The sequence below is a fragment of the Tenacibaculum lutimaris genome (genome assembly GCF_003610735.1).
Lineage (GTDB): Bacteria > Bacteroidota > Bacteroidia > Flavobacteriales > Flavobacteriaceae > Polaribacter > Polaribacter lutimaris.
Genome location: NZ_RAQM01000008.1, coordinates 230,098 through 423,679 on the forward strand (window position 1 = coordinate 230,098; position 193,582 = coordinate 423,679).

Genomic DNA, 193,582 nt, shown 5'->3' on the forward strand with positions numbered 1-193,582 from the left:
GTAAGAAGTGTTATTTATGTGGTTTGAAGTTTTCTTCTGCAAGAGCTTTACGAACACGACTCAAACTTTCTGGTGTTATACCTAAATACGAAGCAATCATCCATTGGGGAACACGAAGCATAATATCAGGATACATACTCACAAAATCTAAGTAGCGACTTTTTGCTGACACTCCCAATAACTGACTTATGCGCTTATATAAATGTCGAATATGATTTTGTAATAACTGCTCGTTTTTTTCTCTAAAATCAGTATTTATTTTCGATACTTCATTTATAAAGTGCTCGTCGAACATTACAACTAAAGTATCTTCTACTGCATCTATATAATAGGTAGAAGGTTCTTGAAAAAAGACACTTCCTCTGTCACTTACAATCCATCCTTCTGTAGCAAATTGCAAAATATTTTCTTTTCCTTCTTCATTTAAAGCATACATGCGTAACAAACCTTGTTCTACAAAAAAGAAATGTGAACAAATTGCTCCTTGCTTTAATAAGAAGTCGTTTTTAAAAATCTTCTTTGTTTGAATAAGTGGTTCTATTAAAGCATAATCTTGTTCAGATAATCCTCCTTTTTCAATAAAATGTTTCTTTAAGTTGGGTAACTCCATGCATCTAATATATGCTATCAAGAATATTTACACAACTTAGTTTATTCTTTTGGAGTTTTATTAATTACCCTGCCACGATAATTTATAGATCTTTTCTGATTACTAATAACGTAAATAGAAGTAGATAAACTAGGATATATTCTAACGATTACATTGTAATTTTCGGTTGTGTTATTTTTATCGTTTATTTTGAAATTAATTCTATAACTATTCTCTTTTGCTTTGTTAATAGTTAAATTTTTAGGCACTCCTTCAAATACAATTCCGATATCTGTACCTCCGTAAGATCCACCTGATTGACGTTCTCCAAAATAAGGCAAATACGCTGAAACAGTATCTTTTTTCATTTTAAAGAAATTAGTGTTTCCTATTAAATTTATATTTCCAGCGCTACTTCCGCTAGGTAACATACCCGCATTGGCTATTTGTGTCATCGCAAACGTAGCTTGAGGTTCTGCCCATTCAGATTCTATCTCAAAAGTTTTACTTTCAATAAGAACTTTTAAATTATCTATTTCTGCTTGAGTTGCTTTTCTTGAAGAGGCGCAACTAAACAGTATAAAAATTACACCTACTAAAATGCTATACCTTTTCATATTATACTGATTTTAAAACCTATACAAGATACTCAAATCTAATGAGTTTTTCAAGAGAAGAAGTTATTTTAACTATTTATAAATTAAAAAAATAAAGGAGGTTCTCAAAACAAACCTCCTTTACTATAAATGAACTTTCGGGGGGGAGACTTCATTTATTATTCTACTATAACTTTATACTATGCAATAATAAGTTTCTTAATTTGATAAGTACTACTCCTAAAAGGTCAATAATTACTCTAAAAAGTTTATTTATAATATAAAAAAGATCAGAAGTTAACTTCTAACCTTGGTACATCTATTATTCAAATATTATTTTTGCTTTGGAGGCACGTAAAACAATTCTGGTTTTGCACCTTTTATATCTCTGTAGAAATCATAAATATGATTCATATCCTTATTCATGTTATCTGTTAAATAATACGGAGGCGCTACTATAATTTGTTTGTTTTCAAAATCGAAAGCAAACATTACTACTGGTACATTAGCTCCTTTAGCTATATAATAAAATCCTGTTTTCCATTCTGTTATTTTCGCTCGAGTTCCTTCAGGAGATAACGCTAAGCGAAATTCATCATGCTGATTAAATAAATTTACAATAGCTTCTACCTTGTTTGTACTCTTACTTCTATCAACAGGAGAACCTCCTAGGGCTCTAAAAATAAATCCGAATGGAGGTTTAAACAAAGAAGCCTTACCTATAAAATTGATTTTAACACCATAAGTGTTTCTTGCTAAAATAGCTATAGGGAAATCTTTCCAACTCGTATGCGGTGCCCCAATAACCACATACTTTTTTAAATCTCTTGGAAAATCTCCTACCAACTTCCAGCCTAAAACTTTGTGAAATATAAATTTAGATATCATTCTAACAGTTATAAGGGTCAATGATACGGTTTTCCTTATAAAAATCAAATAATTTTAACCTATCTTGTCCTATATTTGTTCATTTAATAAACTTTTAAATATCCTGATGAATACCACTCTTTTACTTATTTTTATTGCTATTAGTACCCTTGTTATTGGATTTATTATTGGAAACCTACTCTCTAAATTAAAGTTTAAACAACAAACTACCGATTTAGAAAAAGAAATTGCTTCGTTACAAAACAATCAAACCAGTTTTGAGGCTCAAAAAAGAGAAAAAGAACAGTTTTTTTCTCAGCAAAAAGAAGATTTTTTAAAACGTTTAGACGAAAAAACGAAAGAAAACAATGAATTACGTCGTGAAAAGGATTTTTCTTCTATTGAATTGGCTAGAAAAAATGAAGAATTAAAAAACCTACAATTAAAGCTAAACGAAAATAAAGAGGAAGTAGAAAACTTACAGGAAAAATTCACCAAAGAGTTTGAAAATTTAGCTAATAAAATTTTAGACGAGAAATCGAATAAGTTTACGGAACAGAACAAGAAAAATATTAAAGATATTTTAAATCCACTTCAAGAAAAAATACAAACTTTTGAAAAGAAGGTTGAGGATACTCAAAAAGAAAGTATTTCTATGCACTCTGCTTTAAAAGAGCAATTGTTAGGTTTAAAAGAGTTAAATGCTCAGATGAGTAAAGAAACCATCAACTTAACTAAAGCCTTAAAAGGTGATAGTAAAACTCAGGGTAATTGGGGAGAATTGGTTTTAGAGCGTGTGTTAGAAAAGTCAGGTTTAGAAAAAGATCGTGAGTACTTTGTACAACAATCTTTTACGAATGAAGATGGTAAACGTATTATGCCCGATGTGGTCATTCACTTACCCGACAACAAAAAAATGATTGTCGATTCAAAAGTATCATTAACTGCTTACGAACAATTTATAAATACTGAAGATGATCAAGAAAAAGAACGTTTTTTAAAGGAACATGTAAACTCATTAAAACGTCACGTAGAGCAACTATCAGAAAAGAAATATGAAGACATCTACAAAATAGAATCTCCTGATTTTGTTCTGCTTTTTGTACCAATTGAACCTGCTTTTGCTGTAGCTTTAAATGAAGATAATACGTTATATAACAAAGCTTTCGAAAGGAATATTGTAATTGTTACTCCAACGACACTACTAGCAACATTACGTACTATTGATACAATGTGGAATAACGAAAAACAACAACGTAACGCGTTAGAAATTGCTCGTCAAGCTGGTGCTTTATATGATAAGTTTCAAGGCTTACTAACCGACTTGGTAAATATTGGTAAGAAAATAGATGGTACCAAAGCCGATTATGCTGCTGCTATGAATAAATTGGTTGAAGGTAGAGGTAACTTAATTACCAGTGTAGAAAAACTGAAAAAAATGGGGGCCAAAGCTAAAAAAGCACTTCCTGAAAAAATTCTTGAACGAGCTCAAGACAATGACGAATAAAAAAAGGTCGCTCTAAATATTTTAGAGCGACCTTTTTATTTATACCTTATTAGAAGGCATTGCCTTCTACATAATAAACAAACGTCTGTGGTGCATTAAGTCGTATACCTTCTCACCTACTGCTTCTAATACCTCTTCGTTATCAGCATTCATTAAAGCTTCATCAATCAAGTCAACAACTACTTCCATATCTGCTTCTTTTAAACCACGAGTGGTAACTGCAGCAGTACCTACACGAATACCTGAAGTAACAAATGGTGATTCAGTATCAAACGGAACCATGTTTTTGTTTACAGTAATTTCAGCTTTACCTAATGCTTCTTCAGCAGCTTTACCTGTAATGTTTTTATTTCGTAAATCAATCAACATACAGTGGTTATCTGTACCTCCTGAGATAATCTCATATCCTTTTGCTACAAATGCTTTCGCCATTGCTTGTGCATTTTCTTTTACTTGGATTTGATAATCTAAGAACTCATCTGTTAACGCTTCACCAAAAGCAACTGCTTTAGCAGCAATAACGTGCTCTAATGGTCCACCTTGATTTCCTGGGAATACCGCAGAATTAATCAAAGTTGACATTTTCTTTAATTTTCCTGATTTTAATTTTTCTCCGAATGGATTCTCAAAATCTTTTCCAATCATAATCATCCCTCCACGAGGTCCACGTAACGTTTTGTGAGTTGTTGTCGTAACAATGTGACAGTGAGGTAATGGATCTGATAAAATTCCTTTAGCAATTAATCCTGCTGGATGCGAAATATCAGCCATTAAAATAGCACCAACGCTATCAGCAATTTCTCTAAATTTCTTAAAGTCTATATCACGAGAATACGCAGAAGCACCTGCAATAATTAATTTAGGCTTATGCTCGTTAGCTTGTTGCTCTAAATGTTTATAATCAATATATCCAGTTTCTTTATCTACTCCGTAAAATACTGGATTGTATAATTTACCAGAAAAGTTTACTGGCGAACCGTGAGTTAAGTGACCTCCGTGAGATAAATCGAAACCTAAAATAGTATCACCTGGCTTTAAACATGCAGCAAAAACAGCTGTGTTAGCCTGACTTCCAGAGTGTGGCTGTACGTTTACGTACTCAGCACCGAAAAGTTCTTTTGCTCTATCAATAGCAATTTGCTCTACGATATCTACTACCTCACATCCACCGTAATAACGCTTTTGTGGGTACCCTTCAGCATATTTATTTGTTAAAACCGATCCTTGAGCTTCCATTACTTGGTCGCTTACAAAATTTTCAGAAGCAATCAACTCTAATCCGTTTAGCTGACGTTCTTTTTCTTCTTGAATTAAATCAAATATTTGATGATCTTTTTGCATGTTGTGTGTTGTTACATAAAGTAGCCAAAAGTACTAATTTTATTCTTCAATTTTTACAGATTTTACAAGAACTGTTTCTAAATATACTTTCACATTTTTTTTACTCATCTTTTTGGGGTAAATTGAAAAAAATATGTAGGTTTGATGAAAATATAATAAAAACGATAAATGGAAATAACTGCTAATAATCCGAATAGAAAATCTTGGTTAACTGTGGCTGAAGACTCAGATTTCCCTATTCAAAACATACCTTTTGGGGTTTTTCTAACTAAAGACGATATTATAACTATTGGTACTAGAATTGGTGATTACGCTATTGATTTAGGTGCTTTACATCAATTAGGATACTTTGACGGAATCCCATTAACAGATGACATTTTTTTACAAGATACCTTAAATGATTTTATTGCTGACGGACGTAAAACTTGGCGTTTAGTTCGTAATAGAATCGCTGATATTTTTGATGTAAAAAATAGTAAGCTACGAGATAACGCTGAACACAAAGACAAGATAATCTTTAGAATGGATGAAGTTGAAATGCAACTTCCTGTTTCTGTAGGAGATTATACCGATTTTTACGCAAGTAAAGAACATGCCACTAATGTAGGAAGCTTATTTAGAGATCCTGAAAACGCTTTATTGCCTAACTGGTTACAAATTCCTATCGGTTATCACGGAAGAAGTTCTTCAATTGTACCATCAGGAACACCTATTCACCGTCCTGTTGGACAGCAACGTCCTAACGAAGGTGAAACTACACCTAATTTCGGACCTTCAAAATTATTAGATTTTGAATTAGAAATGGCCTTTATTACTACTGTTGCGAACGATTTAGGAGACAGAATTCCTATTGAAGAAGCTGAAGAATACATCTTCGGATTGGTGTTGTTTAATGACTGGTCTGCTCGTGATATTCAAGCTTGGGAGTACGTTCCTTTAGGGCCTTTCTTAGGTAAAAACTTTGCTTCTACTATTTCTCCTTGGATTGTAACTTTAGATGCTTTAGAGCCTTTTAGAGTAGACAACCCTAAACAAGTATTTGAACCATTACCTTACTTAAAAAAAGAAGGAAAAGACAGCTACGATATCAATTTACAAATGGCTATTCAACCAGAAGGTAAAGAAGAAACTGTAGTATGTAATTCTAACTTTAAATATATGTACTGGACAATGGTACAACAATTGGCGCATCACACGGTAAACGGATGTCCTGTAAATGCTGGAGATATGATGGGAAGTGGTACCATTTCTGGACCAACACAAGATAGTTTTGGATCGATGTTAGAATTAACTTGGAGAGGTCAAAACCCTATTAAAATGAACGATGGTAGCGAGCGTAAATTTATCAATGATAACGATACAGTTATTATGCGCGGTTACTGTAAAAATGAAAAAGTTCGTATTGGTTTTGGAGAGTGTTCTGGTAAAGTTTTACCTGCTAAATAATAATCCAAACCATAATAAAAATAAAAAAATCCGATTCACATGAATCGGATTTTTTTATTTTTATTACTTACACAAGTAAGTAATGTATATTTTACTCTTCTTCTGGTGGTGGATGTCCATGAATTTGTTCGTACACTTCATCAAAGTTACTACGTAAATATGTGTTTAGTTTTTTTCGGTAATCATCTTGTAACCAATCAATAAAGTTATGGGTACTTTTAGAAATACATTTTGAATATCTATAAATTCTGTCATCAATATCTCCTGCTAACATTTTAGCTAATATTAAAGCATCAAAAACATCTTCACTGTTTTCAACACACATTTTAGCATGGTGTTCTATAGATTTTTCAAGTACTCGTTTAGAAGACTCACCTCCTTGTATTGTATCTCTATACACTTTTTTAACATCAAAATATAAATCTTCGGAATTAGCAAACTCTGCTTTTACATCAGCTGGAAGTTCATACCTAAAATCGCTTTCTATTTCTTCATCAGACAATAAATTATCTAAATAGAAGTTAGGCGCCCTAAACATTTTTTGCCAATCTAAATCTGCTCCCCACGGACCGAAACGATGAAAGTTATTTCCTAGGTCAATTACATTAAAATCAGATTTACCAGGTAAAATACGTGAACCACGACCAATCATTTGATAATATAGAGTTAATGATTTTGTAGCTCTGTTTAAAATGATAGACTTTACTGATGGTTCATCAAATCCAGTGGTTAATATACTTACGGAAGTAATGATCGCGTTTGGTGTTTTATGAAACCATTTTAATATTAAATCTCGTTCTTTCTTAGTGTTCGTATTATCTAAGTGTGCAATAGGATACCCTGCTCTTTTAAACGTGTCAAACACATGTAAAGAAGTATTAATACCATTATTAAAAATCAACGTTTTAGTTCCTTTAGCACGCTCTTCATAAGCTTGTAATAACTTAGAAAGCATGTCTGTATTGGTATATAAATCTTCAGATGATTTTACGGTATAATCTCCGTTAGCTCCTACTTCTAAAGAGGTTAATCCAACATTATAAGAATAAACACTTGCTTTTGCTAAGTATTCATTTTCTATCAAAGAACCTATACTCTCCCCTACTATCAACTCATCATAATTATCTTTCATCGGAAGTTTGATATTGGAACTTAAAGGAGTAGCAGTAACCCCTAAAATGAAAGATTTTTCAAAAAACTTGAATAATTTAGTAAATGAATTGTAGTGTGCCTCATCAATAATTACCAAGCCTACATCAGAAATATCTAACATATCGTCGTTTAAACGATTGTTTAATGTTTCTACCATAGCAACAAAGCAATCGTATTGATCTTGGTCACCTAAACTAGCTTTACTATCAATAATTTTATTTTCAACGCCAAACTCTGTAAGTACTTTTGCTGTTTGCTTACATAACTCAATTCGGTGAGTCATTATCAATACTTTCTTTTGATGATGTTTTAAATATTGACGTGTAATTTCAGAGAAAATAACTGTTTTACCACCTCCTGTTGGAAGTTGATATAACAAATGGTAATTCTCTGGAGCATCTTCAAAACTTTTAAAAATTTTGTGTAATGCTTCTTTTTGGTAATCGTATAAATTTTTTCCTTTCTTTGGTTGTGAAGTTGCTGTTTCGTTACTCAAATCTCTATAATTTTGAAATATGCAAAAATACGAGGTATTTAAGGAAATCCCACTAAAATCAAGAGTTTTTTTAGATTTTTTTCAAATCTACTTTAGAAATATCATAATGAGAAGCGTGTGTCACTACCTCTCCTTTTTTAATTACCAATAATTGAGGAGATTGGTGCACTACATCAAATTGAGATGCAATTTCATTCGAAATATCTCTATAATTCAACAAGTCTAAATAATACACTTTTAAATCTTTCAAATCTTCATCAAAACTATTTTCAAAACGTTTAATAACCATACTACTAATACCACACCTTGTAGAATGTTTAAAAATAGCCACAGGTTCATGTTTAGCTTGATTTTTTATTGTTTCTAGCTGCTCAATAGTTGTTAATGGAATCCATTTTAGAAACGACTCCTTACCTGATTTATCTATTTTTTTATTTCCAAAAAAACTATCCAACATTCCCATATATTTCTTAATTTAATATCAACTTTAACTATCTCTATTTTTCACCAGTCAAAAAGTCAGTATTTATCTGTGCTTTTGAGACAAAATGTCGTTTTTACATTCAAAAATTAACATGGTATTGATTTTGACTTTTACAGAGAAAAAATAAACAATATGAATTTTAACAATTATACAATAAAATCACAAGAAACCGTACAGCAAGCGCAACAATTAGCGCAAAGCTATGGTAACAACCTTATAGAAAACGAACACATTTTTAAAGCTCTATTTTTAGTCGATGAAAATGTGCTTCCTTTCATTTTAAAGAAACTTAACATTAATATTGATGTTATACAACAAGTTTTAGATAAGCAACTAGAAAGTTTTTCTAAAGTTACTGGAGCTGATTTAATGCTTTCTCGTGAAGCTAATAAAACACTTAACGAAGCTGCTATCATTGCCAAAAAAATGAACGATGAGTATGTTTCTATTGAGCACTTAATCTTAGCTATTTTCAAATCAAAAAGTCAAATAGCTCAAGCTCTAAAAGATCAAGGTGTTACTGAAAAGAGTTTAACTGCAGCTATTGAAGAATTACGTAAAGGTAACCGTGTTACTTCTCAAAGTGCGGAAGAAACTTATAATTCTTTAAATAAGTATGCTAAAAACTTAAATCAGTTAGCACAAGACGGGAAATTAGACCCAGTTATTGGTCGTGATGAAGAAATTAGACGTTTGTTACAAATTTTATCACGTAGAACTAAGAACAATCCTATTTTAGTTGGTGAACCTGGTACAGGTAAAACTGCAATTGCAGAAGGATTAGCACATCGTATTATCCGTGGGGATGTTCCTGAAAACCTAAAGGATAAACAAATTTTTTCTTTGGATATGGGAGCTTTAATCGCTGGCGCAAAATACAAAGGTGAATTTGAAGAACGTTTAAAGTCGGTAGTAAAAGAGGTTTCTAAATCTGAAGGAAACATTGTTCTTTTCATTGACGAAATCCACACTTTAGTAGGAGCTGGTGGTGGTCAAGGAGCAATGGATGCTGCTAACATTTTAAAACCAGCTTTAGCACGTGGAGAGTTAAGAGCGATTGGTGCTACTACCCTAGACGAGTATCAAAAATATTTTGAAAAAGACAAAGCGTTAGAGCGTCGTTTTCAAAAAGTGATGGTAGATGAGCCAGATACCGAAAGTGCTATTTCAATTTTACGTGGTATTAAAGATAAATATGAAGCACATCACAAGGTTCGTATTAAAGATGAAGCTATTATTGGAGCGGTAGAATTATCACAACGTTATATCACCAATCGCTTTTTACCAGACAAAGCGATTGATTTAATGGATGAAGCTGCTTCAAAGTTGCGTATGGAAATCAATTCTAAACCAGAAGAATTAGATGTACTGGATCGTAAAGTAATGCAATTAGAAATTGAAATTGAAGCAATTAAACGTGAAAATGATGAACCTAAGTTGAAGTCGTTAAATGCTGATTTAGCCAATTTAAAAGAAGAGCGTAATGAAATAAATGCAAAATGGCAATCAGAAAAAAGTGTAGTAGATACTATTCAAGGTTTAAAAACTGATATTGAAAACTACAAACTTGAAGCTGAAAAAGCTGAACGTAATGGCGATTATGGTAAAGTAGCTGAATTACGTTATGGAAAAATAAAAGATGCGCAAGAAGAACTTGACAAACAACAAGAAGTTTTAGCAAGCCAACAAGAAAATTCTTTAATTAAAGAAGAGGTAACTTATGACGATATTGCCGAAGTAGTTGCTAAATGGACTGGAGTTCCTGTTACTAAAATGTTACAGTCAGAACGCGAGAAATTATTAAAACTTGAAGATGAACTCCACAGACGTGTAGTTGGTCAAGAAGAAGCAATAGAAGCAGTTTCTGATGCGGTACGTCGTTCAAGATCAGGATTACAAAATCCTAACAAACCTATTGGTTCTTTCTTGTTCTTAGGAACCACAGGAGTTGGTAAAACAGAGTTAGCAAAAGCACTTGCTGAATATTTATTTGATGATGAAAATGCTATGACTCGTATTGACATGAGTGAATACCAAGAACGTCATTCGGTAAGTAGATTAGTTGGAGCACCTCCTGGATATGTTGGTTATGATGAAGGTGGGCAATTAACTGAAGCAGTTAGGAGAAAACCGTATTCGGTTGTATTGTTAGATGAGATTGAAAAAGCGCATCCTGATACCTTTAATATCTTACTACAAGTATTAGACGAAGGTAGATTAACTGACAATAAAGGTCGTGTTGCAGATTTTAAAAACACCATCATCATCATGACCTCTAACATGGGAAGTCATATTATTCAAGAGAAGTTTGATAATATGAAAGGAGACATCCATACAACTATGGGCTTAGCGAAAACAGAAGTATTAGGGTTGTTAAAACAATCGGTAAGACCAGAGTTTTTAAATAGAATTGATGATATTATTATGTTTACTCCGCTTTCAGAAGAAAACATTAAAGAGATTGTAAAACTACAATTAAACAGTGTTAAAAAGATGATTGCGAAACAAAACATTACTTTTGATGCTACAAATCAAGCTATTGATTATTTAGCCAAAAAAGGTTATCAACCAGAGTTTGGTGCACGTCCAGTAAAACGTGTTATTCAGAAAGAGGTTTTAAATCAATTATCTAAAGAGATTTTATCAGGAAAAGTAACTACTGATAGTATTATCTTATTAGATGCTTTTGATGATCAGTTAGTTTTTAGAAATCAATCTGACTTGATTGAAAACGAACAACTATAAGTAGTTAAAAATCAAAACATAAAGTGTCATTTTTTCATCTCTTAAGTGAAAAAATGACACTTTTTAAAATTGGTATTTTTTTTGATTTATTTCTTTAAAAACAATGTTTAACTAAAATTGTAAAGTTATGTTATTAAAGAACACCGATTTTCCTGCATTACCTAATGTTTTTAATGATTTTTTTAGAGACTGGTCTTCTACTAATTTCTCTGACACAAATACTACTTTACCAGCTGTAAACATTAAAAATAATGAAAATGAATTTATAGTTGATGTAGCTGCCCCAGGAATGAATAAAGATGATTTTCAAATAAATATTGAAAATGACATCTTAACCATTTCTTCAGAAAAAAAAGAAGACAAAGAAGAAACTAACGATAACTATACACGAAAAGAATATAGTTATATGTCTTTTAAAAGAAGTTTTACTTTACCTAAAGGTATAGTAGATTATGAAAAAATTAAGGCTACCTATAAAAATGGTGAGCTGAAAATTAGTATTCCTAAATTAGAAGCTTTAAAGTCAAAAACTCCTAAACTAATTAAGGTTGAGTAAATTATTAACTTTCTCAAACAAAAAAAGCAGCGTTAAAACGCTGCTTTTTTATTTTACCTTTAATTATTTTGATACCTTTATGTTCTCTAAAACAATTTCAGAAAGCTTCTTTAACTTTCCTTCATCATATAACTTATCTATGCTATAAAAATCTATATCCTTATCTAAAGGTTTATAATTATTATAATCTACAAAACGGATTCCATTTACTAACTTTTCTTCTTTTACATCTCTAAAACGAACTCCTCCTCCATTCGTATGATATTTATAGGCTAAATAATCTAACTGAAAATTATCTTTTGAAAACCAGTAAATAAATACGTCGTCAAAATCTTCTCCTCCGCCTTCTTCAGTAAAAGTAACTCTAACTTTGTAATATTCTTTTCCATTAATAGTTACTGGATCTAACAACTTCTTTCGAACTGCTTTATCGTTCAACCCAAATGGTAACACAGAAAAGTAATGAACAGAATTTACCGAATTACTATACTTATTTACTTCTTCTTCTGAAAGCTTAACTAAGCTATCATTAATAAAACGTTTAAATCCGTCATTAAACAATACATCTTTTACAGTTGTAGTATCGGTTTTTACAATTCTTGTTAACTCGAAAGTTCCATTGTTTCGTATAGCTTTATAGTTATTATTTCTAAAAGCAAAAGAAATAGTTGCATCGCCTATCTTATTTGACATAGAATATGCCAATGATTGATCTATTATTTCTTGTGCTGTAAATTTTGGTTTACATGAAACTAATAATATCAATAGTGAAACATATAAGTATTTCATAATATTTTGATTCTTTAAAAAATAGTGTTGCGTGCAAATTTATAGGAATTCAATTACATTCATTTTAAAATTCTGTTAATAACAAAAAAGAGCTGCAAAATTGCAGCTCTTAAAATGCTCGCTTTCAACTTGGTTTAGAATCTTACTCCTACACCAAAACCTATTAATAATGGATTGATGTCTACTTCAGCAGGAACAGTTGCAATACCTGCATCTACAGTTACATTAGTACTTAACCCGATATACTTAGCATCTACGTTTAGAAACCAAGTGTCATTTAAGTCATAGTCAAAACCTAATTGTAACGCATATCCGAATCCGTTTTTATAATCTACATCTACCACAGCACCTGGATCAGCGTTGTAAAAAATAGTATAATTTACACCAGCACCAACATAAGGTTTAAAATCACTTAGATTAAAGTGATACTGTAATGTTAGTGTTGGAGGCAATAACCAAACATCACCTAAATTAACATCTCCTAATGCTGTTCCTACTGCTTTTACATCGTGATTTGTAGTTCCTAAAATTAATTCTGCCGCTATGTTTTTAGTAAAGTAATATGTAAAATCAAGCTCTGGAATAAAACTTTTACTAATTTCAACATCCCCACCAATAGTTCCTATTGTAGCTGATTCATTTGGCATTACACTAACCCATCTAAAACGAGCTTGCCATTTTTTAAAATCATCTGTTTTTGTAGTTTCTTGTGCAGCTGCATTACTAAAAAATAAGATTCCGAATACAGCACTTAATATAATTTTTTTCATGATTATAAGTTTAAATTTTAAGCAAAATTACCCTTGCAATTCCCCTTAAAACATGACTTAAATCATAGCTTAATAATTTTATTTAACAACTTAAAATTATGGTTATATTTGTGTTTCCTTATGCAAAAAAAGATTAACATACAGAATAAAAAAGCTCGTTTTGAATACGAGATACTTGACAAGTATACAGCTGGAATACAACTTACTGGTACTGAGATAAAATCGATACGACAAAGTAAAGCTAGAATTACTGAAAGTTTTTGTGAATTCAATGACAAAGGAGAACTTTTTGTAGTTAACATGTATATTGAAGAATATGCTTTTGGGCATCATTACAACCACAAACCAAAAAGCGAACGTCGTTTATTACTAAACAAACGTGAACTAAAAAAGCTTGAAAAAGAAGTAGAATCAAAAGGTAATACAATTGTTCCTTTACGCTTGTTTATAAATGAAAATGGATGGGCTAAATTAGAAATAGCTCTTGCCAAAGGAAAGAAAACTCACGATAAAAGAAACACCATTAAAGACCGTGACACTAAACGTGATTTAGCCAGAATTAAAAAGGCTTTTTAATTAATGAATAATAGTTTCTTAAATATTATTCAGTGGAAGAAAATCATATACTTCGTTTTTATTTTATTTTTATTTAAGTTCTGTTTTTTATATGGTTATGGCTTTAAAACAACGCTTTCTTTTTTTGATTTAGGGCTTTTATCAATTGCTAGTGCTCTTTTACTAGCGTCTGGATATATTACGAGTTTTATTACTCGAAATCAACATAAAAAAACAAAAGTAAACCTTAAAAAAATAAAGAAGCTTTCATTTTTACTTACTTTTATTGGAGTTTTTGTAGGCATTCTTTTATCTTTTAAAATAGAAAGACCTCTTAATGGAATCTTATTTATTATTTGTCCTATAGTTGTTCATTTTTACATAAAAAGTAATATAAAAAAGACGTTTATAAGCAATATTGTTACTGCTTTTCTTAAACCTTTTGCTTTATTAACTTTATTATGGTTTGATTGTCCTCTTTACTTAACTCAAGAACAATGGACTTTATTTTTTAATCTTCAACTAATTACAATAGCTTATATAATAATTTCTTTTTTCAGTAATATTGTTTTTGAAATAATTATTGATTTAATTAATGTAAATGAAGACAATCAAAACAAGCAAAGTACTCTTCCTATTTTACTAGGAAGAAAAAGAGCTAGAAATATAGCTTTACTCCTATCTATTATTGGTTGCTTTTTTATTTTTTCTATAGCAATAACTTTTTCTGATACTAAATTTATTTTCACAACTTTAATGCTATTAGGTGTTCTTCCTGATTTGTATTTCATATATCATTTAATGAAAGCTTCTGAAGTAAAAAACTATCAACAACTCATTAAAATCAGTTATTTTAATTTTTTTCTAGCATTATTAAGTATCCCTTTAATAGCTTATCACTTTAAACATGTTATCTACTAAACTATCAAAATACAATGTAATTTTAGCTTCTAATTCACCTAGAAGACAAGAATTAATAAAAAGCTTAGATATACCTTTTTCTATAAAAACTAAAGATATAGAAGAGATATATCCAAAGGAATTAAAACATTCACAAATTACAGATTATCTAGCTGCTCTAAAAGCTTCTCCTTTTTCAACTGAATTAAAGGAAAATGATTTATTAATTACTTCAGATACTATTGTGTGGCTAAATAACAAGGCTTTAGGAAAACCTAAAAACTATAACGAAGCTTTTAACATGCTAAAAGAGCTGTCTGGCACAACTCACGAGGTAATCACTTCAATATGTCTTACAAGTAAAACCTTTCAAAATATCATTAATGACATTACTATTGTTACATTTAAAGAACTACTTGATGAAGAAATTGATTACTATATAAAGACTTACAAACCTTTTGACAAAGCTGGAGCCTACGGAATCCAAGAATGGATTGGTAAAATAGGCATTACAAAGATTGAAGGAAGTTATTTTAATGTTATGGGATTTCCTGTTCATAAACTTTACAAAGAATTATCAAAATTATAAGGCTACCTTTTTATAAAAGATTATTTTTGACACGTATTTACACAACACAAACTGATGAAAAAATATACTTATACTGAAAAAAAAGATACCCGATCTGGGTTTGGTGACGGTTTAACCGAATTAGGAAAAACAAATCCTAATGTTGTTGCTCTTTGTGCAGATTTAACAGGCTCTTTAAAAATGAATGAGTTTGCTAAAAATCACCCAGAACGTTTCTTTCAAGTTGGAATTGCTGAGGCTAATATGATGGGAATTGCAGCTGGATTAACAATTGGTGGAAAAATTCCTTTTACAGGTACATTTGCTAACTTTTCTACAGGTCGAGTGTACGATCAAATTCGTCAATCAATCGCATATTCTGATAAAAATGTAAAAATTTGTGCTTCTCATGCAGGATTAACCTTAGGTGAAGATGGAGCAACACATCAAATATTAGAAGATTTAGGGTTAATGAAAATGTTACCTGGTATGACAGTAATTAACACTTGTGATTATAGTCAAACCAAAGCAGCAACTATAGCTATTGCTGAACATGAAGGACCTGTATATTTACGTTTTGGAAGACCTAGTGTTCCTGTGTTTATGACTGATCAACCTTTTGAAATTGGTAAAGCAATTCAACTTACCGAAGGTACTGATGTAACGATTGTAGCAACTGGACATTTAGTTTGGGAAGCATTACAAGCCGCTGAACAATTAGAAGAAAAAGGAATTTCTGCAGAGGTAATCAATATACACACCATTAAACCTTTAGATGAAGAAGCTATTTTAAAGTCGGTTGCTAAAACAGGATGCGTTGTTACTGCTGAAGAACATAATAAATATGGAGGTTTAGGTGAAAGTGTTGCTCGTTGTTTAGCTACTAACAACCCTACTCCACAAGAATTTGTAGCTGTAAATGACAGCTTCGGAGAATCTGCAACACCAGCAGAGTTAATGAAAAAGTATGGATTAAATGATGAAGCCATTGTTAAAGCAGTGGAGAAAGTTATTTCAAGAAAATAAACTTAATATACTTACAATAAATACATCACTTTTTAGGTTTAAAGTGATGTATTTTTTTGTACTAAACTTAAGTATAACCCCAATTATTAATAAATAAATTTAAAACAAATGAAAAAAGCAGTTTTAATGATTTTCCTTTTTATAGGAGTAGTTCAATTAGCACAAAGTCAAATCCAAGGAGGTATCAAAGCTGGTATCAACTACAACTCAGATTCTTTCTCTGATGTAAAAAATGATGCTTTAAGTGGAGCTAAGAGTAAAACAGGATTCCATGCAGGTGCTTGGTTACGTATAAACTTACCTGTTACAGATTTATACTTAAGACCTGAACTTGTGTACACTCAATTAAGTAATGAAGTTTCTTACGAACCTGCAGGTTTTACAGCTAAAACAACCACATATGATTTTCAAAAAATTGATATTCCTGTTTTAGTGGGATTTAAATTTTTAAAAGTAGCACATGTTTTTGGAGGGCCTTCTTTTCAATATATTTTAGATTCTGATTTTAATATTGAAGATCTTAAACAAGTAGATTCTGACGGATTCTCAGTTGGAGTGCAGTTTGGTGCAGGTATTGAATTAGGTAAATTAGGATTTGATGTTCGTTGGGAAAGAGCTTTATCTGACACTGAAGCTACATTCGTTGATTCTAATGTTGGTAATGTAAATTTTGACACTCGTGTAAACCAAATTATTTTAGGTCTTTCTTACAGATTCTAAAACAATCAATCAGGTATAAAAAAACCGAAGTTTTTAACTTCGGTTTTTTTTATGTTTTAATATTTAACTCTAATGTCTCTATTTAAATAATCGGGTACATTTGGTTTATTTGGATCGTTAAAGTCATTTCTTGGATCTCCGTCACCATTTTTATCTTCGTCTTTGGTTAAAACACCATCGTCATCATCATCTGAATCTAAAAAGTTTAAAACTCTATCTTCATCTGTATCATCATTCCAAGGTTTACCATCACCATCTATATCTTCATAAATTGAAGGAATTCCATCTTGATCATGGTCTGTATCTTCAACAATATCATATAAATCAATAATATACAATAAACTCTTATTAGGTAAATTTCCTCCGTTTCTATAGCTTAATCCTGAAGGTAATAAGAAAAATCCTTTTCCTGTTCCATTATAAGTTATAGGACCATTACCTGTTGCATTTTCTCCTCCAACAAAATGAGTAAAAGCATGTAACCAACCTCTAACAGCTATTTGACTAGCGTTAAACCATGTTGCTCTAGTTAAATCTTGCACTTTAGTTAACTTATTTGAAGAATCTAAAGAACTTAATCTATAGGTTGTAAGAACTGAATCAACTACAGAAGGGTTGCCTTTTGCTGAAATTCCTTCTTCTTTTACAAAGTAATAGTAAGTGTAATCAATATCATATTCATTTATCACTCTACTTTTTAATCTTACATCATCAATCAAAGCTGTTTCACCATCTATCAATGGTTTTATTGAATCTACAGCATCCTTATAGTAATGAGCTTTTAAGAATTTAACTATAGAATCCTGATCTTTAACTGCTTGAGCTTCATGATCAAAATTATCAATTATCGAATTACTATCACTACCACAAGCATATAAGAGTGTACCCACTACGGCAACGTAAAATAAATGTTTAAATTTTATCATTTAATTTTGAAATTTTAACGCGCAATTTACCATTTTTATACCTTTGTAAAAAACGAAACTACAAAAATTAACTTTTTATATGAGAATTGACAAATATTTGTGGTGTATCCGATTATTTAAAACCCGTAGTATTGCCACAGATGCTTGTAAAAAAGGGCATGTAAAGATTGACGGAACCAATTTAAAACCCTCTAAAGAAGTTTTTGGGAATGAAGAGATTACTATTCGGAAAAATCAAATTAATTATAAAATAAAGATTTTAGACATCCCTCCTAACCGTGTGGGTGCTAAATTGGTTGATTTATATAGAAAAGACTTAACTCCTAAAGAAGAGTTTGAAAAAACTGAATTATTAAAGTACTCTAAAGACTATTATCGTAAAAAAGGAACTGGACGTCCAACCAAAAAAGATCGTCGTGATATTGAAGATTATTACGATGATTCTGCAGAAAATGATGTTAATTTGTAATTCCTTTGTTTAAACTAAAAGAAAAAATGACCAACACCAACAATATCATCTTAAATAATACGCAAATAGAGCAAAAAATACGTAGAATGGCTTTTCAAATCTACGAAAGTAATAGTGATGAAAATGAAATTATTATTGCGGGTATTGCTGATAACGGTTTTTTTCTTGCTGAAAAAATTGCTGATGCCGTAAATAAAATCTCGCCTTTACAAGTTACCCTTTGTAAAGTTTCTATCAATAAGAAAAAACCTACAACCCCTATTACAACTTCTATAACTAGTGACGAATACAAAAATAAAGCATTAGTATTAGTTGATGATGTTTTAAACTCAGGTACTACTTTAATTTATGGAGTTAAACACTTTTTAGAAGTTCCTTTAAAAAGATTTAAAACCGCCGTGTTAGTAAATAGAAATCACAAAAAATATCCAGTAAAAGCAGACTTTAAAGGTATTTCTTTATCTACCTCTATTAAAGAACATGTAGTTGTTGAGTTTAAATCAAATGAAACTATTGCTTATTTAAGTTAATAGAAACTGAAGATCTTCTACAGTTTCTCTCACATCTTTATTATCAACTACTAATTTATGAGTAGCTTGATTGTAATAATAGCTTCTTTCAAATAAGTGTTTGGCTATAAACTCAGCCAATTCATCTTTATGTAAGCGAGCTACCAATGGGCGTTGGCTTTTTTCATTCACTAATCTTTCCATAATAGTATTTATAGAAGTTTTTAAATAGACAGAAGTCACATCATCATAACTTAATAGTACATTCATGTTTCCTGCATAACATGGTGTACCTCCACCTAAAGATAATACAAAATCTTCTTTTTTATCTAAAAGAGCTTTTAGATAAATATGTTCTTGTTTACGAAAATAAATTTCTCCTTTCTCTTTAAAAACATCAGATACCGACATTTTCTCTTTTTCCTCGATATACGCATCTAAATCTATAAAAGAAATCTGCATTTTTTCGGCTAAAATCCTACCAACTGTCGATTTCCCGCTAGCCATATATCCCAATAATACAATTTTCATAAACTAGTAATTAAGCAGTTACAAATATCTGTAAAAAATATTACAAAAAAGCTTTTTTCATTTAAAGAACAGTTGTATATTTGCAACCGCTTTCACAAGGAAGCAATGACCGGGTAGCTCAGTTGGTAGAGCATCTCCCTTTTAAGGAGAGGGTCCTGGGTTCGAGCCCCAGCCCGGTCACCAAAAAGTTAAGCGAAAGCTTAACTTTTTTAGTTTAAGCACATATGGCGGAATTGGTAGACGCGCTGCCTTGAGGGGGCAGTATTCTTAGGAATGTGGAAGTTCGAATCTTCTTATGTGCACCAACAATAAAAAGCATAAACTTTTGAAGAAGTTTGTGCTTTTTTATTTTATTAATGTAATTCTCACTTCTCTTATCAATTTCACAGATAATTAACTAAACAAAATCTATTTATTCTTATTATTGCATTATGCAAAAACAATACACCATTTTATTGTTACTTCTTGTTTCGTCATTAATAACAATAGCTCAAACCACTCAAGATAATAACCTTAAAGGACAAATTATAGATTCTGAATCTAAAAAACCTTTAAGTGCCGCCCATATACTAAACTTAAATACTGTAGTAGGTACAATTACCAACGAGCAAGGAAGCTTTAGTCTTGTTGCAAAAGCAAATGATACTGTTTTGGTATCTTATTTGGGGTATTCCTCTATAAAGCTTAAAGTAACAAACGACCTTTTAAAAGGAAATGAAGTGGTAATTTCTTTAGAAGAAAAGCCTGAAGAAGTTAAAGAAGTCGTAATTAAGTCTACAGAACTTATTGGAGTTTTAGAAGTTGATGTAAAACAAGTACCTAAAGATCGTTTTACAAGAATACATATTAACGGTTTACCACAAACCTATGAAGTAGGAAAACCTCAAAAGATATCCTCTCCTATAGCTAAATTATTAAATCCTGTTGATTTGGTTTATAACCATTTCGGAAGCAAACCTAAACAACTAAAGAAGCTAAAAAAGCTTAAGCAAGAAGATGATTTACGTAAAATGCTTGCAGGCAAATTTGACAGAGAAGTAATGATGGAATATTTAGAAATGGACAGAACTGAGTTAAACAAGCTACTTTCTGATTGTAACTATTCTGAATATTTCATAAAAAAAGCTAGTGATTTACAACTTATCGAAGCCGTTTTAAACTGTTATGAAAATTACAAAGCTGTTAAAAAAGGGAAAATAGAAAGGAACAGAATACCTGAGCAAAAATAATTTTAATGTTAAAAAGGTAGGGTTTTTCATAAATTATCTGTTATATTGTTTAATAACTAATAAATAATTACATTTAAAATGAGAAAAATCACATTACTATCTTTTCTGTTTATTATATTTTTAAGTTGTAGTAAAGACAATGAAGTAGTTCCTGAAAAAGAAGCTCCAGGAGTAGAAGAAGTCACTTTAAACAACGAAGTCAACAACTTTGTATGGAAAGCTATGAACTCATGGTACAACTGGCAAAGAGATGTTCCTAATCTAGCAGATAGTAAAGATGATAATAAAAATGACTACTATACCTACCTTAACTCATACAGTACTCCTAGCTCATTATTTGAAAGTTTAAAACATGTAAAAGATGATTTCTCTTGGTTTATTGAAGATTATGTAGCTCAACAACAACAATTCCAAGGTACTTCTAAAACTTTTGGTTTTAGACCTAGTTTAGTCAGAGTTGGTACAACTGATTTTGTAGTAATGTATATTCAACACGTTTCTAAAAACTCTCCTGCAGATCTAGCTGGATTCAAAAGAGGCGATATTATAAATGCTATCAATGGAACAATAATGACTTTGAATAATTATAAAACCGTTTTCAACGGTTATTACCAAGAAACTTCGGAGTTTTCATTTACAGAAAAAGACGGTCAAACTTTTAAAGAAAGCAAAACAATTTCACAAGCAGTAGTATCAGACAACCCTGTCCATTTAACAAAGGTGTTTGACAATGTAAATGGTAAGAAAGTTGGGTATATAGTTTACAATGGTTTTAGATCTTCATATAACGATGAATTAAACACTGCCTTTGGTGAATTAAAGTCTGCAGGGGTTCAAGAACTCGTATTAGATTTAAGAATTAATGGTGGTGGCTCAGTAGAAACATCTGCTTATTTAGCAAGTATGATACATGCAGAAGCTGGAAGCGATAAGTTTGCTGAATTAAAATTCAACAGCAAACACTCTCAATATAATGATCCTTATTATTTTGATAATACATTAAATGTTTATGGTGTAGATGGAAAAAAGACTAGTGAAGAAACAATTAATAGATTATCAGGTATTAATAAATTATATGTTTTAGCATCTGGTAGTACTGCATCCGCTAGTGAAATGATTATAAATGGATTACGTCCTTTTATTGATGTTAAAGTAGTAGGAACTAAAACTGTTGGAAAAAATGAAGGGTCAATAACATTATATGACTCACCAACTAGTGACTATACTAATGTAAACACAGCTAATTCTTCTCATAAAATGGCTATGCAACCAATTGTTTTTCAAATCTATAATAAGCTTGGTCAAAATGATTATGGTAATGGATTTGAGCCTAATATCTTAATCGAAGAATGGAAACATTGGGATAACATCTTACCTTTTGGTGATGAAAATGAAATTGTACTTAAAACAGCCTTGGATGACATAAGAGGTTTATCTGCAAAATCTACATACGAAGTAAAAAGTTTTGAACGTATTGATATAAATGTATCAACAAACAAGTTTGAACAAGAAATGTATATTGATAGTCATTACTTTAACAAATAAAATTATCTTATTAAAAGCAGCAAAATTTTGCTGCTTTTTTTATGCTTCTATTTCATCCAAAAGAACTAAATTTACACCTTTCAAAAACACACACAAACACAACTAATAATGATTCATTTCTTTGGAAACGTAAACAGCAAGGTTTTTGCTGTTCAAACAACAGAAGAATTAACATCTGAAACAATTTCGAAGTTAACCTGGTTATTTGGCAACCAACCGAAAATAAATGCGGCGTCTCTTGACGCCTTTTTTGTTGGGCCTAGAGCAGCTATGATTACTCCTTGGAGTACAAATGCTGTTGAAATTACCCAAAATATGGGTATTTCTGGAATCATCAGAATTGAAGAGTTCGAAGCAATTGCTGACGATTTTTCTGATTTTGACCCAATGATTTCTCAAAAGTTTAGTGGATTAAACCAAGAAACTTTTACTATCAATATTCAACCTGAACCAATTCTAGAGATTGATGACATTGCTGCTTACAATGAGCAAGAAGGTTTGGCCTTAAGCAATGAAGAAGTTACTTATTTAGAAGAAGTTGCTACTAAAATTGGAAGAAAATTAACCGACTCTGAAGTATTTGGATTTTCTCAAGTAAACTCAGAACACTGTCGTCATAAAATTTTTAATGGAACTTTTGTTATTGATGGAGAAGAAATGCCTACTTCATTATTCAAGTTAATTAAAGAAACGTCAAAGCAGAATCCAAACGATATTGTTTCTGCATATAAAGACAATGTTGCTTTTGTAAAAGGACCAAAAGTGGAGCAATTTGCTCCAAAAAGTGCAGATAAACCAGATTTTTACGAAACAAAAGAGTTTGAATCTGTTATTTCATTAAAAGCTGAAACACACAACTTCCCTACTACTGTAGAGCCTTTTAATGGAGCAGCAACAGGATCAGGAGGTGAAATTCGCGATAGATTAGCTGGAGGAAAAGGGTCTTTACCATTAGCAGGTACTGCTGTTTATATGACTTCTTACTCTCGTTTAGAGGAGAATCGTCCTTGGGAAAAAGGAATGGATGAACGTAAATGGTTATATCAAACTCCAATGGATATCTTAATCAAAGCTTCTAACGGAGCGTCTGATTTTGGTAATAAGTTCGGACAACCATTAATTTGTGGTTCTGTCTTAACTTTTGAACATGAAGAAGATGCTCGCAAACTTGGTTTCGACAAAGTAATTATGCAAGCTGGAGGAATTGGATATGGTAAAAAAGAACAAGCTTTAAAAGGTACTCCACAAGAAGGAGATAAAATAGTAATTCTTGGAGGTGAAAATTACCGTATTGGTATGGGAGGAGCTGCGGTTTCTTCTGCTGATACTGGAGAATTTTCTTCAGGAATTGAATTAAATGCAATTCAGCGTTCTAACCCTGAAATGCAAAAGCGTGCTGCCAATGCCGTTCGTGGTATGGTAGAAAGTGATGAAAACTATATTGTTTCTATTCACGATCATGGAGCTGGTGGACACTTAAACTGTTTATCAGAATTAGTGGAAGATACGGGTGGAAACATCGATTTAGATAAATTACCAGTGGGTGACCCTACGCTATCTGATAAAGAAATTATTGGGAATGAGTCGCAAGAGCGTATGGGATTGGTAATTGCTGAAAAGCACATCGAAACCCTTAATAAAATTGCAGAACGTGAACGCTCACCAATGTATACTGTTGGTGAGGTTACTGGTGATCATCGTTTTACTTTTGAATCTAAAACCAATGGTAACAAGCCAATGGATTTAGCTTTAGAAGATATGTTTGGTAGTTCTCCTAAAACGATTATGACTGATAATACCGTAGATCGTAATTACGCTGAAGTTGAGTATTCTAAAGAAAATTTCACTAACTACTTAGAACAAGTTTTACAATTAGAAGCTGTTTCCTGTAAAGATTGGTTAACAAATAAAGTTGACCGTTGTGTTGGAGGAAAAGTGGCGAAGCAACAATGTGTTGGTTCTTTACAAATTCCATTGAACAATGTAGGTGTTATGGCATTAGATTATAAGGGTAAAGAAGGTATTGCTACTACAATTGGGCACTCTCCTATTTCAGGATTAATTGATCCAGAAGCAGGAAGTAAAAACTCAATTGCTGAAGCGTTAACCAATATTGTATGGGCTCCTTTAAAAGACGGTTTACAATCGGTTTCATTATCAGCAAACTGGATGTGGCCTTGTAAAAATGAAGGAGAAGATGCTCGTTTATACAAAGCGGTAAAGGCTGTTTCTGAGTTTTCTATTGATTTAGGAATCAATGTTCCTACAGGAAAAGATTCTTTATCAATGAAACAGAAATACCCTAATGAAGAAGTAATTTCTCCAGGTACTGTAGTTATTTCTGCTGCAGCTAACTGTAACGACATCAACAAAGTTGTAGAACCTGTTTTACAACCAAACAAAGGAGATATTTATTATATCAATTTATCACAAGATGAATTTAAATTAGGAGGAAGTTCGTTTGCGCAAATAGTAAACAAATTAGGTAACTCTGCTCCTACTATTGCTAATAATGAATTCTTTAAATCAGCATTTAATGTTTTACAGAGTTTAATAAAAGAAGGAAAAATCGTTGCAGGACATGATGTTGCATCTGGAGGATTAATTACTACTTTATTAGAATTGTGTTTCGCAGATGTGAATGTAGGTGCTAATTTAGATTTATCTACTTTAAAGGAAACTGACAGTATTAAATTATTATTTGCTGAAAACTCAGGAATTGTTTTCCAATCAGTGGATTCTTCTGTAGAGCAAGCTCTAGCTGAAAATAATATTGAATTCTTCAAAATAGGTTCGGTAACTGAATCTGACAGATTAAATATTAAAAACGGAACCGATATTTTTGCTTTATCTGTTGCTGAGCTAAGAGATACTTGGTATAAGACTTCTTATTTATTAGATCAAAAACAAACAGCCAATGGTTTAGCTAAAGATCGTTTTGATAATTATAAGAATCAACCTTTACAATATACATTCCCAACTCATTTCACAGGAAAGCTTGCTGATACTGTGGGTACTGTAACAAACAGACCAAAAGCTGCTATCATTCGTGAAAAGGGTTCAAACTCAGAACGCGAAATGGCAAATGCTATGTATTTGGCTGGTTTTGATGTTAAGGATGTTCACATGACTGATTTAATTTCTGGTCGTGAAACTTTAGAAGATATTCAATTCATTGGAGCAGTTGGAGGTTTTTCTAATTCAGATGTTTTAGGGTCTGCTAAAGGATGGGCTGGAGCATTCTTATATAATGAAAAAGCAAATACAGCTTTGAAAAATTTCTTTAAAAGAGAAGATACGCTTTCAGTAGGTATTTGTAACGGATGTCAGTTGTTTATGGAGTTAGAATTAATTAATCCAGAACATAACGAACATGGTAAAATGCTTCATAATGAATCTAAGAAACACGAAAGTTCGTTTACATCTGTAAAAGTTCAAGAAAATAATTCAGTAATGTTATCTAGTTTAGCGGGAACTGAATTAGGGGTTTGGATTTCTCATGGAGAAGGAAAATTCAATTTACCAGAAACTGAAAACAATTATAATATTGTAGCTAAGTATGGTTATGAAGGATATCCTAATAATCCAAACGGTTCAGATTATAACACAGCAATGATGTGTGACAAAACTGGTCGTCATTTAGTAACAATGCCACATATTGAACGTTCAACTTTCCAATGGAATTGGGCTTATTATCCACAAGACAGACAAGATGAAGTTTCTCCTTGGTTAGAAGCTTTTGTAAATGCAAGAAAATGGATAGAGAATAAAAAATAAGTAGAATACTACTTTCTCAACAATAAAAAAGCACTCTGTAAACAGGGTGCTTTCTTTTTTTATAAAAGTAAACTCTAAAAATATATATTTTACATTTGTTAACTATTAAATTGCGATAACATTTGTAATATTCTTCTTATTCAACTTATATTCCAAGTAAGTAATATGTCTCTATAAGTATTTTAAAGGCATATAATTAAACCTTAAGTAATTTAAAGTACTTATACAAGCATTATAAAGTTTATATCCTGATTCATATTTATTTAAACATAAACCACTGTAGTATCATTATTATTTATATTAAAGCCGTTTATTTGACGCTTATGCCTGTTAAATAAGGATAAATAGTTATTTAAGTACATTATGTTTATTAAAAAAGAGAGGTTTTTACATTTATAAACTTAATAATCTAATCAAACGACTTGATTACATATGTAAATAAGCATATTTATCAAAAGAATAAATTTTCTTTATACTATATACTTAAAACACTGTATTGCAACAAGTTATATATTATTTATTAAAGTATTTAATAGTCTTGTTTGAAATTATTTTGAAAAAATATTAATTTTTTCTTGTTTACAATTATAAAATGATATATATTTACAATCGTAAACAACCCCTAATGTTTACATCGGTAAACAAATGATAGAAAGATTAAAAAAGATATTAGATTATTACAATTTATCGGCGTCAAGCTTTGCAGATAAAATTGATGTTCCAAGATCTAGCATTTCTCACCTACTATCAGGAAGAAATAAACCAAGTCTAGATTTTATTATAAAAGTTGAAACGGCTTTTGAAGAAGTTGATCTAAATTGGTTAGTATATGGTAAAGGTAGTTTTCCTCCAAATACACAAAACCAAGAGAAAGAGATAAAAATAGAAAAAAATGAGACTCCTTCTCTGTTCGCTGAAAATACAGTATTTGACCAAGAACCTGAAAAAAAACCAAATACGAAATTCTCAGAGAGTACTATAAAGCCAAAAGAATCGGCTGCTTTTAGAGAAATAAAGAATATTTTGGTTCTATATGATGATGGAACCTTTGAAGATTACAAAAAAAGATGATACTATAAATGATTCCTTAAAAAAATCCCCAAAGAATTTAATGAATTGTAAAATTCAAATAACCCCTCAGTATTTGTAACCCCCAACAAATCGTTTGAATTTTGTGAATCATTAAAAACTAAACTCTCCCCTAAAACTTATGTCCCCTTTAAGTTGTGAGTTTAGAAATTTGTCCCCCAGACAAACCCCTCGCTTGCACCCCTTAACAAGCAAACACAACCCCTTAAAATAGAAGAAGCCTGTATTATAAAAATAATACAGGCTTTTTTGCTTTTATATGTAAGCTAATTTTTATGTTAACATTCCTCCATCAACTGATAATGTTTGACCAGTAATATATGAACTCATATCTGATGCTAAGAAAACACATGCATTAGCAATATCTTGTGGAGTACCTCCTCTTTTTAAAGGAATTTCGTTTCTCCAACCTTCAACTACTTTTTCATCTAATTTTGCAGTCATCTCAGTTTCAATAAAACCTGGAGCAACTACATTACTACGAATATTACGAGAACCTAATTCTAACGCTACTGATTTTGAGAATCCTAAAATTCCTGCTTTTGAAGCTGCATAATTTGCTTGACCTGCATTTCCTTTTAATCCAACAACAGAACTCATATTAATAATTGATCCAGCACGTTGCTTCATCATTGGACGAATAACTGCTTTGGTTAAATTGAAAACAGATTTTAAATTTACTTCAATTACTTTATCAAAATCTTCTTCAGAAATACGCATTAACAAATTGTCTTTTGTAATACCTGCATTGTTTACTAATACATCAATAGTTCCGAATTCTTCTAATACGTTTTTTGCCAATTCTTGTGCTGCATCAAATTCGGCTGCATTTGATTGGTATCCTTTTGCTTTTACTCCTAATGCTTTCAACTCATTTTCTAAAGCAGTTGCTGCTTCAACAGAAGAGCTATAAGTAAATGCAACGTTACATCCTTGTTTTGCGAACTCTAAGGCAATTCCTCTACCAATTCCTCTGGTAGCACCTGTAACAATTGCAGTTTTATTTTCTAAAAGTTTCATTTATTAGTTGTTTTAATCGCAGGGCGATAGCCAAGGGTTTTATTCCCCGAAGCTTGCCTCTAAATTCTTACATAATTTTTTTAATCCCCAGAATATTTGCATCTGGGTAGTTTATTGGATTCAAATATAAAAATAAATTCCCGTTAAAAACGGGAATTTATTCTAATATGTATGTAGTTTGTTATGCTAAAACTTTAGCTACCATTTCTCCAATTTTAGCAGGAGACTCTACAACGTGTACTCCATTTTCTGCTAAAATTTTCATTTTTGCTTGAGCTGTATCATCAGCACCTCCAACGATAGCACCTGCGTGTCCCATTGTTCTACCAGCTGGAGCAGTTTGACCTGCAATAAAACCAACTACTGGCTTACGGTTACCGTCAGCTTTAATCCAACGAGCAGCTTCAGCTTCTAAGTTACCTCCAATTTCACCAATCATTACGATTGCTTCAGTTTCATCGTCATTCATTAATAACTCAACAGCTTCTTTAGTAGTAGTTCCAATAATTGGATCTCCACCAATACCAATAGCTGTAGTAATTCCGTAACCTTGTTTTACAACTTGATCAGCAGCTTCATAAGTTAAAGTTCCTGATTTAGAAACAATACCTACTTTACCTTTTTTAAAGATAAATCCTGGCATAATTCCAACTTTAGCTTCTTCTGGAGTAATTACTCCTGGACAGTTAGGTCCTACTAAAGTACAATCTAATTGATCAATATAAGCTTTTACTTTTACCATATCAGCAGTAGGAATTCCTTCTGTAATACAAATGATTACTTTAATTCCTGCTTCAGCAGCTTCCATAATAGCATCAGCAGCAAATGCTGGTGGTACAAAAATAATAGAAGTATCTGCTCCTGCTTTTTGTACAGCCTCATCAACTGTATTAAAAACAGGCTTTCCTAAATGCTCTTGACCTCCTTTACCTGGTGTTACACCTCCAACTACGTTTGTTCCGTAATCGATCATTTGGCTAGCGTGGAAAGTTCCTTCGCTTCCTGTAAAACCTTGAACTATAATTTTTGAATCTTTATTTACTAAAACACTCATTGGTTTGCTTTTTTTATTTTTTAAGACAGACAAAAATAACTTTTTAATTGTGTTTTCACAATTAATTTTAAGTTACTTTTTTTCATTATTTGTTGCATTCTTTAAATAGATGACTTCTCTAAGAGTTTGACGGTATTCACGCTGTGGTGTTCCGAAGTATACTCCTTTTTTTAAGGATTTTGTAACTCCTGTTTGCGCCATTAAAACGGTACCTTTTTCAATAGTTAATCCACTAATAATACCTACTTGACCCCAAATTGTTACTTCATCTTCAATAACAGTACAACCAGCTATACCTGTTTGAGCTGCTATTAAACACTTTTTACCTATTACAGTATCGTGACCAATATGAACTTGGTTATCAATTTTTGATCCTGCACCTATTAATGTATCTCCTGTTACTCCTCTATCAATTGTACACGAAGCTCCTAAATCTACATTATCTTCAAGTACTACTCTACCTCCTGAAATTAATTTATCAAATCCTTCTGGTCGATTTTTGTAGTAGAAAGCGTCTCCTCCTAAAACTGTATTGGCATGAATTGTAACATTATCACCTATTACACAGTTGTTATTGATTGCTACATTGGCATGAATTAAACAATTTTTACCAATCGTTACATTTTCACCAATAAAAACATTTGGTTGTATAATTGTACCTTCGCCTATAATGGCTGATTCAGCAATACTACTTTTTGAAGCAATAAAAGGATTAAAATGCTTTGTTATTTTATTGAAATCTCTAAAAGGATCATCAGAGATTAATAATGATTTTCCTTCAGGACAATCTACTTTTTTATTAATTAAAATAGTAGTTGCTGCAGAATTTAATGCTTTATCGTAATATTTAGGGTGATCTACAAAAACGATGTCTCCTTTTTCTACTACATGAATCTCATTAATTCCTGTAATAGGAAAATCGTTTTCTCCTACAAATTCTACATTTAATAAAGTAGCTATTTGCTCTAAAGTTTGAGGCTGTTTGAATTTCATCTTTAAAAAGAAATTCCCGCTAAAAGAGCGGGAATATTAAATTTATTCTTTTATACGCTCTGTATATGCGCCTTTCTCTGTATCGATTTTTATTTTGTCTCCTTCATTAATAAATAAAGGAACATTAATCCTAGCACCAGTTTCAACAGTTGCAGGTTTCGTAGCGTTTGTTGCTGTATTACCTTTAACACCTGGCTCTGTATGTGTTATTTCTAAAATAACATGTGATGGCATTTCTACAGATAATGGCATATTATCTTCAGTATTAATTAAAACCGTAACAACTTCTCCTTCTTTCATTAAATCTGGAGCATCTAATACTGATTTTTGAAGTGTAATTTGATTATAATCTTCAGTATTCATAAAGTGATAAGTATCTCCTTCTGGATATAAGTACTGAAATTTATGAGTTTCAACACGAACGTCTTCAATTTTATGTCCTGCAGAAAATGTGTTGTCTAAAATTTTTCCAGTAGTAACACTTTTTAATTTTGTACGCACAAAAGCTGGACCTTTACCAGGTTTTACATGTAAAAACTCTATAACTTTGTAGATATCGTGATTAAACTTTATACACAATCCTTTTTTAATATCTGATGTTGTTGCCATTTATTTTTGATCTTTATAATTGCTCTATCGAGTGCAATTTTTCTAATTAATTTGCTTTAAAATATCCTTTCATTATTCCACGATGCGAATCTTTGATAAACTGAATGATTTCATCTCGCTCCGAAGTAGCTTCCATTTCAGCTTCAAGAATATCTATCGCTTGTGAATTATTGTAGTTTTTCTGGAATAAGATTCGATATACATCTTGAATTTCTCTAATCTTTTCGGTTGTAAAACCTCTTCTACGTAATCCAACAGAATTAATACCCACATACGATAACGGCTCTCTAGCTGCTTTAACAAAAGGAGGTACATCTTTACGAACTAAAGATCCTCCAGTTACAAAAGCATGGTTTCCTACAGAGGCAAACTGATGTACAGCTACCATACCTGCTAAAACTACATTATCTCCAATTGTAACATGACCTGCTAAGGTAGAATTATTTGAAAAAATACAATTATCTCCCACTTTACAATCGTGAGCTATGTGGCAATATGCCATAATTAAGCAATTATCGCCAATAACTGTTTTCATTCTGTCTGAAGTACCTCTGTTAATGGTAACACACTCTCTAATAGTAACGTTATCCCCAATTTCTACAGTGGTTTCTTCATCATTAAATTTTAAATCCTGAGGAATTGCAGAGATTACTGCTCCTGGAAAAATTCGACAGTTTTTACCGATTCGCGCACCTTCCATAATTGTAACGTTAGAACCAATCCAGGTTCCTGAACCAATTTCTACATTTGCATGAATGGTTGTAAAAGGTTCAATAACTACATTACGAGCTATTTTTGCTTGAGGGTGTACGTACGCAAGTGGTTGATTCATATTATTTTACTTTTGAAATTTGAGCCATTAATTCTGCTTCACAAACCAGCTTACCATTAGCATAAGCATATGCTTGCATATGAGCAATACCTCTTCTTATAGGTGTAATTAACTCACTTTTAAATATTAATGTATCTCCTGGTAATACTTTTTGTTTAAACTTTACATTGTCCATTTTCATGAAATATGTCAAGTAATTTTCAGGATCTGGAACCGTGTTTAATACTAAAACTCCTCCACATTGTGCCATTGCCTCTACTTGTAAAACTCCTGGCATTACAGGTGCTCCTGGAAAATGTCCTACAAAGAAATCTTCATTCATCGTAACATTTTTCATCCCTACAACGTGCTTATCAGACAACTCTATAATTCTATCAATTAATAAAAACGGTGGTCTATGAGGTAAAATATCCATAATTTTATGAATATCCATTAATGGTGGCTGGTTTAGATCATAAGTAGGAACATTGTTTCTCTTTTCCTGCTTAATGATTTTAGCCAACTTTTTAGCAAATGTAGTGTTTACTGAGTGCCCAGGTTTATTAGCAATTACTTTACCTCTAACACGAGTTCCTGTTAAGGCTAAGTCACCAATAACATCTAATAACTTATGACGTGCAGCTTCATTAGCCCAATGTAGTGTTAAGTTATCTAATACCCCATTAGGTTTTACGGTAATATTTTCTTTATTAAAGGCTTTTTTAAGCTTTTGCATTGTACTGTCTGACAATTCTTTATCAACATAAACAATAGCATTATTTAAATCACCTCCTTTAATTAAATCATTTTCTAGTAACATTTCAATTTCATGTAAAAAACTGAATGTTCTTGCTGCTGAAATTTCTTCTTTAAAATCAGAAATTTTATCTAAAGTAGCATTTTGAGTTCCTAAAATTTTAGTTCCAAAATCTACCATTGTAGTAATTTGGTATTCATCAGCTGGCATTAAAATAATTTCGCTACCAGTTACTTCATCTTTATATGATATAATTTCTTTTACAACATATTCTTCTACTTCTGCCTCTTGCTCTATTATTCCAGCTTCTTCTAAAGCTTCAATAAAAAACTTTGAAGAACCATCCATAATTGGTGGCTCTGAAGCGTTAACTTCAATAAGTAAATTATCTATATCTAAACCTACTGCAGCTGCTAATACGTGTTCAGATGTTTGAATTTGAACTCCGTTTTTTTCAAGGTTAGTACCTCTTTGTGTATTTGTTACGTACTCAGCTTTTGCTTCAATAACTGGCTCACCTTCTAAATCAACACGCTTAAAAGCAAATCCGTGATTTTCTGGTGCTGGTTTAAAAACCATTGTAACTTCATTACCTGTGTGTAATCCTACGCCTGATAATGTTATTTCGTTTTGTATTGTTTTTTGTTTCTTACTCATTGTTTACTTTTTGAGCATTCAACTCTTTTTCTATTTTATGTATTGTAGATGCTAACTTTGGTAAGTTTTTAAAGTGTACATACGATTTACTATAGTCAGAATATCCGAAGGCAGGAGATCCCTGAACAACTTCGCCATCTTTTAAACTTTTTCCTATTCCTGCTTGTGCTTGGATTTTTACATTATCTCCAATTGTGATGTGTCCAACAATACCTACTTGACCTCCAATCATACAATTTTCTCCTATTTTGGTAGATCCTGCAATTCCTGTTTGAGAAGCTATTACGGTATTTTTTCCTATTTCTACATTGTGAGCTATTTGAATATGGTTATCTAACTTTACTCCTTTACGGATAATCGTAGAACCTAAAGTAGCCCTATCAATAGTAGAATTTGAACCAACATCAACGTTGTCTTCTATGATAACGTTTCCAATTTGTGGAATTGCTTTATACTCTCCATTTTCATCTGGTGCAAAACCAAAACCATCTGCGCCTATTACAGTTCCTGAGTGAATCTTACAATTCTTTCCTATTATAGTTTCAGAATAAATCTTTACCCCAGCAAAAACAACCGTATTATCTCCAATAACTACATTATCACCAATATAAGAATTAGGATAAATCTTCACGTTATTGCCTAGCACTACGTTTTCGCCTATATAAGCATAAGCTCCAATATATTCGTTGTCTCCAATGGTTACAGAATCCGCCATAAAGTGAGGATTTTCTCTTCCTACTTTATTATTTTTCACTTCATTATAAAACTCTAATAACTTTGAAAATGATTTATACGCATTTTCAACCTTAATCAAGGTAGTTTCTATTTCCTTTTCAGGAACAAAACTTTTATTAACAATAGCTACAGACGCTTTTGTTGAATATATATATGAATTATATTTCGGATTAGATAAAAAGGTTAATGACCCCAAGGCACCTTCTTCTATCTTGGAAAGTTTAGATACTTCAGCTTCTGGGTTTCCTACAATCTCACCCTCTAAAATATCGGCTATTTGTTTTGCTGTAAATTTCATTAAGTGCAAAAGTAATTATTTTTGTTCAATTACCTCTTCATTAGTATTTGTTTCTAATAATTAGTCTAAGTTATTTTTTTAGGATAACACAAATAATGTTTTATAACAGGCTTAGTTAAAGCTTTAAGATTTAGCTGATCAGATGCTTTTGCAATATCTTTTAACTTACCTTTTTTTGTGTAAATTTTTATAGGTTTATCTGAATTATAAGCTTGATGTTTAATTTTATTTGAAAAAACAAAATACTCTAACTCTTCATCGGTTAGATTTACTAGCTTTTGAAGTTTTTTTCTTCTTTTTTCAATATATTCTTCTGAAAATGGTTTCTCTTGAATTTCAATCCTTAAAAGATTTCTATCTATAATTTTCTTGGCTAAGGTAGACAACACAAAATCTTCATGATTTTTCCACTCTTTAATAGCTGAAAAAATATCATAGTCATCTAATTCCGAAAATATCTGTAAGGTTTTACCAGTGAAGTTTTCACTAGTTATTTCATTGTACAAAAAGTATTTTAATGCTGAACTTGCTGGTAACTCTACTCCTTTTATAGCTAACTCCTTTGCTCGTTTTAATATGCTAACTAATAGACTCTCTGCTACTAATCCTGTTTTGTGTAAATAAACCTGCCAATACATTAAACGACGTGCAATAATGAATTTTTCAACAGAATAAATTCCTTTTTGTTCTATTACCAATTCATTGTCTACCACATTCATCATCGCTATTAAGCGATCGGAAGAAATATTTCCTTCAGCTACACCAGTGTAAAAGCTATCTCTTTTTAAATAATCTAATCGATCAATATCTAATTGGCTTGATATTAATTGATATAAAAATTTACGAGGATGTTTTCCTTCAAAAACTTCAATAGCTAAACTTAATTTTCCGTCAAACTCCTCATTAATAGCTTTCATAAACTTTAAAGAAATCTCTTCGTGAGTAATTTCGTTTACAATGCTATGCTCTAAAGCATGAGAAAAAGCTCCGTGACCAATGTCATGCAATAAAATGGCAATGTATAAAGCATTGGCTTCATCTTCAGAAATTTCTACATTTTTTACACGCAATACTCGAACTGCTTTTTGCATTAAGTGCATACAACCAATCGCATGATGAAAACGTGTATGGTTAGCCCCTGGATATACCAAATTTGACAACCCCATTTGAGTTACTCTGCGTAATCTTTGAAAATATGGATGCTCAATAATGTCAAAAATTAGTGAGTTGGGTATAGAGATAAATCCGTATATCGGATCGTTAATTATCTTTAATTTATTGGTTGTCGATTTCTTCAAAATGTATAATTCCTTGAATTTTAAACAAAAAAATCATAATTTATCAACAAAACCAAATTAACAAGCGTTTAATTAACGTATTTTTAGCTTTTAAAAACGCAACAAAACTCCTTTTAAACGTTATTTACTGTATAGTTCTACTATAACAACAATTTTGTTTTAGTAAAAATTTGATGAAAAATTATGATGAAAAACATACATATTCTTTGGGTTGATGATGAAATAGATTTATTAAAACCACACATATTATTTTTAGAAAAAAAAGACTACAAAGTAACTACTTGTACTAACGGAGCTGATGCTATTGACATGGTTGATGAAAATAATTTTGATATTGTTTTTTTAGATGAAAATATGCCAGGTATTACAGGTTTAGAAACGTTGTCTGAAATAAAACAGAAAAACCCTAACCTTCCTATAGTAATGATTACTAAAAGTGAGGAAGAATACCTTATGGAAGAAGCTATTGGATCTAAAATTGCTGATTATTTAATTAAGCCAGTAAATCCGAATCAAATATTATTGAGTTTAAAAAAGAATCTGGATCATTCTCGTTTAGTTTCAGAAAAAACTACTTCGAATTACCAACAAGAATTCCGAAAAATTTCAATGGATTTAGCTATGGTTAACTCCTATGAGGAATGGAGTGAGTTGTATAAAAAATTAGTTCACTGGGAGCTAGAATTAGAAGACATTAATGATACTGGAATGTTAGAAATTTTAGAATCTCAAAAATCGGAAGCTAATTCTCAGTTTTTTAAATTCATTAAAAAGAAATATCAAAATTGGCTAACTAGCAACGATAAACCTACGTTTTCTCATACTTTATTTAAGGATTATGTCGTTCCTAATTTATCTAAAGAACGAGGAGTTCTATGGGTGGTAATAGATAATCTTCGCTATGATCAATACCGAGTTTTAGAGCCTTTTATTAACAATTACTATAAAAAGGAAGAAGAGAACTCTTATTACAGCATTTTACCAACTGCTACGCAGTATGCACGTAATGCAATATTTTCTGGACTAATGCCTTCTGAAATGGAAAAAAGATTTCCTAAACTTTGGAAAAATGACACTGATGAAGGTGGTAAAAACTTATTTGAAGCCGAGTTTTTAAACGATCAAATTAAACGTTTAGGTTTAGATATTAAGCATGAATATTATAAAATTGTTTCGTTAAAAAGCGGAAAAGATTTAGCAGATAATTACAATGGAACAAAGCAAAACGATTTAACTGCTGTTGTTTTTAACTTCGTTGATATGCTTTCACATGCAAAAACCGAAATGGAAGTAATTAAAGAATTGGCTGGTGATGATAAAGCATACCGGTCTTTAACAGTAAGTTGGTTTAAAAACTCTCCGTTATATGATATCATTCAAAAAGCACAGAAATTAGGCCAAAAACTAATTATTACTACCGACCACGGTACGATAAACTGTAAACATCCTACCAAAGTTATAGGTGATAAAAACATCAGCTCAAACCTGCGTTATAAAACAGGTAGAAGTTTAAGTTATGAAGATAAAGATGTATACGCAGTTAAAAACCCGAAGGATATATTTTTGCCGACTGTAGCTATTAACAGCCCGTTTATTTTTACCAAAGAAGATTTGTTTTTTGCCTATCCTAATAACTACAATCACTTTGTAAAATATTATAAAAACACCTATCAGCATGGTGGAATTTCGTTAGAAGAAATGATTATTCCGTGCGCTGTTTACAACCCGAAGTAATAAAAAAAAGAAAATTAACTAATATGTAAATTCTACTAGTCAATAAGTTTTATTAACTAGTTTTCTTCTTTACTTTTGCTTTTATGAACAAAAACTATTCATTAAACGAATTAACAGCTGTTGCTGAAGAAATCGTTGCTACAGCTCCGCATAAAATACTTTTGTTTTATGGAGAAATGGGGGTTGGAAAAACTACATTAATCAAAGAATTATGTAAGGTTTTAGGAGTTGAAGATATAGCCAGTTCTCCTACTTTTTCTCTAGTTAATGAATATAAAACTAACACCAATGAAACGGTTTATCATTTCGATTTTTACCGTATTGAAGATGAAGAAGAAGCTTACGACATGGGTATTGAAGATTATTTTTACAGTAATAATTGGTGTTTAGTAGAATGGCCAGAAAATATTAAAAATTTACTACCTTTAGATACTGTTTCCATCTCAATTAACTTATTAGAAAACGGGCAACGAAACATTCAATTAAAAACCAACTAATTACATGGGGTCTATTTCACCTTTTACCAAAGAGCAGTTAATGCCACAAACCGAAATGCTTGAAATTAAAAAGCAAAAAGGCGAATTGTTTATCGGTTTACCAAAAGAAACCCATTTTGAAGAAAAACGAATTAGTTTAACCCCTGATGCAGTGGCTGCTTTGGTAGCCCACGGACATCGAATTGTTGTTGAAACTGGTGCTGGAGATGGTGCAAACTACAGTGATAAAGAATATTCTGATGCTGGTGCAAAAATTTCTTACGATGTTAAAGAAGCTTTTGCTTGTAATATTGTTTTAAAAGTTGAACCGCCTTCTTTAGATGAAATTCAGATGTTAAATCCACAAACGGTATTAATTTCTGCATTACAACTTAAAACACAAGATAAAAAATACTTTGAAGCTTTAGCTAAAAAACGAATCACAGCTATCGCTTTTGACTATATTAAAGATGAGCATGGCGTTTATCCTATTGTAAAATCATTAAGTGAAATAGCAGGAATAGCTTCTATGCATATTGCTGCTGAGCTTATGACAGCTTCTTACGGAGGTAACGGTTTACTTCTAGGAAATATTGGAGGTGTTCCTCCTACTGATGTAGTTATTTTAGGAGCTGGTACCGTTGGTGAGTTTGCTGCCAGATCTGCTATTGGCTTAGGTGCTAGAGTTAAAGTTTTTGATAATTCTATAACTAAACTTAGAAAACTTCAAAGCTGTGTTAATTCACCTATTTATACTTCAACAATACAACCAAAAACTCTTCAAAAAGCATTAATGCGTTGTGATATTGCTATTGGTGCTATTAGAGGTAAAGACCGGTCTCCAGTAGTTGTTACTGAAGAAATGATAGAACAAATGAAAGACGGTGCTGTAATTGTTGATGTTAGCATTGATAGAGGTGGATGTTTCGAAACTTCAAAAATTACGACACATAGTAAACCTACTTTTGCTAACCATGGTGTAATTCACTATTGTGTACCTAATATTCCTTCAAGATACTCAAGAACAGCATCAGTATCTATTAGCAATATTTTCACTCCATATTTATTAGAAATTGCTGAAGAAGGAGGTTTTGAAAATGCTGCTCGTTTTGACAAAAGCTTACGTAACGGTATGTATTTTTATCACGGAATTTTAACGAATAAAACAGTGGCTGATTGGTTTGACTTACCTTATAGAGATATTAACTTACTCTTTTTCTAAAGTTTCAAAGACTAGATATAATAAAGTAAAAATGTTACCAAAAGAATAATATAAGTTATTACTTTTGCTTTTCAATTTTAAAGTATGCAGTGGTTAAAACGTTTTGGTTATTATTTAATAGGTATTGCCTTAGGTAGTTTAGTAGTTCTTTTTATTTGGAAAGGAAAAGATGTTTCTTTTGACTACGGAATGGATGCTCGTACCTTAAAAACTATCAGAATAAAAAAGCGTTTATTCTCTGAACAAGCTCAACAAATATTAGCTACTTCTAAAGTTGATACTACTGTTATTTCAACCATTTTAACTCATGGTGATGTTGATTTTGGAAAAAGTAAACCTCGTTTAAAACCATGTGCCGAGTATTTTATTACTGGAAAAGATAGCTTAAAACATATTGATTTATATGTGATTCGCTGCGATTCTACATCTACTATCGATAAAATTACAATTAACTAACAGTTTTTGTATTTATCATACAACCCTACTCCATTTAAAATCATTGGAATAATTTTTTCTGTTCGTTTTTGTTTGGTAGTTTCTCTTTTAGCTTCGGTTATGTAATCAGAAAATTCTCTTTGTTTACTTAAAGAAAAATCATTGAAAGCTTCTTTCAATCTATCATTCTTATCAAATTCTAGTTGAAGTTTCTCAGGTATTAATATAGGTTTTGTATTCCTTTTTACCTTTAACTCTTTTCCTTCTTCAGAGTTTTTAATTGCTTCTATAGCATATTTTTTTACTAAATCAGGCTGAATGTCTTCTATTGTATAAAACCTCCACTGACGCATCGCTTGTGTTTTTCCTTCTTGTGAATTCACTAATTTTTTCTGTTCATCAATTAAAAAACGTCCTTGGAAAAACCACAATCCACAATAGTTTTTAAAAGCTGAAAGCCCTACAATATTCTTTCCTTTATGAGCATAAACAGGAGCCCCCCATTTAACAGTCTCTTCAAAACCTACTTCTAATAAAACAGAACGCAAGAGATTTAACTCTTGCGTCCATGTATTTTTATCGTTGATATATGTTGTTACTTTAGGATTCATTAAGCTATTGGCTCTTCTAATGAAACCATCCAGTTTACACCATATTTATCTCGTAACATCCCAAATTTACCTCCCCAAAAAGCTTCTTCAAACGGCATCATTACAAAAGCTCCTTCTGAAAGTCCATTAAAAATAGCTACAGCTTCATCCTCATCTTCAGTATTTATACTAACCGCAAAATTATTACCTTGGGTAAAAGCCTCGTGTTCATTCAAATAATCAGAAGCCATAAGAGTAATATTTCCTGCTTCTAACATGCAATGCATTGTTAATTCCATGGCCTCAGCAGGTACATTTTTGCACACTTCTTCTGGCGCATCTTTAAACTGCATTAACATGGTTACTTCTCCACCTAATACATCTGCATAAAAAGTCATTGCTTCTTTGCAGTTTCCATTAAAATGTAAATACGTACTTGCTTGCATATTATTTATTTTTTTAGTTAGCTATATCACTTGTAAATTTTATGCGCATTAAACGTAATTCTTCATCATCATAATCACCATCAAACTCGTCTAAAGCATCTTGAATTTTATCGGTTTCGGCTTCCATAAAATATTCATGGATTTCTTCTTGTTGATCTTCATCTAATAAATCATCAATTGCATAATCGATATTCAACTTAGTACCAGAAAATACAATAGCTTCCATTTCTTTTATCAACTCAGACATTTCTAAACCTTTTGAGCTCGCTATATCTTCTAAAGGAAGCTTTCTATCTGTATTTTGAATAATATATAATTTCAAACCTGAGTTTACTCCTGTACTCTTAACAATTAAGTCATCAGGTCGTATGATGTCATTTTCCTTAACGTATTTAGATATCAAAGCGACAAAATCTTTACCGTACTTTTTAGCTTTACCTTCTCCAACACCGTGAACTTTTGATAGCTCATCTAAATCTATTGGATATTTTAAAGCCATATCATCTAAAGATGGATCTTGAAAAACTGCAAAAGGAGGAACACCTAATCGCTTACCTACAGTTTTTCTTAAATCTTTCAATATTGCTACCAACTTATCATCAACACCTCCTGCATTTGACTTTTCATTTGTTATAATAGTACCATCGTCAGCAGTTTCATATACATGGTTTTCAGTCATCATAAAAGAAGTAGGATTCTTTATAAACTGTTTACCTTCTTTTGTAATTTTTAAAACCCCGTATTGTTCAATCTCTTTTTTAATAAGATCCGCTACTAATACTTGGCGAATTAAAGCCATCCAATAATGATTATCTTTAGCTTTTCCTACTCCGAAAAATGGCTGTTCGTTTGTTTTGTGAGACTTAAGTAGAGCATTTTCTTTACCTATAATAGTATTTACTATTTCTTTAGGCTTGTACATTTCACTAGTATTCTTAATAACTGATAACAACGTTACCACTTCATCTTTTGCTTCGTGCTTTTTCTTCGGATTACGCATATTGTCATCCATATCAGCACCTTCTCCATTGACTTCATCAAACTCTTCACCGAAATAATGTAACAAATATTTACGCCTATTCATTGAAGTCTCAGCATACCCCACTACTTCTTGTAACAATGCATGACCAACTTCTTGCTCAGCAACTGGCTTATTAGCCATAAACTTTTCAAGCTTTTCTATGTCTTTATATGAGTAAAAAGTTAAACAATAACCTTCACCTCCATCACGACCAGCCCTACCTGTTTCTTGGTAATAACTTTCTAAACTTTTAGGAATATCATGGTGGATAACGTAGCGTACATCTGGTTTATCTATCCCCATTCCAAAAGCAATAGTAGCAACAACTACATCACAATCTTCCATTAAAAACATATCCTGATGCTTTACTCTCGTTTTGGCATCTAAACCTGCATGATACGGAACTGCATTAATACCATTTACTTGTAGTACCTGAGCTATTTCTTCAACCTTTTTCCTGCTTAAACAGTAAATAATTCCAGATTTTCCAAGTCGTTGTTTTATAAAACGAATGATGTCTTTTTCTACTTCTTTAGTTTTAGGACGTACTTCGTAAAATAAATTTGCTCTATTAAAGGATGCTTTGAAGACATTTGCATCCGTCATTCCCAACGTTTTTAATATATCTTCCTGAACTTTCTCTGTAGCCGTAGCTGTTAAACCAATAATTGGTACATTATCAATTTGCTTAATAATACTACGTAAGTTTCGGTATTCAGGTCTAAAATCGTGCCCCCACTCTGAAATACAGTGTGCTTCATCAATCGCTACAAAAGATATCTTTTGATCCCTTAAAAAATCTACATACTCCTCTTTAATGAGTGATTCTGGAGCTACATATAATAATTTGGTAATGCCCGACTCTATATCCGATTTTACTTGAGCAATCTCAGATTTGTTTAATGAAGAGTTTAATACATGAGCTATTCCATGATTTTCAGAAATCCCTCTAATAGCATCTACCTGATTCTTCATCAATGCAATTAAAGGTGAAATCACAATAGCTGTACCTTCTTTCATTAGTGCTGGTAATTGGTAACATAATGACTTACCTCCTCCTGTTGGCATGATTACAAATGTGTTATGATTTTCTAACACACTGTTTACTACAGCTTCCTGTAGTCCTTTGAACTTATTAAACCCGAAGATCTTTTTTAATGATCCATATAAATCCGTCTGCTCTTTATTCATCTTCTAATATCAAAAATTAAAAACGAGAACTAATTTACAAAAAATCCTAACAATAAATAGCCGAAACTTTCTTTTTATTAAAAAGATTTTGTTCTTAAATATTCCTATTTTTACACTTTAAAAATTCTTAAAACTTTTTTAATTTGAAAGACGCAAACGCTATTCTCTCAATCGCAAAAGAAACTATACTTTTAGAAAGTAATGCTATTGCTAATTTAGCAAATTTATTAGATAGCTCCTTTACAAATGCTGTTAATTTTATTTTCAATTCTAAAGGGCGTGTAGTTGTAACGGGTATTGGTAAAAGTGCCAACATCGCTGCAAAAATGGTTGCTACTTTTAATTCTACTGGCACACCTGCTATTTTTATGCATGCAGCTGATGCCATTCATGGAGATTTAGGAAACATACAAGACGATGATACTGTTATTTGTATTTCTAAAAGTGGTAATACTCCTGAAATTAAAGTCTTGGTTCCTTTAATTAAGAACTCTAAAAATAAAATCATTGCTATTACTGGCAACCCAGATTCTTTCTTAGGTAAAAATGCAGATTTCTTATTAAACTCATTTGTTGAAAAAGAAGCTTGTCCTAATAATTTAGCTCCAACAACAAGTACTACAGCACAATTAGTTTTAGGTGATGCTTTAGCAGTATGTTTACTTGATCTTAGAGGTTTCACAAGTAGTGATTTTGCTAAATATCACCCAGGAGGAGCTTTAGGAAAACGTTTATATTTACGTGTTTCTGATCTTATTAAAAACAATGAACTTCCTACAGTAAGAAATACAGATAAAGTAACACGAGTAATCGTAGAGATTTCTGAAAAACGATTAGGAGTTACAGCAGTAGTTGATACAAATGGTAAAATTAATGGTATTATTACCGATGGAGACATTCGTAGAATGTTGAGTAAAACTACTAAAATAGACGAACTTACTGCTACTGATATTATGAGTACCAACCCTAAAACTATAAATGTTGATGCAATGGCAGTTGAAGCTTTAGAAAAAATGGAAAACAACAACATTAGTCAAATTTTAGTTACAGATGTTGAAAATAATTATGTAGGAGTGGTTCATTTACACGATTTAATTAAAGAAGGAATTTTCTAAAATGGCAGAAAAAGAAATGTCTTTTTTAGACCATCTTGAAGAATTAAGATGGCATTTGGTTAGAAGTTTTACTGCTATTTTTGTGGTAGCAATCGTCATTTTTGCAAATATCAACTTTGTATTTAATGAAATTTTATTGGCTCATTTAAAGCCTGATTTCGCTACTTATAAATTTTTCTGTAAAACATTCACTACTATAGGAATAGATAGTAGTTTTTGTGATATCAGTTTTAATCAAACACTACAAGCTTTAAACCCTACTCAACAATTAATGACAGGAATTTGGTCTTCATTAATTTTAGGTTTTGTAGTTGCTTTTCCTTATGTTCTGTGGGAAATATGGCGTTTTATAGCTCCTGGTCTTCATGAAAATGAAAGAAAAAAATCTAAAGGATTTATTTTTACTTCTTCTTTCTTATTCTTTTTAGGAGTTTTATTTAGCTATTACGTTATTTTACCAATGTCAGTTTATTTCTTTTACAATTTTGAAATATCAGATGCTATCCAAAATAACTTTAAAGTTGATGCTTATATAGGTTTAATAACTAATACTCTTATAGGGGTTGCTGTATTTTTTGAGTTACCTGTAGTAATTTATTTCCTTTCTAAAATAGGATTAATCACTCCTGAGTTTTTACGAAAATACCGTAAACATGCATTGGTTGTTGTGCTGATTTTATCTGCCATTATAACACCTCCTGATGTTGCTAGCCAAATAATAGTATCGGTTCCTATCATGATTTTATACGAGATTAGCATTTATATCTCAAAGTTCGTAATAAAAAAACAACAAAAATATGTCTCAAAAAGTCCAAGAGTTTAACGAGTACCGTTCAAAAATGAACGAGAAAATTTTAGCATCAGATAATAAAGTAATCAAACGTATTTTTAATTTAGATACGAATGCTTATGCAGAAGGTCATTTATCAGTAAAGACCAAAGAGTTATTGGGATTGGTTGCTTCTGCTGTATTACGCTGCGACGATTGTATTGCCTACCATTTAGAAACTGCTTATAAAAATGGTGTTACCAAAGAAGAAATGATGGAAACAATGAGTATTGCTACTTTAGTAGGCGGAACCATTGTTATTCCTCACCTAAGAAGAGCTGTAGAGTTTTGGGAAGCTTTAGAAAACGAAGCCTAACTTTATCCTGTAATTGTTTAAGAATGTTTTAAGAAACTGTTTTGTTACATTTACACTTTTAAACAATTCCACTTTCAACTATAAGAAATGAAATTAAGAGCAGATAATATACAAAAAATTTACGGTAATAGAAAAGTTGTAAAGGGTATTTCTTTAGAAGTAGAGCAAGGTGAAATTATCGGGCTACTAGGCCCTAACGGAGCAGGAAAAACGACTTCTTTTTATATGATTGTTGGAATGATTAAGCCTAATGACGGTCATATATATTTAGATGACGAAGAAATAACTACCGATGCAATGTACAAGCGTGCTCAAAAAGGTATTGGTTATTTAGCACAAGAAGCTTCTGTTTTTAGAAAATTATCTGTTGAAGATAACATCATGTCTGTTTTAGAATTTACAAACAGAACCAAAGCTGAAAGAAAACAACGCTTAGAAGAGTTAATTGATGAGTTTAGCTTAGGTCATGTTCGTAAAAATCGTGGTGATTTATTATCAGGTGGAGAACGCCGTAGAACTGAAATAGCTCGTTGTTTAGCTTCTGATCCTAAATTTATTTTATTGGATGAGCCTTTTGCAGGTGTAGATCCTATAGCCGTAGAAGATATTCAAGGAATTGTTGCTCAATTAAAGAACAAAAACATCGGAATTTTAATTACAGATCACGATGTACAAGCAACTTTAGCCATTACTGATAGAACGTATTTAATGTATAATGGAGGTATCCTAAAAGAAGGGACACCTGAAGAGTTAGCTGAAGATGAAACAGTTCGTAAAGTATATCTTGGAAAAGATTTTGAGTTAAAGAAGAAGAATTTTGAGAATAATCATGCCATTACTCAAAATCATTTTATAATTGAAAACGCTAAAGAAGATGATATTTTAGCCTCTTTTTCAGAAGTTTATCATAATCATAACTTAAAAGAAGGATTCAAACTATATAGAAGAAAAGGAAATACCAGTTCTTTCCTTGTAATACCTTCAGATAAAACAAACTTTGTTGATTTCTGCAACATCTGTATTGATATTAAAAATATAGAGGTAAAAGGAAATATTAAAGTTTCTGATTACAGTTACGGAAAAATAGCCAACTATAACGATTGGTGTAATTTTGAAATAGACACTAATAAAGTTATATTGACTAATAGAAATAATGAAAATTGGGATATCTTCAAAGACGGAGACTATTCAAAAAACAAACTTATAAGTAAACCTTTTGCAGAAGATAAACTATCCTTAGACAATTATCATTTTATAATGGATATTTATAATCCTGAAAAAAGTAATTAAAATAAAAAACACGTTGATATCAACGTGTTTTTTTATGATTTCACTCCTCTATTTTGAAGTTCTTTAATATTATTTTGATGAAAGTTTTTTATCTGAATTATTTACGAAAGACAAAACTACATACGAAAGAATAATCATTGGCACTGCAACTATCTTTAACGTAATAATTAACACTACTGACAACACTAAGAACACATATTTTATCACATTATCTTTAAAAGAGAAATTCTTAAACTTTAAAGAAAATAATGGAATTTCAGCATTCATTAAATATGTAAATAATGCGGTTATAATCAATAAAAAATATTGATTCTCTATTAAACCTATAAAAAATGATTCTTTATCAAACTGAGCTATTAATGGTAATGAAATTACAAACAAACTCATTGCAGGTGTTGGCACTCCTATAAAACTATCCGATTGACGTTCGTCTATATTAAACTTAGCCAAACGATAGCCTGCTCCTAGTGTTAATATCAATCCTAAGTATGGTAAGTTACTACCTGTAGCCCCGTATGTATCAACTCCAAAATACCCAACTGCATCAACATCAAACGCATTTACCAACATTTGCATCATTACAATTCCTGGTACTACACCACTCGTTACCATATCTGCTAAACTATCTAATTGTTTTCCTAGTTCACCTTGTACGTTTAACATACGTGCTGCAAATCCATCAAAAAAATCAAAAAGAATTCCTGTCATTACTAAAATTGCCGTTGCAAAAAAATCTCCTTTAATAGCAAAAACAGTAGCAATTGTACCACATAACAAGTTCCCTAAAGTTAATAAATTTGGAATATATTTTTTGATATTCATAGTGTTCATAATTTACAGCTAAAATAAGAAATCATTTGATGAGTTTTATGTTTTAGCTATTTTTTGTCATATTTGTTTTAAAAGCTATAACGCAGTATTATGCCAATTATTTCAAACATATTTTCACCTAGCCTACCTTTTAAAAGTGGGCATTTTAACACAATATATCGTCCTTTATTTATGAAAAACACAATAGTGTATAATAGAACAAGAGTAACAACTTGGGATGCTGATTTTATAGATTTAGATTTTTCTTTTGTAGGTTCAAAATCCTTAGTCTTATTAATTCACGGATTAGAAGGAAGTTCACAATCAAACTATATGATTACCACTTCTAACTACCTTAATAAAAAAGGATTTGATACTGTTTGTATGAATTTAAGAGGCTGTAGTGGAGAAGACAATTTACTTTTAGGAACATACCATAGCGGTAAAACTGATGATGTTGATTTTGTCATCAAATATCTTAGTAAAAATTACAGTTATGATGAAATTATAATCGTCGGATTTAGTTTAGGAGGAAACTTAACATTGAAATATTTAGGCGAATTTATTGATATTCCTTCAGAAGTAAAAGGAGGTGTAGCTGTTTCTGTCCCTGTTGATTTAACCTCTTCACAAGCTGAATTAAACAAACTAAAAAACAAAATATATCTGAATGAGTTTTTGCGAACAATGAAATTAAAACTTTTAAAAAAGGCAGAAAAATTTCCTGATTTTAAGCTTAACAAAGAGTTATTACTTAAAGCAAGTAAATTCCGTCACTTAGAAAAACAATACACAGTACCTGTTTTTGGATTTGAAAGCTCTGAAGATTATTGGCAAAAAGCAAGCTCAAAACCTTTTATTTCTGAAATAAAAGTTCCAACATTGCTTATAAACGCTTTAAATGATAGTTTTTTATCTAAAGAATGTTATCCTCTTAAAGAAGCTAAAAACATGAACAATTTTTATTTATTAACCCCTAATTACGGTGGACATGTTGGTTTTATATCATCTTTTACCCATACTGCGAATGATTGGTTAGAAAAACGTATTGCTCAATTTATTGAAGAAACCATTGGAATAAAACATTAACCTAAAAATTTATAACTATATGAATCGGTTTTATGATATTTGTAAAACACTCATGTAGTTTAGCTTTTTATGATGATAAAAAAAATTGCGTTTATTTTACTTACTTTACTAAGTATTAATTTAGGATTTTCTCAAAACACGAATACCTTAACTTTATCAAAATTCTCTCAAATTAGTGTTATTACTTCGGGGCCTGGAGAAGCTTTATATGAAAAATTTGGTCATACAGCGGTTCGTGTAAAAGATCCTGTTTTACAACTTGATTTAATCTACAACTACGGTATTTTTGATTTTGAAGACCCTAATTTTTATATCAATTTCACAAAAGGATTTATGAAATATAAATTGGCTCGCTACCCTTTTTATTTATCCTTAAAAAGTGCACAACAAGATGGTCGTTGGGTTAAAGAACAAGTTCTAAACTTAACACAACAACAACAAAATGAGTTTTTTAAGTTTCTAGAAAACAATGCACTTCCTCAAAACGCAAGTTACTTTTATGATCCTTTTTTTGACAATTGTGCTACCAGACCTCGTGATATTATTCAAAAAATTACTGGTGATAATTTAGTTTTTAAAGATGATTTTGTTTCGGAGAATTTATCACTAAGGCAGTTAATGAACAAAGAAATTAACCCTAATACATGGGGAAGTTTAGGAATTAATATTGCATTGGGTAGTAAATTGGATAAAATTGCTTCTCCAATAGAATATTTATACCTACCCGATTATGTTTTTGAAGCTTTAAAAACTTCAAAAATAATGAAAGGTAGAGAAGAAGAAAACTTAGTTAAAAAGTCAAATATTTTACTCGATTTTGAAGAAAAAGAAGCAAAAAGTGATGCTTTTAGTCCGTTTTTAGCAATATTACTTTTTTCTTTATTAGGAATATTTATTACTTACAAAAACATGAAAAACTTAAAAAGAAGCAAATGGCTTGACTTTATTTTGTTTTTTATAACAGGAACTTTTGGCTTGTTAATTGTTTTTTTATGGTTCTTTACTAATCATTCAACTGCTCCTAACAACTTCAACTTTTTATGGGCGTTTGCTCCTAATTTAATGGTAGCTTTCTTTTTACTGAAAGAAAACCCTCCTAAATGGATTCACATTTATGTGAAAATTTTATTGATTTTTTTAGTTTTAATTCCTGTTGTTTGGCTAACTAAAATACAGTTATATACCTACCCTATGACTCCTTTGTTTATATTACTAGGGATTCGTTACTGGTATTTACAAAAAACTTTGAAGCGCTAATTCATACCCTTGTAAACCAAACCCGAAAAGAACTCCTTTAGCATTCGGAGCAATATAGCTTACATGACGAAACTCTTCACGAGCATGTATATTAGAAATATGCACTTCAACAACAGGAGTATCAATTGCTTTTACAGCATCACCAATACCTACAGAAGTATGTGTATAGGCTGCAGCATTTAGAATAATACCATGATAATCAAAACCAACTTCATGTAGTTTATCTATTATTTCTCCTTCAATATTCGATTGAAAATATTCTAATACAACTGTCTTATTTTTATCTTTCAACTCATTAAAAAAATCTTCAAAAGAATTTGAACCATAAATAGTAGGCTCTCGTTTTCCCAATAAGTTTAAGTTTGGTCCGTTAATTATGATTATTTTTTTCATCTCTAGTATTTATGGTAAAAATAGCTTTTTTAACTTTCTTGTATAAAAAAAGGAAGCAATTTTGCTTCCTTTTTAAAGTTTATTTTAAAATACTTCTTAGAAGTGTAATGCGAAACCAATTAAAGCTTGGAAAGCTCCTTCTTGTCCATCTTTTAAAGCCACATTATATCTTAATGCAGGCTCAACACTCACGTTATCTCCTAAAAACCAAGCATAACCTCCTTGTAAACCAATAAAGTTAACACTGTCTCCTCCATCAGGAGAAACACCTGTAAAATCTACACCTACTGGAAACTGACTTGCTATATAATATTTTGCACCAACTTTATAAACAAATTCGCTATCAAAACCATCATCTGCAAATCCTAGTCCTACTTTTACAGCTAAATCATCAGCTACAAAATAACCTCCTTCTGCACCAATAGACCATGCTGTATTACCATCTATAGATCTTAATGAAAATGAAGTATTTCCAGTAGTCCAAGAACCAGTATTAGCTTCAATTAACCACTTTCCTTTTGCTGTTTGTCCGTTAGCCTCTTGTGCGTTAGCTGTAAAACCTGCAGCAACCATAGCAATTACTAATAATAATTTTTTCATAATTTTTAAATTTATAATTTTAAGTTTGAGCAGCAAAAATAACTGTATTTTTATTTTTTATCATATTTTTTTAAAAAAACATTTCTCTTTTTAATAATGAACTGGAATCAAACTATTTACGACTATGCTAATTATTTAAAAATTGAAAGAGGCCTTTCAAAAAACTCGATAGATAGCTATACAAGGGATATAAATAAACTTTTTTTATTTGTTGAAAATCTAGAAAACACTCCTTCACCAATTCATATAACTACAGAAACTATTCAACAATTTATTTATGAAACTAGTAAAAATATCAATGCTCGTAGTCAAGCTCGGTTAATTTCTGGACTTCGTAGTTTTTTTGATTATTTAGTTTTTGAAGACTATCGAAAAGACAATCCAACCGATTTAATTGAAAGCCCAAATATTACGAGAAAACTACCTGATACGTTAGAAAAAGAAGATATAGATAAGTTAATTGCTGCAATTGATTTAAGTCATCCACAAGGAGAACGCAATAAAACGATTATAGAAACTATTTACAGTTGCGGTCTTCGTGTAAGTGAATTAATAAATCTACAACTCTCTGATTTATTTTTTGATGAAGGTTATATTCAAGTTCTTGGAAAAGGAAATAAATATCGTTTTGTTCCTATTCATATTACCACTATTCATAGGCTGAACTTTTACATTAATGAAATCAGATCTCAAATTACGCCTAAAAAGGAAGATGAAGACACTGTTTTTCTTAATCGTAGAGGTAAAAAGTTAACTCGCCAAATGATTTTTATTATTTTAAAAGAATTAGCTCAAAAAATTAATCTAAAAAAAAATATTGGTCCACATACATTGAGACATTCTTTTGCTACATATTTACTGAAAAACGGAGCAGATTTACGTGTTATTCAACAGTTATTAGGACATGAAAGTATTACTACTACAGAGATTTATGTGCATTTAGATACTAGTTTTCTCAAAAAAGTAGTTGAAAAACATCACCCTAGAAGTGGTTTTAATTTAAATGAAGAGGAAATATAAACGAAACTATCGGATACAAAAAAAGGCAAGCTACCTACATCACACCGCTACGACCTAATACCCTTGCTGCGTTCCCGCCCTGGGGGATTCAAAGGGAGCTGGTTGTGTAGGACTTGCCTGTGCAAATTTACAACCATTTTTTCGTAAAAAACAACAAAATTTGCATAAAAAATCTGTAACATTTCTAAGTTTTTGAATACTAATAGTTTGTTATTTATATTTTTTCCTTTTTACAGGATAAAATAAACGTAACATTAAAAAAGAATATATTTGTATCACTAACTAAAATTACACAATGGAAAATCAAGCAAACAGCAAAAGCACTATTTTAAACTACGGATTGTATCTAGGTATTATTGGAGTTTTTATTCATTTAGCATTTTATGCTACAGGTACCCTAATTAAGTTTGGATGGTTAAGTGGAATTATTAGCTTCATCGCAATGGTTGCTATCATCATTTTAGGAATCAAAAAATTTAAAGCTGATAATGATGATTTTTTAACCTTTGGTCAAGCTTTAAAAGTAGGAGTTGGTATTGCTGTTATTAGCGCTGTTATTACTACCGTTTACACATTACTATTTACTAATGTTATTGAGCCAGATTTTCAAGTTCAAATGATGGAAGTACAAAAACAAGCATGGCTAGATGCAGGTATGAGCGATGAGCAAATTGAAGCTTCAGAAGCCATGGCCGAAAAATTTAGTAGCCCAGTAATAACAATTCCAGTATCAATTGTTGTTTCAGCTTTCTTTGGATTTATTATTTCTGCAATTGGAGGTGCTATCATGAAAAAAACAGAAGAAGAACAATATTAAAACATAGTTTAGACAGGTTAAAGTTTTACATAAAAGTAATACTTCGTAACTTTACCTTTTTAAACATTGAATAAAATATATGGATATATCGGTAGTAATACCTCTTCTTAACGAAGAAGAGTCTTTACACGAGTTACACGATTGGATTGCAAACGTCATGCAATCCAATCAGTTTTTATACGAGCTCATTTTTATTGATGATGGTAGCACAGATACTTCTTGGAATGTTATTGAAGAGTTATCAGCTAAAAACAAATCAGTTAAAGGAATTCGTTTTCAAAAAAACTATGGAAAATCACAAGCGTTAGATGCTGGTTTTGGTCTAGCAAAAGGGCAAGTGGTTATTACCATGGATGCTGATTTACAAGATAGTCCAGATGAAATTCCTGAATTATATAAGCTCATTACAGAAGAAAATTTCGATTTAATTTCTGGATGGAAGAGAAAACGCTACGATAACGTAATTACTAAAAATATTCCATCTAAACTCTTCAATTGGGCCGCTCGTAAAACATCAGGACTAAAATTACACGATTTTAATTGTGGATTAAAAGCTTATAAAAATGAAGTTGTCAAAGCAGTTAAAGTTAGTGGTGAAATGCACCGCTATATTCCTGTATTGGCAAAAAACGAAGGATTTAATCGTATTGATGAAAAGGTAGTACAACACCAAGCTCGTAAGTATGGAGTTACCAAATTTGGAATGGATCGTTTTGTAAACGGTTTTTTAGACTTAATTACTATTTCATTTTTATCTAAATTCGGTAAACGCCCTATGCACTTTTTTGGTTTATGGGGAACTTTAATGTTTATTTTCGGATTCTTATCTGCCTTTTTTATTGGGGTGATGAAAATATACCACCTTACTGTCGGAATAAAAGCAATACTCGTTACAAATAATCCTTGGTTTTACATAGCCTTAACTTCCATGATTTTAGGAACTCTAATGTTTTTAGCAGGATTCTTAGGTGAGCTAATTATCAAGAGTAATCCGCAACAAAAACATTATAAAATTAAAAAACAACTGAATTTTTAAACTCGTACCTTTGTACGTTTTTTATTTGATACATGAAAGAGATTTTAAACAGCGCAAAACTGTGGCTTTCTGACGATTTCGATTCAGAAACCCAACAAGAAATTCAGCAATTAATTAATACTAATGCTGACGATTTAGCAGATCGTTTTTATAAAAATTTAGAATTCGGAACTGGAGGAATGCGTGGAATTGTTGGCGCAGGTACCAACCGAATTAATAAATACACCTTAGGTAAAGCAACTCAAGGATTAAGTAATTACTTACACAAAACATATCCTGATAAAATATTAAAAGTAGCTATTGGTTACGATTGCCGCCACGACAGTGAATGGTTAGCTAAAGTGGTTGCTGATGTATTATCTGCAAATAACATTCAAGTATTTTTGTTTGAAGATATGCGTCCTACTCCAGAATTATCTTTTGCGGTAAATTATTTAGAATGTGACGCAGGAATCGTATTAACAGCTTCTCACAATCCACCAGAATACAATGGATACAAAGTGTATTGGAATGATGGTGGTCAAATAGTTCCACCACAAGACACAGAAATTATCAATGAAGTAAACTCATTAGCTTTTTCTGAAATCAATTTTAATGCAAAAGAAGAATTGATAACTTCTATCGGAAGCGAAATTGATGAAGCTTTTTGGAAATCTTCTTTAGCTAATGGTACTTTTGATATTAAAGGTCGTGAAGATTTAAAAATAGTATTTACTTCTTTACATGGAACGTCTATCAAATTAATTCCGGAGGTTTTAAAACGTGCTGGTTATACTCAAGTTCATATTGTTGAAGAACAAGCTACTCCTGATGGTGATTTCTCTACGGTTGAATCTCCAAATCCAGAAGAACCAGCAGCTCTTAAAATGGCGGTTGATTTAGCTAATAAAATTGATGCTGATATCGTATTGGGAACCGATCCTGATTCAGACAGAATTGGAATTGCTGTTAGAGATATAGATGGAAACATGACCTTGTTAAACGGAAATCAGACCATGAGTATGATGACCGATTTCTTGATTAATGATTGGAAAAAACAAGGGAAGCTAGACGGAAAGCAATTTGTTGGATCAACAATTGTTTCAACCAATTTAGTGAATGAAATAGCAGATTCATATGGAGTGGAAACCAAAGTTGGATTAACTGGTTTTAAATGGATTGCTAAAATGATTAAAGATCACCCTGAACTTAACTTCATTGGTGGTGGCGAAGAGAGTTTTGGTTACATGGTAGGTGATTTTGTACGTGATAAAGATGCTGTTACCTCTGCCCTACTAGCCTGTGAAATCGCTTCAGATGCAAAATCTAACAATAGTTCTTTCTATAAAGAATTATTGAATTTATATACACGCCATCATTTTTATAAAGAGCATTTAATTTCTTTAGTAAAAAAAGGAATGGATGGAGCACAGCAAATCAAACAAATGATGGTTGATTTACGTAATAATCCGTTTACTGAAATAGATGGATCAAAAGTTAAATACTTATACGATTATCAATCTTCAATAAGAAAAAACTTAATCACCGATGAGGAAAATACAATTGATATACCTAAGTCAAATGTATTGATTTACCAAACAGAAGACGGAACCAAAATTGCAGCTCGCCCAAGTGGTACTGAACCAAAAATTAAATTCTACTTTAGTGTTAAGAGTAAATTAAGTGATGTTTCAAATGCTAAAGAAGTAGAAAAAGATCTTGACAACAAAATTCAACTTATTATTAAAGAACTAAATCTATAATGAATTATTTTAAAAAGATTATTAGATATGCTATTCCTTATAAAAAATATGGATACTTAAACGTACTATTTAATATCTTATATGCTCTTTTTTCAACACTTTCTTTTTTGGTGTTAATGCCAATGTTAGAAGTTATTTTTAAACAAGATGCACCTAGAGTTACTGAAAAACCAGTTTTTGAAGGAATTACGAAAATAATAGAGTATTTTAAAGGTAACATTTCTTTTTATGTAAATGAAATTTCTGGTGATGATAAGTCTAAAGCTTTAATGGTTGTTGTTGGTTTGGTTATCGCTACGTTTTTCTTTAAAAATATCTTTAATTACTTAGCTATGTATTTTATTACATTTTTAAGAAATGGTGTTTTAAAAGATATCAGAAATGATTTATATAAAAAAACAATAGAATTACCAATATCCTACTTTTCTGAAAAAAGAAAAGGTGATACCATGGCAAGAATAGGAACTGATGTATTAGAAATTCAACACTCTTTCTTATCTATTTTAGAAATGTTGGTACGAGAACCTCTTACTATCATTTTTACTATTGTTGCTATGGTTGCTATTAGCTTTAAGCTAACTATTTTTGTTTTTATTTTTATCCCTATTTCTGGTTATATAATTTCTTTAATAGGAAAAAGTTTAAAACGAAAATCAGATAATGTACAAAAAGAACAAGGATATTTTTTATCATTACTAGAAGAAACTTTAGGCGGACTAAAAGTTATTAAAGGGTTTACTGCTGAAAAAGAATTCCAACAAAAATTTGAGGGTTCAACTAACCGCTTTTACCATTTTTCTAACACCTTATTAAACAGAACCAATTTAGCGAGTCCTGCTAGTGAATTTTTAGGAATTGGCGTTATTGCTGTGTTGCTGTGGTATGGTGGTAGATTGGTTTTAGAAGAAGGCTCTTTACAAGGAGAAGATTTCATTGCTTATATGGGATTAGCCTATAATATTTTAACTCCTGCTAAAGCCATTTCTAAAGCAAGTTATAATGTTAAAAAAGGAAATGCCGCTGCTGAACGTGTTTTAGAAATATTAGAGACAGAAAACCCATTAAAAGACGCTCCAAATGCTATTGATAAAAAGACTTTTGATACTGATATTTCAATAGAGAACGTTTCTTTTAAATATGAAGACAACTACATTCTCAGAGATTTTTCTCTAAGCATACCTAAAGGGAAAATGGTTGCACTAGTAGGACAATCTGGAAGTGGTAAATCTACCATTGCTAATTTACTAACGCGTTTTTACGATGTAAATAAAGGAAGTATTCTGCTTGATGGAATAGATATAAAAAACATTAAAAAACATTCACTACGTCAATTAGAAGGCTTAGTAACACAAGATTCCATTTTATTTAATGATACTGTAAAAAACAATATTACTTTAGGTATTGAAGGCAAAAGTGATGAAGAAATTATTGAAGCAGCTAAAATTGCCAACGCTCACGAATTTATAAAAGACTTGCCTAATGGTTATGATACCAATATTGGTGATAGTGGAAACAAACTATCGGGCGGACAAAAACAACGTTTAAGTATTGCTCGCGCGGTACTTAAAAATCCTCCAATTATGATTTTAGATGAAGCTACATCGGCTTTGGATACTGAATCAGAAAAATTGGTTCAAGATGCATTAGAAAAGATGATGCAAAATAGGACTTCTGTAGTCATTGCACATCGTTTGTCTACTATTCAAAAGGCAGATTTGATTGTAGTAATGCAAAAAGGAAAAATTGTTGAGCAAGGAACACATGAAGAACTGATTTCCAAAAGCGGAACATATAAAAAACTTGTAGAAATGCAATCTTTAGGATAATAAAAAAGAGAAGCAAAATGCTTCTCTTTTTTATTGTTTTTTTATTGTTAACCTATTTTTAAACCTAATTGTTCTCCTTTTTCCAACATAAACTGATAAGAAGCATCATGTTCATTAGGGATTTTACCATCTAAAATTGCTTCTTTTATAGCTTCTTTTATCTGACCAATTTCTCTGCAAGGCTTTAGATTAAAAGCTTCCATAATCTCTTCTCCGGTAATTGGCGGTTGAAAATTACGAATTCTATCACGCTCTTCTACCTCTTTAATTTTTTGACGAACTAATTCAAAATTCTTATGGTAACGCTTAAACTTCTTTGGATTCTTAGTCGTAATATCTGCTTCACACAACGTCATTAATGATTCAACATCATCACCTGCATCAAAAATTAAACGACGTACAGCAGAATCTGTCACTTCACTTGCTAAAACTATTGGACGAGAGCTTAACATTACCATTTTCTGAACAAACTTCATTTTATTATTCAATGGCATTTTTAAACGCTTAAACAACTTATATACCATCTTTGATCCTACAAACTCATGTGAATGGAAAGTCCAACCTATTTTTTTGTGATAACGTTTTGTAGGCGCCTTACCTATGTCGTGTAACAACGCTGCCCAACGAAGCCAAACATCATCTGTATTTTCGGCAATATTATCTACTACCTCTAAGGTATGGTAAAAATTATCTTTGTGTTTTTGGCCTTCTACCTCCTCTACTCCTTTTAAAGCAATTAATTCTGGTAAAATTCGCTCTAACAACCCTGTTTTTTCTAATAATAAAAAACCTATAGAAGGTACTGGAGACTCTAAAATTTTATTCAACTCAACCACAATACGTTCTCGAGTAATAATATCAATTCTTGAAGTATTTTTTGTAATTGCGTTTAACGAATTTTCTTCAATAGTAAAATTCAATTGGGTAGCAAATCGAATAGCACGCATCATACGTAACGGGTCATCAGAATAGGTAATATCCGGATCTAATGGTGTTCTTATAATTTTTGCTTTTAAATCTGTAATTCCTCCAAAAGGATCAAGTAACAGTCCAAAATCATCTTCATTTAAACTCAATGCTAATGCATTAATCGTAAAATCTCTTCGATTTTGATCGTCTTGTAAAGTTCCTTCACAAACTTTTGGATTTCTACTTTCTTCCGAATACGATTCTTTACGTGCCCCCACAAACTCAACTTCAATATCTTGAAACCGCAACATGGCTGTTCCATAAGTTTTAAACACTTGAACCTTTGGCTTATAAGGTAGTAATTCAGCTACTTTTTGGGCTAATTCTATTCCACTTCCAACCGCAACTACATCAACATCTTTAGCGGTGCCTCTTTGTAAAATAAAATCACGAACAAAACCACCAATCACATAGCTTTCTAGTTGCAGTTCTTTAGCTGCTTGGGATATATATTGAAATATTTCTGTGGAAATTGCTTCCTTAAAATATTGTTTTTGCATACAATTATTCTCTAATCACTTCGACTTCTTTCTCTTCTATCTTAAAAATCACTAAAGAGTTTTCTGTCACTTTCTTCTCGTGCAAATTTACCATAATATAACACTACGTGAAAATGGATTTAAGTATTTCTTAAAATCTCACCTCAAAAAGCTATAAAATATGTACTTTTACGACTTATCTTATTTGATTAAAGAATCGAAAAATTTATGTTAAATTTAAACAATCAATCTGTTTTAATTACTGGAGGAACTGGCTCGTTTGGTAAAATGTTTACTAAACTTATTTTAAACAGGTTTCCTAACGTAAAGCGTCTTGTTATTTTATCTAGAGACGAACAAAAACACTTCCAAATGGCTCAAGAATTTCCTGAGTCACAATATCCACAAATCCGTTATTTTATTGGAGATGTTAGAGACGTTAAACGCCTCGAAAGTGCTTTTGAAGGTATAGATATAGTAATTCATGCAGCTGCTATGAAACATGTTCATTTAGCAGAATACAACCCTATGGAATGTGTTAAAACGAACATTAATGGAGCTGAAAATGTTATTGATGCTGCTTTAAAATCTGGTGTTAAAAATGTAGTTGCTTTATCTACCGATAAAGCTGCAGCCCCAATTAATTTATATGGAGCAACAAAATTAGCTTCTGATAAATTATTTATTGCTGCTAATAACATTAAAGGAAAAAGAGATATTAAATTTTCTGTTGTAAGATATGGGAATGTTATGGGGTCAAATGGTTCTGTTATGCCTTTTTTCTTAAAAAAGAAAAATAATGGAGAAGATTTTTTACCTATAACCGATGCAGATATGACTCGTTTCAACATTTCATTAGAAGATGGATGTGAGATGGTGTTTTATGCAATAGAAAAAGCTTGGGGAGGTGAAGTCTTCGTTCCAAAAATACCTTCGTATAAGATTACTGATGTAGCAACAGCTATTGCTCCTGAATTAGAACAAAAAATTGTTGGTATTAGACCTGGTGAAAAACTTCATGAAGAAATGATTACTTCATCAGATTCATACAATACTGTAGATTTAGGAAAGTATTACGCTATTTTGCCACAACAATCTCCTTATTCAACTTACACTAAAGAAGAATACAAAGCAGCATTCAATGCTATTGATGTACCTAAAGGGTTTGCTTATGATTCTGGTAATAATGATGAATGGGAAACTATAGATAGTTTAAGAGCATTAGTAAAAAAACATGTAGACCCTAATTTTGAAGCGTAATGGAAAATTTTAAAATTCCTTACGGAAGACAGAATATTGAACAAGACGATATCAAAGCTGTAGTAGAAACACTACAAACAGACTTCTTAACTCAAGGACCAAAAGTTAAAGAGTTTGAAGATAAGTTTGCTCAATATATAGGAGCTAAATATGCTTTAGCTGTTAACAATGCAACTTCAGGATTACATTTGGCTGTTTTAGCTATGAACCTTAAAAAAGGTAATAGAGTTATTACAACTCCTATTACTTTTGCTGCTTCAGCTAACTGTGTTCGTTATGCTCAAGGTGAAGTTTGGTTTGCCGATATAGATCCAAATACTTATCTATTATCTCTCGAAAGTACCCGAAAACTTATTGAAGGTAAACCTAAAGGTTTCTTTAAAGGAATAATTCCTGTAGATTTTGCAGGACTGCCTGCTAATTTAGAAGAGTTTAGAAAACTAGCAGATGAACATGATTTATGGATCATAGAAGATGCCTGTCATGCTCCTGGTGGTTATTTTACAGATTCTAAAAATAATAAACAATACTGTGGTAATGGTAATTATGCTGACATAGGTGTTTTTTCTTTTCATCCTGTAAAGCATATTGCTTGTGGTGAAGGAGGAATGTTAACCACGAACTCTAAAGAAGTTTATAACAAACTATCCCTATTAAGAACTCACGGAATTACAAAAGAGAATATGAGTGAGAATCATGGTGGATGGTTTTATGAAATGCAAGAACTTGGCTTTAATTACAGGTTAACAGACTTTCAATCTGCTTTAGGTATTACACAATTAGCCAAAAACAATCGTGGAGTAATTCGCCGAAACGAAATTGCTCAAACATATAAAAACGCATTTCAGGGAAAAATTAAATTTCAAAGTTTACCTAGTGGTAGCTATAATGCACACCATTTATTTGTTATTGAAGTTGATAACAGAAAAGAACTATATGACTTTTTAAAATCGCACAATATTTTTGCGCAAATACACTACATTCCCGTACACACCTTACCATACTATAAAAATATTGGGTATTCTGAAGCTGAATTAACTAATGCTGAAAAATATTATTCTAGATGTATTAGTTTACCTATGTTCCCTAGTTTAACTGACGAAGAATTACAGTATGTAATTGATAAAGTTTTAGAATTTATTAATGACTAAAATAGCCATCATACCAGCAAGAGGAGGTAGTAAGAGAATTCCTAAAAAAAATATTAAAGATTTTTTAGGAAAACCTATTATTGCTTATTCTATTGAAACTGCTATACAAAGTAATCTTTTTGATGAAGTTATTGTTTCAACAGACAGTGAAGAAATAGCTGAAATAGCAAAAAAACATGGAGCTAAAACTCCTTTTTTAAGAAGCGAAAAAAATTCAGATGATTTCGCTACTACTTTTGATGTAATTCAAGAAGTTTTAGAATGGTATTCTGCTAATGATAAAAATATAGAAACAGCTTGTTGCATCTATGCAACAGCTCCTTTTATAACTAGTGATTTATTAAAACTAGCAGAACAAAACCTAACAACTAATCAATTTGATACTGTTTTTCCAGTAACTCGATTCGGTTTCCCAATCCAGAGAGCTATTAAGAAAACAAATGATGCCGGTAAAATGGATTTATTTCAACCTGAACACTTAAACAGTAGATCACAAGATTTAGAACCTGCTTTTCAAGATGCTGGACAATTCTACTTCTTTAAACCTGATATTATTTTAGAAAAGAAAAAAGTTTGGACAGATAACTCAGGAATAATCGAAATTGATGAATTATTAGCCCAAGATATCGATAATGAAACAGACTGGAAATTAGCTGAATTAAAATATCAACTTGCTTTTGGAAACTAAAGAACATACATATACTGCTTTAAAAGAACAATCTTTTTCTCAAGGAGAATTTTCAATAGTACCTATACGCTTTGAAGATAAATTGCAAATAATGCAGTGGAGAAATGAACAAATGTATCATTTACGTCAAGCAAAAGAACTAACAGAAAATGATCAAGAGACATATTTCAACAATGTTGTTTCTAAATTATTTAATCAAGAGCACCCCTCGCAAATTTTATTTTCTTACTTAAAGGGTAATAAATGTATAGGTTATGGAGGTTTAGTACATATCAATTGGATTGATAAAAATGCCGAAATTTCCTTTATTATGGATACCTCTTTAGAAAATGATTTTTTTAATTTTCATTGGAAAATATATTTAGGACTTATAGAAAAAGTAGCTTTTGATGAGCTAAATTTACATAAAATCTTCACCTATGCCTTTGACTTAAGACCTCATTTATATGCAGCTCTTGAAGAAAGTGGTTATGATAAAGAAGCCGTTTTAAAAGAACATTGCTTCTATAAGAATGAATTTAAAGATGTTATAATTCATTCAAAAAAAAAGAATAAAATTGTTATCAGAGATGTTAATTTAAATGATGTTAACCTATTATTTGATTGGGCTAATGACGAGTTAACACGTAAAAACTCTTTTAATTCAAATGAAATTAGTTTTAAAGAGCATGAACAATGGTTTACCTCCAAATTAAAAGATAATAATTCTCTTTTTTTTATTGGAATGATTAATACCTCTCCTATTGGGCTTGTTCGTTATGAAGTTGGTGAAGAAAATACTATTGTTAGTATTAGCATAGATAAAAACTTCAGAGGAAAAAAGCTCGCTCCTTCTTTACTTAAAGAAGCAGCAATAAGTTATTTTAAAACAAATAAGAAACCTATTTTGGCATATATCAAAAAAGAAAATATTGCCTCAGTAAAATCTTTCGAAAAAGCTGGTTACACATTTTATTCGAAAGAAAAAGTAAATAATATAGATAGCTATATTTATAAACTAGAATCATTATGATACCTTTAGATAAATGTTTTATAATAGCTGAGTTATCAGCTAACCATAATGGAAGTAAAGATGTTGCAATTGAAACCATTAAAGCAGCAAAAAGAGCTGGGGCTGATGCTATAAAGTTTCAAACCTATACTGCAGATACAATAACGCTTGATTCTAAAAAAGATGATTTTAAATTAAGTCAAGGGACTATTTGGGATGGTATGTACTTATATGATTTATACCAACAAGCTTATACTCCGTGGGATTGGTTTGAAGAATTATATGATATTGCGCATCAAGAAGGTTTAATCGCTTTCTCTTCTCCTTTTGATAAAACTGCAGTAGATTTATTAGAATCTATTAAAAATCCTATTTATAAAATTGCTTCATTTGAAATTACCGATATTCCGCTAATTGAATATGTAGCAAAAACCATGAAACCAATTATCATTTCTACAGGTATTGCCACTGATGAAGACATACAGCTTGCTGTAGACACTTGTAGAAAAGTTGGAAACAACGATATTACTTTGTTAAAGTGTACTTCCTCTTACCCTGCACCTATTGAAGAAGCAAACTTATTAATGATTAACGACTTAAAAGAACGTTTTGATGTTAAATCTGGACTATCAGACCATACTATGGGAACTGTTACTCCTGTTGTTGCAGTTACTTTAGGTGCCACTGTTATTGAAAAACATTTTATTTTAAACAAAGAAATCGGCGGACCTGATGCTTCTTTCTCTTTAGATGAAAATGAATTTACAGAAATGGTAAATGCTGTTAGAGCTGCTGAGAAAGCTATAGGGAATATCAGCTATAAGTTAACTGATAAAATGAAAAGTGGAAGGGAATTTTCTCGTTCATTATACATTACTAATGATGTAAAAAAAGGAGATATTCTTACAAAAGATAATATACGTTCAGTAAGACCTGGTTTTGGATTACATCCAAAATATTACAACGAAATTTTAGGTAAAAGCTTTAAAAAAGACTTTGAAAAAGGCACTGCTTTAAAAAAAGATTTTTTTGAATAAGCTAAGCTCTTAAAGTTTTTATAGAACCATCTGTCATAATTTTCAATATGGTAGATGGTTTTATGTTTTCAGAACTTTCCTCAATCTCTACCACATAATCCACATTTAATTTTATTTCATTTGAAATTTCTTTAAATGTTTTTGGTGTAACTTCACCGCTAATATTTGCTGAAGTAGAAACAATAGGCTTCCCAAATTCTTTTATTAACTTTTGGCAAAACTCATTTTTAGGAATTCTTATAGCTACTGTATTATCAATAGCTACTGCATTATTAGCAATTCTTTTAGGGTTGTTATATATAATGGTCGTTGGGTTTTCTACCGTTTCTAAAATTTGAAACACTTGTTTTGGTATATATTCAATATACTTTTGTAACATTTCAATTGAATCAACAAGAATTATCAAGCTTTTAGATTCTTCTCGTCTTTTTAATCTATATATTTTCCTAACAGCTTCTTCATTAGTAGCATCACAACCAAGCCCCCAAACTGTATCAGTAGGATAAAGAATAGTATTGCCTTCTTTTAAATTAATTATTGTTGCTTTTATGACTTCTTTCACCACTAATAATTTAATTTATGATAATCAATATATTTATCTTGATACTTATAAATTTCTTTGATTACTTTTTGCCTTTCTTTATCAACTTTTTCATCATCTAAATTAAAAAAATCAACCGTAGCTTGATTAAAAATCATTTTTAAAGTAATTAAAGCACTTGTAATTGTTCCTGCTATATGCTTAGGAACTTCATTATTTAGAATAAAATCTAATTCAACATTTAATTTATTCTTTTTTATAACAAAACTTAATTCAAGTTCTATTTTTTTTAGATCCCCCTCTTTTTCTCTTGGATGTGGTATATAGATAATTTTCTTTCCTTTATAAAAATCACATATTTTATTTAAAGTCATAAAATAATCTTTAAAAGACAGCAAGTTAGCATTCACAACATTTGTTCCTAGTAAATACACCGAATCTTCTTCTTGTTCTTTTGAATCTTTTTTAATGATTTTCAGCCATTTAAATTCGTTTTTCACTACATTATCAGGCTCTAAATCTTCTAAATTATAATATGAAAAGAAGTTTATATTATTCACTTCATTTTCTATACTTATTCCGTAAGCTTTATATATTTTTTCTACTAGTGTATACTTTCCTCCTTTTTTATTTTTCCCTTTAAATAAAGAAAAACGCTTTGTTAAATACCCATCAAACTTACTGTTTCTTGCTATTTCAATAGTAGCTGCACCATCATCTAATAAATAGCATTTCTCGTAATTTAAATTATTCACAAAGTACGATGCTATAGGAAACGCTCTTACAAAAAGATATTGATAATCTTCTTTCTTTAATTCCTTTACTAATTTTAACCAAGAAAAACCATACGAAGATTTCTTTTTAGTTCTGATGATAGAATTCCAACCTCCTGATTTTTCTATTAGAAAGTTTATTGTTGCATCATCATACTTATCTGATTTAATAACTAAAATACAGTCTGATAATTTAAATTGTTCTCTTGCTTCTATAGCACCCAAAAGCTCTAAAGGCTTACTAATAAAAAAAATAGATTTCTTCATCTTATAATTAAAAATTCATAGAACGCTTACTTAACCAACTTCCTCTTGTTAAACATTGAAAGTAGTATAGCATCATATTTTTACAAAGCAATCTTTGAACAACTAGTTTTGGAACAAAGAAAAATATCGTTCCTAGTACTCCTAAAAAAACTTTACTCAATATGGTTTCAATAACTAAAAGAATTTGACTCACATATTTTTTCAAACCTGCAAAGTGGTTGTTTATGTATATATGCCTTGATATAAGAACTTCAGATTTTGTTAATGAAGAGGTTACAACATTTATTCGAGATGCTCCTCCATGGTCATGAATTACAGACACTTCTTTTAATAGAGCAATTTGTAAACCTTTATTTACTATTTTTTTACATAAATCAACATCTTCATAATACATCCAATAGTCTTCATTCCATCCTCCAACACTATAAAATTCTTCTTTAGATATACAAACTACAGCACCAGTAACCCAATCAGGAAAAACTACAGAATTAGTAGTTTCTTTTAATTCTTTATAACGTTTAGAAAACTTACGGTCGATAGCCCTTGTTATACCAAACAATCTAGTTAAACTTGGAAATAATCTAATATATCTTTCTTCATTTCCTACACTTGTTATCTGCTTACAAGAAACAATACCATAATTAGGGTTACTTTGAAGATTTACATTCATTTGAAATAATGCTTCTTCATTAGCAATCGTATCCGGATTCAAAAACAATAATTGCTTTCCAGAACTAAATTTTGCTCCTACATTACAACCATTAGCAAAACCGTTGTTTCCTGTGTTTTCTACAAACAGTACATCTCTATTTTGTTTAGAAAACTCATCTAATCTATTATCACTAGAACAATTATCAACAACAATAACTTCTAAATTAAGTTTTTTATAATCCTTTAACTGCAAAGAATTTAAGCATTGCTGTAATGGATCCCAACTTTTATAATTAACTATAATCACAGAAAGGTCTATAAAAGACCTTTCTGTATAATTATATGTTTTATAACCTGTATTTTGTTTATACATCAATGAATTTCTTATACCGCCACATCATACTCTCTAAGAGCATCATTCAACGAAGTTTTCTTGTTGGTACTTTCTTTACGCTTACCAATGATTAAAGCACAAGGAACTTGATACTCTCCTGCTGCAAACTTCTTTGTATAACTTCCTGGAATTACTACAGAACGTGCAGGAACAACTCCTTTCATTTCAACTGGTTCATCACCTGTTACATCAATGATTTTAGTACTCATTGTTAATACTACATTCGCTCCTAAAACCGCTTCTTTCTCTACTCTAACTCCTTCAACAACAATACAACGAGAGCCGATAAATGCTCCGTCTTCAATAATTACTGGTGCTGCTTGTAAAGGCTCTAAAACCCCTCCAATTCCTACTCCACCAGATAAGTGTACGTTTTTACCAATTTGCGCACAAGAACCTACAGTTGCCCAAGTATCTACCATCGTTCCTTCATCAACATACGCTCCAATATTTACATAACTAGGCATTAAAATAGTTCCTGCTGAAATATAGGCTCCGTGACGAGCTACTGCATTAGGAACCACACGAATTCCTTTCGCTTCGTAACCTCTCTTTAATGGAATTTTATCATGATATTCAAAAATACCTGCTTCTAAAGTTTCCATTTTTTGAATAGGAAAATATAACACTACTGCCTTTTTTACCCATTCATTTACTTGCCATCCATTGTCAGTTGGCTCAGCAACACGTAAATCTCCAGCGTCTAATAAATCTACTACTTTTCTAATAGCATTAATCGTAGTTTCTTCCTTCAGTAAATCGCGGTTATCCCACGCTTTTTCTATAATTGATTGTAATTCTGTCATTTTTAATAATATTTTTCAGCAAAAATAAAGTTGCTTTCAAGAATATACCGCGAAGATACATTTTTTAAACAGATATTCCTCCCTTGTTTAATTTAGCTACCTTTGCAAAAACTTTTTTAATGGGCAGAATATTAGCCATAGATTTTGGAAAAAAAAGAACAGGAATTTCCGTAACCGATGAACTTCAAATTATTGCTTCGGGTTTAACAACTGTAAACACCTCTGAACTTATCACATTTTTAAAAGAGTATACTCAAAAAGAAAATGTTGAACTTTTTTTAGTTGGAAAACCAAAGCAGATGGATAATTCTGATAGTGAAAGTGAAGTGCTGATTCTTCCATTTCTAGAAAAACTTGAAAAAGCTATCCCTTCTATCCCTATCAAACGGGTTGATGAGCGATTTACTTCAAAAATGGCTTTTCAAACAATGATTGATAGCGGTTTAAAGAAAAAACAACGTCAAAACAAGGCCTTAGTAGACGAAATTAGTGCTACAATTATCTTACAATCGTATTTGTATAACAAATAAATTTTCTAACACAGAGCTTTCTTTGTATTTTTGCAATCCTTAAAAATTAAAAAGTAGATGATTTTACCCATTGTAGCATACGGAGATCCCGTTTTACGTAAAGTAGGAAAAGAAATCGATAACGATTATCCGCAGTTAGAAAAACTAATTGCCGATATGAGAGAAACCATGTACAATGCTAACGGACTTGGTTTAGCAGCTCCTCAAATAGGAAAAGACATCCGTTTGTTTATAATCGATGCTTCTCCTTTTGCTGAAGATGAAGATTTAAGTGAAGAAGAGAAAAACTACTTTAAAGACTTTAACCGTGTGTTCATCAATGCTAAAATTATTAAAGAAGAAGGTGATGAATGGGCTTTTAACGAAGGGTGTTTAAGTATTCCTACCATTAATGAAGATGTTTTTCGTCAAGAAACTATTACTATAGAATACCAAGATGAAAACTTTGAAAAGCACACAGAAACGTTAAGGGGATTACCTGCTCGTGTTTTTCAACATGAATACGACCATATTGAAGGAGTTTTGTTTACCGATAAACTTTCTTCTTTAAAAAAGAGATTAATTAAAAAGAAATTAGAGAATATTTCAAAAGGAAAGGTAAATGCAGGTTATCGCATGCGTTTTCCAAATGCTAAGAAATAATAATATACTAAAACAGTAAGACATGGAATTTAACAAAATTATAGCTGTTACTGGTAAACCAGGTTTATATGAAATTTTATCACAAACCAAAACTGGTGTTATCGTAAAATCAATTGTAGATGGTAAACGTTTTCCTATTACAGCGACTCACAATGTAAGTTTATTAGAAAACATCGCTATTTACACATATGAAGAAGAAGTGCCTTTAGCACGTGTTTTTAAGAACATTGCTGAAAAAGCAGAAGGTAAAGAAGCGATTTCTCACAAAGAAAGTGCAGCTAAATTAACTGATTTCTTTGGTGAGGTTTTACCAGATTTTGATCAAGAGCGTGTATATGCTTCAAATATTAAAAAAGTAATTCAGTGGTACAACACATTAGCAAAAGCTAATTTTGATTTTAGTACCTTAGTTGAAGCTACTGAAGAAACAACTGCAGAAGAAGCCTAAATCGTGAATACTCGTAAGCAACAGTTAGCCGCCTTTAATCGTTTGTTAGACATCATGGACGACCTTCGTGAGAAGTGTCCGTGGGATAAAAAACAAACCCTACAAAGTCTGCGTCATTTAACTATTGAAGAAACCTACGAGTTAGCAGATGCTATTTTAGACAACGATTTACAAGAAATAAAAAAAGAACTAGGCGATGTGCTTTTGCACATCGTCTTTTATGCTAAAATAGGAAGTGAAAAACAGGCTTTCGATATTGCTGACGTAGCCAATTCAATTTCAGATAAACTCATCGACCGTCATCCGCATATTTATGGTGATGTAGTTGTTGAAAATGAAGAAGACGTTAAGAAAAACTGGGAAAAGCTCAAGCTAAAAGAGGGGAATAAATCGGTTTTAGAAGGCGTTCCTAAAAGTTTACCTGCAGTGGTAAAAGCCAATCGTATTCAAGATAAAGTTGCAGGTGTTGGTTTTGATTGGGAAGAACCACATCAAGTGTGGGAAAAGGTTCAAGAAGAGCTTTCTGAGTTGAACGAAGAAATCAAAAACAACAATCAAGAGAAAATAGAAAAAGAGTTTGGAGACGTTTTGTTCTCCATGATTAACTACGCTCGTTTTATTGGAGTTAATCCTGAAAATGCCTTAGAAAAAACCAATAAAAAATTCATCAATCGCTTTCAGTTTTTAGAAGAAGCTGCCAAAAAAGAAGGCAAGCAACTTTCTGACATGACCCTCGCTGAAATGGATGTGCATTGGGAGAATTCGAAGGAATTTTTCAAATAACTACTACCGTCATTACGAAGGAGGTACGACTGAAGTAATCTGTTTATCTCGAACTATAAATACAAAGATTGCTTCGTTATCACTCGCAATGACGCCTTTAATTGTTACTTCTCCCCGCTATGATATTTCCTATCATTCCGACCGAAGAGAAGAATCTCTTCCAATGAAGTCACAGATACCATTTAGAGTTACAAATATTCGATTATAAGATTTAGCTCCACTGAACCTTACGGTTTCTCACACTCGCTATCGCTTGGTTCGAAATGACAACTCTCGAACGTCATTATAAGTACCATAACACATGACACTACCGTCCGTTGACACCAGACAGTACTATCCTATGACTTTAGGCACTACTGTCTGAAGGTTAAGACAAAATCTACATAACATAAAAAGTATTGTTGATATTCTTTTTCTTGATAAAAAGAAACAAAAATCAAGACTTACCATAAAATCTTGAGAAAATACTACGACACCTTCCACTGATAAAAAGAACTCGCTATCGCTCAAACAGCTTTTTATCTTACACCCACCACTGCTGTCTTGATTTTTAAAGATTTTCTTGTAGGTCATAATATAAGGTTAATATGAAAAGAATAGCAACATCCACAACTAATGCCTTTAATTGTTACTTCTCCCCGCTATAATACTTCCTGTCATTCCGAATGAAATGAGGAATCTCACACCCAATGAAGTTACAAATACCTTTTAGAATTGCAAATACTCAACTATAAGATTTAGCTCTATTGAAGTTTCCTCAATATAACGGAACCATCAGCGAGCTTCGCTAAGCTTTCCTCAACACAACAGAACCATCAGCGAGCTTCGCTGAGCTTTCCTCAACACAACGGAACCATCAGCGAGCGTCGCTGAACTTTCCTCAATACAACGAAACCATCAGCGAGCGCCGCTGAGCTTTCCTCAATACAACGGAACCGTCATTGCGAACTCAGTGAAGCAATCTTTTTATCGATTGTGAGATAGCCACGTCGTTATCACTCCTCGCTATGACGTTTACTTATATTTCCCTATTTTTACTCTATGAATATAATCATCATCACTGGAGGAAGTAAAGGAATCGGTAGAGCCTTAGCCGAAAAATACGCGCAAGAAAACTACAAAGTATACTCACTATCCAGAAGTATTGCGGATTTACAAAATGTTACACAAGTACCTGTGGATTTATCGGATACCAAAGTAACTCACGATACGTTTACAATGTTGTTAGGAGAAATTAAAAACCTTCCTGTTTTGTCCGTTACATTAATTAACAATGCAGGACGATTAGGAGTTATCTCTAATTTAGAAAACATTCCTTCGGAAGATATTGCCAAGAGTATTCATTTGAATACCACTACTCCACTCATTTTATCCAGTTTGTTTATCAAGGCTACACAACAGTTGATGTGTAAAAAACAGATTATTAGTGTTTCTTCGGGTGCAGCCGTAAAACCGTATGAAGGTTGGAGTATTTACTGTACGTCTAAAGCTGCGATTGATATGATGACCAAAACTATTGCTGCGGAACAAAACGAGTTTGAACATGGGGTGAAATGCAATGCTATTTACCCTGGTGTGGTAGATACCAACATGCAAACTGATATTAGAAGTACCGATGAAAAAGATTTTAAGAACGTACAACGCTTTATCGATTTAAAAGAAAACGACCAGTTGTACACTCCTGAGTACGTTGCAGAAACCATTTTTACCATAGACACCCAAAACAAACTACAAAATGGGGATATTGTGGATATTAGAAGTTTTTGAAAAATAACTTAACTTGATTCTTATACTAAATTCTACTAACTTTCACTAACGTTAAATATAAATCATTAAAACAGATTCATATTCTCAAACGAGTTGGTTGCAAGCTAAAATACCGAAAAGATAATTGAAAACTATACTTTTTAATAAAACAGAATGCGGCGTTGATTTTTTACTCAACGTAATACATGATACAGGAATAGTAGACATCTATATGCTTCCTGAAACCCATAATGCCGACTATTTTGAAATCATCGTTTTTAAAAAGGGTAATGGTTACGTATATATTGACAATAGGAAAATAGAAATAAAAAATAATAGTATTTTATTCATTTCACCTTATCAACTCAAAAAATGGGAGGTTCACGTTGAGGAACTTGATTTTACGATTTTAATTTTTAAAGAAGAGTTTTTAAATGAGTTCTTAAACGATAAACTATTCACGTATAAACTTTTATATTTTTATCAATATGACCATCCTACGCGGCTAGATTTAGACCTTGATAAAATAAAAGGTACTTGTAATATTTTACAAGAAATTAAGTCCGAACTCGTTTCTCCCAACTTAGATAGTGCCCATATTATCCGTTCGCTCATTTATTATGTATTGCACCGCCTTAATAGAGATTATGCCAACCAGAACCATTTGCCTTTTCAAATTGACACCTCTAATTATGCCTATGCTTTTAAAAAATTGTTGGAAGAACACATTAAAGAAAAACAGCGCATAGAAGACTATAGTGACATACTAGGGATAAGTAGAATAACACTTAACAAAGCCGTAAAAAAACAATTTCATCAAACTGCAACCCAACTTCTAAAAAACAGACTGCTCACAGAAATTAAAAACGAGCTATTATACTCAAACAAAACTATTAGTGAAATTGCTTTTGGTTTGGGATATTCAGAACCGAATCATATGATGCGTTTTTTTAAAAAACAAACAGGATTTACAGCTAGCGAATTTCAGTCGAGTTATCAAAATGGTAGTTTATCATAACTAATAGGTAGAAACATACCTTCATTGTCTTCGTAATTTTGTACCATAATCAAAACACACAAATTATGAATGTACAATTGATAAGAAACGCTACCATGGTGGTTGAATATGCCGGAAAGAAAATGTTGGTAGATCCTATGTTTTCTAAAAAAGGAGCATTGGCTCGAGGCCCTATGCCTGCCAAAGATTGGAATTGGAAAAGAAACCCAAACAACAATCTTCCACTTCCTATTAAAGACATCATTAAAGACATAGATTTTGTGTTTTTAACACACCTTCACTTTGACCATTGGGATAAAGCTGCAGAAGAAGCATTACCAAAAGATATTAAAATATTTGTTCAAGATGAGAATGACAAAAAAGTCATTACAAAAGCCGGGTTTACTAACCTTGAAATTTTAAGTGAGCATTCAACATTTGGAGAAATTAAATTAAATAGAACGAAGGCACAGCACGGTAAAGGGTTTATCCTTAAACTAGCTGGTCAGGTAACAGGTATGGTAATGCGTCATCCATCTGAGAAAACACTTTACATCGCTGCAGATACAGTTTGGTACGAAGAGGTTGAAAAAACCATTACGAAATTTAATCCAGAAGTCATTGTTGTTAATGGTGGAGATAACCGATTCGTTATTGGAGACCAATTAATCATGAGTAAAGAAGATATTTATAAAACACATCAAGCGGCACCACTAGCAGATATTGTTGTTGTACATATGGAAGGGGTTTATCATAATACACTAACAAGAAAAGCTTTAAGACAATTTACTGATCAAAAGTCAATTAGTAATAGTATTATTATTCCGGAAGACGGAGAAACAATACAACTGTAATGGAAAATAATTTAGAATATAACAAGCAGTTAGTGAGTGATTTTTACACAGCTGTAGATCAGCAAGATTATGATGCTGCCAGTGCATTTTTACATAAAGATTTTACGTTCTACGTGCAAGTAGATAACCCTATACCTGGGGCTGATGGGTTTGTCGCTTCTGAAAAGAAAAATTTTGATGCTTTTGGAGATTTCTCATTCCAAATCATAGATCTTATCGCCGAAGGCAACAAAGTAGCTGCCTATATGATTCACGAAGGAACACACAATAAAAATCCATTGATGGGACTAATACCCAAAGGAAACACTATCCGGTTTTCATTAATGATGTGGTTAACCATTGAGGATGGAAAAATTATAGAGAAACGCGCTCATTTCGATAGAACAGACATTAAGGAACAGGCTGTTAGATAATAATAGGTAATCTTTCAAATTAAAGAAAAAAGCCAGCAGCCAACAATATATAAAAGCAATAGCGGTTCGGGTGAAAACTCGTGCCGTTTTTGTGTTTAATTAAGTATATTGTTAATCGAAAAGCAAGCGCTTTTTAATCCGCTACAGCTCTTATACTAACCGTTAGCAAAACATTTTAATAAGCATCCACATCAATAATAAAGCGAATCGGTCTAAAATCTTTTACCGCTTCAAACGTATTTTTAATTTTTTGTAACTGCTCTTTGGTTTTTCCCAACGATTGTTTTGGTGGAATTTTAATTACCAAATTCTTAATATACTGGTTTCGAATACGAGAAACTGCAGGTGCTGTGGGGCCTAATACGTTTTCATGAAACACATTTTGTAAAGCTTTGGCTAACCAATTAATTCCTGCATCAACTTTTGTATAATCTTTATGTTTTAAAGTTATTTTTATCAAACGATAGTATGGCGGATAATGAAACTGCCAACGATCTTGCAACTGTTCTTTATACATTTCTGTATAATTATTGGTAGATACTTGCTGTAAAATTTGATGATACGGATTGTAGGTTTGTATCGCTACATTTCCTTGTTTTTTGGTACGTCCTGCCCTACCCGATACTTGTACCATGAGTTGAAAAGCTCGTTCATGTGCTCTAAAATCAGGGAAGTTGAGCATGGAATCCGCATTTAAGATTCCTACCAGCGATACATTTTCAAAATCCAATCCTTTAGAAAGCATTTGCGTTCCTACCAAAATATCAATTTCTTGCGCTTCAAAAGCCCCAATAATCTTTTGATACCCATATTTTCCTCGGGTGGTATCCAAGTCCATTCGTCCAATATTATGGTTCGGAAATAGCTCTTTAAGTTCCAATTCTATTTGCTCCGTTCCAAAACCTTTGGTATCTAACGTAGCACTTCCACAAGCACCACAACTATTCGGCATTGCACGTTGGTAATGGCAATAATGACATTTTAACTCTTTACGGAATTTATGATAGGTTAAACTCACATCACAATTCGGACATTGAGGAGAAACACCACACGTAGTACACTCTACAACAGGCGAAAATCCACGTCGGTTTTGAAATAAAATAACCTGTTCTTTTTCCTCCAACGCTTCCGTAATCATTTTTAGTAAACGATCCGAAAAATGACCATTCATTTCCTTTTTTCGGTGCTTTTCTTTAATGTCTATCAGCTCAATTTTAGGCAATTGAATGTTTCCGAAACGACGCGTTAATTCTATAAATCCGTATTTGTTTTGCTCTGCGTTGAAATAACTTTCTATCGATGGTGTTGCAGAGCCTAACAATACTTTTGTTTGGTGTAAATGACCTAATACTACCGAAGCATCACGCGCATTGTAACGTGGTGACGGTTCAAATTGCTTGTAGGACGTTTCGTGCTCTTCATCCACTACAATCAACCCTAAGTTTGAAAACGGTAAAAACAACGAAGAACGCGCTCCTAAAATAACCTGAGCTTTCGGTTTATTTTCTAACACATTATTCCACACCTCTACTCGTTCGTTCATCGAGTATTTTGAATGGAATACAGAAATAAAGTTTCCAAAATAGTTTTGTAAACGGGTAATAATTTGAGTTGTTAAGGCTATTTCTGGTAGTAAAAACAATACCTGTTTTCCTTCAGCAATCACTTCTTTAATTAGTTTTACATAAATTTCTGTTTTACCAGAACCTGTAACCCCATGTAATAAACTTACCTGTTGTGTTTCAAAAGAAGTTTTTATTTGATTGAAAGCTTCTTGTTGAAACTCATTCAACTCTTTTATCTGATTCGTTTCTCCTTGGTAGTTAATTCGATCAGTTTGAATATGATAAAACTCAAAAATATCTTTCTCTACTAAGGCTTTTAAAACTGTGGAAGAAGCTCTCGACTGTTCTTCTAAATCTTTTGCTTTTATCGGTTTTTTAGCCGCTGCTAACTGAAAATACGTCAGTACAGCTTCTCGTTGCTTTTTAGCTCTTGAAAGTTCCTCTAAAAGTGTTTGTAAGCCTTCATTTGAGGCATACTTATTATGTAATCGAACATACTTAACCAGTTTAGGCTTATATGTTTCGTAAATTTCTTCTTTAATGTAAACCGCATTCTTCTCTATCAATCCGTTAATGATAGGAAGTACGGTTTTCTTTCCTAAAATATCAGCAACTTGATGAATGGTTAACTGTGAATGATGTTGTAAGGCTTCAAAAATTAAAAACTCTTCATCAGTTAATATTGCTTCTTCTTCAAAGTTTTCATTTTTATAGATAATGGTTTCACTTTCTAGCAAAAATGCTGAAGGTAAGGCTGCTCTGTATACATCGCCTAACGAACACATATAATAGCTCGAAATCCACTGCCAATGTTTTAGTTGCTGTTCTGTTATAATAGGAGTATCATCTAATATTTGATGAATGTCTTTGGCTTCATATAATTCGGGTGCCGTTTGATGAATGTTAAACACCAATGCTGTATAAATTTTACTTTTTCCGAAAGAAACCACTACACGCATTCCTTTTTTTAAAAAAGAAGCTTCTGCCTCGGTTACCGTATAGGTAAACGTTTTTTGCAACGGAATGGGTAATATGACGTCGATGAAATATGGCATTATTCTACTATTTCTAATGGAGCTGGCGGAGGTGGAGTAAGGTTTAATTGATACCCTCTCTCGTCAAATAATCTAAGATCTTTTTCCAATAAAATCTGAAGTGGATATACGCTTTTTAATGAATCTATATTATCGTTTTTAAAACTCTTTATAAAGTTGAAATATGATACCGAAATTGTATCTAACACTTTTGAAACTCTCTCTTTTGACTTTTTTGTTAAATCATTATATCTTAAAATAATGATGCTTTTATCGGGACTGTCTGCATATTCAGGATTCTTACCTCTATTTAAAAATTGCTTTTTTAGAAATTCTTCAAAACTGTATACTTCCAGTAATTCTGTACTTAAAAAATATGTCAAGTCTTGTTTAAAATTACCTTCTATTATAACTGAATTCCTTTCTTTAGGACAAAAAGTAGGTAAATGACAATCTATTAACAAGTTAATATTTAAAGGTATATCGTAGTTTTGTTTCCTTATATACTGATTTTTAGATGTAATTCCCTTATAATACTCGCATTTTTCAAGATAACTCTCAAAACTAGTAATTGTATCTAAAGCAAAAACAAAAGTAGAATCTGTATTTTTCTGTGTAGGAAAAACATCTTTTATTGTTAAAACTCGTTCCTTCTGTTGCTTAGAACAAGAAATTATCAATAAAAATAGAATAGGAATTATGTAAATAGTAGTTTTCTTCATTTAATATCAAAACTACACAAAAATGAGTACATTGTAAACATCAAAGCTTCTATATTTATGACTTCAATAGAATGGAAAAATAAGGTAAGTAAAAAACAGGTTAACAATTAACCGCTTATCATTTCTAAGTACAGCTTTTCTACTTTGGCTCTTGCCCAAGGTGTTGTTCTTAAAAACTTTAAACTAGATTTATAGGTTGGGTTCTTTTTGAAAGCATTTATATTCAATATTTCTCCCATTTCCTCCCAACCATACTCTAAGTATAATTCTTCTAACATGGTGGCTAATTTTATTCCGTGAAGCGGATTATTTGGCTGTTCTTGACTCATGCTACAAAGGTAAATAATCTATTGTAGCAACTCATCTAACAAACTCCTTATTTTATGACTATTCCAATCTGCTGGTCCTTTTTTATCTACAACTATAACTCCATTTTTATCAATAACAAACGTCGCAGGAATTGAATTGCTCACTAATTGGTCAGGTACTTTTGATAAAATATTATACGTTGGTAAATCGTAGCCTTTATCTTTATAAAAAGTATCAATAGTCGACCAATCTTCATTACTTACAAATACAAATTCAACCTTATCTTTGTAATCATCGTATAATTTTTGAATACTTGGCATTTCTGCAACACAAGGCGGACACCAAGTTGCCCAAAAATTTACAAATACTACTTTCTCTTTTAACGAGTTAAAATCAACACTCTCTGTATTTAATCCTTTTAAATTCCAATTATAATCTGTTAATTCTACCCTTTTATCCTCAGTTATAGTTGACGGTGCAAAAGAAATTAATCGAATAAAATATACTTTGGTTGGTGGATATAACAGTAATCCTATTAAGATTACAAATATGATATTGGAAATTGTTTTTCTATTAAATTTCATCAAATTATTTTTTAGGCAGAATTGTCGTTTTAAATACTAACACATTACAACAATTACTTTTCTTTAATTTTTTTCTCAAATCTACCACTCTTAAGGAAGATCAAGAAAATATTAACAAACATTTGGGTAATACTGTTCTATAATATTAAACACAACTGTCCCTTTTGTTTGCTAATTTTTCAATACTTTAGCAACACTTTTTAAACAAACATACTTAAGAATGAAAAATACAGCTTTATCACATGTACATGAAGCTTTAGGAGCAAAAATGGTTCCTTTTGCGGGATACAATATGCCTGTGCAATACGAAGGAGTAAATATTGAACACGAAACTGTTAGAAACGGTGTAGGTGTTTTTGATGTGAGCCATATGGGAGAGTTCTTCTTAAAAGGAGAAAATGCATTAGCTTTAATTCAAAAAGTTTCATCTAACGATGCTTCTAAATTAACTCCAGGAAAAGCTCAATATAGCTGTATGCCAAATAACGATGGTGGTATTGTAGATGATTTAATTATTTACATGATTGCTGAAAATGAGTATATGTTAGTAGTAAATGCTTCTAATATTGAAAAGGATTGGAACTGGATTTCGCAACACAACGATTTAAATGTTGAAATGGAAAACCGTTCTGAAGATTGGTCGTTATTAGCCATTCAAGGTCCAAAAGCTGCTGAGGCAATGCAATCATTAACTTCAGTAGATTTAATAAATATTAAATTCTATACTTTTGAAATTACTGATTTTGCTGGAATTCCGAACGTTGTAGTTTCTGCTACAGGTTATACGGGTTCTGGTGGATTTGAGGTATATGTAAAGAATGAAGATGTTGAGCAACTTTGGAATAAAGTTTTTGAAGCAGGTAAAGATTGGGGAATTAAACCTATCGGGTTAGCTGCTCGTGATACTTTACGTTTAGAAATGGGATATTGTTTATATGGTAACGATATTGACGATACTACTTCTCCGTTAGAAGCTGGTTTAGGTTGGATTACTAAGTTTACCAAAGATTTTGTAAATGCTGAAGCTTTAAAAGCTCAAAAAGAAGCTGGGGTTACTCGTAAATTAGTTGCTTTTGAATTAACTGAGCGTGGTGTTCCTCGTCATGATTACGAGATTGTTGATGCTGACGGAAACAACATTGGTCGTGTTACTTCAGGAACTATGAGCCCTTCTTTAGGAAAAGGAATTGGTTTAGGATACGTTACTATTGAAAACTCAAAAATTGATAGTGATATATTTATTCAAGTACGTAAAAAACAACTTTCTGCAAAGGTGGTTAAATTGCCTTTTTACAAAGGATAAAATATAAACTCGAATAAAAAAGCAGCTCAAATGAGCTGCTTTTTTTTACCCCTAAATAAAATAATTTGACTTTCCCCTTAAATCAAATTAAGTACTTACTTACTAGTAAGCACCCCGAATTTACTTAAAACCTGTGTTCTTTTTATTTACAGTACCTCAAACGTACTTTTTTAAGTTACTAGTGTAGCATACGATAGTTTAAAAGTAAAAAGCAGCTCTTACAAGAACTGCTTTATTACTTATTTATTTAAACGCTTAGTTATTTTTCTTTTCGTCATCTTTTGATGCTTTATTCCAGATTTTAATTTCATCATCTATTGTAACACCTTCTAATACTTCAATGTTTACGCCATCAGAAACTCCTAATTTTAACTCACGCTTTTCAAACTCATCTTCTCCTTTTTTTACCTCTACATATGGCTCTTCTGTTTTCTTATCAAAACGCAATAACGATTCTTTAATAGATAACACACTATCTTTTTTCTCTAAAACAATATCAGCATTGGCACTATATCCTGCTCTCACAAAATAATTGTCGTCAAGGCTTACATCTGCTTTAATTTTAAACTGTACTGCCCCGTTTTCTTCTGTTCCTTTAGGTGCAATAAAATTTAATACTGCAGGAAACTTTTTATTTTCAATAGCTCCTAATGAAACTTCAATATTAGAACCTTTTACCAACTTTCCTACTTCAGATTCATCTACTTGTCCTTCAAAAATCATCTTTTCCATATCTGCAATCGTAGCAATGGTAGTTCCTTCGTTAAAATTGTTAGACTGAATAACTTGGTATCCTTTCTTAACTGGAATTTCTACCACCATACCCGAGGTTGTCGCTCTAATGTTTGTATTAGCTCCTGCCGAACCTACTGATCCTTTTTTTATGATTTGGTAATCGTTTTGAGCATTTCTCAAGTCATTTTTTGCTTGGTTATATGACAATTGAGAAGCTTCAAACTCTTGACTAGAAATTACTCCTTTATCAAATAAGCTTTTATTTCTATCATATTGAGTTTTGGCATTGTTTAATTGAATTTGCACAGAACTAATTCGTCCTTTAGCACTCTGTAACGATTGCTCGTTAGGCACTACTCGTACTGTAGCTAATAAATCTCCTGCTTTTACAATAGCTCCTTCTTCAACTACAATTTTATCTATAATTCCTGCAATTTGAGGTTTTATTTCAACTTCCTCTAAAGGAACAACCTTACCTGTGGCTACTGCCTTTTTTACAATAGTTGTTTTAAATGGTTTTTCCGTTTCGTAAGTAACCACACTTTTTTGATTTTTCTTTCCTAACCAAATTAGGATGACTACAAATAATAGTGCTACGATTCCTAAAATAATTTTTGCTCTTTTGCTCATGATTAATTGATTATTTCTTTTTTTATTCTTCTCTTAATGCTTCGATTGGTTTTACTACCGTTGCCATGTATGCGGGTATTAATCCTATTAGTGTTCCTAAAAGAACTAATATGAAAAACGCCAACATTACTATGGGTATATTTACGGTTGGATTTACTAATGTTGGATCATCCCCACTTCCTACCGTAAAATCTAATAGAAATAGTACAAGTCCTCCAAAAATAATTCCTAACATTCCTGCCACAGTAGTTAAGAAAACTGATTCTAAAACAATTTGTCGTCTAATACTTCTTGGAGTTGCTCCTAAAGCTCGTCTAATTCCAATTTCTTTAGTACGTTCTTTTACAGTAATTAACAAGATATTTCCAATAGCAAAAACTCCTGCTATTAAAGTTGCGATTCCTACAAACCAAGTTAAAAACTGCATTCCTGTTAAAAAGCCCATTAATTTATCTATCTGATCTCCTAAATTCACACTACCAAAAGCTCTATTATCTTCTGGATGTACTTTATGTAAACTTTTTAGTGTTAATAAGATATCTTTTTCCATTTGTTTGATATCTACTCCTTCATTAGCCGTAATCATCATCCAATCTACTTTATTGGACGTATTATATACTTTTTGAAAAGTGGTAAACGGTATATAGGCAGTATCTCCATCAATATCAATAGTGTTTGAAGGTTTATACACTCCTACAACCTTGTAGTTTACGTTGCTAATTTTAACATACTGCCCAATAGGCATTTCCTTTTTATCAAACAGTTGTTTGTACATATCTTCAGATATTACACAAACTTTGGAATTGTTTTTTATATCATTCTGATTAAGAAAACGTCCATACATAAGATCTTTCTTCTGTACGCGATCTAATACTGGATAATCTCCACTAACTTGAAAATCACCAGTTTTAAAATCCTTAACAATAGTTCCGTTTGTTTGATTTCTAGGAGCTAATAACTTTATTTCTTTAGCATATTCTTTTTCAAGAACCTCTATATCTTTAAATGTTAGGCTAAATCTTCTTCCTTTTTGAAACCCCTTAAAAGGCATATCGGTTCTCTGCGTCCATACAAAAACACTGTTGGTTGCAAAATCTCCAAATATTCTTTTAAAATTGTTCTCCATACCACGAGCAGCACCTAATAACACTACTAAAATGAAGATTCCCCACAGTACTCCTACAATGGTAATACCTGTTCTTAATTTATTTTTACGAATACTTCCGTAAATCTCTTGCCAAGTGTCTGAATCAAATAAAAACTTCATAATTAATCTGCTCTTAATGCTACAATTGGTTTAATTTGTGCTGCCTTTTTTGCAGGTAAATACCCTGCAATTAATCCTGATAAGATTAATATGATAGTAGCTCCTATTACAATACCTGGACTTACACTTGGATCTTTTATAAAGTACTTTTCAAGGCTATCACCTATAGCACTTAATATATAAGTTCCTAAACTCAAACCTAAGTATCCTGCTATGGTTGTAATTAAGATTGATTCTTGAATTACCATACCAATTATTGAAGATGGTTTTGCTCCTAATGCTTTACGGATTCCGAACTCTTTAGTACGTTCTTTAATCACAAAAATCATGATATTACTAATTCCTATAATTCCTGCAATTAAAGTTCCTGAGCCGACAAAGATTACAATGAAATACAAGGCAAACATAAATTGGTTAATTCCTTTGTTTGCTTCTGCCATGTTTCTTACCGATAAAGCACTTTGATCATCAGGGTGAATATCTAATTTTTTTCGTAAATCTCTTTCTAAACGATTTCCAAATGTAATAGCTTGATCTAAGTTTAATTTTGGATCATAACCAATATTTATTTGACTGATATAATCATTGTTACCATATAATTTTTGAGCAGTCGTAACTGGCATATAGGTTAAACGCTCTTCGTTATCACCTCCCTCATCAGAAAAAATACCGATTACTTTATATGAAATTCCATCAACATTTACTCTTTTTCCCAACGCAGGTTTTTCTCCAAATAAGTCTTGTTTAACAAGACGACCTATCACGATAACTTTTGCGTTATTTTTTAAATCTAACTCGTTAATATATCTTCCTTCATCAATAATTGTTTTTTCTAAAAACTGATGATCTGGATGTACTGCTCGTAATTGGTAGCTATTTTGATTGTTTTTGTACGTAATATTTACGCTTTTATATATTCTTGCTGTTAAATGTTGAATTTTATCTTCATATTCATCTTTAACATAATCAAAATCTTTATTCTTTAGCTGTATTCTTCTTCCTGTTTGTAAGCCTTTATAAGGTTTTGAGGTTTTCCATACTCTTACAAACATTGCATTGGTTGCATCATCCGCAAAAGCAGTTTTAAACTGATTCTGTAACCCCGATACAATTCCAAATAATAAGGTAAAAAGTAGAATAGCAAAAGCGACAGTAAACCCTGATAAAACAGAACGAAGTTTGTTTTTGCTAATACTTTGAAAAATTTCTCTCCAACGATCTATATCAAACATATTATACCGCTTTAGAGTTTTCTGCTTTGGTTGCCATTTCTGTTAATTCATCACTAATGATAACTCCATCTTTTAAACGAACAACTCGATTGGTTTGCGCAGCTACTTCTTCTTCATGGGTAATTACAAAAACCGTCATACCTTCATTGTTAATCTCTGTTAACAAATCCATTACAGAATCGGTTGTTGCTGAATCTAATGCTCCTGTTGGCTCATCCGCTAAAACTACTTTAGGTTTTGTTGCCAATGCTCTTGCAATAGCTACACGTTGTTTTTGTCCTCCTGAAAGTTCATTTGGTAAATGATTAGCCCAGTCTTTTAAACCAACCTTTTCAAGATATTCCATAGCTATTTCTAAACGTTCTTTTCTCCCTATACCTTTATAATACAATGGCAACGCAACGTTTTCTAAAGCTGTTTTATAAGAAATTAGGTTAAACGACTGAAAAACAAAACCTAAAAACTTATTACGCAATACTGCTGCCTTCTTTTCATTTAGGTTTTCAATTAACTGTCCGTTTAAGTAGTATTTTCCTTCATCATGCGTATCTAACAGGCCTACGATATTTAATAAGGTAGACTTACCAGAACCTGAAGATCCCATAATAGACACAAATTCTCCTTCTTTAATATGTAAATTTAATCCCTTTAAAACATGAAGAGAGTCTTTTCCTATAGGATAAGATTTGTGAAGATTTTCTATTCGAATCATAGTTTTAGTTAATTTTTAAATAAAAGTACATACTGATTTACATAATTACATCTAAATTATTGTTAAAACACTATTTACTTTCTTACAAGACGCTTACTTTTGATTAATGTTACAAATTAGCACTTAATTTTTTATAAAAAATTAAATATGAATAATTTACCTAGTAATAAAAAAGTGATTTTATTTGATGGCATCTGTAATTTTTGCAACGATAGTGTGCTAAAAGTTATAAAACATGACACTAAAAATCAGTTTGTTTTCACCTCTCTTCAATCTGACATAGGAAAGGAAATTACTAAATATTTAGGTGTTGATACCTCAAAAATAGATTCTATTATTTTATATGAACCTTCTGTTGCTTACTATATAAAATCTTCTGCTGCTTTAAAAATTATGAATGATTTTGGCGGAATTTGGAAGTTAACCCAAGTTTTTTGGGTTCTTCCTGAAAGGCTTAGAAATATTGTATACGATTACATTGCTAAAAATCGTTACAAGTGGTTTGGAAAAAAGGAGGCCTGTATGATACCTTCTAAAGAAATACAAGAAAAGTTTTTATAAAAAATAAGCTCACCAAATTGGTGAGCTCACTCATAGCAATATTTCCCTATTTTCTGGGGACGACTTAATTAAAATAAATTTTTGAAGCTCCTAAGGCAACTTCTTTAGTATCTTTTTTAGTTTTTGCTGATAAATCGTAAATATCTAATTTACTATTACCCGAAAAGCTAGCATCTAATACAAAAACTTCGTTGTTTCTTACACCTAAACCATAAAGGTATCCTGCATCTGTAGTTAATAATTCAGATGTTGGTAAAGTAGTAGCATTTACATCCGTTTTATAAATGTTATTTCCTAAACTATAATAAACATTATTACCATCTAAAACCATTTGAGAAGGGTGCTCTCCTTCATTGAAAACTAATTCTGAATCAACCTCGTTACTAGCTGTATTTATAAAAGAAATAGCTGCTAATGTATGTCCTACTACATTCCAATTCTCATCATAAATAGTTTTTCCTTGAGATAAAACTACTAACTTACCTGAACTATCTACATATAACTCATCTGGGTTATCTTTAACTGTTATTTCTTTTACTACTGACTTTGTAGCAATATCAATTACAACTACTTTATTATTTGTTCCGAATGCTCCTAAATGAGAAACATATAATTTTCCATTTTTAGCAATAATTCTTTCTGGTCCTAAAGCTACGTCTACTTTTCCTTCTACTTCTAAAGAGTTTAAGTCTACAATTGCAACAAAATCATCATTATCATTATCTGTAGCTCCCCAGTTAGTTACATAACCTTTATTTCCTACTACGGTCATATACCTTGGTTTTGATAAACCTGTTGTAATAACTCCTGCTTTATCAAAAGTATATCTATCTACTACTGTTACAGTGTTTTGGTTATCTGCAACGATATAAGCTCTATCATTATCAAATGCAATAGACTGAACATACTCTCCAAACTCAGCATTATTTACTTTTTTATAAATTGTATTTTCTACAATTGATAAATCATTAGATACAAAAGAAACAGATCCTGAAACAGCTGTAGTACCTTCTCCACTTATCAAAATTCCATTTTCATAATCTCCTTTAGGTAAACTTGAACTTGAATCATCGCTACATGATGTAAAAAGGATACCTCCTAAGAATAATAATCCTAATAATTTAGTTATTTTCATTTGTTAAAATTTATAATTGATATTTATGTTAAAATTTCTTTGTGGCATGGGTCTCCTTGGCATAACCATATATTTTTCTCCTAATAGATTATTTATTTTGACTCCTAATAATAGCTCATTTTGTTTCTTCTGATATAATTTATATTCTGCTCCCACATTAACTATAAAAAAACTAGGAACAATAAAATCATCAGAATTGTCTTCTGTAGTATACACTTCTCCATTAAAAAGTGACTGAACGAAAAGGTTGGCTTTTTTATAGTTTACCGATAAATTACTATTTAATAAATGTTTAGGCACAAAAGTTAAATACTTATCTGTCTCACTATCTTTGGCTAAAGCATAAGAATAATTAGAACTTGCATTAAATTTATATTCTCCTAAATCAATTTTATAACTTAAACTAGCCTCTATACCTTTATTCTGGGTTTCATTTAAATTGATGGGAACCCAAACACCAGGTCTGCTTGAATCACCAGAAGGTGTCCAGACTATCTTATCGTCTGTATTAATCAAATAAGCCCCTACATCAATGATTAAACCTTTATTTGAGTACCCTAATCCTACCTCACTTTGAATAGATGTTTCTGGAATCAAATTTTCATTTCCTTGTCCTGGCCAAAACAAGTCATTATATGTTGGTACTCTATAATTTTTAGATCCGTTGACTCTTACATACCATTTTGAAATAGGAGTTACTTTTATCCCTGCAGCATAAACAAACGGAACCTTATAATCTGAATTAAAATCCTTTCTTAACTTAACATTAAAGGAAACATTTTTATGTATATCTTGTGTATAAACAAGGTACTGAGAAAATTGTTTTCTATTTTTCTCTTTAATTACATCTGTACTACCAAAAGCAGATTCATACTCTGAAAAAGATGAAATTTTTGCTTTAATTCTAGGAAGTTTATAGTTCAGGTTGTACGACGCTATTACTCTTCTCGATTTTCCATAATTAAAATTATCAGAAAACTTATTAGAGAAATATTGATACTTCTGTGTTAAATATGCTAACTTGACTTCATGTCCTATTCTACCCTTTTCAAAACCATACACCAATAAGTTTCTTTGGTTAGAGTCTATATATTTTTCTCTTGCAGATGTTGGATTAGGTAATGTTCCTGAGAAATGACGCTCACCAGAAAAGCTTGTACTATAAAACTTTAATTCAGATTGATTATTGAACTTATACCCAAAACCTAAGTTAATTCCATAGTTTTCATAAGCTCCATTAGTATTCCTATACTCTGTATCAAACAATTTAAAATCATTTTCTGAAGAATTTCTAGAAACTCCTATAGCTATGCTATATTTTGAATTGGATATTTTCGATTTAAAAAATGAATTGAATGTATTGTAACTTCCCCCTGTTAGTACAAATTGATTTTTTACATTAAATCCTTCCGTGTAATTTAAAACATCATTTAAATGTACAGTTCCTCCTATTGCACCTGAACCGTATTCAATACTCCCTCCTCCTTTTCTTACATCAATAGCGTCATTTAGGCTTACTGTTAAAGAATTAAAACCTGTTTGTCCATTGTTTATAGAGTTAATGTTGATTCCATTCCATACAACAGCTGTATTAGAAGCGCTCGTCCCTCTAAAACTCACAGAACTTGTACCTCCTTTTCCGTATTCCTTTAAATAAATTGATGAATTATATCTTATTAAATCAGTAAAAGATTCAATATTTCGTGTCAACACAGAATCTGAAAGACTTACCACATGCTGACCTATGGAGTTTTCTTTTAATTTTTTTGTAGCATTGATAATAACTTCATCTAACCGATAAGAAATAGTATCATTTTGTCCTACTAGAACAATCACATAAAAAAAAGAAAAAAATGTAATTAATTTTTTAGCCATATTCTACCAAACTTTTATCCCGAAAGTTTTAATTAAATTATAATAATTGGCAGGTCTCCTGGCTTGCGTCTTGTAACATACCTTCCCATTAAAAAACAGTGGTTTGAGTAATTGTTACAAGCTTAATAGCTTACAGTTGCGGGAACAGCTTCGGTTTTGCACCGAATTCCCTTTTAATTCTCTTTAATAGATGATTAAAGAAAAACCAAAAATCACGGCAAATGTATAGTATTCTTACAAATTAGCAACCATCAAATCATGATATTTTGCGAATTTTGTTTTTAAGTTCTCTGGTAGTGTATAATAATCTGGATGAATCATTTTTGCTAAACATTCCACTCCTTCTACTAAAGTACCCGCAGAAGATTGCGTAAACATAGCAAAGTCAGCAATGTATACTTGTTTGTTTTTTACAGCTCTCAAAGACTTCCATTCTTCTCTTTCTTCTAAAAACTTCATGTCTTCTAGTGTTCTATCGATTCCATATCCACAAGGAGCAATAATTAACACCTCTGGATCATACTTTACAATTTTATCCCAAGAAATAACGATGCTATCTCCTGATGGATGTGACAATAAATCGATTCCACCAGCATATCCTATTTGATGAGGAATCCAATGTCCGCAATTAAACAACGGATCAATCCACTCTAACAGCATTACACTTTTAGACTGTATTTTATGCTCACGTTGCACATCTACAATGTCATATATACGTTTTTTTAATCCCTTCACATACGCCTCTCCTATTGCTTCTTGCTTCATAGCTTTTGCAATGGTTAATGCATTATCAAAAACGTCTTCTAAAGAGTTTGGTGTTATAGAAATTAACTCGGGAACCTTAGGTAATTTATAAGCTGATTTTGCCACAGACTCCGTATCTATTTGGCAAACATCACACACATCTTGTGTAAAAACAATATCGGGTGCTATACTTTCTAAAACAGGCTCATCTACATAATACAAGGTTTTTCCTTCCGCCTTTGTTTTTGAAAAAATAGCCGTTATTTCTTTACTCGTTAGCACTTTTCCTTCCAACTTATATCGAACAGCCACTTCTTTTTCTTTTAAAGCCACTTCAGGACACTCAAAAGTAATTCCGTTTAAATAATCTTGTAACCCCATATCATAAATCATTTGGGTTACTGCCGGCATAAAAGAAGATACTGTCATAATTCTTTGTTTTAGTTCAGCAAAAATAAACAGTTCTCTATTTTAATTTGTTTTTTATTAAAAATCTTTCCAATCTTTGTGTCAAAATAAAATGCGATTTCATGATATATTATATCTCAGGAGGTGAACGCTCAGGTAAAAGTAGCTATGCTCAAAAACTAGCAGAATCTTTATCTGAAACCCCTATTTACCTAGCAACTTCTCGTATTTGGGACGAAGATTTTAAACAACGAGTTGACAGGCATATTTCTGATAGAGATGAACGTTGGACCACTGTTGAAGAAGAAAAATGGTTAAGTAAAGTAATTTCTGAAAAACAAACTGTGGTTATCGATTGTGTTACGCTGTGGCTAACAAATTTCTTTGTAGATACAAAATATGATATTGAAAAAGCACTAGAAATCGCCAAAGAAGAAATAAACAAATTGATTGAAATTGACGCCAATATTATCATCATTTCTAATGAAATTGGTATGGGATTACACGCTAATTCTGAATCTGGAAGAAAATTTACACAACTACAAGGTTGGACGAATCAACACATAGCAAAATTGGCTGACAAAGCTACTTTTATGGTATCTGGACTTCCTTTAACTTTAAAATAACACATGACAACAACTATAACTCCCTTATCAAAAGAACTACAAAACGAACTTCAAGAAGAAATTAACTTTAAAACCAAACCTGTTGGTGCTTTAGGAGGTTTAGAAAAAATTGCTTTACAAATTGGGTTAATTCAAAATACAACTACACCTGTACTATCAAAACCTACTATTATGGTTTTTGCTGGAGATCATGGAATTGCGACTACAGGAAAAGTGAGTCCATACCCACAAGAGGTTACACAACAAATGGTATTTAACTTTTTGCAAGGAGGTGCTGCCATCAATGTATTTTGTAAACAAAATAATATTCTTTTAAACATTGTAGATGCTGGTGTAAATACTGATTTTGAAGCACATCCTCAACTTACCGATGCTAAAGTAGCTAAAGGAACTCAAGATTATAGTACTACTAAAGCCATGACGCTAGAACACTATCAAGAAGCTTTGGAAAAAGGAAGAAAATTGGTAAGAAAAGTATATAGTGAAGGTTCTAATGTTATTGGTTTTGGTGAAATGGGAATTAGCAACACTTCATCTGGAGCTTTATTAATGAGTTATTTTACCAATACACCTATTGAAAAATGTGTTGGTAGAGGTACTGGAGTTGATGATAAAGGACTACAAACAAAAATCGACACATTACGTGAGGTTTATAAGTTACATGCCGATTCTATTTCAACACCTATGGAAGCCTTAACTGCTTTTGGCGGGTTTGAAATTGTAATGATGTGTGGTGCTATGTTAGAAGCCGCTTCTTTAAAAATGACCTTACTTATTGATGGTTTTATTGTTACTTCTGCCCTATTAGCAGCTCATGCAATGGATTCTAATATTCTAGACTATTGTATTTTCTGTCATAATTCAGGAGAACAAGGTCATCAAAAAATGTTAGAGTTTTTAAATGCTGAACCGCTTTTAAATTTAGGTTTACGTTTAGGTGAAGGTACAGGTTGTGCAATTGCATTTCCTATTATTCAATCGAGTGTAAACTTTTTAAACGAAATGGCTACTTTTAAAAGTGCCAATGTTAGCGAAGCCTAGTTATGATAAAAAAACAAATCCATTATTTTTTAACTGCTGTATTATTTTTCACACGCATTCCATGTCCTAAATGGGTAAATCACTCACCCGAAATACTCAACAAAAGCAGTCGTTATTTTTCTTTGGTAGGAATTGTAGTCGGAAGCATTGCGGCACTAACCTATTTCGCTTCTTCTTATATTTTTCCTACGGATATTGCTATTGTAATTAGTATGATTAGTTCTATTTGGATTACAGGAGCTTTTCATGAAGATGGATTTGCTGATGTATGTGATGGTTTTGGTGGTGGATGGACCAAAGAAAAGATTTTAACCATTATGAAAGATTCCAGACTTGGAACTTTTGGTGTGAGTGGTTTGGTCTTTATCCTAGCTATAAAGTTTTTAACTCTATATCATTTACAAAACCTATCCGTTAATTTAATTCTAGTAATTATCTCAGGACATAGTATAAGCCGATTTATTGCAACTATATTGTTATATACACATGAATATGTAAGAGATATTGACAGCTCTAAAATAAAGCCAACAACCAAACAAATGAGTGGTAAATCGCTACTCATTTCAGCTATTTTTGGAATAGTTCCTTTATTTTTCTTTCAAAAGCCAATGATATTTTTGGTGTTGCTCCCATTACTACTTACCTATTTGTATATAGGGCATTTCTTTAAAAAATGGATTGGAGGTCAAACGGGAGATTGTGCGGGTGCTTTGCAACAAGTATCTGAAATTGTTTTTTATTTAAGTCTACTCGCTTTATGGAAGTTATTTTAGTACGACATACAACTCCAAATATCGCCAAAGGTATATGCTATGGTCAAGCTGATATTGGGGCAACAACTACTTTTGAAGAAGAAGTGAGTATTATCCTTAAAAAAGTTCCTGTTAACGATACCGATATAACATATTACAGCAGTCCCTTACAACGCTGTAAACTTTTAGCTGAAAAACTTTCATCTACAGTAATTTTTGATAATCGATTGAAAGAACTTGATTTTGGTGATTGGGAGCTACAAAAATGGAACGATATTGATAAGAAAGAACTCGATGTTTGGATGAACGATTTTGTAAAAACACCTGCTAAAAACGGAGAATCCTATATCGATTTACACAACAGAACCACCGATTTTTTAACCGAATTAAAAGCCAAAAACCATCAAAAAGTCGTGCTAGTTACCCATGCGGGTGTAATGAGAAGTCTTTGGGCGTATACAAACAATATTCCGTTGGAAAAATCATTTGAACTTAAACTAAACTACGGGGACATCCTTAGTTTCCACTTATAAAAACTTATTACTATGAAACGTTATTTACTTATTTTTTCTTTATTATTTCTGTTCACACAGTGTAAACAAGAAACTAAAAAAACCACTGAAAAGAAGCCTGCTAAAAGCACTGTAAAATATGCCAAAGGCTTTGATATCATTTCAGAAAACGGAGCAAAAAAATTAGTCATAAAAAAAGCTTTTCAAAGCTCGCACGAATATTTTTCTTACACCCTTTCCGACAAAACCAACCTTACTAAAAAAGAAATTAAAGTTCCTGTAGAAAAAATGGTAGTTACCAGTACTACGCATGTTCCGATGTTGGAACTTTTGAATGCTGAAAACACCATTGTTGGTTTTCCGCATACCAAATATGTTTCTTCAAAAAGAACAAGAAATAGAATTGACAAAGGTTTTATTGTTGAATTAGGCTTGGAACAAGACATGAATACTGAAAAGTTAATTGATATTGAACCTGAATTAGTTGTTGGTTTCGCCCTACATCCAAATACGAAACTATACCAAAACATCAAAAAAACAGGGATTCCTGTAATTTTTAATGGAGATTGGCTAGAAGAAACTCCTTTAGGAAGAGCTGAATGGATTAAATTTTTCGGGGCTTTATACGGAAAAGAAAAGGAAGCAGACAGTATTTTCAACAACATAGAAAAGGAATACCTAAAAGCTAAAGAAATTGCTAAAAACAGCGCTAAACAGCCTACTATTTTATCTGGAAGCATGTTTAAAGATGTTTGGAATGTTCCTGCGGGTGAAAGTTTTATTGCGACGTTTTACAACGACGCCAACTTAAATTACTTATGGAAAGACACCAAAGGAACGGGTAGTTTACCTTTAAGTTTTGAAAGCGTATTGGAAAAAGGACAACATGCCGATTTTTGGTTTAACTGTGGCTTGTATGCTACCAAAGAACAGTTAACTACCGCTAATATTCACTACAAAGAGTTTGATGCCTTTACCAATAATAAAATATTTTCTATCGGGCACAACAAAGGAGAAACAGGTGGTTTAATTTACTTTGAACTCTCTCCTGTACGACCAGATTTAGTATTAAAAGACTTAATAAAGATTACGCATCCTAATTTGTTACCAGAATATAAATTGACTTTTTATAAGGAAGTTGAGTAAGTTTTTTGAATTATGATTGGAGAATTACGAATTTTGAATTGACTAAAAAAGAATTAAGTTTATATTGATTTTTAGTCTTTAAAAATATTAACTTCGTTATTATTTGGGTATAATTCATTAAAACAAAATCATATCCTTAGTAACATTATAGACAACTATGAGGAAAAAAGACGAATTAATTGAATCATATGATATCAAATCTTGGCAAAGCTTGCATGTTAAACAATTATCGTATGTGCGAAACTTATTCATTTTTATATCAACTGCTTTGACTGGATTCATTTCATCACTTATTTTTTCAGACAAGCAACTTAGCTTTTTTGTTAATATCCTTCTTAAAATCTCTGCAATTGGATATATAATACCTATCTCAATTGGGATTTGGATTGCTATAAATGAATCAAAAAACTATCGACTAAAGTATAAAATATCTAGAATTGTAAAGAGATTTGAGCAGCCTAGTGAAAATCCAGAATTTAAGAAAATAGAAGCTGAGTGCACATGTTTGGAGAACATGAATAAATTCCTTTTCAAAAGTCAACTATTAACTTTTCTAGGAGCTTTCTTAGTTCTTCTAATCGCATTATCGTTAAAATCTTAAATTCAAAAATAGTCATTTACTTCAATTTTTATGAAACTTAAAAGTGAATTACCCTATAATCGCCTACATTTATACATACTTGTCTAATAAGCTGACCTACCTCACAATCGTTCTAAACGTTAAATTTACGCGTGGTCGGTGGACTTTTTTTGTAGGTGGTAACCGGTGAAGCCAATGAGTTTGGGTTTCATCTTTCATTACCAATAACGAACCGTGTTCTAATACTTTATACACCGTTTCTTTGGTTTGTTTGTGTTTAAAACCAAAACGTCTTTCTGCTCCAAAGCTTAACGAAGCTATGGCTCCGTTCTTTTTTAAATCTTTTTCTCCGTCACTATGCCACGCCATTCCTTCAGATCCATCGTGGTATAAATTCAATAAACAAGAGTTATAGGTTTCCTTGGTTTTCTTCTCTACCAATTCTTTTAATGCTAACAATTCTTTCGTAAACGGTAAGGCTGTTTTGGTAATGTTCGAATACGAATATTCAAAAGGCTGTTCTGCATACCAAGCTACTTTTCGTTTGGTTACCATGCGTTTACCAAAAATAATAGCTTCGTCGTTACGCCATTCAATAGAGTTTAATAAAGCCTCGTAATAATGATCTGCTTCCACTTTTGGTAGAACAATACCGTAGTAATTTACTGTTCCATCTTTTGGAAGTAAGTTTTTAGGAACATCATCAAATTGTGAGAATAAATCCATTTATAAAAAATGGTAAGTACTTAGATTACATAAATTAGGTTGACAACACCAACCATGAGGCAAACTTTTTCTGAAAACATCAACAAACTCAGATAAAGGATTAAATAAAAAGACTATAATCAAAACCACACTTAATAATTTAAAAAACAAGCTAGTTTTATTTGGCTTTTGGTATTCAAAAGTTATTGTGTTTAAATCCTTTTCCATAACTCAAATATAATAAAAAGCTCCTGTAATCTACAGGAGCTTTAGTACTTTAATTTCTAAACTTATTTCGTGTGATAATATGTTTGAGTTTTTGTTTTAAGTCGGTACCAGTATCGTATACCATTTGTTCGTTTGATGGAAAACTCACTACTCTTTCATTCAACAAATCTAAAAACGAACTTTCTAACGCCCTTTTATCTCCGTCATAATCGGCATATACGTGTTCAAATACAAACTCACTTTGAATAGGAAACTTTTCTAATAATTGATTCGTTCTGTTATCAATATACTTTACAACTCCACTAACTCTACTGCTTTTAAACTGCGTAAATTGATATAACTTACAACGAATTATTTTGTATTTATCTACCTTTATTTTATTTCCTAAGCTATCTTTTACATAATTACCGTTGTTATCTAACAAGTACTTGTAACCATCTTTTATTCTTTTCTCTTTAATGATTTCTTTTTCGCGAACTTGCTCAGGAGAAATTTCAATATTTCTAAAATCTAATTCCAAATCAAAATCATAACGAATTTTCCTGTCTTTATTTGCATGGTATACGGTCCATAAATCATTCAATCCGTAAGTATCAATCGCCAATAAATCTCTTTCTAATCTTTTCGGAATTATCTGATTGGTTTTATTTCTTACCGATACATGTACAAAATCTGTTCCCAACTCATGAGCTTCTTCAATTAACGCTCTTGTGTCTTTATAATTCGGGTTGATTTTATCTAAATGTCTTAGTTCATCAAAAGCACGTCGGTAATTAATTTTATTACGCTTTCCGTCATTCAACAATGCTACTCCATTTTCGTATAAATAATCGGCATAGTTTTCTTTAGCTTCAATAATTCTATCAGCATAATTTTCCATTTTAAATTTAGCATCTCTTCCAGAAGATAAAATTCGTAAGGGTAATAATGGTTTTATTCTTTCCTGACGATTGTTTAATCGTTGGTATAAACTATAAATAGATTCTAAATTCGACGGATTTTGCTCTTTTTCTAAAAACGAAATACGGTCTAAATCTCTTTGAGTTGCTTTAGCAAAAGCTTCTTGAAGCATCAACACATACGGCTGGTTTTTCTCCTTCGTTTTATTCTTTGCTAAATTTTCTATGGATAAAGAAATAGCTTTTTCGTAATCACCAGAATTAATAGCTTTCTCGGTAGTTTTAACACTACTGCAAGACGCTAATACTAGTACTGAAAAAATAGATAGTAGGGTAGTTTTTTTAATCATAAAGTTTAAGTTTCGCTAGAAAATTCAATTTCTGTGCCAAAACTAAGTATTCTTTTTAACTTAAACTTTATGATTTTTATAATATGTGCTAAGAGTTTAATTTTGTTTACTCTAACAATTTTGCGGTTGCTATTTGTATAACTCGTAAGTTATTATCAATGTTTGAAGGATTGTTAGCCTTTTGCATTTCTACTAATTGACGTAACAAATTGATTCCTACTTTATCAAAATTATATTGCTTGTATTGAAGTCCTTTTGCTACAATATCATCCGTTAAATTTTGAATGGCTTCTGTATTATTACTTTTTCCAATTTTATCAAACGCTTCTTTGTATAACGATTGAATTTTCTTATTCGGACTTAAGAACATTCCTGCCATAACATTACCTGCAATAAAACTTAGCTCTGTATCGTCATTTTCTTCTAAATAAATACGTGTTAACGGTGTAGCTACAATCTTTTTTACTTCTAACGGTAACGTTTTAGATTTTCTTATTGCCAACTGCTTATCGATGTAATACATTGCTACCAATGATTTACCTAATACCGAGTATGATTTACTTTGTAAACCTTTATCAAACACTGATTTTAATGCAGGATCTGTTAACTTTCCTAAAGTTTCAATAGCAGCAGCTTGTACTAATGTTTTAGGGTCGTTATTAGCCATTCTCATAATTTTATCAATCACATTCTTTTTTGAATATTTATTGATTAGATTAATGTTTTCCAACGCTAAAATTCTGATTTTATAAAAATCGTCATTCATTGCTCCTGCAACTGCATTAAAAGCATTTTTATCATCTTGATGTTTTACTACTTCTAACAAAGCTTCTCTTTTATGAACGTAGTTTTGAGCATGTTTTAATTGATAGATATAATCACTCAATACTTTATTCTCGCTGATATCACATAGTAATACTCCATCAGCATTTACTTGGATTAAATCTGGTTGTTTGATAAAAGGGAAAGTAAACGAAGCATCTCTACCATCCACAAAAACATTATGACGTGTACGTTTACCTCCTTCAAAAACATCTATCGCAAATGGGAATTTAAACTCATTCATTTGAGTCTGCATGATATTTATAGTTACTGTTTTACGTAGCTTATTATAATCATACGAAATAGATAATTTTGGATGACCACTGTTAAAATACCACTGATTGAAAAACCAGTTTAGGTCTTTTCCGGTAACTTTTTCAAAAGCTAAACGCAATTGGTGTGCTTCTGCTGTACCGTATTTATAATCGGTTAAATAAGTGTTTAATGTTGTGTAAAAAGCATCATCTCCTACATAGTTACGTAACATGTGTAAAATAGCTCCACCTTTGTTGTAACTCACCGCATCAAACATATCTTCTTTATCATCGTAATAAAAACGAACTAAATGCTTGTCATAATTTTGTCCTTGTTTGTAGGCTTCGCTGTCTTCAAACAAATGTGCATCTGCTTCATCTTTTCCGTACTTATGCTCTAACCATAAATACTCGCTATAATTCGCAAAACTCTCGTTTACGGTTAAGTTACTCCAGCTTTCAGTAGTTACTAAATCACCAAACCAATGATGAAAAGCTTCATGAGCTATTGTATTTTCTTGTACATTTTCGTCAATTAATTGCCCTGGTGTTTGGTAGGCGTTTTCTCCATGAATTACTGCTGTGGTATTTTCCATTGCTCCACTAACGTAATCGCGACCAACAATTTGTGCATATTTATTCCATGGATATTCTATTCCTGTTATTTTAGAAAAGAAAGCCAACATTTCTGGTGTATTTCCAAAAATATCTTTTGCATACGGAGCATATTCTTTTTCTACATAATAATCAACTGGAATGTCTTTGTATTTGTCTTTGATAATCTCATACTCTCCTACTCCCATAAAGAATAAATACGGAGCATGTTTTTGAGTAAAGTTCCAATAATCAGTACGAGTTCCATTAGCATTGGTAGTTTGCTTTTCTAATTTCCCGTTAGAGAGCGTTACATACTTTTGCGGAACTGTCATATAAATTTCTTGTGATGTCTTTTGATTCGGCGCATCAATTGTTGGAAACCAACAACTACTCGCTTCAGTTTCACCTTGCGTCCAAATTTGAGTAGGTTTATTTTTGTCCAATCCTTTTGGATTGATAAAATACAGTCCTTTTGCTGAAGTAATTGCAGCACTTCCTTTTTGCTTTACTCTTTCAGGACGTGCTGTGTATTTAATATACAGTGTAAACTCTTCTTTTCTATTGTATTTACGTGGTAAATTAATAACCAACTCAAAATCATCATAATTAAAATCTAATGGTTGATTATTCATTGTTACTTTATGAATTACCATTGCTTTAGCATCTAAAGTAACTTTATCCGTTTCGTAAAAATGTGGTTTTAGAGTTACCCATTCTTCTCCATTCATTTCTTGCTCTTGAAAATTAAAATCTACTTTTAACTTCGTATGAATTAAACTATGAACTTTGTCTCTTTCAGCTCTATATACTTTATCTGACTGAGAGTATAGTGCTACTGTAAAAAGGGTAACTACGACAACAAGGAGTTTTTGAAACTTCATATTTTTTTGTTTAGAGTTCAAAAATATGAAATTCTATTGGGAGGCTTGTTAATGCCCCGTTAAAAAGAAAAAGCCATCAGGTTTCTGATGGCTTCTTTATATTACAAGGGCTCTGTATTTAAATAATATTTATCTATATATATATTCTCATAAAAATACTCTCTTAAACCTAAACCAAAATACATTACATTGTTATGGACAAACGAAGCATGGTCTTGCATTTTCATTAACATTGGTGTTTTTGTTTTCCAACTCCTTAAATTAAAATCATATTCAGAAACATGAAACCTCATTATTGAATAACTCAAACCTCCACTTAAATATAATTTATCTTTATAATAATACATAGATTGACGATAATATTGAAAGTTTTCTGAATAATTAGGACGTAATATTGGGGTTCCTAAATTATCCCATTTATCGTTCTTAATATCGTACATATGAACTGGGCTGTTATGAGATGAAATAAATATTTTATCTTCCTTAAAATAAATTTTCCCAGAACTTAAACTTAAACTTAAAGTCGAAGGTATATCTATTCTTGTTTCTTCATGAGTAATTGTATTATACTTATAAAACCCTATTGTCCACTCGTTTTGTATAACTTTTCTTGACCCATAAACAAAACCTCCAACATATATTCCTTGAGAATAATCTACCTCAATACTCTCCTCTTCCCATGTTTTATTAATTGTATCATAGATATATATCTTACCCCACCTAACAAAATATGCTTTTGAATTAATTAAATTAACTGGAAAGGTATTAGGACCATTAATGATTGTATTATTTATAGGAGGAGGATTACTATCCCACACCTCCCACTTATCATTTTGAATAGAGTATTTATAAACCCCACCTTGATTTAAAAAAAACCAATTATTATCATCAGAAAAAGACAAATGATATTCATTAAAATTAATTACGTCATCACATGTATTTTCTATTATTTCATGAGGTTCAACACCTTTCAATCCTCTAAAAAACTTACTACCGTTATGATTAGAAACTTCTATATCAAATGAAGGAGCTAACTTATAATCAAAAGGTAATTTAAAATCAATTCTAAACTCATCTGCATAAAAAATATCACACTCTTTATTATCTATTTTTATTATTGTTTGATTTAGATTTTCTCCTTCAATAGTAAAAAGTGTTCCTCTCGATCCTTCTACTTTATTTATTGAATTTATTTTAGTCTCCTTAATTTTAAATATTATTTCATTAGACTTCTGACCAAATCTCTCTACAACTAACTTATGCTCTCCTTCTTTAAAATTTAATGCTAATTCTATATTATCATTAACAACCTTTCCTGTGTAGTAAATATCTATTAACTCATTATCAACATATATTTTAGAAAAATTTTCATCAACAAAATTTTTTCCTTTTAAAATTATTTTCTCACCATATATGAATTCATTCTTGTTAGTGCTTTCTATAATTGGATCGTTTATTTGAATATCTAAAGTATCTATTCCTTGTATGTTTGTTATTGCTAACTTAAGCTTTCCTCCTTTTTTAAACTTTAACTTTTCTTTGTCTATTCTTTTGGACCATTCTTCTATTACTACTTTTTCCTCTCCTAAATCATCTACTTCATTTAAACAACTTATACCGGTATCTCCCAAACTTACATAGTCTTTGAAAAAATTCTTTACATCTAAAATAATTTCTTCTCCAAAATCATATGATTCTTTATTCGTTTTTTCTATTGTAGGTGGAGAAATATTAATAATTCCTTCATACTTAAACTCCCCTATATAAAGAGTTAAGTTACCATCATGAGGAAAGCTATTTAAAACACCTGTGATTACATTTTTTGAATATTCAATCACTTTTTGTTCTCTACCTCCTATAAAAACTCTTGGTTTAATTGATGGAGTCTCATATAAAAAATCACCTGTAATAGTAAATTCATCTAGATAACCTATTGTAGAAGGTGAAACATTTTTAACCTTAGTTACTTTAACTTCTTCTTTAACGTCATTATCATCCCCTCCACAAGAATAAATAATTAACAATCCTATTAAAGCTAATACCTTTTTTCTATAATCCATTTTCTATTTTTATTTCACAAATATAAAAAAAGCCATCAGGTAACCTGATGGCTTTTTTTATATTTTAAAATAACGATTATTCAGCTTTTTCTGAGACTATATCACTATCACCTAAAATCATTTTAAATTGTTTTAGGTCAACATTTCCTGCATCGAAATTAGCTTTCTGCATCATTCCCATAATTTTATTAACATCCATGTTTTCTCCTAAAACACGTGCTACACCTACTCCCATTCCTTTTCCATAACCAAAAGCGACTATTTCATCGATAGCATCTGCTTCTCCTAAATAATAAATTGCTGCATTGGCTCCGTCTTTTTTAAACTTTATCAACTCTTTATAGTTTGATTTTTTTAAAATAGATTTTAACTTCTCTTTTTCAGATTCATAACTAGCCTCATCTAAGTTTTTGTAAGGAACACCAGTAATATTTATTTTTTTTATGCTTTCGTAGGCTTTTTTATCTTCTTCCGAAGCTTTATCCATGCTTAATTGAAGTGCACTTGCTGGTAAATCAAACGTCATAAAACCTTCTTTCTCTTGACTTTCTACCAAATAACTTTGTAACGATTCAGTTTTACAAGAAACTGTTACAAATGCTATTAATAACATTGAATATATAAATAGTTTTTTCATTGTTGTTAGTTTTTGATTGAAAGCAGCGTTAACGGATTAACGCTGCTCTGTTTGTTTGTTATTTATCTTTCTTTCCGTCTTTAGAAAACGTTTCTGCTAGTTTAGACATTTTATTAATATCTATATTTCCTGTTAAAGAAACAATTACAGACTCTGGTGTTCCGTTTTTAGAATCTTTATCTTTTACAAACATTAACACTTCACTTACAAAATCTTTGTTTTTAGTAGCCTTAACATAAATCTTTACACGAGAATCTTTGTCTTTTACTCGCATCAATTCAATTAAATTGCTCTTTCCTACGGCTGATTTTACCATATTCTCCATTTGAGCAGCTACCGCAGCATTTTCTGTAGAAAATACTTTTAACTCTTGTAAGTCTTGAATCATTTTAAAAACTTCCATTGCTTCATTATCTTCAGACTCTACTTTAAATTTTGACAAAATTTCAAAAGCATCTTTGTTTACAACAACTGATGAAACTTCATCTAAATCTTCTAACTTATCAAAAATTGATTGTCCGAAACTTAAGTTAGATACAAATGCTAATGCTAATAATACTATTACTTTTTTCATGATTTCTTTTGTTTATAAGTACTTGGTTTTACTTTCTTAATTAATTTACAGTGTTTATTACTTTATTTACTGTTTCTTCATAGGTTTCTAAATGTTCAATCGCATCACTCCCTTTTTTTAGGTTGTTTGAAACGGCATATATGGCTTCATTTCCTTTGTTTAAATTGACTGAAACTAGTTGTAACGCTTCTTTAATTTGCGCAAACTGTTTACGTTGTTGATGCTTTTGGTATTCTTCGTTTCCTATAAATACGCTAAATAGTAAGATTACTGACGCTGCTACCGACAACCATTTCCAGTTCTTCTTAGTTTTCTCAGGTTTTAACTGAATGGTTTGGGTAAAGGTTTCATCTTTACTTTGTTTAAAATAACCAAACATCATACTGTACTCTTGCAAATGAGGTGCCACATTGTTTGAGGTAAAATACTCTTGTAACATTTTTTCTTCTTGCAAAGTTGTTTCTGCGTCTAGATATTTTTCTAATAACTTCTCTATGTTAGCTAACTCCATAGTTATGTTTTTTAATGAGTTCTTCTCTTATTGTTTTTCTTGCTCTTGATAATGCTACCCTTACAGCGGTAGGTTTCATATCTACCATTTTACATATTTCATCAAAATCGTACTGTTCAATATCACGTAACTGAATGATTATTTTTTGTTGTTCAGGTAATTTTTCAATGAGCTGGTGTACTTGGTTTACACTATCGTTATGTTCTACTTTCTTTTCTAACGATGTTTCTTTTTCTTTATAATTGCTATGCACCAACGTTAAATTACTTGCTTGCTTCGATTTTAATCGATCGTAACAATAATTTTTCGTCATCGTCATCGCAAATGCCTCTACATTTTTGTAGTCGGACAGTTTTTCCCGATTCCTCCACAATTTAAAATACAATTCTTGCGTAGCGTCTTCAGCTTCTTCTGTAGAAACCAACAATCTTTTCGCTAAACGAAAGACTTTGTCTTTAAATGGTAATACAACTTTTAAAAAGTCTGTTTGGTTCATTGTTTAGTTGATTAATTGTGTAATCCTTTAAAATAAACACTTCTTATTTATCAGGTTTACATAACTACGACGATACAGTTTCAAGTTTGTTACATCAATAATAAAAAAAATAATATTATTCGTTAACTTGCGTTGGTATTACAATAAATATACTCTTATTAAAGCCCATAATGGGCATTTAGGTATACCACGCACACGTAACTTGATTAAATCATTAATAAAACAAACAATTACAAAAATCTAAAATAGATGAAAATAGTAAAAACAGCCCTTATTCTCTTATTTTCTATACTTATTGTTTCTTGTAGTGAAAAAGATGATGCCCCTAAAAACATAGAAGTTCAACATTTTGTTTGGAGAGGCTTAAATGCATACTACTTATGGCAAGATTTAGTTCCTGATTTAGATGATAGACGTTTTAGTAACGATAACGAAATATATAGTTATTTATCAGGTTATGATGACCCTGTAGATCTTTTTTATAGCTTATTGTACATGGATAATGAATATCCGCAAGATCCAAATAAAACTTATTCTTGGATTGTAGATGACTATATTGCGCTTGAGCAATCTTTAGCAGGTACACGATTAACAAGTGGAATAAAAGCTATAGGAGCTGATTTTTCTAATGGTTCTGGTGGTTATTATGTATATGTATACGATGTTGTAATTGGTTCAGATGCTGAAGTACAAGGAGTAACCAGAGGTATGATTATTACTGAAGTCAACGGAACAACTTTAACCAGAGCTAATGTGAATGATTTATTTGCTAATGAAACATTTACCATTCATTTAGCCGACTATAACGGTGGAAATCCTATTAGCAACGGAGCAACAATAACTGTTAACAAATCACAAATAACTGAAAACCCTGTTAAAGTAAGTAATGTAATTACAGATGGAGGTCATACAATTGGTTATTTACTATACAATCAATTTTCTAAAGATTTTGATGGCGATTTAAATGCTGAATTTGCAAGCTTTAAAGCTGCTGGAATTACTGATTTAATCATAGATTTACGTTACAACGGTGGTGGTTCTCTACAAACAGCTACCTATTTAGGTAGTATGATTACTGGACAATTTACTGATGAGTTGTTTGCAAAACAACTATGGAATCAAAAAGTAATGAACTCTCGCCCTGCTGAAGCATTCATTAATAATTTTACAAATCAAATTAAAAATACAGATCCGCAAGGTACTATTGTATTAGAAGAAGCTATTAACAGTTTGAATTTAACAACGGTATATTTTATTGTTTCTGGTAATTCTGCCTCTGCTTCTGAAGTCATAATCAATTCTCTTAAACCCTATATTGATGTTAAACTAGTAGGAGCTCAAACTTATGGAAAGCATGTTGGTTCCATAACTTTATACGATTCTGACGATTATACTCGATATGGAGATAATTTAAAAAGTCATACTTGGGCTCTACAGCCTATTGTTTCTGAAATTCAAAATGTTGATGGAGAAAATTCTCCTGAAGGATTTACTCCTGATATTCTTATAGATGAGGATCCTGGGGATTTAGGTGTTTTAGGAGATCCTACTGAGCCTTTGCTAGAAAGAACTATTCAATATATTACTACGGGATCAAAAGGAGTTCCCACAATGAAAAAAGGAGTTCAATTTTCTCCAGCTTGGAATTCTTCTATGACAAACCCTGATTACAATAATATGTATGTTGACTTGAAATAATATAATTACCCTATATAACTAAAGAATCCAGCTACTTAGCTGGATTTTTTGTATCATTTACATTCGACAGAAGAAAAGTTTATTTAAAAAATACAATAATAAAAACCAAAACTCCTATAAACATATAACTAAGTATATAGTTGTACGGACTCTCTTCTAAAATAACTTCTTTTAATTTTTTCTCTTTTGAGAGAAAAACCCACCTGATAAAAGCACCTGGAATCACCATCAAAATCTCTCTAAAAAACTGCAAAACTATTTCAAGCATTATATAATTGTGTTTTACAACAAACTCATTTGTTGGTTATTCTCTTCATTAGGAATCTTTAAATTAATTCCTAATTCTTTATTCAACTTTTTTATAAAATAAGCCGCCAATAAAGGAGATTCCACTTCTAAGTTTTGATGAATAAAAAAATGAATATTCTTCAAACCTAAATCACTCCACTCCTTTAAACGAACTATCCAATCGTCTAAACGTGTATAATCCGTTGGATGGTTTGCGCCTACATAACGTATAAAGGCCTCATTATTGGTCAATCGCATATGTACCATATCTCTCCTACCTGCTGTATCCACCAATACATTAGCTATATTATTTTCTTCTAACAATTGGGTAAATTCATCAAACACTTCTCTGTCTTCAAACCAATCAGGGTGACGAACTTCTATAGCTAGCGGAATTCCATTTGGCCAACTCACAGCAAAATTTTGTAGTTTATCAAAGTTTTTAGCTCCAAAATTAGAATGCAATTGTAAAAAGATGGTTCCTAATTTTTCTTCTAAATTTGAAGCATTATCTAAGTAGATATTTACAGCGTCTTGAACTCCTTCTAATCGTTTCCAATGACTTATCTCCTGCCCTAACTTTGGAAAAAACTTAAAACCTTTAGGAGTCTTTGTTCTCCATTTAGCAAACTGTTCTGCAGAAAACTGACGATAAAAAGTAGCGTTCAACTCGATAGAATTGAATTGTTTCGAATAGTATTCTAATTCATCTTTTGTTCCTTTCGGATAAAACCCTTTTAAATCGGCTTTGTTCCACTTAGCACAACCTACAAAAACACTTGGTTTATCATTACTCTTTTCACAAGAACTTAACAACTCTATTGTTTTAGGGTGTGTTTTTGGTAATGTAAAATCTATTAACTCTGGGTGTTCAACCTTTCCAAACTTCATACTTAACTGTTTTCTATTCCTTCTTCAATTTCTTGGTTATCTACCATTTCTGGTCTAAATTCTGTCATTCTATCATCATTTAGCTTTTTAGCATAATTATATCCTGACTTCCACCATTGCTTCATCTTCTCTTTATCAAAAACTAAAGAATTTGTAGTTAAAACGGTTGGTGTATAATATAAATTCAACTTTACGTTGTGTTGTTTTGCTGATAATTTTCCTATGGTAATATTATGTCGTTCTACATTTTCTAACATAAAATCAAACGTATCCATCATCAATGAAAAAGGGTTCTTTGCTGGCAATCTATTCATTTGTGTTACTTCGGTAGCTAAAATTACCGCATCTACCTCTGTAGCTCCTCTAGAAATTGCTTCTCGTATAGGTATTAAACTTCCAAAACCTCCATCTGCATACTGACAATGATCTTTTTCTAACAAGCTCATAAATGGCACATAGTTGCACGAACCCCAAATCCAATCGCAAAAATCTTCATATTCACACTCTAAAATAGACTTATATTCAATTTGATTCGCTGTTAAATTAGAAACTGTTACTACCACTTCTTTATTCAATCTTCTAATCTCATCATACATTTCTTTGGTTATGCTATTTTTTATAAGCTTACGTAAATTTTTACTCTCACCAAAGGTTTTACTTCCATTTAAAAAGTTCCAAAAAGTATTTCTATGTCGTATTGACACCACTTTTTCACCATGGACTGATTTTACTCTAAACGGACTGTTACTAAAAATAGCTTTTTGATCTACCGAAGTATATACCTCTTTCAGCTCGTCAACCATACCTAAAGCCAAATGCGATACCATTAAACTACCTGTAGAAGTTCCTAAAAGTATATCGTAATCTTTATTTTTATGCTTCATTAAGTATTGTGCAACTCCACCTGCAAACGCTCCTTTACTTCCCCCTCCTGAAATTACCAAGGCTTTTTTCATTGAATTAAGTTTGATTTATCTATTTTTAGTTCTGTAAAAATATCAAAAATATACAACCAACATTTTTAAAATAATCTTTCCTGTATATGTTTAATGATTATTTTAAATAATAGAGGTTAGCTACAATCACCAAAAACAACTAAAACAAACATATGAAACGATTTGTTATTCTTTTTTTAGTCATTTTTAGTCTATTTTCTTGTAAAACAGAAAAACAATACACTCCAAGAACTATTAACTCTGTTACGATTACAGAAATCAAACAAGACAGCACTAGTATCAGAGCTATATTAGCCATTAATGCAAATACATTAACTTATGCGGGTTCTATAGGAGATATTACAACTACTATAGATGGAGGTAAAACTTGGAGCACTCAAAAACTGAAATACAACGATTCTATCATCCCACATTTTAGGAGTATTGCCCAAAATAACAATGCTATTTTTGCTTTATCAGTAGCAAATCCAGCTCTACTATATAAAAAAAATCAAGAGGAGCTCCAATTAGTTTATATTGAAAAAAATGAAAAAGTTTTTTACGACAGTATGAAATTCTTTGCTGATGGAAAGCATGGAATTGCTGTTGGTGACCCTACAGAAGACTGTCCGTCAATTATTCTTACTTCGGATGGAGGAAATACTTGGACTAAACTTCCTTGTTCACAATTACCAACTTTTGAAGATGGTGAAGCTTTTTTTGCTGCTAGTAACACCAATATTTCAATCGTAAATAATACTGTTTGGATTGGGTCTGGTGGAACAAAAGCACGTATTTTAAAATCTACTGACTTTGGTAATACTTGGGAGATATTTGATACACCAATTGTACAAGGTGACGGACCACAAGGAATGTACTCAATCGATTTTTATGATGAAAATAATGGAATTGCCATTGGAGGAAACTACTCAAAGCCAGAAGACAATAACGCTAATAAAGCTATTACTACTGATGGAGGTAAAACATGGACACTCGTAGCTAACAATACCAACCCTAATTATAAAAGCTGTGTACAATATGTGCCTAACACCAACGGAAAAGAAATTTTTGCCGTTGGAAAAACTGGAGTTTCATTTTCTAATGATGGTGGGCATACTTGGAAGGATGTTAGTAAAGACGGGTACTATGCTATTCAATTTGTAGACAGTAATACTGCTTGGTTATCAGGACACGAAAAAATAGGAAAGCTAATTCTTAACTAATTCTTAATGTTTTGTTAAAAGGGTTTTTATTCCTTTTTAACTGCATACTTTTATAAACTAATCAACTCAATATTCAATGAAAAAAATACTATTCTTACTCTTATCCTTGTGTATTAGTAGTTCTTTTGCACAAGAGTACTTTCCTACCAATACTGGTGTAAAGTCTTCCAAAAACAATGTATATGCATTTACCAATGCTACCATTTATGTTACCCCTAATCAAACAATAAAAAAGGGAACATTACTTGTTAAAGACGGAAAAGTTGTTTCTGTAGGTAAATCAGTTTCTATTCCTACCGAGGCGCAAACTATCGATCTTGAAGGGAAATCTATTTACCCTTCTTTTGTAGATGTTTATGCTACTTTTGGTATTGAAAAGCCCAAAAGACAAGGTGGTCGCGGACAAAGGCCTCAATATGATGCCGCTAGAAAAGGATATTATTGGAACGATCATATTCGTCCTGATATAAATCCAACTTCTGAATTCAAGTTTGATGATAAAAAAGCTAAAGAATTATTAGCGGCTGGTTTTGGTGCTGTTAATACGCACTTAGAAGATGGAATTATGCAAGGAAACGGAATGTTAGTTGCCTTAAATCCTAATAACACTGATGCATATCGAATTTTAGATAAAAAGTCTGGAAACTACTTATCATTTTCTAAAAGTGTAAAATCACGTCAAAGTTACCCTACTTCTCGTATGGGAGCCATGGCTTTATTACGCCAAACTTATTTAGATGCTGATTGGTATGCTAACGGAAATGCTAAAAACACTGATTTAGCTTTAGAAGCTTTAAACAATAACAAAAACTTACCTCAAATTTTTAATGCAGGTGGTTATTTAGATAACTTAAGAGCTGATAAAATTGGTGACGAATTTGGTATTCAATACACCATCTTAGGTGGTGGAAATGAGTACGAAAGAATTAACGATATAAAAGCTACAAATGCTACTTATATCCTTCCTATCAATTTCAGAAAAGCTTATGATGTATCTAATCCGTTTTTAACGGATAAAATTGCGTTGAGTGATATGCGTGCATGGAATCAAGAGCCTTCAAATCCTGCTGTATTTGCTAATAATAAAATTCCTTTTGCCTTAACTACACATGATTTAAAAAATGTAAAAGATTTTAGCACCAACCTACAAAAAGCTATTGCTCGCGGATTGGATAAAACTACCGCTTTAGAAGCTTTAACAACAATTCCTGCAACTATTTTAAAAAACAATAAAATAGGTAACTTAAAAGCGGGTAGTTATGCTAACTTTTTAATTACTTCTGGAGATATTTTTGATTCAAAAACAACCTTATTTGAAAATTGGGTTCAAGGAGCTAAGAATGTTATCAATCCGATGGATATTAAAGATATTACTGGAAACTACACCTTAAATGTTAATGGTTCAACATATACCATGGCTATTACAGGTTCAGGAGCAAAACAAGCTGCAGAAATTAAAAAAGGCGAAGAAAAAATCAATTCAAACTTTTCATTTGCTAATGATTGGGTAAACATTACTTTAAGAGAAGGTGATAACTTTACACGTTTAACAGGTCAATTAGACAACAAGCAAATTAAAGGTACCGCTATAGATAATAACGGAAACGAAAGTAAATGGGCAGCTACGTATACATCTAAAATAGATGAGAAAAAGAAAGACAAGAAAAAAGATGATAAAACACCTGAAGTTTTTGGTGTTTCTTTTCCAAATATAGGCTATGGTAATGCTGCTAAACCTCAAAAAGAAACTATTTTAATTAAAAATGCTACTGTTTGGACTTCTGAAAACAACGAAGTATTGAACAATACTGATGTGCTAATTAAAGACGGAAAAATATCAAAAATAGGATCAAATTTATCTAGTAGAGGTGCAAAAGTAATTGACGGAACAGGCAAGTACCTTACCGCTGGTATTATTGACGAGCACTCACATATTGCTGCTTCAGCAATTAACGAATCTGGTCATAACTCTTCTGCTGAAGTAACTATTGAAGATGTTATTAACCCTAACGATATTAATATTTACAGAAACATTGCTGGTGGTGTTACCTCTATTCAAATTTTACATGGTTCTGCTAACCCTATTGGTGGGCGCTCTGCTATCATTAAACTAAAATGGGGAGAAAACGCTGACGGATTATTATACAACAATACACCTAAGTTTATCAAGTTTGCTTTAGGTGAAAACGTAAAACAATCTAACTGGGGAGATTCAAACACCATTCGTTTCCCACAAACTCGTATGGGAGTTGAGCAAGTTTACATTGACTACTTCCAAAGAGCAAAAGAATACGATGTAAAAAAGAAAAGCGGACAACCATATCGTAAAGATATTGAGTTAGAAACCTTAGCAGAAATCATCAATAAAGAACGCTTTATTTCATGCCACTCTTACGTACAATCTGAAATTAATATGTTGATGAAAGTGGCAGAGCAGTTCAACTTTAACATCAACACGTTCACTCATATTTTAGAAGGATATAAACTTGCTGATAAAATGAAAGAACACGGAGTTGGTGGTTCTACTTTCTCTGACTGGTGGGCATACAAATATGAAGTAAACGATGCTATTCCTTACAACGCGGCAATTATGCACAACCAAGGAGTTACTGTTGCCATTAATTCAGATGATGCTGAAATGTCTCGTAGATTAAACCAAGAAGCAGCTAAATTGATAAAATATGGTGGAATGAGCGAGCAAGAAGCCTGGGCTACAGTAACTATCAATCCGGCGAAACTATTACACTTAAACGATCGTACAGGAAGTATTAAAGTAGGTAAAGATGCCGATGTAGTTTTATGGAGTGGTAACCCTTTATCTGTTTACTCAAAAGCAGAGAAAACAATTATTGATGGAGCAATGTACTTCGATATTGAAAAAGATTTAGAAAAGCGTAAAGCTATCAAAGCAGAACGTGCTAAATTGATCAATATGATGTTACAAGAGAAGTTAAAAGGTGGTAAAACACAAGCACCTAAGAAAAAAACTCAAAAATTATTTCACTGTGATACAGAGTAAGAACTTAAAAATACAAAACATGAAAATTAAATTAATATATAGTTTGGTATGTTTCTTATTCTTAGGAAACATGCTAGCCCAACAAACACCAGCACCAAAACAAACTCAAGATTATTCTATTGAAGGTGCTACGGCACATTTAGGTAACGGAGAAGTGATTGAAAACTCTTTAATTATGTTCTCTAAAGGAAAAATTGAATTTGTAGGAAGCGCTAAAATGAAAATTGCCCGCATGGGTACTGTTATAAACGCTAGAGGAAAACATGTATATCCAGGATTTATTGCAGCAAACACCTCTTTAGGTCTAGCAGAAATTGACGCTGTTCGTGCTACAAGAGATGTTGACGAAGTTGGTACTATGTTACCTCACATTCGTAGCATTATAGCCTACAACACCGAAAGTAAGGTGGTGGAAACTATGCGTCCTAACGGAGTACTAATGGCACAGGTAGCTCCTCGTGGTGGAGTTATCTCTGGTACCTCTTCTGTTGTTCAATTAGATGCTTGGAATTGGGAAGATGCTTCTATCAAAACTGATGACGGAATTCATATGAACTGGCCTAATGCTTTTAGCCGTGGTCGTTGGTGGATGGGAGAAGATCCTGGTTTAAAACCAAATAAAGACTATCAAAAAAGCATTGAAGAGTTTAAAGACTTTTTTGCCAACGCAAAAAGTTATTTAGCTAGTAATAAGTCGACTAAAAACTTACCTTATGAGTCTTTACAAGGTGTTTTAAACGGTTCTCAAAAAATGTTTGTACACGTATCGGGTAAAAAAGGAATTACCGATGCAGTAAACACTTGTAAAGAACTAGGGATTAAAAACATCGTTATTGTACGCGGACAAGAAGCTGAAAAAGTAGCCGATTTATTAAACGCTAACAACATTCCTGTTATTTTAGAACGCGCTCACCGTTTGCCTAATGGTGAAGATACTGATTATGACAGACCTTATCGTGCAGCCAAATTATTAGCTGATGCAGGTATTTTAGTTGGTTTAGGTATGGAAGGAGAAATGGAACGTATGAGTACGCGTAACCTTCCTTTTTATGCAGGTACTTATGCTGCTTACGGGTTAGATAAAGAAAAAGCAGTGCAGTTAATTACAGGTAATAATGCCAAAATTTTAGGTATTGATGACAAAGTAGGTACTTTAGAAGTTGGTAAAGATGCTACCCTATTTATTTCTGAAGGAGATGCCTTAGATATGCGTACAAATATTTTAAACGAAGCTTTTATTCAAGGTAGAAAAATCAGTTTAGAATCGCACCAAACCAAATTATGGAAACGTTATTCTGATAAATATAAAAATCAATAGAACGTCATTCTAAACTAAGAGATAACCACGTCATTAACATTCCTCGCTATGACAACAATCTTAACGTCATTCCGAGGAAGTTTGACGAAGGAATCTAGATAACAATTCATTTAGTCATTTCGAGCAATAGCTAGAAACCGCAAGGTTCAGTGAAGCTAAATCTCATTCAAGTTTCTCCTTCCATTTCACTTATGTTCGAAATGACATAGAAATATTTTAAAAAGCTCGGTTATCCGAGCTTTTTTTATCGTAGAACGATAGCCAAATATTTAATTTCTTGCTACTTGACTTTAAATCGTTTCTTTTCTACACTCATGTATTTATCTCTAGGTAATTGATTAAGTCTATATTCGTACTTTTGCAAAGATGAAACAGATTAGCAGTACACAAAACGCCTATATAAAAGAGCTTTTAAAGCTTCAAGAAAAAGCTAGAGAACGTAAGAAGAAAGGACTTTTTTTAGTAGAAGGGCAACGCGAAATTTCGTTAGTGCTCAAAGGTGGATATGAAATTGACATTGTACTCTTTGTAGCTGAACTTTTCTCAGAAGAAAAACTGACCGAAATAAAAAATCAAGCTGCTAATTGCATCGAAATTACGAAAGAAGTATATCAAAAACTTGCCTATCGCGATACTACCGAGGGTATTATTGCAGTGGTAAAAACTAAAAATTTCGATTTAGAAGGTATTGAATTCAACTCCACTACTCCACTAGTTTTGGTTATGGAAGGTATTGAAAAGCCAGGAAACATTGGTGCTATGTTACGTACTGCTGATGCTGCGAATGTAGATGCTGTTTTTATTGCCAACCCTAAAACGGATTTATTCAACCCTAATATTATACGTTCTAGTGTAGGTTGTGTATTTACCAATCAGATAGCTACAGGTACTTCTGAAGACATTATAGCATTCTTACAAGAACACAACATTCATATTTACAGTGCTACCCTACAAAACTCAAACGAGTACCATAAAAACGACTATACTAAGGCTACTGCTTTGGTAGTAGGTACCGAAGCTACAGGGCTAACGCAAGTTTGGCGAGACCAAGCTACTCAGAATATCAATATTCCTATGCAAGGAGAAATAGATTCTATGAATGTATCGGTTGCTGCAGCTATCTTAACTTTTGAGGCGAAACGACAACGTAATTTTATACAGTAAACTTACTTATCAATACTGAAAAACATTATTTTAACCGTACATTTTTGTGCGGTTTTTTATTTTGTTTTATCTTGGCTAACGCTAATAAAAAAGAACTAAAAATTGCTAAAAACTCCCGTTTATCACCTTGAATACTCCGGATAAAAGTAGTTTTTGTTCTCTTATAACGAGTTGTAAGCCATTTGAACAAAAAAATATGAAAAAAATAATTACATTAACATTTCTGTTTTTTTTAGCTATTAACAGCTATTCACAATCGGACAAAGAATTGGTTTTAAAATCATTTGAGAATTATAAAAGTGCAATCCTCACCGATAAAGGAAAATTAGCTGTTGATTTTGTTGATAGTCGGACTATGAATTACTATTCCACTATTTTGGATAAAGTTAAAACGGCTGATTCATTAGAAGTAGACTCAATGGGAATAATTGACAAACTCACCGTATTGACTATGCGACATAGAGTAGACAAAAAGGATTTACTGAATTTTAATGGTAAAGATTTATTTGTTTACGCAATTGACAATGGAATGGTTGGAAAAAATAGTGTTGTAAATGCTGAATTGGGAGATGTCGTTACAAATGGTGATTTTTCAAAAGCAGAATTTGTTGTTAATGGACAAAGAACACCTTTTTTCTTTCACTTTTATCGTGAGGACAAAGTATGGCGAATTGATATAACTCATTTATTTTCACTTGGAACAATGGGTTTTAAAAAAATGATTGAGAATAGCGGAGAAAATGAAAACGATTTTATAACAAACATTCTGGAGGTTTTAACAGGAAAGAAACCGACAGAAAATATTTGGAAACCGATAATATAAAAACGGCTTACAACAATGGCTATAAGTAATTGCTTGTTCTCGCCTACTTCTGAAAATCCGCGAGGATTTTCAGTTTGGTGTGTACTTGCAAAGTTAATCGCTAAACCACGCAACTACTCATAGCCGAGACCGTTAGCAAACATAAAAGACAAGATCATGAATCAAACATTTTTTTTGACAATACTCATATTTACTTCACAAGTAATACAAGCTCAAAACAATGAAACTTTGAGCGAAAAACTTTGGAAACAAGTACAAGATTGTTATTCAATGTTTGAGGACTTGGATGAAGATGGAAAAGTCGATTATGATGAAATTATTGATGATTCTAAAAATGGATATTTAAAAGTTTCTGGAAGTTGGCCAACTTGTGGTTGTAATTGTGAAAATACAATTGGAGCATATAAAACAAATTCAAATGATTATATTTTCCTTAAAAAATACCAATGGGGATGTTCTTGGCAAAAGGGATTATATCTAAGTGACAGTGCATCTGTTATATTTCCATTTGATTTTGGAGCAGATGGTTTTTTTCAAACAAAGATTGAAAACTTAAGCCATAATGCATATTTCTATCTGGATTTTAAAATTCCAAGAAAAGGAACAGAAACAAAAGTATTCATAAAACCTATTCCTCTAGGAATTAAAGTAGAGAACGAAAAATATATTGTATTTGGATATGCCGAAAAAAACAAATTCACATATAGTCATAAAATGTTTCAGATATGGAGAATTGCTTCTAAAACAAAGGGGAGCAACTGTATAGAAAATTTGCTAAACAATAACTTAAATGAAATTTCAGAAGCAGATAAGAAAATTATTGATGAAGCAATTGGAACAGGTGATAGTAAATTTGAAAATATAAAAGAATTGATTATTTGTTTTCAAGAATTAAAACATATTTATGAAGTTTATACTCAAATTCATTATGATTGGCTGATTTTAGGTTGGAATCGAGATAAGGGAGCATTTTATATTAAAGAAAAAGGGAAAAGAATGAAAATTGATTCATTTAAAGATTTTCTTAAAAATACTGAAATGTGGAGACCTATTTGTTAATAATTACGTTTGCTAACTTAAACTGTATATACTCAACGTTGGGATGCATTTAAAATGATGATTAAGAAATACACATCGACACTTTTGAATGGAATATACATTCTGACGATTATACTTTTTGTCTTTGATTGGTTGACTTCATTTGAAATCAAAAATCAGGCAATAAAGTCGTTTTCATATTTTGGTGTTATGGTATTGACTCCTCTAACTTTGGTTTGGAATCTATGGGCTTTTAAATCAAAAAAATGGAAACTAATCGGCTCGACAATTCCGACATTGACCTTAATTGGAATTTTAATAATTGGCCCTTTAAAAATTGTATTTTCTACGTCAGCTTGGAAAACTCAAAAGGTAATTTATCAAAACGGACATTTAAACTTTAAGAAAGTTGAATTTCAAACGCAAGATATCGGTGCCTTAGGGTACAATAAGAGAACTGTAGAAGTAATTTATTTGACTGACCTGTTTATGTTAGTTAATCCAGTAGAAAAGGACATTGACGATAGAGTTGAATGGATAAAAGTCGACAAAGAAGTAAATGAACTCAGATTGAAATTTCCTTAAAATTAATTGAATATCAAGAAGCCTTCATGTAACACGGAAATACTTAAAAGGATTTTCAAAAAAAGAAAAAAAAGAAAAAAAATGCACCACAACAATGCCTCCTATGAAAAGTACTAGTCCAGTTTTTCAAAGTTACTATTTCATTTTTTTAATTATCTCATAATTAATAATTCAATTTCTAAACTATATTTTATTTAGTTAATCCGTTATATCACAGTGTAAATCTGTAACTATATGAATTCAAAACAAGAAATAGTTAGTTTAATTCATGATGAATTTGGTAAAGAAGAATTTTTAGTATCAAAGGCTAACTATAATTTAATCGAAGTAGAACCTAACTTATGGGAGTTTACTATTTATTTTGAGACTATGAAATCATTGACTAGAGTTCCTGAACTAGAAGAAGCTATATTAGATCCTAAACCGCATTTTGAAGCTACTGCACTTTTAGATAACTCTTCTTTAAACCTTTGCAAAGGAAAAATAATTGAACAAACTGAGTCTTGGGATGAAAACCGAGAAGAAAATCTTTCTAACGTTTATTACTTTGAACATACAAGTCTAGAAAAATTAAGGGTTGAGATATTAGAATCTGATACAAAATTTATTAAAGTACTAATTTCAGGCAGAACCTTAATTAATGGGTCAAACCATAACAACCCAGACACAACAATTAAAACAACACCAATCACTTTTAAAAAAGACATAACTTTAGAAAGAAGTGTTATGTAAATATATTACAACCAATACTTCACCAAACCATAATAATAAAGCGAAAAAGAATATTTAAAATCCATTTAATATGAATAAAGAAGAAGAAAAAAAAGTTTTTTATGCTCAGCAAAATGAATTAATGAAGCAAGCATCAAAAGATGCTCAGAAGAATTTCAAATATTTTTGGAGAGAATTATATTGGGAATATCGAAGAATAATTCCAGCACATGATTTTGCTTTGGTTAAAATTCCTTTTGAACAAACATTTGAGGGACTAAATGAACCTGTTATTGAGCATATGTGGATTAACAACATAAACTTTGATGGTGAAATTATTACTGGTGAATTGGTAAACTCCCCTAATCGATTAACTAATATCAAAAATGGTGACTTTGTAACACGAAAAATAAAAGAAATTAGCGATTGGATGATATCTATTCAAGGTAAAACCTATGGTGGGTTTACAATTCAAGTTATGCGTTCAGGGATGAATGATACGGAAAGAAAAAATCATGATAATGCTTGGGGGTTGGATTTTGGCGATTACAATAAGCCTTTATTAGTTTTTGAGCAAATAGAAAATCCAGAAAATTTAATTGAACATCCAATGAGTGTAAATATGGGTGATAAAGTACGAGAGTTTTTGAATGATAACCCTAAAGAGCTAACAAAAGCAGATGAAAATGGTCTTAATCTTTTGCATAAAGAAGCCATAGCTGGAAATAAAACTAACATTGACGTTTTACTAGAGTTGGGTGCAGATAAAAACGTAAAATCTTCTCACGGAAAAACTGCTTTGGATTATGCTGAGTTTATGAATTGGGAACATATTAAAGATGTTCTGAATTAAAAATATCACAAACATTGACTATAAACAATTACAGCCCTTATCTACAGTTGAAAGTCCACAAGGATTTTCAGTTTGGTATATTTTGTATCCACTAAGTCAAACAACTAATCATAACCAAGAAGACCTTTACCAGTATGTGCCGATACGGAATTAATGCTTATAAACCACATTACGCTTGTTTCGAATGTAGAAAAACATTCAAAAGAAGATTATTAACAGATATTGATAGAGATTCGAGAGAATTTGAAAAACAGTCTTATAAATGCCCTGAATGTAATGGAGCAACAGTAGACATGGGGCTTGATTTCGAGTCTCCTAAGAAGTCTGACTTAAAAGCATGGAACCATATGAAAAACCTTTATGAAACAGGAATTACATTTCATTCTTGTGGGTGTACTGGTCCTGGCTACATTCCAAAAGATAAAAACAAACTGATTGATTTTTTAAAAGAGAAAAAAGAGGTTTATATTAAAAATCTACGTTTTTGGACTACAAGAGTAGAACCGAAAAATGAAAACGAAAAAAATAAAGATTGGAATAAAAACAATTATTTTCTATTCAATCTACCAAAAGAATTTACAACTGGAACCAAAAAGAAAAAGAAAACAGATTTAAAAAAAGCAGTGGAATATTGGACTGAAAGAGTTAACGATATAGAAACCAAAATAATAAAAATAACGGAAAGCAATGTATAATTAGAATTCTGTACGTTCGAATCCAACCAAAATTGCTGACATCTTTTTTTAACCGAAAACAAAGTAAACAAATCAATAATAACCAACGGTTGGTTATATACCCCTTTTAATACACTCACAAAACGATATGAAAATTATAATAACAATATTCTTTTTAACATTTAATACTATTCTATTTTCACAAGAATTAAAAAAAATTCAAGCTGTTCAAGAAAAAGACTCTGATTTTTTCGGCTATGATGATTATGATACCTCAGGTAAACCAATTGGCGAATTATTATTTTTAAAAGGTTGCAGTTGGTATTGTGGTGGTTCTGTAAAATCAATTAAAGCTTCATCAGAATTAAAAGAAAATAAAGGAATTAATTACTCTCCTAAAAATGCCCACGATTTTGATAAAAACACAGCTTGGGTAGAAGGCAAATCTGATTATGGAATTGGTGAATTTATTGAATATACTTTTGACTTTAGTGAAATAAAAGAATATAATGGAAGCTTAGGAATTAATCGAATTTTATTAGCAAACGGATATAAAAAAAATAAACTGACTTGGCAAAATAATTCTAGAGTTAAACAACTAAAAGTTTACTTAAACGATAAACCCTACGCAATTTTAAACCTTTTAGATACATTTGAAATTCAAACAATTAATATCGGCGAAATAAAATTCCCTACAAATAAAGTAACCAAGCTAAAGTTTGAGATAACTCAAGTTTATAAAGGAATTAAGTTTAAAGACACAGCCATAAGCTTGCTAATGTTTGAAGGAGTTGGAGTACATTAAAAGAAGAAACACTACAATAGAATTTCCTATAAAAAATAGTAATCCCTTTCTTTAAAATTAGACACAAAGACACTTAAATTCAAAAAAAAATGAAACTTGAAAATAAAAATGATCTTTTAAGAATTATCTTAATAATCAACATTACCATAATATTATCCATCAAAGCCCTCTCATTTATTAATGCAGCAAATTATTTACCTGGAATGCTAATACTTTTAGCTAATATATCTTTCATTATAGGAATAACAAGTGGGATAAAGAAACAGCTGTTTTTAAAATTTTGCTTCATATCTAGTTTTTTCTATTTTACAGTGTTACTACTATACCATTTTATTGACGATGGTTTTTTATTTCTTGAAACAATATTAATTATTATTTATTCTATTTTTTATCTTATTATTAAAAATAAACTGAATAAAAAATATAACGAGACAGAAGCTAAATCAAAAGATAAAACAAGTGATTTATATATATTATCAGTATGCGTTAGTACTTTGTTTACGATTTACACGATATACACACAAATTAATAATTATCTTAACAAAAAAGCTATACACGAACAATATGAAAAAGATAGAATTAAAAACGATCTAAGGTGGATTGAAGAAATGAATTACCACATTGACAATCTATCTAAAAACCATTATATAACTGGCTCCAAACTTTCTCATGAAAATAATAGTGTTTTTAAGAACTTCATGAAAGTTATTGAAGTAACAGATTCCGAAATTATTCTTCTAAAATTTAAATCTAGAGCATATACTCCTGTAGCTAGATTAATGGAAGAAACATACATGAAATATGACAAAAAAGATACTGTAAGAATAACAAAACAAAAACTCAAAAAAACAATTGCCCCTGAAATACGAGATGACGTATACAAACATCAAAATGGTTTAAAAAAAGAAGGTATATATTATACTGTTAAAGACATTAAGTATATCGACGGTCCTTACTTATCTATAAAAGATGAACATGAAGTTCAATTAGTTGAAGGAGACACTACTTTTTTCAAATTTAAGAATCGTAATAAAAAAGCTTATTTAACCAAAATTGAAAATATTTCAGGAAACTATAAATGGCATAATAAATTACCTATGCCTATTAATGGGTACAGCCTTAACTCAAGAGATTATAATAAAAGCGCAGAATTCAGTTTAAAAGCAACCAATATAGATTATAGACAAGACTTTAGATTCAAATTATACTTAGAGGATTCTTTAAAAAATAAACATGTTTTTTTAGTAGTAAAAAGTTCTGAAGATAATAACTTCATTACCTTTGATTGTAAAAGGGTTTTCGAATAATTTAAAAAAAACTAATACTTATAAACTATACTTACTCGGTTCAAAAGAAATTCCTTTTTAATTGATGAAGAAAAAAATAAAAAAATTAGAAATATGAATAGATTAAAAATCTTATTAATTGGGTGTTTAACAATAACATCTCAAATTGTAGCACAAAATTTAGTAATGCAAAACGATATTGTTGAACAACAATTTGGTAAACAAATATTGTATAAAGACAGTAACAATAACTTGTTAAATGGATACTATAAAATTGCTGATAATCGTGGTAATTTTATTGATGCACATTTTAAAAACGGTACTAAAGAAGGAATCCAAACCAACTATGATTACAAAGAACGAAAATTGAGTGAAAAATCTTTTAAAAACGGAAAAACTCATGGAAAATATAAACGTTTTCATCAAAACGGTCAGGTTAATGTTCAAGGCGAATTTGTAAATGGAAATCAAGAAGGAAAATGGGAGTATTTTAATGATAAAGGAGAAATAGAAGTACGTGAATTCTATAAATCAGGAAAAGCTGAAGGAAAGTGGTGGAAAAAAGTAAGAACAAATTCTAATATTGCTTCCTTCATTACTGAAAACTATAAAAATGGAGAACATTATGGTCGTTCTGAGCAGAAAGATGCAGATGGAAAAATAGAATGGGAACGTAAATATACAAATGACGGTAGTTATTGGCATAAAAGTTACTATTCAAACGGAAAACCAGAAATTGAAAAAAATCTCAAAGATTATAAATTAGACGGAGTACAGAAAACATGGAATCAAAATGGTATTTTATTAAGCATGAAAACATTTAGTAAAGACCAAATTCAACAAGAAATATATTACTACAAAAACGGTCATAAGGATCAAGTCCATAATTATTCTTATGGCAAAAAGGAAGATCTTTTTGAAAGATATACTGAAAAAGGTATAAAACTAGAAGTAGGTTATTACAAACATGGTTTTAAAACAGGAGTTTGGAAAAATTTTGATAGTGAAACTGGTCGTTTGATAACTGAAAGAACTTACGAAAACAATGTTCTTAATGGAATTTATAAAAGTTACAATGAAGCAAACAAAGTAAGTACAGAAGGAAGTTATAAAAACGGTGAACAAGATGGAATTTGGAAACACTATAATTTAGCAGGAAAACTTATACAAGAAACGGAATACCAAATAGGTAAAGAAATTTCAGAAAAAAAATATAAATAAGTACCAAAAAAAGCTATATAATCAGAATGGAAACACCTATTAAAAATGATGTTTCCATTCTGAATTTTAATCCGTTAAATATTTTTTTCTAAAAACTAATTACTCGGTTTTAGATAAAGTCCTTTATTCAGACACTCTATCAAAAAGATTATACTCCTTGGAAATAAAACAATTGTTATGTTTAAAATTAAATCAGTAATCATACTATGTTTACTTTACTCTTGCTCTACTAAAGCTCAGGAAACGATTACCAAAGAACCTGTTACAGAACTAATGGTTATAGAACAAGAAAAGTTATGTGAAGACAAAAGCATAATCGAAAAAAAAGAAAAAGAAATAAAATCTTTTTTAGATACTATAAGTATTAATCATTTAAAGAAACAAGTTAATGAGAATTTAAATTACTACATAAACAATGAAAGTAGTATCATTGAATCACTTAACAATCATCAAAAAGATATAAATGAAAGAATTAATAGTAATATAAAATTATACTTACCTAACGAAAAAAAATACACTAATAAGGAAAATATACTTTTAAAATTAGTTAACAACAACCATTTAGAATATAGAGATACTATACAAAAAGGTACTTATTTTAATCAGCTTTTTGAACACAATAAATCTTACATTAAACCTCTAGTGATGAATAGTGGTTTCTCTACTTATAATTTTAAGAGTAAAGTAACTACCCTACCCTACTATTCTTTAAACTCTCATTCTGAACAGAACTTGAGAATTATGAATGTTTATTACCATGATGGTACTAAAAAAAACAACCCAACCCCTATCAAATCTCATTCATTCCCTTTGAATTCTATTCCTGTAAAAAAAATGAAACATGTTGATAGTTTACAGCTAGAATTCAAAATTAATTACTTAACCAAAATTGATTCTATTCATTTTAAAAAAAATGAAATAGGAATACAAAAAGGAGACTTTAAACTACTTAAAATGGAGAAAAATTATGTAGAGTATGAAACTCCAGATGCATATTCTCCTTATCTTGAAGCATACTATTACAATAAAGAAGGAAAAGCCTTAAAAACTAAATTCAGCATTAGTAATCTATCTACTGAAACACCTATACAAGAATATAATAAAACACTGAATTATATAAAAAGTACTGTTGAATATATAAATAGAATAACTACTAAAGAGGAAGCTTTTCTTACATTAAAATACCTAGATTTAAAAAACCATAATAATCCACATAAAAAAACTAAGAGTAGAGTAACTTTAGAAGGAAATGTTGATTCTTTTACTTTATATATAGAAAGTAAAAGAGATACAATTACCTTTTTAACCACACTTAAAAACGGATCATCAGTAAAAAAACTTTACCTACATAAATTAGAGGACAAGACAGAGTTTATTGACAAAGACGGAAAAGTAATTACTTCAATTCCTTCTTCTGTTCACTTTTTATCACATCATACAGGCTATCATTCCGATAAATATTTTTTCACAGAAAGTACAGAAGAAAGAGACTATTATTATCTAGATCAAGATAAACAAACTATTTCTAAACTTCCCTATTCACAAATAGAGTACTTATGCTTGCCTATATTACTTGCTAAAGAAAAAGGAAAAGAAGGGCTTAAATTATTATCAGCAGAAAAAAACCTATTACTATCTGACAAAACATTTACCAATGTTTTTATTCAGCGTTATACTGGCGAAGGTATTCTCGTCTATAACAACGGAGGAAGCTTCCTACTTTATGATCAAAACAACAAATTAATTACCGAAAACACAAAAAAAGTAGATAAAATAATTCTAAAAAAATCAACAGGGTGGTAATACGTACATAATTTACGTATAAAAAATTGAAAGTTTTCGTATTACTTATATAGTATAGATTCAAAAACTTGCTTTACAAAGCTCAAAAACATCTAATTTAACCGTACATTTTTGTGCGGTTTTTTATTTTGTTTTATCTTGGCTAACGCTAATAAAAAAAGAACAAAAATTGCTAAAAACTTCCGTTTATCACCTTTAATACTCCGGATAAAAGTAGTTTTTGTTCTCTTATAACGAGTTGGCGTTAATTAAAACGAGCTAAATGACATTAACCATTTTTCTTCACCATAATAAAATATTTGACTTTACACCAAATTGGTTTGACTGGTTGACTCTATTGCTTACCATTGCAAGTATTGTAGGTGCTTATTTAGTTTCGGAATCGGTTTACAAAAGAGAACAAAAAGATAAAAAAAGAGAAAATAAAGAACTTGAAAATTCGGAAAATGAATTATTGAAAAACAATCTGGAAGAAATTAAAAAACCAATTTTAAAACAAATCGAAAGTTTAAATGAATATATGGAAAAACAGGATTTTAGACTTTCATTTTATTCAGAAATACAAGTAGACTTTCTTCAATTCATTAGTGTTAAAGACATTTACAAAAAGTACGATTTTCAGAATAAAGAAAATATAAAAGTTATTAATAGACTTTTTACAAGCCTTTATACTCTTTATGATTTCAGAGGCTCATTAAGAAGTGAGGTTCGAACATATATTGAAAAGTACAATTATCACGAACAACTGTTTTATAAATACAGGAGTTTACTATATACGAAATACTTTGAGCTATGCAATTCAAGAGCAGAAAGCATAATAAACGAGAATGGGATTAAAAAATTCAGTTTTAATGACAACGACAAATTTATGGCTGAATTCACTCAATTGCGTGGAGAAACTTTTGCAGACAATGAGATAATTGACAACAATGGATTAAAAGACAGAAAATTACTCATAGATAGATTTATTGTGCCTTTAATAAATATTGCTTCTAAATACATTCCTGAAGACTATAATACAATCGAAATTAGTGAGATTTCTAATCAAGTATTATCTGCATTTAATGATATGGAACACGTTACAGAAAAACATATGAATGCAATTCAAGGTCATATAGATTCATTGGAGAGCGTTAATGAAAAAATTAACGAGTTTGAAAAAATTAAATAACTACCGCCAAAAATGGCTATAAATAATTGCTTGTTCTCGCCTACTTCTGAAAATCCGCGAGGATTTTCAGTTTGGTGTATACTTGCAAAGTTAAGTGCTAAACCACGCAACTACTCATAGCTGGAGACATTACATATCAAAACCAATAATACATCTTATTTAACCGTACCAATTGTACGTTTTTTTATTTTATATTATTTTAGCTTACGCTAAATAAGAAAAAATAAAGAATTGCTACTATTTCCTTTTATCCTCACTTTAAACAAGGAACACCGATTAAAATATAAATTGCTTAATGAACTTAATTACACAATATCCCTATATATCAATCATCATAATTATATTTATTTTGAATTCTATAATTAAAAAAATTACACGAGCTAAACACTCCCCTATAGCAAAATTATCCTTGTTTATAATGGCAATTATTGCCCAAGCTTGTAGTCCTTTTGCGGGTCCTGTTGACAAATCTGTTTCAGATTCTTATTACTACTCAAAATCAAAAAAAGACATTCGTTATTCACCTATGGGGAATTGGTTTTCATTAGGAAACACTAAATTAAATGCTGATGTTAAAAGCTTTAAAGTTTTAGGAAGAGACTTTGGAAAAGATAAAAATCATGTATACTTTAAAAGTAATATTATAGATAATGAGGTAGATACCGCTACTTTTTATGTACATGAAGATGATTACACCTGTTTTGACAAAAACCATGTATACATTGCTATAAACTATATGCCACAAGATATTAACCTAATAAATCAAGAGAAAAAACATTTGTGGAAGGTAGCAAAAGCTAATCCTAAAACATTTCAAAAAATTGATCAAGATTGGGCTAAAGATGATAAACATTATTTTTACAATTACACTCCTATAAATGTAGATTATGATTTCTTTAAAGTTTTAAACAAAAACTTTGCTAAGGATCAAAATCAGGTATATTTATTAAAAAACTACGAATTGTTAGTTGCCACAACAATAGATCCTACCACAAGCAAAAAAATTAATGATAGATATATAGCAGATAAAAATAGTATTTACGACTTTCAAGAATATAAAAATGGTAAAAAAGTAGATTCTCTAACATCAATTCCTTATCAAAACATTGATGATTTAACCATTTTAGAAGATAAATTCTTACTTTTTGATAATACTGTTATATACGATGGTGTTAAAATTAAAAATGTTGATTTCTCTACTTTTAAAATCATTCAATTTCCGTATTCTAAAGATAAAAATCATGTATTCTATCACAGTGATGTTATTGAAAAAGCTGACCCTAATACCTTTAGCATTTTTGAAACTTCTTATTATTCAAAAGATAAAAACCATGTATACGTTTACGGAAAACTATTAAAAGAAGCTGATGTAGCTACTTTTGGTCCTTCAAACGAAAAGCATTCTTTGTTATATAAAGATAAAAACCATACCTACCGAGGTGACAAAATTGTAGAAGATAACTAACCTTGATTAATATTGAAACAGTAAGTTCCCTCTACAAAAACAATATAAACAACGGTTTATTAGATTTTTTTGTATTTTTATTTCAACTAAAATTAAAAAAATATGAAAAATCTAATAAACTCTACCTCTCTTGTTGTATTGTCTTTTTTAATGTTTATTTTTTCTTTTTCGGCAAACGCTCAAAATGGTTCTGATACCCTAGTTATGATGGATGGAAAAGAAAGAAAAGGAAAAGTAACAGCTATTAATGATGATGAAATAACATTTACTTTTACTGGTGAAACTTTAGAGTATAAAATCAAGCGAGCTAAAGTCAATAAAATTATTTTTTCCAGTGGACGAACTCAGTTAATCTCTGAAAAAAAGATTGATAAAAATACTTCAGAGCTATCAAAAAACACCTCAAACCTTACAAATAGAAAAGGAAAAATGGCAGTATTGCCCTTTAAAATTATAACCAATATGCCTTCTATAGATAAGGAAGCTATTGGTAGACAGATTCAAACCGACTGTTCTAACACAATAAAAGGAGAATCTCCTATGATTGAAATTGTAGACCCAAGAATTGTAAACACAACTTTAGCCAAAAATAATATTTCAGTTGATCAACTTGAAGTTATGTCACCAGATGAATTGGCTATATTATTAGGTGTTGAACATGTCGTTTTTGGTTCTTACGATATAGAAAATACAGGTACAAGAACCTCTGGTTCAACTGTAACTTCCTATAAATCTAAAAAAGATAGAGATAAGAAAAAAGGAACAGCAATTAGCTCTGGAAATTCAACTACTTCAGATACATATGATTCTAAAATTACGATGGATATCTATAATGATGAAGGTTCTAATATTTATTCTGTTTCTCGTAAACCTTTTATGTCTGGTTTAGATAAATATCACAGTACTATTAAATATTTAATTAAAAGAGCTCCGTTTGGTCGTAAACATAAATAACCAAACACCAAAATTAAACATCATTTCAAACTGTTTGATAATTACATTACTCTCTAAATTTTTAAAGAGTAATGTAATTATTTACTCATACAATTTAAGCTTATTCTCTAATTGTTGAATGGTTTTATGCATGTGATCCATTCTATCAAGCATATTATTGATAACATCAATACCTTGCATATTAACTTCTAAATCGTAGTACAATCTGATTATTTTTTCTAAAGTAGGCAGTTGTTCGGTATATAAATACCTATCAGATCCTTTTACCACAAATTCAATCAGTTGAAAGGATTCAATACTTTCTATAAAATGTTCATCTAAATTATGATGAATAATAACTTTCTGTACACTTATTAACTCTTTATCACTCATATCTATTTCAATTTAGAAAGTTTAGTAAACAAATCACGTTCTTCTTCTGTTAATCTGGTTGGTATGGATACTTTATAAGTAACATATAAATCACCAAACTGATCTTCTTTTTTATACTTAGGAAAACCTTTTCCTTTCAACCGAACCTTAGTTCCATTTTGAGTTCCTGATTTAACTTTAAGTTTCACCTTATCTACAAAAGTGTCAATTACAACCTCTCCTCCTAGTACTGCTGTATATAAGTCGATTGTTTGCTCTATATACAAATTAGCTCCATCTCTTTTAAAGTTTATATCTGGAATAATATCAAAAGTGATGTACAAATCTCCTTTCGGACCTCCATTGAGCCCTTCTCCCCCATGACCTTTTATTTTAATTGTCTGACCATTCTCCACACCAGCAGGAATCGTAATTCGTATCTTTTTGCCATTTACAGTCAGTACTTGTTTTTGCGAAGTATACACATCTCTTAAATTCAATTGTAAAGTTGCATTAAAATCCTGTCCTCTAAATTGAGCTGTTTGTCTACCTGATCTTCTTCCTCCTCCAAAAGCAGCATTAAAAAAGTCAGAAAAATCGGTTCCTTCAAAGCCAGATGATGAATATTGTTGATACGCACCTCCTCCACCAAACCCACTCTGATATCCTCGCTGTTTCTTAGCTTCTTCATAAGCATCTGCATGTTGCCAATGCTCTCCGTACTCATCATACTTTTTTCGATTTTCAGGATTACTCAACACTTCATTCGCCTCATTTATTTGCTGAAACTTTTTCTTTGCTTCTTCGTCATTCGGATTCGTATCTGGATGATATTTTCTGGCTAGTTTCCGATACGCTTTTTTTATATCAGCAGCAGTTGCTGTTTTATCTATTCCTAAAACTTTGTAGTAGTCTATAAAATCCATAGTATTGATAGCTAGTATAAAACACTTCAAAATATACGAAATATTATCATGTGATGCCAAATAAAATCTTTGGCTGATTTTATTTGTATTTTTGCGCTTTTATTGATGATTAAATGGTGATTGAAGATTTAGTAGGAAACTATAACATTATAGGTAGCAATCAAGATGAAAGTACTAATACTTATAAAGGAACACTTTCTTTAACTCTTGATGAAAATAACAGAATTATTGCCAAATGGCTTATTAATAATGAACAAGAACAATTTGGAACAGGGTTCTTTAAGAACAATATTTTAGCTATTAACTTTAACTATACCGGTTATGATAATACTATTTATAAAGGTGTAGTTGTGTATTCTTGTCTTTCTAAAAATATTTTAGATGGATTTTGGTCTGAAAAACATGGAAATCCATTATTTCTTGGAGAAGAACGTTGTTTTAGAATACAGGAACAACCTCAATTAATTAACTAAGAGAGAACTACCCATGCAATGTCCTTGCAACCCAAATAAAAAATACAGTGATTGCTGCCAAAAAGCACATCAAAACATTCATTCAGTTACCTCAGCTGAAGCTTTAATGCGTTCAAGATACAGTGCTTTTGTACTAGCTAACATTGACTACCTACAAAAAAGTCACCATAGTAGCACCAGACCTTCTAAAAGAGAAAAGAAAGAAATTTTAGCATGGACAAAATCTGTTAACTGGATAAAGCTAGAGGTGCTACACACAACAGAAACCACAGTTGAATTCAAGGCTTTCTTTATGGAGAATGGCAATATTGATGTGATCCATGAAAACTCTCTTTTTTGTAAAGAGAATGACCATTGGGTATATCTTGGTCAAAAATAAGACTGTCTAATAAACATTGTTTCTACTGTCATTACGAGAAATTTTAATTTCGAAGTAATCTGTTAATCCTATTTTGGATTTTATATAAGATTGCTTTATTTCATTTGAAATGACGCTGTTTTTTAGACAGTCCTAATAAAAATTACACTAAGAACTCAAATAAATTCGGTTTATCGTTTAGATATTCACCATAAAAACTACGCTCTTTCATTCTACGAATTAACGGTTGTAAATCTTCTTTCTTTTCTAATTCTATACCTACTACAGCTGGTCCGTTTTCTCTATTGGTTTTTTTAGAATATTCAAAAAAAGTGATGTCATCATTCTCTCCCAATACCTCAGCTACAAACTCTTTTAAAGCTCCAGCACGTTGTGGAAAACGAATGATAAAATAATGCTTCAATTTACCGTACAACAATGCGCGTTCTTTTATTTCGGCAGTACGAGTGATATCATTATTACTTCCACTAATAACACATACTACATTTTTATCTTTTAATTCGTCTTGGTAAAAATCAAGTGCACTTATGGTCAAAGCTCCTGCAGGTTCTACTACAATGGCTTCTTTGTTATACATTTCTAATATCGTTTGACACACTTTTCCTTCAGGAACGGTAATCATATCTGACAAATTTTCTCGACAAATTCTGTAGGTTAACTCCCCTACTTGCTGTACTGCTGCCCCATCAACAAACTTATCTATGTTTTCTAATACAACATTTTTGTTTTCTTCTAACGATTTTTTCATCGAAGGTGCTCCAGCAGGCTCTACTCCTATAATCTTCGTTTTTGGAGACAATAACTTAAAAACACTTGATAAACCAGAAGCCAATCCACCACCTCCAACAGGTACAAAAACATAGTCGATAGGTTGTTGTGATTGCTCTAAAATTTCTAAACCAACGGTTGCTTGTCCTTCTATAATTTTTTCATCATCAAATGGATGTACAAAAGTCTTTTGTAAACTATCGCATAAAAGTTTTGCTGCCTTGTAAGCATCATCAAATGTATCTCCTATTAACTGGATGTCTACAAAATCGCCACCAAACATTTTTACTTGTTCTACCTTTTGTTTTGGTGTAGGTGCTGGCATGTAGATAGTACCATATATTTCTTTTTTTCTACACGCTAAGGCAACTCCTTGTGCATGATTACCTGCACTAGCACATACAATTCCGTTTACTAATTCATCTTCCGTTAAGGAACTAATTTTATTATAGGCTCCTCTTATTTTATACGAACGGACTTGCTGTAAATCTTCTCTCTTTAAAAAGACGTTTGCATTGAATTGTTGCGATAAGTTAAAGTTTTCTTGCAGCGGGGTAACTGCTACGACTTCTTGTAAAGTCGCAGCAGCTTGTTGTATTGCTTCTAATTTTGGAAAATAAGTTTCTTTTTGAACTTCCATAGTGTTATGCTAAAACAGGTTCTTCTTGATTGACGCTTGTTTTGATTACTTTCATTGCAGTCATTGCCTCACGCAACTCTGCTCCTACTTCTTCAATAGGATGATTTCGAATTGCTTTATTCACTTTAATTAATTCAAGATTATCTACTTCATTGGAAATACTATACTCTTTTCCAATAACATCTGTACTTACTTGTTTCATAAAATCAGTTAACAATGGTTTCGCTGCATGGTCAAATAAATAACATCCGTATTCAGCAGTATCAGAAATAATTCTGTTCATTTCAAATAATTTCTTACGAGCAACAGTGTTTGCTATTAGTGGTAACTCATGTAGTGATTCGTAATAAGCCGATGCAGAAATGATTCCTGATTTCACCATGGTTTCAAAGGCTAACTCTACTCCTGCTTTTACAAAAGCTACTAACAAAGTTCCTTTATCAAAATACTCTTGTTCTGAAATTTCTTCGGAAGTTGCCGCTGTTTTTTCAAACTGAGTTTCTCCTGTCGCTGCACGCCATGTTAGTAAATTTACATCGTCATTCGTCCAATCTTCCATCATCGTTTTTGAAAAATGACCAGACATAATATCATCCATGTGTTTATTAAACAAAGGCTCTAGTACCTCTTTTAATTCTTCAGAAAGTTGGTAGGCTTTAATTTTTGCAGGATTCGATAAACGATCCATCATATTTGTAATTCCTCCATGTTTTAAAGCCTCGGTAATAGTTTCCCATCCGTATTGAATTAATTTGGAAGCATATGCTGGTTCTACTCCTTCTTCAACCATTTTATTGAATGATAAGATAGATCCTGTTTGTAACACCCCACATAAAATGGTTTGCTCTCCCATTAAGTCTGATTTCACCTCAGCAACAAATGACGACTCCAATACACCTGCTTTATGACCACCTGTTGCATATGCATAGGCTTTAGCTTGTGCTAAACCTTTATTTTCAGGATCATTTTCAGGATGTACAGCAATTAACGTTGGTACTCCAAATCCGCGTTTGTATTCTTCTCTTACTTCTGTTCCAGGACACTTAGGGGCTACCATAATTACTGTTAAATCCTTACGTACTTGCATACCTTCTTCAACAATATTAAATCCGTGAGAATACGATAAGGTTGCTCCTGATTTCATTAATGGCATTACTCCATTTACTACCTGCGTATGTTGTTTGTCTGGTGTTAAGTTACACACCAAATCAGCAGTTGGAATCAACTCTTCGTAAGTTCCTACAGTAAAACCGTGTTCAGTTGCATTTTTAAAAGATTGGCGTTGCTCTTTAATTGCTGCTTCTCGTAATGCGTATGAAATATCTAAACCAGAATCGCGCATGTTTAATCCTTGATTCAATCCTTGTGCTCCACATCCTACAATTACCACTTTTTTACCTTCTAATACTGCTGTTCCGTCTGAAAACTCATCAGCATTCATAAATCTACATTTTCCTAATTGTTCTAATTGCTCTCTTAATGATAATTGGTTGAAATAATTTTTCATTTTTATTTGTGTTGTTTGTTTATACTGTTATTAATTGTAATAGTTTTGATACTGGCATTTCTTCTTTCGTAATGGCAATTCTTCCTGAGCGAACAAATTGCTTAATACCATGTTTGTCTAAAATGTGATAGAGTTCTTCTACCTCTTCTTTACTTCCTGATTTTTCAAGGACAAAAAAGTTTTTATTCACATTAATGACTCTTGATTTACTTTGATTGATAATGGTTTGGATATCATCGTTATCGGTCAATAAGTCTGTACTCAATTTAAACAAACACGATTCTTGATACACCGTTTCTTCATCAGTATGGTAAAAAGCTTTAATTACTTCCACTTGCTTTTCTATCTGTCCGATAATTTTTTTCATTTGCTCTTCAGTAATCTTTACTAAAAGTGTAATTCTAGAAACACTTTTTATTTCTGATGAAGAACTATTAATACTTTCTATGTTAATATGTCTTCGTTGAAATATTGCTGATATTCTATTCAATAATCCAATATTATTCTCTGTATATATTGAGATTGTATAGGTGTTTTTTGTGCTCATATTTTCTTATTTTAATCGAACTTCTGATACTGACGCCCCTGTTGGAATCATAGGAAATACATTATCTTCTTTTTCTACACAAACCTCTAAGAAGTAAGCTTCTTTAGATTGTATCATTTCTTGAACAGCAGTTGCCAAATCTTCTCTTTTAGTTACTCTATTCGCTGCCATATGGTACCCTTTAGCTATCGCAACAAAATCAGGGTTGGTCATTACAGTTGAAGCATATCGTTTATCAAAAAATAACTGTTGCCATTGACGTACCATGCCTAAAAACTCATTGTTTAGCACCACAATTTTAACTGCTGCTTTGGTTTGTAAAATAGTTCCTAGCTCTTGTATGGTCATTTGATAACCACCATCACCTATTACTGCTACTACTTCACGCTCTGGCATTCCCATTTTAGCACCAATAGCTGCAGGTAAAGCAAATCCCATGGTTCCTAATCCGCCTGAAGTAATATTACTTTTAGTTTGGTTAAATTCTGCATAGCGACTCGCTATCATTTGATGTTGCCCTACATCGGTAACTACGATAGCCTTCCCTTTTGATGCTTCATTGATTTGTTTGATAACCTCTCCCATTGTCAACCCTTCTTTCGTTGGAAACAAGTCGTTTTTTATAACGTTATCAAATTCTACCGCATCTAAATTTCTAAACTCTTGCAACCACTCTTTGTGTGAATTTTCTTCTAAAAGAGGAAGTGCTGCTGCTAAAGTTTGTTTTACATTTCCTAAAACAGCTATATCTGTCTTTACATTTTTATCAACTTCCGCAGGGTCTATCTCAAAATGAATAACTTTTGCTTGCTTCGCATAACGGTTTAAATCACCTGTAACACGATCATCAAAACGCATTCCGATGGCAATTAACACATCACATTCATTGGTAAGTTTATTCGGACTATAATTACCATGCATTCCTACCATACCAACATGTAATGGGTGCTTAGTTGGTAAAGCTGATAAGCCTAATAAAGTACTTGCCGATGGAATTCCTGCTTTTTCTATAAACGCTTTAAATTCTTCTTCTGCTTCACCTAAAATCACACCTTGTCCCCAAACTACAAACGGTTTTTCTGCATTGTTAATTAACTCAACCGCTGCTTCAACACTTTGAATATCCATATTCGGAACAGGCTGATAACTTCGCACTGAAGTGCATTTTTTATATTCAAAATCAAATTCTTCAAACTGTGCATTTTTTGTGATATCAACCAACACAGGTCCTGGTCGTCCCGAGCGAGCAATGTAAAATGCTTTCGCCATTACTTCAGGAATTTCACTAGCTTTCGTTATCTGATAATTCCATTTGGTAACAGGAGTTGAAATACCCACAATATCGGTTTCTTGAAAAGCATCAGAACCTAATAAGTGTGCTCCTACTTGCCCTGTAATACATACCATTGGAGTAGAATCTATTTGCGCATCGGCAATACCTGTAATTAAATTCGTTGCTCCTGGACCCGAAGTTGCCATGGCTACACCAACTTTACCTGTAGCTCTTGCATATCCTTGTGCTGCATGTGTGGCTCCTTGCTCGTGACGTGTTAATACATGATGTAATTTATCTTGATATTTATACAACTCGTCATAAACTGGCATAATAGCACCACCAGGATATCCGTATAACAAATCGACTCCTTCAGCTAATAAACATTTGATTACAGCTTCTGCACCTGTAATGGTTACTTTTTGTGTTGTTTCTTGTTCTGTTTGTTGTTTCGTTTTTGTTTCCATAAACTCAGCTTTATGCTTTAGCTTTTAGCTATATGCTTAGTTATTTTATTAAATTTTTAACACTACTAGGTCTAGTATTGAATCTTAATTCTCATGTTTTTTTCTAAAAATCAAACACTTTTAGGCAAGCCTCTGGAAATTAATCCTCTGGCTATCGCCCTGCGATTAAAATTCGTCGGTTACACATCCGTTGGATGCTGATGCTACTGTTCTTGCATATTTATATAGTACTCCTCTTTTTACTTTTAAAGGTGGAGCTGTCCATTCTTGTTTTCTCTTTGCTAATTCTTCTTCAGAAACAGCTAAGTTTATTGTATTGGTTTCTGCATTGATGGTTATGGTATCTCCATCTTTTACCAAAGCGATTACCCCACCTTCTTGTGCTTCTGGTGTAATATGCCCTACTACAAATCCGTGAGTTCCTCCTGAAAAACGACCATCTGTAATTAGAGCAACCTCTTTACCTAATCCTGCTCCCATAATAGCAGCAGTTGGTTTTAGCATTTCTGGCATTCCAGGACCTCCTTTTGGGCCTTCGTAACGAATTACAACTACATCCCCTTTTTCAACTTTTCCGTCTCGTATTCCATCATTAGCCTCGTATTCTCCTTCAAAAACTTTTGCTTTTCCAGAAAAATACAATCCTTCTTTTCCTGTTATTTTTGCTACCGAACCTTCTTTAGCTAAATTTCCGTAGAGCATTCGTAAATGCCCAGTAGCTTTGATAGGCTGTTCTATAGGTTTAATTACATCTTGTCCGTCTGTTAAACTCGGAACTGCAGTTAAATTTTCGGCTAATGTTTTACCTGTTACTGTTAAGCACTCTCCATGCAACAAACCTTTTTCTAGTAGATATTTTAAAACTGCAGGTGTTCCACCTACTCTGTGTACGTCTTCCATTAGATATTTCCCACTAGGTTTTAAATCGGCTAAAAATGGAGTTTCATCAGAAATACGTTGAAAATCTTCTAAGGTAAACTTCACTCCTGCAGCTTTAGCTATGGCTAAAAAGTGTAGTACTGCATTAGTAGAACCTCCCATAACTGTTACCAATCGTACAGCATTTTCTAAAGCTTTTTTAGTAACAATGTCTGATGGTTTGATATCTTTTTCAAGTAATACACGTAGTGCTTCACCTGCTTTTACACATTCTTGCTCTTTGTTATCACTAATTGCAGGATTGGATGAATTGTACGGTAAACTCATCCCCAACGCTTCAATCGCTGATGCCATGGTATTTGCAGTGTACATTCCTCCGCAAGCTCCTGCTCCTGGACATGCTTTTTCAATTACACTTTGATATTCTTTTTTAGTAATCGTTCCTGCTACTTTCTCTCCCCATGCTTCAAAAGCTGATACTACATCTAACTTTTTTCCTTCATGACATCCTGAAGCAATAGTTCCTCCATATACTAAAACTGATGGACGATTTAAACGCAACATTGCCATTAAGGCTCCTGGCATGTTCTTATCACATCCTACCACGGTTACCAGTCCGTCATACGACATTGCTTGCACTACGGTTTCCATAGAGTCGGCAATTACATCGCGAGATGGTAGTGAATAACGCATCCCCGGAGTTCCCATAGAAATTCCGTCAGAAACCCCTATGGTATTAAATATCAACCCTACTAAATCGGCATTTTCGGTTCCTTCTTTTACCAATTTTGCCAAATCGTTTAAGTGCATATTACACGGATTTCCTTCGTACCCTGTACTTGCAATTCCAACCAACGGTTTTTCTAAGTCTGATTTAGACAATCCTATGGCATGCAACATGGCTTGTGCTGCCGGTTGCGTATCATCTTGCGTTACTTGTTTACTAAATTTGTTTAGTTCCATGTTAGCTTGCTTTTCTTTTTTGACGTAAGCCTAATACTTCGTCTTTGTATAATTTCATTAGTTTGTGTCCGTGTGATTTTTCCCACGCTAGTGGAAATTGATAATCGTCTAACGATTGTAACCCTACCACTTCAGCTGCTGTTCCTGTAAAAAAGCAAGCATCTGCCTGTTTTAATTCTTCTAGTGTAAAGTGCTTTTCTTCAACAGGTATTCCTTCTTCCTTACACAAATCGATAACCGTAGCACGTGTAATTCCTGCCATGATATGACCCCTTGGTGGAGTGTATAGCTTTCCATCTTTTTGCATAAAAACATTGGCTCCTGAGCACTCTGCTACATTACCGTTCATGTCTAATAATAGTGCTTCATCATACCCATTATTTTTTGCTTCGTTAGTTGATAATATTGAATTTGTATAGTGTCCTGTTACTTTGGCTTCTACAAAACATGATTTCGGATTCGGGCGTTGGAAAGAAGACGTTTTTACACGTAGTAATTTATCGCCCATGTATTTTCCCCATTCCCAACACTGGATAATTAGGTTTGTTTCTTTAGAAGTCAACAAACTCATATCGGCTCCAGTAGTGACTAACGGACGGATGTATGCATCTTTCAAACCATTACGTTCTAATAATTCATACGTAATTTGTGTGAGTTCTTCTTCTGAATAATCTAGTTGAATATTCATTACTTCTGCGCCAAACTTTAGTCTTTTGTAATGCTCATACGACTTAAAGACTCTAGCTCCTTCAGCTGTATTGTAAGCTCTAATTCCCTCGAAAACTCCGTTTCCGTAGTGTAAACTCTGGCTATACAAATTAGCGCTAGCATCTTTCGCTTTTATAAACTCTCCATTGAAAAAAATTACTGTTTCCTCGTTATAGTACATTTTTAGTTGTTTTTACTGTTCAAAATTATTTTTCGCTTTTTACTTTACTTTCTTCTATTTTAAGGCTTCAATGATTCTCATCTACTCACAAAAACACTTAAAAAACTCAAAACCAAATATTTAACACCTATTCATTATGATATTCAGAAGCATAAAAAAAGCCTGTATCTTGAGTTAGATACAGGCTTTCTTATAGGTAATAACCATCTGTATTAACTCGGTGGAGAGCTAATAATGACAATAATAATTACCACGATGTTAAAAAATTGATTCATGCTTTTTGCAACAAAAAAGGCTTCCTAAATTTAGGAAGCCTTCTTATAATTTATATGTTAAACTATTAAATACCGCTTCCTTATCCTTGTGAAATAATCACAATGACAATAATAGAAATGATATTTAAAATTTGTTTTTTCATCTGTTGCCACAAATATTTGAAATTATTTTTTAGTTATCCTAATATTTTTTTAACTTTTTCATTTTCCTTCTAGAAAAAACACTTACTAACCCTCTGTATTCCTTACACTTATAAAACTTTTTGTTTTTTATATAGCATTAATCAAAATTTATTTTATAGATTTGCGCCATTATGCAAACAAATAAAATATACAACAACATACCCAGTTTTTTAGTGCGGTCTTATAACCGACGCTAGTCTTTCCTTGCACAAAACTGAGTATTGTATAATTTTATTTTCATCCTTTTGATTTCTATAATCTACATTTTTATATCGTTACTAACTCTTGTTATTGTTTTCAATAACGCAGTTGTTGTACGACCTATTTTTATCCGACGTCGCCCGTAAGGGTGCTACTTCTTTTGGGAACCTAGGTGCGTCCGGTTCTTCTTTTTAAACCACCGATTTTTAACAAAATGTTTATCTAAAATCAATTTCAATGAGAGTTGTTATTGCTGATCAATCGCATAGTAAGTATGCCGAAATTATTTGTCAAACTATTGACGAAGCTGCTCTGGTTAGAGGCACAGGAATTGCTAAAAGAAAACCAGAATATATTATTACAAAACTAGAAAATGGTAACGCAGTTATCGCTTTAGATGGCGATAAGTTTGCTGGCTTTTGCTATATCGAAGCCTGGAGTCATGGCAAATTTGTAGCTAATTCAGGATTAATTGTTCATCCAGATTACAGAGGTATTGGTTTAGCCAAGCAAATAAAAAAAGTAGTTTTTGAACATTCCAGAGCAAAATTCCCTAACGCTAAAATATTTAGTATCACTACAGGCTTAGCAGTTATGAAGCTCAATAGCGAATTGGGTTATAAGCCTGTTACCTTCTCTGAACTTACAGAAGATCAATCTTTTTGGAATGGTTGTCAAACCTGCAAAAACTACGATGTCTTACAACGTACACAACAAAAAATGTGTTTGTGTACTGGTATGTTATACGATCCTAACAAAAAACCTCAAAACGTAAAAGTAAAGGAGAAAGTTTTTCAAAGACTTAAGAGAATTAAAGAAACCATCTTCCTAAAAAAAGACAAAAAATGAAAAAATTAGTAATTGCTTATAGTGGCGGATTAGATACTTCGTACTGCGCGGTAAGCTTATCAAAACAAGGATACGAGGTTCATGCTGTTAGTGTGAATACTGGTGGGTTTTCTTCCGAAGAAATTAAAAAAATTGAAGAAAATGCCTATACAATGGGAGTAGCTACCTATAAAAACATTAATGCTGTTGATGATTTTTACCATAAGGTAGTAAAGTATTTAATCTTTGGAAATGTATTAAAAAATAATACCTATCCCCTTTCTGTAAGTGCTGAAAGAATTGTACAAGCTATTGAAATTGTAAACTATGCCAAAAGTATAGGTGCTGACTGTATCGCTCATGGTAGTACAGGTGCAGGAAACGATCAGGTAAGATTTGACATGATTTTTCAAACGATAGCTCCAGAAATAGAAATTATCACACCTATTAGAGATTTACAACTTTCAAGACAGGAAGAAATCGAATATTTAAAGAATAATGGAATAGATCTTTCGTGGGAAAAAGCTAAATACTCTGTAAATAAAGGATTATGGGGAACTAGTGTTGGTGGTGAGGAAACTTTAACTTCTGAACTACCATTACCTCAACATGCCTACCCTTCACAAATAACCAAAACAACACCAGAACAGGTAAAGCTTTCTTTTGTTAAAGGCGAACTCGTTGCTATTAATGACGACAAAAAGCCCCCTGTACAAAATATAGAGGAACTAAATATTATAGCCTCAAAATTCGGGATTGGAAGAGATATTCATGTGGGTGACACCATTGTAGGAATTAAAGGAAGAGTTGGCTTTGAAGCTGCTGCTGCGTTAATTACTATCAAAGCGCATCATTTGTTAGAGAAACACACCTTAACCAAATGGCAATTACAACACAAAGAGTATTTAGCTAGTTTTTACGGCATGCACTTGCATGAAGGTCAATATTTAGACCCTGTGATGAGAGACATGGAAGCTTTTTTAGAAAGCAGTCAATCAAAAGTTACGGGTGATGTTTTTGTTACACTAAAACCTTATCACTTTACATTAGACGGAATTGCTTCTCCACACGATTTAATGAATGCCAAATTTGGTAGCTATGGAGAGCTTAACAACGGATGGACCGCTGATGATGCTAAAGGTTTTATCAAGCTCTTAGGAAATCAAAATAAAATATATCAACAAGTGAATCAATAGACAGTAAACAACGAACAGATTGCCACTCTTTAGCCTGTCTTGAGCGACAGTCGAAAGGCTCGCAATGACAAAACCGTCATCATGAGGAGTGATAACGACGTGATGATCTTATAAATGGAAACTGATTCTACTATTTAAAACAACAAACAATATGATACAAGTAGGAATTATAGGTGGTGCAGGATATACAGCTGGCGAGTTAATAAGACTTTTACTACAGCATCCTGAAACTGCTATCAATTTTGTGTATAGTACCTCTAATGCAGGTAATAAAATAGCAAATATACATCAGGATTTAGTGGGTAGCACTGAGCTAACATTTACAAATACAATCAATGAGAACATAGATGTACTATTCTTATGCTTAGGACATGGAAACTCTAAAAAGTTTTTAGAAGCTCATACCTTTTCAGACCACACAAAGATTATTGATTTAGGGAATGATTTCAGATTAAAAGCTGATAACACTTTTCAAAGAAAAGAGTTTGTATACGGTTTACCTGAACTTCAAAAAACAGCGATACAAGGTGCTTCTTACATAGCAAATCCAGGGTGTTTTGCTACCGCTATTCAATTAGGATTGCTTCCACTGGCAGGTGCTAATTTGTTACAAGATGATGTACACATCAATGCAGTTACAGGTGCAACGGGTGCGGGAACTTCATTATCAGCTACCACACATTTTACGTGGAGAGATAATAATTTCTCCTATTACAAACCTTTTATCCATCAACATTTGGGAGAAATTAATCAGACGTTAGCTACGCTTCAATCTAGTTTTGATTCAGAAGTATTATTTCTTCCTAACAGAGGGGACTTTTCTAGAGGTATCTATGCTACGTTATACACACATTTTGAAGGAAGTTTAAAAGAGGCACAGCAACTGTATGCTGACTATTACAAGAATGCAGTTTTTACTCATCTTGCTGATAATGACCTGCATTTAAAACAAGTGGTAAACACGAATAAATGTTTAATTCACTTACACAAACACGAAGATAAATTACTGATAACAAGCATCATTGACAACCTATTAAAAGGAGCTTCTGGACAAGCAGTTCAGAATATGAACTTACTATTTGGTTTTAAAGAAGATACGGGTTTACAGTTAAAGGCAACTTATTTCTAACCCTCACAGAGGGATTAGATAAACCAAGATGAATGTCTTAATACAAGAAATGAATAATACAAAATATATAATCTAAACTTTCTCAAATGAAAATAGCAATTATAGGAACAGGTAACTTAGGAAAATCAATCGCTAAAGGATTGATACAAAACAATTCATTTTCTCAACTTTTCTTAACCAAGAGAAACATTGAAGAACTTAATGAATTTAATGAGGTACCCAACGTTTTCATTAGTTCTAATAACAAGGAAGCAATCACAGCATCTGATGTATTAATTTTTGCTCTACAACCAACACATTTAGAAGCTCTTTTAAAAGAAACTGCTCCTCTGTTATCAGACAATCATATTGTAATTTCTACAGTTGCTGGTTTTTCCATTGAAAAAATGGAAACTCTCATTGGTTCAGATACTACTATTATCAGAGCCATGCCTAATACTGCTATTGCCGTTGGAAAATCGATGACTTGTCTTAGTGGTAATACTCAAGAGAAGGAAGATTTAGAAATAGCTACAACTATTTTCAATCAACTAGGAACTTCTATGATTATTCCTGAAGATCAAATGCAAGCAGCCACCGTAATATGTGCTAGTGGAATTGCTTTTTGGATGCGCTTAATACGGGCAACTACACAAGCCGCTATTCAGTTGGGTTTCGATGCAAAAGAAGCACAAGAACTCGCTATGCATACTAGTGAAGGTGCTGCCAACCTACTCATAGCTACAGGAAATCATCCTGAAGAAGAAATTGATAAAGTTACCACTCCAAAAGGCTGTACCATTGAAGGTTTGAATGAAATGGAACACAAAGGATTAAGTGCAGCATTAATACAAGGAATGGTAGCCTCTTTTAATAAAATTAACACCATAAAAAAAACACCATAATGAGTTTATTTAACGTATATCCTCTATTTGATATCACCCCAGTAACCGCCAACGATGTATATGTATACGATGACAAAGGCGTAGAATATTTAGATTTATATGGCGGACATGCCGTAATTTCTATCGGGCACTCACACCCTACCTATGTAAAAAACATTAGTGAGCAAGTAAGCAAACTAGGCTTTTATAGCAACGCGATTCAAAATCCGTTACAAGTTGAGTTAGCTTCACAACTAGAAAACATATCTGGCTGTAAAGATTATCAACTATTCTTATGCAATTCAGGAGCTGAAGCCAATGAAAATGCTTTAAAACTAGCTTCTTTTCATACAGGTAAGCAGAAAGTAATTGCTTTTAAGAATTCGTTTCACGGACGTACTTCTGCTGCAGTAGCAGCAACCGACAATCCTAAGATTGTGGCGCCTATCAATGCGCAGCAAGAAGTTATCTTTTTAGAATTTGAAGATTTAGTAGGTGTTGAAAAAGCTTTACAAGGCAACGATGTTTGTGCTATTATAATAGAAACCATTCAAGGTATTGGTGGATTGGACGAAGCATCAACTATTTTTTACCAAGGGTTAGAAAAACTATGCCAGCAATACAACACCTTACTTATTGCTGATGAAATTCAGTGCGGATTTGGTAGAACGGGTGGTTTCTTTGCTTTTCAAAAACACGGCATTACTCCGCATATCATTTCCATGGCAAAAGGAATGGGGAATGGATTCCCTATTGGGGGAATCTTAATCCATCCAAGTATTGAGGCTTCTTACGGTTTACTAGGAACTACATTTGGCGGAAATCACTTAGCCTGTGCTGCTTCCTTAGCAGTTATTGAAACCATTAAAAAAGAGCATTTGATGGAAAATGCACAGCAAATTGCTGCGTATTTTATGGAACAAGCAGCTTCTATTCCGCAGATAAACACTGTAAAAGGAAGAGGTTTAATGTTAGGATTAGAATTCGATTTTCCTATTGCTGAATTAAGAAAGAATCTAATATTCAAACATCACATTTTCACAGGGAGCGCTAAGAATCCGAACTTATTAAGAATTCTTCCGCCACTAACCATTCAAAAGCAACATATCGATGTGTTTTTTGAAGCTTTAAAAAAGGAACTGTCATGAAAAAATACACCAGCCTAAACGACATTAAAAACCTTTCAGATACCGTTCAAAAGGCAATTCAATTAAAAGAAAACCCCTATCAGTTTACTGATTTAGGACAACATAAAACCTTAGTCTTGCTTTTTTTCAATGCTAGTTTACGTACAAGGTTAAGTACCGAAAAAGCGGCTAAAAACTTAGGTATGGAAGTAAGCGTGTTAAACATTACCAATGCTTGGAATATGGAGTTTGAAGATGGTACTGTGATGAATTTAAGTACTTCAGAGCATATTAAAGAAGCTGCCATGGTAATTTCTCAGTATGCAGATATGATTGCAGTAAGAGCTTTTCCGACGTTGAAAGACAAAGAAAAAGATACCTCTGAAATTGTACTCAACAGTTTTATAAAATACGCTACGGTACCTGTTATCAATATGGAAAGCGCTACTGACCATCCACTGCAAGCCTTGGCAGATGCGATTACTATTACAGAAACTAAAAAAGTTGACAAACCTAAAGTTGTGTTGTCTTGGGCTCCACACCCGAAAGCATTACCACATTCGGTTGCCAATGCTTTTGTTCACTTGATGCACAACATGGATGTAGAATTTGTTATAACGCATCCAAAAGGGTACGAGTTAGATTCTGAAATCACGAAACACTTTCCTGTTGAATATAATCAAGAAAAAGCTTTTGAAAATGCTGACTTTATTTATGCCAAAAACTGGAGTTCTTTTAATGATTATGGTAAAATTCTAAATGAAGACCCCAACTGGATGATTACCAAAGAAAAACTAGGCAATGCTAAATTCATGCATTGTTTACCTATCAGAAGAAATGTAGTAGCAGAAGATGCTGTTTTAGATGGTGAAAATTCTCTTGTGATTGAACAAGCCAACAACAGAACCTTTGCTGCACAGATAGTATTAAAAGAGATTTTAAAAACAATGAGCAAGGAGAATTAACAAGTAAAAACTGTCTGTATAAAGAAATAACGAGTGAAAAAGCGAAAGTGCTAAGCGTAGCTTTAAGCATGAAGCTTTGAAAGTGAGTGGTGCGTAGCAATTTCCTCTTTACAGACTTGATTTTTTGGTTCGTTTTTTATCAAGAAAAAATGAACAGATTATTAATATGAATAACAATAATTGAAAAGATGGTAAAAGGTAACCTTAATAAGATAACCACGTCGTTCATTTAGACTTCGCTCAATGACTTCCTCGTTATGACGTCATTGCGAGCCTTTCGACTGTCGCTCAAGACAAGCTCAAGCGTGGCAATCTTTTTATAAAAACCTATTACTAAAAACTTAAAAAATGAAAAACATAAAGATTGTTAAAATAGGCGGAAACATCATTAATGATGAGAAAGCCCTACATAGCTTCTTAGCTGATTTCGCTCAGTTAAAAGGATCTAAAGTATTGATACACGGTGGTGGAAAATTAGCTTCTGAATTGGCTAAAGAATTGAATATTCCTGTAACTATGATTGATGGCAGACGTGTAACCGATACGCAAACTTTAGATTTAATTACTATGGTATATGCAGGTAAAATCAACAAGCAAATTGTTGCGCAGTTACAAGCGTACAACGCCAACGCCATAGGTTTTACAGGAGCTGATGGAAACACAATTATATCAACCAAACGTCCTGCTGAACCTATAGATTATGGATTTGCTGGCGACGTTATTACCGTGAATCCGCAAATACTAACGGTATTAATTAATAACGAAGTAACGCCTGTCTTTTGTGCGATTACGCACGATGCAAACGGACAATTACTCAATACCAATGCCGATACTATTGCTGCTGAATTGGCTATAGGGTTATCTGCTGATTTTAATACAGAATTGTACTACTGTTTTGAAAAACCAGGAGTATTAAGTGATGTTTCTGATGATACTTCTGTTATTGAACAAATCACGTTAGAAACCTATACTCAACTAAAAACTGACGGAATCATTTTTGAAGGAATGCTTCCTAAGTTAGACAATTGCTTTCATGCCCTAAAAAACAATGTTCAAAAAGTACACATAGGCAATACAGCTATGGTATTTAACTCAAAAAACAAACATACCTCATTACAACTATCATGATACAAAGACTCACTACAAAAGCTATCAGCCTATTAAAAAACTTGATAGAAACTCCTTCTTTTTCTTCGGAAGAAGATGCTACTGCCCTACTATTAGAAAACTGGTTTCAAGAATTTAATATTCCATATACCAGAACACAGAACAATGTATGGTCGGTAAACAAACATTTTGATGATAGCAAACCTACGCTGTTACTAAACTCTCACCACGATACCGTAAAACCTAATAACGGCTATACCAAAGATCCTTTTAAAGCGATTGTCGAAGATGGTAAACTCTACGGATTAGGAAGTAATGATGCAGGAGGCTGTTTGGTTTCATTACTAGTAACCTATACCTATTTCTACCAAAAAGAAAACTTAGCGTATAATTTGGTATTTGCAGGAACTGCCGAAGAAGAAAGCAGCGGCCCTAACGGATTAAACGGATTACTAAAAACCTTACCAAACATTGATGTAGCCATTGTGGGAGAACCTACCTTAATGCAATTAGCTATTGCCGAAAAAGGCTTGGTCGTTTTTGATGCTGAGGTTGCAGGTACACCAAGTCATGCCGCACATCCGAACCACGATAATGCTATTTATAACACCATTGATGTATTACAGTGGTTTAAAGAAGTGTCGTTTGAAAAAACTTCTGAAACCTTGGGTGAGGTTAAGTTAACAGTTACACAAATCAATGCAGGGAAACAACACAACGCTGTTCCTTCCGAAGTAAAATTAGTGGTAGATGTTCGCGTAAACGATAAATACACCAATCAAGAAGTTAGCGATTATTTACAGCAAAACGCACCTTGTAACATACAACCAAGAAGTTTGAATTTAAATTCATCGTCAATACCAAAAGAGCATCCATTGGTACAAGCAGGGTTGGCTTTAGGAAGAAAAACCTATGGTTCTCCTACCCTATCTGACCAAGCAGTGTTGAGTTGTCCTTCATTAAAATTAGGACCTGGTGATAGTACTCGCTCACATACCGCTGATGAGTTTATTTATCTTCAAGAAATTGAGGAAGGGATTGAATTGTATATAGAATTATTGAATAAAGTTGTGAGATGTGAGTATTGAGAATTTTGTTAGTTATAGTGTTTAACACTCAATACTAACTTCTCAATACTCAGTACTAATTAAAAAACATAAAAACATGAAACTTTGGGACAAAGGATTATCCATCGATAAAAAAATAGAACATTTCACTGTTGGAAACGATAGAGAAATAGACATACACATTGCACCGTACGACTTGCAAGCATCATTAGCACATGCAAAAATGCTGGCTTCCATCGGTATTATTACTTCGGAAGAATTAGCACAAGTAACCACTGGTATACATACCTTAGAACAACAACTAACAGACGACACTTTTGTAATTGATGCTCAGTTTGAAGATGTACATTCTAAAATTGAGTTTGAATTAACCAACATGTATGGTGAAGTTGGTAAAAAGATACACACAGCACGTTCCAGAAACGACCAAGTTTTAGTGGCTTTACAGTTGTATTATAAAGACAATTTACAGTTGATTTCTGATAAAACTAAAACACTTTTCAATACGCTATTGGAATTAGCAGAACAATACAAAACCAAGTTATTACCTGGGTACACCCACTTACAAGTGGCAATGCCTTCTTCATTCGGGTTATGGTTTTCTGCGTATGCTGAATTGCTAATTGACGATTTGTACATGGTGGATGCTGCACTAAAAACGGTAGATCAAAATCCGTTAGGTTCTGCGGCTGGTTATGGTAGTTCCTTCCCTATTGATAGAGAATTTACTACCAAAGAACTTGGATTTGAAACCTTAAAGTACAATGTGATTGCTGCACAAATGAGCAGAGGAAAAAGTGAGCGTACGCTTACCATGGCATTAGGAAGTGTAAGTAACACCTTAGCTCGTTTTGCCATGGATATTTGTCTGTATATGAGTCAGAATTTTGACTTTATTTCTTTTCCTGATGAATTAACCACAGGTAGTAGCATTATGCCGCATAAAAAGAATCCTGATGTGTTTGAACTCATTAGAGGAAAGTGTAATAAGATTCAAGCGTTGTATACCGAAACCTTGTTAATCACTAACAATTTACCGAGTGGATATCATAGAGATTATCAGTTATTAAAAGAAAATATCATCAATGCTTTTGAGGAGCTAAAAGATGTGTTGGATATTTTTGATTATGCTATTCAGCAAGTTATTGTGAAGGATATTAACCTACAGGATGAAAAGTATAAATACTTATTTACGGTAGATAACATGAATACTTTGGTTGAAAATGGAATGAGTTTTAGAGAGGCTTACCAAAAAATTGGTGGTGAAGTTAACAAGGGAACGTATACTCCTGATACTTCTAAAAAACATACGCATATAGGGAGTATTGATAATTTGTGTTTGGATAAAATACGTGAGAAGCTTAATTTATTTTAACTCATTTATAAAAGCAAGATGGAAATCATCTTGCTTTTCATTTTTGTTTGTATATGTAGTCTTTACACTCCTAACCACTTCGTAAACTCTGCTGTTTTATTTTGACTGGTTTTTAAAACTGTTTTACTGTTTTTTAGATTGATGGCTACTACATTTTTATTGTACCGGCTTATTCTTTCTATATAGTTTCTATTGAGTAGTTCGCCTCTATTAATTTTAAAAAACACGCTAGGATTTATTATTTCTTCTAATGCTTTTAAAGAAGATTGATTTAATACATGTTTTTTATTATTTATATCGTATGCTGTTACAATTCCATAATCTGCTTGAAAATACATTACCTCTTCCATCTTTAAGAAGTAGGTATACTGAGAAGATTTAACAGCAATAAAATCTTGATAGCTTTTAGGTGTTTGAGCTGTTTGATTTGCTAAATAAGCATCTAATTTTTGCAAAACATTATGGTTACTTTCATCCTTCATTGAACTCTTTAAGTTTGAATACTTATTTACTGCTTTTTCAAAACGTTCAAACGAATAAGGTTTTAATAAATACTCTATACCACTGGTTTCAAAAGCATGCATCCAAAACTGATTGTATGCTGTTATAAAAATAATTGGTACTTGAATTTGTAGCTTATTATAAGCATCAAAAACATTGCCGTCTCGTAATTCTATATCAGAAAAAATCAAGTCAATATCAGAAGTTGATTCAAAAAACTGAAGCACCTCTTCTACCGTTTCAAACTCATCTACCACAGTGATAGGTTCATGATAACTTTCTATATATTTTTTTAGTTTTTTTCTAGCTGGTAATTCGTCTTCAACAATAAGTGCTTTTATCATTTTTATACAGATTTATGAGATGGTATTAATGGTAAAACAACTTCAAACTCCTTTTCAGTTTCACGTATTTTAATAGTATTTTCAGCAAGTAACTCAAATTGTTTTGATAAGTTAATCAACGCCATTCCATTACCTTTTCTTCTTGTAGCGTATAGTGCTTTATTATTTGTTACTTTAATTCCTTCATCCTCTGTTATAGTAATATCTACGGGTGATTCGGAAGTTCCTTTATTGTGAGTGATTGCATTTTCTATAAGAACTTGTAAACAAAATGGAGGTACTACAATGTTTTTTGTGTATAAAGTTGGTGCTATATTTAGTTTATAATAACCTTCATACTTTTCTTCCATTAGCTTAAAATACCCCTCTGTAAAAAACAACTCTTCTTTTAATGTAACCAGTTGTTTATCTGAACTATGTAAGCTATATCTATATAATTCTGCAAAACGATTTAAAAATAAAGAAGCTCTTTGAGTATCTTCTTCAATAAGTTGATCTAAAATATTTAGATTATTAAATAAGAAGTGAGGGTTTAATTGTGTTTTTAATTGTGTTATTTCATTTTTAGCTTTACTTATTTCATAGGCAGCTACCTGTTTTTGATAAGCAACATTTTCTTTATAATACAAGTAGGCTAATGAAAATCCTCCAAAAATAATAAAGTCAATTACAGAATTTATATTGACATATATTATATGATAAACAGAACCAAAGTTTCTGGAATAGGTATCAAAAATGAACGCAACAATTAATCCGAAACTATTTCCTATCACTAAATATGTTAACAAGCCTATTCCAAAAAAATGCACATATCTTCTACTTAATGAAGTTTGTTTTTTTGAGTTTTTATTAATACTCTTTTTGATAAAACTAACCCACCAAAAAATAAAAACTGCTTTAAAAAAATACCAAAAGGGAGCATCAGGATAAAAGATAAAATCTTTCCAAGAATCTGAATTCCCAAATTGATTTTTTAAAATAAATATTAAGCAAAAGGTAAAGAGAAAGATTAAAAATGTAGCATTTTCTCTAAAAAAGGATGTGTTTGTTTTCATATCAGTACTCACAAATATATCAAATTTGCGATGAAACTTTTGATTGAATCTCACCGCAAACTCTAGTATTTCTATTTATCTTCTGGCCAAGCACTTACTGTATTTCCTTTCTCATCATAGGCTTCTAATTTTATTTTATTATCCTCATCTATAATAAACTTAGCTCTTGTTTTACCATTAGAATCGTATAAAAATAATCCGTTTTGTTTTCCTGGTGTTTGCCCTAAAGCTACTCTTGGCACTCCACCTATTATTCCTTTTTGTTGATACTCTTTAAGTTTAGCTCTTCTCTCAGCAGGATTATTAATAGCTCTTAATTCTTCACTTATTTTTTGAGTCTTTTCTTGGGTTTCGTTATCTCCTCTATCATTAAATACTAACCTACCTGCTTTGTACCTTTTTCCATCTCTCTTTGCATCTGTAGTTATGAGCTGCATTACTTGGTCTCCATCATACTGATCAAACGTTAATGATAATCCCGAACTATGTCCTTTTTCAGTTTTTTTACCATCATAAATAAATCCGCCACACTCTATACCTTCTTCATTATAAAAAAGCATTCCTGCTCTCTTTTTTCTTTCGTGATAAACTCTTCCATTAATCTTATCGCCTTTACTAGGAAAGTTTGCTGCATTTGTAATTAACATTTTTACTGTTCCATCATTTTCTATGATATTAATTCTTTTTACATCAATAGTATCAAATTGTGTATTCTCTTTATTTTTAAAGGCTACAGTAGTTAAAACTCCTATTAATGCTGTTATACTTACTGCAAATGTTCTTAAAAAAATAAGTTCTCTTTTTGTGTTCATCATGGTATGTTTTTATTATTAGATGCCTCAAAAGTATTTTGGACTCACGTTTTTAAAAATATTTTTTTTATAAGCTCAGGAAAATAAATGATAAACTAAGGAATATTAACAATAAAAAAACCACCGACTTTTAATCGGTGGTTTACACTATGTATTAAGGTTAGTTATTTCTTAGTACATGTTTTGTAATGCTGTAATGTCGTTACCATTAAACTCTCCGTCTTCGTTAGAGCTAAAGCACGCTAACATAACTGAAGTTGAATCGTATCCTGTTGGTGTACCAGATACATGGTTAGCTCCTACACCTGCAGTACCTTCATTGGTATTTTGTCCACAACTTTGACGGCTAAACCAATCAGTATGTCTAAACCCTACTGAGTGTCCAATCTCGTGTGTAATTACATGCTCTACAACATTCGTATCATAGTTATCTAAACCATATATTTGTACGAACTTGTAAGGTAAACCATTGCTTGGGAAACCTGCACTACCACCTGCTCCAGATTGAGTTGGGTTATGGTATACTACCATATCTTTGTTGCTGTAATTAGTTCCAAAACTTAATGTAAAGCTAATAGATACACCACTTAAACGGTTGTAATTGTCTACCGCCCATTGTAATGCTGTTCGCTCTTTAGTAGAAAGACCATATCCACCACCACCTGTGTATCCTACGATAGAAATATTTCTACCTTGAGATACTAAATTGTTAGTAGAGTATTGACGAGCAGATTGATTTTCATCTTTAGCTTTAGCCATAGCAAACAACTGATCTTCTGTCATTACAACATCCTCTTCTAAGAATAAACGTACTTCTGAAGTTCCATCAGGGAAATAAAAATTGTCATAACGAACATGATTTACATTTAGCTCCAATTTGGCTACTGCATCAACTACCTCTTGAGGTACTGGTTTAAGTCCTGGGTTATTGCTAGATTGCTCTATAACTTCCGACTCATTAATTTGTTCGTTTTCACTTGAACATGAGGTGAAGAAAACACCTACCGACAAGCCCATTATTAGGGCTAACTTTGTTTTTTTCATAATATGAAGGGTTTTTTAATTCGCTGTAAATCTACACTTTAGATTTATACACTTTAAATAAACTTAAAAAAAACGTTAAAAAATAGAATATTTAAACAGATAAATCATAAAATATTAAATACTTAACAATAAATAACAATTTCAAACAACTAACAAACAGACTACCAATTACTTATAAACAAAACTTCCTTTAACCATGATAGTTAAAGGAAGTTTACATAATTATTTATAGTTTTTACTACCTATATAATGGTGCTTTGCCCCATATGTATATTTTGGAAATTCATATCACTATCTTCTTGATTATAAATATAATCAGCTATAAAATCTCCTACTTTAGAAGTTGAAAATGGGTTTTCTGAGTTAATATCTTCTGTAGTAATACCCAGTTCTAATGATTTTTGAACAGCACTCTCTACTGTATCTGCCTCTGTATGTAATTCTAAATGCCTCAACAATAACGCAGATGATAGTATAGATGCCAATGGGTTAGCGATGTCTTTTCCTTTTGCTTGTGGAAAAGATCCGTGAATAGGTTCAAATAACGCATTTTCTTTTCCTACTGAAGCGGAAGCTAACAAACCTATAGAACCTCCTATAACACTTGCTTCATCAGAAAGAATGTCTCCAAAAAGGTTTTCGGTTAAAATAACATCAAAATCTTTTGGGTTTAAAATTAACTTCATCGCTGCATTATCAACAAATAAATAGTCTACTTCAACGTCAGGATATTGAGTTGCTAAATCTCCAACAGTTTTACGCCACAGCCTTGAGGTTTCTAATACATTGGCTTTATCTACCAACGTTAGTTTTTTACGTCTTTTTTGAGCTGCTTGAAAAGCTAAATGTGCCATTCGTTCTATTTCTTCTACAGTATAAGAACAACCATCAAAAGCATGCTTTCCATCATCACTCAGTTCTTTAATACCAAAATAGATTCCTCCTGTTAGCTCTCTATAAATAACAATATCTGTTCCTTCAATTCTATCTTTCTTTAAAGGTGACTTTTGAATTAACGTGTCATACGCTTTTACAGGGCGAACATTACAAAATAGTCCTAACTCTTTTCTTAAACGTAGTAATCCTTGCTCTGGACGTACTTTTGCTGTAGGATCATTATCATATTTTGGATCTCCAATGGCTCCAAATAAAATAGCATCACTCTTTTTACACAACTCAATGGTTTCATCAGGCAATGGATTTCCTTTTTTATCAATAGCACAGGCTCCCATTAATGTTTCTTTAAATAAGAATGTGTGATCAAACACATTACCAACAGCTCTAAGCACTTTTTTTGCTTGCTCTGTTACTTCTGGTCCTATTCCATCTCCTGGTATTACCGCTATATTGTACTTCATCTTTTTACTTTTTATATCATTGTTGCTTCAAAAGCTGTTATTGTATCTTTTTTACTGATTAAAAAATCTATATCGTCATAACCATTTATCATACATAGTTTTTTGTACGGGTTTATTTCAAAATCTACATTACCTATGGGGGTTTTTAGTTTTTGATTTTCTAAATCAACTATAATAGTTGTGTCTGGTAATTCAGTTACTTTTTTTAACAGTTTTGCTAAATATTCTTTGGGTACTTGTACTGGTAATATTCCGTTATTAAGCGCATTTCCTTTAAAAATATCTGCAAAAAAACTACTGATAACTACTTTAAATCCGTAGCCTGCTAATGCCCATGCAGCATGTTCCCTACTTGAGCCACATCCGAAATTATCTCCTGCTATTAAAATGCTTCCTGTATAATTTGTATTGTTTAAAACAAAGTCTTCATTTAAACTACCATTTTTATTGTAGCGCCAATCTCTAAACACATTGTCTCCAAATCCTTCTTTATTGGTTGATTTTAAAAATCGTGCGGGTATAATTTGATCGGTATCTATGTTCTCCGTCGGTAATGGTATGGCCGTATCTATTAGTTTAACAAATTTCTCCATTAGTTTAATTGTTTTGTAAAGTCAGTTATTTTTCCTTCTACTGCTGTTGCAGCAGCCATTAACGGACTTGCTAAAATGGTTCTTGCTCCTTGTCCTTGACGTCCTTCAAAGTTTCTATTTGAAGTTGATACACAGTATTCTCCTTCTGGTATTTTATCGTCATTCATTGCTAAACATGCTGAGCAACCTGGTTGTCGTAACTGAAATCCTGCTGCTTCAAAAACTTCTTGTAAACCTTCTCGTTTTATTTGTTTTGCTACTTGTTGTGATCCTGGTACTAACCACGCATTTACATTCGCTGCTTTCTGCTTTCCTTTTATATAGTTTGCTGCTACTCTAAAATCTTCTATCCTAGAGTTTGTACAACTTCCTATAAATACATAATTAACAGGTGTATTAATTAATGATGTTCCCTTTTTAAAGTTCATATACTGTAACGACTTTTCAAAGGAAGCATCATTAAATTGGGGAATGTTTTCTGAAATTTTTATACCCATTCCTGGGTTAGTTCCGTAAGTAAGCATTGGTTCTATGTCTTCTGCCTTAAAAGTGTATTCTTTATCAAATTTTGCACTTTTATCAGTCTTTAATGTTTTCCAATAAGCTACTTTGTTATCAAACTCGTCTCCTTTTGGTGCAAACTCACGTTCTTTAATATATTCAAAAGTGGTTTTATCAGGAGCAATCATACCTCCTCTTGCTCCCATTTCGATACTCATATTACACACGGTCATACGACCCTCCATAGACATTTCTTCAAATACATTTCCTGCATATTCACAAAAATAACCTGTACCTGAATTTGTTCCTAATTGCGCTATAATATATAAGATTACATCTTTGGGTAATACTCCATTTTTAAGTTTACCTTTTACAGTTACACGCATGCTCTTAGGTTTTTCTAACAATAAGCATTGACTTGCAAATACTTGTGCTACTTGACTTGTTCCTATACCAAAAGCAATAGTACCAAAAGCACCGTGCGTTGATGTATGACTATCTCCACAAACCATAGTCATTCCTGGTTGTGTTATCCCTAATTCGGGAGCCATTACATGTACAATTCCATTATATCGATGTCCTAAACCATATAGAGTAATATCGTTTTCTTTACAATTTTGTGTTAACTGCTCTAGTTGTTGCCTTGATAATTCATCTTTTATTGGTAAATGTTGATTTACGGTTGGTGTATTATGATCGGCTGTTGCTACTGTTTTGTCTGGTCGTGCAATTGGAATATTACGCTCTTTTAACTCGTTAAAAGCTTGCGGACTGGTTACTTCATGAATTAAGTGTTTGTCTATGTATAATATTTGTGGTCCGTCTTTTACAGTATCCACTACATGCGCATCCCATACTTTATCAAATAATGTCTTTCCCATTAAGCTATGGCTATTTTTGAAATTTTATTTACTTGTTTCATAATCTGATGAATATCTTCATCGATTACTTCTTTTTGTCTATCAGCAAACTGTAAGAACGTTTTATAAGCTGTATCTAACTGAATTTTGGTTAGCTCATATCCTATCTTTTTTGCGCGATATGCTAAGGCTGCTCTTCCGCTTCTTGCGGTTAATACGATAGCACTTTCTGTGACTCCTACATCTGCTGGATTGATAATTTCATACGTTTCTCGATTTTTAATCACCCCGTCTTGGTGAATTCCTGAGCTATGTGCAAAGGCATTTGCTCCTACAATGGCTTTGTTAGGTTGTACAGGCATTCCCATGCGTTCACGAACCATCATACTTGTATCGTATAGTAATTTGGTGTTAATATCTGTTTGAAGATTTAAATATGGATGCTGTTTTAAAATCATTACTACTTCTTCTAAAGCCGTATTTCCTGCACGCTCTCCTATTCCATTGACCGTACATTCTATTTGACGCGCACCATTAATAGCTCCTGCGATAGAATTTGCTGTGGCTAAGCCTAAATCGTTATGGCAATGGCATGAAATAATTACATTTTCAATACCTTTTACATTGTCTTTTAAATACTTGATTTTCGCTCCATATTCTTCAGGTAAACAATATCCTGTAGTATCAGGAATATTCAACACTGTTGCTCCTGATTTTATAACTTCTTCACAAACTTTGGCTAAAAAAGCGTTGTCGGTTCTACCTGCATCTTCTGCATAAAACTCTACATCGTCTACAAAGTTTTTTGCGTACGAAACAGCTTCTTTTGCTCGCCTAATTACTTCTTCTTTCGAAGCATTGAATTTATACTGAATATGTGAATCACTAGTACCAATACCCGTATGAATTCTAGGTTTGCTAGCTAATCTTAAAGCATCTGCTGCTACTTCAATATCTTTTTTAACGGCTCTTGTTAATCCGCAAACAGTAGCATTTTTAACTAATTTAGCTATTTCTTGTACCGAAATAAAGTCTCCTGGGCTTGATACTGGGAAGCCTGCTTCAATTACATCAACTCCTAAAAAATCGAGTCTTTCGGCAATAACTAGCTTTTGTTGGGTATCTAATTTACATCCTGGAACTTGCTCTCCGTCTCGTAATGTGGTATCGAAAATTTGAATTTTATCGCTTTGCATAAATCTAAATATGATTATCAAAATAAAAACCAAATGTATATATTGGCTTTTCTAGCAAGCTCTTTTTTAATGGGTTAGTTACGATATCAAAACGACAAAAAACAAAAATAAAATACTGAAAAACAAAAAGTTATGCGTAAACCAATTACATTCTCCAACCAACAAAATGACGCTTTGTTTGTTTTGATTAAGTCTTTATCGAAGTCAGAAAAACGTCAGTTTAATTTATATGTTGGTCGTTTAGGAGGTAATGTAGATGCTAAATTTTTTGCGCTTTTTAAATTACTTGAAAAACAAAAGAGTTATAACGAAAAGGCTATTATTGATAGCGGTGTGGTGAGTAAACAACAATTATCTAACCTAAAAGCTCATTTATACAAGCAAATACTAACTAGTCTTCGTATGAATCCTGCTCATAAAAACATTAGAATTCAAATACGTGAGCAGCTAGATTTTGCTACAGTTTTATATCAAAAAGGGTTGTACAAGCAAAGTTTAAAACTGCTTGACAAAGCAAAAAATATGGCGGTTGAAAATGAAGAAAAGAATGTTGCTTATGAAATTGTTGAGCTTGAAAAAGTCATTGAAAGTCAGTATATAACCCGAAGTATTGATACGCGTTCTGACGAATTAACTATTCAGGCAAAAGAGCTTAGCATGCAAAATGTTATCGCCAGTAAATTGTCAAACTTGTCGCTACAACTGTATGGAACATTGCTTAAAAATGGCTACGTAAAAAACGATGAAGAACTGCAACGAGTAAATACTTACTTTTATTCTAAACTTCCTGAATATACATATGAAGAATTGGGTTTTAGAGAAAAGTTATGGTTATACAAAGCACATTTGTGGCATAGCTTTTTAACTCAAGATTTTTTACAGAGTTATAAATATGCTAATAAATGGGTAGATTTATTTAAACATGATACTAAGAATATTTCTTTGCATCCTGTTTTTTATTTAAAAGGGAAAAACTACTTATTAGAGAGCTTATTTTTTATAAAGCATTATGATAAGTTTAAAGAAGAACTCTCAGCTTTTGAAGAAGAAATTGAAGAGAAAACTATTCCTCAAAATAGTAACACAGAAATCTTAACCTTTTTATACTATTATGCTAATAAATTACACCTACATTTCTTAGAAGGTAACTTTTCAGAAGGTGAATACCTAGTAGATATTATTAATGATAAAATAGATGAGTACAAAGACCGTTTAGATACGCATCATATTGTAGTTTTTTACTACAAAATAGCCTGCTTATACTTTGGTATGGGTAAAAACAAAGAGTGTATTTTATACCTGAATAAAATTATCAAATCTAAAAATATTGATGTGGCACAAGATTTACAGTGCTTTGCTAGAGTGTTATGTTTAATTGCTCACTATGAATGTGGGCTAGATTACGATTTAGAACGTCAATTTAAAGATACCTATCGTTTTTTACTAAAAATGGAAAACTTGCAAGAAGTACAAAAAGTATTTATCTCTTCTATTAAAGCATTAGGTGATGTGTATCCTCATCAAATAAAGAAAGAGTTTAAAAAGATATACGATCGTTTAAAAGTGTACGAAAACCATCCGTATGAAAAAAGAGCTTTTTTATATTTAGATATTCTCTCTTGGCTTGAAAGTAAAATTGAAAACAAGCCTGTAGCACAAATTATTCAAGAGAAGTTTGTGAGTGCTCAAAAGTGTTAATACACCATTTCGACCAGGGGGAGAAAGGTTCAGCAAAGCTAAATCTTAAACTAATAAGAAACTAAAGACTTTAAGGTTACTCATACTCCGTTTCACTCGGTCGAAATGACGATTCCTTAAACACTTTTTACTCTATCCACAAGTTTCCTTCTGAATACGTTTTAGCTTTACCGCTAATTAATATTCTATTCTTTTTATTTTGACACTTCAATATTCCTACTCTTTCAGAAACTTGTATTGCATCAAGATTATCTTTATTCAATCGAGAACTCCAAAATGGCACCAACGAACAATGAGAAGAACCAGTAACAGGATCTTCTAAAATAGAGGATTGTGGTGTAAAATATCTTGATACAAAATCGGAATTATCTCCTACAGCTGTAACTACTACCCCTCCTGGATCTAAATTTATTTGATCAAAGGTCTGTCTATCTACTTTTATATTTTTTATTTCCTCTTCAGAATCATATATTAATACATAATCTCTAGATTTTAAAACCTCTTTAGGTGCTATGTTTAAAGACTTCTGAATAATTTCAGGTAACTCAGAAGCAACAGGCATTCGAGAGGGTAAATCCATAGAATAGAAATCTTTTTCAATTGTAATAGTTAAATCACCACTCAGTGTTTCGAATACTATTTCGTTATGAGGATAGTTTAAAATTGAGTGTAAACAATGAGCTGTTGCAAGTGTTGCATGTCCACATAAATCCATTTCAATTTCTGGAGTAAACCACCTTAAATGTATTTTCTCTCCTTTATCAACAAAAAATGCTGTTTCTGCCACAGCGTTTTCTTTTGCTATTTTTAAAAGAACTTCATCAGGTAACCAATTTTGTAACGGAACAACACAAGCAGGATTCCCTCCAAAAACTTTATCTGTAAAAGCATCTATTTGGTATAATGGTAATTTCATCTTTTTCATTATTTAACACGTAAATATATTACTTTCAATTTTGTCACATAAAAGACATAACCACATCACAATAACAGTAAAAAAAATTCTTACTCTATTGAATGAGATTCATTCCTCTCTATCGTTCGGAATGACAAGAAGTCATTACGAGGAGGATACGACGAAGTAATCTGTTTGTCGACATACAGATTGCTTCACTCTGTTCGCAATGACAGTTAGTGATCTACTTCCTCTAAGAATTAAACCTTTGGCTATCGCCCTGCGATTAAAAAACTGCCTCTGCAATTTGTTGAATATTGGTTGATCTTCCCATTGAGTAATAATGCAAAATAGGTACTCCTTTTTGTTGCAACTCCTTACTTTGAGCAATACACCACTCCACTCCTACTTGTCGTACCTCAGCGTTACTCTTACAATTCACAACCTCTTTTACCAACGCATCAGGTAAATCTACCTTAAAACGGTGTGGAATTAAATTCAACTGTTTTTTGGTTGAAATAGGTTTTAAACCTGGAATAATTGGAACTGTTATACCTTCCTCTCTACATTTTTCTACAAACTCAAAATACTTTTGATTATCGAAAAACATTTGTGTTACCACATAGTTTGCTCCATTTTTTATCTTCTTCTTTAAAAAGTGAATATCAGAATCTAAACTTGGTGCTTCCATGTGCTTCTCAGGATATCCTGCTACACCAATACAAAAATCAGTTTTTGATGAGTTTTGCAAATCATCATCCAAATACCTTCCTTTATTTAAGTTTTCTATTTGTGTAACTAACTCACTTGCATACGCATGTCCATCATTTTCTGGTTTAAAATAAGTTTCGCTTTTTACTGCATCACCACGCAATGCAACTACATTATCTATTCCTAAAAAATCGAGGTCTATTAAAAAGTTTTCAGTGTCTTCTTTGGTAAACCCTCCACATAAAATATGCGGAATAGCATCTACTTGGTATTTATTTTGAATAGCCGCACAGATACCAACAGTACCTGGGCGTTTTTTTACAACCTGTTTTTTTAATAGTCCATCTCCTAACTCTTTATATACATATTCTTCGCGATGATAGGTTACGTCTATAAAAGGAGGATTAAACTCCATTAACGGATCAATATTTTTGAATATTGATTCTATTGTATCTCCCTTTAACGGTGGAAGTATTTCAAACGAAAACAATGATGTTCCGTTAGCTTTTTCTAAATGTTCTATTACCTTCATAAGTGTATCTTATAAAGGCGTATTTAACTATACTAATGAAGCTGCAATTAATGATATTGCTGCCATTACCAGTAGCTGTATTGCAAATCGAATCTCTAAATTATACTTTTTCATTTGTCTAATTTTATTGATTTTTTATATGGCAATATTACTACTGTTTTGTAGTTTTTAGTTTACCTAACTTAAAACTTATTGTTAATTAAATACGCTCTTTTGTTTGTTTATTTTTAAATTATTCTTAATTGTCTGATATGTTTGGGTGTAACCATTTTCTGGCTTTTTCTAAGGAAATGTTTTTCCGTTCTGCAAAATCTCTTACTTGGTCGTCTGTTATTTTACCTAACCCAAAATATTTAGCTTCTTCATTGGCAAAATAATATCCTGAAACGGCTGCTGCTGGCCACATGGCTAAACTTTCTGTTAAGCTAACCCCGATGTTTTCTTCAACTTGTAAAAGTTCCCAAATTGTTTCTTTTTCTAAATGATCTGGACATGCAGGATATCCAGGAGCAGGACGAATTCCTTTATAATCTTCTTTTATTAATTCATCATTCGTTAAATTTTCTTCGGAAGCATAACCCCAGTGTTTTGTTCTTACTCTGTGATGCAAGTATTCAGCAAAAGCTTCAGCAAAACGATCGGCAAGGGCTTGTGCCATAATTGCATTGTAATCGTCGTGATTTTCTTTGTATTGTAGCGCTAATTCATCAGCACCAAAAATGGCTGTACAGAAAGCCCCTATATAATCCGATCTATCTGTTTCCTTAGGCGCAATAAAATCAGCCAAGGCAAAACTTGGTTTACCTTCACGCTTTTTTAATTGCTGACGTAAGGTTCTAAATATAGCAACTTCTTTTCCTTTCTTTTGAACTGAAATATCATCATCGTTAATAGAATTCGCTTCAAACAAACCAAAAATAGCTTTGGGCTTTAATGCTTGTTTTTCTATAATTTGTCGCAACATCTTTTGAGCATCTGCAAACAAATTGGTTGCCTCTACCCCTACTACTTCATCTTCTAAAATATCAGGAAACTTTCCGTGTAAATCCCACGAGCGGAAAAACGGACTCCAATCAAAATACGGTACCAAATCTTTTAAACTTACTTGTTCTAGTTTTTGTATTCCTAGTTCTCTAGGTTTGCTAATATTGGTAGTATCCCAATCTATTTTAAATTTTCGCTCTCTTGCCTCTTCAATAGATATATAGTGCTTTTGTTTTCCTCGTTTTAAGAACTTATCACGAAATTCTTCGTAATCTTTTTTCAACTTAGCCACATATTCATTAGAGGTTTCTTGGTTTAATAAATCTCCTACAACAGTTACAGCTCTTGAAGCGTCATTTACATGTACTACTGCATTTTTATACTGTGTGTCTATTTTTACAGCAGTATGTGCTTTTGAGGTTGTTGCTCCTCCTATCAGCAAAGGAATTTCAAGGTTTTGACGTTCCATTTCTTTAGCCAAGTATACCATTTCATCCAGCGAAGGAGTTATCAATCCGCTTAAACCAATCGCATCTACGTTCTCCTTTTTAGCGGTTTCTATGATTTTTTCTGGTGGAACCATCACACCTAAATCTACAATTTCATAGTTGTTACAACCTAACACTACAGATACGATGTTTTTACCAATATCATGTACATCTCCTTTTACCGTTGCCATTAATATTTTTCCAATGGCTTTCTGTTCTTCGCTTTTTTCAGCTTCAATAAACGGATTCAAATACGCTACTGCTTTCTTCATTACTCGGGCAGATTTTACTACTTGTGGTAAAAACATTTTCCCTGCACCAAACAAGTCTCCTACTACATTCATCCCCGTCATTAAGTGCCCTTCAATTACGTGTAATGGTTTTGCTACACTTAAACGTGCTTCTTCTGCATCTTCTTCAATAAAAGCATCTATTCCTTTTACTAAAGAGTGTGTTATACGGTCTTGTAACGGTAAACTTCTCCATTCTAAAATCTGCTCACTGCTTTCTTTTTTAGTTCCTTTTACAGTTTCCGCAAACTCTAATAAGCGTTCAGTAGCATCGTCTCTTCTATCTAAAACAACATCTTCAATATGTTCTAATAAATCCTTTGGAATATCATCGTAGACTTCTAACATTGTCGGATTCACAATTCCCATATTCATACCTGCTTTAATAGCATAGTATAGAAATACCGAGTGCATAGCTTCACGTACCACATTATTTCCTCTAAAAGAAAACGATACATTACTTACTCCACCGCTTACACTTACATGTGGTAAGTTTTCACGTACCCATCTGGTAGCCTCAATAAAATCCAACGCATTTTTTCGGTGCTCTTCCATACCTGTAGCTACAGGAAAAATATTTAAATCGAAAATGATATCTTCTGGCGGAAAACCGACAATGTCGGTTAATATGTTGTACGAACGCTCTGCAATTTCAATTCTTCTTTCGTAGGTATCGGCTTGTCCTACTTCATCAAAAGCCATGATAATTACTGCGGCTCCATATCGTTTAATCTGCGTAGCTTCCCAAATAAACTTTTCTTCTCCTTCTTTTAAAGAAATGGAATTTACAACCGATTTACCTTGTACTACCTGTAATCCAGCTTCTATAATTTCCCATTTAGAGCTGTCAATCATAATAGGAACTCTGGCAATATCAGGTTCTGATGCTATTAAGTTTAAGAAACGTACCATCGCTTCTTTCCCTTCAATTAAACCATCATCCATATTAATATCGATGATTTGCGCTCCTCCATCTACTTGATGACGTGCAATCGCTAAGGCTTCATCAAACTTTTCTTCTTTAATTAATCGAAGAAATTTACGCGATCCTGCTACGTTTGTACGCTCACCTACATTGATAAAATTACTTTCGGGTGTAATAATTAACGGTTCTAAACCAGATAACTTCATATATCGTCTTTCCTCAATCATCTATTAACTATTTTGTACTGTTGCAACAAATTCAGCTTTACGTGGTTTGTACTTCGCAGCTACTGCTGCAATGGCTGAAATATGTTTTGGTGTGGTACCACAGCACCCTCCTATAATGTTTATTAAATTTTTCTTTAAATATTCTTCTATTTGCTCCGCTGTTTCTTCTGGAGTTTCGTCATATTCTCCAAAGGCATTGGGTAATCCTGCATTTGGATGAGCAGAAATAGCAAAGTCTGTTTTAGAGGCTATCGCCTCTAAGTGAGGCTGTAATAAATTGGCTCCTAAAGCGCAATTGAACCCTACCGACAGCAACGGAATATGAGATACAGAAATTAAAAAAGCCTCGGCTGTTTGTCCTGACAATGTTCTTCCTGAAGCATCGGTAATGGTTCCAGAAATCATGATAGGAATTTCTATGTTTCGTTCAGCTTTTACCTCTTCAATAGCAAATAAAGCGGCTTTTGCATTTAAGGTATCAAACACAGTTTCTACTAACAAAATATCTGAACCGCCATCAATCAAAGCTTCTACTTGTTGTTTATACGCAATTCGTAACTCATCAAAGGTTACGGCTCTGTATCCTGGATCATTTACATCTGGCGACATGCTTGCCGTACGGTTGGTAGGCCCTATAGAGCCTGCCACAAATCGAGGTTTGTGTGGTTCTTTGGCAGTGAACTCCTCAGCTACTTCTTTGGCTATTTTGGCAGATTCATAATTTAACTCATATACCAAATCTTCCATTTGGTAATCTGCCATGGCAATAGTAGTTCCTGAAAAAGTGTTGGTTTCTACAATGTCAGCTCCTGCAGCAAAGTATTTTCTATGAACTTCTTTTACAGCTTCAGGTTGTGTAATGGACAACAAATCGTTGTTTCCTTGTAACGGTGTTGGGTAGTCTTTAAAACGTTCTCCGCGAAAATCTTCTTCAGTAAACTTATATTCCTGAAGCATGGTTCCCATAGCGCCATCGAGCACGAGAATTCGTTTTTGTATTTCTTGATAAATGTTTGACATTCCTGATATTTAGTGTAATGTCATCAGGAAAAGAGGAAGTAAAATTCTTTTCGTTATCTCTCTGCCGAAGCAGTAGAATGTAGCACCTTCTTTGTTTGCACAAAGGGTTGCTAAGGTTTCAAAGGGTCTATTCCCTCCACCTTTCTTGATAACATCAATACGTTAATGAACGGGGCAAAGTTATAGTATTATTTTTTATTTACCCAATTTTTATTTTCATAATTAAATTGATAAGAGAAAAAGAACACTTGGTTGTTTGAACAAAAACCGCTTGATTTATTGTTTTCAAGATAATTCAACGTGTCCATTAACAACCTTATAACTTTCTGTTATTCAAAAGTAAACATTTTAGAAAAAATTACTCAATTGTTATTTGTTTTACTTTTCTAAAGCATTTTTTGCTAACTTTAAGCTAAATTGAAAAATAAATACCAATAGTGTGTAATAAGTATGAGGAAAACACTTATTCAAAATGTTTTTTACTCGCTTACGACTAACTTCTCTACAGAAAATAATTGTTAGCAAGTCGCATAACTATCTATACACTAGTTTTTGTACTTTATATAAAAAACATAGCTCTTACCATATTGATAATGAAATTTGAACAAAAATTATTTCTCTCCTTAATATTTTCCTTAACACTCTATTCTTGTACAAACAAAAAGGAGTCAACAACGCCTGAAACTAAAAATATTACTGAAAGTGTTTACGCAACAGGTTTTATAAAAGCTAAAAACCAATACGAGGTTTTTGGCCAAACAACTGGTGTTATAGAAAAAATATTTGTGCAGGAAGGTGCTCATGTAAAAAAAGGAGCTCCTCTTTTTCAAATAGATAATAAGAATTTTAAAATCGCAACCGATAATGCAAAACTAGTATCCTTTGCTGCCGATTATACGAGGAATAAAGACAAATTGCTTGATGCAGAAAAAACTATTGATCTCGCAAAGAAAAATCTCATTTATGATTCATTGCAGTTTCAAAGACAAAAAAATCTTTGGAGTAAGAATATAGGAAGTAAGTTACAGTACGAACAAAAAGAGTTAAACTATCAAAGGTCTAAAGCAGAATATATAAAAGCAAAAACTAATTATAACGACCTCAAACGTCAATTAAAATTAGCTTCTGGTCAAAGCAAAAATAATTTAGAAATTGCTCAATTAAAGGAAGACGATTTTGTAGTGAAAAGTGAGATAAATGGTTTAGTTTATCAAATTAACAAAGAAGAAGGAGAAATAAATCGTGGTGAAAAACCTGTTGCAATTATTGGTACTGAAGATTTTATTATAGAATTAAGTATTGACGAGAAAGACATTGTTAAGATAAAAAAAGGACAACAAGTTATTATACGAATGGACAGTTATAAATCACAAGTTTTTGAAGCTAAAGTTATTTCTATTGAACCTATGATGAATATTAGAACACGTTCATTCCAAGCTGAAGCTATTTTCACCAATAAGCCTACTAAACTTTTCCCTAACCTCTCTTTAGAAGCAAACATCATTATCCAAACAAAACAAAATGCTTTAACAATACCAAGAAAGTATATAATAAATGATACTTATGTTATGTTAGAGGGCGGACAGCTTCAAAAAGTAGAAACTGGTTTAATGGATTATGAGTTAGTTGAAATTATCAGTGGAATAGATAAATCTACAAAGATTCAATTACCATAATGAAATATAAATACCTTATAGAAATTGCGGGTGCACTTATGCTTGCTCGTTGGAAACAAACCCTTGTTGCAGCTATTGGCGTTACTTTTAGTATTGCTCTTTTTGTGGCGCTCTTAGGGTTTATGGAGGGACTTAACAATTTATTAGATGGAATAGTTTTAAATCGTACACCACACATTCGTTTGTATAATGATATCAAGCCTTCTCAACAACAACCCATAGATTTAAGTGAAAAATATAAAAATTATCACAATTATATTAGCTCAATAAAACCAGCGAATACTCGTATAGAAATATATAATGCTCAACAAATTATAAATAAACTTAAAAAGGATGATCGTGTTGAAGGTGTTGCTGCAAAAATAACAACACAAGTCTTTTACAATTTCGGAAACATTGACCTTAATGGAATTATCAATGGTATAGAAGTTAATCAGGAGTCAGCACTTTTTGCATTTAGTGATTATGTAATGGAAGGAAATTATCAAGATCTCGAGAAAGTTCCCAATAGCATAATTCTTGGATATAGCGCAGCGGAAATTATCAATGCAAAAATAGGAGATCTTATAACGGTTACTTCAACTGAAGGAGAACAGTTTTATTTAAAAGTAGTCGGTTTTTTTCAGTCAGGCTTGGTTGAAATTGATAAAGTACAAAGCTTTACCAGCTTACAAACAACAAGAAAACTGCTCGGTGTAAACAGCAATTTCATCAGTGATATTCAAATAAAACTCAAGAACCTAAATGAGGCTCCTGCTTTGGCTAATGAGTATGAAACATTTTTTAATGTAAATGCAGAAGACATTCAAACAGCCAATGCTCAATTTGAAACAGGTAGTAGCGTACGTTCTATTATTTCATATGCTGTTGGTATTACATTATTGATTGTTTCAGGGTTTGGAATCTATAACATCCTTAATATGTTAATCTATGAAAAAATGGATACCATTGCCATTCTTAAAGCTACAGGGTTTGCAGGTAGCGATGTAAAGAATATATTTATTACTATTTCCTTAAGCATAGGCATTGCTGGAGCTTTAGGAGGGTTATCATTTGGTTTTCTTTTATCCTTGGGCATCGATTCAATTCCTTTCAATACCCCTTCATTACCCAAAGTAAATACCTACCCTATTGATTATGGAATACAGTACTATACCATAGCAGTAGTATTTGCAATGGCAACAACTTTCTTGGCGGGCTGGATGCCTGCTAAAAAGGCTAGTAAAGTAGACCCAGTAATTATTATAAGAGGAAAATAAATGAAAAAGAATATTGTACTAGAAGCACATTCCATCTTTAAATCATTCTATAATCCAGTTAGAGTTGATATTTTAAAAGATGTATCATTTAGCTTAAATCGTGGTGAGTTTACTTCTATTGTTGGTAGGTCAGGTAGCGGAAAATCCACTTTACTCTATATTCTATCTACTATGGATACAGACTTTACAGGTGAGCTTATAGTTGATGGTTCATCTGTACATACTAAAACGGAAAAAGAACTAGCTGCTATACGAAATGAAAAAATTGGTTTTGTATTTCAATTTCATTATTTATTAAACGAGTTTAGTGCTTTAAAGAATGTAATGCTTCCTGGGTTCAAATTAAATAAAGTGAGCCAAGAAGAATTAGAACACAACGCTTATGCTTTTTTAAAAGATTTGGGTATTGAAAAGTTAGCAAACACAATGGCTTATAAATTATCTGGAGGTGAAAAACAACGAGTTGCTATTGCTCGTGCTATGATAAATGATCCTCTTATTATTATGTGTGATGAACCTACAGGGAATTTAGACAGTAAAAATGCAGACATTGTTTTTAATATATTTAAAGAACTGACACAAACCTATAACAAAACACTTTTAATGGTGACGCATGATTTAGATTTTGCTGAAAAAACAGATCGTATTATTGAATTGGATGACGGAAAAATTGTTAGGATATAAATTATTAAACTATGATAAAATAGTAGTCTTTAAAATGGAATAATTTCTATAACAGTTTCCTATTATCCAAACCTTTGACACCCTATTATAACCGTACTTCTTTGTACGATTTTTTATTTTGTCATATATTAGATGCTTGAAACAAGACGAATAAAATTGCTAAAACTTCCGTTTATCACCTTCAATACTCCGGATAAAAGTAGTTTTTGCTGTCTTATAACAAGTTGTAAGTAATACAAAAAAAAATATGCCAGCAATAAAATATTTACATTTTAACGGACGAAGTACTGATATTGGATATGACAAAGACCCTAACAAATGTCCATATTGTCATACAAAAATCACACCTAGAAAATACAATGGATATTTAAATAGGAGTGCTTTAGAAATAATTTATGTATGCTCAAATGATGAATGTCAGAGAACATTTATCGGAATTTTTGAAAAAACGAATAATTCGTATTATTTTAAAAAGACGACAATGGGAACACATAAACCAAGAGTTTTTTCAGAAAATATTCAAGAGCTTTCATCCAATTTTGTTGAAATTTATAATCAAGCTTTAACTAGTGAAAATTATAATCTTGCACATATTTCAGGAATAGGCTATCGAAAGTCATTAGAATTTTTGATTAAAGATTATTTGATTAAAAAGCATCCTGACAAAACAGAAAATATAAAATCGAAATTTCTCGGAAAATGTATAAAAGACGATGTTGACAATCAGAATTTAAAAGATATTGCAGAGCGAGCAGCTTGGCTTGGAAATGACGAAACTCATTATGTGAGAAAATGGGAAAGTAAGGATATTAACGACTTGAAAAAACTCATTGATGTTTCTATTCATTGGATTGAAATGGAATTGCTTACTGAACAATATAAAAGCGAAATGGAATAAAGTACTACTTACAACACTGCATATAATTTATTGCTTGGTTCTAGCCTACTTACGAAAATCCTCGCGGATTTTCTATTCGATTTGTATTTGCTAAATTAGTTGCTAAAACACGCAACGAAATCATACACAAAACCGTTAGGCACAATTAAATAAAACCGTGAAAAAAAGACATTGTAATAATTGTAAAGGAAAAAGAAATCATAAAGAACTCTTTGAAAAGAAAATAAGAGGTGATGATGATGGATTTGTATGGATTGAAAAATATCAAGTAATAGAATGCCTTGGTTGTGAAAATATTTCATTTCTTAAAATTTATGGAGATGTCACTATGGTAGATTACGATTACGACGGAAATCCTGAATATTATTATGATGAAACAATTTTTCCATACTTTTTAGAAAAAGGAGATGAATTAAAATACCAATACTATTTACCTGACTCAATTAAGATAATCTATAAAGAAACTATTGCCGCTTTCAAAGCCGATTCATATATATTGACAGCTGGAGGATTGAGAGCAATAATTGAGGCAATTTGTAATCACCTTAAAATAAAAAAGGATAATTTAGAAAAAAGAATAGATGCTCTTTACAAAAAAGGACACCTAACATTGAGTGAATCTAAAAGATTACATTCAATCAGATTTTTAGGTAATGATGCTTTACACGAGATATCTAAACCTAAAAAAGAACACCTTTATTTATTATTAGAAATCGTCAATCACCTTCTTGCCAACCTATATATAAATGATAAAATAATTAAAGGTAAAGTAGATACCATAGTTGACAAATATGAAGATTTTAGTGTCCTTGTCCAAAATTTAATAAATGAAGACTTATTAAAGAAAGAATTGACATTAGATGAGTTATTAGGGAAATCAAAAAGATTAATTGATAAAACCAAAATAGCTGAATTTGAAAAGAATTTTGAAAAAGATGTTACTGAGAAAAAATTGAGTTTTATTAGTTTAACAAAGGAAAAAAAATATAAAATACTAAAAGTACCTGAACAAAGTTTCAGTTGGTAAAATAACTGTGCCTAACAATGTGTATAGTTTATTGCTTTTGATTTTCCTATCGGAAAATCCTCGCAAATTTACTATCTTGGTTTCTTAATCTGAAAATCCTAGCGGATTTTCTCCAGCAACAAACCATACACCAACCGTTAACTGCATAAAAAAACACACCTATGAAAAAGTACCATATAGCAGAAATCAATGTAGCTCGAATGAAAGGAGTAAATATTGAAGATCCTATTATGAAAGAGTTTGTAGATAATTTAGACCGAGTAAACAATTTGGCTGAAAACAGTGAGGGTTTTGTTTGGAGACTAAAAGACGAGAATAATGATGCTACAAGTTTCAATCCTTATGATGACGAACAGGTAATTATTAATGTTTCTGTTTGGGAATCTATTGAGACTTTGGGTGATTTTGTGTACAAGACTTTTCATACAGATTTCTTGAAAAGAAGAAAAGAATGGTTTCATTCCTACGGAAAGGTGTACACCGCTATGTGGTGGGTACCAGAAGGTGAATATCCTACTATACAAGAAGCTGTTGATAAATTAGATTATCTACAAAAAAACGGTGCTTCAGAAGTAGCTTTTGATTTCAGAAATAAAATTCCAATGCCAAAAGAGTAACTAACAACTTAATTCTTAGCGAAACTAGCTAATGATTATACTTCTACATTTTTGTTTGTTTCTATTTTTATGTCTTTAACTACTTCCTAAAAGAAGTAAAAATACTTCTGTAAATAAATTCCAAGTGATTATACTTATAATAAACAGGTTAATATAATTTGAAACCCTGTTTATTTTAACTATATTAAGCACCTAAAAATCAACAAGATGAAAACAAGCAAACTAAACCTGTTAACCCTTATCCTAGCTTTTTTAGCTATCGGATTAAATGCTCAAAGCAATGGTGTTTCAAACACTGAAACTTCTATTGCTACAACTGTTAATAATAAGAGTTTGAAATGGCTTCCTGCTCCTGATTTCTTTCCTAACTGTTCTTTTACAATACTTCATGGCGATATATCTAAACCTAATTTAGATTTTTTCTTTAGAATAGAACCTAATACAGAAGTTATAAGTCACACACATAAATCACCTGAACGAATGATTTTAATTTCAGGAGATTTAGAAGTGCAATACCAAGGAGAAAAAGCTACCGTATTAAAAGCGGGTTCTTATGCCTATGGTCCTGCAAAAAAACCGCACAGGGCTAAATGTTTAAATAATGGTCCTTGTGTTTTATTTATCGCAATGGTTGACCCTTTTGATGCGGTACCTATTAAAAAAGAAAAGTAATACTTGTTATAAAAAATAAGAAAAGCAGCAAATAGTATTTGCTGCTTTTTTTATATAAAGCTAGAATAAAGCACAACGCTTTTAAGTTTATTTTTGTTTCACCTCACTAGCATGATACACATCATCCTCTGCTTTAAATATCTTAAATTGAACTTCGTAACCTTCTGGAACATAAATAACAATTGGTAATTTTCCATTATACCTTACTGTTTGTGGCTGGCTAGAAATGAATTTTCTTACTGTACTACTTTCAAAACAAGCCATTCGAGTAGATATAACTCCGCCATCAGTTTTAAAATCATAATACGAATACCCCCATCCTTTAAGATCCTTTTTCTCTATACTTCCTACAAGTCCGTGCTTATTACAAGTATCTACTTCCATCCATTTTCCAATAACAAATTCTATTTTTTTGTTACTATCATTAGCTGAATGAGGAACTTCTATAACCATTTGTTTAAACCCTTTTTCTGGTTTAGGATATATTGATGTATCTACTTTTTTAAAAGAGGATTGCCCTACAGCCATAGAAGTAATAGTGAAGAATGTTATTAAAAATAATTTAGTGATTTGCCCTGAAATTGTTCTCATAATAAAATAATTTTCCTAGAGCTTCTCAACATGTATGCCAAAGGTTCATCTAACTAAGACTTTTGTATTCATTCTTAAATCATTTACCATTCTTTTAACAACTATTAAAAGTGGTGTCATAATACAAAGTTACTGTCTATCAACTTGTTATACAGCTAACTACTATAACTAAGATTTACTAGTATAACTACATTATTTGTGCGAATTTTTATTTTGTTTTATATTGGGTGTTTGAAACAAGAAAAATAAAATTGCTAAAAACTCTACTTATCACATTTTAATACACGGATAAAAGAAGTTTTAGTTCTTTTATAGCGAGTTGTGTAATTAACAAAAAAATCTATGAAACCAAAATTACCTGAAATAGTATATAAATATAGGAGTTGGACAAATGACTATCATAAAAACGTCTTGCTTAAAAGACAAGTTTTTCTTTCGCCTCCATCTGATTTTAATGATCCTTTCGACTGTCGTGTAACAAAAAATCATCATTTATTAAATACACCTGAAAGAATAGAAGAATATATTGAAAAAGGAATTAACAGTAATTTAGAATATCTCATATCACAAGGTAGAAATATCGAATTTGAAAGAAATCATTTAAGAGAAAGACTTCAAAATCTTGACCAATATCAAAAAGAATTTGAAGATTTAGATATTGAATATACAGATAAATATCTTGGTGTTCTATCTTTAAGCGAAAGATGGAATTCTATACTTATGTGGAGCCATTACGGAGATTTTCACAAAGGCTATTGTGTCGGATTTGATGAGGAAATTATAAGAACCAGTGGATATTTTGGAAAAGGAGGTAGAGTAACATATACGAATGATTTACCTAAAATTGACCCAATAAATGCAGAAAATGAGATTATGACAAGTTTTTATCAAACTCATTTTAAAGCAAAAGACTGGAAATATGAAGAAGAGTACAGACTGACTAAATTATACTTTGACAAACCCAATGAAGAACCAAACAGAGTAGCAATATTACCAGAAAATAGTATTCGTGAAGTTATAATAGGATTGAATGCATCTAATGAACATAAGAAAGAAATCATCTCTTTTTGCAAGGAAAAAACAATTCCTGTTTATCAATCGAAAAAGGAACAATATAAGTTCAGATTAAAACGTGAATTAATAAACTAACTGTGTCTAACAATGCCTATAACTAATTGCTTGTTCTCGTCTACTTCTGAAAACTAAACCTTTAACCAAGTACGTAAACTTATGAAAAAACTACAATTTAAGAAAGATATTAATGCATCAGCAGAAAAAGTGTATAACACAATGCTTGGTATTGATACTATTGATACCTACCAGCAATGGACAGCTGAGTTTAACCCAACCTCAACCTATGAAGGGAACTGGGAAAAGGGAAGTAAAATCTATTTTGTGGGAACAGATAAAGATGGTAAAAAAGGTGGGATGGTCTCAGAAATTGTAGATAATATTCCTTTTGAGTTTGTTTCCATTCGTCATAACGGAATCTTAGATGGTGAGAATGAAATTACTAAAGGTCCTGAAATTGAAAAATGGGCTGGTTCTTTAGAAAATTATTCATTTCATGAACGTAACGGTATCACCACAATAACAATAGATTGCGATGTAGCAGACGACTACCTTGATTATTTTAACTCTACTTGGGATAAAGCTTTGAATAAACTTAAAGAGATTTCTGAAAAATAGCGTACGAATAACATCCGTACGCTATACATAAAATCATTTATTCAGATAAGCAAAGACTGTCTATTGAAACAAATCAGAAGATAAATAACGATCACCTCTATCACAAATGATAGCTACAATAACCCCTTTATCAATAGTTTTGGCTATTTCTAGGGCTGCATGTACCGCTCCTCCACTACTCATTCCTGCAAAAACACCTTCTTCTTGTGCTAACTTTCTGGTCATGTTTTTAGCATCGTTTTCGTCTAACTCAATCACTTGATCTACCTTACTTTTGTTAAAGAATTTTGGTTGGTATTCGGGAGTCCATTTACGAATTCCAGGAATTTTAGCTCCGTCTTTAGGTTGTGCCCCTATGATTTGTACTTCTGAATTTTGTTCTTTTAAATAAGTAGAAACTCCCATAATGGTTCCTGTAGTTCCCATTGCCGATACAAAATGAGTTACTTCTCCTTCTGTATCGTTCCAAATTTCTGGACCTGTGGTTTTATAGTGTGCTTTCCAGTTATCAGTATTTTCAAACTGGTTCAGCATAAAATAGCCTTTTTTATAGCGTAGTTCTAAGGCTACATCTCTAGAACCTTCAATACCTTTTTCTGCATCTGTTAAAATAACCTCAGCTCCGTAAGCACGCATAGTTTTAACACGTTCTTCAGTAGAATTTTCTGGCATCACCAATACCATATTTACTCCTAAAACTTTTGCCATGAGCGCTAACGCAATTCCTGTGTTTCCACTAGTTGCTTCTACTAAATAATCTCCTTGACGAATATTTTTCCTTTTAATAGCTTCAGCAATCATATTAAAGGCTGCCCTATCTTTTACACTTCCGCCAGGGTTATTTCCTTCTAGTTTTAATAATAGTTTTACGCCTTCTTTTTGAAGAATATTTGAAACTTCTATTAGTGGCGTATTCCCTATACTATCTATAATTGTTTTAGTTTTCATGGTTAATTTGGTACCTACATCATTTAACATAGGATTTTCTAGTGGTTATTTTATTTTCTGACTCATAGGTTACAATAGATCCTTCGGGTACAGAGGTGGTTACGCAAACATTTGCACCTATTACGCTATCTCTTCCTATTACTACATCTCCTCCTAAGATAGTTGCGTTCGCATAAATGGTTACATTATTTTCAATCGTTGGATGCCTTTTTGTGGATGCTAATTCTTTTTTTACTTGAATTCCTCCTAAGGTAACTCCTTGGTATATTTTTACGTTTTCTTTAATAATGGTGGTTTCTCCAATAACAATTCCTGTTGCATGATCTATAAAAAACGAATCGCCAATTGCTGCTCCTGGATGGATGTCCGTTCCTGTGAGTCCATGCGCATATTCACTCATCATTCTTGGTAAAATTGGAATTTCCATTTTATACAATTCATGACTCAATCGATATACGGCAATGGCATGAAATCCCGGATAGGCTAAATACACCTCTCCTAAGCTTTTACAAGCTGGATCAGTCTTTTCAAATGCCTTGGCATCTAAATCTAACTTTTCTCGTATTTCACAAAACGTTTGTTGATATACTGCCCATACTTCCGAAGCATTTTCAATAGCTAAGCCATTTAAAATTTTTTCAAACTTTTCTTTTAAATGATTTGCTTTTTCTTGACATACATCATTAAACAATGCGTAAAATAATTGTTTTGTAAAGTTTTCTACATCATCTTTTAATGATAAATCGTATTGTTTGAATTGCATTTATTAATTTTTTACAAAAATAACTAACTTTCAGGAGCTAACTCAACTTCAAGCCCTTCTAATTCAGGAGTCATTTGAATCTGGCATCCTAATCGGCTATTTTCTTCTACATGAAATGCTTCTGCTAGCATCGCGTCTTCATCATCGTTCATTTCTGGCAATTCATGATTCGATTTCACATAACATTGACAAGAGGCACACATTGCCATTCCTCCACAGATTCCAATAGTTCCTTCAGGAGCTAATTCGTATGATCGAACAACTTCCATTAAGTTCATTGCCATATCTGTCGGAGCAACTACCTCATGCATTACACCTTCACGGTCTGTTATTTTTATATTGATGTCTTGATTATCCATTTGTAACAATTTCTTAAAGAAATCAGTAGTTAGAAGTTGGGTGTTGAGCTCATGTTTGAAGAAATAATCAAATTAAAATCTGTATTTGACAACAAGCCTGTACCACAACTCCTATCTACTTCATTTCTAAATCTCGTCTATTGAATTGCTTTCACTACTGCTTTTGGTGCTTCTTTTCTTGTTCCGTCGAAACCGTCTACACCACCAACAGTAGTATACTTCATCACATATTTTTTATCTGGATGGATTCGTTTATATGCACTTTGACACATTAGTGTTGCTTCATGGAATCCACACAAAATCAATTTTAGTTTTCCTGGATACGTATTCACATCTCCAATCGCATAGATACCTTCTACATTTGTTTGATAATCTAACGCGTTGTTTACTTTAATGGCATTCTTCTCAATTTCTAATCCCCAGTTGGCTATCGGTCCTAGCTTTGGCGCTAATCCAAACAACGGAATAAAATGATCTGCATCTATCATGTAAGGTTCTTTCCCTTTTTCTTCTACTACAACACCTGTTACATGATTTTCTCCTAATACTGCTTTTACCTCAGCTGGTGTAATTAAGTTTATCTTTCCTAAATTCTTTAACTCTTGAACTTTTTCTACAGAGTCTAACGCTCCTCTAAATTCATTTCTTCGGTGAATTAAGGTTACCGATTTTGCTACATCTGTTAAGAAAATAGACCAATCTAAAGCAGAATCTCCTCCTCCAGCAATTACCACATCTTTATCGCGATACAGTTCTGGTTCTTTAATCATATACTCTACTCCTTTGTCTTCAAAGTCAGCAATATTTGGAATCGGTGGTTTACGAGGTTCAAAACTTCCCAATCCTCCTGCAATAGCTACTACAGGTGCTTGGTGTTTGGTTCCTTTATTGGTGGTTACGATAAACGTTCCGTCGTCTTGCTTTTCGATGGTATCAGCACGTTCCCCTAAAGTAAATCCAGGTTCAAACTGCTTGATTTGTTCCATCAAGTTCTTTGTTAAATCTCCTGCTAAAATTTCTGGATATGCTGGAATATCGTAAATAGGTTTCTTTGGATAAATTTCTGAACATTGCCCTCCTGGTTGTGGTAAGGCATCAATTAAATGACAACGTAATTTTAACAATCCTGCTTCAAAAACGGTGAATAGCCCTGTAGGACCTGCTCCAATAATTAATATATCTGTTTGTATCATGTTCTTATTATTTTGTCATTACGAGGTTTCCAATGAATTGGAAAACGAAGTAATCTGTTTGTCGACTAACAGATTGCTTCACTTTATTCGCAATGACGTTACTTCACTAAACTCTCTGTCAGTTTATTTAATGTTTCTACTTTATGTTCAAAGTTTCCTTTGATGGTTTTTCTATAACTATTTAAGTTTTGTACTAATTGATTGATGTCTTCTGGAATTACTTCTTCAAAAAACTGACGCAATCTTTTAGCAGTTGTTGGCGACTTTCCATTGGTTGAAATGGCTACTTTTACGTTCCCTTTGGTTACAATTCCGCCCATATAAAAATCACAATATGGTGGATTGTCTGCCACATTCACCAAGATATTCTGACTTCTACAGTCTTTATATACTTGTATATTTACCTCTGGAACATCGGTAGTCGCAATTACCAAATGTTTTCCTTGTAAATAGTTATCATTATAACTATCTGTTATTCTAGTAACTTTACCTTTTTGAGCCATGGCAATGGTTTCTTCTCTAAAAAAAGGAGCTACCATGGTTACCTTAGCATCTGGACTCGACTTTAATAAAAATCGTAGCTTTTCTTCCGCAACAAAACCTCCTCCAACTATAAGTACTTCCAAGGTTGCTGTTTTTAAAAAGATAGGATATAGATTATTTCTTTCTTCCATTATACTACTTCTTTTAAAACTGCTTCTTGTTGTACTTGATGTAATTGTTGTCTGTGATTTACTACGTCTCCTAACACAATAATAGCTGGATTACTCAAGTTATTTTTAGCTACGATTTCTTCGATGGTATCTACCGTACCGATTCCTATTTTTTCTTCAGGAGTAGTTCCATTTTGAATAATAGCAACAGGTAATTCATTCTTTCCTTCTTGCTTAAAAAGCTGAATGATTTCAGAAAGCTTGCCCATTCCCATTAAAATAACAACCGTTGCACTTGATTTTGCTGCCAAGGCAACATCATTAGATAATTGATGCTGTTTGGTAGTTCCTGTAATTACCCAAAAACTTTCTGAACTTCCTCTTTTTGTTAAAGGAATGTTCTGATACGCTGGCACTGCTAAGGATGATGAAATTCCTGGAACTACAGCTACTTCTAATCCGTGTTTGGCTGCGTATTCCATTTCTTCTGCTCCTCTACCAAATATGAAAGGGTCACCTCCTTTTAAACGTACCACATGTCCGTGTGAAAATCCTCTTGCGACAATTAACTCATTAATTTGTTCTTGTTGATAACGGTAGCATCCTCTTCGTTTACCTACAAAAATTAATTCTGCATTCGGATTTACATATCCTAACAGTTCGTTGTTTACCAACGCATCATACAACACCACATCAGCTTGTTCTAATGCTTTGATGGCTTTTAAGGTGATTAAATCAATATCTCCTGGTCCTGCTCCTACTACGGTTAATTTCGGTTGATTTTTCATTGGACTCTCCTTTTTTAACTTTCTACGGCTACTTTTCGGTAGGCATCAATTGTTTTGTAAAATGATGATGCCTCTTCTAAATACTTTTTTGCAAAAGCTTCCGTAGGTTCATTCTTATTGATTTGATAAATCAATTCTGCAAATGAACTTGATAATTCTATTTTATTTGTTGCTACAAACAGTTCATCAAAATTGGTAATGATTCCTGCTTGTGTATTCGTTTTTGCTCCTTCTGCTGTTAACAAAGCTTTGGCAGTGTTAACCATAGCCGCATAAGCGTGGTAAATACTATCTGACCACTGTTGACTATTCAAGGCTTGTGTTGCATTTTCTAACTTCTCTTCACTTTCAAACAGTAAGGTTGCTACCAAGTCAATTACAACTCCGGCACATTCACCTACTCCAATGGCTTTTACATAATTTTTATCGTGTCCCCAATCAATAAAATCGTCTTCTGTTAAATTGGTGGTGTCTGATAATTCTTTTAATAGCTCATAGAAATATGTTTTTCCTTGTCTATCGTAATAGTTTAAGAAATCTTCATCTGCTTGTTTATGGCTTTCGAAGTCGTTTAATAAGATTCGTAAAGATTCTGGTCCTCTTTTACTTGGTATTTTTATCAACTTATCTGCAAAACGTCCATTTCCTTGTCCTAAAACTCCTCCTCCAACTAATACTTGTAAGGCTGGTGCTAACAACTTCCCTACTTTTATTGACATTCCTTGAAAACCAATATGTGCCATGTTGTGTTGTCCACAAGCATTCATACACCCACTAATTTTAATGGTAATGTCTTTGTTATTCACATACTGCGGATATTCTGCTTTTAACACACGCTCTAACTCCGCTGCAATTCCTGTACTACTGGCAATACCTAAGTTACACGTATCGGTTCCAGGACATGCAGTAATGTCATTCAAACTGTTATATCCTGCATCTGCAAAACCTAATTTTTGTAGTTCTGTATAGAAAAATGGTAAAATCTCTTCTCTTACGTGACGAATCAAGATATTTTGACGTAGCGTAAAGCGTAACTCATTTGCTCCATACTTCTTTATTAAATCAGCTAACAACCGTGCTTTATCGGTATAAAAATCTCCTAAATGTACTTTAATACCTATCGCATATAACCCATCTTGTTTTTGCTTGAAAACATTCGTTGTTTTCCAATTTTGATACGCTTCTTCATCCTCTATAACTACAGAGGGAACTTCGTTGGTTTCAAAAACAGGGTCTTGCTCAAAATCGGTAGTATCTATAGGGTAAGTTTTATACGCTAATGCTGCTCTTTCTTCAGCTACTAATTCTAGAAAAGCATCTACTCCTAAATCTTTTACCAAGAATTTTAAACGGGCTTTGGCTCTTTTAGCACGCTCTCCATAACGATCGAACACACGTAAAACACCTTCGATAGTTGGTATCAATAAGTCTGCTTCTAAAAATTCATAAATTACATCTGCATGACGTGGTTGTGAACCTAATCCTCCTGCTAATAATACCTTGAATCCTTTTACTTCTTTACCTTCTACTATTTTCGTTTTAGCAATAAATCCTAAATCATGAATAAAACTCAATGCGGTATCTTCTTCTGTTGCAGAAAAAGACATTTTGAACTTCCTTCCCATTTCTTGACAGATTGGATTACGCAAGAAAAATTGGAAAGTAGCATGTGCGTATGGTGTTACATCAAATGGTTCTTTCGGGTCGATTCCCGCAGTTTCTGAAGCCGTAACATTTCGTACAGCATTACCACATGCTTCACGCAACGTAATATCGTCTTTCTCTAACTGTGCCCATAACTCAGGTGTTCTGTCTAAACTTACATGGTGAATTTGAATATCTTGACGTGTCGTAATATGTAAGCGTCCTCTTGAATATTCATCAGAAACATCTGCAATTCTGTGTAATTGTTCACTCGTAACTTTACCATACGGTAACTTAATACGAATCATTTGTACACCAAATTGGCGTTGACCGTAAATTCCTCTGGCTAAACGTAAGCTTCTAAAACGTTCTTCATCTATTTTTCCTTCGTTAAACAAACGTATTTTACGCTCTAACTCTAGGATATCTTTTTCTACTAAAGGGTTTTCTATTTCTGATCTAAAACTTTGCATCTGTTTTACTAGTTGTTTGCTTATAAAAGCGTTGATATTAGTTATGTAAAAACTCTTGTTTTGCTAACAATTGTTCTTCGGTTTCTACGTGTGCATCATCTGTCACACAACAATCTACCGGACATACTGCTGCACATTGCGGTTCTTCATGGAATCCTTTACACTCAGTACATTTATCGGGTACTATAAAGTAGTATTCGTCTGATACTGGTTCATTATCCTCGTCTGCATTTACCGAAGTTCCATCCAATAAGGTTACATTTCCTTGTAGTGAGGTTCCTTCGTTATACTTCCAGTCACTTGCTCCTTCATAAATGGCTGTATTTGGGCATTCAGGTTCACAAGCTCCACAGTTAATGCACTCATCTGTAATGATTATTGCCATAACTTTTAAATTTTATTACTTGATAAAACCAACTCCTGACGTATTGTTCGTTTTTGGATTGATGATTATAAATGCTCCGTTTGCCTTATTCTCTTCGTACGAATCAACAAACAACGGTTTGCTAACTTTTAAACTTACTTCACCTATTTCGTTTAGTGATAATTGAGATGGAGTTTCTTCTTTTCCAGAAAAATCGGTACGAATTAAAGATGTTAATTCTGTTATTTTTGCTTGTACATCGTTTACTCCATGTTTGATGTAATATTTCTGAGAAGCTTGTAATGGTGCTTTATCCATCCAACAAATGGTAGCTTCTAACTGTTTTACCACAGAAGGTTCTTCTCCTGTTTTCACCAACATATCTCCTCTACTTACATTTACATCGTCTTCTAAAGTGATGTTTACAGAACTCCCTCTTTTTGCTCTTGCATATTCTTTATCAAAAAACTGAATACTTTTTATGGTAGATTTTGTTGCTGATGGTAATACCGTTACGCTATCTCCTACCACTAAATCGCCTCCGTACAGTTTTCCTGCATACCCTCTAAAATCGTGATATTCGTCTGTTTTTGGACGAATAACAGTTTGTACTGGAAAACGTGCTTTTGATGCTTCTTGTGTATCTTCAGCCCCCAAGTTTTCAAGGTGATTCAATAAAGTTTCTCCTTTATACCAAGGGGTGTTTTCTGAAGACTTCACAACATTATCTCCTTTCAAAGCTGAAAGAGGTATGAATGTGATATTTTGATTTTGATAATCGCTCTTCTTCGCTAAATATTCTATCTCACCTTTAATCTGATTGAATTTTTCTTCTGAAAAGTCAACCAAATCCATTTTATTTACTGCTACTATTACATCTTTTACTCTCAATAAATTATTGATAAAGAAATGACGATAGGTTTGCTCCACTACTCCGTTTCTTGCATCTACTAAAATGATAGAAGCTTGAGAGTTTGAAGCTCCTGTAACCATATTTCTAGTGTACTCTATATGACCTGGAGTATCAGCTATAATAAAACTGGTTTTTTGTGTTGAAAAATATATGTGAGCTACATCAATAGTAATTCCTTGTTCGCGTTCTGCTACCAACCCATCTGTAGCTAAAGAAAAGTCTAAGTAATCAAACCCGCGTTGCTTACTTTTTTCTTCTATTGCTTCTAATTTATCTTGGGTTAATGATTTTGTATCGTATAAAATTCGCCCGATTAGTGTACTCTTTCCGTCATCTACACTTCCTGCTGTTGCTATTTTTACTACGTTCATTTTTTATGTTGTTGGCAATAGGCTATTAGCTTTTGGTTTTTAGCTCTTAGCTACTTTTGCTTAGTTTATATTATTAAGTTTTATAATGCTAACAGCCAAAGACTAATAGCTAACATCTTTTTTTTAAAAATATCCTTGTTGTTTACGTTTCTCCATCGCTGCTTCAGATCGTTTATCATCAATCCTTGCTCCTCTTTCTGAAATGGTTGATTCTCTAATTTCATCTACTACAGTATCAATATCTATTGCGTCTGATAATACTGCTGCGGTACAACTCATATCTCCTACGGTTCTAAATCGTACCATGCGTTCACGTACTTCTTCCTCTTCTTCTCTAAACACAACTTCATCGTTTGCAGACCAGATTAATCCGTCTCTAATAAAAGTGGCTCTTTTATGAGCGAAATAGATGGATGGAATTTCAATTTGCTCTTGTTGTATGTACGACCATACGTCTAACTCTGTCCAGTTAGAAATTGGAAAAACACGTACATTTTGACCTAAATCAATTCTTCCATTTAGCATATCGAACAATTCTGGACGTTGATTTTTTTCATCCCATTGCCCAAAGTCGTCTCGTACTGAAAAAATACGTTCTTTAGCTCTTGCCTTCTCTTCATCTCTACGCGCACCACCGATACATGCGTCGAAACCAAATTCTTCAATGGCATCTAATAACGTTTCGGTTTGTAACATGTTTCGGCTTGCGTATTTTCCTGTTTCTTCTTTTACTTTACCAGCATCAATATTGTCTTGTACTTGACGTACTATTAACTCAACTCCTAATTCTTTTACCAAACGGTCTCTAAATTCAATCGTTTCAGGAAAATTATGCCCTGTATCAATATGTAATAAAGGGAATGGAATCTTTGCTGGATAAAATGCTTTTTGGGCTAATCGAACTAGGGTAATACTATCCTTCCCTCCAGAGAATAACAATACCGGTTTTTCAAATTGCGCGACTACTTCTCTTAATATGTATATGGCTTCGCTTTCTAAAGCTCCTACTTGTATAGTTTCTGTATTCATAATCATGTTCTTTAAATATGTAAACCACATTCTCTGTTACTTTCTACTTTTGTGGGATCGAAGTACTTAAACTCGTTTGGTAATTGATGTTCATCTAAATAAGTATCTAACTCCTCATCTGACCAATGGTAAAATGGACTTACTTTTAATACTCCATCTTTACTTCTTGAAACAATGTCAATACTATTTCTAAAAGCAGTTTGTCCTTTTCTCAAATTCGTAAACCAAACATCTGGTTTGTGCTCATTCATTGCTCTTTTAAAAGGTTCTAATTTTACTTGTTCTGTAAAAACAGCATGTTTTGGATCATCTATTGTTGGTAAACCTAAAGTGATGTTTCTGTGTGCTACTGTTTGTTTAGGTACATACAACTGAATGTTTAACTGTAGTTTTTCAATTAACTCTTCGGCATGTTTATAGGTTTGTGGAGTATTATATCCTGTATCACACCAAATAACATCTATACTGTTTTTTACTGATGCTACTGCGTGTAAAATGACTCCTTCATAGGGACGAAAGTTTGTAGTTACTACGGCTTTATTTGCTTGTAGTAATGCCCAAACAATAATCTCTTTTGGAGATTTGTTTTTTAACTCTGCGTTTACTGCTTCTAAATTCATTGTTTCTATACTCATTTTTTGCCCCATTTAATACTGTTCCAAACTCTTTCGTGAAAAAAATACAATAACATTTTTGTTACTAATTCTACAGCTCCAATTGAAAAAGCTGTCTTTACTTGTCCTGTAATTACCCATGATATTAATATTGTATCTATGGTACCGACAACTCTCCAACTTATTGATTTTATAATGCTTCTTATTGGCTTTTCAGAGAGCTTATCTTCTTTATAATTTGCTTTATTTTCTACTACTTGTTCTACAATCATTTTTAAAATACCATTACCCTATCGGAATACTAGGTTTTAAGTCGGCAAATATACATATGCTTTTTAATTCTCCAAGGAGAAATCAAAAAAATATTTGAATTTTACAATTTGTTAATACTACACTAAATCTGCTAGTGTGTTATTACGAAGTACTTGTAGCGTATTATCTCTTACTTGAATCATTAGTTTGTGTACTGAGCAAGCTTCTTCATCTGGACAGTCATCACATTTTTCATAATAATTCAAACTAACACATGGTACCATAGCAATAGGTCCTTCTAGTGTTCTTATAACATCAGTCATTCTAATTTCGTTAGCTGGCTTTAACAAATAATAGCCTCCACCTTTTCCTTTTTTAGCTCCTAAAATTCCTGATTTTCGTAAGGTAAGTAATATGCTTTCTAAAAACTTGTGCGAAATATTTTCCTTTTCTGAAATGGTAGCTATTTGTACCATAGTGCCCTTTTCTTGCCTAGCAATAAAAGTAAGCGCTTTAATTCCGTATTTTGTTTTCTTAGAAAGCATATTACAAATATATGCTTTACTTCTTAATTATTTAATGCTTGATTTAAATCATAAATTACATCCTCTACGTTTTCTAATCCCACCGAACATCTTACTAAACCATCAGTAATTCCTACCTCTAATCGATCTTCTTCACTTAACTTACTATGTGTTGTAGATGCTGGATGCGTTACAATAGTTCTTGTGTCTCCTAAATTTGCTGATAATGAGCATAGTTGAATACTATTCAAAAATTTACGTCCTGCTTCTATACCTCCTTGGATTTCAAAAGCAACAATATTTCCTCCTAGTCGCATTTGTTTTTTAGCTATTTCATACTGCGGATGTAATTTTAAAAATGGATACTTCACCAAGTTCACCTTTGGATGTTCTTCTAAAAACTGTGCTACTTTCAAGGCATTTTCACAATGTTTTTCTACTCTAATCGACAACGTTTCTAAACTCTTAGACAACACCCAAGCATTGAATGGTGACATTGCTGGACCTGTATTTCTTGAAAATAAATAGATTTCTCTAACTAAGTCCTCTTTTCCTACGGTTACTCCTCCTAAAACGCGACCTTGACCGTCTATTAGCTTTGTAGCTGAGTGAATCACCAAATCGGCACCGAATTTAATTGGATTTTGTAAATAAGGTGTTGCGAAGCAATTGTCTATCACTAATAATAAATTGTGCTTCTTTGCTATACTTCCTAACAGCTCCAAGTCTAAAATATCTACTGCCGGATTGGTAGGTGTCTCAGCATATAATATTTTAGTATTTGGTTGAATTAAGCTCTCGACTATATCAGCCTCGGTAATTTTAAAATAACTTGTTTCAATATTCCACTTAGGTAAATATTTGGTAAACAAACTATGTGTTGAACCAAAAACAGAGCGACACGATACTATATGATCTCCTGCATTTAACAAAGCTCCAAAAGTTGAAAACACGGCTGCCATACCTGTTGCAAACGCATATCCTGCTTCGGCACCTTCCATGGCCACTACTTTATCGACGAATTCTGTGGTATTCGGATTTGAAAATCGACTATATAGGTTTCGTTGCTTTTCTTCAGCAAACGACGCTCTCATATCTTCAGCATCATCAAATACAAAACTTGAAGTTAAGTATAAAGGTGTAGAATGCTCTGAAAATTGTGAACGTTTTGTTTGCGTTCGTATGGCTTGTGTTTCAAAATTTTTGCTCATGTTATTTTTTTAGATGTTTGACCGCTTCGTTGTAAGGTAAAAGAATCAAGATTTTTGGGGCTTAATTCTTGTATCTTTTTTCTTTGTTCTCTTTTCTAGTTATTATTCTTTGCTAATCGTAAGATGTCTCCAAACACACCTCTAGCAGTAACTTTTGATCCTGCTCCTGCTCCTTGGATTACAATAGGTTGTTCTCCGTAAGATTCTGTATAAATTTCAAAAATGGCATCGGAACCTTTTAAACTTCCTAAAGGAGAACTCTCTGGTACAGAGACTAGTTTCACGTCTAACTCTCCTTTTGTTTGTTGTAAGTCTCCATGTAAATCTCCAATATATCGAAGCACATGTTTCTCTTCTTGAGCTTCTTTCTGCTGTTGAAACGTTGGATTTAATTGATCTAGGTTAGATAAAAATTCTTCTGAAGATACTTCTCTAAACGCTTCTGGTATTAAGTTCTCTATCTGAATATCTTCAAATTCATTTTCTAAATCTAGCTCACGAGCTAAAATCAATAATTTTCTAGCTACATCATTTCCGCACAAATCCTCACGAGGGTCTGGTTCTGTAAATCCGCTGTCAATTGCTTCTTGTAATACGGTTGAAAACGGCACTTCTTCCGCAGAAAATTTATTGAACAAGTAACTTAACGAACCTGAAAATACACCTCTAATTCTCGTGATATTTTCTCCTGAATCGTGTAACAGTTTAATCGTATCAATCAACGGTAATCCTGCACCTACATTAGTTTCATACAGGTAACTCTTCTTATTTTTTTCTAACGTTTCTCGTAGCTCTTTATAAAAATTATACGAAACCGTATTGGCTATTTTGTTAGATGAAACCAAATCGAACCCTGCATTGACTAACGGAATGTAATTTTCTATAAAGTCTACGCTTGCTGTATTGTCTACCGCAATTAGGTTTTCTAAATGATGTTCTTTAGCGTAATCGATTACTGTATCAACTATATGCTGGTTTTCTGCTGCGTTTTCAAGCTCTTCTAACCAATTAGTTCCTGCTCCATTTTTAGTTAACAAAACTTTTTTAGAATTGGCTATCGCAAAAATGTTCAAATGGATTTTACGTCTTTCTAAGATTGATTTCGAACTTTCTAATATCTGTTCTATCAATGTTCCTCCTACTAAACCTTTACCAAAAACAGCAATGTTTATCTTTTTAGCAACTCCAAATACTTGACCATGAATTACATTCAACGCCTTATGTAATTGTTCCTTTTTCACCACCAAACTCACATTTTTACCTGTAATTGTATTGTTGAATAATAAAGGAACTATTTGATTCTTAATTAAAGCATTGTATGGATGGTGGAATTCACTTAAATCTTGTCCTATGATTGAGATTACCGCTACTTCTTCTTGAATGGAAATTTGATTGACATCTTTTGTTTGTAAATCATTTTCAAACTCTTGTTCCAAAGCTTTTACCGCTGCTACTGCATTACTTTTATCTACCACTAAACCAATCCCTCGTTCTGAAGATCCTTGCGAAATAATGCTCACGCTAATTCCGTGATTACTCAGAGCTTTAAAAATACGTGCATCCACTCCTACTTTTCCCAACAAGCCTCTTCCTTCGAAGTTTATTAAAGCAACCTTGTCTAATACTGATAAGGATTTGATTCCTTTGGAAGTTGATTTTGCCGTAATCAACGTTCCTTTATCGTTTGGGTTAAACGTATTTAATATTCGAAGGTTAATATTCTTCTCCAATAAAGGAATGATGGTTTTTGCATGCAAAATAGTAGCTCCGAAATTGGCTAACTCATTCGCTTCAGAGAAAGATAACTCTTCTATCTTTTTAGCATCAGCTACCAAATCAGGATTTGCGGTAAAAATACCATCTACATGTGTGTAGTTTTGTAACTCTTCCGCATCTAAATAATTGGCTAATAATGAAGCAGTATAATTACTTCCGTTTCTTCCTAAAGTTGTCGTTTCATTCTTTAAATTCGATGCTATAAACCCGGTAACAATGTTTACTGTTATTCCGTTATGTTGTTTGAAATGATTCTTAACATTTTCTTTCGAAATCTCAACTATCGATTGTCCATTTCCTAAGCTTTCATCTGTTTTTAACAAGTCTCTAGCATCGGTAGCATTGGCATTGATACCTTTTTGCTGTAACAAATCGGTTACCGTTTTTATAGACAACAACTCGCCTTGAGCTAGCACTTCGTCTTTTATTTTTTGACTATAGTCTCCTAACAAACTAACCCCTTCAAATAGTTTTTCTAACCTATTGAATTCAGTAGAAAAATCTACTAAAGGCGTTAATTTTGTTTGTTCGTATTTAAAAGCTTCTAGCTGCTCTTTAAAAGCTTCACTTTTAGCTGCTTTTTCTAATAATTCTTCTAACTCATCTGTAGCATTTCCTCTTGCTGAGACTACTACAGCTATATTTTCTCCTTCATTTATTTTTTGTTCTATGATTGCTACTACATTTGGTATGCCTTCATTCGACAATGATTTTCCGCCAAACTTTAAAATTTTCATTCTTTTATTGGTTGATTTTTGATTGAATATTGGTTCAATAATTTTTTCTAATTGTTTGTATTCTATTAAGAAAGCATCATGCCCATGATCTGAATTAATTTCATTGTAGGTTACATTTGCATGAGCCGATGCTAACTGTTTTTGTGTTTCTCTATTTTCTTCGGCAGTAAAAAACAAGTCAGAATCTACGCCAACAATATGGATGTCTGCTTCAATGGTTTCTAACACATCTAATCCCTCTCTTCCTTTCGTTACATCGATGGTTTTTAATAACTGATTCATCAATTTATACGACGCTAACTGATAGCGCTCTTGTAATTTTTTTCCGTGATGTAACAACCAGCTTTCTACATTAAAAATCTGTAATTCTTCATTTTTTGAGCGTTGAAAACGTTTTTTAAACGATTCGGGTGTTCTATAACACAACATAGCATGCATACGCGCATCGTGTACCGGATTACTAGAATTGGTTAAAAACTGTTCTTGTATTTGACAGTTGGCTATTAACCAATCGGTCGATTTCCAGTCGGTTGCTATAGGGATTAAATGTTTTGTTATTTTTGGATTCAACACTGCCATTTCCCAAGCGATTCCACCTCCTAACGATCCTCCTATCAACGCAAATAATTGTGTTATTTTGAGTTGTTCTAGCCCTAATAGAAAAATGTTTGCAATATCACGTGCTACGAAACTTTTGTAATCATCTATTAAGAAATTATCATAGCCATTTCCTGGAATGTTAAAGCATAAAATGGTATATTCCTTGGTATCAATAACCTTGTTTTCTCCTACTAAATCTTGCCACCAACCATCATTTCCTGAAACATTACTGTTTCCTGTTAATGCATGATTAATTAACACCACAGGAGCGGTACCCAATGCTTTTCCGAAGGTTTCATAACTTAATGGAATAGTATCGAATTGGGTACCGCTTATTGTGGTATAACTAAGAATATTAATATGCTGCAAATCACTTTTCATTACCGACTTATTTTTAAGGTATTTTCTAAATGTTATTGGTTTATGCCAATACTTCTTTAGATATTTTAGCAAATGCTTCTTGTAAATCGGTTTTTAAATCTTCTATATTTTCTAAACCAACTGACAAACGGATTAAGTCTTTCGTTACTCCTGTGCTTTCTTGTGCTTCATCACTCAATTGTTGGTGTGTGGTACTTGCTGGATGTATGATTAAAGATTTGGTATCTCCAATATTTGCTAGTAATGAAAAGAGTTTGGTATTGTCTGCAATGGTTTTAGCGGCTTCATAACCTCCTTTTACACCAAAAGTTACCAATCCGCTTTGCCCTTTTGGTAAGTATTTATCGGCTAAAGTTTTGTATTTGTTACCTTCTAATCCTGGATAGTTTACCCAAGCAACTTCTTCTTGTTCTTGCAACCATTTAGCAATAGACAAGGCATTTTCACTGTGTTTTTGAATTCTTACTTCTAAGGTTTCTAATCCTTGAATGATATTAAAAGCATTGGTAGGACTCAAGGCACCTCCAAAGTCACGTAAGCCCTCTAAAATTAACTTAAATGTGTATGATGCAGCTCCTAAGGCTTCGTGATATACTAATCCATGATATCCTGCTGAAGGTTCTGTAAACTCTGGGAACTTACCATTTGCCCAGTTAAAAGTTCCAGCATCAATAATAGCTCCTCCTAACGAGTTTCCTTGTCCTCCAATATATTTTGTTAACGAGTGAATTACAATATTTGCTCCGTGTTCTATTGGGTTTAATAAAGCTGGCGTAGCTACTGTATTATCCACAATAAAAGGAACTTCAGCCTTTTTTGCATGTGCTGATATCGCTTGTAAGTCTAAAACATCTAACTTCGGATTCCCTAAAGACTCTACAAAGAAAGCTCTTGTATTTTCTTTTACAGCTTCTGCAAAACTATCTGGGTTAGATGTATCTACAAACGTAGTTGTAATGCCTAATCTCGGTAAGGTAACATTCAGCAAATTGTAAGTTCCTCCATACAAACTACTCGAAGCTACAATATGATCTCCTGCTTTTAGCAAGGTTAACAATCCTGTTGAAATAGCTGCCGTACCTGAAGCAAAAACTACAGCCCCAATACCGCCTTCTAAAGCTGCTAAACGATCTTGTAAAATTTGATTGGTTGGATTGTTTAATCGGGTGTAAATAAATCCTAATTCTTTTAACGAAAACAAATTTGCTGCATGCTCTGAATCGTTAAAAACATACGATGTTGTTTGGTAAATAGGGACTGCTCTTGTTCCACTTGTTTGTGTTACATCATGACCTGCGTGCAATGCGTTTGTTGCGAATTTTTGTGTACTCATTTTTCTTGTTTTTTGAGTTAATAAAAAATTAAACCAAAAGCCAAAACACATCTTTTTTAGATGTTGCTTACTAGAAAAATGTTATTAAGAAAATACAAAAAGTTTCAGTAGTTATTATTGAAACTTCTTTTGGGTTATCTATCCTCGAGTTTTCACTCTGGTAGAATTTAGCACCTTCTTTGTTTGCACAAAGGGTTGCTAAGGTTTCATAGGGTCTAATCCCTCCACCTTTCTTGATAACATCGTCAATAAGTGTTTGAACTTTTACGAGCACAAATATTCAATTATAAAAATGGATTTTCCAAATTTATTTTGATTATTATTTAAAAAAGTGTTTTGAATTATTTTTAAAACAAACAAACAAATAACTTATAACCAGTGTTTTACGATAATTTACTTAAACTAAAATATAATACTTGTTTTTATCTTAAGAACTACAAGATAACATAGAACATCCTACTTTATTTCGAGCCCATTCTGGTCGTTTTGCAAACCATTTTTCATATTTTGGTTGCTCATCGTAAGGATTTTTGAGCAGTAAATATAACTCTTTTAACAATGCAAAATCATTTTTATTTGCATCATCAATGGCTAATTGCGCCATATAATTTCTGAGTACATATTTAGGATTTACAGCATTCATTTTTGCTTTTCTTTCTTCATCTGAAATAGTTTCATTTTGTAATCTACCTATATAATTTTGAAACCAGTTTTCCCAAGATTTTTTTATTTCGTTTACAACTTCTGAATGCCTATAAAATGCTTTTTCTATTTTTTTGATTGCCTCCTCTATGGTATCATCTTTTGAAATGCTTGACAACAATCGGAAAAAAATAGTCATGTCTGTTTCTGTTTTTTGAAGTACTTCTTCAAGATTTGAAACCAATGTTCCGTCTGATTCTTTTGAAGAAAAAAGACCTAATTTTTCTCGCATCATATGCATGTACTTTTCAGGAAATTTTTCTTGATAATTTTCTAAAACAGCTTCTAAAGGTTCAGCTTCTTCAATTAAAGGATATAGAGCATTTGCCAACTGATATAAATTCCATAAAACTACCTCTGGTTGCAAACCATATCGGTAACGCTTGTGAGTATTATCTGTTGTATTTGGCGTCCATCCGTGATCGTAACCTTCTAACCATCCGTAAGGTCCATAATCAATGGTTAACCCTAAAATCGACATATTATCGGTATTCATTACTCCATGTACAAAACCAACACGTTGCCAATGAATGACCATTTCTAAACTACGCTCTGCCACCTCTTTAAAAAAGGAAACATACGTTTCTTTTGAAGGTTCACCTAAATGAGGATAATGATGTTTAATAGTATAATCAACTAGTGTTTTTAATGTTTTTACATCTCCTCTGGCAGGAAATATTTGATAACTACCAAAACGTAAAAAAGACTCGGCTGTTCTACATACGATTGCTCCTTTTTCATACTCAGCGTTTCCGTCATACATTACATCTCTTAGAACTTGATCTCCTGATAGTGCCAAAGATAGTGCTCTTGTTGTAGGTACTCCTAAATGATACATAGCTTCGCTACATAAATACTCACGAATAGAGGAACGCAACACTGCTAATCCGTCTGCATTTCTCGAATATGGTGTCTCTCCTGCTCCTTTTAACTGCAATGCCCATTTTTTGTTATCATGAACTGCTTCAAACAAGTTAATCGCTCTACCATCTCCTAATTGTCCTGCCCAATGCCCAAATTGATGTCCGCCATAGCACATCGCATACGGTTCTGTATTTTTATATACATCATTCCCTGTAAAAATGTTCTTGAATTCCTCTGAAGCTATTGCTGTTTCTGAAAGCCCCAACGTTTGTACCATTTCATCCGAAACATGAATTATTTTTGGATTGGACGTTTTTTTAGGTGTTACATACGAAAAGCAAGCTTCTGTAACCTGCCTTCGAGTATTTTCTTGAATTGGGTCAGCAGGTAATTCTTGAGTAAAGGTATTTTGTATATTGAATTTCAACACGTTCTATTCTTCTTTTAGTTTGCTTGCGTACAGTTTTTTTAATTTTGCCAATTTAGGCGAAATCACAACTACACAATACATTTGATCCTTATTTTTTTCATAAAAATCTTGATGACTCTCATCTGCTTTATGAAATATGGATGCTTGGCTTATTTCTGTTACAATTTCATCTTCATAATAGGGAGCCAGCTTTTCTACTACTTTTTCAGCAATTTGTTGTTGTTCTTGAGTATGATAAAAAATTACAGAACGGTATTGGGTTCCTACATCTGCTCCTTGCCTGTTTAACGTTGTTGGGTCGTGACTTGTCATAAACATTACCAATAACTCTTCATAGCTTATAATTTGAGGATTAAACATTGCTTGTACTACTTCTGCATGTCCTGTTAAACCTGAACAAATTTCTCTATAGGTTGGTATTCCTGGTACAGTACCGCCCATGTAACCAGATACTACTTCTTCTACTCCTTTTATTTGATTTAAAACAGCTTCTACACACCAAAAGCAACCGCCACCAACGGTTATTACTTCTAATTTATTATTTGTCATTTCTCTCCTTTCTTTATTCAGTATCTAAAATCATTGAAGCCGAGTTAATGCAATAACGTAGTCCACTAGGTTCTGGTCCGTCAGGAAAAACATGTCCTAAATGAGCATCACAAGTATTGCATAGTACTTCCACGCGTACCATACCAAAAGTAGTATCTTTTTCATATTGAATAGCGTTTTCTTTTATAGGTTGCGTAAAACTAGGCCAACCAGTACCTGAACTAAATTTAATCGTTGAATCGAACAAAGGTGTACCACAACATACACATTTATATTTTCCAGCATCATAAACACTACATAATGCTCCTGAATTTGGTCTTTCTGTTCCTTTTTGTCTGGTTACTCTAAACTGTTCTGGGGTTAAAAGTTCTTGCCATTCTGCTGCTGTTTTTTCCACTCTTTTATCAGGTATTGGATTACCATTAACTGCAAAATTAATTACGTCTTTCCAAGTTAAAATTTTGTCATTCATCCTGCTCTTTCGTTTTATTTAACTTATTAGTAGTTTCTTTTCTTTGTTACTTACAAAGCTATGATTCTCTCTAAAGCTTTCATATAAATTTAAAAGAAAACCTTAACATTTTTTCAAGAATGATTTATATCATGTTTTAAATCACATCTTATCTATTAATTTGTAATAAAACCTATAATTCCCCTTACTTATAGCATAATTTGAGTTAAAATAACCACAAATTATTAGCTTATTTCAGTATTTACTAAAATAAAAAAACAATGAACATCTTAGAAAATAGAACAGTCGCTGATTACGTAATTGAGAATATAAAAACAGCTCCTATTTTTAAGAAATATGGAATTAATTTTTGCTGTGAAGGCAATATAACAATAAATAAGGCCTGCAAAAAGAATAAAATAGATTTAAGTACATTAAAAAATGAATTAGAAAATGTTGAAAGTATTAGTGATGTACTTCAGAATTATAATACGTGGAGTTTAAATTTTTTAATTCTTTATATTGAAAATGTACATCACTCTTATGCAAAAGAAAGTTTGCCAATAATTTCTCAGTATATGAATGAAACAATAAAAACTTATGGTAATATACACCCTGAATTATTAAAAATTAATAAACTGTTTAGAAAAGCTTCTTCTGAAATTATATCTCACCTTCAAAAAGAAGAACAAATACTTTTTCCTTATATAAAACAGCTAATAGCTGCTGATAAAGAGCATAAAAAAATAAGTGTTCCTTCATTCGTTACGATACATACTCCTATAAAAATGTTAGAGCATGAACATGAAGAAATTAATAATCTTTTCAAAAAAATAGTTAAATTAACAAATAACTATTCTATTCCAAAAAGTGCCTCTAATACCTATAAAGATCTATACATTAAACTTGAAGAGTTTGAACAAGATTTATACCATCATATACATTTAGAACACAATATACTACATAGAAAAGCACTAGAATTAGAAAAAAGAACCAAATTATTATAAAAAAAAGGGAGTGCTTGAGCACTCCCCTTTTTTTATAGCTTTTTAAATCGATTAAAAGCTTCTTTTTCTAACTCTTCTCTAAAATTAGGGTGAGCTATAGAAATTAATGCTTTTGCTCTTTCTTTCAAACTTTTTCCAAATAAATTAACTACTCCATATTCTGTAGCAACATAATGTACATGAGCTCTGGTTGTAGTTACACTTGCTCCTTCTTTTAAAAATGGTGTAATCTTAGAAATTCCTTTAGTAGTAATAGAAGGCATTGCTATAATAGCTTTTCCTCCTTTAGATAATGAAGCTCCTCTAATAAAATCCATTTGACCACCAACTCCAGAATATTGGTATTGCCCAATAGTATCAGCGCAAACTTGTCCTGTTAAATCTATTTCAATAGCGCTGTTTATAGCAGTTACTTTAGGGTTTTTCTTAATGATAGAAGTATCATTTGTATAACCGGCCTCTTTAAAATGTACTAGAGGGTTATCATCTATAAAATCGTATAACTTTTGTGAACCTACAGCAAAACAAGTAACTATTTTTCCTGTTTTAATTTCTTTTTCTTCTCCAGTAATTACTCCACTTTCTATTAATGGTAATACTCCATCAGAAAACATTTCTGTATGAATTCCTAACCGTTTATGACTTGTTAAATTATGTAATACAGCATTAGGTATATTACCTATTCCCATTTGTAATGTTGCACCATCCTCTATTAGTTCAGCTATATTTTGCCCAATTCTTTTTTCTATTTCCGAAGGTCTTCCTATTTCAGAAGTATGAATTGTTACATCAACCTCTACAGCATAATCTATATTACTTACATGAATAATTCCATCTCCATGAGTTCTAGGTACATTAGGGTTAATTTGAGCTATTACTGTTTTTGCTGTTTGAATAGCAGGCAATGTAATATCAACTGATGTGCCCAATGAACAATAGCCATGTTTATCTGGCGAAGAAACTTGAATAAAAGCTACATCTAATGGATAAATATTACGACGGAATAACCAATGAATTTCACTTAAAAAAATGGGAATATAGTCTCCATTATTCTTATTCACTCCTTTTCTAACATTCTCTCCAACAAAGCAACTCATTAATTTAAAAGATTTACTGTAAGGTTCTTCTAAATACTTAGCCCTACCATGTGTGTGGATTTGAATAATTTCTACATTATCTAACTCTTCATATCTATTGCACAAGCTATCAATTAATAAATTAGGAGTCATTGCTGCTCCTTGAAAAAAAACTTTATTATTTGATTTTACAATTGCTACAGCCTCTTTCGCAGTAACAATTTTTAAATTTTCTGACATTTTAATGGGATCTTTTATGTGTGTAAATATCTTGGTAAAATACAGTTTAATTAATGATAAAAATCATAAATGTTTTATTTTTAAGTAAAAAAGTTTAGATGTTGATTTCTTCGATTTGTTTCCATAGTTATCTTTAATTTACGTGTATTACCATTTTCTAAAATCGTCATCCAGTAATCACTCATCAACAAAAAAAATTTTCATTAAAATATAGAGCAAAAAAAAACCTCAATCTACTAAAAGATTGAGGTTTAAAAGAAAGGCAACGACCTACTCTCCCACCAGTGGCAGTACCATCGGCGCTAATGGGC

General features: G+C 32.1%; 181 protein-coding genes, 2 tRNA genes, 1 other RNA gene, 1 pseudogene and 3 riboswitches. Of the genes and pseudogenes, 93 read left to right on the forward strand and 92 right to left on the reverse strand.

The window, feature by feature from the left end; all coding sequences use genetic code 11:
• Positions 1-10 precede the first annotated feature (10 nt).
• The 3 genes from C8N26_RS07465 to C8N26_RS07475 form a co-directional block, all read right to left on the reverse strand.
• The gene (locus tag C8N26_RS07465; protein ID WP_120186748.1) at positions 11-610 is read right to left on the reverse strand and encodes a Crp/Fnr family transcriptional regulator; all 600 of its coding nucleotides are present in this window, start codon (positions 608-610) and stop codon (positions 11-13) included.
• Between the two features lie 41 nt (positions 611-651).
• On the reverse strand, positions 652-1,206 hold the full coding sequence (locus C8N26_RS07470; protein WP_120186749.1) for a DUF4251 domain-containing protein: 555 nt from the start codon (positions 1,204-1,206) through the stop codon (positions 652-654).
• Between the two features lie 312 nt (positions 1,207-1,518).
• Positions 1,519-2,073, reverse strand: coding sequence for a lysophospholipid acyltransferase family protein (locus C8N26_RS07475; RefSeq protein ID WP_120186750.1), 555 nt, complete (start codon positions 2,071-2,073; stop codon positions 1,519-1,521).
• A gap of 106 nt (positions 2,074-2,179) precedes the next feature.
• Here C8N26_RS07475 and rmuC point away from each other — a divergent pair, with 106 nt between their 5' ends.
• On the forward strand, positions 2,180-3,559 hold the full coding sequence (rmuC, locus tag C8N26_RS07480) for a DNA recombination protein RmuC (protein WP_120186751.1): 1,380 nt from the start codon (positions 2,180-2,182) through the stop codon (positions 3,557-3,559).
• Positions 3,560-3,625: 66 nt separating this feature from the next.
• On the opposite strand, the gene glyA is transcribed toward rmuC, so the two are convergent.
• Complete coding sequence (gene glyA, locus C8N26_RS07485) at positions 3,626-4,900, reverse strand: serine hydroxymethyltransferase (protein ID WP_028891952.1); 1,275 nt, start codon at positions 4,898-4,900, stop codon at positions 3,626-3,628.
• Positions 4,901-5,068: 168 nt separating this feature from the next.
• Between glyA and fahA the strand changes: the two genes are divergently transcribed.
• Positions 5,069-6,346: a fumarylacetoacetase gene (fahA, locus tag C8N26_RS07490; RefSeq protein ID WP_120186752.1), complete on the forward strand. Its 1,278-nt coding sequence runs from the start codon at positions 5,069-5,071 to the stop codon at positions 6,344-6,346.
• Positions 6,347-6,437: 91 nt separating this feature from the next.
• Here fahA and C8N26_RS07495 read toward each other — a convergent pair whose 3' ends face one another.
• Both C8N26_RS07495 and ytxJ read right to left on the reverse strand, forming a co-directional pair.
• Positions 6,438-7,994: a DEAD/DEAH box helicase gene (locus tag C8N26_RS07495; RefSeq protein ID WP_120186753.1), complete on the reverse strand. Its 1,557-nt coding sequence runs from the start codon at positions 7,992-7,994 to the stop codon at positions 6,438-6,440.
• A gap of 70 nt (positions 7,995-8,064) precedes the next feature.
• Positions 8,065-8,457 carry a bacillithiol system redox-active protein YtxJ gene (gene ytxJ / locus C8N26_RS07500; RefSeq protein ID WP_120186754.1) on the reverse strand — a complete coding sequence of 131 codons (393 nt, stop codon included), beginning with the start codon at positions 8,455-8,457 and terminating at the stop codon, positions 8,065-8,067.
• 153 nt (positions 8,458-8,610) lie between these two features.
• On the opposite strand from ytxJ, the gene clpB reads away from it, so the two are divergent.
• Positions 8,611-11,223, forward strand: coding sequence for an ATP-dependent chaperone ClpB (gene clpB, locus C8N26_RS07505; RefSeq protein ID WP_120186755.1), 2,613 nt, complete (start codon positions 8,611-8,613; stop codon positions 11,221-11,223).
• A gap of 127 nt (positions 11,224-11,350) precedes the next feature.
• Positions 11,351-11,779 (forward strand): Hsp20/alpha crystallin family protein, encoded by a 429-nt coding sequence (locus tag C8N26_RS07510; protein WP_120186756.1) that lies wholly within the window; start codon positions 11,351-11,353, stop codon positions 11,777-11,779.
• A gap of 63 nt (positions 11,780-11,842) precedes the next feature.
• Here the strand turns inward: C8N26_RS07510 and C8N26_RS07515 are convergent, their stop codons facing one another.
• Together C8N26_RS07515 and C8N26_RS07520 are read right to left on the reverse strand one after the other, a co-directional pair.
• Positions 11,843-12,568 (reverse strand): DUF6503 family protein, encoded by a 726-nt coding sequence (locus C8N26_RS07515; protein ID WP_120186757.1) that lies wholly within the window; start codon positions 12,566-12,568, stop codon positions 11,843-11,845.
• A gap of 134 nt (positions 12,569-12,702) precedes the next feature.
• The gene (locus tag C8N26_RS07520) at positions 12,703-13,338 is read right to left on the reverse strand and encodes an OmpW/AlkL family protein (RefSeq protein ID WP_120186758.1); all 636 of its coding nucleotides are present in this window, start codon (positions 13,336-13,338) and stop codon (positions 12,703-12,705) included.
• Between the two features lie 120 nt (positions 13,339-13,458).
• Here C8N26_RS07520 and smpB point away from each other — a divergent pair, with 120 nt between their 5' ends.
• The 5 genes from smpB (at position 13,459) to C8N26_RS07545 (ending at position 17,107) form a co-directional block, all read left to right on the forward strand.
• Positions 13,459-13,914, forward strand: coding sequence for an SsrA-binding protein SmpB (smpB, locus tag C8N26_RS07525; RefSeq protein WP_028891944.1), 456 nt, complete (start codon positions 13,459-13,461; stop codon positions 13,912-13,914).
• Positions 13,915-13,917: 3 nt separating this feature from the next.
• Complete coding sequence (locus C8N26_RS07530) at positions 13,918-14,814, forward strand: UbiA prenyltransferase family protein (protein WP_120186759.1); 897 nt, start codon at positions 13,918-13,920, stop codon at positions 14,812-14,814.
• The gene (locus C8N26_RS07535) at positions 14,801-15,382 is read left to right on the forward strand and encodes a Maf-like protein (protein WP_120186760.1); all 582 of its coding nucleotides are present in this window, start codon (positions 14,801-14,803) and stop codon (positions 15,380-15,382) included. Before C8N26_RS07530 ends, C8N26_RS07535 begins: the two co-directional genes overlap by 14 nt.
• Positions 15,383-15,436: 54 nt before the next feature.
• A complete protein-coding gene (locus C8N26_RS07540; RefSeq protein WP_120186761.1) occupies positions 15,437-16,387 on the forward strand; it encodes a transketolase family protein in 951 nt (316 codons plus the stop codon).
• A 108-nt stretch (positions 16,388-16,495) separates the two neighbouring features.
• Complete coding sequence (locus tag C8N26_RS07545) at positions 16,496-17,107, forward strand: porin family protein (protein WP_120186762.1); 612 nt, start codon at positions 16,496-16,498, stop codon at positions 17,105-17,107.
• A gap of 56 nt (positions 17,108-17,163) precedes the next feature.
• Here the strand turns inward: C8N26_RS07545 and C8N26_RS07550 are convergent, their stop codons facing one another.
• Positions 17,164-18,033, reverse strand: a complete 870-nt coding sequence (locus C8N26_RS07550; protein WP_120186763.1) for a peptidylprolyl isomerase — start codon at positions 18,031-18,033, stop codon at positions 17,164-17,166.
• A 79-nt stretch (positions 18,034-18,112) separates the two neighbouring features.
• Here C8N26_RS07550 and C8N26_RS07555 point away from each other — a divergent pair, with 79 nt between their 5' ends.
• Both C8N26_RS07555 and C8N26_RS07560 read left to right on the forward strand, forming a co-directional pair.
• Positions 18,113-18,502, forward strand: a complete 390-nt coding sequence (locus tag C8N26_RS07555) for an RNA-binding S4 domain-containing protein (RefSeq protein WP_120186764.1) — start codon at positions 18,113-18,115, stop codon at positions 18,500-18,502.
• 26 nt (positions 18,503-18,528) lie between these two features.
• Positions 18,529-19,032, forward strand: a complete 504-nt coding sequence (locus tag C8N26_RS07560; protein ID WP_028891937.1) for a phosphoribosyltransferase family protein — start codon at positions 18,529-18,531, stop codon at positions 19,030-19,032.
• On the opposite strand, the gene C8N26_RS07565 is transcribed toward C8N26_RS07560, so the two are convergent.
• On the reverse strand, positions 19,024-19,542 hold the full coding sequence (locus tag C8N26_RS07565; protein WP_028891936.1) for a shikimate kinase: 519 nt from the start codon (positions 19,540-19,542) through the stop codon (positions 19,024-19,026). The genes C8N26_RS07560 and C8N26_RS07565 overlap by 9 nt on opposite strands.
• 107 nt (positions 19,543-19,649) lie before the next feature.
• On the opposite strand from C8N26_RS07565, the gene C8N26_RS07570 reads away from it, so the two are divergent.
• The 6 genes from C8N26_RS07570 to C8N26_RS07595 all read left to right on the forward strand — a co-directional run bounded on the left by C8N26_RS07570 (position 19,650) and on the right by C8N26_RS07595 (position 27,164).
• Positions 19,650-19,725 (forward strand) — tRNA-Lys (locus C8N26_RS07570).
• 35 nt (positions 19,726-19,760) lie between these two features.
• Positions 19,761-19,847, forward strand: a tRNA-Leu gene (locus C8N26_RS07575).
• 126 nt (positions 19,848-19,973) lie between these two features.
• Positions 19,974-20,771, forward strand: coding sequence for a carboxypeptidase-like regulatory domain-containing protein (locus C8N26_RS07580; protein WP_120186765.1), 798 nt, complete (start codon positions 19,974-19,976; stop codon positions 20,769-20,771).
• A gap of 78 nt (positions 20,772-20,849) precedes the next feature.
• Entirely contained in the window at positions 20,850-22,316 is a 1,467-nt protein-coding gene (locus C8N26_RS07585) for a S41 family peptidase (RefSeq protein WP_120186766.1), read from the forward strand.
• 108 nt (positions 22,317-22,424) lie between these two features.
• A complete protein-coding gene (gene purL / locus C8N26_RS07590) occupies positions 22,425-26,093 on the forward strand; it encodes a phosphoribosylformylglycinamidine synthase (RefSeq protein ID WP_120186767.1) in 3,669 nt (1,222 codons plus the stop codon).
• A 645-nt stretch (positions 26,094-26,738) separates the two neighbouring features.
• Positions 26,739-27,164, forward strand: a complete 426-nt coding sequence (locus C8N26_RS07595) for a helix-turn-helix domain-containing protein (protein ID WP_120186768.1) — start codon at positions 26,739-26,741, stop codon at positions 27,162-27,164.
• 291 nt (positions 27,165-27,455) lie between these two features.
• Here C8N26_RS07595 and fabG read toward each other — a convergent pair whose 3' ends face one another.
• From fabG to C8N26_RS07635, 8 genes are all read right to left on the reverse strand, one after another.
• On the reverse strand, positions 27,456-28,202 hold the full coding sequence (gene fabG / locus C8N26_RS07600; protein WP_028891931.1) for a 3-oxoacyl-[acyl-carrier-protein] reductase: 747 nt from the start codon (positions 28,200-28,202) through the stop codon (positions 27,456-27,458).
• 181 nt (positions 28,203-28,383) lie between these two features.
• Complete coding sequence (gene sucD / locus C8N26_RS07605; protein ID WP_028891930.1) at positions 28,384-29,256, reverse strand: succinate--CoA ligase subunit alpha; 873 nt, start codon at positions 29,254-29,256, stop codon at positions 28,384-28,386.
• 72 nt (positions 29,257-29,328) lie between these two features.
• Positions 29,329-30,249: a UDP-3-O-(3-hydroxymyristoyl)glucosamine N-acyltransferase gene (locus C8N26_RS07610; RefSeq protein ID WP_120186769.1), complete on the reverse strand. Its 921-nt coding sequence runs from the start codon at positions 30,247-30,249 to the stop codon at positions 29,329-29,331.
• A gap of 42 nt (positions 30,250-30,291) precedes the next feature.
• Positions 30,292-30,858, reverse strand: a complete 567-nt coding sequence (efp, locus tag C8N26_RS07615; protein ID WP_028891928.1) for an elongation factor P — start codon at positions 30,856-30,858, stop codon at positions 30,292-30,294.
• A 46-nt stretch (positions 30,859-30,904) separates the two neighbouring features.
• A complete protein-coding gene (gene lpxA / locus C8N26_RS07620) occupies positions 30,905-31,690 on the reverse strand; it encodes an acyl-ACP--UDP-N-acetylglucosamine O-acyltransferase (RefSeq protein WP_028891927.1) in 786 nt (261 codons plus the stop codon).
• 1 nt (position 31,691) lies between these two features.
• Positions 31,692-33,083, reverse strand: coding sequence for a bifunctional UDP-3-O-[3-hydroxymyristoyl] N-acetylglucosamine deacetylase/3-hydroxyacyl-ACP dehydratase (locus C8N26_RS07625; protein ID WP_120186770.1), 1,392 nt, complete (start codon positions 33,081-33,083; stop codon positions 31,692-31,694).
• Positions 33,076-34,116 (reverse strand): UDP-3-O-(3-hydroxymyristoyl)glucosamine N-acyltransferase, encoded by a 1,041-nt coding sequence (gene lpxD, locus C8N26_RS07630; RefSeq protein WP_120186771.1) that lies wholly within the window; start codon positions 34,114-34,116, stop codon positions 33,076-33,078. The genes C8N26_RS07625 and lpxD overlap by 8 nt, the downstream gene beginning before the upstream one ends.
• A gap of 65 nt (positions 34,117-34,181) precedes the next feature.
• Entirely contained in the window at positions 34,182-35,414 is a 1,233-nt protein-coding gene (locus tag C8N26_RS07635; protein ID WP_028891924.1) for an HD domain-containing protein, read from the reverse strand.
• 186 nt (positions 35,415-35,600) lie between these two features.
• Here C8N26_RS07635 and porX point away from each other — a divergent pair, with 186 nt between their 5' ends.
• The 4 genes from porX to C8N26_RS07655 all read left to right on the forward strand — a co-directional run bounded on the left by porX (position 35,601) and on the right by C8N26_RS07655 (position 39,302).
• On the forward strand, positions 35,601-37,148 hold the full coding sequence (porX, locus tag C8N26_RS07640; RefSeq protein ID WP_120186772.1) for a T9SS response regulator signal transducer PorX: 1,548 nt from the start codon (positions 35,601-35,603) through the stop codon (positions 37,146-37,148).
• An 83-nt stretch (positions 37,149-37,231) separates the two neighbouring features.
• The gene (tsaE, locus tag C8N26_RS07645; RefSeq protein WP_120186773.1) at positions 37,232-37,645 is read left to right on the forward strand and encodes a tRNA (adenosine(37)-N6)-threonylcarbamoyltransferase complex ATPase subunit type 1 TsaE; all 414 of its coding nucleotides are present in this window, start codon (positions 37,232-37,234) and stop codon (positions 37,643-37,645) included.
• Between the two features lie 4 nt (positions 37,646-37,649).
• Positions 37,650-38,846, forward strand: coding sequence for an alanine dehydrogenase (locus C8N26_RS07650; protein WP_120186774.1), 1,197 nt, complete (start codon positions 37,650-37,652; stop codon positions 38,844-38,846).
• A gap of 84 nt (positions 38,847-38,930) precedes the next feature.
• Positions 38,931-39,302 carry a hypothetical protein gene (locus tag C8N26_RS07655; RefSeq protein WP_028891920.1) on the forward strand — a complete coding sequence of 124 codons (372 nt, stop codon included), beginning with the start codon at positions 38,931-38,933 and terminating at the stop codon, positions 39,300-39,302.
• Here C8N26_RS07655 and C8N26_RS07660 read toward each other — a convergent pair.
• Genes C8N26_RS07660 through C8N26_RS07670 form a run of 3 tightly spaced genes read right to left on the reverse strand, consistent with a single transcriptional unit; the run spans position 39,299 to position 42,529 of the window.
• The gene (locus C8N26_RS07660) at positions 39,299-39,892 is read right to left on the reverse strand and encodes a YdeI/OmpD-associated family protein (protein WP_120186775.1); all 594 of its coding nucleotides are present in this window, start codon (positions 39,890-39,892) and stop codon (positions 39,299-39,301) included. The two genes, C8N26_RS07655 and C8N26_RS07660, sit on opposite strands and share 4 nt — an antisense overlap.
• A complete protein-coding gene (locus C8N26_RS07665) occupies positions 39,892-40,317 on the reverse strand; it encodes a VOC family protein (protein ID WP_120186776.1) in 426 nt (141 codons plus the stop codon). Before C8N26_RS07665 ends, C8N26_RS07660 begins: the two co-directional genes overlap by 1 nt.
• A gap of 13 nt (positions 40,318-40,330) precedes the next feature.
• Positions 40,331-42,529 carry an ATP-dependent DNA helicase RecQ gene (locus tag C8N26_RS07670; protein ID WP_120186777.1) on the reverse strand — a complete coding sequence of 733 codons (2,199 nt, stop codon included), beginning with the start codon at positions 42,527-42,529 and terminating at the stop codon, positions 40,331-40,333.
• A 143-nt stretch (positions 42,530-42,672) separates the two neighbouring features.
• Here C8N26_RS07670 and C8N26_RS07675 point away from each other — a divergent pair, with 143 nt between their 5' ends.
• The 4 genes and pseudogenes from C8N26_RS07675 to lptB all read left to right on the forward strand — a co-directional run.
• A complete protein-coding gene (locus tag C8N26_RS07675) occupies positions 42,673-43,644 on the forward strand; it encodes a KpsF/GutQ family sugar-phosphate isomerase (RefSeq protein WP_120186778.1) in 972 nt (323 codons plus the stop codon).
• 1 nt (position 43,645) lies between these two features.
• Positions 43,646-44,467, forward strand: coding sequence for a twin-arginine translocase subunit TatC (gene tatC / locus C8N26_RS07680; RefSeq protein ID WP_028891916.1), 822 nt, complete (start codon positions 43,646-43,648; stop codon positions 44,465-44,467).
• Positions 44,442-44,789: a carboxymuconolactone decarboxylase family protein gene (locus C8N26_RS07685; RefSeq protein ID WP_028891915.1), complete on the forward strand. Its 348-nt coding sequence runs from the start codon at positions 44,442-44,444 to the stop codon at positions 44,787-44,789. Before tatC ends, C8N26_RS07685 begins: the two co-directional genes overlap by 26 nt.
• Before the next feature lie 87 nt (positions 44,790-44,876).
• A pseudogene (gene lptB, locus C8N26_RS07690) lies at positions 44,877-45,611 on the forward strand (LPS export ABC transporter ATP-binding protein); the annotation flags it as partial.
• A 537-nt stretch (positions 45,612-46,148) separates the two neighbouring features.
• Here lptB and C8N26_RS07695 read toward each other — a convergent pair.
• Entirely contained in the window at positions 46,149-46,901 is a 753-nt protein-coding gene (locus C8N26_RS07695; protein ID WP_211327794.1) for a CDP-alcohol phosphatidyltransferase family protein, read from the reverse strand.
• A gap of 99 nt (positions 46,902-47,000) precedes the next feature.
• Here C8N26_RS07695 and C8N26_RS07700 point away from each other — a divergent pair, with 99 nt between their 5' ends.
• Positions 47,001-47,978, forward strand: a complete 978-nt coding sequence (locus C8N26_RS07700) for a YheT family hydrolase (RefSeq protein ID WP_120186779.1) — start codon at positions 47,001-47,003, stop codon at positions 47,976-47,978.
• Positions 47,979-48,050: 72 nt separating this feature from the next.
• The gene (locus C8N26_RS07710) at positions 48,051-49,235 is read left to right on the forward strand and encodes a lipoprotein N-acyltransferase Lnb domain-containing protein (RefSeq protein WP_120186781.1); all 1,185 of its coding nucleotides are present in this window, start codon (positions 48,051-48,053) and stop codon (positions 49,233-49,235) included.
• On the opposite strand, the gene aroQ is transcribed toward C8N26_RS07710, so the two are convergent.
• Both aroQ and C8N26_RS07720 read right to left on the reverse strand, forming a co-directional pair.
• Positions 49,212-49,628 carry a type II 3-dehydroquinate dehydratase gene (aroQ, locus tag C8N26_RS07715; RefSeq protein WP_120186782.1) on the reverse strand — a complete coding sequence of 139 codons (417 nt, stop codon included), beginning with the start codon at positions 49,626-49,628 and terminating at the stop codon, positions 49,212-49,214. The genes C8N26_RS07710 and aroQ overlap by 24 nt on opposite strands.
• A gap of 96 nt (positions 49,629-49,724) precedes the next feature.
• The gene (locus tag C8N26_RS07720; RefSeq protein ID WP_120186783.1) at positions 49,725-50,228 is read right to left on the reverse strand and encodes a hypothetical protein; all 504 of its coding nucleotides are present in this window, start codon (positions 50,226-50,228) and stop codon (positions 49,725-49,727) included.
• Positions 50,229-50,324: 96 nt separating this feature from the next.
• Here C8N26_RS07720 and xerD point away from each other — a divergent pair, with 96 nt between their 5' ends.
• Complete coding sequence (xerD, locus tag C8N26_RS07725) at positions 50,325-51,248, forward strand: site-specific tyrosine recombinase XerD (protein WP_120186784.1); 924 nt, start codon at positions 50,325-50,327, stop codon at positions 51,246-51,248.
• A gap of 20 nt (positions 51,249-51,268) precedes the next feature.
• On the opposite strand, the gene ffs is transcribed toward xerD, so the two are convergent.
• Positions 51,269-51,367: signal recognition particle sRNA small type (ffs, locus tag C8N26_RS07730), an RNA gene on the reverse strand.
• A gap of 176 nt (positions 51,368-51,543) precedes the next feature.
• Between ffs and C8N26_RS07735 the strand changes: the two genes are divergently transcribed.
• The 4 genes from C8N26_RS07735 (at position 51,544) to C8N26_RS07750 (ending at position 56,669) form a co-directional block, all read left to right on the forward strand.
• Positions 51,544-52,065 carry a DUF4199 domain-containing protein gene (locus tag C8N26_RS07735; RefSeq protein WP_120186785.1) on the forward strand — a complete coding sequence of 174 codons (522 nt, stop codon included), beginning with the start codon at positions 51,544-51,546 and terminating at the stop codon, positions 52,063-52,065.
• A 79-nt stretch (positions 52,066-52,144) separates the two neighbouring features.
• Positions 52,145-53,101, forward strand: coding sequence for a glycosyltransferase family 2 protein (locus C8N26_RS07740; RefSeq protein WP_120186786.1), 957 nt, complete (start codon positions 52,145-52,147; stop codon positions 53,099-53,101).
• 32 nt (positions 53,102-53,133) lie between these two features.
• Positions 53,134-54,843 (forward strand): phospho-sugar mutase, encoded by a 1,710-nt coding sequence (locus tag C8N26_RS07745; protein WP_120186787.1) that lies wholly within the window; start codon positions 53,134-53,136, stop codon positions 54,841-54,843.
• On the forward strand, positions 54,843-56,669 hold the full coding sequence (locus tag C8N26_RS07750) for an ABC transporter ATP-binding protein (protein ID WP_120186788.1): 1,827 nt from the start codon (positions 54,843-54,845) through the stop codon (positions 56,667-56,669). The genes C8N26_RS07745 and C8N26_RS07750 overlap by 1 nt, the downstream gene beginning before the upstream one ends.
• Before the next feature lie 47 nt (positions 56,670-56,716).
• On the opposite strand, the gene C8N26_RS07755 is transcribed toward C8N26_RS07750, so the two are convergent.
• The gene (locus C8N26_RS07755; protein ID WP_120186789.1) at positions 56,717-58,138 is read right to left on the reverse strand and encodes a CCA tRNA nucleotidyltransferase; all 1,422 of its coding nucleotides are present in this window, start codon (positions 58,136-58,138) and stop codon (positions 56,717-56,719) included.
• Between the two features lie 207 nt (positions 58,139-58,345).
• Here C8N26_RS07755 and pseB point away from each other — a divergent pair, with 207 nt between their 5' ends.
• From pseB to pseI, 5 genes are read left to right on the forward strand one after another with little or no spacing between them, the layout of a single operon-like run.
• Positions 58,346-59,377 carry a UDP-N-acetylglucosamine 4,6-dehydratase (inverting) gene (gene pseB, locus C8N26_RS07760; RefSeq protein WP_120186790.1) on the forward strand — a complete coding sequence of 344 codons (1,032 nt, stop codon included), beginning with the start codon at positions 58,346-58,348 and terminating at the stop codon, positions 59,375-59,377.
• Positions 59,377-60,528, forward strand: coding sequence for a UDP-4-amino-4,6-dideoxy-N-acetyl-beta-L-altrosamine transaminase (gene pseC / locus C8N26_RS07765; protein WP_120186791.1), 1,152 nt, complete (start codon positions 59,377-59,379; stop codon positions 60,526-60,528). The genes pseB and pseC overlap by 1 nt, the downstream gene beginning before the upstream one ends.
• Positions 60,521-61,216, forward strand: coding sequence for a pseudaminic acid cytidylyltransferase (gene pseF / locus C8N26_RS07770; protein WP_120186792.1), 696 nt, complete (start codon positions 60,521-60,523; stop codon positions 61,214-61,216). The genes pseC and pseF overlap by 8 nt, the downstream gene beginning before the upstream one ends.
• Entirely contained in the window at positions 61,206-62,228 is a 1,023-nt protein-coding gene (locus C8N26_RS07775; RefSeq protein ID WP_120186793.1) for a GNAT family N-acetyltransferase, read from the forward strand. The genes pseF and C8N26_RS07775 overlap by 11 nt, the downstream gene beginning before the upstream one ends.
• Positions 62,225-63,244 (forward strand): pseudaminic acid synthase, encoded by a 1,020-nt coding sequence (gene pseI, locus C8N26_RS07780; protein ID WP_120186794.1) that lies wholly within the window; start codon positions 62,225-62,227, stop codon positions 63,242-63,244. Before C8N26_RS07775 ends, pseI begins: the two co-directional genes overlap by 4 nt.
• A gap of 1 nt (position 63,245) precedes the next feature.
• Here the strand turns inward: pseI and C8N26_RS07785 are convergent, their stop codons facing one another.
• The 4 genes from C8N26_RS07785 to C8N26_RS07800 are packed head-to-tail and all read right to left on the reverse strand — an operon-like array spanning position 63,246 to position 66,676.
• Positions 63,246-63,806 (reverse strand): L-threonylcarbamoyladenylate synthase, encoded by a 561-nt coding sequence (locus tag C8N26_RS07785; RefSeq protein WP_120186795.1) that lies wholly within the window; start codon positions 63,804-63,806, stop codon positions 63,246-63,248.
• Between the two features lie 2 nt (positions 63,807-63,808).
• Positions 63,809-64,825: a hypothetical protein gene (locus C8N26_RS07790; protein WP_120186796.1), complete on the reverse strand. Its 1,017-nt coding sequence runs from the start codon at positions 64,823-64,825 to the stop codon at positions 63,809-63,811.
• A gap of 7 nt (positions 64,826-64,832) precedes the next feature.
• Entirely contained in the window at positions 64,833-65,849 is a 1,017-nt protein-coding gene (locus tag C8N26_RS07795; protein WP_120186797.1) for a glycosyltransferase family 2 protein, read from the reverse strand.
• An 11-nt stretch (positions 65,850-65,860) separates the two neighbouring features.
• Entirely contained in the window at positions 65,861-66,676 is an 816-nt protein-coding gene (locus C8N26_RS07800; protein WP_028891899.1) for a 2,3,4,5-tetrahydropyridine-2,6-dicarboxylate N-succinyltransferase, read from the reverse strand.
• 119 nt (positions 66,677-66,795) lie between these two features.
• On the opposite strand from C8N26_RS07800, the gene ruvX reads away from it, so the two are divergent.
• The 8 genes from ruvX (at position 66,796) to C8N26_RS07840 (ending at position 73,089) form a co-directional block, all read left to right on the forward strand.
• Positions 66,796-67,206 carry a Holliday junction resolvase RuvX gene (ruvX, locus tag C8N26_RS07805; RefSeq protein WP_120186798.1) on the forward strand — a complete coding sequence of 137 codons (411 nt, stop codon included), beginning with the start codon at positions 66,796-66,798 and terminating at the stop codon, positions 67,204-67,206.
• 57 nt (positions 67,207-67,263) lie between these two features.
• The gene (gene def / locus C8N26_RS07810; RefSeq protein WP_120186799.1) at positions 67,264-67,848 is read left to right on the forward strand and encodes a peptide deformylase; all 585 of its coding nucleotides are present in this window, start codon (positions 67,264-67,266) and stop codon (positions 67,846-67,848) included.
• 22 nt (positions 67,849-67,870) lie between these two features.
• Positions 67,871-68,296 carry a DUF5606 family protein gene (locus C8N26_RS07815; protein WP_120186800.1) on the forward strand — a complete coding sequence of 142 codons (426 nt, stop codon included), beginning with the start codon at positions 67,871-67,873 and terminating at the stop codon, positions 68,294-68,296.
• Between the two features lie 3 nt (positions 68,297-68,299).
• Positions 68,300-69,079, forward strand: a complete 780-nt coding sequence (gene mazG / locus C8N26_RS07820; RefSeq protein WP_120186801.1) for a nucleoside triphosphate pyrophosphohydrolase — start codon at positions 68,300-68,302, stop codon at positions 69,077-69,079.
• A gap of 1,041 nt (positions 69,080-70,120) precedes the next feature.
• Positions 70,121-70,846, forward strand: a complete 726-nt coding sequence (locus C8N26_RS07825; RefSeq protein WP_120186802.1) for an SDR family NAD(P)-dependent oxidoreductase — start codon at positions 70,121-70,123, stop codon at positions 70,844-70,846.
• 124 nt (positions 70,847-70,970) lie between these two features.
• The gene (locus C8N26_RS07830) at positions 70,971-71,843 is read left to right on the forward strand and encodes a helix-turn-helix domain-containing protein (RefSeq protein WP_245962539.1); all 873 of its coding nucleotides are present in this window, start codon (positions 70,971-70,973) and stop codon (positions 71,841-71,843) included.
• A gap of 65 nt (positions 71,844-71,908) precedes the next feature.
• Positions 71,909-72,676 carry an MBL fold metallo-hydrolase gene (locus C8N26_RS07835; RefSeq protein WP_120186803.1) on the forward strand — a complete coding sequence of 256 codons (768 nt, stop codon included), beginning with the start codon at positions 71,909-71,911 and terminating at the stop codon, positions 72,674-72,676.
• Positions 72,676-73,089 carry an ester cyclase gene (locus C8N26_RS07840; protein WP_120186804.1) on the forward strand — a complete coding sequence of 138 codons (414 nt, stop codon included), beginning with the start codon at positions 72,676-72,678 and terminating at the stop codon, positions 73,087-73,089. The genes C8N26_RS07835 and C8N26_RS07840 overlap by 1 nt, the downstream gene beginning before the upstream one ends.
• Before the next feature lie 175 nt (positions 73,090-73,264).
• On the opposite strand, the gene priA is transcribed toward C8N26_RS07840, so the two are convergent.
• The 4 genes from priA to C8N26_RS07860 all read right to left on the reverse strand — a co-directional run bounded on the left by priA (position 73,265) and on the right by C8N26_RS07860 (position 77,303).
• Positions 73,265-75,709 (reverse strand): replication restart helicase PriA, encoded by a 2,445-nt coding sequence (priA, locus tag C8N26_RS07845; protein WP_120186805.1) that lies wholly within the window; start codon positions 75,707-75,709, stop codon positions 73,265-73,267.
• A complete protein-coding gene (locus C8N26_RS07850; RefSeq protein WP_120186806.1) occupies positions 75,709-76,410 on the reverse strand; it encodes a hypothetical protein in 702 nt (233 codons plus the stop codon). The genes priA and C8N26_RS07850 overlap by 1 nt, the downstream gene beginning before the upstream one ends.
• 107 nt (positions 76,411-76,517) lie before the next feature.
• Entirely contained in the window at positions 76,518-76,739 is a 222-nt protein-coding gene (locus C8N26_RS07855) for a VF530 family protein (RefSeq protein WP_120186807.1), read from the reverse strand.
• An 18-nt stretch (positions 76,740-76,757) separates the two neighbouring features.
• Positions 76,758-77,303 (reverse strand): TlpA family protein disulfide reductase, encoded by a 546-nt coding sequence (locus tag C8N26_RS07860; protein WP_120186808.1) that lies wholly within the window; start codon positions 77,301-77,303, stop codon positions 76,758-76,760.
• A gap of 220 nt (positions 77,304-77,523) precedes the next feature.
• On the opposite strand from C8N26_RS07860, the gene gcvT reads away from it, so the two are divergent.
• Entirely contained in the window at positions 77,524-78,606 is a 1,083-nt protein-coding gene (gene gcvT / locus C8N26_RS07865) for a glycine cleavage system aminomethyltransferase GcvT (protein ID WP_120186809.1), read from the forward strand.
• A gap of 255 nt (positions 78,607-78,861) precedes the next feature.
• On the opposite strand, the gene C8N26_RS07870 is transcribed toward gcvT, so the two are convergent.
• Genes C8N26_RS07870 through C8N26_RS07885 form a run of 4 tightly spaced genes read right to left on the reverse strand, consistent with a single transcriptional unit; the run spans position 78,862 to position 83,182 of the window.
• Positions 78,862-79,971 (reverse strand): efflux RND transporter periplasmic adaptor subunit, encoded by a 1,110-nt coding sequence (locus tag C8N26_RS07870; protein ID WP_120186810.1) that lies wholly within the window; start codon positions 79,969-79,971, stop codon positions 78,862-78,864.
• Between the two features lie 22 nt (positions 79,972-79,993).
• Positions 79,994-81,238, reverse strand: a complete 1,245-nt coding sequence (locus C8N26_RS07875) for an ABC transporter permease (protein WP_120186811.1) — start codon at positions 81,236-81,238, stop codon at positions 79,994-79,996.
• Positions 81,239-81,240: 2 nt separating this feature from the next.
• Entirely contained in the window at positions 81,241-82,470 is a 1,230-nt protein-coding gene (locus tag C8N26_RS07880) for an ABC transporter permease (protein WP_120186812.1), read from the reverse strand.
• Position 82,471: 1 nt separating this feature from the next.
• Positions 82,472-83,182: an ABC transporter ATP-binding protein gene (locus C8N26_RS07885; protein ID WP_120186813.1), complete on the reverse strand. Its 711-nt coding sequence runs from the start codon at positions 83,180-83,182 to the stop codon at positions 82,472-82,474.
• A 147-nt stretch (positions 83,183-83,329) separates the two neighbouring features.
• Here C8N26_RS07885 and C8N26_RS07890 point away from each other — a divergent pair, with 147 nt between their 5' ends.
• Positions 83,330-83,743, forward strand: a complete 414-nt coding sequence (locus C8N26_RS07890) for a thiol-disulfide oxidoreductase DCC family protein (RefSeq protein ID WP_028891880.1) — start codon at positions 83,330-83,332, stop codon at positions 83,741-83,743.
• 64 nt (positions 83,744-83,807) lie between these two features.
• Here the strand turns inward: C8N26_RS07890 and C8N26_RS07895 are convergent, their stop codons facing one another.
• The 3 genes from C8N26_RS07895 to C8N26_RS07905 all read right to left on the reverse strand — a co-directional run bounded on the left by C8N26_RS07895 (position 83,808) and on the right by C8N26_RS07905 (position 87,926).
• A complete protein-coding gene (locus C8N26_RS07895; RefSeq protein ID WP_028891879.1) occupies positions 83,808-84,878 on the reverse strand; it encodes a YncE family protein in 1,071 nt (356 codons plus the stop codon).
• A 3-nt stretch (positions 84,879-84,881) separates the two neighbouring features.
• Positions 84,882-86,753: a TonB-dependent receptor plug domain-containing protein gene (locus C8N26_RS07900; protein WP_120186814.1), complete on the reverse strand. Its 1,872-nt coding sequence runs from the start codon at positions 86,751-86,753 to the stop codon at positions 84,882-84,884.
• Positions 86,754-86,784: 31 nt separating this feature from the next.
• Positions 86,785-86,978: riboswitch (cobalamin riboswitch) on the reverse strand.
• A 9-nt stretch (positions 86,979-86,987) separates the two neighbouring features.
• Positions 86,988-87,926 (reverse strand): ABC transporter substrate-binding protein, encoded by a 939-nt coding sequence (locus C8N26_RS07905; RefSeq protein ID WP_028891877.1) that lies wholly within the window; start codon positions 87,924-87,926, stop codon positions 86,988-86,990.
• 101 nt (positions 87,927-88,027) lie between these two features.
• Between C8N26_RS07905 and C8N26_RS07910 the strand changes: the two genes are divergently transcribed.
• From C8N26_RS07910 to C8N26_RS07935, 6 genes are all read left to right on the forward strand, one after another.
• Positions 88,028-88,531: a bifunctional adenosylcobinamide kinase/adenosylcobinamide-phosphate guanylyltransferase gene (locus C8N26_RS07910; RefSeq protein WP_120186815.1), complete on the forward strand. Its 504-nt coding sequence runs from the start codon at positions 88,028-88,030 to the stop codon at positions 88,529-88,531.
• A 3-nt stretch (positions 88,532-88,534) separates the two neighbouring features.
• Entirely contained in the window at positions 88,535-89,572 is a 1,038-nt protein-coding gene (gene cobT, locus C8N26_RS07915; RefSeq protein WP_120186816.1) for a nicotinate-nucleotide--dimethylbenzimidazole phosphoribosyltransferase, read from the forward strand.
• Between the two features lie 2 nt (positions 89,573-89,574).
• On the forward strand, positions 89,575-90,345 hold the full coding sequence (locus C8N26_RS07920) for an adenosylcobinamide-GDP ribazoletransferase (protein ID WP_120186817.1): 771 nt from the start codon (positions 89,575-89,577) through the stop codon (positions 90,343-90,345).
• Positions 90,330-90,857, forward strand: a complete 528-nt coding sequence (cobC, locus tag C8N26_RS07925; protein ID WP_120186818.1) for an alpha-ribazole phosphatase — start codon at positions 90,330-90,332, stop codon at positions 90,855-90,857. Before C8N26_RS07920 ends, cobC begins: the two co-directional genes overlap by 16 nt.
• 12 nt (positions 90,858-90,869) lie before the next feature.
• Complete coding sequence (locus C8N26_RS07930) at positions 90,870-91,982, forward strand: ABC transporter substrate-binding protein (RefSeq protein ID WP_120186819.1); 1,113 nt, start codon at positions 90,870-90,872, stop codon at positions 91,980-91,982.
• A 157-nt stretch (positions 91,983-92,139) separates the two neighbouring features.
• On the forward strand, positions 92,140-92,583 hold the full coding sequence (locus C8N26_RS07935) for a hypothetical protein (protein WP_028891871.1): 444 nt from the start codon (positions 92,140-92,142) through the stop codon (positions 92,581-92,583).
• 96 nt (positions 92,584-92,679) lie between these two features.
• On the opposite strand, the gene C8N26_RS07940 is transcribed toward C8N26_RS07935, so the two are convergent.
• From C8N26_RS07940 to C8N26_RS07980, 8 genes are all read right to left on the reverse strand, one after another.
• Positions 92,680-93,288 (reverse strand): alpha-ketoglutarate-dependent dioxygenase AlkB family protein, encoded by a 609-nt coding sequence (locus C8N26_RS07940; RefSeq protein ID WP_028891870.1) that lies wholly within the window; start codon positions 93,286-93,288, stop codon positions 92,680-92,682.
• A gap of 256 nt (positions 93,289-93,544) precedes the next feature.
• Positions 93,545-94,744, reverse strand: a complete 1,200-nt coding sequence (locus C8N26_RS07950; RefSeq protein WP_317124622.1) for a hypothetical protein — start codon at positions 94,742-94,744, stop codon at positions 93,545-93,547.
• Between the two features lie 106 nt (positions 94,745-94,850).
• A complete protein-coding gene (locus tag C8N26_RS07955) occupies positions 94,851-97,298 on the reverse strand; it encodes a M1 family metallopeptidase (RefSeq protein WP_120186821.1) in 2,448 nt (815 codons plus the stop codon).
• Between the two features lie 101 nt (positions 97,299-97,399).
• Positions 97,400-99,358 (reverse strand): Kelch repeat-containing protein, encoded by a 1,959-nt coding sequence (locus C8N26_RS07960; protein WP_120186822.1) that lies wholly within the window; start codon positions 99,356-99,358, stop codon positions 97,400-97,402.
• A 76-nt stretch (positions 99,359-99,434) separates the two neighbouring features.
• Complete coding sequence (locus C8N26_RS07965; protein WP_120186823.1) at positions 99,435-99,995, reverse strand: DUF4252 domain-containing protein; 561 nt, start codon at positions 99,993-99,995, stop codon at positions 99,435-99,437.
• A 58-nt stretch (positions 99,996-100,053) separates the two neighbouring features.
• Entirely contained in the window at positions 100,054-100,569 is a 516-nt protein-coding gene (locus C8N26_RS07970; protein WP_038005742.1) for a DUF4252 domain-containing protein, read from the reverse strand.
• A gap of 40 nt (positions 100,570-100,609) precedes the next feature.
• A complete protein-coding gene (locus C8N26_RS07975; RefSeq protein WP_120186824.1) occupies positions 100,610-101,080 on the reverse strand; it encodes a DUF3290 family protein in 471 nt (156 codons plus the stop codon).
• Positions 101,067-101,576 carry an RNA polymerase sigma factor gene (locus C8N26_RS07980; RefSeq protein ID WP_028891866.1) on the reverse strand — a complete coding sequence of 170 codons (510 nt, stop codon included), beginning with the start codon at positions 101,574-101,576 and terminating at the stop codon, positions 101,067-101,069. Before C8N26_RS07980 ends, C8N26_RS07975 begins: the two co-directional genes overlap by 14 nt.
• A 249-nt stretch (positions 101,577-101,825) precedes the next feature.
• Between C8N26_RS07980 and C8N26_RS07985 the strand changes: the two genes are divergently transcribed.
• Positions 101,826-103,274, forward strand: coding sequence for a S41 family peptidase (locus C8N26_RS07985; protein WP_120186825.1), 1,449 nt, complete (start codon positions 101,826-101,828; stop codon positions 103,272-103,274).
• 282 nt (positions 103,275-103,556) lie between these two features.
• Here the strand turns inward: C8N26_RS07985 and C8N26_RS07990 are convergent, their stop codons facing one another.
• On the reverse strand, positions 103,557-104,453 hold the full coding sequence (locus C8N26_RS07990; RefSeq protein WP_120186826.1) for a DUF72 domain-containing protein: 897 nt from the start codon (positions 104,451-104,453) through the stop codon (positions 103,557-103,559).
• 2 nt (positions 104,454-104,455) lie between these two features.
• On the reverse strand, positions 104,456-105,409 hold the full coding sequence (locus C8N26_RS07995; protein ID WP_120186827.1) for a patatin-like phospholipase family protein: 954 nt from the start codon (positions 105,407-105,409) through the stop codon (positions 104,456-104,458).
• Positions 105,410-105,561: 152 nt separating this feature from the next.
• Between C8N26_RS07995 and C8N26_RS08000 the strand changes: the two genes are divergently transcribed.
• The 17 genes from C8N26_RS08000 (at position 105,562) to C8N26_RS08080 (ending at position 125,501) form a co-directional block, all read left to right on the forward strand.
• On the forward strand, positions 105,562-106,611 hold the full coding sequence (locus tag C8N26_RS08000) for a WD40/YVTN/BNR-like repeat-containing protein (protein WP_120186828.1): 1,050 nt from the start codon (positions 105,562-105,564) through the stop codon (positions 106,609-106,611).
• 76 nt (positions 106,612-106,687) lie between these two features.
• Positions 106,688-109,630, forward strand: coding sequence for an amidohydrolase family protein (locus tag C8N26_RS08005; RefSeq protein ID WP_120186829.1), 2,943 nt, complete (start codon positions 106,688-106,690; stop codon positions 109,628-109,630).
• Between the two features lie 19 nt (positions 109,631-109,649).
• On the forward strand, positions 109,650-110,948 hold the full coding sequence (locus C8N26_RS08010; protein WP_120186830.1) for an amidohydrolase family protein: 1,299 nt from the start codon (positions 109,650-109,652) through the stop codon (positions 110,946-110,948).
• 366 nt (positions 110,949-111,314) lie between these two features.
• Positions 111,315-112,112 carry a TrmH family RNA methyltransferase gene (locus C8N26_RS08015; protein WP_120186831.1) on the forward strand — a complete coding sequence of 266 codons (798 nt, stop codon included), beginning with the start codon at positions 111,315-111,317 and terminating at the stop codon, positions 112,110-112,112.
• A 196-nt stretch (positions 112,113-112,308) separates the two neighbouring features.
• Entirely contained in the window at positions 112,309-112,935 is a 627-nt protein-coding gene (locus C8N26_RS08020) for a hypothetical protein (RefSeq protein WP_120186832.1), read from the forward strand.
• 156 nt (positions 112,936-113,091) lie between these two features.
• Positions 113,092-113,994 (forward strand): hypothetical protein, encoded by a 903-nt coding sequence (locus tag C8N26_RS08025; RefSeq protein ID WP_120186833.1) that lies wholly within the window; start codon positions 113,092-113,094, stop codon positions 113,992-113,994.
• 57 nt (positions 113,995-114,051) lie between these two features.
• Positions 114,052-114,558 carry a hypothetical protein gene (locus tag C8N26_RS08030; RefSeq protein ID WP_120186834.1) on the forward strand — a complete coding sequence of 169 codons (507 nt, stop codon included), beginning with the start codon at positions 114,052-114,054 and terminating at the stop codon, positions 114,556-114,558.
• A gap of 234 nt (positions 114,559-114,792) precedes the next feature.
• A complete protein-coding gene (locus C8N26_RS08035) occupies positions 114,793-115,290 on the forward strand; it encodes a hypothetical protein (RefSeq protein WP_120186835.1) in 498 nt (165 codons plus the stop codon).
• 70 nt (positions 115,291-115,360) lie between these two features.
• On the forward strand, positions 115,361-116,122 hold the full coding sequence (locus tag C8N26_RS08040; RefSeq protein WP_120186836.1) for a DUF2314 domain-containing protein: 762 nt from the start codon (positions 115,361-115,363) through the stop codon (positions 116,120-116,122).
• A 134-nt stretch (positions 116,123-116,256) separates the two neighbouring features.
• The gene (locus tag C8N26_RS08045; RefSeq protein ID WP_120186837.1) at positions 116,257-116,817 is read left to right on the forward strand and encodes a hypothetical protein; all 561 of its coding nucleotides are present in this window, start codon (positions 116,257-116,259) and stop codon (positions 116,815-116,817) included.
• A 127-nt stretch (positions 116,818-116,944) separates the two neighbouring features.
• The gene (locus C8N26_RS08050) at positions 116,945-117,601 is read left to right on the forward strand and encodes an NADase-type glycan-binding domain-containing protein (RefSeq protein ID WP_120186838.1); all 657 of its coding nucleotides are present in this window, start codon (positions 116,945-116,947) and stop codon (positions 117,599-117,601) included.
• Positions 117,602-117,690: 89 nt separating this feature from the next.
• Positions 117,691-118,908 (forward strand): hypothetical protein, encoded by a 1,218-nt coding sequence (locus C8N26_RS08055; protein ID WP_147418492.1) that lies wholly within the window; start codon positions 117,691-117,693, stop codon positions 118,906-118,908.
• Between the two features lie 93 nt (positions 118,909-119,001).
• Positions 119,002-120,108: a toxin-antitoxin system YwqK family antitoxin gene (locus tag C8N26_RS08060; protein WP_120186840.1), complete on the forward strand. Its 1,107-nt coding sequence runs from the start codon at positions 119,002-119,004 to the stop codon at positions 120,106-120,108.
• Between the two features lie 177 nt (positions 120,109-120,285).
• Positions 120,286-121,911, forward strand: coding sequence for a hypothetical protein (locus tag C8N26_RS08065; RefSeq protein WP_120186841.1), 1,626 nt, complete (start codon positions 120,286-120,288; stop codon positions 121,909-121,911).
• 262 nt (positions 121,912-122,173) lie between these two features.
• Positions 122,174-123,082 (forward strand): hypothetical protein, encoded by a 909-nt coding sequence (locus C8N26_RS08070; RefSeq protein ID WP_120186842.1) that lies wholly within the window; start codon positions 122,174-122,176, stop codon positions 123,080-123,082.
• 418 nt (positions 123,083-123,500) lie between these two features.
• Positions 123,501-124,547: a DKNYY domain-containing protein gene (locus tag C8N26_RS08075; RefSeq protein WP_170141636.1), complete on the forward strand. Its 1,047-nt coding sequence runs from the start codon at positions 123,501-123,503 to the stop codon at positions 124,545-124,547.
• A gap of 102 nt (positions 124,548-124,649) precedes the next feature.
• Positions 124,650-125,501, forward strand: a complete 852-nt coding sequence (locus C8N26_RS08080; RefSeq protein WP_120186844.1) for a hypothetical protein — start codon at positions 124,650-124,652, stop codon at positions 125,499-125,501.
• An 81-nt stretch (positions 125,502-125,582) separates the two neighbouring features.
• On the opposite strand, the gene C8N26_RS08085 is transcribed toward C8N26_RS08080, so the two are convergent.
• Positions 125,583-125,873: a chaperone modulator CbpM gene (locus tag C8N26_RS08085; RefSeq protein ID WP_120186845.1), complete on the reverse strand. Its 291-nt coding sequence runs from the start codon at positions 125,871-125,873 to the stop codon at positions 125,583-125,585.
• A gap of 2 nt (positions 125,874-125,875) precedes the next feature.
• Positions 125,876-126,778 (reverse strand): DnaJ C-terminal domain-containing protein, encoded by a 903-nt coding sequence (locus C8N26_RS08090; RefSeq protein ID WP_120186846.1) that lies wholly within the window; start codon positions 126,776-126,778, stop codon positions 125,876-125,878.
• A 113-nt stretch (positions 126,779-126,891) separates the two neighbouring features.
• Between C8N26_RS08090 and C8N26_RS08095 the strand changes: the two genes are divergently transcribed.
• Positions 126,892-127,251, forward strand: a complete 360-nt coding sequence (locus tag C8N26_RS08095; protein ID WP_120186847.1) for a hypothetical protein — start codon at positions 126,892-126,894, stop codon at positions 127,249-127,251.
• 13 nt (positions 127,252-127,264) lie between these two features.
• The gene (locus C8N26_RS08100) at positions 127,265-127,630 is read left to right on the forward strand and encodes a YchJ family protein (protein ID WP_120186848.1); all 366 of its coding nucleotides are present in this window, start codon (positions 127,265-127,267) and stop codon (positions 127,628-127,630) included.
• Between the two features lie 142 nt (positions 127,631-127,772).
• On the opposite strand, the gene ilvA is transcribed toward C8N26_RS08100, so the two are convergent.
• The 6 genes from ilvA to C8N26_RS08130 form a co-directional block, all read right to left on the reverse strand.
• The gene (gene ilvA / locus C8N26_RS08105) at positions 127,773-129,038 is read right to left on the reverse strand and encodes a threonine ammonia-lyase IlvA (RefSeq protein ID WP_120186849.1); all 1,266 of its coding nucleotides are present in this window, start codon (positions 129,036-129,038) and stop codon (positions 127,773-127,775) included.
• A 4-nt stretch (positions 129,039-129,042) separates the two neighbouring features.
• Positions 129,043-130,545, reverse strand: a complete 1,503-nt coding sequence (ilvC, locus tag C8N26_RS08110; protein ID WP_120186850.1) for a ketol-acid reductoisomerase — start codon at positions 130,543-130,545, stop codon at positions 129,043-129,045.
• Positions 130,546-130,564: 19 nt separating this feature from the next.
• The gene (ilvN, locus tag C8N26_RS08115) at positions 130,565-131,092 is read right to left on the reverse strand and encodes an acetolactate synthase small subunit (protein WP_120186851.1); all 528 of its coding nucleotides are present in this window, start codon (positions 131,090-131,092) and stop codon (positions 130,565-130,567) included.
• Between the two features lie 6 nt (positions 131,093-131,098).
• Complete coding sequence (gene ilvB, locus C8N26_RS08120; protein ID WP_120186852.1) at positions 131,099-132,832, reverse strand: biosynthetic-type acetolactate synthase large subunit; 1,734 nt, start codon at positions 132,830-132,832, stop codon at positions 131,099-131,101.
• Positions 132,833-132,997: 165 nt separating this feature from the next.
• Positions 132,998-134,674, reverse strand: a complete 1,677-nt coding sequence (gene ilvD, locus C8N26_RS08125; protein ID WP_120186853.1) for a dihydroxy-acid dehydratase — start codon at positions 134,672-134,674, stop codon at positions 132,998-133,000.
• A 1-nt stretch (position 134,675) separates the two neighbouring features.
• Complete coding sequence (locus tag C8N26_RS08130) at positions 134,676-135,563, reverse strand: branched-chain amino acid transaminase (protein ID WP_120186854.1); 888 nt, start codon at positions 135,561-135,563, stop codon at positions 134,676-134,678.
• Positions 135,564-136,459: 896 nt separating this feature from the next.
• Between C8N26_RS08130 and C8N26_RS08135 the strand changes: the two genes are divergently transcribed.
• The 9 genes from C8N26_RS08135 to argH all read left to right on the forward strand — a co-directional run bounded on the left by C8N26_RS08135 (position 136,460) and on the right by argH (position 145,879).
• Positions 136,460-137,071, forward strand: coding sequence for a GNAT family N-acetyltransferase (locus C8N26_RS08135; protein ID WP_099216170.1), 612 nt, complete (start codon positions 136,460-136,462; stop codon positions 137,069-137,071).
• Positions 137,068-138,246: an argininosuccinate synthase gene (argG, locus tag C8N26_RS08140; protein ID WP_120186855.1), complete on the forward strand. Its 1,179-nt coding sequence runs from the start codon at positions 137,068-137,070 to the stop codon at positions 138,244-138,246. The genes C8N26_RS08135 and argG overlap by 4 nt, the downstream gene beginning before the upstream one ends.
• Before the next feature lie 151 nt (positions 138,247-138,397).
• Positions 138,398-139,375, forward strand: coding sequence for an N-acetyl-gamma-glutamyl-phosphate reductase (gene argC, locus C8N26_RS08145; RefSeq protein ID WP_120186856.1), 978 nt, complete (start codon positions 138,398-138,400; stop codon positions 139,373-139,375).
• An 86-nt stretch (positions 139,376-139,461) separates the two neighbouring features.
• A complete protein-coding gene (gene proC / locus C8N26_RS08150) occupies positions 139,462-140,259 on the forward strand; it encodes a pyrroline-5-carboxylate reductase (RefSeq protein WP_120186857.1) in 798 nt (265 codons plus the stop codon).
• Positions 140,259-141,386 carry an aspartate aminotransferase family protein gene (locus C8N26_RS08155; RefSeq protein ID WP_120186858.1) on the forward strand — a complete coding sequence of 376 codons (1,128 nt, stop codon included), beginning with the start codon at positions 140,259-140,261 and terminating at the stop codon, positions 141,384-141,386. Before proC ends, C8N26_RS08155 begins: the two co-directional genes overlap by 1 nt.
• Positions 141,383-142,330: a Rossmann-fold NAD(P)-binding domain-containing protein gene (locus tag C8N26_RS08160; RefSeq protein ID WP_120186859.1), complete on the forward strand. Its 948-nt coding sequence runs from the start codon at positions 141,383-141,385 to the stop codon at positions 142,328-142,330. Before C8N26_RS08155 ends, C8N26_RS08160 begins: the two co-directional genes overlap by 4 nt.
• A gap of 348 nt (positions 142,331-142,678) precedes the next feature.
• Positions 142,679-143,458: an acetylglutamate kinase gene (argB, locus tag C8N26_RS08165; protein ID WP_120186860.1), complete on the forward strand. Its 780-nt coding sequence runs from the start codon at positions 142,679-142,681 to the stop codon at positions 143,456-143,458.
• Entirely contained in the window at positions 143,455-144,525 is a 1,071-nt protein-coding gene (locus tag C8N26_RS08170; protein WP_120186861.1) for a M20 family metallo-hydrolase, read from the forward strand. Before argB ends, C8N26_RS08170 begins: the two co-directional genes overlap by 4 nt.
• Before the next feature lie 76 nt (positions 144,526-144,601).
• Positions 144,602-145,879 carry an argininosuccinate lyase gene (argH, locus tag C8N26_RS08175; RefSeq protein ID WP_120186862.1) on the forward strand — a complete coding sequence of 426 codons (1,278 nt, stop codon included), beginning with the start codon at positions 144,602-144,604 and terminating at the stop codon, positions 145,877-145,879.
• A gap of 62 nt (positions 145,880-145,941) precedes the next feature.
• On the opposite strand, the gene C8N26_RS08180 is transcribed toward argH, so the two are convergent.
• The 8 genes from C8N26_RS08180 to C8N26_RS08215 all read right to left on the reverse strand — a co-directional run bounded on the left by C8N26_RS08180 (position 145,942) and on the right by C8N26_RS08215 (position 154,143).
• Positions 145,942-146,724: a LytR/AlgR family response regulator transcription factor gene (locus tag C8N26_RS08180; RefSeq protein ID WP_120186863.1), complete on the reverse strand. Its 783-nt coding sequence runs from the start codon at positions 146,722-146,724 to the stop codon at positions 145,942-145,944.
• Between the two features lie 2 nt (positions 146,725-146,726).
• Positions 146,727-147,779: a sensor histidine kinase gene (locus C8N26_RS08185; RefSeq protein WP_120186864.1), complete on the reverse strand. Its 1,053-nt coding sequence runs from the start codon at positions 147,777-147,779 to the stop codon at positions 146,727-146,729.
• Between the two features lie 71 nt (positions 147,780-147,850).
• On the reverse strand, positions 147,851-148,591 hold the full coding sequence (locus C8N26_RS08190; protein WP_245962540.1) for a hypothetical protein: 741 nt from the start codon (positions 148,589-148,591) through the stop codon (positions 147,851-147,853).
• A gap of 171 nt (positions 148,592-148,762) precedes the next feature.
• Entirely contained in the window at positions 148,763-149,635 is an 873-nt protein-coding gene (locus C8N26_RS08195; RefSeq protein ID WP_120186866.1) for a M57 family metalloprotease, read from the reverse strand.
• A gap of 242 nt (positions 149,636-149,877) precedes the next feature.
• The gene (leuB, locus tag C8N26_RS08200; protein WP_120186867.1) at positions 149,878-150,993 is read right to left on the reverse strand and encodes a 3-isopropylmalate dehydrogenase; all 1,116 of its coding nucleotides are present in this window, start codon (positions 150,991-150,993) and stop codon (positions 149,878-149,880) included.
• 11 nt (positions 150,994-151,004) lie between these two features.
• Positions 151,005-151,586 carry a 3-isopropylmalate dehydratase small subunit gene (gene leuD / locus C8N26_RS08205; protein WP_099216198.1) on the reverse strand — a complete coding sequence of 194 codons (582 nt, stop codon included), beginning with the start codon at positions 151,584-151,586 and terminating at the stop codon, positions 151,005-151,007.
• Positions 151,586-152,968: a 3-isopropylmalate dehydratase large subunit gene (leuC, locus tag C8N26_RS08210; protein ID WP_099216199.1), complete on the reverse strand. Its 1,383-nt coding sequence runs from the start codon at positions 152,966-152,968 to the stop codon at positions 151,586-151,588. The genes leuD and leuC overlap by 1 nt, the downstream gene beginning before the upstream one ends.
• Complete coding sequence (locus C8N26_RS08215; RefSeq protein ID WP_099216200.1) at positions 152,968-154,143, reverse strand: 2-isopropylmalate synthase; 1,176 nt, start codon at positions 154,141-154,143, stop codon at positions 152,968-152,970. Before C8N26_RS08215 ends, leuC begins: the two co-directional genes overlap by 1 nt.
• A 132-nt stretch (positions 154,144-154,275) precedes the next feature.
• Between C8N26_RS08215 and C8N26_RS08220 the strand changes: the two genes are divergently transcribed.
• A complete protein-coding gene (locus tag C8N26_RS08220) occupies positions 154,276-155,841 on the forward strand; it encodes a hypothetical protein (protein WP_120186868.1) in 1,566 nt (521 codons plus the stop codon).
• A gap of 127 nt (positions 155,842-155,968) precedes the next feature.
• Here C8N26_RS08220 and C8N26_RS08225 read toward each other — a convergent pair whose 3' ends face one another.
• The 4 genes from C8N26_RS08225 to C8N26_RS08240 form a co-directional block, all read right to left on the reverse strand.
• Positions 155,969-156,757, reverse strand: a complete 789-nt coding sequence (locus tag C8N26_RS08225; RefSeq protein WP_120186869.1) for a PhzF family phenazine biosynthesis protein — start codon at positions 156,755-156,757, stop codon at positions 155,969-155,971.
• Between the two features lie 265 nt (positions 156,758-157,022).
• Entirely contained in the window at positions 157,023-157,979 is a 957-nt protein-coding gene (metF, locus tag C8N26_RS08230; RefSeq protein ID WP_028891826.1) for a methylenetetrahydrofolate reductase [NAD(P)H], read from the reverse strand.
• A 238-nt stretch (positions 157,980-158,217) separates the two neighbouring features.
• Positions 158,218-160,893: a methionine synthase gene (gene metH / locus C8N26_RS08235; protein ID WP_120186870.1), complete on the reverse strand. Its 2,676-nt coding sequence runs from the start codon at positions 160,891-160,893 to the stop codon at positions 158,218-158,220.
• A 3-nt stretch (positions 160,894-160,896) separates the two neighbouring features.
• Positions 160,897-161,913, reverse strand: a complete 1,017-nt coding sequence (locus C8N26_RS08240) for a homocysteine S-methyltransferase family protein (protein ID WP_120186871.1) — start codon at positions 161,911-161,913, stop codon at positions 160,897-160,899.
• A 50-nt stretch (positions 161,914-161,963) separates the two neighbouring features.
• Positions 161,964-162,068: riboswitch (SAM riboswitch) on the reverse strand.
• Positions 162,069-162,506: 438 nt separating this feature from the next.
• On the opposite strand from C8N26_RS08240, the gene C8N26_RS08245 reads away from it, so the two are divergent.
• The 7 genes from C8N26_RS08245 (at position 162,507) to C8N26_RS08275 (ending at position 168,746) form a co-directional block, all read left to right on the forward strand.
• On the forward strand, positions 162,507-163,589 hold the full coding sequence (locus C8N26_RS08245) for an efflux RND transporter periplasmic adaptor subunit (RefSeq protein ID WP_120186872.1): 1,083 nt from the start codon (positions 162,507-162,509) through the stop codon (positions 163,587-163,589).
• Positions 163,589-164,848 carry an ABC transporter permease gene (locus tag C8N26_RS08250; RefSeq protein WP_120186873.1) on the forward strand — a complete coding sequence of 420 codons (1,260 nt, stop codon included), beginning with the start codon at positions 163,589-163,591 and terminating at the stop codon, positions 164,846-164,848. Before C8N26_RS08245 ends, C8N26_RS08250 begins: the two co-directional genes overlap by 1 nt.
• Positions 164,849-165,532 carry an ABC transporter ATP-binding protein gene (locus tag C8N26_RS08255; RefSeq protein ID WP_120186874.1) on the forward strand — a complete coding sequence of 228 codons (684 nt, stop codon included), beginning with the start codon at positions 164,849-164,851 and terminating at the stop codon, positions 165,530-165,532.
• A gap of 247 nt (positions 165,533-165,779) precedes the next feature.
• On the forward strand, positions 165,780-166,430 hold the full coding sequence (locus tag C8N26_RS13555; RefSeq protein WP_211327795.1) for a DUF4145 domain-containing protein: 651 nt from the start codon (positions 165,780-165,782) through the stop codon (positions 166,428-166,430).
• A gap of 157 nt (positions 166,431-166,587) precedes the next feature.
• Positions 166,588-167,457: a DUF4145 domain-containing protein gene (locus C8N26_RS08265; RefSeq protein ID WP_120186875.1), complete on the forward strand. Its 870-nt coding sequence runs from the start codon at positions 166,588-166,590 to the stop codon at positions 167,455-167,457.
• Between the two features lie 161 nt (positions 167,458-167,618).
• Entirely contained in the window at positions 167,619-168,074 is a 456-nt protein-coding gene (locus tag C8N26_RS08270) for a DUF3291 domain-containing protein (RefSeq protein WP_120186876.1), read from the forward strand.
• A gap of 207 nt (positions 168,075-168,281) precedes the next feature.
• A complete protein-coding gene (locus tag C8N26_RS08275) occupies positions 168,282-168,746 on the forward strand; it encodes a cupin domain-containing protein (protein ID WP_120186877.1) in 465 nt (154 codons plus the stop codon).
• A gap of 87 nt (positions 168,747-168,833) precedes the next feature.
• Here C8N26_RS08275 and C8N26_RS08280 read toward each other — a convergent pair whose 3' ends face one another.
• Positions 168,834-169,337 (reverse strand): ecotin, encoded by a 504-nt coding sequence (locus C8N26_RS08280; protein WP_120186878.1) that lies wholly within the window; start codon positions 169,335-169,337, stop codon positions 168,834-168,836.
• 411 nt (positions 169,338-169,748) lie between these two features.
• Here C8N26_RS08280 and C8N26_RS08285 point away from each other — a divergent pair, with 411 nt between their 5' ends.
• Together C8N26_RS08285 and C8N26_RS08290 are read left to right on the forward strand one after the other, a co-directional pair.
• Positions 169,749-170,486: a DUF2971 domain-containing protein gene (locus C8N26_RS08285; protein WP_170141637.1), complete on the forward strand. Its 738-nt coding sequence runs from the start codon at positions 169,749-169,751 to the stop codon at positions 170,484-170,486.
• Positions 170,487-170,567: 81 nt separating this feature from the next.
• A complete protein-coding gene (locus C8N26_RS08290; protein ID WP_120186880.1) occupies positions 170,568-171,026 on the forward strand; it encodes an SRPBCC family protein in 459 nt (152 codons plus the stop codon).
• Between the two features lie 60 nt (positions 171,027-171,086).
• On the opposite strand, the gene cysM is transcribed toward C8N26_RS08290, so the two are convergent.
• From cysM to msrB, 19 genes are all read right to left on the reverse strand, one after another.
• Entirely contained in the window at positions 171,087-171,974 is an 888-nt protein-coding gene (cysM, locus tag C8N26_RS08295) for a cysteine synthase CysM (RefSeq protein WP_120186907.1), read from the reverse strand.
• Positions 171,975-171,993: 19 nt separating this feature from the next.
• Entirely contained in the window at positions 171,994-172,737 is a 744-nt protein-coding gene (gene epsC / locus C8N26_RS08300) for a serine O-acetyltransferase EpsC (RefSeq protein ID WP_120186881.1), read from the reverse strand.
• A 23-nt stretch (positions 172,738-172,760) separates the two neighbouring features.
• Positions 172,761-173,096: a 2Fe-2S iron-sulfur cluster-binding family protein gene (locus C8N26_RS08305; protein WP_120186882.1), complete on the reverse strand. Its 336-nt coding sequence runs from the start codon at positions 173,094-173,096 to the stop codon at positions 172,761-172,763.
• Between the two features lie 137 nt (positions 173,097-173,233).
• Positions 173,234-174,289 (reverse strand): NAD(P)/FAD-dependent oxidoreductase, encoded by a 1,056-nt coding sequence (locus tag C8N26_RS08310; RefSeq protein WP_120186883.1) that lies wholly within the window; start codon positions 174,287-174,289, stop codon positions 173,234-173,236.
• A gap of 98 nt (positions 174,290-174,387) precedes the next feature.
• Positions 174,388-174,963 (reverse strand): precorrin-2 dehydrogenase/sirohydrochlorin ferrochelatase family protein, encoded by a 576-nt coding sequence (locus tag C8N26_RS08315; RefSeq protein WP_120186884.1) that lies wholly within the window; start codon positions 174,961-174,963, stop codon positions 174,388-174,390.
• Positions 174,963-175,730: a uroporphyrinogen-III C-methyltransferase gene (gene cobA, locus C8N26_RS08320; RefSeq protein WP_120186885.1), complete on the reverse strand. Its 768-nt coding sequence runs from the start codon at positions 175,728-175,730 to the stop codon at positions 174,963-174,965. Before cobA ends, C8N26_RS08315 begins: the two co-directional genes overlap by 1 nt.
• A gap of 14 nt (positions 175,731-175,744) precedes the next feature.
• Complete coding sequence (locus C8N26_RS08325; protein WP_120186886.1) at positions 175,745-177,847, reverse strand: HEPN domain-containing protein; 2,103 nt, start codon at positions 177,845-177,847, stop codon at positions 175,745-175,747.
• A gap of 37 nt (positions 177,848-177,884) precedes the next feature.
• On the reverse strand, positions 177,885-178,232 hold the full coding sequence (locus C8N26_RS08330) for a 4Fe-4S dicluster domain-containing protein (RefSeq protein ID WP_120186887.1): 348 nt from the start codon (positions 178,230-178,232) through the stop codon (positions 177,885-177,887).
• A gap of 15 nt (positions 178,233-178,247) precedes the next feature.
• Entirely contained in the window at positions 178,248-179,495 is a 1,248-nt protein-coding gene (locus C8N26_RS08335; RefSeq protein ID WP_120186888.1) for a sulfate adenylyltransferase subunit 1, read from the reverse strand.
• A 123-nt stretch (positions 179,496-179,618) separates the two neighbouring features.
• Complete coding sequence (gene cysD / locus C8N26_RS08340; RefSeq protein ID WP_120186908.1) at positions 179,619-180,524, reverse strand: sulfate adenylyltransferase subunit CysD; 906 nt, start codon at positions 180,522-180,524, stop codon at positions 179,619-179,621.
• Positions 180,525-180,535: 11 nt separating this feature from the next.
• Positions 180,536-181,144, reverse strand: coding sequence for a phosphoadenosine phosphosulfate reductase domain-containing protein (locus C8N26_RS08345; protein ID WP_120186909.1), 609 nt, complete (start codon positions 181,142-181,144; stop codon positions 180,536-180,538).
• 11 nt (positions 181,145-181,155) lie between these two features.
• On the reverse strand, positions 181,156-181,410 hold the full coding sequence (locus tag C8N26_RS08350) for a DUF2061 domain-containing protein (RefSeq protein WP_028891803.1): 255 nt from the start codon (positions 181,408-181,410) through the stop codon (positions 181,156-181,158).
• Between the two features lie 117 nt (positions 181,411-181,527).
• Complete coding sequence (locus C8N26_RS08355) at positions 181,528-181,935, reverse strand: RrF2 family transcriptional regulator (protein ID WP_120186889.1); 408 nt, start codon at positions 181,933-181,935, stop codon at positions 181,528-181,530.
• Between the two features lie 23 nt (positions 181,936-181,958).
• A complete protein-coding gene (locus tag C8N26_RS08360; protein WP_120186890.1) occupies positions 181,959-183,125 on the reverse strand; it encodes a trans-sulfuration enzyme family protein in 1,167 nt (388 codons plus the stop codon).
• Positions 183,126-183,220: 95 nt separating this feature from the next.
• Positions 183,221-186,619 carry a bifunctional aspartate kinase/homoserine dehydrogenase I gene (gene thrA, locus C8N26_RS08365; RefSeq protein WP_120186891.1) on the reverse strand — a complete coding sequence of 1,133 codons (3,399 nt, stop codon included), beginning with the start codon at positions 186,617-186,619 and terminating at the stop codon, positions 183,221-183,223.
• A gap of 40 nt (positions 186,620-186,659) precedes the next feature.
• Positions 186,660-187,952 (reverse strand): O-acetylhomoserine aminocarboxypropyltransferase/cysteine synthase family protein, encoded by a 1,293-nt coding sequence (locus tag C8N26_RS08370; protein WP_120186910.1) that lies wholly within the window; start codon positions 187,950-187,952, stop codon positions 186,660-186,662.
• Between the two features lie 131 nt (positions 187,953-188,083).
• A riboswitch (SAM riboswitch) is annotated at positions 188,084-188,195 on the reverse strand.
• A 184-nt stretch (positions 188,196-188,379) separates the two neighbouring features.
• Entirely contained in the window at positions 188,380-189,945 is a 1,566-nt protein-coding gene (locus C8N26_RS08375) for a protein adenylyltransferase SelO (RefSeq protein ID WP_120186892.1), read from the reverse strand.
• A 6-nt stretch (positions 189,946-189,951) separates the two neighbouring features.
• Positions 189,952-190,497: a peptide-methionine (S)-S-oxide reductase MsrA gene (gene msrA / locus C8N26_RS08380; RefSeq protein WP_120186893.1), complete on the reverse strand. Its 546-nt coding sequence runs from the start codon at positions 190,495-190,497 to the stop codon at positions 189,952-189,954.
• Between the two features lie 13 nt (positions 190,498-190,510).
• Positions 190,511-190,957 (reverse strand): peptide-methionine (R)-S-oxide reductase MsrB, encoded by a 447-nt coding sequence (msrB, locus tag C8N26_RS08385; RefSeq protein WP_120186911.1) that lies wholly within the window; start codon positions 190,955-190,957, stop codon positions 190,511-190,513.
• A 272-nt stretch (positions 190,958-191,229) separates the two neighbouring features.
• Here msrB and C8N26_RS08390 point away from each other — a divergent pair, with 272 nt between their 5' ends.
• Positions 191,230-191,955, forward strand: a complete 726-nt coding sequence (locus C8N26_RS08390; protein ID WP_120186894.1) for a DUF542 domain-containing protein — start codon at positions 191,230-191,232, stop codon at positions 191,953-191,955.
• 32 nt (positions 191,956-191,987) lie between these two features.
• Here C8N26_RS08390 and C8N26_RS08395 read toward each other — a convergent pair whose 3' ends face one another.
• Positions 191,988-193,271 (reverse strand): acetyl-CoA hydrolase/transferase family protein, encoded by a 1,284-nt coding sequence (locus tag C8N26_RS08395; RefSeq protein ID WP_120186895.1) that lies wholly within the window; start codon positions 193,269-193,271, stop codon positions 191,988-191,990.
• Between the last annotated feature and the right edge of the window lie 311 nt (positions 193,272-193,582).

Coding starts and splice junctions, on each gene's coding strand:
- C8N26_RS07465 (WP_120186748.1), bottom strand. CDS start 610: ATGGAGTTACCCAACTTAAAGAAACATTTTATTGAAAAAGGAGGATTA.
- C8N26_RS07470 (WP_120186749.1), bottom strand. CDS start 1,206: ATGAAAAGGTATAGCATTTTAGTAGGTGTAATTTTTATACTGTTTAGT.
- C8N26_RS07475 (WP_120186750.1), bottom strand. CDS start 2,073: ATGATATCTAAATTTATATTTCACAAAGTTTTAGGCTGGAAGTTGGTA.
- rmuC (WP_120186751.1), top strand. CDS start 2,180: ATGAATACCACTCTTTTACTTATTTTTATTGCTATTAGTACCCTTGTT.
- glyA (WP_028891952.1), bottom strand. CDS start 4,900: ATGCAAAAAGATCATCAAATATTTGATTTAATTCAAGAAGAAAAAGAA.
- fahA (WP_120186752.1), top strand. CDS start 5,069: ATGGAAATAACTGCTAATAATCCGAATAGAAAATCTTGGTTAACTGTG.
- ytxJ (WP_120186754.1), bottom strand. CDS start 8,457: ATGGGAATGTTGGATAGTTTTTTTGGAAATAAAAAAATAGATAAATCA.
- clpB (WP_120186755.1), top strand. CDS start 8,611: ATGAATTTTAACAATTATACAATAAAATCACAAGAAACCGTACAGCAA.
- C8N26_RS07510 (WP_120186756.1), top strand. CDS start 11,351: ATGTTATTAAAGAACACCGATTTTCCTGCATTACCTAATGTTTTTAAT.
- C8N26_RS07515 (WP_120186757.1), bottom strand. CDS start 12,568: ATGAAATACTTATATGTTTCACTATTGATATTATTAGTTTCATGTAAA.
- C8N26_RS07520 (WP_120186758.1), bottom strand. CDS start 13,338: ATGAAAAAAATTATATTAAGTGCTGTATTCGGAATCTTATTTTTTAGT.
- smpB (WP_028891944.1), top strand. CDS start 13,459: ATGCAAAAAAAGATTAACATACAGAATAAAAAAGCTCGTTTTGAATAC.
- C8N26_RS07530 (WP_120186759.1), top strand. CDS start 13,918: ATGAATAATAGTTTCTTAAATATTATTCAGTGGAAGAAAATCATATAC.
- C8N26_RS07535 (WP_120186760.1), top strand. CDS start 14,801: ATGTTATCTACTAAACTATCAAAATACAATGTAATTTTAGCTTCTAAT.
- C8N26_RS07540 (WP_120186761.1), top strand. CDS start 15,437: ATGAAAAAATATACTTATACTGAAAAAAAAGATACCCGATCTGGGTTT.
- C8N26_RS07545 (WP_120186762.1), top strand. CDS start 16,496: ATGAAAAAAGCAGTTTTAATGATTTTCCTTTTTATAGGAGTAGTTCAA.
- C8N26_RS07550 (WP_120186763.1), bottom strand. CDS start 18,033: ATGATAAAATTTAAACATTTATTTTACGTTGCCGTAGTGGGTACACTC.
- C8N26_RS07555 (WP_120186764.1), top strand. CDS start 18,113: ATGAGAATTGACAAATATTTGTGGTGTATCCGATTATTTAAAACCCGT.
- C8N26_RS07560 (WP_028891937.1), top strand. CDS start 18,529: ATGACCAACACCAACAATATCATCTTAAATAATACGCAAATAGAGCAA.
- C8N26_RS07565 (WP_028891936.1), bottom strand. CDS start 19,542: ATGAAAATTGTATTATTGGGATATATGGCTAGCGGGAAATCGACAGTT.
- C8N26_RS07580 (WP_120186765.1), top strand. CDS start 19,974: ATGCAAAAACAATACACCATTTTATTGTTACTTCTTGTTTCGTCATTA.
- C8N26_RS07585 (WP_120186766.1), top strand. CDS start 20,850: ATGAGAAAAATCACATTACTATCTTTTCTGTTTATTATATTTTTAAGT.
- purL (WP_120186767.1), top strand. CDS start 22,425: ATGATTCATTTCTTTGGAAACGTAAACAGCAAGGTTTTTGCTGTTCAA.
- C8N26_RS07595 (WP_120186768.1), top strand. CDS start 26,739: ATGATAGAAAGATTAAAAAAGATATTAGATTATTACAATTTATCGGCG.
- fabG (WP_028891931.1), bottom strand. CDS start 28,202: ATGAAACTTTTAGAAAATAAAACTGCAATTGTTACAGGTGCTACCAGA.
- sucD (WP_028891930.1), bottom strand. CDS start 29,256: ATGAGTGTTTTAGTAAATAAAGATTCAAAAATTATAGTTCAAGGTTTT.
- C8N26_RS07610 (WP_120186769.1), bottom strand. CDS start 30,249: ATGAAATTCAAACAGCCTCAAACTTTAGAGCAAATAGCTACTTTATTA.
- efp (WP_028891928.1), bottom strand. CDS start 30,858: ATGGCAACAACATCAGATATTAAAAAAGGATTGTGTATAAAGTTTAAT.
- lpxA (WP_028891927.1), bottom strand. CDS start 31,690: ATGAATCAACCACTTGCGTACGTACACCCTCAAGCAAAAATAGCTCGT.
- C8N26_RS07625 (WP_120186770.1), bottom strand. CDS start 33,083: ATGAGTAAGAAACAAAAAACAATACAAAACGAAATAACATTATCAGGC.
- lpxD (WP_120186771.1), bottom strand. CDS start 34,116: ATGAAATTTACAGCAAAACAAATAGCCGATATTTTAGAGGGTGAGATT.
- porX (WP_120186772.1), top strand. CDS start 35,601: ATGAAAAACATACATATTCTTTGGGTTGATGATGAAATAGATTTATTA.
- tsaE (WP_120186773.1), top strand. CDS start 37,232: ATGAACAAAAACTATTCATTAAACGAATTAACAGCTGTTGCTGAAGAA.
- C8N26_RS07650 (WP_120186774.1), top strand. CDS start 37,650: ATGGGGTCTATTTCACCTTTTACCAAAGAGCAGTTAATGCCACAAACC.
- C8N26_RS07655 (WP_028891920.1), top strand. CDS start 38,931: ATGCAGTGGTTAAAACGTTTTGGTTATTATTTAATAGGTATTGCCTTA.
- C8N26_RS07660 (WP_120186775.1), bottom strand. CDS start 39,892: ATGAATCCTAAAGTAACAACATATATCAACGATAAAAATACATGGACG.
- C8N26_RS07665 (WP_120186776.1), bottom strand. CDS start 40,317: ATGCAAGCAAGTACGTATTTACATTTTAATGGAAACTGCAAAGAAGCA.
- C8N26_RS07670 (WP_120186777.1), bottom strand. CDS start 42,529: ATGAATAAAGAGCAGACGGATTTATATGGATCATTAAAAAAGATCTTC.
- tatC (WP_028891916.1), top strand. CDS start 43,646: ATGGCAGAAAAAGAAATGTCTTTTTTAGACCATCTTGAAGAATTAAGA.
- C8N26_RS07685 (WP_028891915.1), top strand. CDS start 44,442: ATGTCTCAAAAAGTCCAAGAGTTTAACGAGTACCGTTCAAAAATGAAC.
- C8N26_RS07695 (WP_211327794.1), bottom strand. CDS start 46,901: ATGAATATCAAAAAATATATTCCAAATTTATTAACTTTAGGGAACTTG.
- C8N26_RS07700 (WP_120186779.1), top strand. CDS start 47,001: ATGCCAATTATTTCAAACATATTTTCACCTAGCCTACCTTTTAAAAGT.
- C8N26_RS07710 (WP_120186781.1), top strand. CDS start 48,051: ATGATAAAAAAAATTGCGTTTATTTTACTTACTTTACTAAGTATTAAT.
- aroQ (WP_120186782.1), bottom strand. CDS start 49,628: ATGAAAAAAATAATCATAATTAACGGACCAAACTTAAACTTATTGGGA.
- C8N26_RS07720 (WP_120186783.1), bottom strand. CDS start 50,228: ATGAAAAAATTATTATTAGTAATTGCTATGGTTGCTGCAGGTTTTACA.
- xerD (WP_120186784.1), top strand. CDS start 50,325: ATGAACTGGAATCAAACTATTTACGACTATGCTAATTATTTAAAAATT.
- C8N26_RS07735 (WP_120186785.1), top strand. CDS start 51,544: ATGGAAAATCAAGCAAACAGCAAAAGCACTATTTTAAACTACGGATTG.
- C8N26_RS07740 (WP_120186786.1), top strand. CDS start 52,145: ATGGATATATCGGTAGTAATACCTCTTCTTAACGAAGAAGAGTCTTTA.
- C8N26_RS07745 (WP_120186787.1), top strand. CDS start 53,134: ATGAAAGAGATTTTAAACAGCGCAAAACTGTGGCTTTCTGACGATTTC.
- C8N26_RS07750 (WP_120186788.1), top strand. CDS start 54,843: ATGAATTATTTTAAAAAGATTATTAGATATGCTATTCCTTATAAAAAA.
- C8N26_RS07755 (WP_120186789.1), bottom strand. CDS start 58,138: ATGCAAAAACAATATTTTAAGGAAGCAATTTCCACAGAAATATTTCAA.
- pseB (WP_120186790.1), top strand. CDS start 58,346: ATGTTAAATTTAAACAATCAATCTGTTTTAATTACTGGAGGAACTGGC.
- pseC (WP_120186791.1), top strand. CDS start 59,377: ATGGAAAATTTTAAAATTCCTTACGGAAGACAGAATATTGAACAAGAC.
- pseF (WP_120186792.1), top strand. CDS start 60,521: ATGACTAAAATAGCCATCATACCAGCAAGAGGAGGTAGTAAGAGAATT.
- pseI (WP_120186794.1), top strand. CDS start 62,225: ATGATACCTTTAGATAAATGTTTTATAATAGCTGAGTTATCAGCTAAC.
- C8N26_RS07790 (WP_120186796.1), bottom strand. CDS start 64,825: ATGAAGAAATCTATTTTTTTTATTAGTAAGCCTTTAGAGCTTTTGGGT.
- C8N26_RS07795 (WP_120186797.1), bottom strand. CDS start 65,849: ATGTATAAACAAAATACAGGTTATAAAACATATAATTATACAGAAAGG.
- C8N26_RS07800 (WP_028891899.1), bottom strand. CDS start 66,676: ATGACAGAATTACAATCAATTATAGAAAAAGCGTGGGATAACCGCGAT.
- ruvX (WP_120186798.1), top strand. CDS start 66,796: ATGGGCAGAATATTAGCCATAGATTTTGGAAAAAAAAGAACAGGAATT.
- def (WP_120186799.1), top strand. CDS start 67,264: ATGATTTTACCCATTGTAGCATACGGAGATCCCGTTTTACGTAAAGTA.
- C8N26_RS07815 (WP_120186800.1), top strand. CDS start 67,871: ATGGAATTTAACAAAATTATAGCTGTTACTGGTAAACCAGGTTTATAT.
- C8N26_RS07825 (WP_120186802.1), top strand. CDS start 70,121: ATGAATATAATCATCATCACTGGAGGAAGTAAAGGAATCGGTAGAGCC.
- C8N26_RS07835 (WP_120186803.1), top strand. CDS start 71,909: ATGAATGTACAATTGATAAGAAACGCTACCATGGTGGTTGAATATGCC.
- C8N26_RS07840 (WP_120186804.1), top strand. CDS start 72,676: ATGGAAAATAATTTAGAATATAACAAGCAGTTAGTGAGTGATTTTTAC.
- priA (WP_120186805.1), bottom strand. CDS start 75,709: ATGCCATATTTCATCGACGTCATATTACCCATTCCGTTGCAAAAAACG.
- C8N26_RS07850 (WP_120186806.1), bottom strand. CDS start 76,410: ATGAAGAAAACTACTATTTACATAATTCCTATTCTATTTTTATTGATA.
- C8N26_RS07855 (WP_120186807.1), bottom strand. CDS start 76,739: ATGAGTCAAGAACAGCCAAATAATCCGCTTCACGGAATAAAATTAGCC.
- C8N26_RS07860 (WP_120186808.1), bottom strand. CDS start 77,303: ATGAAATTTAATAGAAAAACAATTTCCAATATCATATTTGTAATCTTA.
- gcvT (WP_120186809.1), top strand. CDS start 77,524: ATGAAAAATACAGCTTTATCACATGTACATGAAGCTTTAGGAGCAAAA.
- C8N26_RS07870 (WP_120186810.1), bottom strand. CDS start 79,971: ATGAGCAAAAGAGCAAAAATTATTTTAGGAATCGTAGCACTATTATTT.
- C8N26_RS07875 (WP_120186811.1), bottom strand. CDS start 81,238: ATGAAGTTTTTATTTGATTCAGACACTTGGCAAGAGATTTACGGAAGT.
- C8N26_RS07880 (WP_120186812.1), bottom strand. CDS start 82,470: ATGTTTGATATAGATCGTTGGAGAGAAATTTTTCAAAGTATTAGCAAA.
- C8N26_RS07885 (WP_120186813.1), bottom strand. CDS start 83,182: ATGATTCGAATAGAAAATCTTCACAAATCTTATCCTATAGGAAAAGAC.
- C8N26_RS07890 (WP_028891880.1), top strand. CDS start 83,330: ATGAATAATTTACCTAGTAATAAAAAAGTGATTTTATTTGATGGCATC.
- C8N26_RS07895 (WP_028891879.1), bottom strand. CDS start 84,878: ATGAAAATAACTAAATTATTAGGATTATTATTCTTAGGAGGTATCCTT.
- C8N26_RS07900 (WP_120186814.1), bottom strand. CDS start 86,753: ATGGCTAAAAAATTAATTACATTTTTTTCTTTTTTTTATGTGATTGTT.
- C8N26_RS07905 (WP_028891877.1), bottom strand. CDS start 87,926: ATGACAGTATCTTCTTTTATGCCGGCAGTAACCCAAATGATTTATGAT.
- C8N26_RS07910 (WP_120186815.1), top strand. CDS start 88,028: ATGATATATTATATCTCAGGAGGTGAACGCTCAGGTAAAAGTAGCTAT.
- cobT (WP_120186816.1), top strand. CDS start 88,535: ATGACAACAACTATAACTCCCTTATCAAAAGAACTACAAAACGAACTT.
- C8N26_RS07920 (WP_120186817.1), top strand. CDS start 89,575: ATGATAAAAAAACAAATCCATTATTTTTTAACTGCTGTATTATTTTTC.
- cobC (WP_120186818.1), top strand. CDS start 90,330: ATGGAAGTTATTTTAGTACGACATACAACTCCAAATATCGCCAAAGGT.
- C8N26_RS07930 (WP_120186819.1), top strand. CDS start 90,870: ATGAAACGTTATTTACTTATTTTTTCTTTATTATTTCTGTTCACACAG.
- C8N26_RS07935 (WP_028891871.1), top strand. CDS start 92,140: ATGAGGAAAAAAGACGAATTAATTGAATCATATGATATCAAATCTTGG.
- C8N26_RS07940 (WP_028891870.1), bottom strand. CDS start 93,288: ATGGATTTATTCTCACAATTTGATGATGTTCCTAAAAACTTACTTCCA.
- C8N26_RS07950 (WP_317124622.1), bottom strand. CDS start 94,744: ATGATTAAAAAAACTACCCTACTATCTATTTTTTCAGTACTAGTATTA.
- C8N26_RS07955 (WP_120186821.1), bottom strand. CDS start 97,298: ATGAAGTTTCAAAAACTCCTTGTTGTCGTAGTTACCCTTTTTACAGTA.
- C8N26_RS07960 (WP_120186822.1), bottom strand. CDS start 99,358: ATGGATTATAGAAAAAAGGTATTAGCTTTAATAGGATTGTTAATTATT.
- C8N26_RS07965 (WP_120186823.1), bottom strand. CDS start 99,995: ATGAAAAAACTATTTATATATTCAATGTTATTAATAGCATTTGTAACA.
- C8N26_RS07970 (WP_038005742.1), bottom strand. CDS start 100,569: ATGAAAAAAGTAATAGTATTATTAGCATTAGCATTTGTATCTAACTTA.
- C8N26_RS07975 (WP_120186824.1), bottom strand. CDS start 101,080: ATGGAGTTAGCTAACATAGAGAAGTTATTAGAAAAATATCTAGACGCA.
- C8N26_RS07980 (WP_028891866.1), bottom strand. CDS start 101,576: ATGAACCAAACAGACTTTTTAAAAGTTGTATTACCATTTAAAGACAAA.
- C8N26_RS07985 (WP_120186825.1), top strand. CDS start 101,826: ATGAAAATAGTAAAAACAGCCCTTATTCTCTTATTTTCTATACTTATT.
- C8N26_RS07990 (WP_120186826.1), bottom strand. CDS start 104,453: ATGAAGTTTGGAAAGGTTGAACACCCAGAGTTAATAGATTTTACATTA.
- C8N26_RS07995 (WP_120186827.1), bottom strand. CDS start 105,409: ATGAAAAAAGCCTTGGTAATTTCAGGAGGGGGAAGTAAAGGAGCGTTT.
- C8N26_RS08000 (WP_120186828.1), top strand. CDS start 105,562: ATGAAACGATTTGTTATTCTTTTTTTAGTCATTTTTAGTCTATTTTCT.
- C8N26_RS08005 (WP_120186829.1), top strand. CDS start 106,688: ATGAAAAAAATACTATTCTTACTCTTATCCTTGTGTATTAGTAGTTCT.
- C8N26_RS08010 (WP_120186830.1), top strand. CDS start 109,650: ATGAAAATTAAATTAATATATAGTTTGGTATGTTTCTTATTCTTAGGA.
- C8N26_RS08015 (WP_120186831.1), top strand. CDS start 111,315: ATGAAACAGATTAGCAGTACACAAAACGCCTATATAAAAGAGCTTTTA.
- C8N26_RS08020 (WP_120186832.1), top strand. CDS start 112,309: ATGAAAAAAATAATTACATTAACATTTCTGTTTTTTTTAGCTATTAAC.
- C8N26_RS08025 (WP_120186833.1), top strand. CDS start 113,092: ATGAATCAAACATTTTTTTTGACAATACTCATATTTACTTCACAAGTA.
- C8N26_RS08030 (WP_120186834.1), top strand. CDS start 114,052: ATGATTAAGAAATACACATCGACACTTTTGAATGGAATATACATTCTG.
- C8N26_RS08035 (WP_120186835.1), top strand. CDS start 114,793: ATGAATTCAAAACAAGAAATAGTTAGTTTAATTCATGATGAATTTGGT.
- C8N26_RS08040 (WP_120186836.1), top strand. CDS start 115,361: ATGAATAAAGAAGAAGAAAAAAAAGTTTTTTATGCTCAGCAAAATGAA.
- C8N26_RS08045 (WP_120186837.1), top strand. CDS start 116,257: ATGTGCCGATACGGAATTAATGCTTATAAACCACATTACGCTTGTTTC.
- C8N26_RS08050 (WP_120186838.1), top strand. CDS start 116,945: ATGAAAATTATAATAACAATATTCTTTTTAACATTTAATACTATTCTA.
- C8N26_RS08055 (WP_147418492.1), top strand. CDS start 117,691: ATGAAACTTGAAAATAAAAATGATCTTTTAAGAATTATCTTAATAATC.
- C8N26_RS08060 (WP_120186840.1), top strand. CDS start 119,002: ATGAATAGATTAAAAATCTTATTAATTGGGTGTTTAACAATAACATCT.
- C8N26_RS08065 (WP_120186841.1), top strand. CDS start 120,286: ATGTTTAAAATTAAATCAGTAATCATACTATGTTTACTTTACTCTTGC.
- C8N26_RS08070 (WP_120186842.1), top strand. CDS start 122,174: ATGACATTAACCATTTTTCTTCACCATAATAAAATATTTGACTTTACA.
- C8N26_RS08075 (WP_170141636.1), top strand. CDS start 123,501: ATGGCAATTATTGCCCAAGCTTGTAGTCCTTTTGCGGGTCCTGTTGAC.
- C8N26_RS08080 (WP_120186844.1), top strand. CDS start 124,650: ATGAAAAATCTAATAAACTCTACCTCTCTTGTTGTATTGTCTTTTTTA.
- C8N26_RS08085 (WP_120186845.1), bottom strand. CDS start 125,873: ATGAGTGATAAAGAGTTAATAAGTGTACAGAAAGTTATTATTCATCAT.
- C8N26_RS08090 (WP_120186846.1), bottom strand. CDS start 126,778: ATGGATTTTATAGACTACTACAAAGTTTTAGGAATAGATAAAACAGCA.
- C8N26_RS08095 (WP_120186847.1), top strand. CDS start 126,892: ATGGTGATTGAAGATTTAGTAGGAAACTATAACATTATAGGTAGCAAT.
- C8N26_RS08100 (WP_120186848.1), top strand. CDS start 127,265: ATGCAATGTCCTTGCAACCCAAATAAAAAATACAGTGATTGCTGCCAA.
- ilvA (WP_120186849.1), bottom strand. CDS start 129,038: ATGGAAGTTCAAAAAGAAACTTATTTTCCAAAATTAGAAGCAATACAA.
- ilvC (WP_120186850.1), bottom strand. CDS start 130,545: ATGAAAAATTATTTCAACCAATTATCATTAAGAGAGCAATTAGAACAA.
- ilvN (WP_120186851.1), bottom strand. CDS start 131,092: ATGAGCACAAAAAACACCTATACAATCTCAATATATACAGAGAATAAT.
- ilvB (WP_120186852.1), bottom strand. CDS start 132,832: ATGGAAACAAAAACGAAACAACAAACAGAACAAGAAACAACACAAAAA.
- ilvD (WP_120186853.1), bottom strand. CDS start 134,674: ATGGAACTAAACAAATTTAGTAAACAAGTAACGCAAGATGATACGCAA.
- C8N26_RS08130 (WP_120186854.1), bottom strand. CDS start 135,563: ATGTACTATAACGAGGAAACAGTAATTTTTTTCAATGGAGAGTTTATA.
- C8N26_RS08135 (WP_099216170.1), top strand. CDS start 136,460: ATGAGAGTTGTTATTGCTGATCAATCGCATAGTAAGTATGCCGAAATT.
- argG (WP_120186855.1), top strand. CDS start 137,068: ATGAAAAAATTAGTAATTGCTTATAGTGGCGGATTAGATACTTCGTAC.
- argC (WP_120186856.1), top strand. CDS start 138,398: ATGATACAAGTAGGAATTATAGGTGGTGCAGGATATACAGCTGGCGAG.
- proC (WP_120186857.1), top strand. CDS start 139,462: ATGAAAATAGCAATTATAGGAACAGGTAACTTAGGAAAATCAATCGCT.
- C8N26_RS08155 (WP_120186858.1), top strand. CDS start 140,259: ATGAGTTTATTTAACGTATATCCTCTATTTGATATCACCCCAGTAACC.
- C8N26_RS08160 (WP_120186859.1), top strand. CDS start 141,383: ATGAAAAAATACACCAGCCTAAACGACATTAAAAACCTTTCAGATACC.
- argB (WP_120186860.1), top strand. CDS start 142,679: ATGAAAAACATAAAGATTGTTAAAATAGGCGGAAACATCATTAATGAT.
- C8N26_RS08170 (WP_120186861.1), top strand. CDS start 143,455: ATGATACAAAGACTCACTACAAAAGCTATCAGCCTATTAAAAAACTTG.
- argH (WP_120186862.1), top strand. CDS start 144,602: ATGAAACTTTGGGACAAAGGATTATCCATCGATAAAAAAATAGAACAT.
- C8N26_RS08180 (WP_120186863.1), bottom strand. CDS start 146,724: ATGATAAAAGCACTTATTGTTGAAGACGAATTACCAGCTAGAAAAAAA.
- C8N26_RS08185 (WP_120186864.1), bottom strand. CDS start 147,779: ATGAAAACAAACACATCCTTTTTTAGAGAAAATGCTACATTTTTAATC.
- C8N26_RS08190 (WP_245962540.1), bottom strand. CDS start 148,591: ATGAACACAAAAAGAGAACTTATTTTTTTAAGAACATTTGCAGTAAGT.
- C8N26_RS08195 (WP_120186866.1), bottom strand. CDS start 149,635: ATGAAAAAAACAAAGTTAGCCCTAATAATGGGCTTGTCGGTAGGTGTT.
- leuB (WP_120186867.1), bottom strand. CDS start 150,993: ATGAAGTACAATATAGCGGTAATACCAGGAGATGGAATAGGACCAGAA.
- leuD (WP_099216198.1), bottom strand. CDS start 151,586: ATGGAGAAATTTGTTAAACTAATAGATACGGCCATACCATTACCGACG.
- leuC (WP_099216199.1), bottom strand. CDS start 152,968: ATGGGAAAGACATTATTTGATAAAGTATGGGATGCGCATGTAGTGGAT.
- C8N26_RS08215 (WP_099216200.1), bottom strand. CDS start 154,143: ATGCAAAGCGATAAAATTCAAATTTTCGATACCACATTACGAGACGGA.
- C8N26_RS08220 (WP_120186868.1), top strand. CDS start 154,276: ATGCGTAAACCAATTACATTCTCCAACCAACAAAATGACGCTTTGTTT.
- C8N26_RS08225 (WP_120186869.1), bottom strand. CDS start 156,757: ATGAAATTACCATTATACCAAATAGATGCTTTTACAGATAAAGTTTTT.
- metF (WP_028891826.1), bottom strand. CDS start 157,979: ATGAAGGTAATAGAACATTTAGAAAAAGCTAACGGAACATCATTGTTT.
- metH (WP_120186870.1), bottom strand. CDS start 160,893: ATGATTGAGGAAAGACGATATATGAAGTTATCTGGTTTAGAACCGTTA.
- C8N26_RS08240 (WP_120186871.1), bottom strand. CDS start 161,913: ATGTCAAACATTTATCAAGAAATACAAAAACGAATTCTCGTGCTCGAT.
- C8N26_RS08245 (WP_120186872.1), top strand. CDS start 162,507: ATGAAATTTGAACAAAAATTATTTCTCTCCTTAATATTTTCCTTAACA.
- C8N26_RS08250 (WP_120186873.1), top strand. CDS start 163,589: ATGAAATATAAATACCTTATAGAAATTGCGGGTGCACTTATGCTTGCT.
- C8N26_RS08255 (WP_120186874.1), top strand. CDS start 164,849: ATGAAAAAGAATATTGTACTAGAAGCACATTCCATCTTTAAATCATTC.
- C8N26_RS13555 (WP_211327795.1), top strand. CDS start 165,780: ATGCCAGCAATAAAATATTTACATTTTAACGGACGAAGTACTGATATT.
- C8N26_RS08270 (WP_120186876.1), top strand. CDS start 167,619: ATGAAAAAGTACCATATAGCAGAAATCAATGTAGCTCGAATGAAAGGA.
- C8N26_RS08275 (WP_120186877.1), top strand. CDS start 168,282: ATGAAAACAAGCAAACTAAACCTGTTAACCCTTATCCTAGCTTTTTTA.
- C8N26_RS08280 (WP_120186878.1), bottom strand. CDS start 169,337: ATGAGAACAATTTCAGGGCAAATCACTAAATTATTTTTAATAACATTC.
- C8N26_RS08290 (WP_120186880.1), top strand. CDS start 170,568: ATGAAAAAACTACAATTTAAGAAAGATATTAATGCATCAGCAGAAAAA.
- cysM (WP_120186907.1), bottom strand. CDS start 171,974: ATGAAAACTAAAACAATTATAGATAGTATAGGGAATACGCCACTAATA.
- epsC (WP_120186881.1), bottom strand. CDS start 172,737: ATGCAATTCAAACAATACGATTTATCATTAAAAGATGATGTAGAAAAC.
- C8N26_RS08305 (WP_120186882.1), bottom strand. CDS start 173,096: ATGGATAATCAAGACATCAATATAAAAATAACAGACCGTGAAGGTGTA.
- C8N26_RS08310 (WP_120186883.1), bottom strand. CDS start 174,289: ATGATACAAACAGATATATTAATTATTGGAGCAGGTCCTACAGGGCTA.
- C8N26_RS08315 (WP_120186884.1), bottom strand. CDS start 174,963: ATGGAAGAAAGAAATAATCTATATCCTATCTTTTTAAAAACAGCAACC.
- cobA (WP_120186885.1), bottom strand. CDS start 175,730: ATGAAAAATCAACCGAAATTAACCGTAGTAGGAGCAGGACCAGGAGAT.
- C8N26_RS08325 (WP_120186886.1), bottom strand. CDS start 177,847: ATGCAAAGTTTTAGATCAGAAATAGAAAACCCTTTAGTAGAAAAAGAT.
- C8N26_RS08330 (WP_120186887.1), bottom strand. CDS start 178,232: ATGGCAATAATCATTACAGATGAGTGCATTAACTGTGGAGCTTGTGAA.
- C8N26_RS08335 (WP_120186888.1), bottom strand. CDS start 179,495: ATGAACGTAGTAAAAATAGCAACAGCAGGAAGTGTAGATGACGGAAAG.
- cysD (WP_120186908.1), bottom strand. CDS start 180,524: ATGAATACAGAAACTATACAAGTAGGAGCTTTAGAAAGCGAAGCCATA.
- C8N26_RS08345 (WP_120186909.1), bottom strand. CDS start 181,144: ATGAATTTAGAAGCAGTAAACGCAGAGTTAAAAAACAAATCTCCAAAA.
- C8N26_RS08350 (WP_028891803.1), bottom strand. CDS start 181,410: ATGATTGTAGAACAAGTAGTAGAAAATAAAGCAAATTATAAAGAAGAT.
- C8N26_RS08355 (WP_120186889.1), bottom strand. CDS start 181,935: ATGCTTTCTAAGAAAACAAAATACGGAATTAAAGCGCTTACTTTTATT.
- C8N26_RS08360 (WP_120186890.1), bottom strand. CDS start 183,125: ATGAGCAAAAATTTTGAAACACAAGCCATACGAACGCAAACAAAACGT.
- thrA (WP_120186891.1), bottom strand. CDS start 186,619: ATGAAAAGTGATTTGCAGCATATTAATATTCTTAGTTATACCACAATA.
- C8N26_RS08370 (WP_120186910.1), bottom strand. CDS start 187,952: ATGAGTACACAAAAATTCGCAACAAACGCATTGCACGCAGGTCATGAT.
- msrA (WP_120186893.1), bottom strand. CDS start 190,497: ATGACAAATAATAAATTAGAAGTAATAACCGTTGGTGGCGGTTGCTTT.
- C8N26_RS08390 (WP_120186894.1), top strand. CDS start 191,230: ATGAACATCTTAGAAAATAGAACAGTCGCTGATTACGTAATTGAGAAT.
- C8N26_RS08395 (WP_120186895.1), bottom strand. CDS start 193,271: ATGTCAGAAAATTTAAAAATTGTTACTGCGAAAGAGGCTGTAGCAATT.